At 27.2% G+C, this 230,686-nt stretch carries 204 protein-coding genes, 1 tRNA gene, 3 pseudogenes and 1 riboswitch (1 of these 209 running past the window's edge); of the genes and pseudogenes, 105 read left to right on the top strand and 103 right to left on the bottom strand.

From position 1 onward, the window contains the following. Window positions 1–31: 31 nt before the first annotated feature. The 9 genes from BFL38_RS06490 (at window position 32) to BFL38_RS06450 (ending at window position 9,674) form a co-directional block, all read left to right on the top strand. Entirely contained in the window at window positions 32–952 is a 921-nt protein-coding gene (locus BFL38_RS06490) for an ABC transporter permease (RefSeq protein ID WP_069726291.1), read from the top strand. Window positions 953–971: 19 nt separating this feature from the next. Next, a complete protein-coding gene (locus BFL38_RS06485) occupies window positions 972–1,955 on the top strand; it encodes an ABC transporter permease (protein WP_069726290.1) in 984 nt (327 codons plus the stop codon). Between the two features lie 25 nt (window positions 1,956–1,980). Then, window positions 1,981–2,958, top strand: a complete 978-nt coding sequence (locus tag BFL38_RS06480; protein WP_069726289.1) for an ABC transporter ATP-binding protein — start codon at window positions 1,981–1,983, stop codon at window positions 2,956–2,958. A 51-nt stretch (window positions 2,959–3,009) separates the two neighbouring features. Next, window positions 3,010–3,972 (top strand): ABC transporter ATP-binding protein, encoded by a 963-nt coding sequence (locus BFL38_RS06475; RefSeq protein WP_069726288.1) that lies wholly within the window; start codon window positions 3,010–3,012, stop codon window positions 3,970–3,972. 22 nt (window positions 3,973–3,994) lie between these two features. Further along, window positions 3,995–5,569 carry a hypothetical protein gene (locus tag BFL38_RS06470; protein ID WP_069726287.1) on the top strand — a complete coding sequence of 525 codons (1,575 nt, stop codon included), beginning with the start codon at window positions 3,995–3,997 and terminating at the stop codon, window positions 5,567–5,569. Window positions 5,570–5,585: 16 nt separating this feature from the next. Beyond that, a complete protein-coding gene (locus tag BFL38_RS06465) occupies window positions 5,586–7,223 on the top strand; it encodes a glycosyltransferase family 39 protein (RefSeq protein ID WP_069726286.1) in 1,638 nt (545 codons plus the stop codon). 86 nt (window positions 7,224–7,309) lie between these two features. Further along, window positions 7,310–8,911, top strand: coding sequence for a peptide ABC transporter substrate-binding protein (locus BFL38_RS06460; RefSeq protein ID WP_069726285.1), 1,602 nt, complete (start codon window positions 7,310–7,312; stop codon window positions 8,909–8,911). 71 nt (window positions 8,912–8,982) lie between these two features. Next, window positions 8,983–9,426 carry a MarR family winged helix-turn-helix transcriptional regulator gene (locus BFL38_RS06455; RefSeq protein WP_069726284.1) on the top strand — a complete coding sequence of 148 codons (444 nt, stop codon included), beginning with the start codon at window positions 8,983–8,985 and terminating at the stop codon, window positions 9,424–9,426. Window positions 9,427–9,461: 35 nt separating this feature from the next. Further along, a complete protein-coding gene (locus tag BFL38_RS06450; RefSeq protein ID WP_069726283.1) occupies window positions 9,462–9,674 on the top strand; it encodes a hypothetical protein in 213 nt (70 codons plus the stop codon). Here BFL38_RS06450 and BFL38_RS06445 read toward each other — a convergent pair. Then, complete coding sequence (locus BFL38_RS06445; protein ID WP_069726282.1) at window positions 9,671–10,858, bottom strand: hypothetical protein; 1,188 nt, start codon at window positions 10,856–10,858, stop codon at window positions 9,671–9,673. The two genes, BFL38_RS06450 and BFL38_RS06445, sit on opposite strands and share 4 nt — an antisense overlap. Window positions 10,859–11,000: 142 nt before the next feature. On the opposite strand from BFL38_RS06445, the gene BFL38_RS06440 reads away from it, so the two are divergent. Next, a complete protein-coding gene (locus BFL38_RS06440) occupies window positions 11,001–11,852 on the top strand; it encodes a D-glycero-alpha-D-manno-heptose-1,7-bisphosphate 7-phosphatase (protein WP_069726281.1) in 852 nt (283 codons plus the stop codon). A 36-nt stretch (window positions 11,853–11,888) separates the two neighbouring features. On the opposite strand, the gene BFL38_RS06435 is transcribed toward BFL38_RS06440, so the two are convergent. Next, window positions 11,889–14,288: a chemotaxis protein CheA gene (locus tag BFL38_RS06435; protein WP_069726280.1), complete on the bottom strand. Its 2,400-nt coding sequence runs from the start codon at window positions 14,286–14,288 to the stop codon at window positions 11,889–11,891. Window positions 14,289–14,441: 153 nt separating this feature from the next. Between BFL38_RS06435 and BFL38_RS06430 the strand changes: the two genes are divergently transcribed. Genes BFL38_RS06430 through BFL38_RS06420 form a run of 3 tightly spaced genes read left to right on the top strand, consistent with a single transcriptional unit; the run spans window position 14,442 to window position 17,430 of the window. After that, window positions 14,442–15,749 (top strand): UDP-glucose dehydrogenase family protein, encoded by a 1,308-nt coding sequence (locus tag BFL38_RS06430; protein WP_069726279.1) that lies wholly within the window; start codon window positions 14,442–14,444, stop codon window positions 15,747–15,749. Between the two features lie 3 nt (window positions 15,750–15,752). After that, window positions 15,753–16,274: a metallophosphoesterase family protein gene (locus BFL38_RS06425; RefSeq protein WP_069726278.1), complete on the top strand. Its 522-nt coding sequence runs from the start codon at window positions 15,753–15,755 to the stop codon at window positions 16,272–16,274. Beyond that, window positions 16,267–17,430, top strand: coding sequence for a DUF6348 family protein (locus BFL38_RS06420; protein ID WP_069726277.1), 1,164 nt, complete (start codon window positions 16,267–16,269; stop codon window positions 17,428–17,430). The genes BFL38_RS06425 and BFL38_RS06420 overlap by 8 nt, the downstream gene beginning before the upstream one ends. 2 nt (window positions 17,431–17,432) lie before the next feature. On the opposite strand, the gene BFL38_RS06415 is transcribed toward BFL38_RS06420, so the two are convergent. Further along, a complete protein-coding gene (locus BFL38_RS06415; RefSeq protein ID WP_069726276.1) occupies window positions 17,433–19,433 on the bottom strand; it encodes an FUSC family protein in 2,001 nt (666 codons plus the stop codon). A gap of 141 nt (window positions 19,434–19,574) precedes the next feature. On the opposite strand from BFL38_RS06415, the gene BFL38_RS06410 reads away from it, so the two are divergent. Next, window positions 19,575–20,078 carry a hypothetical protein gene (locus tag BFL38_RS06410; protein ID WP_008724089.1) on the top strand — a complete coding sequence of 168 codons (504 nt, stop codon included), beginning with the start codon at window positions 19,575–19,577 and terminating at the stop codon, window positions 20,076–20,078. Between the two features lie 2 nt (window positions 20,079–20,080). Further along, complete coding sequence (locus tag BFL38_RS06405) at window positions 20,081–20,494, top strand: META domain-containing protein (protein ID WP_176720555.1); 414 nt, start codon at window positions 20,081–20,083, stop codon at window positions 20,492–20,494. A 59-nt stretch (window positions 20,495–20,553) separates the two neighbouring features. On the opposite strand, the gene BFL38_RS15150 is transcribed toward BFL38_RS06405, so the two are convergent. From BFL38_RS15150 to BFL38_RS06380, 6 genes are all read right to left on the bottom strand, one after another. After that, window positions 20,554–20,709, bottom strand: a complete 156-nt coding sequence (locus BFL38_RS15150) for a hypothetical protein (protein WP_176720554.1) — start codon at window positions 20,707–20,709, stop codon at window positions 20,554–20,556. Between the two features lie 12 nt (window positions 20,710–20,721). Next, window positions 20,722–21,744 carry a galactose/methyl galactoside ABC transporter permease MglC gene (gene mglC, locus BFL38_RS06400; RefSeq protein ID WP_069726275.1) on the bottom strand — a complete coding sequence of 341 codons (1,023 nt, stop codon included), beginning with the start codon at window positions 21,742–21,744 and terminating at the stop codon, window positions 20,722–20,724. Between the two features lie 21 nt (window positions 21,745–21,765). Continuing rightward, entirely contained in the window at window positions 21,766–23,271 is a 1,506-nt protein-coding gene (mglA, locus tag BFL38_RS06395) for a galactose/methyl galactoside ABC transporter ATP-binding protein MglA (RefSeq protein ID WP_069726274.1), read from the bottom strand. A gap of 109 nt (window positions 23,272–23,380) precedes the next feature. Continuing rightward, window positions 23,381–24,427 (bottom strand): galactose ABC transporter substrate-binding protein, encoded by a 1,047-nt coding sequence (locus BFL38_RS06390; protein WP_069726273.1) that lies wholly within the window; start codon window positions 24,425–24,427, stop codon window positions 23,381–23,383. A gap of 189 nt (window positions 24,428–24,616) precedes the next feature. Continuing rightward, a complete protein-coding gene (locus tag BFL38_RS06385) occupies window positions 24,617–25,648 on the bottom strand; it encodes a galactose ABC transporter substrate-binding protein (RefSeq protein ID WP_069726272.1) in 1,032 nt (343 codons plus the stop codon). 85 nt (window positions 25,649–25,733) lie between these two features. Further along, entirely contained in the window at window positions 25,734–26,750 is a 1,017-nt protein-coding gene (locus tag BFL38_RS06380) for a galactose ABC transporter substrate-binding protein (protein WP_069726271.1), read from the bottom strand. A 214-nt stretch (window positions 26,751–26,964) separates the two neighbouring features. On the opposite strand from BFL38_RS06380, the gene aroB reads away from it, so the two are divergent. Then, on the top strand, window positions 26,965–28,050 hold the full coding sequence (aroB, locus tag BFL38_RS06375) for a 3-dehydroquinate synthase (RefSeq protein ID WP_438357068.1): 1,086 nt from the start codon (window positions 26,965–26,967) through the stop codon (window positions 28,048–28,050). A 168-nt stretch (window positions 28,051–28,218) separates the two neighbouring features. On the opposite strand, the gene BFL38_RS06370 is transcribed toward aroB, so the two are convergent. From BFL38_RS06370 to BFL38_RS06360, 3 genes are all read right to left on the bottom strand, one after another. Further along, a complete protein-coding gene (locus BFL38_RS06370) occupies window positions 28,219–28,653 on the bottom strand; it encodes a flavodoxin (RefSeq protein ID WP_069726269.1) in 435 nt (144 codons plus the stop codon). A gap of 133 nt (window positions 28,654–28,786) precedes the next feature. Further along, window positions 28,787–29,353: a DUF3793 family protein gene (locus BFL38_RS06365; RefSeq protein WP_069726268.1), complete on the bottom strand. Its 567-nt coding sequence runs from the start codon at window positions 29,351–29,353 to the stop codon at window positions 28,787–28,789. 110 nt (window positions 29,354–29,463) lie between these two features. Continuing rightward, window positions 29,464–30,387, bottom strand: a complete 924-nt coding sequence (locus tag BFL38_RS06360) for an AEC family transporter (RefSeq protein WP_069726267.1) — start codon at window positions 30,385–30,387, stop codon at window positions 29,464–29,466. Window positions 30,388–30,631: 244 nt separating this feature from the next. Here BFL38_RS06360 and htpG point away from each other — a divergent pair, with 244 nt between their 5' ends. After that, window positions 30,632–32,548: a molecular chaperone HtpG gene (gene htpG, locus BFL38_RS06355; protein WP_069726266.1), complete on the top strand. Its 1,917-nt coding sequence runs from the start codon at window positions 30,632–30,634 to the stop codon at window positions 32,546–32,548. Between the two features lie 157 nt (window positions 32,549–32,705). Beyond that, window positions 32,706–33,146, top strand: a complete 441-nt coding sequence (locus BFL38_RS06350) for a PepSY-like domain-containing protein (RefSeq protein WP_256097212.1) — start codon at window positions 32,706–32,708, stop codon at window positions 33,144–33,146. Window positions 33,147–33,428: 282 nt separating this feature from the next. On the opposite strand, the gene BFL38_RS06345 is transcribed toward BFL38_RS06350, so the two are convergent. The 3 genes from BFL38_RS06345 to BFL38_RS06335 are packed head-to-tail and all read right to left on the bottom strand — an operon-like array spanning window position 33,429 to window position 34,793. Beyond that, window positions 33,429–34,100: a hypothetical protein gene (locus tag BFL38_RS06345; protein WP_069726265.1), complete on the bottom strand. Its 672-nt coding sequence runs from the start codon at window positions 34,098–34,100 to the stop codon at window positions 33,429–33,431. Window positions 34,101–34,127: 27 nt separating this feature from the next. Further along, complete coding sequence (locus BFL38_RS06340) at window positions 34,128–34,553, bottom strand: PepSY-like domain-containing protein (protein WP_069726264.1); 426 nt, start codon at window positions 34,551–34,553, stop codon at window positions 34,128–34,130. Between the two features lie 30 nt (window positions 34,554–34,583). Then, window positions 34,584–34,793 carry a hypothetical protein gene (locus BFL38_RS06335; RefSeq protein WP_256097211.1) on the bottom strand — a complete coding sequence of 70 codons (210 nt, stop codon included), beginning with the start codon at window positions 34,791–34,793 and terminating at the stop codon, window positions 34,584–34,586. A 144-nt stretch (window positions 34,794–34,937) separates the two neighbouring features. On the opposite strand from BFL38_RS06335, the gene BFL38_RS06330 reads away from it, so the two are divergent. The 3 genes from BFL38_RS06330 to BFL38_RS06320 all read left to right on the top strand — a co-directional run bounded on the left by BFL38_RS06330 (window position 34,938) and on the right by BFL38_RS06320 (window position 38,351). Beyond that, complete coding sequence (locus BFL38_RS06330; protein WP_069726263.1) at window positions 34,938–36,374, top strand: hypothetical protein; 1,437 nt, start codon at window positions 34,938–34,940, stop codon at window positions 36,372–36,374. An 80-nt stretch (window positions 36,375–36,454) separates the two neighbouring features. Then, entirely contained in the window at window positions 36,455–37,384 is a 930-nt protein-coding gene (locus BFL38_RS06325; RefSeq protein WP_008724121.1) for a sigma-70 family RNA polymerase sigma factor, read from the top strand. Between the two features lie 94 nt (window positions 37,385–37,478). Then, window positions 37,479–38,351, top strand: coding sequence for a hypothetical protein (locus BFL38_RS06320; protein WP_069726262.1), 873 nt, complete (start codon window positions 37,479–37,481; stop codon window positions 38,349–38,351). 264 nt (window positions 38,352–38,615) lie between these two features. Here BFL38_RS06320 and BFL38_RS15845 read toward each other — a convergent pair. Continuing rightward, window positions 38,616–38,864, bottom strand: a pseudogene (locus BFL38_RS15845) (transporter substrate-binding domain-containing protein); the annotation flags it as partial. 154 nt (window positions 38,865–39,018) lie between these two features. Here BFL38_RS15845 and BFL38_RS06315 point away from each other — a divergent pair. Both BFL38_RS06315 and BFL38_RS06310 read left to right on the top strand, forming a co-directional pair. Continuing rightward, window positions 39,019–39,786: a biotin--[acetyl-CoA-carboxylase] ligase gene (locus tag BFL38_RS06315; protein ID WP_069726261.1), complete on the top strand. Its 768-nt coding sequence runs from the start codon at window positions 39,019–39,021 to the stop codon at window positions 39,784–39,786. A 23-nt stretch (window positions 39,787–39,809) separates the two neighbouring features. Further along, window positions 39,810–40,046 carry a hypothetical protein gene (locus BFL38_RS06310; protein ID WP_069726260.1) on the top strand — a complete coding sequence of 79 codons (237 nt, stop codon included), beginning with the start codon at window positions 39,810–39,812 and terminating at the stop codon, window positions 40,044–40,046. 223 nt (window positions 40,047–40,269) lie between these two features. Here the strand turns inward: BFL38_RS06310 and BFL38_RS06305 are convergent, their stop codons facing one another. From BFL38_RS06305 to BFL38_RS06295, 3 genes are all read right to left on the bottom strand, one after another. Next, window positions 40,270–41,934, bottom strand: a complete 1,665-nt coding sequence (locus BFL38_RS06305; RefSeq protein WP_069726259.1) for an ABC transporter permease — start codon at window positions 41,932–41,934, stop codon at window positions 40,270–40,272. 117 nt (window positions 41,935–42,051) lie between these two features. Then, window positions 42,052–43,065 carry an ABC transporter substrate-binding protein gene (locus tag BFL38_RS06300; protein ID WP_069726258.1) on the bottom strand — a complete coding sequence of 338 codons (1,014 nt, stop codon included), beginning with the start codon at window positions 43,063–43,065 and terminating at the stop codon, window positions 42,052–42,054. 23 nt (window positions 43,066–43,088) lie between these two features. Next, a complete protein-coding gene (locus tag BFL38_RS06295; protein WP_069726257.1) occupies window positions 43,089–44,126 on the bottom strand; it encodes an ABC transporter substrate-binding protein in 1,038 nt (345 codons plus the stop codon). A gap of 191 nt (window positions 44,127–44,317) precedes the next feature. On the opposite strand from BFL38_RS06295, the gene BFL38_RS06290 reads away from it, so the two are divergent. The 5 genes from BFL38_RS06290 to BFL38_RS15440 all read left to right on the top strand — a co-directional run bounded on the left by BFL38_RS06290 (window position 44,318) and on the right by BFL38_RS15440 (window position 46,481). Then, window positions 44,318–45,430, top strand: a complete 1,113-nt coding sequence (locus tag BFL38_RS06290; RefSeq protein WP_069726256.1) for a tetratricopeptide repeat protein — start codon at window positions 44,318–44,320, stop codon at window positions 45,428–45,430. A 70-nt stretch (window positions 45,431–45,500) separates the two neighbouring features. Next, on the top strand, window positions 45,501–45,737 hold the full coding sequence (locus BFL38_RS06285) for a type II toxin-antitoxin system HicB family antitoxin (protein ID WP_069726255.1): 237 nt from the start codon (window positions 45,501–45,503) through the stop codon (window positions 45,735–45,737). Further along, window positions 45,734–45,964, top strand: a complete 231-nt coding sequence (locus BFL38_RS06280; RefSeq protein WP_069726254.1) for a type II toxin-antitoxin system HicA family toxin — start codon at window positions 45,734–45,736, stop codon at window positions 45,962–45,964. Before BFL38_RS06285 ends, BFL38_RS06280 begins: the two co-directional genes overlap by 4 nt. Before the next feature lie 123 nt (window positions 45,965–46,087). Beyond that, entirely contained in the window at window positions 46,088–46,354 is a 267-nt protein-coding gene (locus tag BFL38_RS06275; RefSeq protein WP_218070524.1) for a BrnT family toxin, read from the top strand. Beyond that, window positions 46,347–46,481, top strand: a complete 135-nt coding sequence (locus BFL38_RS15440) for a hypothetical protein (RefSeq protein ID WP_256097210.1) — start codon at window positions 46,347–46,349, stop codon at window positions 46,479–46,481. Before BFL38_RS06275 ends, BFL38_RS15440 begins: the two co-directional genes overlap by 8 nt. Before the next feature lie 90 nt (window positions 46,482–46,571). Here BFL38_RS15440 and BFL38_RS06265 read toward each other — a convergent pair whose 3' ends face one another. From BFL38_RS06265 to BFL38_RS06255, 3 genes are read right to left on the bottom strand one after another with little or no spacing between them, the layout of a single operon-like run. Then, entirely contained in the window at window positions 46,572–46,805 is a 234-nt protein-coding gene (locus BFL38_RS06265; RefSeq protein WP_069726253.1) for a type II toxin-antitoxin system HicA family toxin, read from the bottom strand. After that, window positions 46,802–47,023, bottom strand: a complete 222-nt coding sequence (locus BFL38_RS06260; RefSeq protein ID WP_069726252.1) for a type II toxin-antitoxin system HicB family antitoxin — start codon at window positions 47,021–47,023, stop codon at window positions 46,802–46,804. Before BFL38_RS06260 ends, BFL38_RS06265 begins: the two co-directional genes overlap by 4 nt. Window positions 47,024–47,065: 42 nt before the next feature. After that, complete coding sequence (locus tag BFL38_RS06255) at window positions 47,066–48,739, bottom strand: hypothetical protein (protein WP_069726251.1); 1,674 nt, start codon at window positions 48,737–48,739, stop codon at window positions 47,066–47,068. Between the two features lie 539 nt (window positions 48,740–49,278). On the opposite strand from BFL38_RS06255, the gene BFL38_RS15145 reads away from it, so the two are divergent. Beyond that, on the top strand, window positions 49,279–49,434 hold the full coding sequence (locus BFL38_RS15145; RefSeq protein ID WP_176720553.1) for a hypothetical protein: 156 nt from the start codon (window positions 49,279–49,281) through the stop codon (window positions 49,432–49,434). Between the two features lie 124 nt (window positions 49,435–49,558). Here the strand turns inward: BFL38_RS15145 and BFL38_RS06250 are convergent, their stop codons facing one another. Together BFL38_RS06250 and guaA are read right to left on the bottom strand one after the other, a co-directional pair. Continuing rightward, the gene (locus BFL38_RS06250; protein ID WP_069726250.1) at window positions 49,559–50,536 is read right to left on the bottom strand and encodes a DNA-methyltransferase; all 978 of its coding nucleotides are present in this window, start codon (window positions 50,534–50,536) and stop codon (window positions 49,559–49,561) included. 21 nt (window positions 50,537–50,557) lie between these two features. Further along, window positions 50,558–52,102, bottom strand: coding sequence for a glutamine-hydrolyzing GMP synthase (gene guaA / locus BFL38_RS06245; RefSeq protein WP_069726249.1), 1,545 nt, complete (start codon window positions 52,100–52,102; stop codon window positions 50,558–50,560). 1,061 nt (window positions 52,103–53,163) lie between these two features. Between guaA and murJ the strand changes: the two genes are divergently transcribed. The 6 genes from murJ (at window position 53,164) to polA (ending at window position 63,019) form a co-directional block, all read left to right on the top strand. Beyond that, entirely contained in the window at window positions 53,164–54,777 is a 1,614-nt protein-coding gene (gene murJ / locus BFL38_RS06240; protein WP_069726248.1) for a murein biosynthesis integral membrane protein MurJ, read from the top strand. A gap of 81 nt (window positions 54,778–54,858) precedes the next feature. Further along, the gene (locus BFL38_RS06235; RefSeq protein WP_069726247.1) at window positions 54,859–57,753 is read left to right on the top strand and encodes a methyl-accepting chemotaxis protein; all 2,895 of its coding nucleotides are present in this window, start codon (window positions 54,859–54,861) and stop codon (window positions 57,751–57,753) included. A gap of 116 nt (window positions 57,754–57,869) precedes the next feature. Continuing rightward, a complete protein-coding gene (locus tag BFL38_RS06230) occupies window positions 57,870–58,253 on the top strand; it encodes a rod-binding protein (RefSeq protein ID WP_069726246.1) in 384 nt (127 codons plus the stop codon). Window positions 58,254–58,289: 36 nt separating this feature from the next. Then, entirely contained in the window at window positions 58,290–58,733 is a 444-nt protein-coding gene (locus tag BFL38_RS06225; protein WP_069726245.1) for a DUF2752 domain-containing protein, read from the top strand. 111 nt (window positions 58,734–58,844) lie between these two features. Then, entirely contained in the window at window positions 58,845–60,185 is a 1,341-nt protein-coding gene (locus BFL38_RS06220; protein ID WP_176720552.1) for a TonB-dependent receptor domain-containing protein, read from the top strand. Between the two features lie 44 nt (window positions 60,186–60,229). After that, window positions 60,230–63,019, top strand: a complete 2,790-nt coding sequence (gene polA, locus BFL38_RS06215; protein WP_069726243.1) for a DNA polymerase I — start codon at window positions 60,230–60,232, stop codon at window positions 63,017–63,019. Window positions 63,020–63,084: 65 nt separating this feature from the next. On the opposite strand, the gene BFL38_RS06210 is transcribed toward polA, so the two are convergent. From BFL38_RS06210 to BFL38_RS06190, 5 genes are all read right to left on the bottom strand, one after another. Continuing rightward, the gene (locus tag BFL38_RS06210) at window positions 63,085–64,029 is read right to left on the bottom strand and encodes an N-acetylmuramoyl-L-alanine amidase family protein (protein ID WP_069726242.1); all 945 of its coding nucleotides are present in this window, start codon (window positions 64,027–64,029) and stop codon (window positions 63,085–63,087) included. Continuing rightward, window positions 63,975–66,125, bottom strand: coding sequence for a type I DNA topoisomerase (topA, locus tag BFL38_RS06205; protein ID WP_069726241.1), 2,151 nt, complete (start codon window positions 66,123–66,125; stop codon window positions 63,975–63,977). The genes BFL38_RS06210 and topA overlap by 55 nt, the downstream gene beginning before the upstream one ends. A gap of 42 nt (window positions 66,126–66,167) precedes the next feature. Continuing rightward, window positions 66,168–67,409 carry a DNA-processing protein DprA gene (dprA, locus tag BFL38_RS06200; protein WP_069726240.1) on the bottom strand — a complete coding sequence of 414 codons (1,242 nt, stop codon included), beginning with the start codon at window positions 67,407–67,409 and terminating at the stop codon, window positions 66,168–66,170. After that, window positions 67,406–68,119, bottom strand: coding sequence for a tetratricopeptide repeat protein (locus tag BFL38_RS06195; protein WP_069726239.1), 714 nt, complete (start codon window positions 68,117–68,119; stop codon window positions 67,406–67,408). The genes dprA and BFL38_RS06195 overlap by 4 nt, the downstream gene beginning before the upstream one ends. Before the next feature lie 154 nt (window positions 68,120–68,273). Continuing rightward, the gene (locus BFL38_RS06190; RefSeq protein ID WP_069726238.1) at window positions 68,274–71,663 is read right to left on the bottom strand and encodes a UvrD-helicase domain-containing protein; all 3,390 of its coding nucleotides are present in this window, start codon (window positions 71,661–71,663) and stop codon (window positions 68,274–68,276) included. 121 nt (window positions 71,664–71,784) lie between these two features. Here BFL38_RS06190 and BFL38_RS06185 point away from each other — a divergent pair, with 121 nt between their 5' ends. The 4 genes from BFL38_RS06185 (at window position 71,785) to BFL38_RS06170 (ending at window position 75,877) form a co-directional block, all read left to right on the top strand. Further along, the gene (locus BFL38_RS06185; RefSeq protein WP_069726237.1) at window positions 71,785–72,903 is read left to right on the top strand and encodes an AI-2E family transporter; all 1,119 of its coding nucleotides are present in this window, start codon (window positions 71,785–71,787) and stop codon (window positions 72,901–72,903) included. Between the two features lie 26 nt (window positions 72,904–72,929). After that, the gene (locus BFL38_RS06180) at window positions 72,930–73,919 is read left to right on the top strand and encodes a glycosyltransferase family 9 protein (protein WP_069726236.1); all 990 of its coding nucleotides are present in this window, start codon (window positions 72,930–72,932) and stop codon (window positions 73,917–73,919) included. Window positions 73,920–74,087: 168 nt separating this feature from the next. Next, on the top strand, window positions 74,088–75,323 hold the full coding sequence (locus BFL38_RS06175; RefSeq protein WP_069726235.1) for a DUF6175 family protein: 1,236 nt from the start codon (window positions 74,088–74,090) through the stop codon (window positions 75,321–75,323). Window positions 75,324–75,331: 8 nt separating this feature from the next. Beyond that, entirely contained in the window at window positions 75,332–75,877 is a 546-nt protein-coding gene (locus BFL38_RS06170) for an epoxyqueuosine reductase QueH (RefSeq protein ID WP_069726234.1), read from the top strand. A gap of 7 nt (window positions 75,878–75,884) precedes the next feature. On the opposite strand, the gene BFL38_RS06165 is transcribed toward BFL38_RS06170, so the two are convergent. The 3 genes from BFL38_RS06165 to BFL38_RS06155 form a co-directional block, all read right to left on the bottom strand. Beyond that, window positions 75,885–76,253, bottom strand: a complete 369-nt coding sequence (locus tag BFL38_RS06165) for a helix-turn-helix domain-containing protein (protein ID WP_083249395.1) — start codon at window positions 76,251–76,253, stop codon at window positions 75,885–75,887. 196 nt (window positions 76,254–76,449) lie between these two features. Next, the gene (locus tag BFL38_RS06160) at window positions 76,450–76,638 is read right to left on the bottom strand and encodes a putative motility protein (protein ID WP_012672081.1); all 189 of its coding nucleotides are present in this window, start codon (window positions 76,636–76,638) and stop codon (window positions 76,450–76,452) included. A gap of 245 nt (window positions 76,639–76,883) precedes the next feature. Continuing rightward, window positions 76,884–77,081 carry a hypothetical protein gene (locus BFL38_RS06155; RefSeq protein WP_008726841.1) on the bottom strand — a complete coding sequence of 66 codons (198 nt, stop codon included), beginning with the start codon at window positions 77,079–77,081 and terminating at the stop codon, window positions 76,884–76,886. A 265-nt stretch (window positions 77,082–77,346) separates the two neighbouring features. Here BFL38_RS06155 and BFL38_RS06150 point away from each other — a divergent pair, with 265 nt between their 5' ends. Together BFL38_RS06150 and BFL38_RS06145 are read left to right on the top strand one after the other, a co-directional pair. Beyond that, window positions 77,347–79,035 (top strand): FAD-dependent oxidoreductase, encoded by a 1,689-nt coding sequence (locus BFL38_RS06150; protein WP_069726233.1) that lies wholly within the window; start codon window positions 77,347–77,349, stop codon window positions 79,033–79,035. A 176-nt stretch (window positions 79,036–79,211) separates the two neighbouring features. Further along, entirely contained in the window at window positions 79,212–79,817 is a 606-nt protein-coding gene (locus BFL38_RS06145) for a metal-sensing transcriptional repressor (protein ID WP_008724214.1), read from the top strand. Between the two features lie 45 nt (window positions 79,818–79,862). Here BFL38_RS06145 and pyrF read toward each other — a convergent pair whose 3' ends face one another. From pyrF to BFL38_RS06130, 3 genes are all read right to left on the bottom strand, one after another. Continuing rightward, window positions 79,863–81,218, bottom strand: coding sequence for an orotidine-5'-phosphate decarboxylase (pyrF, locus tag BFL38_RS06140; protein ID WP_069726232.1), 1,356 nt, complete (start codon window positions 81,216–81,218; stop codon window positions 79,863–79,865). 72 nt (window positions 81,219–81,290) lie between these two features. Beyond that, window positions 81,291–82,202 (bottom strand): dihydroorotate dehydrogenase, encoded by a 912-nt coding sequence (locus BFL38_RS06135; protein ID WP_069726231.1) that lies wholly within the window; start codon window positions 82,200–82,202, stop codon window positions 81,291–81,293. A gap of 15 nt (window positions 82,203–82,217) precedes the next feature. Then, window positions 82,218–82,991 carry a dihydroorotate dehydrogenase electron transfer subunit gene (locus BFL38_RS06130; RefSeq protein ID WP_069726230.1) on the bottom strand — a complete coding sequence of 258 codons (774 nt, stop codon included), beginning with the start codon at window positions 82,989–82,991 and terminating at the stop codon, window positions 82,218–82,220. A gap of 253 nt (window positions 82,992–83,244) precedes the next feature. On the opposite strand from BFL38_RS06130, the gene BFL38_RS06125 reads away from it, so the two are divergent. Beyond that, window positions 83,245–83,886, top strand: a complete 642-nt coding sequence (locus BFL38_RS06125; RefSeq protein ID WP_256097209.1) for a CAP domain-containing protein — start codon at window positions 83,245–83,247, stop codon at window positions 83,884–83,886. An 81-nt stretch (window positions 83,887–83,967) separates the two neighbouring features. Here the strand turns inward: BFL38_RS06125 and BFL38_RS06120 are convergent, their stop codons facing one another. Next, window positions 83,968–84,777: an ATP-binding protein gene (locus BFL38_RS06120; RefSeq protein WP_069726229.1), complete on the bottom strand. Its 810-nt coding sequence runs from the start codon at window positions 84,775–84,777 to the stop codon at window positions 83,968–83,970. Window positions 84,778–84,996: 219 nt separating this feature from the next. On the opposite strand from BFL38_RS06120, the gene BFL38_RS06115 reads away from it, so the two are divergent. From BFL38_RS06115 to BFL38_RS06075, 9 genes are all read left to right on the top strand, one after another. Further along, a complete protein-coding gene (locus BFL38_RS06115) occupies window positions 84,997–86,040 on the top strand; it encodes a vWA domain-containing protein (protein WP_069726228.1) in 1,044 nt (347 codons plus the stop codon). 14 nt (window positions 86,041–86,054) lie between these two features. Then, window positions 86,055–86,930 (top strand): tetratricopeptide repeat protein, encoded by an 876-nt coding sequence (locus tag BFL38_RS06110; RefSeq protein WP_069726227.1) that lies wholly within the window; start codon window positions 86,055–86,057, stop codon window positions 86,928–86,930. Further along, on the top strand, window positions 86,899–88,617 hold the full coding sequence (locus BFL38_RS06105) for a BatD family protein (RefSeq protein ID WP_069726226.1): 1,719 nt from the start codon (window positions 86,899–86,901) through the stop codon (window positions 88,615–88,617). Before BFL38_RS06110 ends, BFL38_RS06105 begins: the two co-directional genes overlap by 32 nt. A 24-nt stretch (window positions 88,618–88,641) precedes the next feature. Continuing rightward, a complete protein-coding gene (locus BFL38_RS06100; protein WP_069726225.1) occupies window positions 88,642–89,313 on the top strand; it encodes an SH3 domain-containing protein in 672 nt (223 codons plus the stop codon). A gap of 104 nt (window positions 89,314–89,417) precedes the next feature. Next, the gene (gene mnmA / locus BFL38_RS06095) at window positions 89,418–90,476 is read left to right on the top strand and encodes a tRNA 2-thiouridine(34) synthase MnmA (RefSeq protein WP_069726224.1); all 1,059 of its coding nucleotides are present in this window, start codon (window positions 89,418–89,420) and stop codon (window positions 90,474–90,476) included. 77 nt (window positions 90,477–90,553) lie between these two features. After that, window positions 90,554–91,366, top strand: a complete 813-nt coding sequence (locus tag BFL38_RS06090) for a thioredoxin fold domain-containing protein (protein WP_069726223.1) — start codon at window positions 90,554–90,556, stop codon at window positions 91,364–91,366. A gap of 58 nt (window positions 91,367–91,424) precedes the next feature. Beyond that, the gene (locus BFL38_RS06085) at window positions 91,425–92,252 is read left to right on the top strand and encodes a thioredoxin fold domain-containing protein (RefSeq protein ID WP_069726222.1); all 828 of its coding nucleotides are present in this window, start codon (window positions 91,425–91,427) and stop codon (window positions 92,250–92,252) included. Between the two features lie 134 nt (window positions 92,253–92,386). Then, the gene (locus tag BFL38_RS06080; RefSeq protein WP_069726221.1) at window positions 92,387–93,385 is read left to right on the top strand and encodes a glycosyltransferase family 2 protein; all 999 of its coding nucleotides are present in this window, start codon (window positions 92,387–92,389) and stop codon (window positions 93,383–93,385) included. A gap of 598 nt (window positions 93,386–93,983) precedes the next feature. Beyond that, complete coding sequence (locus BFL38_RS06075; RefSeq protein WP_069726220.1) at window positions 93,984–95,114, top strand: DUF362 domain-containing protein; 1,131 nt, start codon at window positions 93,984–93,986, stop codon at window positions 95,112–95,114. A 73-nt stretch (window positions 95,115–95,187) separates the two neighbouring features. Here the strand turns inward: BFL38_RS06075 and BFL38_RS06070 are convergent, their stop codons facing one another. The 8 genes from BFL38_RS06070 to BFL38_RS06035 form a co-directional block, all read right to left on the bottom strand. Beyond that, the gene (locus tag BFL38_RS06070) at window positions 95,188–96,711 is read right to left on the bottom strand and encodes a bifunctional metallophosphatase/5'-nucleotidase (RefSeq protein WP_083249394.1); all 1,524 of its coding nucleotides are present in this window, start codon (window positions 96,709–96,711) and stop codon (window positions 95,188–95,190) included. A 145-nt stretch (window positions 96,712–96,856) separates the two neighbouring features. Further along, window positions 96,857–98,230: an 8-oxoguanine deaminase gene (locus BFL38_RS06065; RefSeq protein ID WP_069726219.1), complete on the bottom strand. Its 1,374-nt coding sequence runs from the start codon at window positions 98,228–98,230 to the stop codon at window positions 96,857–96,859. Window positions 98,231–98,252: 22 nt separating this feature from the next. Continuing rightward, window positions 98,253–98,349, bottom strand: a riboswitch (purine riboswitch). A 46-nt stretch (window positions 98,350–98,395) separates the two neighbouring features. Continuing rightward, a complete protein-coding gene (locus BFL38_RS06060; protein WP_069726218.1) occupies window positions 98,396–99,658 on the bottom strand; it encodes a hypothetical protein in 1,263 nt (420 codons plus the stop codon). 95 nt (window positions 99,659–99,753) lie between these two features. After that, window positions 99,754–100,521, bottom strand: a complete 768-nt coding sequence (locus BFL38_RS06055) for a DUF4253 domain-containing protein (RefSeq protein ID WP_069726217.1) — start codon at window positions 100,519–100,521, stop codon at window positions 99,754–99,756. A 20-nt stretch (window positions 100,522–100,541) separates the two neighbouring features. Beyond that, a complete protein-coding gene (locus BFL38_RS06050) occupies window positions 100,542–101,987 on the bottom strand; it encodes a tol-pal system YbgF family protein (RefSeq protein WP_069726216.1) in 1,446 nt (481 codons plus the stop codon). Between the two features lie 16 nt (window positions 101,988–102,003). After that, entirely contained in the window at window positions 102,004–103,752 is a 1,749-nt protein-coding gene (gene ptsP, locus BFL38_RS06045; protein ID WP_069726215.1) for a phosphoenolpyruvate--protein phosphotransferase, read from the bottom strand. A gap of 305 nt (window positions 103,753–104,057) precedes the next feature. Then, window positions 104,058–104,774, bottom strand: coding sequence for a 5'-methylthioadenosine/adenosylhomocysteine nucleosidase (locus BFL38_RS06040; RefSeq protein ID WP_069726214.1), 717 nt, complete (start codon window positions 104,772–104,774; stop codon window positions 104,058–104,060). A gap of 350 nt (window positions 104,775–105,124) precedes the next feature. Then, complete coding sequence (locus tag BFL38_RS06035) at window positions 105,125–105,946, bottom strand: aldo/keto reductase (protein WP_069726213.1); 822 nt, start codon at window positions 105,944–105,946, stop codon at window positions 105,125–105,127. Window positions 105,947–106,104: 158 nt separating this feature from the next. Between BFL38_RS06035 and fliS the strand changes: the two genes are divergently transcribed. Both fliS and BFL38_RS06025 read left to right on the top strand, forming a co-directional pair. Further along, the gene (fliS, locus tag BFL38_RS06030) at window positions 106,105–106,569 is read left to right on the top strand and encodes a flagellar export chaperone FliS (RefSeq protein ID WP_069726212.1); all 465 of its coding nucleotides are present in this window, start codon (window positions 106,105–106,107) and stop codon (window positions 106,567–106,569) included. Between the two features lie 7 nt (window positions 106,570–106,576). Further along, complete coding sequence (locus BFL38_RS06025; protein ID WP_069726211.1) at window positions 106,577–107,326, top strand: early set domain-containing protein; 750 nt, start codon at window positions 106,577–106,579, stop codon at window positions 107,324–107,326. Between the two features lie 44 nt (window positions 107,327–107,370). On the opposite strand, the gene BFL38_RS06020 is transcribed toward BFL38_RS06025, so the two are convergent. Together BFL38_RS06020 and BFL38_RS06015 are read right to left on the bottom strand one after the other, a co-directional pair. Beyond that, window positions 107,371–108,078, bottom strand: a complete 708-nt coding sequence (locus BFL38_RS06020) for a flagellar biosynthetic protein FliO (RefSeq protein WP_069726210.1) — start codon at window positions 108,076–108,078, stop codon at window positions 107,371–107,373. Window positions 108,079–108,091: 13 nt separating this feature from the next. After that, a tRNA-Ser gene (locus tag BFL38_RS06015) sits at window positions 108,092–108,177 on the bottom strand. Between the two features lie 165 nt (window positions 108,178–108,342). Between BFL38_RS06015 and BFL38_RS06010 the strand changes: the two genes are divergently transcribed. The 3 genes from BFL38_RS06010 to BFL38_RS06000 all read left to right on the top strand — a co-directional run bounded on the left by BFL38_RS06010 (window position 108,343) and on the right by BFL38_RS06000 (window position 112,251). Continuing rightward, a complete protein-coding gene (locus BFL38_RS06010) occupies window positions 108,343–111,591 on the top strand; it encodes a type ISP restriction/modification enzyme (RefSeq protein ID WP_069726209.1) in 3,249 nt (1,082 codons plus the stop codon). 71 nt (window positions 111,592–111,662) lie between these two features. Further along, entirely contained in the window at window positions 111,663–111,866 is a 204-nt protein-coding gene (locus BFL38_RS06005) for a hypothetical protein (protein WP_069726208.1), read from the top strand. 76 nt (window positions 111,867–111,942) lie between these two features. Further along, a complete protein-coding gene (locus BFL38_RS06000) occupies window positions 111,943–112,251 on the top strand; it encodes a hypothetical protein (protein ID WP_256097208.1) in 309 nt (102 codons plus the stop codon). Window positions 112,252–112,412: 161 nt separating this feature from the next. Here the strand turns inward: BFL38_RS06000 and nagA are convergent, their stop codons facing one another. The 4 genes from nagA to BFL38_RS05980 are packed head-to-tail and all read right to left on the bottom strand — an operon-like array spanning window position 112,413 to window position 119,507. Then, entirely contained in the window at window positions 112,413–114,377 is a 1,965-nt protein-coding gene (gene nagA, locus BFL38_RS05995) for an N-acetylglucosamine-6-phosphate deacetylase (RefSeq protein ID WP_069726207.1), read from the bottom strand. A gap of 15 nt (window positions 114,378–114,392) precedes the next feature. Further along, a complete protein-coding gene (locus BFL38_RS05990) occupies window positions 114,393–115,166 on the bottom strand; it encodes a sugar phosphate isomerase family (RefSeq protein WP_069726206.1) in 774 nt (257 codons plus the stop codon). A gap of 17 nt (window positions 115,167–115,183) precedes the next feature. Further along, window positions 115,184–117,937, bottom strand: coding sequence for an RNA polymerase subunit sigma-70 (locus BFL38_RS05985; protein ID WP_069726205.1), 2,754 nt, complete (start codon window positions 117,935–117,937; stop codon window positions 115,184–115,186). Between the two features lie 22 nt (window positions 117,938–117,959). Beyond that, window positions 117,960–119,507, bottom strand: a complete 1,548-nt coding sequence (locus BFL38_RS05980; RefSeq protein ID WP_069726204.1) for a coiled-coil domain-containing protein — start codon at window positions 119,505–119,507, stop codon at window positions 117,960–117,962. 213 nt (window positions 119,508–119,720) lie between these two features. Here BFL38_RS05980 and secG point away from each other — a divergent pair, with 213 nt between their 5' ends. Continuing rightward, on the top strand, window positions 119,721–120,071 hold the full coding sequence (secG, locus tag BFL38_RS05975; protein WP_069726203.1) for a preprotein translocase subunit SecG: 351 nt from the start codon (window positions 119,721–119,723) through the stop codon (window positions 120,069–120,071). A 37-nt stretch (window positions 120,072–120,108) separates the two neighbouring features. Here the strand turns inward: secG and BFL38_RS05970 are convergent, their stop codons facing one another. From BFL38_RS05970 to trxA, 4 genes are all read right to left on the bottom strand, one after another. Next, complete coding sequence (locus tag BFL38_RS05970; protein ID WP_069726202.1) at window positions 120,109–120,660, bottom strand: hypothetical protein; 552 nt, start codon at window positions 120,658–120,660, stop codon at window positions 120,109–120,111. Window positions 120,661–120,664: 4 nt separating this feature from the next. After that, complete coding sequence (locus tag BFL38_RS05965; RefSeq protein ID WP_069726201.1) at window positions 120,665–122,206, bottom strand: NAD(P)H-hydrate dehydratase; 1,542 nt, start codon at window positions 122,204–122,206, stop codon at window positions 120,665–120,667. Next, window positions 122,203–123,780: a LysM peptidoglycan-binding domain-containing protein gene (locus BFL38_RS05960; RefSeq protein ID WP_069726200.1), complete on the bottom strand. Its 1,578-nt coding sequence runs from the start codon at window positions 123,778–123,780 to the stop codon at window positions 122,203–122,205. The genes BFL38_RS05965 and BFL38_RS05960 overlap by 4 nt, the downstream gene beginning before the upstream one ends. A gap of 104 nt (window positions 123,781–123,884) precedes the next feature. Beyond that, a complete protein-coding gene (trxA, locus tag BFL38_RS05955; protein ID WP_008727069.1) occupies window positions 123,885–124,202 on the bottom strand; it encodes a thioredoxin in 318 nt (105 codons plus the stop codon). Window positions 124,203–124,412: 210 nt separating this feature from the next. On the opposite strand from trxA, the gene BFL38_RS05950 reads away from it, so the two are divergent. Then, entirely contained in the window at window positions 124,413–124,805 is a 393-nt protein-coding gene (locus tag BFL38_RS05950; protein WP_069726199.1) for a MarR family winged helix-turn-helix transcriptional regulator, read from the top strand. Between the two features lie 3 nt (window positions 124,806–124,808). Continuing rightward, the gene (locus tag BFL38_RS05945) at window positions 124,809–125,471 is read left to right on the top strand and encodes a YczE/YyaS/YitT family protein (protein WP_069726198.1); all 663 of its coding nucleotides are present in this window, start codon (window positions 124,809–124,811) and stop codon (window positions 125,469–125,471) included. A 202-nt stretch (window positions 125,472–125,673) separates the two neighbouring features. Here the strand turns inward: BFL38_RS05945 and fabF are convergent, their stop codons facing one another. From fabF to BFL38_RS05885, 12 genes are all read right to left on the bottom strand, one after another. After that, entirely contained in the window at window positions 125,674–126,927 is a 1,254-nt protein-coding gene (gene fabF / locus BFL38_RS05940; protein ID WP_069726197.1) for a beta-ketoacyl-ACP synthase II, read from the bottom strand. An 85-nt stretch (window positions 126,928–127,012) separates the two neighbouring features. Then, the gene (gene acpP, locus BFL38_RS05935; protein ID WP_008724300.1) at window positions 127,013–127,249 is read right to left on the bottom strand and encodes an acyl carrier protein; all 237 of its coding nucleotides are present in this window, start codon (window positions 127,247–127,249) and stop codon (window positions 127,013–127,015) included. A gap of 89 nt (window positions 127,250–127,338) precedes the next feature. Then, window positions 127,339–128,088 carry a 3-oxoacyl-[acyl-carrier-protein] reductase gene (fabG, locus tag BFL38_RS05930; RefSeq protein WP_069726196.1) on the bottom strand — a complete coding sequence of 250 codons (750 nt, stop codon included), beginning with the start codon at window positions 128,086–128,088 and terminating at the stop codon, window positions 127,339–127,341. Between the two features lie 207 nt (window positions 128,089–128,295). Beyond that, window positions 128,296–129,717, bottom strand: coding sequence for a phosphoglucosamine mutase (gene glmM / locus BFL38_RS05925; RefSeq protein ID WP_069726195.1), 1,422 nt, complete (start codon window positions 129,715–129,717; stop codon window positions 128,296–128,298). A gap of 220 nt (window positions 129,718–129,937) precedes the next feature. Continuing rightward, on the bottom strand, window positions 129,938–131,122 hold the full coding sequence (locus BFL38_RS05920; RefSeq protein ID WP_069726194.1) for a cyclic nucleotide-binding domain-containing protein: 1,185 nt from the start codon (window positions 131,120–131,122) through the stop codon (window positions 129,938–129,940). Between the two features lie 89 nt (window positions 131,123–131,211). Beyond that, window positions 131,212–131,769, bottom strand: a complete 558-nt coding sequence (locus tag BFL38_RS05915; RefSeq protein WP_069726193.1) for a DNA-3-methyladenine glycosylase I — start codon at window positions 131,767–131,769, stop codon at window positions 131,212–131,214. A gap of 29 nt (window positions 131,770–131,798) precedes the next feature. Then, window positions 131,799–132,299, bottom strand: coding sequence for a hypothetical protein (locus BFL38_RS05910; RefSeq protein ID WP_069726192.1), 501 nt, complete (start codon window positions 132,297–132,299; stop codon window positions 131,799–131,801). 1 nt (window position 132,300) lies between these two features. Continuing rightward, window positions 132,301–133,179, bottom strand: a complete 879-nt coding sequence (locus BFL38_RS05905; protein WP_069726191.1) for a sigma-70 family RNA polymerase sigma factor — start codon at window positions 133,177–133,179, stop codon at window positions 132,301–132,303. After that, window positions 133,169–133,633, bottom strand: a complete 465-nt coding sequence (locus tag BFL38_RS05900) for a DciA family protein (RefSeq protein WP_069726190.1) — start codon at window positions 133,631–133,633, stop codon at window positions 133,169–133,171. The genes BFL38_RS05905 and BFL38_RS05900 overlap by 11 nt, the downstream gene beginning before the upstream one ends. A gap of 53 nt (window positions 133,634–133,686) precedes the next feature. Further along, a complete protein-coding gene (locus tag BFL38_RS05895; protein ID WP_069726189.1) occupies window positions 133,687–134,604 on the bottom strand; it encodes a tetratricopeptide repeat protein in 918 nt (305 codons plus the stop codon). Next, window positions 134,594–135,436 carry a hypothetical protein gene (locus BFL38_RS05890; protein WP_069726188.1) on the bottom strand — a complete coding sequence of 281 codons (843 nt, stop codon included), beginning with the start codon at window positions 135,434–135,436 and terminating at the stop codon, window positions 134,594–134,596. Before BFL38_RS05890 ends, BFL38_RS05895 begins: the two co-directional genes overlap by 11 nt. A gap of 242 nt (window positions 135,437–135,678) precedes the next feature. Next, entirely contained in the window at window positions 135,679–136,947 is a 1,269-nt protein-coding gene (locus BFL38_RS05885; protein ID WP_069726187.1) for an L-cysteine desulfidase family protein, read from the bottom strand. A 225-nt stretch (window positions 136,948–137,172) separates the two neighbouring features. On the opposite strand from BFL38_RS05885, the gene galK reads away from it, so the two are divergent. From galK to BFL38_RS05865, 4 genes are all read left to right on the top strand, one after another. Further along, complete coding sequence (galK, locus tag BFL38_RS05880; RefSeq protein WP_008724320.1) at window positions 137,173–138,354, top strand: galactokinase; 1,182 nt, start codon at window positions 137,173–137,175, stop codon at window positions 138,352–138,354. Between the two features lie 348 nt (window positions 138,355–138,702). Then, window positions 138,703–139,807, top strand: a protein-coding gene (gene prfB, locus BFL38_RS05875) for a peptide chain release factor 2 (RefSeq protein WP_218070519.1) whose coding sequence is annotated in 2 segments (ribosomal slippage) — window positions 138,703–138,774 and window positions 138,776–139,807 — 1,104 coding nt in all. Because the reading frame shifts where the segments join, the coding sequence is not laid out codon by codon here. Window positions 139,808–139,935: 128 nt separating this feature from the next. Further along, a complete protein-coding gene (locus tag BFL38_RS05870) occupies window positions 139,936–140,517 on the top strand; it encodes a hypothetical protein (RefSeq protein ID WP_069726186.1) in 582 nt (193 codons plus the stop codon). Window positions 140,518–140,644: 127 nt separating this feature from the next. Next, a complete protein-coding gene (locus BFL38_RS05865) occupies window positions 140,645–141,217 on the top strand; it encodes a hypothetical protein (protein ID WP_069726185.1) in 573 nt (190 codons plus the stop codon). A 53-nt stretch (window positions 141,218–141,270) separates the two neighbouring features. On the opposite strand, the gene pgsA is transcribed toward BFL38_RS05865, so the two are convergent. From pgsA to BFL38_RS05840, 5 genes are all read right to left on the bottom strand, one after another. Continuing rightward, window positions 141,271–141,825: a CDP-diacylglycerol--glycerol-3-phosphate 3-phosphatidyltransferase gene (gene pgsA, locus BFL38_RS05860; protein ID WP_069726184.1), complete on the bottom strand. Its 555-nt coding sequence runs from the start codon at window positions 141,823–141,825 to the stop codon at window positions 141,271–141,273. A 25-nt stretch (window positions 141,826–141,850) separates the two neighbouring features. Continuing rightward, window positions 141,851–142,870 (bottom strand): DUF4340 domain-containing protein, encoded by a 1,020-nt coding sequence (locus BFL38_RS05855; RefSeq protein WP_069726183.1) that lies wholly within the window; start codon window positions 142,868–142,870, stop codon window positions 141,851–141,853. A gap of 50 nt (window positions 142,871–142,920) precedes the next feature. Beyond that, window positions 142,921–143,646, bottom strand: a complete 726-nt coding sequence (locus tag BFL38_RS05850) for an ABC-2 transporter permease (protein WP_069726182.1) — start codon at window positions 143,644–143,646, stop codon at window positions 142,921–142,923. Further along, entirely contained in the window at window positions 143,647–144,594 is a 948-nt protein-coding gene (locus BFL38_RS05845) for an ABC transporter ATP-binding protein (protein WP_069726181.1), read from the bottom strand. A gap of 230 nt (window positions 144,595–144,824) precedes the next feature. Beyond that, window positions 144,825–145,952, bottom strand: a complete 1,128-nt coding sequence (locus BFL38_RS05840) for an ABC transporter ATP-binding protein (protein WP_069726180.1) — start codon at window positions 145,950–145,952, stop codon at window positions 144,825–144,827. Between the two features lie 315 nt (window positions 145,953–146,267). Here BFL38_RS05840 and BFL38_RS05835 point away from each other — a divergent pair, with 315 nt between their 5' ends. The 10 genes from BFL38_RS05835 (at window position 146,268) to BFL38_RS05790 (ending at window position 156,730) form a co-directional block, all read left to right on the top strand. Beyond that, entirely contained in the window at window positions 146,268–147,809 is a 1,542-nt protein-coding gene (locus BFL38_RS05835; protein ID WP_069726179.1) for a hypothetical protein, read from the top strand. 29 nt (window positions 147,810–147,838) lie between these two features. Next, window positions 147,839–148,306: a tellurite resistance TerB family protein gene (locus tag BFL38_RS05830; protein ID WP_069726178.1), complete on the top strand. Its 468-nt coding sequence runs from the start codon at window positions 147,839–147,841 to the stop codon at window positions 148,304–148,306. A 2-nt stretch (window positions 148,307–148,308) separates the two neighbouring features. Continuing rightward, a complete protein-coding gene (locus BFL38_RS05825) occupies window positions 148,309–148,842 on the top strand; it encodes a hypothetical protein (protein WP_069726177.1) in 534 nt (177 codons plus the stop codon). A 21-nt stretch (window positions 148,843–148,863) separates the two neighbouring features. Further along, window positions 148,864–149,850 (top strand): hypothetical protein, encoded by a 987-nt coding sequence (locus BFL38_RS05820; protein WP_069726176.1) that lies wholly within the window; start codon window positions 148,864–148,866, stop codon window positions 149,848–149,850. Further along, window positions 149,850–150,110 (top strand): YkgJ family cysteine cluster protein, encoded by a 261-nt coding sequence (locus BFL38_RS05815; protein WP_069726175.1) that lies wholly within the window; start codon window positions 149,850–149,852, stop codon window positions 150,108–150,110. The genes BFL38_RS05820 and BFL38_RS05815 overlap by 1 nt, the downstream gene beginning before the upstream one ends. A 158-nt stretch (window positions 150,111–150,268) precedes the next feature. Further along, window positions 150,269–151,126, top strand: a complete 858-nt coding sequence (locus tag BFL38_RS05810; protein WP_069726174.1) for a DMT family transporter — start codon at window positions 150,269–150,271, stop codon at window positions 151,124–151,126. Window positions 151,127–151,263: 137 nt separating this feature from the next. Beyond that, window positions 151,264–153,753, top strand: a complete 2,490-nt coding sequence (feoB, locus tag BFL38_RS05805; protein ID WP_069726173.1) for a ferrous iron transport protein B — start codon at window positions 151,264–151,266, stop codon at window positions 153,751–153,753. Window positions 153,754–153,934: 181 nt separating this feature from the next. Then, window positions 153,935–155,455: a hypothetical protein gene (locus BFL38_RS05800; RefSeq protein WP_069726172.1), complete on the top strand. Its 1,521-nt coding sequence runs from the start codon at window positions 153,935–153,937 to the stop codon at window positions 155,453–155,455. Window positions 155,456–155,603: 148 nt separating this feature from the next. After that, entirely contained in the window at window positions 155,604–156,305 is a 702-nt protein-coding gene (locus BFL38_RS05795; protein ID WP_069726171.1) for a JAB domain-containing protein, read from the top strand. Window positions 156,306–156,307: 2 nt separating this feature from the next. Then, entirely contained in the window at window positions 156,308–156,730 is a 423-nt protein-coding gene (locus tag BFL38_RS05790) for a helix-turn-helix domain-containing protein (RefSeq protein ID WP_069726170.1), read from the top strand. A 74-nt stretch (window positions 156,731–156,804) separates the two neighbouring features. On the opposite strand, the gene BFL38_RS05785 is transcribed toward BFL38_RS05790, so the two are convergent. Together BFL38_RS05785 and BFL38_RS05780 are read right to left on the bottom strand one after the other, a co-directional pair. Beyond that, window positions 156,805–158,730, bottom strand: coding sequence for a lysozyme inhibitor LprI family protein (locus tag BFL38_RS05785; RefSeq protein WP_069726169.1), 1,926 nt, complete (start codon window positions 158,728–158,730; stop codon window positions 156,805–156,807). Between the two features lie 119 nt (window positions 158,731–158,849). Next, a complete protein-coding gene (locus BFL38_RS05780; RefSeq protein ID WP_069726168.1) occupies window positions 158,850–160,538 on the bottom strand; it encodes an ankyrin repeat domain-containing protein in 1,689 nt (562 codons plus the stop codon). Between the two features lie 411 nt (window positions 160,539–160,949). Between BFL38_RS05780 and BFL38_RS05775 the strand changes: the two genes are divergently transcribed. Further along, window positions 160,950–161,657: an acyl-[acyl-carrier-protein] thioesterase gene (locus BFL38_RS05775; protein WP_069726167.1), complete on the top strand. Its 708-nt coding sequence runs from the start codon at window positions 160,950–160,952 to the stop codon at window positions 161,655–161,657. A 55-nt stretch (window positions 161,658–161,712) separates the two neighbouring features. Beyond that, a complete protein-coding gene (rpiB, locus tag BFL38_RS05770; RefSeq protein WP_069726166.1) occupies window positions 161,713–162,162 on the top strand; it encodes a ribose 5-phosphate isomerase B in 450 nt (149 codons plus the stop codon). Between the two features lie 68 nt (window positions 162,163–162,230). Here rpiB and BFL38_RS05765 read toward each other — a convergent pair whose 3' ends face one another. From BFL38_RS05765 to rpsF, 9 genes are all read right to left on the bottom strand, one after another. Further along, entirely contained in the window at window positions 162,231–163,817 is a 1,587-nt protein-coding gene (locus BFL38_RS05765; RefSeq protein ID WP_069726165.1) for an ankyrin repeat domain-containing protein, read from the bottom strand. Between the two features lie 336 nt (window positions 163,818–164,153). Further along, a complete protein-coding gene (locus BFL38_RS05760) occupies window positions 164,154–165,761 on the bottom strand; it encodes an AIPR family protein (protein WP_069726164.1) in 1,608 nt (535 codons plus the stop codon). A gap of 507 nt (window positions 165,762–166,268) precedes the next feature. Next, window positions 166,269–168,005, bottom strand: coding sequence for a protein-disulfide reductase DsbD family protein (locus tag BFL38_RS05755; RefSeq protein ID WP_069726163.1), 1,737 nt, complete (start codon window positions 168,003–168,005; stop codon window positions 166,269–166,271). A 262-nt stretch (window positions 168,006–168,267) separates the two neighbouring features. Then, window positions 168,268–169,428, bottom strand: a complete 1,161-nt coding sequence (locus tag BFL38_RS05750; RefSeq protein WP_069726162.1) for an MFS transporter — start codon at window positions 169,426–169,428, stop codon at window positions 168,268–168,270. Window positions 169,429–169,678: 250 nt separating this feature from the next. Further along, window positions 169,679–170,257: a flavodoxin family protein gene (locus BFL38_RS05745; RefSeq protein ID WP_069726161.1), complete on the bottom strand. Its 579-nt coding sequence runs from the start codon at window positions 170,255–170,257 to the stop codon at window positions 169,679–169,681. Window positions 170,258–170,329: 72 nt separating this feature from the next. Next, window positions 170,330–171,280: an aldo/keto reductase gene (locus BFL38_RS05740; protein WP_069726160.1), complete on the bottom strand. Its 951-nt coding sequence runs from the start codon at window positions 171,278–171,280 to the stop codon at window positions 170,330–170,332. A gap of 223 nt (window positions 171,281–171,503) precedes the next feature. Further along, a complete protein-coding gene (gene rpsR, locus BFL38_RS05735) occupies window positions 171,504–171,833 on the bottom strand; it encodes a 30S ribosomal protein S18 (RefSeq protein ID WP_069726159.1) in 330 nt (109 codons plus the stop codon). 30 nt (window positions 171,834–171,863) lie between these two features. Beyond that, complete coding sequence (gene ssb / locus BFL38_RS05730) at window positions 171,864–172,292, bottom strand: single-stranded DNA-binding protein (RefSeq protein ID WP_069726158.1); 429 nt, start codon at window positions 172,290–172,292, stop codon at window positions 171,864–171,866. A 12-nt stretch (window positions 172,293–172,304) separates the two neighbouring features. Continuing rightward, window positions 172,305–172,652, bottom strand: a complete 348-nt coding sequence (rpsF, locus tag BFL38_RS05725) for a 30S ribosomal protein S6 (RefSeq protein WP_069726157.1) — start codon at window positions 172,650–172,652, stop codon at window positions 172,305–172,307. A gap of 242 nt (window positions 172,653–172,894) precedes the next feature. Here rpsF and BFL38_RS05720 point away from each other — a divergent pair, with 242 nt between their 5' ends. Together BFL38_RS05720 and gatA are read left to right on the top strand one after the other, a co-directional pair. Beyond that, a complete protein-coding gene (locus BFL38_RS05720; RefSeq protein WP_069726156.1) occupies window positions 172,895–173,797 on the top strand; it encodes a hypothetical protein in 903 nt (300 codons plus the stop codon). 158 nt (window positions 173,798–173,955) lie between these two features. Further along, the gene (gene gatA / locus BFL38_RS05715) at window positions 173,956–175,404 is read left to right on the top strand and encodes an Asp-tRNA(Asn)/Glu-tRNA(Gln) amidotransferase subunit GatA (RefSeq protein ID WP_069726155.1); all 1,449 of its coding nucleotides are present in this window, start codon (window positions 173,956–173,958) and stop codon (window positions 175,402–175,404) included. Window positions 175,405–175,484: 80 nt separating this feature from the next. Here the strand turns inward: gatA and BFL38_RS05710 are convergent, their stop codons facing one another. Continuing rightward, window positions 175,485–175,718 (bottom strand): sulfurtransferase TusA family protein, encoded by a 234-nt coding sequence (locus BFL38_RS05710; protein WP_069726154.1) that lies wholly within the window; start codon window positions 175,716–175,718, stop codon window positions 175,485–175,487. Window positions 175,719–175,973: 255 nt separating this feature from the next. After that, on the bottom strand, window positions 175,974–177,059 hold the full coding sequence (gene yedE, locus BFL38_RS05705) for a YedE family putative selenium transporter (RefSeq protein WP_069726153.1): 1,086 nt from the start codon (window positions 177,057–177,059) through the stop codon (window positions 175,974–175,976). A gap of 139 nt (window positions 177,060–177,198) precedes the next feature. Between yedE and BFL38_RS05700 the strand changes: the two genes are divergently transcribed. The 5 genes from BFL38_RS05700 (at window position 177,199) to BFL38_RS05680 (ending at window position 185,892) form a co-directional block, all read left to right on the top strand. After that, on the top strand, window positions 177,199–178,023 hold the full coding sequence (locus BFL38_RS05700) for a DUF2262 domain-containing protein (RefSeq protein WP_069726152.1): 825 nt from the start codon (window positions 177,199–177,201) through the stop codon (window positions 178,021–178,023). Between the two features lie 170 nt (window positions 178,024–178,193). Continuing rightward, window positions 178,194–178,544 (top strand): aspartate 1-decarboxylase, encoded by a 351-nt coding sequence (locus BFL38_RS05695; RefSeq protein ID WP_069726151.1) that lies wholly within the window; start codon window positions 178,194–178,196, stop codon window positions 178,542–178,544. Window positions 178,545–178,564: 20 nt separating this feature from the next. Further along, the gene (locus BFL38_RS05690) at window positions 178,565–182,866 is read left to right on the top strand and encodes an acyl-CoA dehydratase activase (RefSeq protein ID WP_069726150.1); all 4,302 of its coding nucleotides are present in this window, start codon (window positions 178,565–178,567) and stop codon (window positions 182,864–182,866) included. Window positions 182,867–183,246: 380 nt separating this feature from the next. Further along, window positions 183,247–185,277 carry an AAA family ATPase gene (locus tag BFL38_RS05685; RefSeq protein WP_069726149.1) on the top strand — a complete coding sequence of 677 codons (2,031 nt, stop codon included), beginning with the start codon at window positions 183,247–183,249 and terminating at the stop codon, window positions 185,275–185,277. 195 nt (window positions 185,278–185,472) lie between these two features. After that, window positions 185,473–185,892, top strand: a complete 420-nt coding sequence (locus BFL38_RS05680; RefSeq protein WP_069726148.1) for a rhodanese-like domain-containing protein — start codon at window positions 185,473–185,475, stop codon at window positions 185,890–185,892. 64 nt (window positions 185,893–185,956) lie between these two features. Here BFL38_RS05680 and BFL38_RS05675 read toward each other — a convergent pair whose 3' ends face one another. Next, complete coding sequence (locus tag BFL38_RS05675) at window positions 185,957–187,474, bottom strand: bifunctional metallophosphatase/5'-nucleotidase (protein WP_069726147.1); 1,518 nt, start codon at window positions 187,472–187,474, stop codon at window positions 185,957–185,959. 138 nt (window positions 187,475–187,612) lie between these two features. On the opposite strand from BFL38_RS05675, the gene BFL38_RS05670 reads away from it, so the two are divergent. The 3 genes from BFL38_RS05670 (at window position 187,613) to BFL38_RS05660 (ending at window position 192,877) form a co-directional block, all read left to right on the top strand. Further along, entirely contained in the window at window positions 187,613–189,004 is a 1,392-nt protein-coding gene (locus BFL38_RS05670; RefSeq protein WP_069726146.1) for an MATE family efflux transporter, read from the top strand. Window positions 189,005–189,167: 163 nt separating this feature from the next. Then, window positions 189,168–191,117 carry a methyl-accepting chemotaxis protein gene (locus BFL38_RS05665; protein ID WP_069726145.1) on the top strand — a complete coding sequence of 650 codons (1,950 nt, stop codon included), beginning with the start codon at window positions 189,168–189,170 and terminating at the stop codon, window positions 191,115–191,117. A gap of 254 nt (window positions 191,118–191,371) precedes the next feature. After that, window positions 191,372–192,877: a methyl-accepting chemotaxis protein gene (locus BFL38_RS05660; protein ID WP_256097206.1), complete on the top strand. Its 1,506-nt coding sequence runs from the start codon at window positions 191,372–191,374 to the stop codon at window positions 192,875–192,877. On the opposite strand, the gene BFL38_RS15140 is transcribed toward BFL38_RS05660, so the two are convergent. The 3 genes and pseudogenes from BFL38_RS15140 to BFL38_RS05650 all read right to left on the bottom strand — a co-directional run. Continuing rightward, a complete protein-coding gene (locus tag BFL38_RS15140) occupies window positions 192,870–193,118 on the bottom strand; it encodes a hypothetical protein (RefSeq protein WP_176720550.1) in 249 nt (82 codons plus the stop codon). The two genes, BFL38_RS05660 and BFL38_RS15140, sit on opposite strands and share 8 nt — an antisense overlap. A gap of 46 nt (window positions 193,119–193,164) precedes the next feature. Next, window positions 193,165–193,548: pseudogene (locus BFL38_RS05655) on the bottom strand (hypothetical protein); the annotation flags it as partial. A gap of 260 nt (window positions 193,549–193,808) precedes the next feature. Beyond that, a pseudogene (locus BFL38_RS05650) lies at window positions 193,809–194,270 on the bottom strand (hypothetical protein); the annotation flags it as partial. A 28-nt stretch (window positions 194,271–194,298) separates the two neighbouring features. Here BFL38_RS05650 and BFL38_RS05645 point away from each other — a divergent pair. Next, window positions 194,299–194,508, top strand: a complete 210-nt coding sequence (locus tag BFL38_RS05645; RefSeq protein ID WP_069726144.1) for a hypothetical protein — start codon at window positions 194,299–194,301, stop codon at window positions 194,506–194,508. A gap of 274 nt (window positions 194,509–194,782) precedes the next feature. Here the strand turns inward: BFL38_RS05645 and BFL38_RS05640 are convergent, their stop codons facing one another. Next, window positions 194,783–195,142 carry a hypothetical protein gene (locus BFL38_RS05640; RefSeq protein ID WP_069726143.1) on the bottom strand — a complete coding sequence of 120 codons (360 nt, stop codon included), beginning with the start codon at window positions 195,140–195,142 and terminating at the stop codon, window positions 194,783–194,785. A gap of 489 nt (window positions 195,143–195,631) precedes the next feature. On the opposite strand from BFL38_RS05640, the gene BFL38_RS05635 reads away from it, so the two are divergent. From BFL38_RS05635 to BFL38_RS05625, 3 genes are all read left to right on the top strand, one after another. Next, complete coding sequence (locus tag BFL38_RS05635) at window positions 195,632–196,675, top strand: ankyrin repeat domain-containing protein (RefSeq protein ID WP_069726142.1); 1,044 nt, start codon at window positions 195,632–195,634, stop codon at window positions 196,673–196,675. A 123-nt stretch (window positions 196,676–196,798) separates the two neighbouring features. After that, window positions 196,799–197,947, top strand: a complete 1,149-nt coding sequence (locus tag BFL38_RS05630; RefSeq protein WP_069726141.1) for a tyrosine-type recombinase/integrase — start codon at window positions 196,799–196,801, stop codon at window positions 197,945–197,947. A gap of 763 nt (window positions 197,948–198,710) precedes the next feature. After that, the gene (locus tag BFL38_RS05625) at window positions 198,711–198,938 is read left to right on the top strand and encodes a hypothetical protein (protein ID WP_069726140.1); all 228 of its coding nucleotides are present in this window, start codon (window positions 198,711–198,713) and stop codon (window positions 198,936–198,938) included. 259 nt (window positions 198,939–199,197) lie between these two features. On the opposite strand, the gene BFL38_RS05620 is transcribed toward BFL38_RS05625, so the two are convergent. Beyond that, window positions 199,198–199,965, bottom strand: coding sequence for a TSUP family transporter (locus BFL38_RS05620; RefSeq protein WP_069726139.1), 768 nt, complete (start codon window positions 199,963–199,965; stop codon window positions 199,198–199,200). Between the two features lie 268 nt (window positions 199,966–200,233). Here BFL38_RS05620 and BFL38_RS05615 point away from each other — a divergent pair, with 268 nt between their 5' ends. The 4 genes from BFL38_RS05615 to BFL38_RS05600 all read left to right on the top strand — a co-directional run bounded on the left by BFL38_RS05615 (window position 200,234) and on the right by BFL38_RS05600 (window position 204,678). Then, window positions 200,234–201,445 carry a DegT/DnrJ/EryC1/StrS family aminotransferase gene (locus tag BFL38_RS05615; protein WP_069726138.1) on the top strand — a complete coding sequence of 404 codons (1,212 nt, stop codon included), beginning with the start codon at window positions 200,234–200,236 and terminating at the stop codon, window positions 201,443–201,445. 46 nt (window positions 201,446–201,491) lie between these two features. Beyond that, entirely contained in the window at window positions 201,492–202,457 is a 966-nt protein-coding gene (locus BFL38_RS05610) for an Rpn family recombination-promoting nuclease/putative transposase (RefSeq protein WP_069726137.1), read from the top strand. Between the two features lie 191 nt (window positions 202,458–202,648). Then, the gene (locus tag BFL38_RS05605) at window positions 202,649–203,611 is read left to right on the top strand and encodes a glycoside hydrolase family 3 N-terminal domain-containing protein (protein ID WP_083249391.1); all 963 of its coding nucleotides are present in this window, start codon (window positions 202,649–202,651) and stop codon (window positions 203,609–203,611) included. Next, entirely contained in the window at window positions 203,575–204,678 is a 1,104-nt protein-coding gene (locus tag BFL38_RS05600; protein WP_069726136.1) for a glycoside hydrolase family 3 N-terminal domain-containing protein, read from the top strand. Before BFL38_RS05605 ends, BFL38_RS05600 begins: the two co-directional genes overlap by 37 nt. Before the next feature lie 14 nt (window positions 204,679–204,692). On the opposite strand, the gene BFL38_RS05595 is transcribed toward BFL38_RS05600, so the two are convergent. Then, entirely contained in the window at window positions 204,693–204,989 is a 297-nt protein-coding gene (locus BFL38_RS05595) for a helix-turn-helix domain-containing protein (protein WP_008724686.1), read from the bottom strand. A 310-nt stretch (window positions 204,990–205,299) separates the two neighbouring features. Further along, window positions 205,300–205,944, bottom strand: a complete 645-nt coding sequence (locus BFL38_RS05590; protein WP_069726135.1) for a cyclodeaminase/cyclohydrolase family protein — start codon at window positions 205,942–205,944, stop codon at window positions 205,300–205,302. A 143-nt stretch (window positions 205,945–206,087) separates the two neighbouring features. Between BFL38_RS05590 and BFL38_RS05585 the strand changes: the two genes are divergently transcribed. The 6 genes from BFL38_RS05585 (at window position 206,088) to BFL38_RS05560 (ending at window position 210,296) form a co-directional block, all read left to right on the top strand. Next, a complete protein-coding gene (locus BFL38_RS05585; protein ID WP_069726134.1) occupies window positions 206,088–206,696 on the top strand; it encodes a hypothetical protein in 609 nt (202 codons plus the stop codon). 89 nt (window positions 206,697–206,785) lie between these two features. Beyond that, a complete protein-coding gene (locus BFL38_RS05580; RefSeq protein ID WP_069726133.1) occupies window positions 206,786–207,079 on the top strand; it encodes a hypothetical protein in 294 nt (97 codons plus the stop codon). Between the two features lie 76 nt (window positions 207,080–207,155). Beyond that, window positions 207,156–208,166: a metal ABC transporter substrate-binding protein gene (locus BFL38_RS05575; protein WP_069726132.1), complete on the top strand. Its 1,011-nt coding sequence runs from the start codon at window positions 207,156–207,158 to the stop codon at window positions 208,164–208,166. Window positions 208,167–208,186: 20 nt separating this feature from the next. Further along, the gene (locus BFL38_RS05570; protein WP_069726131.1) at window positions 208,187–208,879 is read left to right on the top strand and encodes a metal ABC transporter ATP-binding protein; all 693 of its coding nucleotides are present in this window, start codon (window positions 208,187–208,189) and stop codon (window positions 208,877–208,879) included. Continuing rightward, a complete protein-coding gene (locus BFL38_RS05565; protein WP_069726130.1) occupies window positions 208,876–209,703 on the top strand; it encodes a metal ABC transporter permease in 828 nt (275 codons plus the stop codon). Before BFL38_RS05570 ends, BFL38_RS05565 begins: the two co-directional genes overlap by 4 nt. Window positions 209,704–209,720: 17 nt before the next feature. Beyond that, entirely contained in the window at window positions 209,721–210,296 is a 576-nt protein-coding gene (locus tag BFL38_RS05560; protein ID WP_069726129.1) for a TIGR03943 family putative permease subunit, read from the top strand. 89 nt (window positions 210,297–210,385) lie between these two features. Here BFL38_RS05560 and BFL38_RS05555 read toward each other — a convergent pair whose 3' ends face one another. From BFL38_RS05555 to pyrB, 3 genes are all read right to left on the bottom strand, one after another. Then, window positions 210,386–211,414, bottom strand: a complete 1,029-nt coding sequence (locus tag BFL38_RS05555; RefSeq protein WP_069726128.1) for a DUF3089 domain-containing protein — start codon at window positions 211,412–211,414, stop codon at window positions 210,386–210,388. Between the two features lie 196 nt (window positions 211,415–211,610). Next, window positions 211,611–212,831, bottom strand: coding sequence for a dihydroorotase (locus BFL38_RS05550; RefSeq protein WP_069726127.1), 1,221 nt, complete (start codon window positions 212,829–212,831; stop codon window positions 211,611–211,613). A gap of 16 nt (window positions 212,832–212,847) precedes the next feature. Then, a complete protein-coding gene (pyrB, locus tag BFL38_RS05545; RefSeq protein WP_069726126.1) occupies window positions 212,848–213,927 on the bottom strand; it encodes an aspartate carbamoyltransferase in 1,080 nt (359 codons plus the stop codon). A 335-nt stretch (window positions 213,928–214,262) separates the two neighbouring features. Between pyrB and dxs the strand changes: the two genes are divergently transcribed. Continuing rightward, window positions 214,263–216,116 carry a 1-deoxy-D-xylulose-5-phosphate synthase gene (gene dxs, locus BFL38_RS05540; protein ID WP_069726125.1) on the top strand — a complete coding sequence of 618 codons (1,854 nt, stop codon included), beginning with the start codon at window positions 214,263–214,265 and terminating at the stop codon, window positions 216,114–216,116. A 4-nt stretch (window positions 216,117–216,120) separates the two neighbouring features. Here the strand turns inward: dxs and BFL38_RS05535 are convergent, their stop codons facing one another. From BFL38_RS05535 to pbpC, 3 genes are all read right to left on the bottom strand, one after another. Then, window positions 216,121–217,257 carry an HD-GYP domain-containing protein gene (locus BFL38_RS05535; RefSeq protein ID WP_069726124.1) on the bottom strand — a complete coding sequence of 379 codons (1,137 nt, stop codon included), beginning with the start codon at window positions 217,255–217,257 and terminating at the stop codon, window positions 216,121–216,123. Between the two features lie 63 nt (window positions 217,258–217,320). Then, entirely contained in the window at window positions 217,321–218,070 is a 750-nt protein-coding gene (locus tag BFL38_RS05530) for a FecR domain-containing protein (protein WP_069726123.1), read from the bottom strand. Window positions 218,071–218,145: 75 nt separating this feature from the next. Beyond that, window positions 218,146–220,722, bottom strand: a complete 2,577-nt coding sequence (pbpC, locus tag BFL38_RS05525) for a penicillin-binding protein 1C (RefSeq protein WP_069726122.1) — start codon at window positions 220,720–220,722, stop codon at window positions 218,146–218,148. A 271-nt stretch (window positions 220,723–220,993) separates the two neighbouring features. Between pbpC and rnc the strand changes: the two genes are divergently transcribed. After that, on the top strand, window positions 220,994–221,731 hold the full coding sequence (gene rnc, locus BFL38_RS05520) for a ribonuclease III (RefSeq protein ID WP_069726121.1): 738 nt from the start codon (window positions 220,994–220,996) through the stop codon (window positions 221,729–221,731). A gap of 37 nt (window positions 221,732–221,768) precedes the next feature. Next, on the top strand, window positions 221,769–222,419 hold the full coding sequence (gene rpe / locus BFL38_RS05515) for a ribulose-phosphate 3-epimerase (RefSeq protein WP_069726120.1): 651 nt from the start codon (window positions 221,769–221,771) through the stop codon (window positions 222,417–222,419). 51 nt (window positions 222,420–222,470) lie between these two features. Here the strand turns inward: rpe and BFL38_RS05510 are convergent, their stop codons facing one another. Then, a complete protein-coding gene (locus tag BFL38_RS05510) occupies window positions 222,471–224,210 on the bottom strand; it encodes a hypothetical protein (protein WP_069726119.1) in 1,740 nt (579 codons plus the stop codon). Window positions 224,211–224,295: 85 nt separating this feature from the next. Between BFL38_RS05510 and BFL38_RS15435 the strand changes: the two genes are divergently transcribed. Both BFL38_RS15435 and lexA read left to right on the top strand, forming a co-directional pair. Next, entirely contained in the window at window positions 224,296–224,421 is a 126-nt protein-coding gene (locus tag BFL38_RS15435; protein ID WP_256097205.1) for a hypothetical protein, read from the top strand. Window positions 224,422–224,977: 556 nt separating this feature from the next. After that, window positions 224,978–225,604 (top strand): transcriptional repressor LexA, encoded by a 627-nt coding sequence (lexA, locus tag BFL38_RS05505; protein ID WP_008725763.1) that lies wholly within the window; start codon window positions 224,978–224,980, stop codon window positions 225,602–225,604. A 63-nt stretch (window positions 225,605–225,667) separates the two neighbouring features. On the opposite strand, the gene BFL38_RS05500 is transcribed toward lexA, so the two are convergent. Together BFL38_RS05500 and BFL38_RS05495 are read right to left on the bottom strand one after the other, a co-directional pair. Next, window positions 225,668–226,165 carry a YajQ family cyclic di-GMP-binding protein gene (locus BFL38_RS05500; protein ID WP_069726118.1) on the bottom strand — a complete coding sequence of 166 codons (498 nt, stop codon included), beginning with the start codon at window positions 226,163–226,165 and terminating at the stop codon, window positions 225,668–225,670. A gap of 86 nt (window positions 226,166–226,251) precedes the next feature. Then, entirely contained in the window at window positions 226,252–227,748 is a 1,497-nt protein-coding gene (locus tag BFL38_RS05495; RefSeq protein WP_069726117.1) for a glycogen synthase, read from the bottom strand. A gap of 139 nt (window positions 227,749–227,887) precedes the next feature. Here BFL38_RS05495 and BFL38_RS05490 point away from each other — a divergent pair, with 139 nt between their 5' ends. Beyond that, entirely contained in the window at window positions 227,888–229,414 is a 1,527-nt protein-coding gene (locus BFL38_RS05490; protein ID WP_069726116.1) for a UDP-N-acetylmuramoyl-L-alanyl-D-glutamate--2,6-diaminopimelate ligase, read from the top strand. 58 nt (window positions 229,415–229,472) lie between these two features. On the opposite strand, the gene BFL38_RS05485 is transcribed toward BFL38_RS05490, so the two are convergent. Both BFL38_RS05485 and dnaB read right to left on the bottom strand, forming a co-directional pair. Further along, complete coding sequence (locus BFL38_RS05485) at window positions 229,473–230,279, bottom strand: MlaE family ABC transporter permease (protein WP_069726115.1); 807 nt, start codon at window positions 230,277–230,279, stop codon at window positions 229,473–229,475. A 20-nt stretch (window positions 230,280–230,299) separates the two neighbouring features. After that, a protein-coding gene (gene dnaB, locus BFL38_RS05480) for a replicative DNA helicase (protein ID WP_069726114.1) crosses the window boundary here: on the bottom strand, window positions 230,300–230,686 show its 3' end. It continues 1,014 nt past the right edge of the window; only the last 387 of its 1,401 coding nucleotides appear in the window; its start codon lies off the right edge, out of view; the stop codon is at window positions 230,300–230,302.

Raw genomic sequence — 230,686 nt, 5'->3', positions numbered from 1 at the left:
TTTGTCAAAAAATTAATTAAAGGTATTGTTTATGTTTTCTTATGTTGTTAGAAGATTATTAGTATCACTTTTAACCCTTTTTGTTATAGTAACTATAACATTCTTTTTGATGCACACAGTACCGGGGGGACCTTTTGTAGGAGAAAAGCCTCTTAGTAAGGTTGCTCTTGAAAACTTAAATAGAAAATACGGGCTAGATAAACCATTAATAGTACAGTATGGTAATTATCTAAATAATGCTTTAAAAGGTGATTTAGGTACATCACTTACTAAAATAGGACAGTCGGTTTCCGGAACTATTATAAGAGCTTTTCCAGTGTCATTTAGGCTTGGAATATTCAGTATGTTTATTTCTACTACTATAGGGGTATTATTTGGAATAGTTGCGGCATTGAGGCATGGTAAATTTGTAGACAGGGCTGTAATGGTGGCAGCTACTTTGGGTATAGCAGTGCCTAGTTTTGTAGTTGCTACAGTTTCTATTATAGTATTTTCTGTAAAGCTGAAACTTCTTCCTGCTTATGGTTTTGATTCTTTTGCTCAATATATAATGCCCGGATTTGCTTTGTCTTTTAGTTCTTTAAGTTTTATGGCTAGGCTTATGAGAAGTTCTATGCTTGATGTTATTCATCAGGATTATATAAAAACAGCAAGGGCTAAAGGTATATCAAGAAGCATAATAATATTTAAACATGCCTTAAGAAATGCTATTATACCAATAGTTACTTATATAGGACCTCTTGCAGCAGGAATACTTACAGGTTCATTTGTAGTTGAGAAAATATTTAATATACCGGGACTTGGAAGATACTTTGTTGAAAGCATAACACAAAGAGATTATCCTACGATATTAGGTGTTACTATATTTTACGGGGCTTTTTTAATAGCTATGAATTTCTTGGTTGACTTATCTTATGGTATTATAGACCCTAGAATAAAAATACAGGATTAACTATAAGGGGGAGAGTATAATGGAAGAGAGTTTGGATAAATCATTATTTGTTAAAGCTACCGATGAAGAAAAGGCTTCAGCTGAAGTAAAAAGAGAGAGTGTAACATATTGGCAGGACGCATATAGAAGATTTAAGAAAAATAGAGTTGCTTTAGTATCTATTATAGTTATTGGTATTATAGCAGTTCTTTCTATTATTATACCTATAGTTTCAGAATATGGATATGCTCAGATAAACAGAGGAGTAGAAAATAGCCTTCCTACTTTTGAGCACCCATTCGGTACTGATACTTTGGGAAGAGATTTGCTTGTAAGATGTATGATAGGAGCTAGAATTTCGCTTTTAATAGGTATAGTATCAGCTACTTTAGTTGTAATAATAGGTATAGTTTATGGTTCTATATCAGGATATTTCGGCGGGCTTACTGACAGTATTATGATGCGTATAGTTGATATAATAAGTGCTGTTCCTACACTTTTGGTAGTTGTATTATTATCAGTTGTACTTAAAGCTCCTATGGATAAATTATTTTTGCAAAATGAATCATTAAGAGGTATAGGTCTTTTAGGCCCTGGACTTTTCAGTATATTTATAGTTATATCTCTGCTTTATTGGACTAATATGGCAAGAATGACAAGAGGGCAGATTTTGGCATTAAAGGGGCAGGAGTTTGTAACTGCAGCCAGAGCTTTGGGTACTCCTCACAGCAGAATAATTTTCAAGCATTTAATCCCTAATGCTATGGGTGCTATAATAGTATCAGCTATGGTTCAGATACCTAATGCTATATTTGTAGAGGCTTTTTTAAGTTTCTTAGGTTTAGGAGTTAGTGCCCCTATGGTTTCACTTGGATCTCTTACTTCTAATGCGGTAAGCGGTGTTTATTCTTATCCTTATCAGCTTCTTTTTCCTGCTGCTTTGATAAGTATTATAATACTTTGTTTTAATTTGGTTGGAGACGGATTAAGAGATGCATTAGACCCTAGAATGAAAAACAGATAAAGAAGTTTATAAAGGCGGTATACAAATGGAGAATAATCATTTATTAGAAATAAAAAATTTAAGCGTATCTTTCTTTACGCCTCTTGGAGAAGTTAAGGCTGTTAATAATATTTCTTATAATTTGGATAAATCTAAAGTTTTGGGTATAGTAGGGGAGTCTGGAAGCGGTAAGAGTGTTTCCGCTTATTCTATTATGGGACTTATTGATGAACCCGGTAAAATTATGAATGGGGAGATACTTTTTGAAGGTACTGATTTGATAAAACTTTCAGAGCATGAAAAGAAAAAAATCAGAGGAGACTCAATCTCTATGATTTTCCAAGACCCTATGACTTGTCTTAATCCTGTATACACCATAGGCAATCAATTAATGGAAGCCTTGACTACGCATCAAAAAATAAACAAAACTGATGCAGTAGAAAAAATAGTTGAACTTCTTACATTGGTTGGTATTAATGAGCCTAGAAGAAGAATAAAACAATATCCTCATGAGCTTTCAGGCGGTATGCGTCAGCGTATAATGATAGCTATGGCACTTGCTGGGAGTCCTAAAATACTTATAGCTGATGAGCCTACAACTGCACTTGATGTTACTATACAGGCACAGATACTAGAGCTTATAAAAGATATACAGAAAAAAATACAAATGGCTGTTATACTTATTACTCATGATTTTGGCATTGTAGCTGACATGGCAGATGATATTATAGTAATGTATGGAGGAGGTATAGTTGAACGCGGAACTGTTTATGATATATTTGAGCGTCCTAAACACCCTTACACATTGGGGCTTTTGAAATCACTTCCGCGTATTGATATAAAGCAGGATAGGCTTATCCCTATAGAAGGAACACCTATTGACCTTTTAAATATGAAATCAGGCTGTCCTTTCAGCACCAGATGCGAAGAATGTATGAAAGTATGTATTGATAATAAGCCTCCTATAACAGAGTTTGAGAAAGGACATTTTTCAGCCTGCTGGCTTCATCAAATGCCTAAATAATTTTTTATTTAATGATAAAACAGTAAATATAGTAAATAAAAGAGAGTTTTTATGAAACCTTTAATAGAAATACAAGATTTGAAACAACATTTTAAAATCAAAGGCGGATTCTTTGGAAGAAGCATACAAACAGTAAAGGCCGTTGACGGAGTATCTTTTACCATAAATAAGGGAGAAACTTTCGGACTTGTTGGAGAGTCTGGAAGCGGAAAAACTACTTTGGGAAGAACTCTGCTTCATCTATATAAACCTACAAGCGGAAAAATCTTTTTTAATGGCGAAGAAGTTAATAATGAAAACTACCGTAATTATGCTAAAAAGATGCAGATAATCTTCCAAGATCCTTATGCCTCCCTTAATCCTCGTATGACTGTTGAAGATATAATAGGGGAAGCTCTCGATGTACATAAACTATATTCTACAAAAAATGAAAGAAGGGAAAAAATTATTAATCTTCTTAAACTTGTAGGGCTTAATGCAGAACAGGCTCAGAGATATCCTCATGAGTTTTCAGGCGGACAAAGACAGCGTATTGGTATAGCAAGAGCCTTAGCAGTTAATCCGGAGTTTATAGTTTGCGATGAGCCGGTATCTGCATTAGATGTATCTATACAGGCACAGATTATAAATATGCTTTATGATATGCAGCAGGATATGGGGCTTACTTATCTTTTTATAGCTCATGATTTGGCAGTGGTGCGTCAGATATCAAAGAGAATAGGTGTTATGTATTTGGGCAATATTGTAGAGCTTACAGACAGCGAATCATTATATACAAAATCGCTTCACCCTTATACTCAGTCTTTGATTTCTGCAATACCTATATCAGAGCCTTCTATAGCTAAAACTAAACAGAGAATAATACTTTCCGGTGAAATACCTTCTCCGATCAATCCTCCTTCGGGCTGCAAGTTCAGAACAAGATGTCCTAAAGCTGAGGCTGTTTGTGCTGAGAAAGTGCCTGAGTTTAGAGAAGTAGAAAGCGGTCATTATTGTGCTTGTCATTTAGTTTAGCATTTTGTCGGAAAAAATTAAAATGAAAAAATTGTTTATTATTTCTATATTTGCAGCAGTTGTTTCTTCAATATTTATACATTTTTATGCTTTTAATAAAACAGCTATTTATATAGATCCTATATACCATTTATATGATATGAAGCAGTATTATGAAACAAAAACTATACCTGTTGTAGGAAATAGACTAACAAATCCTTTAGATGTAAGAGATAATACTACTTATGCAAGAATACCGGGCGGATTTTATTATATACTTTATTTATTATGTTATACTTTGGGAGGAGCATCTATTACCGGTGCTAGAATTATTTATATAATACTTTGTGCTTTAATACTCATTATATTTTTGTTTTGGGTATATAAAAAGTTTTCTCTGTACTTATGTGCAGTTTTGTCAGCATTAATTCTTACTAATGGCTATGTTATGTTTTCATCAAATGATTTTTGGAATCCTAATATACCATTGATGCTTTCTTTTATACTGTTTATAATGTTTTCTGAATATGTATCAAATAATGATGATAAATTAGCTTTTACATCTGCAATGATGATTTTTCCTATAGAAGCATTAATGGCTCAGGGTCATATTGCTGTATTTTTCTCTGTTGTTCCAACTACTATTATTTATCTTATAATAAGATATAAGAGAACTTTAAAATATATTAAAGCTCATTTGCTTGGTGTATTTATTGCTTTTTTAACTTATTTGCCTTATTTGGTTTCAGAGATAAAAAATGGATTTTTTAATATGAATTTAATGCTGAATATGCAAAGTTCTTCTGTGTTTAAAGGTCTTCCTCAAGTTTATTCTATACTTATTTTTCCTACAAATGAGATTTCTGTCTTATATGGTACTAATTCAACACCTGTAAATTATTTTTGGTTTAGTGAAAATACTTTTATTATAGGTATGATATTTTTAGCTATTACTGCTGTTATTTCTTTAGCAGCATTTATATATTCTATAATATTTCTTATTAAATCAAGAAAAAGCGAATCAAAAATCCCAACATATATTATTGAAAGAGAAGGCTTTATATTTTATTTACTATTTATACCAGCCACTTGTTTTACATTTTTTATATTTAAATCAGTACCAGGTACATTCAGATACTTATATGGAATATTTGCTTTTTCTTTTATAACTATAATAATATTATTTAATGAATTATTAAAAAATAAGAATAAACTGCTTATGATTTCTATAATACTTATCACATTAAATAGTATAAATATGGGTTTTTTACATTTGACAAGATATTATAATTTATTTGAAGCTCCATATACAGAGAATAAATTTAGAAATATATTAACTGCTATATCTAAAGATGCTGAAGGCAGAGCTTTTAAAATAATACCTTATGATGAGAATTATTTTGATAATATGAAGCTAGCTTATTTTCCAAATTTAGATTGGAATAGAGATGATAATTCAAAACTAGTATATTTTATTTATTATGAGGTTGAAAATATAAGGCTAAAAACAACAGGTAAATCAAAACCTTATGATGATATATTAAATAATTTACCTACTGATGCCGAAATGATTTCCGGTGATGATAAGCTGAAAGTTTACAGATATGTAGAGAATTGATTTATTAGGATTAAATATGAGTGATGCAAAATTAAATGTTTTATTAAAATTGTTAATTGTATTATCTATTATAATAAGTTTAATATCCAGCTTTTATTTTCAAAAAGATTATTTTTTATCTAATGATAATGAACAGCATTTTTATGAGATGAGAACAGCTCATGATAATAAAGAAATTCCGCATACAGGTGCAAGATTAGTTACAAGCGGACTTTTAGTTGATGATATAGCAAGAGTTCCGGGAGCTGGGTTTTATTCTAAATTTTTACTATTATTTAATTTGGGCGGAGAAAATTATTATACCGCTAGAATTATTGATGTTAGTTTATATTTATTAGTTTTATTTATATTTTTAATTTGGATTTATTTTAGATTTGGTTTTGTTTCTGCTGCAATTATGACATCATTTATGGCAGTTAACTGTATTATATTTGAAGCTGTTACTTCTTTTACTAATCCTAATCCTGTCGTAATGTTTTCATTTTTGTTTTGTATGTTTTTTGTAGAGTACTTGAGAGATGAAAAATATTCAAAAGTTTTTGCTTCACTTTTATTTCCTGTTTTAGCTATTATGGGGCAATTTCATTTTGCTGTATATTATGGTATAGTTCCAACTCTATTAGTTTATTTAATCATTAAAAGGGATTATTCTAAAAAATATTTTAAATATTTAGCTTTAGGAGTATTCATATCATTTTTATTGTATTTACCGTATTTAATAGCTGAGATTCAAAATGGATTTAATAACTCTTTAAAGATGATTAATTTATCAAAAGGTTATACTGTACCATTTTATAAACGCTTCCCTCAAATATATGCACAAATAATATTTCCTACTTTTACATTAAATAAATTTGATGTGAAAACAGCATTAACATATTGGGGTATATTTAGTCCTATAGTGATAATTACAATAATAGTTTCTCATGTTATAGTAATTGCTTCTTTTGTATATTCTATTATGTTTTTATATAAGAAGGATTTATTTAGAGGTAAAAGATTTAAAAATGATGCTGTATTAAAAGAAGTATTATTCTTTTATTTTTTGTATATACCTGTGGCTATACTTTGTCCTATGATTTTAAAAGGTAAAGGAGGCGGATATGTTTATCATTTTTCTATGTTTGCATTATCTTTCTTTACTATTTTATTATTTACAAATTATTTATATTATGAAAAGACTAAATTATTTAATTTGTTAATAATATTTATGTTTATTCATATTCTGGCAGTTCCTTGGCATTATTATAAACAAAATGACTATTTTTCTTTGATAGGTAAAAAACAAAGGCTTACTTATGATATTGTAAAAAACATGGCTAAAGATGCTGATGGAAAACCTTTTACTCTGTATTCAAGAAATATTTTTAATTATGCTATGAATTTATTTTTAACTAAAAAAGAAAATGCTTATACTAATCAAGATTATAAAATAGAATATTTAATAACAGAAAATACAAATTCATCATTGTATGCCAAAGATGATAGTAATATAAAAATAATACCGCATCATAATTTATCATTATATTATTGGTATAGTACCTCAAATAAGCCGGATTTTGATGATAATAGCGAACAATTTTTATTTGACAGTAATTCTGTATTAATTTATACAAATGAGCTGTTTAATTTGTATAGAAAGAAATTAAATTAATTTTGTTATATAAAAATATTTTTGTTGACAAAACTTCATAATAAAATATAATTTCACACATTAAAACCATACTAAGGGTAGGTACGATGAAAAAGTTTTATTTAATTTTAATTTCTTTAATAGTTTTTGCTTCTTGTTCAAGTAAAAAAGTTAATGACGAGAATACTGTACATGTGAATTTAGGTGCAGAACCAAAAACCATAGACCCTGCTTTGAATATAACATTGCAAGGCTCTACCTATGTAACTCATTTGTTTGAGTGTTTAACTACAAAATATAAAGATATTGCTATTCAGCCCGGAGCTGCGGAAAGTTGGGAAATATCCGAAGACGGACTTACATATATATTTCATTTAAGAACTAATGGAAAATGGTCTGATGGAAAACCTTTAACTGCACATGATTTTGAATATTCATGGAAAAGAGTAGTTGATCCTGATACGGCAAGCGAACCTAGTTATTTGTTTGAGCCTATACTTAACTTTTCTAATGTTAATGGCGGATATATGCCGGTTGATGAGTTTGGAATAAAGGCTATAGATGATTATACTTTAGAGGTGAAATTAGAGTACCCTACAGCCTATTTTTTGGAGCTTGTAAATTTACCTGTATTTTCACCGGTAAGAAAGGATATGGTGGAAAAAGATCCTGATAATTGGACTAGAAACCCTAAAACTTGTATAGGAAACGGAGCTTTTGCTTTATATGAAAGAAAACCAGATGAAAGCATTACCGTTGTAAAAAATACTAATTATTGGGCAGCTGATACGATAGTTGCTGAAAAAATTAAATTCGTTCTTATGGATAATCCTAATTCAGCAGTTGCAGGAGTAAAAGAGGGTTCTTTACATTTTTCAGATCAGTTTCCTTATCAGGATATAGATACTTTGAGAGAGGAAGGCTATATTGATACTGCAACAAGAATAGGTACTCAGTATTATGCGTTAAATACAACTAATGAAACTTTAAAAGACAAAAGAGTAAGAAAAGCTTTATCTCTTGCAATAGACAGAAACTATATAGTAGATAATGTATTAAAATCCGGTAAGCCTGCAGGAGCTCTAGTGCCTTGGGGAGTTACAGATGTTGAGGGATATTTCAGAGATAATGCTGGTGAATATATAAGCACTAATAAAGAAGATTATAAAAAGAATGTAGAAGAAGCTCAGAGATTAATGGCTGAAGCAGGATATCCTAATGGAGAAGGATTTCCTGTATTAGAGTTTTTTGTTACTTTTAGTAATGATATACCTATGTTTGAAGCAGTTCAGAATATGTGGAAAGTTAATCTTGGAATAGATGTTAAACTTACCCAAATGGAATTTGCCCCATTTATAAATGCATTTAGAACAGAAAGAAATTATACTATGGCAGCAGCAAGCTGGACAGGAAGCTATAATGATCCTACTACTTTTTTAAGTATGTTTGTGAGCTATTCATATAAAAACCACTCTTTATTTACAAATAAGGCTTTTGATGATGCTATCATTGCCGCTTCAAGAACTATAGATCAGAACATCAGAATGCGTGAACTTCATAAAGCTGAAAAAATACTTATAGAAGATGAAGCTGTTATAATACCTATAGCATATTTTGAACCGGCTGTATTAAAAAGTCCTAATTTAAAAGATGTGTTTTATATACCTTTTGCTCAATATAAGTTTTCATACTCTTATTTAGAAAAATAAATATTGATTTGTGAAAAAAAATGTATATCATGTAGTATATGCGTAAATTTGATTGCTGAGGAAAAGTTATTATGGAAGACATTTTTATAGGGAAATTGATTAAAGAATTGCATACTACTTTAGACAATAGGTTTAATAGATTTTTAGATAAACATAAACTTACATCTTCCCAAATGGATATATTGATGTTTCTTTACCATAATGAAGAAAAAGTTATAAATCAGAGGGATATAGAAAATTTTCTGGGTTTGAGTAATCCTACAATAGCAGGTACTTTATATCGTCTTGAAAAAAAGGGTTTTATAAAAAGAAAAGTAAGCTTAGAAGATAAGAGGTATAAAGAAATATATCTTACCCAGAAAAGTAAAAAATTGAAAGAAATTGTATTTGAGGATATTAGAAAAAATAATGAAGTTATGTTTTCTAATATGACTGATGAAGAAAAAGAAACTTTAGTATTTATAATAAATAAACTTCTTAGTAATATACATGATAAGGATAACCCTTTTAATTAATTTTATGAGAATTAAAAAATGATTTTACAAATAAAATGCAGAGAGCATTAAAATATATATTGAAATCATCAAAATATGAAAGAATTATTCTTTTGGAAATACTTGGATATTTGTATATTTTAGAAGCCAAAGAAGAAAGAGAGTACAGGTATACAGAATTATCAGAAAAGTTAATGAATTGGAGGGGAGGAGACTCCTATAATAAAATTAATGCTAGAAATATATTTGGTAATTATTTATCAATTTAATTTATATACATTATTGGCATTACAAAACATACAAATATAGAAAATACTAAATATACATATATAAACATTAAATGCTTATTATCTATGACTATATTTAAAGTATTATTATACTCTCTGTTTTGAAATGACTTTATAAAAGATTTTATAGTATTTAAAGAAATTAATATTAAATGTATTAAAAATAGTATATTTAAAATGATTAATATTAATTTATTAGGAGTAAGTCCGTAATTTACTATTCTGTATATAGTTGCAGTTATAGTTAATATATCAAAGAGTAATGCGAATATTGGCACTATAAGATACATTGCTTTTATGAATATATTTGATTTTTTATCCATTCTTGCGAACATCAAATTAATTATAGTTAATGATAAAATTATATTATATAATATATATACAAATCTATTATTATATGGTCTTGCTTCATAAGGCAGCATGAAAAACATCATTATAAATATAGAAAACAAGTTTATTACTAAAAAGAATCTTGAAAGATAAATCGATATTACAGATTTGGTATTATTATATATGTAGTATGATATAAATGGTATGAATCCGTATAAAAATATTATAGAACATATAACAAATTTTGCTATTGTAAACCCGATTCCTGTTGATGCTGAAAATAATTCCATTATAGAAAATCCAACTATAAAAAGGAGAGAAAATAATATACTTAAAATGGTGCTGCTTCCTGTATTAATTATTAAGAACCATATAAAAGTATCTGCAAATAAAGTAAAAAAGTCAGATATAGAATCAGTATCTGTTACATTAAATGAATTATATGAAAGCATCATTATTACAAAGAATATTATATTAAAAAATATGAGTCTATTTATTAATATTTGAAAGTCTGGAGTATTTGCAGGAGGCATATAAACATAATTAAAAGATATATTAGAAAAAATTGCTATTAAAGATATAAATAAAAATGATAAAAATGTAATGAAAATAAGTTTTTTATTTAAATTATTTACATGAAAAATTATAGTAAAACAAAATAAATAAAGACTAATAAAAAAATGAATATTCAAAAATATTGGAAATATATAGCCTCTATCCATGTTTTGTAATGTAAGTATATAAATACATACAGGAATAGTTGATATTGCTGGTATTAATATTTTTAAATAATTAAATTTTTTTATATTATTTTTTGTAGTTAAATTATTATTCATCTCATAATCTCCGTATTATTGCTTAAATAATATATATCATAAACAAAAAAAATCAATTATAAATAATATAATGCTTTTTGTTGAAAAAAGTGTTTTTTTATATTAAACTTGGATAATCATAAATCATATAGGATTTTGGATTATGTATAATAATATAGAAAATTATTTTTATGAGTTTTATAAAAAGTTGGATAGAGATTCTGTATTAATGTCATTAGATTTTAATACAGAGAATGAATTATCAGAAAACTTATATACTATAGATAAAAACTATAAAGTAATAAAAAATGATATAACAAATATTCTCTCAGGATATTCATTCAATGATAATTTATTGATTCATAATGGAAAAATATACGATAAATTAGAAATCAATGATAATAAAGAATATATAAATGAATTGATATATAATGCATTTAATAAAAATATATTATATGCCATACCTTTATATTTTGCAGATGATACTAAAAAAATTAATAAGGCATTATTTTTAGATAGGGATGGTATATTAATGGAGGATGTGGGATATATAGGAACTACTGACAGAGTAAAAATAAAAAAAGAGTTTATTGATGTGGTAAAATATGCAAAGGATAAAGGTTATATAACAATAGTAACAACCAATCAGGCAGGAGTATCATACAATTATTATACTAATGAAGATGTTAATAATGTTCATAAATATATTTACGATGAATATAAAAAAGGCGGTGCTGTTATAGATGATTTTTATTATTGCCCTTATCATATAAAAGGACATTTAGAACCATATAATATAGTTTCTATGCTTAGGAAACCTGAAGCAGGAATGCATTTGCTTGCTTCAAAAAAATATAATATAGATTTATATAATTCTTTTATGATAGGCGACAGAGACAGCGATATTATAAAAATACCCTATCTTAAAACCTTATTAATACAAACTGATGTTTATGAAATAGAAAATAAAAAAAATATAGTAAAAATAGATGATATATATAATATTATCAAATAGAAATCATAAGAATATTATTATCTACTTTAAGCTAATTTATTGCGGTATTTCAGGTATTTCATTATTTTTCAATCTTTCAATAAAGCTTCTTAAATCATTTTTGCTGCCTTGATTATTATTAACTTTTCCTCTTTCAATGATTCTCTTAGTACCAAGACTTACTATTGTTTGTATGTCCAAAATAAAGCTTACAGTACCATCACCCAAAACAGTAGCACCAGCTAAACCTTCGCTTTTTGTGATATTATCTTTAAGAGTTTTAATAACTATATCCTGTTCGCCTATTAGGTTATTAACAAGCAAAGCAACTTTTTTACCTTCAGAAGAAAGTATAACAGCGTAGTAAGATTTTATATTGCTGTATCTTGAAGGAAGTCTGAATAATTCTTTGATGCTAAGTACATTAATAACATCATCTCTAACTTTAATAACTTCTATTCCTTCCAATTCCTGAATATCTTTAACATCTATTTTTACAGTTTCTAATATACTGTTGATAGGAACTGCATAATATTCTTTTTCTGCATCAACTATAAGAGCCTGAATAATGGCAACAGTAAGAGGAATTCTTAAGAAGAAAGTAGAACCTTTTCCCCATTCTGTTTCTATACCCACAGTACCATTAATTTTTTCAAGACTTTTCTTAACAACATCCATACCAACACCTCGTCCTGATACATTTGTAATTTTAGCAGCAGTAGAAAAACCCGGAGCAAATATATATTCAAGCATTTGTTTTTCAGATAGTTTAGTATCAGCAGAAACAAGTCCTTTTTTAACGGCACTTTCAAATATTTTCTGGGGTATCATTCCTTTACCATCATCAGATATTTTAATAATTATCAAGTTGCCTTCATGCGAAGCACCTAAAACAACTGTACCTGTTCTAGGCTTACCTGCTTTTTCTCTGTCTTCAGGATGTTCTATACCATGGTCCATTGCATTTCTGATAATATGTACTAATGGATCTACCAATACTTCAATAACAGATTTATCTAATTCTGTTTCTTCTCCGTACATTTCTAATTTTACTTCTTTACCTAAATCTCTTGATAAATCTCTTATAAGACGAGGGAATCTGTTGAAAGTTTGAGCTATAGGAAGCATTCTTATTTTCATTACAGTTTCCTGAAGTTCATTTGTTACCCTAGTAAGAAGCTGATAAGAGTTTCTGAATTTATCTAAAGTGTTTTTAAACTCTTCTTCCATTTTCACAATTTCATTTAATTTATTATTGAATCCATCAATGTAAGTATTTCTAATTTCTTTGGCTTCTTTTTTTTGCAAATGCTCTTCAAATTTTCTAAGTATCTGAACAATACTGTCTCTATAGTATCTTTTTACTTCATTTATTCCATTACCTATTATTTTTTGATATGAAGTAAGATCATCATCATATTGTACATAAGAACTTTTATTTGTTACAAGCTCTCCAACCTGATTCATCATAGCATCTATTCTATCACTTTCTACCCTTAAGAATGAACTTTGTCTTTCAACTTTATGCTCTTTTCCTCCTTTGGCAGCAGCATCAGGTTTTTTTGCGGCATTTGAAGCAGGTGCGGCAGCTTCTTTAGTTTTTTCTGCTGCTTCTTTTTGTTTTTTCTCTTGAAGGAATTTTTCATATTCCTCTAATATAATGTCTTCAATAGATATTTCTTTAGTAACATCAGGCAATGTAATAGCATCTATTATAGTTTTATCTTCATTAATGGTAGCAAGTATATATGTAACATGCTCATAAAACTCATCTCCCTCCAAAGATTCTAAAGGAGGAATACTTCCCATTATTTCGCCTACATCTTTTAAAGCAACGAATACCTGAACACCTCCAACTGTTCTCATAGGGCTTTCAGGATCAAAACTTACATGAACTAATTTGGTTTTTACACCCTCTTCAACATTATCTCTTATTATACCTAATAAATCATTATCATTTGGAAGAAGTTCATATTTATTAACTTTTTTTTCGGCTTCAGGAGATGATGCCTGAGCGGCAGAAGATGCAGCAGGCGAATCATTGGCAGGTGCAGAAGGGGCAGTACCTAATTTCATATTTTTAAAATCTTCTAATTTTTTAATTTCAGCTTCTATATCTCCCGAATACTCACTTTCTTCGCTTGCAGTATTAATAAGGTCTTTTAATATATCTATACCTTTTAAAAGCACATCTATAGTAGCATCATCTACTTCTATTTTATTATTTCTTATTAAATCTAGTAAATCTTCAAATCTGTGGGCATATTTTTGAGTTTCAACTAGCTCTACAGCACCGGCACTTCCTTTTAGGGTATGAACCGCTCTGAATATTTCCTGTATAGCATCAACATTATTTCTTTCATTATCTAAAATAAGAATATTTTGTTCTAGTCTGTCAAGCATTTCAAATGCTTCTTCAAAGAAATCTTTAAGCAGACTTTTTATATAATCATCCATTTATACGCCCCGTAAAAATTTAAAATCTTATTATATATTATCGTAAAAAGTTAAAAATATCTATAGTAAATAATATTTTGCTTGAAAATATAATAATTTATTATATGATAAAAACAATTAAATGTCTACTTTTTATTTTAAAGGAGTATAAAAATGAAAATATGTATAATAGGTACAGGTTATGTAGGACTTATTACAGGTGCATGTTTAGCTGAAATGGGAAATTATGTAATATGTGTAGATAATGATGAAGAAAAATTAAAAAAACTTAAAAATGGTATTACCCCTTTATATGAACCCGGTTTAGAAGAACTTATTCTTGACAATGTTTCTGAGGGAAGATTAGAATTTACTAATGATTTAGATTATGCTGTAAAAAACTCTATAGCTTGTTTCATTGCTGTTGGAACTCCTTCAGGCGATGACGGAAGCTGCGATTTGAGTTTTGTACTTTCTGTGGCTAATGAGATTGGAAAGTCTATGAACGGATATAAAGTTATAGTAGATAAATCAACCGTGCCTGTTGGAACTCATAAATTAGTAGAAGATGAAATAAAAAAACATTACAGTGGAGAGTTTGATGTAGTTTCAAATCCGGAATTTTTAAAACAAGGTGCTGCGGTTGATGACTTTTTAAAACCTGATAGGGTAGTTATAGGTTCAAATTCTGAAAAAGCTATAGATATAATGAGAGATATTTATAATCCTTTTACAAGAACAGGAAATCCTATAATAATAATGGATGTTCGTTCTGCTGAGATGACTAAATATGCTGCTAATGCTTTTTTGGCTACTAAAATATCATTTGCCAATGAAATTGCTAATATATGTGAAAAAGTAGGTGCTAATGCTGATTTAGTTAGAATTGGTATGTCAAGTGATAAGAGAATAGGAAATCAGTTCTTATTTCATGGTTTGGGATACGGCGGAAGCTGTTTTCCAAAAGATGTACAGGCTTTGATAAAAACAGCATCTGATTATGGTATAGATTCTGATTTGCTTAAAGCCGCATATCAAGTTAATGTTAATCAAAGAAAAATTTTTGTAAATAAGATTTTAAAACATTATAATAATGATATTAAAGGTAAAACATTTGCTTTATGGGGATTAGCATTCAAACCTAGAACTAATGATATGAGAGAAGCTCCTTCTATTACTATAATAAATATGCTTTTAAATGCGGGTGCTAGTATTAGAGCTTATGATCCTAAGGCTTTTGATAACGCGAAAGCTATATTTGGGGATAAAATATATTATGCTGACAATTCTTATGATGCTTTGAAAGGTTCTGATGCTTTGATTTTAGTTACAGAATGGAACGAGTTTAGAAGACCTAATTTTGATAAAATAAAAGAGCTTTTGAAAGAACCGATTATCTTTGACGGAAGAAATCAGTATGATAAAAAAAGAATGGAGGAAAGAGGTATTAAATACATATCATTAGGTGTTGCAGATAATTAATATATGATATATTTTATTTCAGATACTCACTTTTTTTATATGCCTTCAAGCAGAAAAAATGTATTTGATGACTATGAAGGTATGCATAATTATTTAATAAATAAATGGAATGAAAAAATAAGCGAAGAAGATGATGTATATATAGTAGGCGATTTTTCCAACGATAGAGGATATTTAAAAACTACTGAGTTATTAAAATCATTAAATGGTAATAAATACCTTATAAAAGGTAATAATGATAAATTTTTAAATAATAATAAATTTGATAGAAATCTATTTAAATTTATTAAAGACTATTATATTTTAGATATAACAAATTACAGCAGTATTATTAAAAAAATAGTTTTATTCCATTATCCTATATTGGAATGGGAGGGCTATTATAATAATAATACTATGCTTATACATGGACATTGGCATAAAGATAAAAAATATCATAATTTAGCATTCAATATTGCATGTGATATTCATAATTTTAGCCCATTGTCTATTAATGAAATATTAAAAATGGTGCTAAATGAATAATCATAAAGATATACTATTAAATAGGCTTCATACTACTATAGATCATAAAAATGAAATAGAAAATGACTGCATTAAATTTTTGAGTTATGATATTACTATTGAGCCTAAAATAGTGCAGCTTGAAAAGAAAAAAAGTATATTATGCACAATATATTTTTATGTTAAAGCACCTCTTTTTGATAATGTTTTTTTTGAATCTTCTTCAAGCATAGCTTCTGATGAGTATAAAGCCATAGAGTTATCTTCTGATAATTTTGTATATTGTGCTTTACAGGGTATATTGGATTTTCTTTCAGGCATACATCATCATGATATAGAAACTTCAATATTAGGTAATAAAAAGATTTTTACAGTATGCGAAAGTCCTATATTAGGTCTTGGAAATATAGATGACAAAGAAGATTTTTATAATGATTATATTGGCTTTGATGATAAAAACGGATATTCTAGTTTTTTATGGAATTGTATATATAAGGAAGTTCCTTTTATACTTTCAAATAATAGAGTAAGTTTTATAAAAACTTATGCTGCCAAAATGCCTAATGATGATATTATAGTAGAATGCACAATAAATAATATTCAGAATAAAACATTAGAAAACTGTGTTCAAAATGAGATTATTAAATGGGATAATAATGGAGAGTTCTTTTCTATAAAGCAATTTTTCTTCATACTTCAGTCGGATACTACTTATATGAAATATCCATATACAAAGGAAGAAATTGAGTATTTTGTTATGGAATATGTATTAGAATTTGAAAAATGCGGTTTTAATTATGATGAGTTTATTAAAAATATAAAAAAATTAATATCTGATAATAATATAATAGAAGAAATGATAAATTTTGTACCTGAAATATGCGCGGAATATGCTTTTAAAGATGCTGTTTTTAATGATAGGGTAGATGTTAATATAGGAAATAATCATTATAATGTATTGAAAACACAATTTACAAGCTATGGATATATTGAGGATTCTTTAATAGATGGCTTTTCAAATAAAATTTTTAAAAAGGAAAGTTTTAATGAATTAGTTCATATAAGTAATTCTTATCATATAATATATGAGGCTATGCAAAATGATAATGATATACAAATGAATGATATATTTGTTTCTATTACTTTTAATTTCTCTAATGAATATAAATTTATATAAGATTATAATATATTATCTATATTATTTTTGATTGAATTATTAATAGAATTTATGCTGTCGAAACAATTTTCTAATCTGTAAAATATATATGAATCTGTTTTTATAATATTTCTCTTTTTTTCTTCGCTGTTATAATCATTAATTTCATTTTTGAATAATTTAGCAGTATTTTCTAAAGTATTTGAAATATTTTCAATGAATATTAGTATATTATGTTTATCTTCAGGTCTGTTATATTTTTTCATAAGATGTATTAATTGTTCTGCCTCAACTATAAATTTTCTATTGCTTTCTATTAAAGAGTCTGTTATAGGAGTACCTTTGTATCTTGTTTGATTTTTTTCATGTATTATGATATTGTTTTTTATCATGTATGCTTTTAATAGTATTTCATATAGATACTGAGATGTAGTTTCATTATTTATAGCCTTTCTCATTTGATTTATTATTATAGTATCTATTTCTATAAGTTCGCTTATTTTATCCACCATACCTTTGTGACTTTCAGTTCTTATAATAAAATGATCAAATACCCATACGATAGAAAGAGCCATTATTATAAATCCTAGTCTTGATGAAGCTGACATCAATTTTGGCATATATGGAAATGATGATATTAATGCTGAAATTGTGCCGTATATTTTTTTTAAAAAGTCATTAATAGATGCAAGTGATAATATAAAGCATACTCCTATAGCAGGAATAATCATATCATAAGGTATATACCTGAAAAAAACTGAAAATATAAATACACCTATGAAGTTTCCCAATACATTTATTTTTAAATTATGTTTTTGTTCCTCATAAAATGGATATAGCATTATATATGATAAAATAGGAAGCCAATAACCTCTTATTGCTATTTCATCTGGTAAAAAATATCTAATAGTAAATGATATGCACATTATTATGCCCATTTTGAGGGAGAATCTAAAATGGCATTTATTGATATTGAATTCTTTCTTTAATCTTATTAATTTTAAATTAAATAATTTTGCTATTTCAAATTCATCTTTTTTGTTTTCAAACATGTTAGATAGTATATTTTTCAATTTTGATATAGTATATATCCATTCATAATTACTTTTTTCATCACTTAAAAAATAATTATCATTAAAATAATTTACAGCATTCATTATACTATTGTATTCTTTTTCATGTTTTGATATATCTTTTTTTAGTAAATTGGATATTCTATCTAAAATTTTTGAAAGCATCATGAAATATTCTGAATCATTATCTTTAAAATTAATAATATTCTGATGTTCTTTATCTATTAATATATTTATTTCTTCTAAAAATAAAACAAGCTGAAAATGATTAATGTTTCTATTGTTCATAGTATTATGTCTTTTTAATGTATCTACATATATTGCGGTAGTGTATTCGTTTATAATAGGGAATAAATCATCTTTTTTATTTAATGAGCATGTTTTATTATATAATGATGATATTTTCTTATTTATAGCTTCTATTGCTCTGCAAGCCAAATTATTAGATAATTTATGTTTAGTTAAAAATTTATTTATTACTAAGAATATAAATATTATGAGTAAAGCGGTTAATATAGCTTCCATTCTTAAATGTATATATGATATAGGTATGTTATATGCCTGCAAAAGAACATAAGCAAAACCATATATAAAGTAGTTTCTAGGAACAAAATCATCTGAAAGCAAATATACTATAGAAAAAGGAACTATAAAATTAAGTGATATAGTAAGGAATAAATTTTGTTCTGCTATGGTAGCCAAAAGCCCTAATAAAAGTATTCTAAAAGATACAGCCGGAAAACTCTCTATTGTAAAACTTTGACGCATTAAAGCACATATAAATATAGAAATTACACCTATTGTTGCATTCTCTCTTCCAAATAGATTAGTGGATAATACCATTATAAAAAGTCCTACTAATACACTAGGCAGAAAATCTATGACTCTTTTTAGAAATGCGATTAATATTTCTTTTTGTTTTTGATAAAATAGTTTATTTTTAAAAAACATTGGGACTAATTTGTATTTTTTTCTTATATTTATATAATAAGACTATATTACAAATAAAAAATAGTCAATAAAAAATTATATAATTTTTTATTATTGCCGATATTTTAAAATTAGATATATTAATTTTAGGGGGATTAAATTATGCCGCCGGTAATCATAGAACATGAAGAATATCCTTCTGTAGTAGTTATAGAATATAACAGCATATACAGAAATGAATTGCAAAATTTTATACACAATATAAAAATAAAAGATAATAAAGAAGAAGTTTTTGTTGAACCTTATTTCAATAAAATCCTTTATACAAATAATACCAATATAGGACTTTTGACTATAGATGGAAGAATAAATGGATATTATTATATAAATAAAGAGGGTGTATTGAAATATATATATATGAATTACCCGTATAGAAGAAATGGTTTTGCTAAGCTGCTTTTAACACATGCAATCAAAGCTAATCCTAATATACAATTTGAGAAGAATGCTAATCAAGCCTATACTAGACTTATAAGTTCTCCTATATTTGAAGATATACTTAAAGGCAACTCTTCAGGGGCATTTGATAATAATTCAGGCTCAATGGATACATTTGAAGATCTTAGCGGCGGCGGAAGTAAAGAAGGGGAGCTTACTTTATTTTAATTTTGAAAAGATTTTTATATTTAAATATTATATTAGTCATATTCTTATTGATGTCATGTGCACATAATATGGTTTCTATAACTGAAGAACCTGTAATTGAAGAAAAAATTAAGGTTTATCATCTTATAAGTATGCATACTGCTATGAATATAACTATTAGTATAGATGATAATAAAATATATGGTAAGTCTGCTATCAATGATTATTGGGCTAATTGCAAAATAGATGGAGAAGGAATATCAATAGATATGATAAGAACTACCAGAAAAACAGATAATGCCGAAAAGAGAAGGGCAGAAGGTGATTATTTATCAATACTTCAAACAGCATACTCATTTAAAATAGAAGGAAATAAACTTATAATATATACAAGATTTATAGACGAACCGCTTGTTTATGAAGAAATAGAAGATTAAATGAAATAAAAATTAAAAAGGCTGCACTTAAAAATATTAATAAGCACAGCCTTTTCTATTTAACGATATATTAAACTAGCAATATACCTTATAAACTCAGCTACTAAAAATATCATTACTATAAAACCTAGGAATATCCAAGATTTCAAAGTTCTTTTTCTAGTTTCATTTTTATTAAATTCTCTCCTAAAAGGATCGTTATTATCATATTCCATAATAAAACCCTATCATACTTTTTTCAAATATTTTTGCGTATCAACTGCAACAGCAGCAATAATGATAGCCCCCTTAATTATGTACTGCATATATGGAGAAATACCAACAAATGACATACCATAGTTAATAACTTGGAATATTAATACACCAGATACAATACCCAATATAGAACCTATACCGCCGGAGAAAGAAACTCCTCCTACAACACATGCGGCAATAGCATCAAGTTCATAACCGTTACCCAAGTTATTAGTAGCAGAACCAACACGAGCAACTTCTAATGAACCGGCTATACCATATAAAGCACCAGCCATAGTATATACTATCATAAGAGTAAGAGGAATGTTTACTCCAGAAACAGCAGCAGCCTCAGGGTTTCCTCCTACAGCAAATATGTTTTTTCCTAATTTAGTTTTATTCCAAATAACCCACATTATCAAGGTTATAATGACAGCAAATATAATTAGGTATGAAATAGTATAATTTCCTAATCTTATACCCCCTTGAGCAAGATTAGTAAATCTAGGATCGAGTCCTCCTATAGGCTGAGCACCATAAGGAGGTCTGTCAAAATATGTACTAGTTACACCGTAAAGTATAAGCTGCATACCTAAAGTGGCAATAAACGGAGTTACATAAAGTTTAGAAATGATAAAACCATTTATAAGTCCGAATACCATAAGTATAAGCATAACTAAAAGTATAGGAAGTATAACCGGAAGCATAGGTAAATCCGGATACATTCTAGTAGGATTAGAAGGAGATTGTAGAAGTGAAGCACTTACAACCGCAGCAAGTCCTACAGCTCTTCCTGCTCCTAAGTCATTACCTTGAGTTACAAGAAGCGTACCTACTCCTACAGCTATTATCATACGAGTAGATGCCTGAGCGAATATGTTTAAGAAATTGCTCAATCTAAAGAAGCTAGGTTCTTTAATGATAATACCTATAAGTATTACAAGTAATGCTGCAAATATAGCATTGTTTAATATAAATGATTTAATAGTTTTAATGTTTATTTTATTAGTGTCCATAATCCGTCCTTTCGATTAAAATTATAAATATTTAGCAGACAATGCCATAATTTCTTCCTGATTAGTATTTTTAGTTTCAACTATACCAGCAACTCTTCCATTACTCATAACCATAATTCTGTCAGTTATTCCAAGCAATTCCGGCATTTCTGAACTTACAACTATTACAGCTTTTCCAACAGTAGCTAAATCAATAATAAGTCTGTATATATCATATTTAGCACCAACATCAATACCTCTTGTAGGTTCATCAAGCATAAGAATATCAGGCTTGCTTAAAAGCCATCTTCCTAATATAACTTTTTGCTGATTTCCTCCTGATAATGACTGTATAGCTGTTTTTTCAGAAGGGGTCTTTACCTGCATACTGTCTATAACCCATTTAGTATCTTCATGCATTTTTTTATTGTCCAAAAATCCAAATTTATTTTTGTAATTGTCTATATTTGCTATAGTAGAATTAAAATTGATGGACAGCATACCGAATATACCTGTTTGCCTTCTTTCCTCAGTAACTAAAGCGAAGCCATTTTTTATAGCTTTTCTTGTAGAAGAATTGCTGACTTCATGGTTCATTTTTAGAACATGTCCTGAAGATAAAGTACGCATACCGAATATACTTTCTAATACTTCAGTTCTTTTTGCTCCTACAAGTCCTGCAATACCAAATACTTCACCTTTTCTTACATTGAAATTAACTTCTTTAAGGGAAGGCTGATAAAATGCAGTAAAATCTTTTATTTCTAATATATCTTCTCCCGGAACATTTGTTTTTTCAGGGAAACGATTAGTTAAATCTCTTCCTACCATCTGCTTAATGATCATATCCGTAGTTAATTCTTTAGCAGGAGTAGTGGCAACATATTTACCATCTCTCATTATAGTAACTTCATCAGATATTTGCAGTATTTCTTCCATTTTATGCGATATATAAATCATACCTACGCCTCTGCTTTGAAGTTTTCTAATGATTTTAAATAATTTAGCTACTTCTTTTTCTGTAAGAGAACTTGTAGGCTCATCTAATACCAATATTTTGGAATTATACGAAACTGCTTTTGCTATCTCTACCATCTGCATTTCGGATACAGATAATGTAGATACTTTTGTTCTGGGATCCAGAGGTATTTCTAAATCATCAAAAATAGCCTTAGTATCATCATACATCTTTTTTTCGTCAATAATAACCCCATATTTGGTAGGATATTTTCCAAGCCATATATTATCTTGTATATTTCTTTGCCTAACTTGATTAAGTTCTTGGTGCACCATAGCTACACCATTATTTAAAGCTTGTTTAGGAGATATAAAGTTAACTTCTTTACCATCTAAGAATATATGTCCTTCATCTTTACGATAAATACCGAATAAACATTTCATCAAAGTAGATTTTCCGGCTCCGTTTTCTCCCATAAGAGCAACTACCTCTCCTTCTCTTACGGTGAGCTGTACATCATCTAATGCCTTAACACCCGGAAAAGACTTTGAAATACCTTTCATTTCAAGAACAATTTTTTTATTATCCATATTTATAAAACCTTTATTTTCAAACTCTGCTAATACAATACTATATAGATAATTAACAAACAGGGATATTAAAAATGATTAATATCCCTGTTTTATTGCAAATTAATTATTATTTATAAGCTTCTTCAGCAACATTTATATTATCTTTAGTTATAGGTACATAAGGAACGCGAACTGCTTTAACTTCGTCTAAAGTCCAAGTAGTACCATCTAATGGATCTTTTCCAGCAGCAACATTTAAAGTGATATCAACTAAAGCCTGAGATTGTCCAACTGGGTCATTAAGAACAGAACCTACTACAGTTCCTTTTTTGATTTCATTGATCATATCAGGTATAGCATCAACACCAACTATAGGTATAAATTTAGTATTATCACCTTCTTTGTTATATCCTAAAGCCTGTATAGACTGTAAAGCACCTAAAGCCATAGCATCATTATTACAGAAAATATATTCAAGTTTATCGCCATATTTTTGTATCCAAGCATCAACTATATCTTTAGCTTTTGCAGTATCCCACATAGCTGTTTGTTCTTCTAATCTTTCTACTTTAAGACCATTGTTAGTGATATATAAAGTAACATGGCTAGTTCTAGCTTCAGCATCTGGGTGTCCTGGTTCGCCTTTTAATAAAGCATATTGTATAATTCCATCGCCATTTTTGTCCCAAGCAGGATTAGCTTTCCAAGTCTCTACAACGATTTTTCCTTGCATATCGCCTGATTCTTCAGGAGTAGTTCCTACATACCAAGTTTTATCATAACTAGCCATAGCTTCAGCACTAGGCTGTTTGTTAAAAAATACTACAGGTATATTTTTAGTTTTAGCTTTATCTATAATAGTTTGAGCTGCTTGAGGGTCTACCAAGTTAATGGCTAATGCTTTTGAATCTTTTTGAATCATAACATCAACTTGGTCATTTTGCTGAGCTTGGTTATTTTGTGAGTCATTGATTATTAAATTAGCTTTTCCGCTGATTTTGCTCTCAATGTTTCTTCTGTAGAAAGACATAAAGTTATCATCATAACGATAAATTGTTACTCCGATAGTTGGTCCGTCAGTAGTTGTTGTGGAAGAAGCTCCGCCGCCGCAAGATACTACAAAAAGTGCAGACATTATAAATAATGCTGCCATAACTATAAGTGACTTTTTCATATTAGAAAACTCCTTAAATTAATTAATATTCTCTATTTAATTAGTATATAAATTTATTTTCTTAAATCAAGTAAAATCAGATCTTTTGATTTTTGATTTTTATTTTAAATGCATTTGTATAAATAAAAGGTAAGATATTAAATAATTAATATCTTACCTTATATCATTAATAATTATAATTATTAAAAATTATTTATAGGCTTCGGTAGATTCATCTATATTTTCTAATGTAATAGCTCTATAAGGCACTCTTACCGCTTTTACATCATCTAGTTTATATTCTGTACCGCTTAATACATCTTTTCCATTTGCAGCATTAATAACCATATCAACCACAGCTTTAGCCTGATCCTTAGGGCTTTGTAAAACAGTACCTACTACAGTTCCTTTTTTAATTTCTTCTATGATTTCAGGAATAGCATCAACTCCTACTATAGGTATAAATTTATTGCTGTCTCCTATATTATAACCTTGTTTTTGAATGGATTTCAATGCTCCCAAAGCCATAGCATCATTATTTGAGAATATAAACTCTATACTATTTCCATATTTTTCTATCCATGAATCAGCAGCTGTCTGTGCCTGAAGTATATCCCAATTAGCTGTCTGTTCATCTAATTGATCTATAGTTATTCCATTATCATTTAATACTGCTTTAATTCTCTCTGTTCTGGCTTCTGCATCAGGATGTCCTGCTTCTCCTTTTAATAAAACATACTGAATTTTGCCGTCTCCATTTTTATCCCAAGCAGGATTTGCCTGCCAAGACTTAACTACTATATCCCCCTGTATATTTCCGGATTCCTCACTTAAAGTACCTACATACCATGCCTTATCATAAAGCATCATATCTTCTTTACTTGGCTCTTTGTTAAAAAATATTACAGGTATTCCTGTAGGTTTTATTTTATTAATCATAAAACTAGCTGATGTAGAATCTACTAAATTAATTGCTAATGCATCAACATTTCTCTGAATAGCAGCATCTACCTGATCATTTTGCTTTACCTGATCATTTTCTGAATCATTCATTACAAATTTAGCTTTTCCATTTAGCATAGTTTCAATATTTCTTCTCATAAATGAAATAAAGGCATCATCATATCTGTAAATAGTAATACCTATTTCTATTTCATTATTATCCGATTTTGAAGAATTGCCGCAGCCGATTAATGATATAAACAATAAAATTGATAAAATAGTAACTATTGCTTTATTCATAAAAAACTCCAATTTTTTATATAATAATATCCTAGTTTATTAAAAAAAAATATATAAGTCAAATTAAATTATGAAAAAATATAATTTATTTATATATTTTTATTGCAGTATCTATATTATATTTAGTTACAGGTATATATGGTATAACAATGTATCTATTATTGTAAAAATTGAAATGCAATCCTTCCAAAGGGGATTTTCCATTGATAATATTGCTTGAAACAGAACATAAAGCCTGTGCCTGTATGGAAGGGTTCTGCATAACTGTTGCAAATATCCCATAATTGTTTATTTCTTCCAAACATTCAGGTATTCCGTCTATCCCAACTATAGGAATATAATTTAGCATTCGGCTGCTGTTGTTATATCCAAATTCTTTTAATGTATCTAATGCTCCCAATGCCATATTATCATTATTGCATATAATATATTCTATTTTATCCCCATATTTATATATTATATTTTGCATTACTTTTGCCGCTTCATTTCTTTTTCCATTGGCTGAAACTTCTGCCAAAATATTTAATGTTATATTGTTAGAGGCTATGTATTTTTTCATGTATTCTGTTTTATTTATTGTATCATTATCATTCAAATCCCCTTTTAATATTACGCATTGTATTTTACCGTCCTGATTTTTATCCCAATTCATTCTCTCTTTCCAGCTTTCTGCTATTACTCTGCCCTGAGCATTTCCTGCTTCTTCACTTATTCCTCCTATATACCAAACTTTATCATAAGTTCTGAGAACTTCTAATCCGGGATCTCTATTAAAAAATATTATAGGCTTATTATTTATACTTATTTTATCCAATACTTTCTGGGCTTGTGTTTTATCTACCAAATTTATAGCTAATAGACTTACATTCTTTTGTAAGAACATATCTATTTGACCATTTTGAGTTGATTGGCTATTGTAAGAGTCTGCCATAATCAGAGAAGTATTTTTATTTATATTTTTTTCTATGTATTGCTTTAAATATTTCATATAACTGTCATCATATCTATAAAGTGCCACACCCATAGAATTTATTTTTCTTTGCGTATACAATAATACAGAAGATGATAACAATACTAATAATAAAATAATAAATCTTTTCATTTACATATACTCCTAATAATGACTTTTAAATTATAGTCAAATAGTTTTTATTGTCAAGTTTATAAATATTCAAATATGATTTTTACATTATGAAAGTTTGTTTTTTATATTAATTTTATATAAAAATATAATAAACTTTTTAGTTATTATAAAATACAATTTAATGTTTTTTTATTTTTGAAAATGATTTATAATAGATAAAATATAAAAAATAATGGATTTTAATGCTATGAATAAAAAAGTAGAAGTAAAAATAAAAAATGATGTAAATATTAATTATGATATTTTAGTTCAGAAGGGATTAATAAAAGAAACAGGAAAATTGGTAAAAAATATACTAAGAGGAAAAAGAGCTTTAATAGTTACAGATGATATAGTAAATAAACTTTATACTGATATAGTAAAAGAAAGTTTGGAAAAAGAAAATATTATAACTTCAGTATGTGTACTTACTCATGGGGAGGCAAATAAAAATATAGAAAGTATAATTGATATTTTTTCTTCGCTTGCCAAAAATGAATTAAGCCGTAAAGATATAATAATAGCATTAGGAGGCGGTGTAGTAGGGGATATGGCTGGATATGCTGCTGCTTCTTGGATGAGGGGTATTGATTTTGTGCAGATTCCTACTACTTTGCTTGCATGTGTGGATTCTTCTGTTGGCGGAAAAACAGGAATTAATATAAAAGAGGGTAAGAATTTAGTAGGTGCTTTTCATAGCCCTAAACTTGTTATAATAGACAGCAATACTTTATTAAGCCTTCCTAAAAGGGAGTTCAATGAAGGAATGGCTGAAGTGATAAAGCATGCATTTTTATTTGATGAAAAACTTTTAGAACTTATAGAGGATCACTGTTACAATAATGCTGAATTGGATATGGACTTTATATTAAAAAGAAACTGTGAATTAAAGGCTCATATTGTAGAGATAGACTATAAAGAGCAGAAAGAGAGAATGTTTTTGAACTTCGGACATACTATAGGTCATAGTGTAGAGAATGCTGCAGGTTATGGTGTATTGCTTCATGGTGAAGCTGTTGCTATAGGCATGATTTTTGCCATAGAGTACGGCATTAAAAAATGTATAACAAAAGATAAAAATATATTAGAAAGAGCTAAAAATATATTGAAGGCATTTTCTTTGCCTATAGCTATACCTGATAATATAGATTTGAAAGAGGCTATTAAACTTGATAAAAAAAGAAGCGATGATAAAATCAATTTTGTATTTTTAGAATTTATCGGAAAACCTTGTGTTGAAAAAGTGAGTATTGAAGATATTTTAGAGGATTTTAAATGAATAAATTTACTTTGATATTTATGATTTTATCGTTATACTGATATTATTAATATTAAATTCTATTAATAGAATATCCTATAGATATTATAATTTTGATTAAGAAATAACAAGAGGCATTAACTTTTTATAAGCTAATGCCTCTATCTTTTAGGATTTATTTTTATTTATTTATGCTTTTACTAATGCTTCTCCCAAACTCACACATTCACTTACAGCATTATCATCTGGAGTGAGATTTGCGATAAGTCCGTCTTTAACTAAAGAAGCACCTGCAGAACTTACATCCTCCTGCCAAGTTCTCATCCATTCGCCATCGCCCCAATCATAAGAGCCGAATAAAGCAACTTTTTTGCCTGATAAACTTCCTCTTATAGAATCATAAAAAGGCTGAAATTCTGACTCTTCTAAAACTTCAGAACCCATAGCAGGACAGCCTAATGCTATTTTTGAATAGTTGTTTATATTTCCAGCATCGAAACTTGATACACTAAAAATATCAGCTTCTCCTCCTGCATTTTCTATGCCTTTTTTTACATTTTGAGCCATTAACTCAGTATTACCTGTGCCGCTCCAATATATTATTACTCCTATTTTATCACTCATCTTATTACCTCCTTATGTAATAAATAATAATTTTTATTTATAAAGCCAAATATAAAAATTGTGAGCATATAGCAAATTCGCCAAAGGCGGACAGCGTCATTTGCTATATATTTTTAGCGAACAATTTTTATTATTATAAAGAATGAAGTTTGTAATCGTCCATTATCTCCAAAATGCCCTTTCCTCTTAAAAATGTATTTATATAAAAAGTTCTGCATCTATTATAATTATCAAAAGTTTTTAGAGCTTCCTTTTTATTATGATACACTTTCCAATATCCTGTATATAAACTATTTTTTCCATAGTTATTTATAAAGCCGTTTATATCTATAAGCGGATAGCCTAAAAATATACCTATTTCATGTGGAAATGTTTTAGAATACTGCATTCTTCTCTTTAAAATCTCTATGCTTTCATATATATTTTTTGACCTATATCCGTAATTTTTCAAAAACTTAAAAATATTATCATCTAATAAATAATTTTCTAACGCTTTTTTGTTATAAACATAAATTACAGCCTTATTATCATAGTGTTTTATTACACCTACATTTATACCTCTTTTGTTTAGAATATTGTTGTATAAAGAAACTTTTTTATTAAGTTCTTCTTTATTTTTATATTCATAAGTAAATATATTAGCTATTTTTATACCTGATAAAGCAGGTGCACAATGGTCAATAATTAATTTATCAAACATTCAATCTCCTATTGTTAGAGTATTCTAACATATAGACTAAAAATTGTCAATAGTTTTGTTAGTATATTCTAACATTTTTTAAAAAATTTTATTATTTTTCAATTTTAAAATTAAATAAAACTAATAACTATACAGAATATCAATGACATTATAATTTGAAGCGACAAGAAACCGGATATAAATTTATTAATTTTTTCATTATTGGTGTACATTAATAGTATGAAAGGCGACGGAGATAGAAAATATATAATCATAGACTTTACAAGAATTGAATTTACAGTGATTATTTTTGACATAACAAATAAAGTTAATGATATTAATAAAGCCATAGTAGCAAATCTTACAAAGAATAATTTAATTGCTTTTTTGAATATATCTATTTCAAATTCAAGTTCGGCACCTATACATATTAATATCATAGGAGATAAAGGTTCTGTTAAAAAAGATATTATTCTATTGTATGTAGATGCCAAATTTGAATTATCAATTTTTTCTCCCAAATTAAATAAAGCTCCTATTATACCCAATATAAGGCTTATTATTATTGGGCTTGTGAATATAGATTTTATTATTTGTTTGGAACTTTGCTTATTTCCAGATATTAAAGTCAATCCTGTTGTAACTACTGTAAAAACAAATATATTATTTACCATATCCATCTGTATTATTTGAAAAAGATTATCTTTTCCTATAATCATATTAAGTACAGCTAAAGCAAACATTCCGCTTTCAATACAGGTATTTGTGTAAGGAACATATTCTCTTATATCATCTGTAAACAATGGCTTATACAAAAAGCCTAATAAATATGCAGCAAATATAATTATAAAACCAGCTATTATTAATACTATAGAATCTTTATTAAATGTGCCATGAATAATAATATTAAAAAAAGTAAATGGAAGAAATAAATTAACTGCCAAATTTTTTATAGTTTTTATTCCTTCATTACTGATTATATTGAAATGTCTTAATATTTTACCGAATGCTATCAAAACAAATATAGGAAGTATCAATTCTAAAATAGTATACATTTTTTACCCAAAATATCTTATTATGATATATAGTATATAAAATATTATATAAATAATCAAAATTTATAGTTATAAAATATTTGCTTTTTTTTAAATTTTTATTATAATTGTAAAATATTCACAAACTTTTTACTTTTTTGATTTTTAACTTTTATATATATAGACTTTATATATTCTAATTTTACTTTATTATATTTTATCTTTAACCTATAAAGAATTTTTTATAAATGAAGGAGTTTATATTATGGCAGAAAAACAAATACTAAATTTTGAAGCCGAAACTAAACAAATATTAAATTTAATGGTGCATTCTATATACACTCATAAAGAAATATTTTTAAGAGAGCTTATATCAAATGCAAGCGATGCATTAGATAAAGCAAGATTTGAATCTATAACAAACAGCGATAAATATAAAGATATAGATAATTTAAGAATAAAAATAGATACAGATGAACAAAACAGAACTCTAACCATTCAGGATAATGGTATCGGTATGACTAGAGAGGATGTTATTAATAATATAGGTTCTATTGCCAGAAGCGGTACTAAGGCGTTTTTAGAAAAAATACAGAAAGATAAAGAAGCATCAAAAGAAAGCGGAATTGATTTGATAGGGCAGTTTGGTGTTGGTTTTTACTCTGCTTTTATGGTTGCTGATAATATCGTAATAGAAACAAAACATGTTGATAGTGAAAAAGGTGTTCGTTGGGAAAGTAATGGAGACGGCTCTTACTCCATAGAAGATATTGATAAAACTGACAGAGGAACTAAGATTATTTTAAAATTAAAAGGAAAAGATGAAAAACTAGAAGAAGACGGTTTTATCGATGATGATTACTGCAATAAATATACTTTAGAAAGTTTAATACATAAATATTCTAATTATGTTCATTATCCTATAGTTATGGATATGCCTATACCTAAAAAGGACGAAAAAGAAGTTCAGCAGTATGAGGAGAAAACTATTAACTCTATGATTAGTATATGGCAGAAATCAAAAAGCGATGTTAAGCCAGAAGAATATAATGAGTTTTATAAAGAGCATTTTCATGATTATGCTGATCCTTTCGAGGTTATACATACTAAAGCAGAAGGTACTATAGAGTATACTGCACTTTTATTTATACCTTCAAAAGCTCCTTTCAATTTCTTACACCCTGATTTTGAAAGAGGACTTGAACTTTATTCAAGAAATGTATTTATAATGAGTAAATGCAAAGACTTACTTCCAGAGTATTTAAAATTTGTAAGAGGATTAGTTGATTCTCCAGACTTTTCACTTAATATTTCAAGAGAGATTTTGCAGCATAGCACTCAATTAAAGAGAATATCTTCTAATGTTGAAAAGAAAATTTTAGATGCTTTAGAAAATATACTCAAAAACGATAGAAAAAGATATGAGAAATTCTTTAAAGAGTTCGGTGAATCTATCAAAATAGGAATATACTCTGATTTCAGCAAAAAAGATAAACTTGCAAATCTTTTGTTATTTGAATCTTCTAGTACAGCAGAAGGAGATTATACTACATTAGCAGAATACAAATCAAGAATGAAAGAAGGTCAGGAGTTTATATATTATGCTGCTGCTAAGGATAAATCTGCTATAGAAAAACTTCCTCACATGGAAGGAATGAAAGAGAAAGGCTATGAAGTGTTATACTTTACTGACAGAGTAGATGAGTTTATGATTAATATGATGAGAGAGTTTGACGGTACTAAACTTCATTCTATACTTCAGGCTGATAATTCTGAAAATAAAGATGAAAACAAAGACAGTGCCAACAAAGAAGTTCTTAATGCTATAAAAGATGTATTAGGTTCCGGTAAAGTTGCAGAAGTAAGAGAGACTAACAGACTTAAAGAGAGCGTTGTTTGTTTATCAAATAAAGAGGATTCTATTAGTTTTAATATGGCTAAAGTTTTGGCTGAAACAGGAAATAACATGTTTGGTATGAAGCCTGAAAGGGTATTAGAAATTAATACTTCTCATGATGTTTTCAAAGCTATAGAAAAAGAATATAATGAAAATAAAGTTTCAGAACTTTTCAAAGAATACAGCGAGCTTTTATATGATGAAGCATGTATACTTGAAGGACTTCCTCTTGAAGATCCAAAACTATTTGCCAGCAGAATGAGTAAATTAATGCTTAAATTATAAATCTTAAAAAATATATAATTTATAAAAAAATAATAAAAGGCTTGAGTTTTAATACTTGAGCCTTTTTCAATTTTAAATCAAATTTTTTTTATTTTATTGGGAACTTTTTATATAAAAACTCGTCTAATAAACCAAATAAATTTAAGGAGTTCATATTATGAATATGAAAAAGAATATTATTATTATGACTATTGCATTGATTTTCGTTTTGCAAATCACTGCATTATCTCAGTATTATGGTCAGTATGATAATAACATATCACAAAAAACTATGTCCTTTATCAAATCTGCTTACCCTAATACCCAAGTTTTTAAATTAAAAAGCAGTAAAGAGGGTGGATATAAAGTAACATTATCAAATGGGGTGAAAATAGATTTTTCATATTCTGGAGAATGGGTTAATGTAGATGGAAAATATAATGGAGTTCCTGAAAATATTATACCAAGAAGTGTTTTAAGCACTATAAAAAATACATATCCTCAATCTATAGTAGTGAAAATAAAAAGAGAATGGGGTAATTATAAAGTAAAATTAAACAATGGCATGGAATTATTAATCTCTGAAAACGGACAATTATTTGGGCAAAGATATAAATAAATAATTTATAATAGGCTGTAATTTTTATAGATTGCAGCCTTTTTATTTTTTGTAATTTATTTTAAATCCCGCCCTTTAAACTTTATAACTATATTTGAAGTAAATAATTTTATTTATATTTAAAACTTAAACTGTAAAAAGATACCCGCCCAAACTTTTTTTAATTTATGGACTTTAACATCACGCGGTAAAAATATTAAAAAATTTATAGTTTATATTATAATTATTGTTTATCTCTATTTACAGAACTAGTTTAACGCGTGGTTTAAAATTTATTATTTTCTATCTGAAGAAAGAAGCATATCTATAAGCTATTTGTATCCCTAAATCTAAATTGCCATACGCTTCGCCTTTTGTAATTTCTGGTATATCTTTATTTATAAGCCTAAATCCCCAATCATATCCTAAATATAATCCAATAGCTATAGCCATGTCTTCTCTGAAAAATATATTATAATCGGCTACAAACTTTAAATATGTTCTAGGTTTTAGGTTTCCTCCTAAATTATAATCTGTTCCTTTATATCGTAATGTTATACAAGGACCTAAAGGAAGTCTTATCCCTATATCCAAACCTAAAGAGAAATCTCCTATATAAACCTTAGGCATTCCTCCAAAAGTAAGTGAATTAGCCTCATAAATATAATTCATATCTATATTATTTTTATGAATGCTTATTTTATTATATGAATAAGAAAAAGTACCTAAAAAACTCATGCTCACTAAATCACTTATCCCTAAGTAATATCCTAATCCTATACCAACGCCGCCTTGAAAATTTACTTCATTTCCTGATGGTTTATATTGAGGTATATTTCCATGCGGAATCATTATACCCATTCCTATAGGCACATTAACATTAAAATCAAGTCCATGCCTTATAGGATAAACATTATTAGAAATAGTTAATATTATAATTAATAGATATATTATAATATAATGTTTTTTTATCATGATCTCTCCAATTTTTATACTTATATTTTAATCATCAAATTTCTGTCCTAAAAGCTGTCCGCTGCCGGCATCTATATAAAGCTCCATCATATTATTTAGCTTTACTTCGTATATATTCCATTTCTTTTTTATTTTCGTTATTACAGTATTAGGATATGTTTTTGCTACCGTATTTGATACAGATTGAGGAAGTATATTTGAAGGCAAAGCAGTATAATTTCCTTCTATTTCTTTTAAATCCCCATTTCTAAAGAACTCTATTTCTACTCCATTATCTAATGCTATTTCATAAGTTTTTCTGTCCATTTCAGCATAAATTATATTAGTATTTTGAAAATATGTTTTTATAAACTGAAGTATATTGCTTGGCAGTTGATTTGGGGCAATATACATTCCATCAGCGTATGCGAAAATAGACACTGTTAAAAATAATAATATTATTTTTTTGTTCATGTTTCCTCTTGTTTTTATTTTTAATTAGCATCATAAGTTTTCTGTACAATCTAAATCAAAATGTATTACTATATTATCATTTAATATTACTTCATAAAATTCAGCTGTTTCATATATATTTATTATATTTTTACAATTAAAACAGTCATTTATAAAATAAACTGACTTTTTAGGAATAAAATTATCGTATAAAAATAAGTACATACTAATAAGAATAAATAATATTACTTCTCTTTTCATTTTTATTTAATGCCACACCGTTAATATAACAAAAATCGTATAAATATCAACATAAAAAATTATTTAAAAAAATAAAAATAAACTAGTAATTAATGTAAAATAATATAAAATATTATCAAGTATAATTTGTTAATGGAATGTTATATGATAGTAGATTTAAAAAAATATTCTTTAATAGATTTGCAGAAAATAAAGAATAATATTGACAGCATAAAAGATATGAGGTTGGATATTATTATTATTAATGAAGATGGTATATTGAGTGTAGTACCTTGTGAACAGATAGAAGATGTTTTATTGCAATTAGATGAATCTGAATATATTAAGAAATCTTCAATTTATGTAGATAAATCATTAATGTCAATAATAGGCAATCAATTAAATATAGATTTAAATAAACAGCATGCCGATATACATGATATTAATATTTTTTATTCATTGTATAAAAACTGTAAATTTGAAACGGATAAAGAATATTATGATAGCCATTTTAACGAATTAATTTCAATAAGAAATATAGAAAGAATAGATTATCTAAAAGAATTATTTAATAAATTAAAATTATTTATAACGCAGAATAAAATAGATTTGGAATTAGCGAAATTAATAGGTAATATTTTAACAGATATAGGCATTATAGAAAGATTAAATTTAATATACCATTTGAATTATATAAAACAGAATAATATATCGGACTTAAAAAACTATCAAAATGTTAAGAAAGATGATCTTCTTTTTGCAGATATTATAGGCACTATAGTTAATATATTAGATAAAGAGCATAGTGATACAGTTATATTCAATAATATTTCATCATTTAAAGATGATAATGTAATATGCCATAGCAACAGAGTATTTGTTATGATGGTAGAGTTTTTATATTATTATAATGAAGAGATATCAAGAGGCGTAGCTTCTAAATTAAGGGTAGATTATAAGAAGAAATATTATTCCTATTATAATGAAATAGGCAAAAAATATAATTTACTTACCAAAGCAGATAGAATAGAAGATATATCTAAAGTAGGTTTTAGAAAAATAGAGCAAAACGAGATAAAGTATTATGCTAGGGCTGCTTTTTGGCATGATATAGCACTTGTAGACATACTTCCTAATATTCCTATAGTTAGCAGTAATGAAGGAGATAATCATGCTGTATTAGGATTCAATTTACTTAAATACTGTATGGCACAGAATGAATATACATATACTACAGTAGGACTTCATCATGAATATTATGGAAATGGATATGGTACATTTACAAATATGTATAATAAACAGTTTGCAAATAAGAGTTATAATAATATAGAAAACATATTAACTTATGATGCTAATGATATTGATAATTTAACTGCATTATCATATTTTCCTGCCAAAGCTTTGGAGATAGTAGATTCTTATGATAGTTTATATGCTAGAATATCTAAGGATAGTTCGGGAAATATAGTGAATGATGTAATATCTTATATGTATGAGAATTTTTTAGGATATGATATAAAGATTGACCCTATAATTTTTTATATATTTATTAGATATTTAGAAAATGTTAGGAATGCTCGTATATTTGATTGTCCTTTATAATTAAATATATATTATATACTTGACAATTTAGAAAAATCTTATATCCTAATAGTAATGTTTTTTTGTTTTAGGGAAAGTAATTGTTAAAAAAAGATATTAATCAAGAGTATAAGGGACCTGTTAGCGTATATTTAAAGCAAATAGGTGAAATAAGAAGACTCACTAAAGAAGAAGAACTTGATTTATGGCAGCGTCTTGAAGTTTGCCGGGATAATAGAGCCGCATTGGAAAATAATGATGATGAGGAGTCTTTAAAAAAGATAGAAGAGATAGATAAAGAAATAGATTCTATACAGCATAAACTTGTAAAATCTAATTTGAGACTCGTAATAAGCATAGCAAAGAGATATTATAACAGCGGAGTACCTTTTATTGATATTATAGACGAGGGTAATATAGGTCTTATAGAGGCTGTCAAAAGATTTGAATATAAAAAAGGATTTAAATTTTCTACTTACGGTGTTTGGTGGATAAAGCAGAGCATAGTTAAAGAAATATCAAGTAAAAGGCATATTATTAGATTTCCTATGCATATAGCAAGGCTGATAAAAAAGAGCATACAAACTTCAAAAATACTTACTCAGAAATTAGGCAGAGATCCTACAATAGATGAAATAGCTAAAGAAATGAAAATAGATAGAAAAACTCTATCGTATATAATGATATTTACTCAGGATACTGCGAGTGTTGATTCTTTTTTCAGAAATTCTGATAATAATGATATGACTTCTATTATAGAAGATAAAAATTTCCCTTCACCGCATCAGAAAGCATTTATGGATAGTCTGAGAGATACTTTAACAGAGGCACTTAAATGTTTAGATGAAAAAGAAAGGACAGTAATTATATCAAGATACGGATTATACGGAAAAGAAGCTAAAACTCTTGAAGATACAGGAAAAGAATTAAACATTACAAGAGAAAGGGTAAGACAAATTCAAATAAAGGCTATAAAGAAACTTGCTGGGCTTAATTTATCTAAAGAATTAAAAAGTTTCTTATGGGATTAAATAATTTTCATCTTATAATTATATTTTTTTATTAAACAATTTATATTTTTACCGAAAAATTAATATAATAATTTATAATCATGGATGGGAATTTATGTCTAACGAAATGAAAGCAAAATTAAAACCTATAATTATAATAGTAATATTACTTGTAGTTTTAGCTGCGGGTTTTTTTATTACTAAAAGTATATTGAGCAGCAGTAATATACCTGTTCTAGATTTTGGGGCTTCTGATACTAATGATATGCCTGAAGATACTTTAACAACAGATGATATATTCGGTGAGGATATAACCCCTGAAGAAAAAGATTTCTTAGCTACGAATAATACTATATTATCAGATAATAATACTAATACTAAGTCAACAAATAAAGATTCTTCTATAAATCTTACAGATAATGGATTGTATGAGGCTGGAAACAATCTTGATATACCAGATATAAGACCTTCTGAAGCTAAGCCAAACAATAGCGGTTCAGCTTATACTTATAATACTGAAAATACTGTTTTAGTAACAAGTTCTAATACTCTTAGACCTAATAATAATATGATGATGGATACAGCAGTTTCTGCAGAAACAAATGTAAGAATAAGTTCGTTCATTATTAATTATAATGACAGATTTGTTGCTACTAGAAATAACCCTGTTTTAATAACTTTAGCAGTAAAATCTCCTGCTGAAGGAAAATATGCTAAAATAAGAGTATATGCTAGAAGAGTAGATAATAATTATAATATATTAAGCAGAGATTTAGTATTCTATTTGCCTAAAATATATGTATTGGACGGACAGGCTCAAACACAATTCTACTTCGCAGGAAGAACTTCTGCAAGCGGAAATTATTTGCCTAAAGGAAGATACTTATTATATGCCGAAGCAGAAATTACAGATGCTAACGGCAGATCAGTTGGAAAAGCAGGAAGATATCCTGTTCCTCAATGGAATTATGTTGTAACATTACAGTAAAAAATATTTGCTGTAATGCATAAAACTCCTCAGTATTATAAAAAATATTGAGGAGTTTTGATTTTATATATGATAATTATTTTTATATAATTTTAACTCATTCTCTTTGTTTCTTATTTTCTCTTAAACTATTTTATTGATGTTTTTATTATAATACATTTTATTAACTTTATGATAATGCAGTTTAGTATATAAACATTTCTAAGTTTTTAATATGTTTATAAAAACTATAAAGATCCTATAAAAAATCTATGCAGCTTAATTTAATAAAAAATTAAACTGCATATGAACAAACTCTGCATTCAATTCTGATAATTTTGCAATCTCACTCATTATACTATAATCAAATCCGCCTATTTGTCCGTCACTATTTAAATATCCGAAAGGAGTAAAATCAACATCTATTCCAACATATATTGGTTTGTTTTCAGTTTCAGATGTTTTTGAAGAATTAGCTCATGATACAAAGAGTATTGAAGAAATAATCATCATTAATATTAGTATTTTTTTTATTTTTATAACATCTTTTTTTAATTGATTTATAACTATTAATAGTATTATCGCATAATATGCTACTCTAATATTATATAAAAGTCAATAAATAAAAATACTAAAATATAGTTATCATAATATTGATATAATGATTATTTAATTATATAATAAAAAAATGAAAGTTAACATATTTACAGAAAATTTAAATACTAAAATATACGGACAAAATACTTTATTATTTGAATCATTAGAAAGTACAAATAAAAAAATGATAGAAGATTTGAATAATGGTATGAAGTTGGAAGAGGGCAGTGTATATATAGCATTAGTACAGACATCAGGAAAGGGCAGCTATGGTAATAAATGGGAATCTAATAATAATTTAGGATTATGGTTTAGTATTTTAGTTTATTCTCCTTATAAAAAAGAGGCTTTAAGTTTTCTGCCGGGTATAGCATTGAGTAAATGTTTAAGAGAAAAATATAATGTTGATGCTCATGTTAAATGGCCTAATGATGTTTTGGTAGATAATAAAAAAATATCAGGAACACTTATACAAGTTACATCTTTTGAAAATACAAATGCATGTGTTATAGGGACGGGAGTTAATTTATATCAAAGAATGGAAGATTTTGATTTGAGTATAAGAAATAAAGCTACTTCATTGTATATAGAAACTAATAAAAAGGCTAAATTAGAAAGTTTTTATAAAGATTTGATTTATTATTTTGAAGATATTTATACAGGAAGTAAAAAGTTATCAGAATATTTTAAAGAGTATAGTAAAATGATAGGAAAAACCATAAAGGCTATAAAAGATAATACTGAAATATATGCTTATGTAAAAGGAATAACTGAAGAAGGATATTTACAAGTTGAAGTTAATGGTAAAGATGAAACTTGGATATCCAGAGCTTCTTTAGATATAGATACAAATTATTAAAAATTAATAAACGGAAGGTAATTATGAGAAAACCAATACCATACAAAAAACCTGAAGAGAAAAAACATATAAATAAAAAGAGATTATTTCTCCTTATCATATTTGAAATAATTATTATAGTGCTGTCAATAGTTACTACGGCTATAATATCATTATTATTTGGAATTAATCCTTATATAAGTGCGGGGATAAGTGCTGCTATACTTGTTGTATTTAGCATATTTGTTGCTAGGGAGTTTTTACTTAGTATTAATAAATGATATAAGAATAAAAAAATACCTACCATATAATAAATGGGGTTTATTATGGTAGGCTTTTTAAGAAAACATATGATAAAAAATAAAAACAATCTATAATGTATAGTATACTATATATGGTTTTTGTCAATATAAATTTTTAAAATATTAAAAAAATAAATAATATAAATTTAATAAACTTATTTTTTATATTACATATAATACAAATAAATAGCATGTTATATTATTATAATGTAATTTCTTTTTTACTGCTGATTTTAAAAAATATAATAAGCGATATAATGGTTGTGATAGTAAGTATTGTAGAAAGTGCAGCTGCAGTTCCGTAACTAGCCCTTATAACCTCTTGATAAATTGCTACAGACATAGTTCTTGATTTGGTTGTATAAAGAATAACAGATGAGCTTAATTCATTAATAACTGTTATCCAGCTGAGTATTGCTCCTGATAATACGCCTGAAAGCATTAATTTTGCTGTTATATTAAAAAAAGTTTTTATTTCTGAAGCCCCCAAACTTATAGAAGCTTCATCAACATTTTTATTTATTTGATAAAGTATAGCAGAGCTTGATCTTAAAGTATAAGGGAGTCTTCTTATTACTAATGATATAATAATAATTATGGAGCTTCCTGTTAATATTATTGGAGGTTTATTGAATGCTGTTAAAAAAGTTATTCCAAGTACAGATCCTGGTATTATGTATGGGAACATTGATACTGTATCTATTATGTTAGTAAATATATTCTTTTTTCTGATTGTTATATATGCTGTGAGCATTCCTATAACTATTATTATTAATATTGTTATTATTCCATATATATATGTATTCTTTATTGAAGAAGTTAGGGAGTGAAATATTGCTGCATAGCTTTCAAAAGAAAATTGATTTGTAAAAACGGATCTGTTTGTTTTTAAGAATGAAGTATATATTACTGTAATTTGAGGAAGTATAGAAATAAAAACTAAAATATATATTATGCTATGAATTAATATAGATTTTACACCTTTTATATTTTTTGATTTTATGCTGTTCATAGAATTCATAGAATATGATCTTTTGTTTACAATATATTTTTGAAATATAAACATCATAGTTGTGATTATTACCATTATAACAGACATAGATGCTGAAAAATTAGCATTACTTCCTACTTCGCTTATGAATTCCGAATATATCATAGTAGGCATAGTTCTGTATCCTTCTCCTATGAGCATAGGTGTTCCAAAATCAGCCAATGCATTCATAAATACAATTAATCCCGCTGAAACTATAGTCGGTTTTATTAATGGTATAGTTACAGTCATATTTCGTACAAAACTAGAAGCTCCCAAGTTTTCAGAAGCTTCTAAAAGTATATTATCAATTTTGCCCAAAGCTCCGTAAATATACATAAATATAAATGGATATAATTTCAAAGAAAAAACTAAAAGTATTCCGCCAAAACCATATATAGTTGGTATATTAATACCTATATATGAGAAAAATCTGGTAATAACACCATTTCTTCCAAGAAGAAGTATCCAAGAATAAGCTCCTATAAATGCCGGAGACATCATAGATATAATTATTAGAATTTCTATTATTTGCTTACCTTTTAAATTATACATCTTCATGCAGTATGCTAAAATTGTACCTATTAATACGGCAAGTATAGTTACAGAAGTTGTTACGGCAAAACTATTTATTAATGTACTGTAATAATATTTTTTAGTGAAAAATCTTATAAAATTATTTAATGTCCAAGCATCAGTTTTTACATCTTTAAAACTGCTTAAAAATAATGAAAATAATGGATAAATTAAAAATAAAGCAAAAATAAATGTTATTATTATAGTAATATATGTCCAAAAGTCCATTTTTTTTAATATAGTTTTAATTTTGTTTTTCATAATAATTTTCTATTTTTAATATTATATATTCTGAAAATAAAAATATATTTTAATGAAAAATTATTAACTATAAACATTTTTCATGCTTTGCAATAACTAGAAATGTATATAAATATTTTAAATGCCTGTAACTATATTTTTAAATTTTTCAAGCCAAGCATCTTTATTTTTATCAACCATTTCTTCATCTTCTTTTATATCATTTATATTTTCAAGAGGCATAAGTATTTGAGAACCTTCTAAATTTTTTATTATCGCTCTTGTGAATAATTCATCATTGATGATTTTTTGTGCATCATAGCTTGTTACATAATCTACAAACTTTTTAGCATTTTCCAAATGTTTAGCATTTTTTATTATAGCCATAGAATGTGCTTTAGTTAGTACACCCTCTTTCATATATATAACATCTATAGGAGAACCTGTATGTATATAGTTGGCAGCGGCACTTTCAAATGTGAGTCCTACAGCATATTCTCCGTCAGCAACACCTTTATATACTGCAGAAGAACTGCTTAAAAGTTTACCGTCCAAATTGGCATATAATTTTTCTACATAATCCCATCCATTTTCAGGATTGCCATTACCCATAGCATAAAGCATATTAACTAACTGTTCAAAAGATGATGATGAAGTAGTAGGATCATTAAATGCTATTTGACCTTTCAAAGACGGATTAAGCAAATCAGCATAGCCTTCTATTTTTATGTCTTTTATTAAATTTGTATTTATTATCAATACGCTTGGACTAAGCATAAAGCCTGTTATGTATTTTTCTTTACTTCTGTAATCCTCATATATATTATCATAATTTGTTGTAACATAATCTTCAAAAAGCTCTGAATTATATTTTAATATATTTTCATTAGCGGCAAAAAATATATCGCCTAAAGGATCATTTTTTTCAGCTTCTATTCTTTTTATTATTTCAGCGGTACCTGCTATAATAATTTCTACATTTATGTCCGGATTTTTTTTATTAAATTCTTCTACAAGTCTGTCAATAAAAAATCTAGTGGCAGGAGTATATATTACTAAACTATTCATGTTTTCCTCTTTCTTACTAGAACATGAAGAAATTAATATTACTGCAATCAAAGATACTAAAAGTAATTTAATGATATTTTTCATATTTTTACCCTCGTTTTTATTTTTTATAATTTATCTGTAATTATATTTTTAAATTTTTCAAGCCAATTTTCCTGATTTTCTTTTACAAAATTATCTATATATTCTAATTCTTCATTTGAAGTAATGGCATTGATATTTTTTATATCAACTAATATAGGAGAACTTCCCAAATCTTTTCTTACAGCTCTTGCATTAAGCTCATCATTCATTTTCTTTTGAGTATCAAAGCTAGTCATATAATCCAAAAACTTTTTAGCATTTTCCATATTTTTAGCATTTTTTATTATATAAATACCAGCAGGCTCCATTATAACGCCTTCTTTCATATATACCAATTTTACAGGCGAACCAGAAGCAGCATAATTGGCAGCAGCATTTTCAAATGTAAGTCCTACAGTATATTCTCCGTCAGCAACACCTTTATATACTGCCGAAGAACCTGTAAGTAATTTTCCATCCAAATTATAGCATAATTTATTAACATAATCCCAGCCTTTATTAATATCATCTTTTCCCATTGTATATAACATAGTAACTAAATGTTTAAAAGATGATGATGAAGATGAAGGATCATTAAAGGCTATTTTTCCTTTTAATTGTTCATTAGTTAAATCAGAATATCCTTCTATATTGATATTTCCTACGAGATTAGTATTTACTATTAATACGCTTGGGCTAATCATAAATCTTGTCATAGAGCCTTCTGCATTTTTATAGCTGTATAGTATTTCATTTTCATTTGTTGATGTGTAATTTTCAAATAAATCCTGATTATTCTTTACCAAATTAATATTAGCTGCCATTAAAATATCGCATAATGGATCATTTTTTTCTGTTTCTATTCTTTTTATTAATTCACCTGTTCCGGCTATTATTAGTTCTACTTCTATATTTGGGTTTTTACTTTTGAAATCTTCTATTAACGGATCTATAAAATCTCTTGATGAAGGTGAATATATTACCAAAGATGATTTTTTTGATGTGTTCTCATTGCCGCCGCATGACAATATCATTATAGAAATTATCAAAATTATCATTATTCTATTATTAAAAAGTTTCATGGTTTTATCCGCAATTAATTTTGCAATAAAATATATTATATTATCTTTTTGTCAACAAAAAAATAAACTTTTATCACTATAAATTAACAAATTATAGCAAAAAAGTTTACATAATAAAAAAATGCTAATAAAAGTTATCATAATATCGATAATTATGTTAACATTTTAACTTTAGGATTATAATATATACTATGAAAAGCAAAATAGCTGACAGAGCATATACTCTCATAAAAAAAAAGAAATATAAAAAAGCCAAAAATTTACTTCTTAATAATAAAATTAAAATTTCTCATGATGCGGATGCCCTTGCTATGCTTTCATTTGCAGATATATTTTTAAAAGATTTTTACGGTGCTGAAGAACTATCAAGAAAGGCACTTAGAGAAGATAATTTTTGTTTTAATGCTATGCTTGCCAAGGCTTATGTTAGTTTACATAATGGACACAGAGAAAATGCATTGAGAGAGTATTTCAGAATATTAGATTTAGATCCTGAAAATAGAATTGCAAAAGACAATGTAGAAAGAATAAGATTTTTAACTAATAATGCAAAAGGCGATGAGATAAATCCAAGAGCATATTTACTAGGCAAAAAAAAGTTATCAATGTCAAGATTTTTAGTTCTCATACCTATAGCATTTGTACTTACATTTTTATCATACATTACAATAGACAGAGTATATCCTAAAATAAGATATGTACTTCTTGATAAAGAGCAAAAAGAGTTAAGAGAAAAACTTGAGAATGTTTACTTATTTGAGGGACTTGAAGACGGAAAGATTCCAGATAGTGCCAAAAGCCCTACATACTCACCGCGTGAAGTAGCAGAGATGTTTGACAAGGCTAAAAACAATATGAGAAGTGCATCTGTTAATGAAGCGGTTATGATAATAAATGGGGCATTAAAAAGCGACATTAACGAATACTTAAAAGAGAGATTCAGAGTGCTTAAAGAATTTGTAATAGCACCAGATTATAATATATTCAGAGAGAGTCCTAGTTATCTTACAGTAGCTGAGAATTATGACCTATACAATGGCGGCTATGTGAAATGGAAAGCTGATGTAAACAGAGTAACTCAGACTAACATTGACGGCATACCTAAAAAGAAAGCAAGAATATTAATTTACGATACTAATGACAAAGATATCGCTGGTGTAGCTGATTTAATAGTGAATGTAACTGTAACATTAGAAGCTAAAAATTATATAGAAGTTTACGGCAAGATTTTGGGTTATGACGCCAAGCAAAAATCAATACAGCTTGAAGGTCAGATTATAAAGCATTTACCTAAGAAGAAGTAAAAATTATTTATATAATTGCATAATCATCAGAAAACTATATAATAAAAAATATTTGTTAATAGGATTTTATATGTCTAAATATGATTTTAATATTATTATAGAACAAGATGAAGACGGAATGTATATAGCAACAGTACCTGCATTAAAAAGCTGTTATACTCAGGCAAAATCAATAGATGAGCTTTATGTAAGAATAAAAGAAGTTATAGAGCTTTGTCTTGAAGTTGAAGAAGAACATAACTATTTAAAAGATGATTACAAATATAATAAACTCATAAAAGCTGACAGGGTAGAAGTTAGTATATGAGCAAATTATCTATATGTGATTCAAAGACTATGATGAAGATTTTGATGTTATTAGGATTCAAAGAATTAAGACAAAAAGGAAGCCATAAATTTTTTATTAATAATAAAGGGCTTACTACAGTCATTCCAGTTCATAATGAAGATTTGACAAGAGGCTTAATAAGAAAAATTTTAAAAGACATAAATATCACTATAGATGAATATGAGAAGCTAAAAAAAGAAATTTGATTATAAAGCATTTGCCTAAGAAGAAGTCAAATATATTAATCACTATTGATATTATAGTTTAATAATATAAAATAAGATTATGATAAAATTTGAATGGGATAACAATAAAAATCTTATAAAAATATAAAGAAACATAAAATTTCATTTGAAGATGCAATATATGTTTTTTCAGATAAAAATGCCATCATTATGAAAGATGAAGAACATTCTAATTATGAGGACAGATTTATTACAATGGTAAATATTAATAGAAAGTTTATTGTTGTTGTTGTTGTTGTTCATACATACAGAATAAAAAATTCTAATGAAGAAGTTATAAGAATCATATCAGCTAGATATGCAACTAAGAATGAAATTAATAAATACTATAATAGGGGAAATTATGAGTGATATAAAAAAAGAATACTATTTTTCAAAAGCTCAGAAAATTACAGATTTTGAAAATGGTAAATTTTTTATTAATAATGAAGATATAGAAATTCCAATTTGTTTAGATAAAAAACATTATCTGAACTGAAAATTTTATCCAAGCAGTCAGAAACCTCAATATCAGAAATAGCTAATGAAATACTTTCAAAATATTTTAATCAATAAATAATTTGGATTATTACAGTTTTTCTATCAAATTATTATATTCTTCTACATCAAGATTTATCTCATTTAATATTTTTCTCATAAGAGGTCTTGATATTACCTTGCTTGAGTGAAAAGGAATAACAGTACATCTCCAGTCTTCATGTTTATAAAAAGCATGACTTCCTTTTTGCCTTTGTTTAATAAATCCTAATAAAATCAGCAATTTTTCTATAGTTTTTGCATCTTTTAAAATCAGCTTACTCATATCAGCTCTATTTCTTCTACCTTTACAAACTCTGGAATAGAATTCTTATCTTCGCTATCCATCTCTTCAAGACATAAATCCAGAACTTCTTTTAATTTTATATGTAATTCTTCCAAAGTATCAGCCTGTGTATGAGCACCTACTATTGAAGGAATATATCCCACATAAACATTGGTTTCCTTATCATATTCTATATATGCAAAAAATTTTTTATTCATTAATAAACCTCAAATTATTTAATATTTTAATTATAACATAAATTAAGACCCTTTGGCAAATTTCCTAAACGCAGTAACAGTCTGCACCGAGCCGTACCAGAAAGCAATTTTACCTAAAAAATAACAAATACCTGAAAAAAATTGTTTTATATAATTTTGTCCTAGTAATATTTCCAATCCTTTATAGTCTGTTGGATTTAAAAAAAAGAAGAAGTTATATATAAAATTACTTGTTAAATTTTGCCCAATAGATAAATCATATATTATTTTTAATGGTACTTTTCCAAACACTATACCTGATATAATTAATATTAATAAGTAAACATATATTTGCATTTCTTTTTTTATGAATTTTACAGATAATAATAAAATTATAAATATTGATAATATAAAATGCCAAGTAGTATTTGTAATTGAAAAATAAAAACCAAAAAAAGTTAAATTAGTTAATAATGTTATAATAAAAGCCTTAACCCAATTCTGACCATTGTCGCTGTAGATAGAACTTAATTCAATGGAAAGTATATCTCCTAAAGTTTTTAGATTTTTATTATTTTTCCAATTTTTTATTAAATCATCTTTATGTAGTTCTACTTCTTTGGCTTTATATTCTAATGCATCAATAGCATTGTTTCTAGCATAAGCCTGCTGTTTAAGAAATAAAGCACTTTCACGGTTAGCAAATTTATGCACTTTGAAATTAACAGGATTGATTAAACCTCCATTAATAACAGAGCCTTTAAAATCTGCTTCTTCTACTTCTATATTTTGTAAATCAATTTTTCCTGTTATTCTTATATTATAAAAATGCATTTTATTTATTTCATTATTCTTTTTATTTACATCTTTTAATATTTCTTTTTTTTCATCTTCTAATAAATAATTAAATAAACTATCATAAAAATTATTTTTTATAAAATTATTATCTATTGATAGAATAGAATTATTATCATTAAATTCAATTTTATTAAATAACAATTTATTTATTGTAGAACCACGAAAATACATAATTGTATTCATAGTCGTATTTTTGAATTCTAGATTTGATTTAAAATTAGATATATAAAAACAAATAATATTATTTAATTCACATTTTTTGCTAAATATTAAAATTGAATGGAATGTATTTCTTATAAAAAATGAAATACCATTAAATTTTGAATTCTTAATTTCAACTCTGCAGTCAAAATTACAATATGCAAATGATAACATATTATTAAATTCAATATTATCAAACTCTAACGGCAAACGTTGATAAAAATTAGAATATGAAAATACTAATAGTTTATTAAAATTAGAATCGTAAAATCCAAGATTTGATTGCAAAGTAGTATTGCGAAAATATACTGAACCATTAAAATTAAGATTTTGAATGCATAGACCATAAGAAATTACAATATTTTCAAAATTAATATTATAGTTTAATTCATATTTACCTTCTTTTTTTTTACTAAAATATTGAATTACATTCTCTAAACAAAAAGGAATTGGAATTTTTTCTTCAACATTGTCATTATTTATTCTTCCTATGTTTAAGGTATAGTCTTTTTCTTCTACATCTGTAATAACTATACTATAACCTTTTATAATTTTTCCTTTGTTAAGAGCCTGAGACAATAAATTACATTTAAGATATAATATTAATTCATCTTCTGTTTTACATTCTATAATATTTTTTTTGGCACACCTTGTTTCATTGATATCTAGTATAATCATAAAAAAATCTTAAAAAATTATATTTCAATTATAACCCAAATATGTAAATCATCAACAATATATAAGATAACAATTAGTGCTTGTAGTTCTTTTGGTTCTTTTATACCACGCCACAGCGGACAGGTGTCATAAAAGAACTGTGGGCGTGGCACGACTGTGTGCTTCGCAGGGCTAGTCCCCACAAATAATAAAAAAGATAAAAATTTTATTGTTCTTTTTCCCGCCTTTGCTCTGCGGGCTTCGCCAAAAGAACCAAAAAGTGCAAATGTTTTTACTTTATATCTTGGAATGTATAAACTTAAATTAATGCCTATATTTTGTATCTTTTTAAAAATAATTTTATTCTTTCAAAAAACCATGCTCATACATATTAGCAGAAATCTTATATGCATATAAGTTAGATTTGAATTTATTTAAAATAACAATATTTTTATATTATTAAAATTACTCAAAAAAAGATAATTTTCTATTTGTGAATTTTTTATTATATAGTATAATATAGTAAGGACAAAGCTATATTTAAAAAGGAGTTTACAAATATGGTTACAGCTATTACAACCACTGACACAACTAATACTTATGTTACGTCAATAGGCGGGGTAAATATTACTGTTAGAAACAATTTTTCTGACAATACAGCTTCGGTTGAAGTAGAGCCGAAAATCACGGGGGGGGCTTTAAATGTGCAAGGGTAATTTTCCCCCCTTATCGCATTTAATTATCGGTTCTTTAATTTTATACTTTAATAAAAAGTAGTCTTTTGTTCACTTATTTAAAAGTAATGGGGTTGTTCGTGGGTGGCAGCTCCATTTTTTATGCTCAAGAATTTGAATTACATTTTATATTTTTCTGAATCGATATTGTATTTCGCTCCCAAAATATATTATCCGTGTATCCTTGTATTTCTTTATTTTGTTCGGCAAGCTCTATTCTTTTTTCTGCCCAAGCACAATAGGTTTTATGCTGTTCTATTCCAGAGTAGTTTCTTCCTAGTTTTTTAGCAACAACCGAAGTAGTACCGCTTCCTAAAAAGGGATCAAATATAAAATCATTTTCATCTGAACTAGCTAATATCAATTTAGCAATTAACTTTTCGGGCTTTTGTGTAGGGTGAGCAGTATTTTCAGGCATAGACCAATATGGTATTGATATATCGTCCCAAAAATTAGAAGGATATGTATCTCTAAAGTTTCCATCCTTTGTTTCTATCCAGTCTTTAGGTTTTCCTTCTATTCGATACGGAGCTATTACTTTTCTTCTTATCTTGACATCATCTACATTAAAAGTGTATTTATTGGATATGGTGGCAAACCAAATATCTTCCATTCCATTCTTCCAGTTATTTTTAGCCCCTCTGCCTTTCTCCCTCTGCCAAGTGATTCTGTTTTGTATATTGAAATATTTATCTAAAACATTTCCTATTATAAGACTAGATTTCCAATCACAGCATACATATATTGTGGCATTTTCTTTTAATATTGGAATAATACTTTCTACCCATAGATGAGTGTATTTTTCATAGCTTAAATTATCTATATCTTTAAATTTAAAGCCATGATAATTTTTGGATATATTATAAGGCGGGTCAACTATTATTAAATCGGCTATATTATTTTCTATTTTTTTTAATACATCAAAAGTATTTCCATTTATAGTCTTGTTTATAATATCTTTTTTATTATATTCTTTTATATTTTCATTATCTATAATACATTTATTAAAATAGAATTTTCCCTCTTCAGTATTTATATCAAAATCAATAGTTTTATTCTTAACTGATTTAACTTTTGTATTCATGTATTTACCGCAATTATAAAATTATTCCCATTCTATGGTAGCAGGCGGTTTTGAAGATATATCATAAACAACGCGGTTAATACCTTTTACTTCATTTATTATTCTATTTGATATTATACCTAATACATTATAATCAATTTTAGCCCAATCAGCCGTCATAGCATCAATACTCTCAACAGCTCTAACTGCACAAACCTGCTCATAAGTTCTGCCGTCTCCCATAACACCAACACTTTTTACAGGAAGAAGCACAGCAAATGACTGCCATAATTTTCTGTAAAGCCCTGCCTTTTTTATTTCAGCTACAACTATATCGTCAGCTTCCTGAAGTATTTTTACTCGCTCCTCTTTAATATCTCCAAGTATTCTAACAGCTAAACCAGGACCTGGAAAAGGCTGTCTGTATACAATATCTTCCGGTAATTTTAATTCAAGCCCAATCTCTCTAACTTCATCTTTGAATAATTCTCTGAAAGGCTCTAAAAGTTCAAATTTCATATCTTTAGGAAGTCCGCCTACATTATGATGGCTTTTTATAACTGCAGAACTTCCCCTTAATGATACACTCTCTATAACATCTGGATAAAGCGTACCCTGTGCTAAAAAGCCTACATTTTCTATTTTTTTAGCCTCATCGCTGAATACATTTACAAATTCATGTCCTATTATTTTTCTTTTTTGCTCTGGGTCTGTAATACCTGCTAATTTATCCAAAAATCTCTTTGAAGCATCAACATATATCAAATCAATATTAAAATTATCTCTAAACACTTCTACTACTTTTTTGTCTTCATCTTTTCTTAAAAGACCGTTATTAACAAATATACATTTTAGCTGCTTTCCTATAGCTTTTTCTATTAACACAGCAGCAACAGAAGAATCAACTCCTCCAGAAAGTCCAAGTATTACATTTTTATTTCCTACTTTTTCTTTTATTCGTTTTATCTCGTACTCTATAAAAGAGCCCATATTCCAATTTTTTTCACATTTACAAATATTAAAAAGGAAATTCTCTATTATTTTTATTCCATTTTCTGTATGTACTACTTCAGGGTGAAACTGTATAGCATAAATATTTTTTTGTTTATTTTCTATAGCAGCTAATTCTGTATTAGGTGTTTTTGCTATAAGTTCAAAGCCTTCCGGTATAGATTTAATACTGTCTCCATGACTCATCCATACAATATTTTTTTTATCAAATGATTTGAATATGCTTTCATGATTAGTTATTTCAATTTCAGCTTTTCCATATTCGCGTTTCTCTGCACTTTCAACTTTTCCGCCCATAGAATAAACTATTATCTGCATACCATAGCATATTCCAAGTATAGGCATTCCCAATTCAAATAAGGCTTTATCAACTTTAGGAGCATCTTCTTCATACACACTTGAAGGACCTCCTGAAAGTATTATAGCTTTTGGATTAAATTCTTTTATAAAATCTATTGAAACATGAAAAGGGTGTATCTCTGAATAAACATTCAATTCTCTTATTCTTCTTGTAATAAGCTGAGTAAACTGTGAACCGAAATCTAGTATTAAAACCTTATCTATATTGCTTTGCATATATTTCCTCTTTATTATAAAATGCGGTTATTGATTAATTGAATAATATTACATTAAAATAATAAAATTTCAATTAATAGTTATCATAATATTTTGATAAATACGCACGGTAATATGATTTTTTATATAATAAAAATTGTTTTACTTAATAATTCTTATTTTGATAAAAAGGTTAATAGTGCGTTAATTAGCACATTAAATTTAAATAATACTAGGGTGGGTGTTATAATAAGAGAATAAATCTTATATAGATATACTATTTAAAATATAAATATAAAGTAAAATAACCTATAGGGTGGGGAGTGTAATAAAGTTTTAAGATTAAATTACATACCCCGCCCGTTAAAGTTTTTTATTTTTTTAGAATATAGAATTTTTAATTATTTTATTGTTTAATTAGAAAAAGCATGCCCGCCCAAGTGCTTACTAATTAATAAATATTATGTTAATTAAAATATGTTAATTCTTTTTTATTTGGCTTTAGTTTGTTATTCTGTATGTTTGGTATGGTAAAGCTATATTATGAAAATAGTGTAAATATTTATTATAAATCTTAGAAAATAATTTAATAAAATAAATTTTGATATATAATTATTATAGATTTAATATATAATAATTTAGGAGGAAATTTAGGTGACAGAGTTTAAGAGAAAAAACATTAAATTTAATTAAAGAATTACCAGAAGATAAACTTTTATCAGTAATAAATTTTATAAATAATGATTCAAATGAAAAAATAATAAATGATAAAAAACAGGCTTTATAAAATTTAAAGAAATATCAAGGCAGATTACCTGAAAATTTTGATTATAAAAAGAATTATAAGAATATAGAGATGAAAAGAATATGGTTTAGATTGTATAGTAACTAGGAACACACAAGATTTTTTTAATTCTAAAATAAAAGCAATAGAATCTAACATATTTATAACTCTAATAGAATAAAATATTATAATATACTTTTATAATATGGTTTATATACTGTTATAATTAAAAAGATTTTTATATGAAATTAATAAAATTATTATTTGAGTTGTAATTTAATAATATAATAGAGGCAATATGTCAGAGAATAAAACAGTAAGCAAAGAAAAGATAGCCAAATCATCATTGAAAATGTCATTGGTAACAACAGTAAGCAGAGTATTCGGGCTTGTAAGAGATCAGATACAGGCGGCTTTGCTTGGCACCACATTCATAGCAGATGCTTTTGCCATAGGATTTATACTTCCGAATCTATTGAGGCGATTATTTGCTGAAGGTAATATGGTTGCAAGCTTTATACCTGTATTTACTGAACTTGAAAAAGAAAAAGGTATTGAAGAATCAAAGAAATTTTTTAGGGCAGTTTTTACATTATTGGGATTAATACTTATAGTAGTTGTATGTATTGGAATAATGATATCACCTTTGCTTGTTAGAATACTTTATAAATCAGCAGACAATAATATAGAAGCACTCAATCTGGCATCAGATTTATCAAGAATAATGTTTCCTTATCTTTTTTTTATATCTTTAGCAGCTTTAATGCAGGGCGTACTTAATATAAGAGGCTATTATTCCATATCAGCGGCTAGCCCTATACTTTTAAATACTGTAATTATATCTATGGCTTTATTCTTTAAATTCTTTTTGCCTAATTTTTTTAATAATATGGCTTATGTATTTGCCTTTGCAGTATTACTCGGAGGATTTGTTCAATTTGCCTATCAAATGCCTTTTGTATATAAACAGGGTTTTAGTTTCAAGCCTTATTTTCATTTTAAAGAACATTATGTTTTAAAGATGATAAAATTATTTGCTCCCGGTATTTTTGGTGCTAGTATATATCAGATAAATTTGCTTGTTTCTACGGCATTTTCAGGTGCTATTGGAGAGGGTAGGGTTTCAGCTGTTACTTTTGCTACTAGAATACATGAATTTGTTTTGGGGGTTTTTGCTGTAAGTGTTGCAACTGTTATGCTGCCTACTTTAAGTAAATTAATAGCTGATAATAAAAAAGATGAAGCTGTTGAGAATTTAGGGTATTCTTTGAGGCTGGTTGCTTTAGTTACTATTCCTGCAACTTTCGGATTTTTGGTATTGGGCAGAGAAATTGTGAGAATGATATTTGAGTATGGAGCTTTTTCTTCAAAATCTACATATTTAGTATCAAGTGCTTTAAGGTATTTATCTATATCATTATTTTTTGTGGCAAGCTATAGAATACTTGTACAGTCATTTTATGCTATGAAAGATATGAAAACTCCTGTATATGTAGCATTTTTTACATTTATTATTAACGCTTTTAGTAATTATTTATGCGTTTATATATTTAAATTCGATATTATAGGAATATCTATATCAAGTGTTGTTGCAAATATTGTATCTTTTTGTATACTATATATATTGCTTATAAAGAGAATGGCAGTGAAATCGATAATAAATAAAAAATTTGAGGTTTTAAAGACATTGGCTGCTAGTTTGTTTATGGCGGCTTCTGTCTATGGAATGAAATATTATTTATTATCTGGGAATGCTGATTCTAGGATATTTTTTATATTAAAAGTATTTGCTGTAATATTATTAGGAGTAGTATTTTATTCTATAATAAATATTGTATTAAGAAATGATGATTTTGTTTCTTTTATTAATATGTTTAAAGGCAGATTATCGAGAAAGTTTATAAAAAAATAATATATATCATTCTTAATAATAACTTAAAAATATCCGATAATTTAAGTAATAATTTTTTTTATTTAAAATAAGGTTTTTTCTATGAGTCTAAAAAATAAGGTACTTTTATTAGTTATTATAGTTGTAATTTTAGCATTATCGCCAACAATTTTTATAAACACTAAAACAAATAGAGAGGCATTATATAATTCTGCAATGAATATTTCACAGAACTATTTTTATGATGTATCTTCTACTTTTGATAATATATTCAATTCAACTACAGTAGGTACTGTTTCTTTGGCGGATATAGCAACTGTATCTTATGATTTATACTCTACAGGAACTGTTACTGATGTTGCTACTAATTTAAGATCGGTAATATATAGATTCCATAAATCGCAATTAGGTTTGCATCATGTTATAGCAAATGGTATATATTTTGAACCCAATATCATAGCTAATAATCCTTATATGAGAGGTCTTTATTCTTTGTATTTGTATGATGTTGGAAATACAGGCAATATGCAACCCAAAATAGAAAGTGCTGTAGATAATTATAATAAGGAAGAATTTTACTATCTAGCCATTCCTGAAACTTGGAACAGAGAAGCTAAAAGACCTAGAACTATTTATTATTCTTCTCCATATTTAAAGAATATTGATAAGCCTCAAAAAGTTATTTCTTTTTCTTCTCCTATATACTCTAGTATTAATAATAATCTTATAGGCGTTTCTTTGTCGGATGTTTCTTTGGAAATAGTTCATGAGATGTTTACAAATATAGTAAAGACAGGACCTTTTAATACTGTTATATTTGATTCCAGAGATAGGAAAATAGTTTATCATGATAATCCTAACTATATATTAAGCGATTTGAAAGATATAGAATGGATCAACAATTTAATAGATAATACAACATTTTATACTAACACTAGGATAATAGAAAATTATAAAGTAGGAGATAATAGCTATACTTTATTATTTAAACAGTTTGATAATGGTTTTTATAATATATTTATGTATGTTCCTACGAGCTTTTTCTATAATGTGTTAGTTACAACTAATAATACAATATTCTTTATATTAATAGTTGCTATTATAGTTATAATAGTAGTTTTGAATATTACTATTCCTATATCATTAAAGCCTTTGGATAGAATATCTCAGGAATTAGAATCTGGAGTATTTGATAATAATATATTTGTTAATGTCAGTAAGATTAATTCTAGGGACTCACTTGGAGATTTGAGTACTTGGATAAGAATATTTTTTGATATGGTTCAGCATGTATTTTCGAGTGTATCAAAAACTCTTAAAGTATCAAAAGAACAAAGCAATGCTTTAAAAGTTAAGATGGCGGATATATCTGAAGCTGCTGGTTCTATGACCGAGTCTGTAAGTATGATAATAGATAATATATCATCTCAGCAAACGGAATTTAAACATGTAGAAACAAGTAATTTAGAAATATATAAAATTATAGCTTCAAGTTTGGCTGAATTAATTTCTATTGATGATATGACCAATAATCTTCAAAGTAAAATTGATGATCAGTCTGTGAGTATAAATCAAATCAATTCATTAACTATGACTATGCAGAAAGATATGCAGGAAGTATCTGTTTCTGTTGGTAAGGCTAAAGAAGAATCAGAACATGTTGTATCTTTAGCAGAGGAAAGCAAAGAAAAAATAGTAAAAACAGAAAATATTACAAAATCATTAATAACTTCTATAAGAGGTATTACAGATTTTGTAAACTCAACTATCGATATATCTCAGCAGACAAATATGTTAGCGATGAATGCTGCTATTGAGGCAGCACATGCAGGCGAGCAAGGTAAAGGTTTCGCGGTTGTTGCTGAAGAGATTAGGAAATTAGCAACTACAACAAATTTACAGTCTGAAAAAGCTTGGAAAATATTAAGAGATATAGAAAAAGAAATGAACCAAATTATGTCAAGTATGACAGAAAGAATAATAACTACAGAAGATATGCTAGTTAAACTTCAAAATTTTGTTAATACTATGACTAAAGTAAAAAAAGTAGCAGATGAAAAATGCGATTCTACAAAAGAAATAAGCGTATCAATAGAAAGTTTGCATGATGCTGTAAAAGATATTAAAGAACAATATACTAATTTGCATGGCAGAATATCTGTAGCTAAAGATGATTTAGTAAATCTTTCTGATTTCTCTAAGAAAAATGATGAGGCTATGAAACTTGTATCTGAAAATAGCGATGACATAGTTTCTAAAACACAGGATATGGGAAATCATATAGGAAATGTATTCGGACTTATAAAAGAAATAGAACAGCTTTCTAATGTTGCAAGCGATTCTATGGATATGTTAGAAAAAGAAATGTCCAATTATGTTATAAAAGATTTTGAAGATGTTATTAAAGAAAAAATCAAAATTATTAATGAAGGAGACAGAGCATACAGCAGACAGGCTTTTGTTAAAAGTATTTATAAATTTGTAGTAACTACTTTCGGAAAAGAAAAATTCAGCCATCTTTTAGAGCAAATGCCTGATGAATGCAAAGAAATATTCAAAGACGCTCAAAAGACTAAATTTAGAAAGAAATATCCTTTATCTACATCTTGTTTCATACCTATGACCTCAATAATGGATGAGTTTTATGATGGGGCTAGAGAAGGTATAAGAGAAAAAGCTAGATATGATTTTAAAAAGTTTAGTTTTATGAAAAAATTATTCATAAAGATTGCTAAAAAGAATTCTTTGGCTGATGTGTTTGTTAATTTCTCTAAGAAAATGTTTAAAAATATTTATATAGAAGTAGTTAAAGCAGAAAAGAAACGCATTATTTACCATCTTCATTATTTCCCTAATTATGATTCTATGATAGAAACTTATTTTGATGAGATAATAAAGAATATATTTAGGTTTAAATATCCTAATGGTTCTAAGGTAAGAATGACTAAGTCTATAAGTAAAGGTTATATTTATACTGAGTATATAGTAACTTGGTAATTATTATAAAATATAAAGTCTGAATCTTTAATGGTTCAGACTTTTTTATTGCTAATATATTTTTAATCATTTCCGATATAGTTAATGATATAATTTTATTATAGGAAATGTATATTATGAATATAAGCGATAAATATAATTTAAGTATGGGCAATGCCAATTTGACTAAATTAGAAAATGCTAAAAAACAATATGGAAATGCTAAATTCTCTATAGAGGATACAAATACAGAAAATGTTAATGAGGCAGTATCTAAATATAATAAAGATTTTGAAAAAAAGCGTCTAAGACAAGTATCTGAAGATTTTGAAGCTTTGATGATTAATCAAATGCTTAAAGAGATGAGAAAAACTGTAGATAAAAGCGGTTTAATAGATGGTGGTATGGCAGAACAGATATTTGAAGACATGCTTTATGATGAGTATGCTAAAGAATTCTCAAAAACAAAAACTTTTGGTCTTGCTGATATCATATATAATCAAATGGAAAAATATGTATAATATAGTTTTGATTTATAAGCATAATAATTTAATATTATGATAAAAATTTTAAAACTTATATTAATATTTTTTACAGCATTTTTTATAAATTCTGATAGTAATAAATCTTCTAATATATATTCTATTCCTATAGATGAATTATGCATGATTAGAAATGTTACAGGATTTCCATGTCCCGGATGCGGAATGACAAGAGCACATATAGAAATTTTGAAATTAGATTTTAAAAAGGCTTTTTATTATCATCCGCTATTCATATTTCCAAGTATTATTTTCTTTGCAGTAATTTTTAGAAAAAGATTCAAAATTGCAAATTATATTTATTATAATAATTATATTATAATAAATATATTACTAATTTTTATAATAGTTTATATCATCAGATTCATATTACTATTCCCAAATGAAGAGCCTTTTACATATAATTATGATAGTAAATTTTACAAAACATTCACTATTATAAAAAATATTCTTAAATAATTATAGTATGTAAATTTCTTTTATAAATGTTAATTTTTCAAATTTCTATTTTATTGGTTTAATTCTATATATTTTGTAACTATATAAAAAAATAAGATAGGAATTAAAAATATGCCTGTATTTTTATTTATATTGCTATATATGTTTCTGTCTTTTCATATTTATGCAGAAGATGAAAATACATTTGATGATAAAATAATGCAAGATGAAACAAATGAGATTCAAGCATCTCATAAAGAAAAAGGATTTCTTTTAGACAGATCAATCAATATAAGCAAAAATCAAATAAAATCTTCTAAAGCAAAAAATACAGCAGAATTAATAAAAGAATATTCAGGTATAGATATAAAAAATAAAACAGTATACTCTCAGTCTACATTTATATTGAATGGGAAAGTTCTTAATAATGAGGAAAAAAGAGTATATTTATTTTTATATAATAAAGATGATATAGATTCAATTTATATAGATTATTACGGATCAATCGGGAGTATTGTATATAATATTTTAAGTAAAAAATATTCTGAATATGAAGAGCTTTTGTATGTGAATTTATTAAAAGATGTTCAGCTTGAATCAGATAAAACTATTAAATATGTGAAAACACAGACTAATGAAAGTAAATCTTCTGGTAAGATGAATGTACTTGAATATAATTTAAAGAATCAAAATAACAGTTCATTGAAATTTAATTTAGATACTTCAGGAGAGGAAAGAGGATTCAGCGGAAAGAAAAGTAAAACTGCTGATTTCAGATCATATATAAACGGAGATGTAAATTTCAAATTAAATCCGGTAAAACAAATAAGTTTAACAGGAAAGTATTTTGTTAATATGCAGACAGATATTGCAATGCTTAATAAAGGTTATACTAATAATATAAAAAATCAGAATATTTATCAGGGAGGAAATATAGGGATATCATTAAAGCCTCATGATATAGTTACTCTGGAAGCTCTGTATTTTATAAGTTCTAAAAAAGATTTACTTACAAATAATAATCAATATATAACAACGCAAGGAAGTAAAACTAGTATAATATTTAACATACCAATAAAGGATATTAGTTCAACTATAAGAATAAAGGGGAATTATTCATATTTGGTTGGTAAAAATTTATATAATGTAAGTGTGAATAATAATGATTTACCCGGACTTCCGAGACATCAATTCAATACTTCATTAGAATATATATATAGTCAAAATAGTGATTTTGAATCAAGCATACTTTTTAATGTACAATATATAGGAGATCAATATAATAATACAACAAAATCTGAAGTTGATAAATCATATACTACTTTTGATATTATAAGTTCATTTGTATTTAAGAAATATACATCTTTAAAATTTGGAGTTAAAAATGTATTAGATGTTAAATATGAAACAATTAAGGGTTATCCTATATCAAGCAGAGAATATTTTGTAAATGTTTCTGCAAAATTACGATAATAATTAAGTTATGTAATCTATTAAAAAACAATTATGGAAATATTATGAAAAAGACATTTCTTATTATTGACGCTTTTGGTATACTTTACAGATACCATTTTATTTTTTTGAAAAGACCTCTTTTAAACTCTAAGGGGCAGAATGTTTCATCTATTAACGGTTTTATGAGAACTTACTTCTCGCTTATTAATACATATCCTGCAGAATATACGGCTATAGCTTTGGACAGCTCAAGAAAAACATTTAGAAATGAAATATATAAAGAGTATAAAGAAAACAGAGAAAGTATGCCTGATGATTTGAGAAGTCAGATACCTATACTTTATAATTTGATAGATGCTTTAGGAATATCAAGAATAGTGCTTGATAATTATGAGGCTGATGATATTGTAGGAACTATTGCTGAAAAAAATAAAAAAGAGAATATAAAAACTATTATTTACTCTCCAGATAAAGACATACTTCAGCTTGTATGCGACGATGTTAGAGTGGTGGCTAGCAATAAAGATAATGAGCTTATGGAGTATGATGAAGAGACTGTTAAGGAAAAGAGGGGAGTTTATCCTAATCAGATAATAGATTTACTTGCTTTAATGGGGGACGCTTCTGATAATATACCGGGAGTTAAGGGAGTAGGGGAGAAAACCGCTTTAAAACTTCTTGAAGAGTATAAAAGTTTGGACGGTATATATGAAAATATTGATTCTATTAAAGGAAAAGTGCAGGAAAAATTAATAGAATCAAAAGACATGGCATATATGAGTTATAAACTTGCTACCATAGAAAAAAATATAAAAGATTTTAATTTGGATTATAATGAGATAGCAAAAAATAAAATAAATATTGAAGAAGTTAATAAAATATTAGATGAACTAGAATTAAGACAAATAAGAGATAAAATTAATTCTTATATATATGGAGTAATCAGCAAAAAAGAAGAAAAGGTTAAAATATCAAAAAATAATGATGCATCATCTAAAGAAAGAGAAAATAAAGAAGATAAAAAAGAAGAAAAAGAAGAAAGCCCAATACTCAGTGCCAAAGATAATAAAGCAAGCTATTATTTAATAGAAAATGAAACAGAACTTAAAAATTTATTAAATGATATTAATAGTAAAAAATTAGTATGTGTAGATTTTGAAACTACAGGTCTTGATGTATTTAAAGATACTATAATAGGAATATCTTTTGCAATAAGGTCTAATGAAGCATTTTATTTAGATTTAAGCGGAAGAACAAATATAGATAAAGATAAATGCTTAAATATGGTATTTGAAACTTTAGCCAAAGAAGATATAAAAGTTATAGGGCATAATCTTAAATATGAATACAAAATGATGAGGGCTATCAATAAAAGTTTTGGAAATATGTATTTTGATACTATGGTAGCTGCATATTTGATTAACCCAACAAGAGGAAGATATAATATGGACGATTTGGCTATAGGATATCTTTCATACAATACTATTAAGTACAGCGATATAACAGATAATGCCAAAAAAACTTTATTGGACGTGCCTTTAAAAGATGTTGTTGAATATGCATGCGAAGATGCAGATATAACATTCAGATTTTATGAATGCTTTGCTCCTCTTTTAAAAACACATAATCTTGAGGAATTATTTTTTAATATAGAAATGCCTCTTGTAAGCGTACTTGCTGATATGGAGTTTGACGGAGTATATATAAGCAGCGAAAAAATGAAATCATTATCCGATGAATACTCTTCTCTTTTAGAAAAAACAAAGAAAAAAATATATGAAGAAGCAGGAGAAGAGTTTAATATTCAGTCTCCTAAACAGCTTGAATATATATTATTTGACAAAATGGGAATACCTCCTACAAAAAAAACTAAAACAGGATTTTCTACTGATGAGGAAGTATTAACAGAATTATCACAGAAATATAAAATAGCTGAGTATATGCTTACATATAGAAAATACGCAAAATTAAAAAATACTTATCTTGATGTATTTCCTACTTTAATAAATGAAAAAACAGGAAGAATACATGCTTCATTCAATCAAACTGTAACAGCTACAGGCAGATTATCATCATCAGAGCCTAATTTGCAGAATATTCCAGTGAGAGGAGAAGAGGGCAGAGAGATAAGAAATACATTCATAGCAGAGAAAGGAAATTTGCTTATAGCAGCCGACTATTCTCAAATAGAATTGAGACTATTAGCACATTTTAGTAATGATCCTGCATTAGTAGAAGCATTCAAAAATAATGATGATATTCACAGAAAAACAGCAATGAAAATATATTCTGTAAGTAAAGATCATGTAACTGCCTCAATGAGAAATATTGCCAAAATAATAAACTTTTCTATAATATATGGTAAAACAGCATTCGGACTTTCAAAAGAGCTTGGCATAAAACGCAAAGAAGCAGATGATTTTATAAAGGGATATTTTTCTACTTATTCAAGAGTAAAACCTTTCTGCGAGGAAGTTGTTGAGGAAGTAAGAAATAAAGGCTATGTACGAACTATGTGCGGAAGGATTAGAGATTTATCCAAAACTATAAACTCTTCTAATTCTATGGCTAGAAATGAGGCTGAGAGAATGGCTTTAAATACTCTTATTCAGGGAAGTGCTGCTGATATGATAAAGGTGGCTATGGTTGCTATACATAAAGAATTTAAGAATCATTTAAAAACTGCCAAAATAGTTATGCAAGTTCATGATGAATTAGTAGTTGAAGTTTCAGAAAAAGAGGCAGATAAGGCTATGACTATAATGAAAGAGATAATGGAGCATTCTGTAAAAACTAATGTTCCTATAACAGTTGATATACATAAAGGTATGAGTTGGGGAGAAGTTCATTAATTTTTAATTTAAGAGAAGGGGTGTTTAATATAAAACCCTTTCTCTTAATTTTTATGTTTAATATTTTATTTTGTAAAACCTTTAGTCTTTTCAAAGAGTTCTATGTATTGCTTTATACCTTTAGCTGTTGCTTTTACCATTTTTAGCCTTGTCTCTTTTGTATTCATAAGTTTAGCATCTTCTGGATTTGTGATAAATCCTAATTCTATTAATGTGGAAGGCATAACAGCACCTTTTAATACATAAAATAAAGCATTTTGTACAGGTCTTGTTCTTCTTGCAACTCCTGATACTTTAAGAACCTCTTCTGTAATTGATTCTGCTAATAATTTACTTTCTTTTTGATATTGTTCTACAAGCATGTAATTATGTGTAATTTGAGAAGAATCATTTTCATATTTTGAAGTGTCTATATTATCAAATTTTACCAAAGCATCATTTTCAAACATAGATACAGCCCTAGCATATTCGCTTGATTCCTGAGCACTAACAAAATAAGCCTCAAAACCTCTGGCACTTGTACTGAATGATGCATTGGCATGCACGCTTACAAATAATGCATTTTTGGATTTATCCGTATTTATTTTAGCAGCCTCATTTGCTATCTTAAAGCGCTCTTCAAGTGTAGGATATATATCATTAGTACGCGTTAAGACTATTTTTACATCTGGGAGTAATTCTTCTAACTCTTCTTTTAATTCTAAAGAAAAAGAAAGAACTATATCTTTTTCATATAATTTATTTACCCCAATAGCTCCGGGGTCTTTTCCGCCATGTCCTGGATCTATAATTATTGTCGATATAGTTTTTTCGTTAAATTTACTTACTGCAGGATTAAAAGCCTCTTTCAAATCCTCTACTTTTATATTTAGATTATTTAGTTTTATTTTATCATTATTCTGTGCATAAACTAAATAAGTATTAAACAGAGCTAATACAATAATGAAAAATAATGTTATTCTTCGTCTTCTTTTATCTCCTCTGAATAACCGCAATCTTCCTTGATACAAACTTTAAACAATCCTTTGTTTTTAATATTCTTCTCAACCATAAGTCCTCCGCATTTAGGACAAGGTTCCTGAAGAGGTTTATCCCAGCTTACAAAATCGCATTTAGGATAATTAGAACAGCCATAGAATTCTCTTCCTCTTTTTGATCTTTTTAAAGTAATATCTCCGCCGCATTTAGGACATACACCAAAAGGTATTCCTTTAGTATTTTTACATTCAGGAAATCCGGAACATGCTATGAAATAGCCGTATTTTCCAAGTCTTTTAATCATTTTCTTGCCGCATTTCTCGCATACAAAATCTGTTTCCTCATTGAAAAAGTCCTTCATATTGTTAATATTTTCAGTAGCTGTTTTCAATGTATCCAAAAAATGAGGATAGAATTCTTTTAATATATTATTCCATTCTATATTATCGTCTTCTATTTTATCAAGTTTACTTTCCATATCAGCTGTGAAGTTAATATTTACAAGTTCTGGGAAATTTTCACTTATAAGTTCATTAACAAGTTTTCCCAATTCTGTAGGTATTAACTGCTTTCCTTTTCTCTGTACATAATGCCTTGATATTATTGTTTTAATAGTAGGAGCATAAGTAGAAGGTCTTCCTATTCCAGATTCTTCTAGTATTTTAACGAGTGAAGCATCTGTATATCTTGGAGGAGGCGTAGTGAAATGCTGCTGCGGATTATTTTCAACAAATTCGCAAACATCATCTTTTGATAAATTAGGCATTTTTGAAGCCTTTTCTTTATCTTCTTTATCTATTGTAAGAACTTTCATAAATCCGTCAAATTCTATTTTTGAGGAAGAAAGTGAAAACTCACAGTCTCCTGCTGTTATGATTGCTCTTGTATTTTTCATTTTTGCAGGAAGCATTTGAGAAGATACAAATCTCTCCCATATAAGTTTGTACAGTTTATATTGATCTGTTTTTAAATATTCTTTAATACTGTCTGGTGTTAAAAATACATTAGTAGGTCTTATAGCTTCGTGTGCATCCTGAGCATTCTTTTTTACTGAGTATGTAGGAGCTTCATTAGGTAAATAATTACTTCCATATTCTTTTTCTATAAACTCTCTTGCCTGTTCCTGAGCTACAGGGGATATTCTTACACTGTCAGTACGCATATATGTTATTAAACCTGTTGCTTCTCCTGCAATGTCTACTCCTTCATAAAGTGATTGAGCTACCTGCATAGTTTTTGAGGCACTATATCCCAATGCACTGCTTGCCGCCTGCTGAAGTTTACTTGTTGTATAAGGAGCTGTTGGGTTTCTTAGTCTGTCTTTTACCTCTATACTTGAAACTGTATAAGTTTTATCTTTAAGATGCTCCATTATATCATCAACATCCTGCTTAGTTTTTAAATCTGGTTTCTCACCTTTATATTTTTGAAGTTCAGCTAAAAACTCTTTATTTTTATGTTTTAAAAATACTCCGAATGTCCAATATTCTACAGGTACAAAAGTTTCAATTTCATCTTCTCTATTGCATATTATAAGCAAAGCAACATTTTGTACTCGTCCGGCTGAAAGTCCTCTTTTTATTTTTTCCCAAAGCAAAGGGCTAAGATTATAACCAATGAGTCTGTCTAATACTCTTCTTGCCTTTTGAGCATTTACCTTTGAAATATCTATATCTCTTGGCTGATCTATTGCTTCTTTTAATGCATCTTTAGTTATCTCATGAAAAACTATTCTTTTTATAGGTACAGCAGAGTTAACGCCTCTGATTTTGTTTCCTATATGCCAAGCAATGCTTTCTCCCTCTCTATCATCGTCGGCTGCTAATAAAACCTCTTCAGCCTTTTTCGCTTCTTTCTTCAATTCATTTAATATTTTAGCTCTTCCTCTTATTGTGATGTATTCAGGTTCAAAGCCATGATCAACATCTATAGCTAGTCTGCTTCTAGGCAAATCTATTAAATGCCCCATTGATGACATTACAAGATAATCAGAGCCTAAATATCTGTTAATTGTTTTAGCTTTTGCCGGAGACTCCACTATAACAAGTTTTTTCTTTTTAGACTCTTTTTTGTCCTTTTTCTTTTTAGATGCTGTTTTTTTTACTTTTTCCTCTGTTGTTGTAGCCATAGTTAAATCTCCTTTTATAAATCCTAAAGTTATATATATTTTTTATTTTTCTATAGTGTAATATTTTCCTGAAAGCTGCTTTATAATCCCTTTTATTTCCAATTGCATTAGCATAGAAGTTACAGCCTGCACTTTCATTTTGCTTTCTTCTATAATTTCATCAATATGTATTTTATCATTTTGTTTTATTATATTATAAAGCAATGACTCATCTTCCTGTAAACCGCTTATAATAGATTCATAATTTTGTTTTTCAGTTTTCTTTTTTTTATTTTCTTCTTTTTTTATTTCTTTATTGCTTTCATTTTTTATAGAATCATTTTTTACGGCTTTAGATTTTATCTCTCCGCCTTCAAAATATTTTAATTTCATTTTTATATAATCATCATCATTTGAAAATATTGAATCAAAATCTTCTAGTATATCCATATAACTATATGCTATTTTCGCCCCGTCTTTGTATAATTTATGATTTCCGAAATAACAGTTTTTTTTCTCATCATAAGGAGCTACATAAACATCTCTGCCTTGATTTAGAGCATAATCAACTGTAATTAAAGCACCGGATTTACTCGGAGCTTCCGCCATAACAACAGCATAAGAAAGTCCTGATATTATTCTGTTTCTTCTAGGGAAATTCATTCTATCTGGTTTTCTTCCAATTTCAAATTCGCTTACTATTAATCCTTTTTCTGATAATTTATTATATATCTGCAAATTTTCAGAAGGGTAAACTGTATCTATACCATTTCCCAAAACAGCTACAGTATTAATATGAGATGATATAGCCCCAAGATGTGCCTCTCTATCAACTCCCTTAGCCATTCCGGAAACAACCGATATATTTAAAGATGATAATTTACTTGCAAGTTCAAAAGAATATTTACGGCTTTCATTTGTAGGCTCTCTTGTACCTACTATAGCTATAGCATTTCTTCTTAGTTTTTTCAAATCCCCCTTGTAATAAAGTATATAAGGAGGATTATCTATTTGTTTTAAATTAAATGGGTAATCTTCATTAAATAAATCTAATATTCCTATTCCATAATCTTTTGATTTTTCTACTATTGTATTTGCTTTATCTAATATCTCATTTTTATCAAAGCTGCCTATTTGAGATTTAAATTTTTTTTCTAATAATTCCCTAATGTTTTCTTCTTTATCTTCAAAAATATTTTCTACAGATTCATAATGATTAATAAGTTCGGATATTCTTTTATCTCCTACTTTATCAATTTGATTTAAGGCAATCAAATAAGTTTTAATATCATAATTTTTACTCAATTTTGCTGTCCTATAATTTGCTCAATATTTTTTAAAACTATTTCTTTTAAATTATTTTCAACAGGAAGATTGAGTATTTTTCTGTATGCTGCAACAGCTTCATTATAATTTCCCCTGCTGTACTGTATTCTTGCTAATAACATTAAATAGTCTGCATTATTAGGATCCATTTCTACGGCTTTTTTTATATTATCAAATGCTTCCTCATAATTATTTTCTTGTATCCCTTTCAATGATGCTAAAGCCGCATAATAATTAGGATTGTTAGGATCTTTATTTATAGCAAAACTAATATTGTTTTCTGCTCTTTGTATAAAATTACTCTTTTTTTCATAAGTATCAGCACTTTCTGCTAAATTGGCATAAGATATTCCAAGTCCGTATCTTAAATAAGGACTATTTGGAAGTATTTTTAATGCTTCGTTAAAATATTTTGCTGAATATGCATACTGCTCTTTTACTAAACTTCTTTCTGCTAAAGTTCTGTATACAGATGCGAGTCTATCCTGAGCATATATTTTCTGATTTATAATATCATTATAAGTGGATGTTATTTCAAGCAAGGCTTTATCATCATCTGCATTTTTTCCTTTTTCATATAGACTATAAGCTCTATTTAAATTAAATCTATTGAAAATAACCTGTTTATTACATGATATTATAGATAAAAAACAAATCATCAATGTAAAATATTTAAAAATTACTTTCATTTATTTTCCTCACAAATATAATATATACAATATAATAGAAAAAAGTAAAGAAAATTATTAATATAATAGTAATAATTAATGAAAATATGTGTTTATAATATAAAAATATAGTGTATTTTTTATAGAATTGTATTAAAAAGTTAATAGTTACACTCTATTTTAAAAATATAATATCAGTTTTTATTTTATTTTTATCTATATTAGGATATTCTTCTTCAAGAACCTTTTCAAACATAAATTTATAAGTATTTAATTGATATTGATATTTTTTTATATTATATTCGTTTTCTTGAGCTACTTTATAATCTAAAATATAATATTCATCATTTTTATTTTTAGTTATAATATCAATTTTTCCTGTTATTAAATCTTTTCCGTTATAATGCTGGAATGTATGTTCTCTTGAAATTATTTCTTCATTTCCGCTTAATATATTTTGTATGTGATAGTTTTCAAATAACTTTTTGAATGCTGTATTTAAACTTTCTGTTAATTGTTCTTTACTATAATGGTTATTACTTTTTAGAATATGTGATTTTATTTTTTCCAAATATTTTTCTTTTTCTTTTTGATATTTATCAAAGTTAAAATATTCAAGCATTTTATGTATTATTATTCCTATATCTTTATATGATATTACTTCTATATCATCATTATACTGATTATCTGTATTATTTATATCATTTTCTAATTTTGATATTTTTCTATCTAATAGCTCTGATATATTAACATAATTTTTATTAAAAATATTATTTAAAGAAGGATTAATATTTTTTATATATTCATTGCTGTTTTCTTTTTTATTTTCTTTTGAAATACTGTCTATTTTTTGTTTTATTTCTTCGGCATTTTTAATATTTATCTCTTCATTTGGTTTTACTGATAATCCGTATAAATATGTACTAATAAATTTATTTTCTATATTATCAATTTTTATCAATCCTTTTGTCTCTTCGCTTATAATATCTGCTTTATATTTTTTTGTTTCATTATTAAGATATTTATCTAAATATGATCTGTATGTTTCTTCTTTTGTATGCTCTCCTGAAAGTATTAAATTATTTGATGCTCTTGTTAGTGCCACATATAATAATCTTCTTTTTTCTGAAAGTTCGCTTTTTTTATTGTATTCCGTATTTAAAGCAGAAAAATCTACACTGTAATGTTTATTTTTTACAGGAAGTTTTATGAAAGATGCATCTGCTATAAAATCAAAATCTGATAAATTAGATTTTATATATCCGCCTACCCCTGCCGCAAATACATTATTAAATTCAAGTCCTTTAGATTTATGTATAGTCATTATCTTTACAGATTTTACAGATAATTTTGGTATTGCAGAGTATGCTTCATTATCATTGGTATTTTTGATATTTAATACAAAATCATAAATATTATTGCCTGTTTGATTTTCAAAATCATTTGCTATTTTTTTTAATTTTTCTATATTAGCATAAGAAATTTCGGCATCATTCATAGTCATTAAATAATTATAAAAATTCGTATCAATACATATAGTTTCTATTATTTCAGCGGAATTCATCTTATGTATTTTACTTTCTATATTATTTAATAATTCTTTGGCAGTTTTTAATTGATTATAATAACTTTTTGACTTGGCTATACTTTCTATTTCTTTGTATTTATTTTCATCATATACCATTTTGGGAAAATAGTCTTTTATATCCAAATTTTTTACATATAAACTAAATAAAAAATCTGATAAATTACCTATATCAATATCAAATAATTCGCTTCTAAGTATTTCAGGAAGTTTAGCATGATCTCTTAGTATCAAATATTCCAAAAATGTTTTTATTAATACTATTTCTTCTCTTGAGTAGAATTTATTTCCGCCGTCTATATAGTATGGTATTTTATAATCTGATAAGGCTTTTAAATATTTATCTAATCTGCTGAATGTTGGAAGAAGTATAACAGTATTTTTATAATCATCGCTGTAATTATTTTTTATATATTCAGCTATAGCATAAGCCTCTAATTCTGTTTTATCATCTGCATATAAATGAATACTTTCATCTTCTATATTATTATTAAATATTAGTAAAGATACTGCTTTATTATCTGTTTTTTTATTATAATCCAGATCATCTTCATCTTTATAATTGATATCATCATTTATAAATACAGTGCTTTTAAATAAATCATTAAAGAAATCTATCAGCATAGAATTGCTTCTATAATTGTCTTTTAAATATCTTACATAATTGCTGAAATTTTCCTGAGTATTAGTGAAAGCATTTACATCAGCATTTCTAAATCTGTATATAGACTGCTTTCTGTCTCCTACTATCATTAATTTTTTATCTGTTTTTGATGTTTCTGTTATCTCTCTTTGTCCGAATACTATTAAATTTATGAAATCAAACTGCAAAATGCTGGTATCCTGAGCCTCATCTAGTATTAATGCTGATATATTATCTCTTATCTCTTTTGATACCGCATCATTTTCTAATGCTTCTATGGCTTTATACATCATATCTTCATGAGAGTATATTCCTATATTAGATTTTACTTTTTCTATATGATTGTATGTTTCTTTTATAAAGTCTATTACTGCTTTATAATTTTCTTCATTATATAATATATTAACATAATTAAGCATAGATACAGTGCATTTTTTTAAATCTTCTAATACAGCCTTAAACTCATCATGTTTAGTATTTCCCAATTTGGCACTCGATACATCTGACAATGCAATTCTAATATATTCATAATCTTCCAAAGTTAATTCTTTTATTTTTTCTTTGTCTTTTATCAAATCAATTTTATTAAGAAGAAGAGATATTCTATTTTTACATTCTGTTATAAGTTTTCCGCTTTTTAAATTATCATTTATAAGTTCTATGCTGTAATTATATATGTTATTATATAGCTTATCATATTCTTTATCATCTATTTTTATGATTTCTAATGCTTTTTCTTCAAATCTGTTTATATTTTCAAGTCTCGGCTTTATTTTTAATAGGAAGTTCAGTATTCTTTGAGCAAATTTATTTTTACTATCCTCTGTTGATATTCTATATAGAGATCGTATTGTCTCAGCATGTTTTGATTGTCTTAAGATATTTAAAATTTCACTTTTTAATGTTTCCTGAATATCAATGCTTTCTTCCAATATTGCCATATTAGGAGGTATTGAAAGATACATTGCATTTTCCATAGCTATAGAATTGGCAAATGCATTTATTGTTGAAATTTTAGAACTTGTAAGTATATCTTTATAAACATTCTGCCAATATTTTTTTTCTTTTAAATATTTTTCATCATCAGTATTTTTTATACTTTCTATTTTATTTCGTATTTTGGATCTTATTCTAAAAAGCATTTCATTAGCTGCTGCTTTTGTGAAAGTAATAACTACTATATTGGAAACTTTTTCTTTATTTTCTAATAGTTTTAAATATATTTCTGTTATAGTGCTTGTTTTGCCCGTACCTGCTGAGGCATTAACAAAGCATAATCCATTATCTTCAAAACATTTTATTATATCTTTTTGCTTATCATTTAAATTGAATACCATTTTTATATAATAACATAAATATTTAATAATTCAAATTAAAATGCTTGAAAAATATATTATATATATTATTATAAAAACATAATTAATTTCATTGATTAGACTTTTTATTTTTGGAGATTTTATGAATAAAAACAATATAGGCTATATTTTCTTTATAGCTTTTATATTCCTGTCTATGTTTATAATGTATAAATTATTAAGACCATTCGGAATGATAATATTTTTTGCCGTTGTTTTTTATGTCATATTAAATCCTCTTTTTATAAAGGCTATGGGAAAGAGTTATAAAAAAACAGATAAAATCTCCATAATTAAAAAAAATACTTTAGCATTACTTTTTTCTCTCATATCTCTAATTATATTTTTAGTTCCTACAAGTGTATTAGCTTATACTATAATAGTTCAGCTTATAGATATTTCTAATATTGGTATTAAGTATTTCATGAATTTAGATGTTAATGAGGTTATTAATAATTCCAGCGTAAATAACTTCCTTAAATCTCTGCCTATAGATGTATCTATGGAAACTATATTAAAAAGAATACAGGATTCTTCTCTTTCAAATTTAACATTTATAAGTTCATATCTTACTCAAAATGTAGCTGGTTTATTAAAAAGTACAGGCGGATTTGTAAGTTCATTTATATTTATGATGTTTTCTTTATTTTTCTTTTTTGTAGACGGAGAATATTTGATAGATCAGGTAAGAACATTAATTCCTATAGAGAGAAAATATATTGACAGACTTATAAAACAGGTTTCTGAAGGTATTAAGGGAATAGTTTTCGGTAATTTGTTTACAGGAATATTTCAGGGTTTTTGTGCTTTTATAGTATATACTGTATTTGGTGTTGCAAATTCATTTACATTTGCATTTCTTACTATAATAGCATCTTTTATGCCGATAATAGGAACTACAATAATATGGATTCCTTTAGGTGTATTATTTCTAATAGATGGAGAAGTTATCAAAGCTATTATATTTATAGTATGTTCTTGGATATTTATTACCATACCGGATAATTTTGTTCGTCCTCTTCTTCTTGGAAACAGAATAGAGCTTCATCCATTATTTATTTTCTTTGCTATACTTGGAGGTGTATTATTTTTCGGACTTTCAGGAATAATATTGGGACCTTTGAGTTTTATACTATTCTTTGAGATTATGAAAATATACAATGAAGAGAGATTATTAGAAGAAAAAAAAGAAAGGATTGCCAAAAGAAGAAGATTATCATAGTATAAATAAGCATAAGAGTTTTACGTATGACAAAGATATTGATTATAGGAATGAATTATATAGGAGATACGATATTTATAACTCCGCTTATAAGAGCTTTAAAAAAACATTATAATGACTGTAGTATTGATGTTGTAAATGGTATAAGAGGAATAGATATTTTAAGAGAAAATCCTTATATAAATAATATTATAATTAGAGATGATAAAGTATCAGAATATATAATCAGTCAAAATTATGATATAGGAATTTCTGCCACAACCGCATTTTATGGAGCTTCACTTTTATATAAAGCAAAAATACCAATAAGGGCAGGAGTAAACAGTGAATGCCGCGGATTTCTTCTTAATAAAAAAACTTCTTGGAAAAAGCATAAAAGGCATATAGTAGATACAATTCTTTCTGTATTGAAGCCTATGAATATAGAATCTGATGGTATTAATACAGAGATTTTTTTAAGTGAGAAAGAAAATGAATTCGGTATTAGTAAAATGAAAAATTATAACAATGCATTGCTTGTTCATGGCGGAGCCACCAGAGTAAGTAAGAGATATGGTGCAGATAATTTTTCAAAACTTATAGATTTATTTTATAAAGAAAGAAAAGTTCCTATAATATTAATAGGTTCTAAAGATGATTTGGATTTTTCTAATGAAATGAATAAAAGATTGGGAAATATAATAGCTGATGATTTTACTAATAAATTGAGTATTAGAGAGCTTATATCTGTGATTAAACATTCTTATGCATTGATTGGAGGAGATAGTGCTCCTTTACATATAGCTAATGCATGCAATATATATTCTATAGGTATATTTGGAGATACTTTGCCATTGATTTACGGAGCTAGGGGAGAAAAAGCCGTTAATATAGAGGCTAGAAGAAAATACTGTACAGCATTAAAAAGTTTTCGATGTGAATATATAAAAAGAGGCTGCAAAACTATTGACTGCTTAAAAAAACTTGATCCTGAAGAAATTCTGCCTACACTTTTGTCTGTTTATAAAGATATTTGATTTTATTTTTACAAAGTATTATTTTATGAATTAAATTTATTATATTTTCTTTCTTGAAAAAATATAACTTTATTATAAAATATATGTTAATAATAATATATTTGCTTAAAAATATTATTTTTTACTGACAATAGTTTTATATAAATATTAATTGAGGTTTATGACGGCATGAAATTTAATAAGTTATATCTATTTATATTTTTATCTTTATTTTTTGTATCCTGTGCTACAACTTCTAAAAGCACATCTAGCGGCGGTGTATATGTGGGCGAAGATACAGGAGAAATAGGAATAGTTAATAATTGGAAGAATCCTGATTTTAAGGGCGGAAAAACTACAAAAATAACTGCTGAAGGTTATGCTTCTGCTGACGGAAGAGGAGAGGCTGATGCCATAGAGAGAGCTATTGAGAGTGCCAAAAGAAATGCGGTTGAACAGGCAGTTGGTTCTATAGTTCAGGGTAATACTTTAGTAGAAAATAACAGACTTATAAGTTCTAAAATATACGATAATACAACGGGTTATATATCTTCGTATAAAGTTATTAATATATCTAAATCCGGCTCTGTTTGGTATTCTAAGATAGAAGCTACAGTTGGAGTGGATATGATACAGGATAATCTTCAGGCAATGGGCATACTTATGGATAGGAAAAATCTTCCTCTTATAGTTGTGCTTGTTACAGATGAAACAGGAAACTTAAGCGAATCTTTTAATGTAGAATTAGAAAAAAATATGAGTGAAAAAGGATTTAAATTTGTTAGTGCTTCATCATTGCAAAGTGTAATGAGAAGAGAAAATATAAGCTATGAAGATACAAGAGGTTCTCGTTCCTCATCATCTATAAAAAAAATAGCCGATGCCACAGGAGCACAAATAGCAATAATCGGAAAAGCTGATGCTGCTTTCTTTACAACCATACAAGGCACTGCTATGAAAAGTTATAGAAGCGATATTGCAATAACTGCGATTAATATATCAGATTATACCACTATAGCCCGTGCTACACATCAGGCAGGAGGTGTGGGAGGAAGCGATAAAGATGCCCATTCTATAGCTTTGGTGAAATCTGCAGATTATGTATCAGATGATTTCGTTAATCAAATAGTTAATAAATGGCAGAGTGAAGTTCAAAACGGCACAGAATATACTATATATGTAAACGGACTTGATTTTGACGAATCTATTGGTTTTGAAGATGCGTTGAAAAAGAATATAGGAGGATTAAAAAATATTTATAATAGAGGAGTATCAGGAGAATCTTCCCGATATGTTGTTACTTATGTAGGAAGCAGCAGGGATTTAGCTGTTGATATTAATTCTAAAGCTAAAAATATGGGCTATCAGATAATAATAAGCAGTTTTGATGATAAGACTATCACTTTAAAGGCAAGTAAGAGGTAATTTTAGTTATGGAAATTAAAGAAAAATTAGTTGTTCATACTTGCTGTGCTGTTTGTATGAGTTATCCGCGTACTATTTTAGAGGATTATGATTCTGTATTTTATTTTTATAATCCTAATATATATCCCATTGAAGAATATGAAAGAAGAAGAGATGAGTTTATAAATTATGCTGAAACTTTGGGTATAAAAACTTATATATCTGAAGAAGATGATGATGTTGAAAAATGGTACAATGATATAAAAGGTTTTGAGAATGAGCCTGAGAAGGGGGCTAGATGCAGCATTTGTTTTGAGCATAGAATGAAAAAGGCTTTTGAATATGCCTCTAGTATAAATGCTAAGTATGTTGCTACTGTAATGACTGTAAGTCCGCATAAAAATAGCAAAGTTATTGAAATGATAGGTAAAAGTTTAGCTGAGAATTATGAAGGTATAGAGTATTTGCATTTTGACTTTAAGAAAAAAGATGGATTTAAAAAGACTAATATAATAGCTAATGAAGCGGGGCTTTACAGACAGCATTATTGCGGATGCGAATTCAGCATAAGATAATTTAATATTAATCATTTATTTTTTTTTCTTCATTTTTGATGATATCATTTAAATGATCTATCATATCACCTATGAAATCTAATTTGCTTTCTTCAAATTTTTTAAGTTTTTCTGATATGGCAAATATTTTTTCTTCTGAAGATTGTAAATTGTATGGCTTAATATTTAATAGCATATCCGGAGAAGTTTCTAAAGCTCTGCAGATTTTATTTAGATTTTTAATTGATATGTTTCTATTTCCAACTTCAACACCTTGAAGATATTTTCCAGAAAGCGAAGATTTTTCAGCTAATTCATCTATGGTCATTTTTTTACTTTTTCTTAATTCTCTTATATTTTGTCCTAGATTTTTTAATACTGCTTGTGTATCTATCATAAAAAACTCCAATTTATGCTTGTCTATCTGTACTTATAATATATAAAAATTTCAATTAAAAAAACAATTTATAATTTGACTATTAGTGAAAAAAGTATATTTTTAGCATTTTATAGTTGGTATGTTTTATTTATTATTAAATAAAAAAGCTGCCAATAATACATATCAGCAGCCTTAAAAAATTACTTTACTTTAATTAAGCATAAGTACTTAATCTTTCACCTACACCAGGTCTCATAGGTGCAGAAACAGCTTGAGGCTGAATGCTAGTCATAATCTTGTCAACAGCCTGAGCTTGCATGTCTGAAGTTTTTCTTATCATGCTTAAAGAAATATCTTGTTTAAGAATTCCTGTAGAATAAGAACTATAAGCTGAAAGATCCATATATTACCTCCATTTAATTTATAAATTAAAACAAATTTACTATGTAATTGTAAATCAATGTAAGATTAAATCAAGGAAAATATTAAAAAATATTAAAAAATAAATGCTGTAGAATATGTTATGATAACAATAAGTTTACATAATATAGTTTTTGCTTAAAAATTATGACCAATTATGTCTTTATTATTTTTATTTTTTATCAGCTTAAGAAATAGAACTTTTACATAATTGGTCAAAACTAATAATTAAGCATATACATCCAAAGTCTTTCCAATATTGTTGTTTATAGGAGCAGATGATCCCTGAGGAGTTACCATACTTGCAACTTTATCAGCAGATTGGGCTGAGCTGTAAGCTGAAGAGTTGTAAACATTTAATCCTGCAGAAGTCATATGTCTAGTCAATGGAAACATTTCAGATGAATAAATAGAATAAACTCCCATTTAATACCTCCAAAGACTTATTATACATATAATATCGGAATATTTATTATTAAAATAAACATAAATCTAAAAAATGTAAAAAATATATTAATTTATATATTTTAAACTTTAAGTGAAAATATAATTCATTATCATAGCAGCAATCTTATTTAATATAGTATTATGATATTTTTTATTATATTTTTCATTAAAAATATTGACTTATTTTTTAATAATACATATACTAGGTATATTAATATAAAATATTATCAGGGAGTTTTTTACTATGAAAAAAATATTAATAGTAGGCGGTGTTGCAGGCGGTGCTTCTGCAGCTGCAAGAATTAGAAGATTGAATGAAGAAGATAAAATAATAATGTTTGAGAAAGGACCTCATGTATCTTTTTCTAATTGTTCACTTCCTTATCATATAGGAGGGCTTATACCAAATGAAGAAACTTTACTTTTGATGAATCCCGAGAAATTTTTAAAACAATTCAATGTAGAAGCGAGAGTTAATAGCGAGGTTATTGCTATAGACAGAAAAAATAAAGAGGTTGTAGTAGTATCTGAGGGAAGGGAATATAGAGAAAGCTATGATAAACTTATACTTTCAATGGGTGCTAAGCCTATAGTTCCTCCTATAAAAGGAATCGATAAAGTTAATGTATTTACAGTAAGGAATGTTGTTGATATAAGCAAGATACATAATTTTCTTAATGGAAAGCCAAATGCTAAAGTATCCGTTATAGGCGGAGGATTTATAGGTATTGAGATGGCTGAAAACTTAAAAAAAGTAGGATATGATGTAACTATTATAGAAGCATTGCCTCAGATAATGAAGCCTTTTGACTATGATATGGTTCAAATTCTTCATAGAGAAATTATGGATAATGGAGTTAATTTAATAGTTAATGATAAAGTTGATAGCTTCGATACAAATACAGTTATTTTAGCTTCAGGCAAGAAAATTGAGGCAGATGCAGTTATTCTTGCTATAGGTGTTGCTCCTGAAACTGATATTGCTGTTAAAGCTGGAATAGAATTAGGAAAAACAAAAGCAATTAAAGTTGATGCTAATTACCGCACCAATGACAAAGATATTTATGCAGTCGGAGATGCTATAGAAGTTTATAGTCCTTTATTTAATGATTATTACAGACTTCCTTTAGCAGGTCCTGCTCAGAAACAGGCTAGGGCAGTTGCTGATCATATTAATGGAAGAACAGTTGATAACAGAGGATTTATAAGTTCATCAGTTATTAAAGTATTTGGATATAACGGAGCTTCTACAGGACTTTCTGAAGGATTTATTAAAGCTATGAATTTGAATATAGATTATGATACTGTAGAAATTATTCCTTTTGACGGCGTATCAATTATGCCTAATTCAAGATTAATGCATTTTAAACTAATATACGAAGTACCTACAGGAAAAGTATTAGGTGCTCAGGCTATAGGTAAAGGAAATGTTGATAAGAGAATAGATGTTATAGCAACTGTTATAAAATTCGGCGGAACTATAGATGATTTAAAAGATTTAGAATTATGCTATGCTCCTTCATTCGGCACTGCTAAAGATGTTGTTAATTTTGCTGGTTATGTTGCTTCTAATTTAAGAAACGGAGATTATAGACAAGTTCATTTCAGCCAAGTAAGAGAATTAGTAGAAAAAGATGCTTATTTCCTAGATGTAAGACCTACTGAAGATTTTGCGGCAGGACATTTGGAAAAAGCTGTTAATATACCTCTTGGAGCTTTAAGAAGCAGATATAATGAGATACCTAAAGATAAAACAGTATATGTAACTTGCAAAACAGGTTTAACTAGCTATACAGCATGCAAAATACTTCAGAATATAGGATTCAATAATGTTGTTAATGTTTCAGGCGGATTTGTAGGGTTATCACAATATGAATATTTTAATGATAAAACTACAGGAAGAAAACCTATATTAACAGGATATTTCAGATAAATTTATATTTGTATACCTTAATAATAAATATAAAGAGCCGTTTTTTTTATCAAACGGCTCTTTTTTTACTATAAATGTGTAAATTCAATTTTTTTATTAAAAAAATGTTTTATAATTTTATTTTTTTTGTATTATATTATATAATACGAGTGTATACTTTTAACAAGGATTGAAATATGTTAATAGAAAATGATTTAAAAATATTATCTCCTTCTGAAGCCGATGAAATCATCAATAGTACAGACAATATAGTAATATTAGATGTTAGAACGGAAATGGAACATAATTATGAAGGTATGATTGAAGATTCTGTTTCTATGGATTTCCTTAAACCAAGAGTGTTTAAAAGAGAAATATCTAAACTAGATAAAGAAACACCATATTTATTATATTGCTCTATTGGTAAATTAAGTATGAAAGCAGCAGAATATATGAAAGAAGAGGGCTTCAAAAATCTTTATATATTAGAGGGCGGATTAAAGGCTTGGAATAAACATTTTGGAGATAATAATAGGGTTTCTAAATTTGATAGGGAAGAAGCTGTAGAAAGAAGAAAAAGACTGATTATTAGATTAAACCGAATTGAAGGTCAGATTAAGGGAATGAAAAAAATGCTTGCTAAAGGTGAATATTGCGGAGATATACTTAATCAGTCTTTAGCGGTTAAAGCTGCTATGGGAAGTGTTAATCAGGAAATTATGGAAGTGTTTTTAAATACATGTATGATTTCACCTAAAGAAAAAGATGATTTCTTTAGATATATGAGAAAACTTATAAAGTAATTATTTTTTCAGCAAGGGATAATCCCTTGCTTTTTTATTTATTTTTTATTTACCCCAAGAATCCGGATTTTTATTCCATTCCAAAGCCTTAGATAATTCTTCTTCTGTTATATATTTTTCATCTTTAGCTATTTCCATAAGAGATGAGAAATTAGAAAGAGATGAGAATTTAATTCCGGCTTCTTCAAAGTTTTTATATGCTTTTTCAAATTCATAAGAGAATATCGCTATAATTTCGAGTCCTATAGCTCCTTCAGCTTTAGCTGCTTCAAATGCCTTTATAGAACTTCCTCCTGTAGAAATTAAATCTTCTATCAATATTAATTTTTTGCCGTTACATTCAGCACCTTCTATCTGCTTTCCTCTGCCATGTTCCTTTTTTTCAGCTCTTATATAGCATAATGGTTTATTAAGTTCATAAGCTATAAAAGAAGCCCAAGGTATTCCTGCTGTGGCAGTACCAGCTATAACATCAAATTCTTTATCTTTTAAAATATTTACAAAAGCATCAACTATAATCTTTCTTTCTTCAGGAAATCCTATTACATATCTATTATCACAATATATGGGGCTTTTTATTCCAGATACAAATGTAAAAGGCTCTTTAACATTAAGTTTAACCGCTTTAGTATTTAGTAAAGCACTAGCTATTAATTTAGATTTTGATTTTTTATTATTTTCCAAACCTTCAGCAATTTCTTCAACTATCATTTTGCATGCTTTAACTCTGTCCTCATTTCTTGTAATAGGTCTTCCAACAACAAGATAATCACAGCCGTTTTCAATAGCTTCCTTAGGAGTCATAACTCTTTCCTGATCATCAGTGCTTGCCCATTTAGGTCTTACTCCCGGACAAATTGTTCTAAAATTTTCTCCGCATTCTCTTTTTATTACAGCAGCTTCTTTTGGAGAGCATACCACTCCGTCAAGTCCTGATTCTTTTCCTAATTTAGCCCAATTAACTGCCAAATCTGTAAGTGCCAAATTAGAACTGAACATATTTTTTACATCATTTTCAGAAAGGCTTGTAAGTATTGTAACGCCTATTATTAAATTATCCTTATTAAGTTTTTTTATCTCCTGTACAGTTTTTTCCATCATTTTTTTACCGCCGCTAGTATGTACATTAAACATAAATACATTCTGTTTAGCTGCAAATAATGAGGCCATAGCTGTTGTGTTTGGTATATCATGAAATTTCAAATCTAAAAATACTTTTTTGTTTTTGCCGGCCAAATATTCTATTATTTCTCCTTTAGTGTATAAAAATAGTTCTAGTCCTACTTTATAAAATACAGCTTCGTCTCCAAGCTCATCTATAAGTTTGGCCGCCTCTCCCATAGAATTAAAATCTAATGCTATAATTAATCTTTCTTTTGGATTTTCACTTAATTTTGTCATAATTTATCCTTTATAGTTATTTGTAATTAAATTATTTCAAATAAGAATTGATTTTTATTTGAAATATAAAAGTTATAAATGTGCTGCTCCTATTATATCTTTTATATTATCTATATTATTTTCTTTAAGATAATTATCTACTCCATTAATAACTTCTATAGGAAGCACAGGGTTTGAGAATATACCTGAACCTATAGAAACTAATGAAGCCCCTGCCATTATAAACTCTAAAGCATCATTATAATTAGTAATGCCTCCCATACCTGCAATAGGAATTTTTACAGCTTTATATACCTGATAAACCATTCTTACAGCTATAGGTCTTATACAAGCTCCTGATAATCCTCCAAATATATTTCCTAAAAGAGGTTTTCTTGTTTTAGTATCTATTTTCATTGATAAAAAAGTATTAACAAGCGATACACTGTCAGCACCAGCATTTTCTACACTTTTTGCTATGCTTGCTATATCTGTAACATTAGGAGATAATTTTACTATAAGAGGTTTTTTAGTGAGAAGTTTTTTTACAGCTTTAGTAGTGGATTCTGCACTTTCACAGCTTGCCCCAAAAGCCATTCCTCCATTCTTTACATTTGGGCATGATATATTAAGCTCCACAAAATCTACTCTTTCTATTTCATTTGCTATTTCTGCAACTTTCATATATTCTTCTATAGAAGCTCCGTTTATATTTAAAATTATAGGAGTATCATATTTTATATTTTTTACTATATTATTTTTAAAATATTCTATTCCCGGATTTTCAAGCCCTATACAGTTTATCATACCAGATGGAGTTTCTGCTATTCTTGTTCCTTTATTGCCGTCTTTTTTATCTAATGTTATTCCTTTTAAATTAACTGCTCCAAGTTTATTAACATCAAAATAATTATTATATTCTTCTCCAAATCCGAAACAGCCTGAGGAGGTTATAACATTATTTTTTAATTCTTTGCCTAAAAAGTTTATATTTAATCTGCTCATAATACTATCCGTTATTTAAATATTTAATAATTTAGAATCAAATACAGGTCCGTCATAGCAAACCTTTTTTAATGCATATCCGTTTTCAGAATTAATATCTTTTATTTCTATATTACAGCCTAAACATGCATTAACTCCGCAAGCCATTCTCTCTTCAAGAGAAGCATAGCAAAGTACATTATTCTCATTAGCTATATTTACTATTCCTTTCATCATAACAGTAGGTCCGCATGTATATATAATATCAAAATTTTTTTGTTTTAATAATTCTTTTGTTTTGTCTACTGTATTGCATTTATCTCCAACAGAGCCGTCATCTGTTGTGATGTATAAGTCAATACTGCTTGTATCAAATCTTGTTATTATTTTTATTGCACTTTCATTAGCTCCGCCCATTATTAAAGTTATAGAGTTATTATTTTTTAATAATTTTTCTATTAATAATTTAAATGGAGCTATTCCCATTCCGCCTGCTGCTAATAATATTTTTTTATCTTTTATTTCGCTATTAAATCCATTACCCAAAGGTCCTTGAATATTAATAATATCATCTTTTTCTAACTTTGATAAATATTTTGTACCTTCACCCTTTACTTGATAATAAAATTCTAATATATCATTATCAATATAATGAATACTTATAGGGCGTCTTAAAAATGTACTGCTTTTAAGCATGAAAAATTGACCTTCTTTTGCATGTTTAAAGCTTTCTTTAGACTTTACTTTAAGTAAATACTTATCATCTGATATTTGTATATTATCTGTTATAATACAATCTTCTAAAAACATTTTTTACCTTTCAATTTTTTTCTATAAAAAAAGAATACATCTTCTTTTTATAGAAAATTGTATTCTTTGAAAATATATTTTTTTAAAAATTATTATTTATAAAAATAAATAATATCTTTCATAAAAATTGAATATATCATATATCTATAAAAATTCAAGTACGGCATTAAAATAATTTTATTTTGATATAGATATTATAAATAAAATTGTTATACTAAAAATTAAATAAAAACAAAGGTTTAAAAGGTGTAAAATGAAAAACTATATTTTAATTTTTTTATTGCTGTTTATAATATCTTGTAATAATACTGCTACTAATCCTAGTAATAATGACACTTCAAATAATAATTCAAATACTGATTCAAATAATGATGATTTGAATAACAATAATAATAGCAACAATAATAATAATAACAATAATAACAATAATAATAGCAACAATAATAATAATAACAATAATAACAATAATAACAATAATAACAATAATAACAATAATAATTCAATAAGTCCTGATGCTCAGGCAGTATTCAGCTTAGTCAATCAAGAAAGAATCAAAGCAGGACTTACAGAATATAAATTAGATGACAAATTATGCGAAGCTGCAAACCAAAGAGCTAAAGAGATAGTAGATAAATATGATCATGTAAGACCTGACGGAAGAGAATGGGATACGGTGCTTGATGAATATGGATTTAATTCAAAAGCTTATATTAGAGGAGAGAATATAGTTGCTATGAGAGAAAGTGCCTCTTCAGCTATGAATGCTTGGATGAACTCTCAAGGACATAAAGACAATATTTTAGCTGATTATTATACAACCATTGGTATTGGGGTTTATGAGTATAATGGAAGTAAGTATTGGGTTCAGATTTTTTTGAGTGATTCCTATATTTAAAATAAAAAATACTATTTTCTTCATTTGTGAGAAAATAGTATTTTTCTATTTATTAAACTATATTTAATAAAAAATATATTATTAAATTATATTTCCATCTATTGAAATTATATATTCTTTAATTATTATATTTTTATTAGCAATTTCAAGAGCCTTCTGCACTATCATTTCAACTCCTCCGCAGCAAGGAACTTCCATTCTTACTATAGATATAGATTTGATATTTTTATTTGTAAATATGTTAGCTAATTTTTCTATATATTCATCTATATATGTATCTAGTTTGGGACAGAACATTAAAAGAGTTTTATTTTTCAAAAATCTTGAATGAAAATTCGGATAAGAAAAAGGCACGCAGTCGGCAGCTATTAATAAATCAGCATTATCTAAATAATTAGCATTAGGGTTCATTAATTTTAATTGTATAGGCCAATTTCTTAATTCAGAACTCATTTGTATATTATTATTTTCTCCTCTGAATTGATTTCTCATATCTTTTTGCATACTTCCCTGACATCCGCAGGCTTTATTTTCTTCCATATTTGGAACCTCCATATTATTATCTTTTAAATAGTTTACAGCTTCATTAAAGAGCTTATCTTCACCATGATCTCTTAAATGTTCAAGATGTGCTTTTATGACATTAACTCCGCCTTTTACAATATTTTCCATTACTTTGCTTTCATCATATTCTTCGGCTTCTCTCTCTTCTATTTCCATAGCATTTTCAGGGCAAGCCTTTATACAAGCACCAAGCCCATCGCAGAATAAATCGCTTATAAGTCTGGCTTTTCCGTCTATTATCTGCAAAGCTCCTTCCGGACAGTCTGGTATACAGATTCCGCATCCTGTACATTTATCCTCATCTATTTTTATTATTCTTCTTTTCATTTACAATATCCTCTATTTATTTTGTGATATCTTTTAGGAGCAATAATAGAATATTTATATATAAAATTCTATTGCTAAGGCAACATATTAATTAAAAATCACAGCATAGTTTTTTAATATATTTAAAAAATAATGGTTATTATTATCAAAGATTAGCATATTGATATTATACTAAATATAGGTATAATATTAACAATATTTTATATAAATGGAAACAGTATGTTTTTTGGAGATTTTAAATTTATAATTTTGTATGTATTTCTTCCTGTACTTATAATTTTATTTATTATGTCAAGGAGAAAAGTACATAAGGTTTTGTCAATATTTACTAAAAACTTGAATTTTCAAAATGATAAAAACTATAAAAGAATATCAAATTTAAGAATATTTTCTATTATATTTATGATACTTGCATCTGCCAGCTTAATATTTGCTTTGATGCAGCCTAAATGGGGAATAATAGAGCAGAAAATAAAAACAGATAATTACATGGTAACTATAGTATTAGATTTGTCAAGATCTATGGATGCTGATGATGTATGGCCTTCCAGACTTGAAAGAGCTAAATTAGAAATAGAAAAATTTATAAAAACAACCGATAATTTATCTGTAGCATTAGTTGGTTTTGCAGGAACAAGTTTTATAGCTTCGCCTTTTACTCAGGATATGGAAACTTTTACTTATATACTTGATAATTTGACAACTAAATCTGTTACTTTGCAAGGTACTAGAATATCAGATGCTTTAGTTACTGCTAAAAATACTTTTAATGTAGATGCGGTTAGTAAAAAATCTATTATCTTGATAACTGATGGCGAAGATCATGGCGGTTATTTTGATGACATATTAAAACAATTAAATGAGATGAATGTCAGTGTATATACTGTAGGTGTAGGGACTGAAGCAGGTGCCAGCATAAGTACCGATTTAGGAGTAAGAGAAAAATCTGTTATTTCAAAAAGAGATGATAATACATTAAAGTTAATAGCTGATTCCACTCATGGAAAAAGCTATATTGCAGAAAATGTTTCGCTTGAAAGTATATTTAATGATATGAAGCAGAATATGGATAGTGTTTCATCTGTGAGAAATAATAGAAGCTATAAAGAAAGATTTCAAATATTTTTAGCTATTTCTGCAGGTCTGATATTTTTGGCAAGTATATTCAGTATTTTAACTCAATTAAAGGTGAGGGAAACTATTAAAAAGAAAATAATAAAAGATAAAATACTCAATAGACAATCTGAAGTTAGCAATTATTAAGAGGAATTATTAAAATGAAAAAATGCAGTTTATTAATTATAATATTTTTATTCAGCTTTATTTCAAACATATATGCTTTTTCATTTAATGAGTTTACTGCAAAACTTGATGTAGACAGAGCAAACAGACTTATGAAGAAAGGAGATTATGACGGAGCTGTAACATTATATGAAAAGGCTTTAAGTAAAGTGCCAAATTCGCCTGAAATATTTTATAATATGGGTACTACTATGTCTTCTATAGGAGATATGAACAGTGCTGTACAATTATTTGATATGGCTAAAAAAAGTTTTACAGATAATACTAGTAAAGAAATGAAAAGTTCAGTACATTATAATGCAGGACTAACTAGGATTGAAATGAAGGATTATCAGGGTGCTATAAATGAATTGGTAGAATCTCTTGTGAATACTCCTAATGATAACAATTCCAAAATGGCATTGGAATATGCACAGAAAAAATTAGAAGAGCAAAAGCAGAATAACAATACAGGTCCAAGCTCTCAGCAAAATCAAGATCAGAATCAGGACGGACAAAGCGATAATAATAAGAGCGGTTCAGGAAATAATGATCAAAATAATCAAGATAATCAGAATAATGATAATCAAGGCAATCAAAATAATCAGGACAATCAAAACAACGATAATCAGCAAAATCAAAATAACCAAAATAGCGACGGAAATAATGATAATCAGAATAACAATGGCGGGGATAATAATCAGGATAATCAAAATAATCAGAATAATAATGGCGGAGATAATAATCAAAATGACAATCAGGACAGTAAATCTGATATAGACAGATTATTAGAATCTTTAAGGCAGTATAGAAAAGATAAAGATAATGGAGATCAGTATTATGGCGGAGGCAGAATTGATAAGGATTGGTAATACAGCTTTAAAATATATATTGGCAGTATTTTTTATTGCTTGCTCATCTTTATTTTCTCAAACCAGCATCAATGCGAAAATATCGGACACTAAAGTTGGTGTAGGCGAGGTGTTCACTGTATCAGTAACTATAGATAATAGTACAGGAAGAGTTTTAATAGATGATATGCCGGGACTTACATTAAGAGGTACATCTCAGTCTATAAATATGATGTATTCTTCTGGTACTTTCAAATCTATAAAAACATATAATTTTACTTATGTTGCTAACAGCGAAGGTAAATATAAATTTGATAATATAACTGTAAAAATTAATAATAGAACTTATATATCCAATCCTGTAGAAATAGAAGTTGTAAAAGCTCCTACCAGAAATGATGATTCTTATACTCCAAGCGGAAACAGATTCAATGATTTTATGAATTATTCAGATGATATATATGTGGATAATATTATTAATAAAAAAGAAGTATATCTCTATGAGCCTATATACATAACACAAAAGGCTTATACTCATATTCCTGTTACAGTGCTTGGTTTTTCTAAGATACCTGACAGAACAGATTTTATTTCATATTCAGATTCTTCAAAGTATAATACTTTTACTGAAATAATAGATGGAAAGAGAGTAAGCAGCATACCATTAAAAAGAGAAGTGCTTTATCCTGTAAAAACAGGTACAAAGGATATATTAACTACTCCATTTGTTTTTGAAAAAGACGGTATGTTTTATGACAGAGTACAGTACGGAGAAGATACTTTTTCTGTAAAAGTTATTCCGCTTCCTGATAGAAAAGGTTTTGAAAATTTTTCAGGTGCAGTAGGAAATTTTATTTTTACTGCAAAGGCAAATAAAACTAATGTTGCTGTAGGAGAGGAGCTTTTAATTACAATGGAAGTTACCGGTGAGGGTAATACTTCTATAATAACAATGCCGAATATTAATGATAATATTACAAATTATTTTTCTGTTTATCAGCCTAAAATATATGAAACTAATTGGTTTGATGATAATAAAATGCTTGGCAGAAAAGTTAAGGAGTATATTTTAGTAGCTAAAAATGAAGGAGCTTCTTCGATTGCAAGTATTAATTTCTGTTATTTCTCTCCTAATGATAAAGCTTATACTAATATACATTCTAATCCGATAAGTTTAACAATATCAGGAAATAAAATTAATAATAATTCATTTGTTAATAATGACGGTGAAGAAATAAATACAATAGCGGTGAGAGATACATATCTGAAAGAAGATAAAAATTTTAAAGTATTAAGTATTAATATAGTTTATATTTATATATTAATATTGATAATTGCTGCTTTGATTATTTATAATGCTAAAAAATTTAGTAATATAAAATTTTCATTGGCTAAAAAAGATAATAAAGATAATAGTATAAATGATATTTTTAATTATTATAATTCTAATAATCGAAAGGAATACTGCAAATCTGTAGAAAATCTTTTATTAACTGAAATAAATAATAAATTTAATATACAATATGATAATGTTTTTTATGATAAATTAAAAGATTATATTGATTATGAAAAGGCTGATGAAATAAAAAATATAATTGACAGATGTAACTTTGAATTATATTCAGGAAAATCTTCAGGCAATGAAGATTATCATACAAAATCCATAGAATTAATAAAATATATAAAAGAATTAAAAATTAAAAAATGAATTTTATGATAGGTATATATTGACATGAAAAAATTAATTATAGTATTTTTGCTTTTTCAATCGTATTATTTATATAGTGCTTTTGATTTAGATAGATTAAATAATTTATTTGAATCTGCTAATAAACTTTATAATGACGGTAAATATTTAGAAGCTAATTATTTATATAAAGATATTGCGGCATCTAATTTTGTTTCAAAAGATTTGTATTATAATTTAGCTTCATCTTATGCTGCTATTGGAAGTAATGGATATGCTGTTCTTTATTATGAAAAGGCTTTGAATATATCGCCTTTTGATAAGGAAATAAAAATTATGATAAATTCATTAACAGGAAATAATGATTATGATTCCCAAATTATAGTTATTATGTATGGATTTTTAATATTGTTTCTAATATTTTTTACTTTGATGATTTTGATGTTTATAAAGAGAAAAAAGATAAATAAATTTTTATTAATGCTTTCTATAGTTCTTTTAATACCTACTGCAATATTAAATAATAATATAAATTCTGATTATGTAATAACTGTAAATAATGCCAATTTATACAGAGGAAGTAGTACTAAATCATCTATAGTTTCTCAAATATCCGAAGGCGAAAAATTGAGGGTGCTTGAAGAGTATACTAATTGGTACTATGTGAAAGGTAATTTTAAGGGCTGGATAAGTAAGGGTTCTGCCGAAAAAATATAAAAAATAATATTCTCATATAAATTTAAAATATTTTCTTTATTTGTAATTTTTATTAAATTAAATATTATATAGTTTTATTATATAAAGAATAAAAGGAGAGTAGTATGCAAAAAATAGCAGTTGGAATGAGTGCAGGAGTTGATTCTACTACTACGGCAAAACTCTTAAAAGAACAAGGTAATGAGGTATTCGGTGTTACTATGCTTTTATGGAATGGAGATGAAAGAGCACCTTTAAGCGGTTCTTGTTATAGTCCTTATCAGAAAAATATTGTAGAGGAATGCGAAAAATATGCAAAGGCAATAGGTATAGATTATTATGCATTCGATGTAAGTGAGATGTTTCAGAAAAAAGTTATAGATTATGTTACTGAATCTTATAAAAAAGGATTTACTCCAAACCCTTGCATAATGTGCAACAGTCAGATTAAATTTATGGCTTTATTTGAGGCTATAGAAAAGCAAGGTTTAGAATTCGATAAATTTGCTACAGGGCATTATGCTGGCGTCAAATACGATGAAAATACTAAAAGATATCTTCTTTTAAGAGGAAAAAATTTAATAAAAGATCAGTCTTATTTTTTGTACAGGCTCACTCAAGATCAATTATCTAAAATAATTTTTCCCATGCATGAAAATACAAAAGAAGATACAAGAAACATTGCAAGAGGATATAATTTAGATGTTGCTGAAAAGAGTGAAAGTCAGGATTTTTTTGCTGGAGAATATCATAGATTATTTGATGAAGATAAAGAAGGTAACATAATAAATATAGATACTAATGAAATATTGGGGCATCATAAAGGAATATGGCATTATACAGTAGGGCAGAGAAAAGGTTTAGGTATAGCCTATAAAGAGCCATTATTTATAGTATCATTGGACAGTGAAACAAATACAGTTTATGTTGGAAATAAAAATCATACATTGGTTAATGAAGTAAAAATATATGATGTTAATTGGATAGCTGAGCCTATACAAAAAGAATTTGAAGCATTAGTAAAAACAAGAAGTGCTCATAAAGGTACTATGGCTCTTGTTATTCCAATAGATGAAAATACTATTAATATAAAATTTCATGAGCCTACAGGTATTATAGCTAAAGGTCAGTCTTGTGTATGTTATGATAATGATATAACTTTATGCGGCGGCATTGTTTATTGATTTACATTTATATGATTTTATTGTTTTTATATATGAGAGATTTTTTAATAGCAAATATAGTTTAAGGAAAATATCAGATGAATAAATTATATATTATGATATTTAGTTTTATTTTGTTTTTGTCATGCTCTAATTCTGGAAAAATAAATTGGGAAAGTGATTTTGATGTATCAGTTGAAAAATCAAAGTCTGAAAATAAAATAATAATGATGGATATATATACTGATTGGTGCGGAGCATGTAAGGAAATGGATAAAAATGTTTTCAAAAATAAAAATGTAGCTGATAGCAGCACAAATTTTATAGCATTAAAATTCAATCCTGAAAAAATGCCTAATGGAAAAGATATACTAAAAAAATATAATATATTGGGTTTTCCTACTATGCTTTTTATTAATAGCGATGGATTTATTTTAAAAAGAATAGTTGGTTATATTGAAAGCGATGAATTAATAAATGAAATGAATAGTATGAAAGAGAGAAATTATAGAGTAAATACCATATTCAAAGATGATAATATTTCATTAGATAAGTTGGATATTTATCTTGAATCAGGTTATGATAATGAAGCTTTGGATATGTACAATAAACTCACAGAAGAAAATAAAATACCTGAAGATAAAATGGCTAGGTATATGTCAAGTATTGCTCTTTTGCTTTTAGATAATGATAAACAAGATGAAGGAATGAAATATTTTAATGAGATAATAAGTAAATATAGTAATTATAATGAAGTTTATATAGCTCATTATTATAAGGCATTGGATATGATAATTAATAATGCCCAGACAAATGAGGGTATAAAATACATAGAAAATCTCACAAATCAAGTACCAGACGGAATAAAAAATGAGTATTTAGATTTTATAAATTATTTTAGTTCCAATTAAATATATTGTTTTATTATTAAAATACTTTATAATAGTATAATCAAAAAAGGAGAAAACTATGAATAAAAATACATTGATTATTTCTATAATGATATTTATCTCTATTGTTTCTTGTAATAAGGCAAGTGCTGAGATAAAATGGGAAAAAGATTTGGCTGCCGCTATGAAGAAAGCTAAAGAGAAAAATATGCCTATAATGATAGATGTTTATACTGATTGGTGTACTTGGTGTAAGGAATTGGATAAAAATACTTATTCACATAAAGATGTTATAGATGCTGCCAAAAAAATGGTTTCTATTAAATTGAATCCTGAAACTTCAGAAGAAGGAGCAAAGATAGCTCAGAGATATGGTGTACAAGGTTTTCCTACAATACTTTTTATAAGTGCTGATGGTTTTATATTAGAAAATGTAGGAGGATATGTTGAGGGAGAAAAATTTGTTCCTTATATGAAAAATGCCGTAGAAAAATTGAATAAAGTAAATTCTGTATTGGCAAATAAAGAACCTACTTTAGAAAAATTAGATTTATATATGGAATCAGGAAATGAAACAGAATCTCAAAAGATATACGATGCTTTAATACAGAAAAAAGCTATATCTAAAGAAAAAATGCCTAAATATTTACTTGGTTTTGGTTTAATAAAAGCACAGAAAAAGGATTATGATAATGCTAATAAATATTTTGATGATATAATAAAAAATTATCCTAATTCTGAAGAAGTTTATGTGGCTCATTATTATAAAGCAGTCATGATGGCATTGGCAGGAGAAAAAGATGAGCCTAAAAAATATTTAGAGAAACTTCTTGATGATCCTAAGGTTCCTGAGAATATGAAAGTGCAGTATGAAAATTTATTATCATACATCAATGAAACTAATTAATTATTATTAAATAAATTTGTAAAAGAGGGGTATTTTTTAGCCTCTCTTTTTTTATATGATGTACTTTAAAAAATAATTTGTTATAATATAACTAATTAATATACAAATTGAAGTTTATATGGATATAAAAGATTATGGTTAGTATAATAATACCTGTTTATAATGTTTCAAAATATTTGTATACTTGCTTGGATAGTGCGGTTAATCAAACATACAAGGATTTAGAAATAATATGTATTAATGATGGTTCTACTGATGATTCTCTTGAAATATTAAAAGAGTATGCATATAAAGATAATAGAATCATTATAATAGATAAAAAAAATGCCGGAGTATCTGCTGCAAGAAATGACGGTATAGAAAAATCAAATGGCGAATATATATTCTTTATGGACAGCGATGACTATATAGATAATGATTTTATTGAAGTTTTTTATAATAATGCTAAAAAGAATAACAGTGATTTAGTGGTATTAAGCACTTTTTGGAATTTAGATAAAAGAGTAAATAAAGATTATCATTCGGCACTTCCTACTTGGTCTATGTTTATAAAAAAATCCATATTAGATAATTATAAATATTTAAGATATCCAATTAATTTACATCCTGGTGAAGATGGTATATTTTCACATGAACTTCTAATGTATACAAAAAATGTTAGTTTTGAATATAATACAAATTATCATTATGTAAAAAGAGATGGGCAGTCAACTGAAAATACAGAAAAAAATATCAAAAAATTATCTAACGATATAAAAAAATATTTGGAAATATTAGAAGATTTCTACACTAAATATAATTTTTGGGAAAGTAAGTCATTATCGTTTGCTAAATATATAGAAGGCGAAGTATTTTTAGCATTCAGAACAAAAAATTTTACAGTTGAAGATGAGAAAAAAGTTTTCGATATAATAAAATCCACTTTAAATAAAGCCATAAAAAATATAAGTACAGAAGATTATAATAAGTATTTTTCCAAAGAGTTTATTATTCTTATAGAGTCTAATACAATTGAAGATTATTATAAAAAAACAAAATATAAATATAATTATATAAGATTTAAACTATTCGGAAAAGATGTATCAATAAGATATAAAGAAAATAGATACAAATATTACAAGAATGATAAATAAAATCATTTAAAATATGATTAAAAGTTCTTTAACGCACGGTAAACAGAACTTCAATTTTTATTCTGATTATAATTTAAAATAATCTTATATTTTTAATTTTGCTCTGCGTGCGTTGTATTGATTATAAATTTTATAAAAACTTGGGTGGGTGCCTTATAATTCTAATTAAGCAATAAGAAAACAGAAAATTTAAAATTCAAAATAAATTATTTAATATAGAGGGTGGGAATGAAAATAAGTTTTAAAACTATATTTACATACCCCGCCCTATAGGCTTTCTATCATTTTTGTTATTTTGGTATTTTATTTCTTTTAAATTTTAACTGTTATTTTAGCTGCCCGCCCAAGTTTTTTTTGAAATTATATTTTAATTAACGCACGGTGAATATGCTTAATAATATAAGATTAATAATAATAAAAATTTAAATTATAAATTAAGTATTATTTAGCGTGCGTTTAGAGATGTAATAGAATTTTACTGCATACTTTTATAAGTAAAATTTAAAAATTATAAAGTTTGTAATTCATAATTTTATCTATTTACAATTAAAGTAATTTTTATATAATATAAATACAGTTTTAATTTGAGGATAAGATTATGAGTAAAGTTGCTGTAATAAAATGCGAAAATTATGATCTTGAAGAAGTAAAATCTGCTATTAAAAAAGCTATAGATTTGATTGGAGGAATAGATGTATTTGTTAAAGAAAATGATAAGGTATTGCTTAAGCCCAATTTTCTAGCTGCTGAAACTGCCGAAAGATCTGTAACAACTCATCCTGTAGTATTTGAAGCTGTTGTATCTATACTTCAGGAAAAAACTAAAAACATTTCTTATGGAGATTCTCCGGGAATAGGTAAGGGAAGCAGTGTAGCATTGAAGTCCGGCATAGATGAAATAGCTAATAAATTAAATGTTAAATATGCAGATTTTGAGGAACCTGTAGGAGTTACTTATGATGATGGGGTACAGGAGAAAAGTTTTACTATAGCAAAGCCTATACAGGAAGCTGATGTAATAATAAGTTTACCAAAATTGAAATCGCATGCCCTTACAACTATGACAGGGGCAGTAAAAAATCAATTCGGATGCATACCCGGTTTTAGAAAGGCAGAATATCATTTGAAGCTTCCAGATTTTGAAGATTTTTCTACTATGCTTCTTGATTTGAATAAACTTGTTAACCCTAAGCTTTATATAATGGATGGAATTCTTGCTATGGAAGGAAACGGACCTAGAAATGGAAATCCTAGAAAAGTTAATGCTTTAATAGTGTCGTCAGATGCAGTTGCTTTGGATTATGTTGCTTCTCAAATAATATCATTTGATTATAATACTATACCTACTTTAAAAATGGGATTTAAACTTGGCTTTTCAAATAAAGAAGAAATAGAAGTTGTCGGTGATGGTATAGAAAGCGTAAAAGTAACAGATTTCAAAAAACCTCATAAAGGTGTCGGTATAGGAAGGAGTTTAATGAAGTTAAGTAGATTCCCTATTATTAAAAGACTTTTTGCAACTATAATACCTAAACCTGTAATAGAAAAAAATAAATGTGTAAAATGCGGAGTATGTGTCAAGGTTTGTCCTGTAACACCATTGGCACTTAATTTTGAGAAAAAAGGTAAAGATTATCCGCCTGAATATTATTATAAACATTGTATATCATGCTACTGCTGTCAGGAATTATGCCCTCATAAAGCTATAGTATTAAAAAGAAAATTTTAATATAAAAAATTAAAACAAAAAATATCATACTTAATTTAAATAATTAAGTATGATATTTGTATATATTTTTTATTTACTGAATATTGATTCTAACTGTATTATCTATATAACTGCTGTCTATATTTCCAAGAGCTTTAATTTTTGATATCATATCATCTCTGCAGTCTTTTCCTGTCATATTAATATTCTGTCCTTTCTGAGTAATATTAACATAATCGCTGCTGTTATATATGAATGTAGATAAAGCTACTCTGTATGATTGTGATTCATTAATAGCAGTATTATTTAATTTAGCAGATATTAAATCTCCGCTGCTGTTGTATATAACTTCCATTCCTCTTGACATTTGAAGGAAACTTCCTCCTGAATTTCCGGCAATTACTGTACTTTTTTTGCATGCTACCTTTAATATATCAAGTATATCTTTTCCTGTTAATGTAACCAATATTACTTCATTATCAAAAGATGAAACTGTCATTACATTTGCTAATGTTATGTCTCCTTTTGTAAATCCGGCTCTTATTCCTCCGGCATTTATGAAAACAATATCAGCCTTATCTCCTTGCTGATTAGAATCATATATCAAGTCGCATACAAAATTTCCTAAAGGTGTAGATTTAGATCTAATTTCTGTAACATTAAGAGGTAAATCTTCAGATAAAGTACCTATCCTTACATTAGATTCCTGTTCTACCTGAGTCTTCATTTCATTAACCAAAGCAAGCATATCAGGATCTTGTTTTATATTACTATCCATAGGAATTAGTTTATAATTGAAACTTGAAACATTTCCATTATTGGCATTTAAATTAATATTTCCTAAATACTGCCCATAACAACCTGCCTGTACTATAGGTGTGCCGTTTACAGTGTTAGCATTTTGAAGTACAGTATGAGTATGTCCTCCTATTATAACATCAAAGATATTAGGCATGGCATTGGCAATTTCTATATCAACATTATATCCGGCATGACTTAGAAGTATTGTAACATCATTAGTAGTATTTAAAGGAATTTCTGACATGAAATTTTGTAATGATTGTATTTCATCTTCAAATACTAAATTTTGAGTGTATTGAGGATTATATCCTGCATTCTTTACAGTTACGCCTACTACAGCAATTTTTATACCGTTTATATTTGTAACCATATATGGCTTGGCATAATAGCTGTTATCTGATTTATTTTTTATATTTACTGAAAGAGTAGGAAATTTTCTGTCTTTTATTATTTGATTAAAATTATCAAGTCCATAATCTACAAAATGGTTTCCAACTGTTGCAGCACCTACTCCAATCTCATTCATAATTCTAACTTCATCTTGTCCCTTGAAAACTGTGGAATAAATACTGCCTGTAATAGTATCTCCAGCATGAAGAACCAAAACATTATCATTAGTTGACTTTACTTGTTTAATATAAGCAGCTCTTCTAGCAGCTCCGTATATTCCATTTTCTTCTTCATCTTTTCCATGTGTATCATTCATATGAATTATTACAAGGTTACCGCTTTCTTTAGGATGTAAAATATTATTTTTTTGACATGATAATATTGTTATTAATATAAAAATTAAAATAATATAAATTTTTTTCATCATAGTAATCACTCCATATTATTTGAATGTTACATTATATTATATATTTGTCAATTATATAAAATAGAAATTAACTATAAAAAATAAAAAACACGGCTCTATAAATAAAGCCGTGCATATATTTTGTGTGTATAAAATAAGGAGTCAATTATTGTCTTGCTTTACTAAGATATTTATTTTCTGTGTCATAAGCAAGTTTATATATTTTTTCTTCGTCTATAGTGATGATTTTTCCTTTTTCTACAACAACTTTTCCATTGACAATGGTATAGTCAACAGTATTTTTCCATCCTATAGTACCAAATAAAGATTTAGCATCGAAATTAGCCCCTACCATTTCTAATTTTCGCATATCTATAATAAATAAATCGCCTGCCTTTCCTATTTCCAAACTTCCTATATCATCTCTGCCTAAAACTTTTGCTCCTCCATTTGCGGCTATTTTTAATATATCATAAGCACTAGGAGCTTTATTGCTTGAATTGAGTCTATGAAGTAAATAGCATACTCTCATTTCTTCAAGTAAGCTGGAACCGTCATTGCTTGCACTTCCGTCAACTGCTAAACCTACAGGCACCCCTAATTCAATCATTTCAGGTATTTTGCAAATTCCTGAACTTAATTTCATATTTGATATAGGGCAATGAGCTACACCTGTTTTTGTATCAGCCAAATATTTTAACTCTTTTTCATTAAAATGAATTCCATGAGCATACCATACATCTTCGCCAACCCAGCCAAGAGATTCCATGTATTCCAAAGGACGCATATTGAATTTTTCTTTAACGAAAACTTCTTCATCTTTAGTTTCGCATAAATGTGTATGAAGTCTTACTTTCAAATCTCTAGCTAAAATAGCAGACTGCTTTAATAATTCACCTGTAACATTGAAAGGAGCACAAGGAGCTAATGCCACCATGTTCATAGAGTATTTTGAGCTGTCATGATATTTTTCAACTACTCTCTGACAATCTTTTAAAATATCATCTATTGATTGAACCACAGAATCAGGTGGAAGTCCTCCGTCTTTTTTGCTTAAATCCATACTTCCTCTTGAGGCATACATTCTTATTCCTAAATCTTTAGCAGCAGCAAACTGAGAATCCAATATTCCTTCTGCATTGTTATTAGGAAATAAATAATGATGATCAAAACATGTAGTGCAGCCTGTTTTTAATAATTCTCCCATTGCTGTCATAGAACTATAATACACAACATCGTTATTAAGATTTTTCCATATTTCGTATAGATTAGTAAGCCATTCAAATAATTCCATATTCTGAACCTGAGGCAGATTTCTAGTGAATATTTGAAATAAATGATGATGTGTATTTATAAGTCCTGGATATACAAAACAGCCTGAAGCATCAATTATTTTATCAGCATTTTTTTCTTCTTTTGTTTCTTTACCGATATAAGTTATAACTCCATTTTCTATAAAAATATTGCTGGAATTATAAACCGTATCATTATTATCGCATGTAACTATAGAAGAAGCATTTTTGATAAATAGACTAGACATATATTGATACCTCCGTTAATTAAAATAAGGCATAAAAACTTATAGTCAATTATTGAGGTAATTGGTAGAAACGTTCAGCCATATTATGAACTTATATAAACTGTATAGTTATTGCCTAATAGCATTATAAAATATTTTATTTTTATGTCAATTCATAATTAATTTTTATTTAAATAATGAAAACAATATAGGTATTATAAAACATACTATAAAAGCCCATATACCATAAATATATATAAAAAATACTGATTTAGTATCTCCAATAGTGATTTCTTTGATATTTGGAATACTATCAGGTTTTTTGAATATTATTAGTATAGACTTGATGTTAAAAAATGTTATAAAAATTAAATTGCCTAACATAACTAAATTTGTACCTATTAATGTTATTTTATTTGGGCTTATACCGTATTCTATTAATCTGTACAAAGAAGAAGTTAATACTAATATATCAAAAATAATAGCTATTATAGGAAGAACAATATATAAAGCCTTAGTAAATATACTTGATTTATAATCTATTCTTATAAAGAACATGTTCAATACAATTATAGCAAGCATAATGTTATAGAGTATAAAAGTAACTCTATTATCATAAGGTCTTATATCAGGCATTAATAAAAGAATCAAAAGTATAAATATAAATAATAAACTAAAAGGCATTAATATTCTTGATAAATATATTGAAATATTAGTTTTCATGTTTTGATAAACTATATATACCAAAAATGGAAATAATGATGTAAAGAATGTCATTGATAAAATTGCTAATTTAATTATGATGTCTTCATTTATGAATCCAATAATATCTTTCATTAAAAATAAAACTATTGCTGCAAATATTCCAAATACTGTTGATACTATGCCTACTATTAAACCCGCAAATATTGATATATCTGCAGAAAATGTGAAAAACTCTGAAATAGTTTTGGAATTTAATATTTGAAAACCATTATATGATAAAGCTATTATTATAAAAAATATTATATTATTAAATATATATTTTATAATAGAAATTTGTACAAAAAAATCATTATTATCTATAGCAACATTTCTTATAAAAAAACTAGTACTTAAATCTACAATTAATATAAAAATAACTGATAAAAATGTTATCAATATATTTTTTAAATTGAAATTTTTATTTATATAAAATATTAAACTTAAAGATAAAAAATAAAATAAATGAACAAATGAAGTGATTAAATTAAACAAATATTCAGAATCCGTAATGAATCTAGAAATTCTATTATTCATAAACATTAAAACAGTACCTGTAATAAATGCTGAAGAAATAAGACCTATAAAAATAATTATTAAATTTGATATTAAATTATTTTCTAATATTTTTCCTATTTTACTATTTATATCATTAATTGTATTTGTTTTTTCATTTGCATTGTTATTTTGAATACTATTTTCTTCCATAATTTACCCCTAAAAATTAGTATACCCTATAATAGTAAATAAAAATCAAGAAAGATTATAAATTAATAAATATAAAAGTCAATTATAAAAATGTATTAATCCCACCAGAAATACCAAACATCTGATTTTAATAATGTACCAGCTAATTTTCCATGATCATAATCTTCGCCAGATTGATCAACTCTGTCAAAACAGAAATAATAATGTTCTATAGCAAGTTCTCTAGCTTCCTCGTCAGTTTGAGGCTGTTTTTCTACCCAAAGCTCCCAAGTATCATAACCAACTACTGCAGGATAGGCATTATATTTTTCATACCAATACTTGAAAATTGCTGTCTGAGTTTCATGATTAGGACAGTCATTAAATCCGCCCATAGGAATATAGCATGCCAATTCATAAGGATTAACAGTAGGAATTTTTGCTAATATTAAATCAACCGTAACAGGATTATCTAAACTATAATCATAATAGGAACAAAAACTATTTACAACTTCAAAGCCTTCTACTATAGGAGCATTGAATGATTTTTTTATTTCTTCAATATATTCTTTATCATCATAAATATCTTCAATATTCTGATGCAAATATTCTTTATAGTTTATTTCTTTGGATTTTTCTATATATTCATTTATTAATTTTTTTGAATCTTCAATTTCTGCATCATTATCTTCCAAAAACATTTCAATCGCTTCAGTGAGTATATCTGTAGGTATTATTATTAAAGGAGTGTATCCTTCTTTTTTTCCTTTCTCCAAATTTTCTTTATACCAATTCATTATTTTAGTATCATCTTTAAGTCCGCATTCAAGTATTTCATAATCGCATTTTATAAAATCTGTTATAAATTTTATATTCTCATTCATATATGCTCCTAATTATTAAATTAATCCACGCTGTATTCTGCCTCACTGTCTCCGCTTATAACAAATCTGTAAGGGTTATTAGGAAGTATTTTTACTAAATAATTATACAATAAAGTAGAGCTTTGAAGTACATTGTTATTAGTATTATAATAAAAATATTTAGGATAATCTAATACATATTTATAATAAGGATTATTTTTTGAACTTACTAATTCTCCTATTTTATTATTAACTTTCCATAGGAAATATACTGACTTATCTGTGAAATAATTTGTATTAGGATCATTAAGTATATAAGAGAAGAAGTCTGATGATTTTAAATAGTCATAATTTTTATATGAATTCATAGCTGCCTTATAATTTTCAAATATATCTTCCATATTCTGAATATTATTTGTCATATATCTTAAATAGCTCCAGCCTACTATAGGTCCGTAATAAGTATCATATTTTACTAAAGCCCAATCTTCTCTTGCCCTCTCTTTAGGATTATATACATTTGTCTTATTAAGCACTGTTACAAAATCATAATTATATAATGTATAGAGTTGTTTTTCAGTACCCGGAGTAATTGCTGGTATTCTGTCTCTTATTATGATTCCATTTCCTATAACATAGTATTCTTCTTCAAATTCTGCTTTTATAGCATCTATTCTTTTTTGTACAGTTTCCATAGTGTCTTTATAATTTTTGTTTTCGGCAGAAGTTAAAGTAAAAGGCAGATTATCAGGGAAATATGATTGATTATGTAATATGCTGTCTTGAAGTACGCTTGTTCTGTATCTGTCTGAGAATCTTCTTAAATAAGTAATATTTGTAATAAATTTAGCTTTGTCATTTTCATTTTGTATGCTGCTGAATCTATGTCTTATGCTGAAGTAGTAAGCAAAATCTTTCAGAGGAAAAACACTTTCTTCATCTTGGAGTATTCTGTCAAATATATATCCATTAAAAGAGTATTGTCCGTCTTTTGCTATTATTCCCATTTGATTGTATATATTTTTTAATGAGGATTGTAAGTTTGTAACCGCTTCATCATCATTATTTTCTTCGCCTTCAACTATACCCTCGGATAATAATTGAGTGTAGAATTCTTCTATATATGCCGGTTCATTTTCTACCATATATATTAATGCCTGTCCTAAAAGATATGATGCCTCGCTTTCATAATAACTTGAAGGGTAGGTGAATAAAAATCTTGCTAAAGTTTCAAAACCTTCTTTATAGCTTGATGATAATATTTGATTTCTTCCTGTGATGAATGTTGTAAGTTCATTATACGGAGATTGTGCATTTTCTTCTTCTGTTTTTGGCAGAGTTTTTAAAAAGTCTCCCAAAGGTCCGTAATCTTCTGTACTTTCTATATCTTTTAATTTTCTATACTCATTTATTGAATCTGCAGCTTTGCATGAACTAATGAGTACAGCAGATATTAATACAATTATACTTAGTAATATTTTATTCATATTTAATTTACCTTCATTAATTAATTTTGTATGTTTTTCTTAAAAAATCTTTTAAAATTGACCTTGAAAAATTATTATCGCATTTATCAAGCATTTTGTTTACTAAATCTTCGCATTCTTCTATGCTTATGTTTCTAATAATATTTTTTACTTTAGCAATAGATGTTACAGACATTGAAAGTTCTCTTATTCCTAGTCCTAATAGTACAGGAGTATATTCAGGAACACCTCCCATTTCGCCGCATAAAGTTACGGGCTTATTATTTTCATTAGCTATTTTTATAACTCTTTTTAATGTCCTAAGAACTGATATATCTATAGGATTATACAAGTATATCAGCTTTTCATTAGTTCTGTCGCATGCCATCATATACTGAACTAAATCATTAGAGCCTATGGATAAGAAATCAGCTTCTTTTACTATTAAATCTATTATAGCAGCAGCTGAAGGCGTTTCTATTAAAACCCCTATTTTTATTTTCTCATTGAAATTTTTATTTTCATTTCTTAATTCTCTTTTAATATCTTCTATAAAATTTTTAGTTTCAATAAATTCTTCTAAAGTGCTTATCATAGGAATCATTATTTCTATATTTCCATAATGAGAAGCTCTAAGCAGTGCTTTTATCTGATCTTTAAATAATTGTTTATTAGATAAGCAGAATCTTATAGCACGCCACCCTAAGAAAGGATTATCTTCTTTGAACTCTAATCCCAAAGCTGGTGATATTTTATCTCCGCCTATATCTAAAGTTCGTATTATTACTTTTCCTTTTATTTTAGAGGCTATAGTTTTATATACTTGAAATTGAGTTTCTTCTGTAGGAAGCTCTGATGCTATTTCCTCATCTGAAAATATATATAAAAATTCTGTTCTATACAAGCCTATAGAATCTACACCAAACTTTAATAAACTTTCTATTTCTTCAGGCATATCTATATTAGCATGTACTTTTATTTCTATATTATCTTTTGTTAAAGCTTTTTCTCTAGCATCTGATATTAATTTTTCTTTTAATTTTTTTATATTTTCTGCCAATATAGTATAATTATCTATATCTATTTTGCTTGGATTCATTATAACTATATTGCTTTTACAGTCTATTATTATTTTTCTTCCGTTTTTTATTTTGCTTGATATGTCGGCTATGTTGAATATAGTTGTTATGCCGAAAGATTTAGCAAGTATTGCCGCATGGGAGGTATATCCGCCGCTTTCTATTATAAATCCCGCAACTCCTATGGCATTAAATTTTAATACATCGCTAGGTGTAAGTGTTTTTGCTATTACAATACTATCTTTTGGTGCCTGAGAATAATCTCCTGAATGAGGCTGTATTAAATTTCTTATCAGTCTTGATTTTATATCAACTATATCGCTGCTTCTTTCTGAAAGCATTTTATTATTTATAGATGATAATTTATTAAGATATCCTGATATTATAGTATCATATACATGTTCTATATTAAGTAATTTTTCTTTAACTTCTTCTTTTACTTGTTTTTCTATTACTTTATCTTGAAGCATTAATATATGAGTATGTAATATATTTTTGATATTATTATCTACATGATTTTGTAATAATTCTATTTCATTTATAGATTTTTTGACAGCTTCATCAAATCGTTTATATTCTTCTTCTACATCAGATTCTTCTATTTTGTATATGGGTGTATTCAGGTATGGAGTATAAAAAAAAGAATTTCCTATAGCCACATCATCGCCAACTCCATTTCCATTTAATATCGTTCTTTTATCAGGCATGCATTCTCCGATATTATGTTAATTAATAGTAGAAATTATATTATAAATGCAAAATATTTTCAATAGTAAATTAATTGTAAATAGTAATATTTTTAATATGTATTTATGATAACTATTTAATTAAAGAAATTGTTTGTAAAATGATGCAGCTTATTTTATATATTAATCTGTAAAATAAGATGGTTTATAAATACTATATTGATTGGAAGATAAAAATGCATGCAATACTTGGATTATAAACAAATAGAGTAGTTTAAAATTTTATATATTTATTTTTTAAACAACTCTATTATTTATTTCTTTAATTATTTCATATTCTCAAGCATTTCCACTACTATTTTCATTGAGTTTTGTGCAGATTTTACAACAAATTTAGGGAAATCTACCACAGCATCACTGTCGGCTTTATCGGATAATGAGCGTATAACTACAAAAGGAACTTTATACATCAAAGCAGCATGGGCAACAGCAGCACCTTCCATCTCTATAGCACCAGTCTTAAATTTTTTATGTATCTGCTTAACTTTTTCATTATTGCCAACAAACTGATCTCCTGTAGCTATTGTATCGATATATACTTTATTTTCTTTTATCACTTTTTGTGCTGATTCTTTTGCTAATTGTATCAAAGAAGCATCTGCAGGATAGTAATTTTTATCATATCCTTTAACTAATACAGTAAGTTCTTCTCCGTCTAAATCGCTTGTATCAAAATCATGTTCTATTAAGTCTTTTGATATAACTATATCAGATATATCGTAATCAGGATTTCCTGAACCTGCAACACCTGTAAATATTATTTTTTCTACATTAAATCTTTCTATAGCTATAGTTGTAGCAATAGCCGCATTAACTTTACCTATTCCTGATTTTAATAATACTATATTTTTACCGCATAATGTGCCTTTATAGTAAGTAATATTAGCTATTTCAATTTCTTCTATATTTTCAATCATACCTTTAAAATTGGTAATTTCTGAATCCATAGCACCTATTATTGCAATTCTTTTTGTATCAGACATAAAATAATCCTCCAAATAATAATGATTATTAAATTATATATTAAAAATATATTTTTAGAAACTATAATATTTTATAATAATAGACTTGTTTCAAAACTAATTTTTTGTAATTTAGTGTGGACTAGCTGCGAAGCACACAGTTGTGCCACCCCCCCACTTCTTTTGGTGTCCCATACGAAGTACGCTTGCGGCGAGAAGCAAAAGGACTGCATATTTATATACTAAAATAATAATTTATAAAACATGTGAAACATTATTTTGTAAATTATAAAATTATGAAATTTTTATATATGATCTTGTTAAGTAGTTTTTAAACAAGTCTAATAAAATACACTTTAATAAAAATGATTTTAAAAATCGAAAGTTAAAGGATCTTCTCCTATTCTGTATCCGTTTTCTAATGAATTTATTTTTTCTATGTCATTTTTATCTAATTGAAAATCGAATATATTTATATTTTCTTCTATTCTTTCTTTAGTTACAGATTTAGGTATAACAGATATATTATTTTCTATATTCCATCTTAAAATTATTTGAGCAGGAGTTTTATTATATTTATTTGCTATATCAACTATGGTTTTATCAGAAAATAGTTTTCCTCTTGCCAATGGCGACCATGCTTCCACGATGATATTATGATTTTTACAAAATTCTATTAATTCATTTCTTTGCAAATTAGGGTGTCTTTCTATTTGATTTAGTACAGGGGCAATATTACAATGTGCAAATATATCTTTTAAATGCTTTATTTCAAAGTTGCTTAATCCTATAGATTTGGCTTTTTTACTCTGACATATATTTTCTAATGCTCTGTATGTATCTAAATATCTTTCTTTTTTTTGTCCCGGCCAATGAATAAGCACTAAATCTACATAATCCATATTAAGTTTTTCTAAACTTTCTTCAAATGATTTTCTTGCGGAATTATAACCTTGTTTTGTATTCCAGATTTTAGTGGTTATAAATATTTCTTCTCTTTTTATTCCTATTTTTCTTATAGCTTCTCCTAATTCTTTTTCATTATTATAAAATTGAGCAGTATCAAATTTTCTATATCCGGCGTCTATAGCCCATCTTAGTGCATTTTCTAATTCTTTTTTATCTGTTATTTTATATAGTCCAAGTCCCAATATAGGCATTTCTATCCCATTATTAAATTTTATATTAATCATAACTTCTTCCTTTTTATATTATGGTATTAATTTTATTATATGTTATAATAGATAATATTACAGCTATATTTTTATTATCTTAAAAAATGTTTTATGCTTTTTATGATTTTCCGATAATATTTAGTAATTAACATAATAATACAAATGGGGGGAGTAAATTGTCTAGTAATAACGGATACGAAAAATATAAAAAAGTTGATGTGAGTACCGCTTCACAGAACAGACTTATCGTTATGCTTTATGACGGTGCTATTAAGTTTTTAGAAACCGCCTGTGCTGCTATGGATAAAAAGCATGGTACTGAAGAGGCACATAATAATATAGTAAAAGCACAGGAAATCATATATGAGCTTTTATCTTCTCTTAATTATGAAGCCGGAGATATAGCACATAGACTTGCTTCTATATATACATATATGAATCAAAAACTTACAGAAGGTAATATATCTAAAACTAAGCCGCCTTTGTTAGAAGTAATAAGGTATCTCAAAGAGCTTAAAACAGCTTGGGAAGGTGTTGAAGAGCAAATGTCTAAAACTAATAGCGAAAGTAAGGCAGCATCTAATAATAACAAAGATAATTCTTCAAAAAATACTGATAGTAAATTAAATATAACAGGTTGAATAAGCTATGAAAAAAATGTATAAATTAACAATATTATCTATTATTTTTAGTATAGTTTTTTTATCATGCGGTGAAAAAGATACTGAAACTATAGAGCAGTATGAAGCTAGAATGAATAGGCTTGAAATTTTAAAATATTATAATATACAAGATGTTATGCAGCCTAGAATCGTAAATGACGGAGTATTATTTACTTTTGCCGAGAATTATGATTCTGTAGAAGTATCCGGTGATTTCAATAATTGGGAAGATAGTATACCTCTTATAAAGAGTTCTTATGGTGTTTATTATTATCTTTGGCAGCATCCTCTTAAGGCAGGAAAATATAGTTATAGATACAGAGTTAATGGTGTTTGGATTAATGATCCTGTAAATGCTAATATTGAATATGATAATAATAATCAGGTTGTTAGCTATTTTGTGTTAACTAATGATGTTGGATTTTATGAAAAAAACCCTATTTATAATTCTGATGGTACGGTTACATTCTTTTACAGCAATGATACTGCTAAAGAGGTTATGTTTACTTCTGATAAATTGGGCTTTGATAGTTTAAGATATCCTATGACTTATTCTAATAATTTATGGGTTATCACTTTAAGACCTGAAGCCGGTAATTACTATTATAACTTTGTAGTAGATAGAATATGGGAAGTTGATCCTATTAATATGAATGTTTATAAGGGAAGTGATGGAAGGCTTCATTCATATATTCTAATAAATTATAATCAAACTAATAAAAGAATGGTCTATTAATAAAATATAAAAAAGGATAGGCTTTTTATATAGTCTATCTTTTTTTATTGCATTTTATTATTTTCATTATCATTATTATTTATTGTAGGATTTTCTGCATTCAAATCATGAAGTCTTTCTCTGATTTCTGAAGTTGTTTTTAACGGATCTTTTTCTTTCATTTTCGGCTGCTTGAATACGGATAATGTTTGATTAAAGATATTTTTGAAACTATCATCTACTGTATTATTTTTAGAGTTAATATACATCATTTTTATTTGATCTTTAGTTTCTTTATCTTCTATCTTTGATAATAAATTAATATTATGATCTGAAATAGAAACCAAATACATATCTTCAACAATTTCTATTATAGATATATATCTGTTTGCAGCTACAGGAGTTGTGGCAAGCACTTTAATAATATCGCTTGAACCTGACACTTTTTTAGATTTATTTTTTAAATATATAAATACCAAATATATACCAACCAAAGTAACAATAAAACCAATAATAGCTCTTATAAACATCCAGCCGTTACTTACTTCTGCTCTGTCTTGAATATTTCTAATATCCTGTAATATAGCAGGTTCATTAGCATTGTTTGTATTATCTATAGCGACATTGAAGAAATTAGTTTCCGGCATTATATTTTCTGCATTAGTTTCGGTAGTTACATTAATATTATTGTTGTCATTTTGATTTGTAGTATTTTCTTGAGTTAGTGCTATGCTGAAAATAATTAAGAATATGACAGAAATTTTTTTAATCATATATAAACCGATTCGGAGAGAGCGGGATTCGAACCCGCGGTAGGGGTTGCCTACGACAGTTTAGCAAACTGCTCCCTTCGGCCTCTCGGGCATCTCTCCATAACTACATATTTTCTTAAATGATTGTGTTATGATAACATAAATAATATTTTTAGTCAAGTTTATATTTAATTAAAGTTTGTTTTTTATTAATTTAGATAAAATATATATTATTTTGACAAATGGGATATTTTTTATTATAATATAAAATTTAAGGATTATATTATGATTAAAGAACTATATTCATATTTAGAAGGCATAAAAGATATAACTGCTGAAGATAAAGAGCATAGTTATAGAGCTTCTTTAGAGAGTTTATTAAATGGTATAAAAAATCATCTTAATTTTAATAAGGTAAATATAAAGCATGAACCAAACAATGATAAAGAGGGCAGGGGAGCACCTGATTTTTTAGTTACTATTGATTCTCTTGTTTTGGGCTATATTGAAAATAAAAGAGTAAATGCCAATCTTGATGAAATTATTAAAAGCGAGCAGATAAAAAAATATCTTCTTTTGAGTGATAACATTATAATTACGGATTATTTGAGATTTATATTAATTGATGAAAACTTAAATATTATTGATGAAGTTAGAATATGCGAATTAAGTGAGATTAAAAATTATAAAAAAATTAAACTTGAAGAAGTAAGTAAAAAACTTTCAGATATATTTAAAATATTTTTCTCAAGAGAGCCTAAACCTATAAATACAGCTTTAGAGTTTGCAGATGCTTTAGCTATGCGTACTAGAATATTAAGAGATGATTTATACGAACTTGAAAATAATAATCATATAGAGCGTTTATATAATATATTTAAAAGTACAATTTATTCTCAAATAGATTTTGCAGACTTTTGCGATAATTTTGCACAGACACTTACTTATAGTTTGTTTTTAGCAAGACTCAATACTAATGAAAAAATAGATTTATATAATGTAACTAAGTTTATACCTAAATCGTTCCCATTAATAAGAGCTATGAGTAAATTCCTTCAGGATTTGGAAGAATTAAATATTAATGACTTAAAAACTATAGAATGGCTTTTAAATGAAATAATAAATATAACTAATCATATAAATATTGTATCTATTGTAGAAGAATTAAATAAATATGATAATACAGTTTCGCAGAAAGATCCTTATATGCATTTTTATGAAACTTTTTTGTATAAGTATAATCCTGAGCTTAGAGAGCTTAGAGGCGTTTATTATACTCCTCAAAGCGTAGTTAATTTTATTATTGATTCTATAGATATAGTTTTAAAAGAGTATTTCAATAAAAATAAAGGTTTAGGCGATGCATTAGAAAAAGAAACTAATATAACTCTTTTAGATTTTGCTACAGGAACAGGTACATTTTTACTTGATTCTTTTAGGAAATCTTTATCATATTATCAAAAAAACTCTGTCAAATATAATCCTAAAGAATTAATAAATAAATTTTACGGCTTTGAGTTTATGATAGCACCGTATACAATAGCACATCTTAAAATATCTCAAACACTTAAAGAAGAGTTTAACTATAATTTAGAAGATGATGAGAGATTAAATATATTTTTAACCAACACTTTAGAAAATATAGATTTAGATGAGAGCAAAGGGAAAAACAATATATTTGAAGAGCTTAATGAAGAGATGAATCTAGCTCAGAAAACAAAAGAAAAAGAGATTCTTATAATAACAGGCAATCCTCCATACAGCGGAGCAAGTGCCAATAAAGGCATATTTGAGGAAGAGGTAAGAAAAGAATATAAAACATTGTTAGAAAGAGAACCTTTAGCTTTAACAAGAAACGGTAAAGTAGAAAAAGAAAAAAATCCAAAAATGCTTCTTGATGATTATGTGAAGTTTATAAGATTTGCACAGCAGAAAATAGATAATCAAAAAGCAGGCGGAATATTCGGCTTTATTTCTAATCATTCATTTTTGGATAATCCTACTTTCAGAGGTATGCGTTACAGCTTATTAAAAAGTTTTGATGAAATATATATTGTAAATTTGCATGGTAATACCAGAAAAAAAGAAGTATGTCCAGACGGCAGCAAAGATGAAAATGTATTTGACATAATGCAGGGCGTAAGTATAAATATATTTGTAAGATATACCAAAAATATAGAAGATGAAAAATTAATTAATGTAAACTCTATCACACATAAATACAGCAGAGAAAATGCATCAGTTTATTATTATGACTTGTACGGAAAGAGAGAGTATAAATATAATTTTCTTCTTGATAATAATATAAAAAGTATAGAGTGGAGTAAATTAGAATATAAAGAGCCTTTCTTTTTATTTATACCTCAAAATAAAAATTTATTAGAAGAGTATGATAATTTTTATAGTATAAAAGATATATTTTTAACTTCAAGTGTTGGAATAGTTACAGCAAGAGATGATTTTTGTTTATCTAAAAATGATAGTATAAATTCATTAAATGAATTAAAAAATAATATAAAAAGATTTATGGAATTAGATATTGAATATGCCAGAAAAGAATTTGATTTAGGAAAAGATACTAGAGATTGGCAGATTAGATATGCAAAAAAAGAATTGGAAGAAACGAATAATGATGATAATAATTATAAAATACTTAATTATCGTCCTTTTGATAAAAGATGGACTTATTATACGGGTAAGTCAAAGGGGTTTCATAGTATGCCAAGAGGTGATATAATGGAGCATTTTCTAAAATATAATAATATTGGATTAGTTTCAATACGCCAAATTATAAGTTCTGATTTTTTTCATAGTTTTATTACTGATAAAATAATTGATATGTGCTATATTTCAAATAAGACTAAAGAAGGTAATTATATTTTTCCATTATATTTGTATAATACTCCTAATGCAAGAAAAGTTATTCAGGCTGAAAATTATAATGTTGGGGATTTATTTGAAAAATATGAAGAAAATCCATTTGACAATTCAGATAAGATAGAAAATTTTACGCTCAATTTTAGAAATTTCATCGACAAAAAATATGGCTTTCATTTCTCGCCTGAAGAGGTTTTGGGCTATATTTATGCTATACTCTTTCACAAAACTTACAGAACTAAATATATTGATTTCCTAAAAATAGATTTTCCTAAAATTCCTTTTACGGATTCTAAGGATATATTTATAAAATTAAGCTCTTTAGGCACTAAGTTATACAATCTTCATTTGATGAAAGATAATGATTTGAATGCCGATATAGGAGAGGGTTTATACAAAGATGATAAAAACAACAAAATAGAAAAACCTGTTTATAACGAAAAAGAAAATAAACTATTCATTAATAAAACTCTTTATTTTGATAAAGTTTCAAAAGAAGTTTGGCTTTATAAAATAGGAGGCTATCAGGTATTGGATAAATATTTAAAATCTCATAAAGGCGAAGATATTGATTACTCATATTTTCAGAAGATTATACAGGTTTTGTATAAATCATTGATTATAGAAAGTGAAATTGCAGGCATTGACTTTTTATAAACATTTTATATAAAATAATATAATTTGACAATATTATATTTTATTATATTATATATATGAGGGTATGTGTTATGAATATTGATAAAGAAAAAAAATTACTTGAAATTACTTTTAAATATAAAAGTAAATTAAGTAGGAAAAAATTTAATTCGATTATAGGAATTTGTTATTCTAATATAATAAATAAACAAATTAATGATGAAATAAATGGTTATATTATACCTACGGTTAATAGCATAGTTAAAAATTATGGACACAAATATGAAAAACAATAAAGAAATTATTGATAATAAGGATAGCAGTAATAATGATAAATTACCGCCTGAAATGATAGAATAGATTAATGATTTTTTGTCAATTAGTGGTTCTTTTAATCCTTTGGTTAATAAAATTACAGATAAGAATATTAGTGAAATGACAGAACTTCATAATAAACATGATGAAAGAGTTTTTAATGATAAGAAAAATCAGAGGTTTCATAATATATTAATAATAATTGTATTATTAATATTTTTTTTAGTAGTTATGATTTTGTTTAAAAATAATACAGCTTTTTTAGAAAAAATATTACCTCTTATCATTAGTTTTGCCATAGGTTGTTTTGGCGGATATGGATATGGATATGGATATTATAAAAAAGATAGAGATTCTAAAAATTAAGTATATCTAATTTTAGAATTGGAATATAATATTATATAGATTTTAAATAAATCATTAAATTTAGAAAATGAAATTGCAGGTATTAATTTTTTGTAAATAAAAGGCTTTACTTAGTAATTTAAGCAAAGCCTTTTACAAATTTACTTGTTTAAATTAGCATTTTAAGCATGTGTTACCCATTCATGGTCATAATTATACTCTTTGTAGTTTCCTTTGAATACCACACCTTTTACAACTAACTTTTCATCTAATACAACTAAATCGGCAATGTATCCTTCTTTTATTCTGCCGTATTTGTCGTCTATGCCCATAACTTTAGCAGGATAAAGCGAAGCCATTTTCAAAGCCTCTTCAACTGCAGCACCTACCTCATTAACTACATTTCTTACAGATTGGCTTATTGTAATAGCAGATCCTCCCAAAGTGCCATTGTCATCAATAAGTCTGTTGCCGTCTCTATGTATTTTTTTACCAGCCCAAATATATTCTTTTATTTCAGGGGCAGCTGCAGGGGCTATGGCATCAGTAACTATACATATATGACCTGTTTTTAATTTGTATGCTAGCTCTACTGAAGCAAAATCGCAATGCACACCATCGCATATTAAACCAGCATACATGTCTTTAGTTTCAAGTACCGCTCCGACAGCACCTGGCTCTCTTGAACCCCAAGGACGCATAGCATTAAATAAATGTGTGGCAAAAGTTATTCCGTAAGGTATTTTCTCTTTTATTTCTGCATAAGTACCGTTAGTATGTCCTACCGATACTACTTTACCAGCAGAAGCAAAAGCCTCTATAACTTCACCATTTACCATTTCTGGTGCTACAGTAACCATTACGCATTTAGAAGCATTGATTTTTTTTATCATCTCCATATTAGGCTCTCTTATGAACTTTTCATTGTGTATGCCTCTTTTTTCATGCGATATATAAGGACCTTCAAAATGTATTCCTAATACTCCGATTACTGACAGATCCTCTATACTATTAAATAAATCTATAATTTTTAACATGTATTCATCGCCATTTGTAATTACAGTAGGCAAATATGAAGTACAGCCGTATCTCTGACAAACTTCATTCATATTTTTTAATGTTTCAACTGTAGGGGAAGCATTAATATCATATCCGCCTATGCCATTAACCTGCAAGTCTATATATCCGGGAGCTACTATTTTTCCTCCCAAATCTATTCTGGTAATAACAGCATCAACATCTATTTCTTTTTCAACGCTTTTGATAACATTATTTTCTATAACAATACAATGTCCGTCTATAAACTTCTCTCCATCAAATATTTTAATGTTTGTAAGGGCATAATAAGATTTATAAAGCCCCTTAATAAGTTCTTTAGGGTGAAGACTTTTGCTTTCCAAACTTTTAGCATATTTATAAGTTTTTACTTTCAAATCGCTGCTGGATTCTTCATCGGCTACAATTATAAGTTTTTTATGTTCCTGAAGTACAGAAGTAGGGTAGAATTGACTTATAGCTCCTTCAACACAATGGGCTAAAGCATCAGACACTTCATATCCATTTGCCATAACTAGTATGTATTTTGCATTGAATGCTTCCTCAAATCCTAATGTAAAGCCTTCTCTAGGAAACATCTCTATAGGCATATTAAATTTTTTGGATTCATAGCTTCTTATTATTTCACTTATCTTTTTATCCCTAACACTTCCTTCTAATGATGAGCTTGGAGTATTAAGTAAGAAACTTCCATCTTCAGCTAAATTGTCTATCAATAAAGTGATATTGCCCAATTCTTTTATCAAATTAGCCATTCTTTTAGCTTCTTCTTTTCTATTTACTACATTACTGTCAAATAAATGAACATTTTCTTTAGGTATATCTATAAATTTTAAAAAATTATCTTCTAAATATTTCTGCGATATGTTTGAATCTATATATTCACCAGATGAAACTATATGTATATTTTTAAAAGATACTATATTATCATTGTAGAAAGATAATAATTTTTGATAATATGATTTATTGATATATCTTAAAGGAAAAGATAATACAAAAGGCTTTTCTTTATCCGAATAGTCTAATATACATTTTACAGTATAATAAGCAGCCCATTCATAAACGCTTTCATTTGTAATAATGATTCTCATGTATATTCTCCTTTTTTATTTTATATTTTTTTCTATCTTCATAAATACTGTCTGACTTGAAAGTCTTAAAGATGATTCATAATCAGCTATCACAGTAACATCACTATGCTTTTGTAATTTACTTAAAGGTGAAGAATTACTTATACCATACTCTAAACAATCTCTCAAAGAGCATGAATTATTGATTCCAGATGATGTTAATAACACAGTATCTACCATATCTATAAAGCCCATACCCATACTAAATACAGTTGTGGGTACTTTGCTTTCATCTTCAAACTTATATTTAATCTCACTTATAGAGTGTTCGCTTAAAGTTTTTATTCTAAAGAGTGAAGATAATGACGACATTCTTTCATTTCCTGCCGAAGTGGAATCAGCGGTGAGTGAATACCATATAACATCAAATCTTCCTATTTTTTTTATAATTTCAAGCTGTTTATCCATTTGAGATTCATCGCCGTTTCCGTCAAATAAAAATACATTTTCTTCAGGTATATCTATTTTGGAAAGCAGATTTTCTTTTAAAAAGTATGCTTTGCTGTTTTTATCTGTAGGAGAGAGTCCTATATATTCCGACTGCTGAAATATAAATATATTTTTGAAATTAATTTTATAGTTATTAATATTTTCTATTATTTCTCTATAAATATCTTTAGTATCATCTTGACTAGAAACTGAAATATAAAGTTTTTCTTTTTTTTCCTGCTTTTTCTCTAAGAAATTGAGAATATGTTTTGCTGTGAATACAGTATAATCTTTATATGAATCAGCTATATATATATTCATTAATAAGTCCTTTATAATTAATCGGAGCTTATTATAACATTTTCCCTATTTTCTGTATATAGTATATTGTTTATTTTATTTGTATTATCCGAAGTATTTATATAATCTTCTATGTTTATATAGTATTCCTTATTTCCTGCTTTGAAATTTAAATTTGTACTTGTGAAATTTCCCAAGGTGATATTAGGATTTATAATATTTCTTCTCATAGCCTGAGGCACATTGTTTTTAGGCATTGTACTTATAATTATCCAAGGTTCAAATTTCTTTACATTCTCTCTTGTTGAAACTTCTGCGGTATATAATTTATTTTGTCCTATATTAGTTTGTATAATATTATATTCTAATTCATTTGAAGATAGTATTTGTATATAGGTATAAGAATATGCTCCTTCTATAACGAATTTATCTGCATCATTATCAAAAGTTATTGGAAGTTTTGAATTGGCATTCCATTTATATTTATATCCGTAAACATGGTATTGTTTTGTTATATCAGGCAATGCTTCAATATCTTCTTTTATTATTAAAATATTAGGTTTTAGATAGTAGAATCTTCTGTCATAGTTTTTAAGATTTACAGAATATGTATATCTTTGATTTGCTTTTGCATGGGCATAGAACATTTTATAATAATTAGTTATATTTTCTATATAAGAATAACTTCCCATATTTTCTTCTATTTTGTTTCCGTCTATTGATATTCCATTATGAAAAGCAGCATCTTTGAAAAGTGTATAATTATTAGAATCAAAGTTATAACCTAATTCATCTATTATAGAATCTCCGTAATTATAATATACAAAACTCATTCTGTCATTATGATTAAGTCCTAAAGAATCATCAGCGTTTCTTCCTTTAGCATATACAGCCAAATAAGGTGCATTTAGAGCTTTTATATTTTCATTATAGATAGCAGTTTGTATTTTTTTCAAGAGTAAAGTCTCATATTGAAAATCAACATTAGAATTAACATTATCCCTAAGATAGTAATTATTCCACATTAAAGCATAAGGTAGATATTTTATTTCAGCAGATTCGCTTTGTGCAAATACAGCATAATTTTTATATAATGGATTAGCATACATTCTGCTTAGAAACTCCATAACTGCACTTCTAGCACCCGTATCAAATCTTAATTTGCTTCTATTATCTATAGCAGTGTATCCTATAGGTAAAGTATAACCTGACGGATATCCTACTATGGACAAATATTTTCCTATATTTTTAAATGATTCAAAAGTAAAAGCATCGAATATGCCTACATTTTTTAATGATAATGCATAAGTTAATATAGGCATGATAGTATCAAATGCTTCGCTTATTGATGATTTAAAACTTCCGTCATTTTCAAACATAGAAAATACCATACTGTTTATATAATTCATAGAAAAATAATGCCAATTTCTAATTTGATCCTGATTTACATTTTCATTAAGCATGTTAATTGCTATTAAGCCTAATGTTGTAATATATTTTATAGTATTTTTATTTCTATATTCTGAAGGATTTTCTGTTATATAATTATAAAGTGTTTCTCCGTATTTTATGAATTCCTGCTTCATCAAAACTATTTCTTCAGGAGAAAACTCATCATACATTAAATCAAATGGCATAAGAAGAGAATTAGCTAATATATTAACTGAATCTATAATATTATAATTTTCTATTTTTGTTTCATCTAAATTCACTATATCCCTTATCATCTGCTTAATTTCATATTTTAACAAATTATTATTAGGTTCAAATGCTGCTTTTAATGACATAACCATAGCATGAGAAGGAAGATTCTCAAAGTATAATTTATTAGTATCATCAGTTAATGAATATGATATATTATTAACAGACCATTTACCCATATTGGCTGAAGTATATGATTTGAATGCATTTATATTTCTCAAAAGTACAGAAGGCTGAAGTCTGTTTGCTTTGTATAGTAAATTATATAATATTTCAAATGTCTGTTTATCTATTAATACAAAAGGTCTCTGTATATTAAAAGTCTTATTTGTTATTGGTATAATCTTTGTACTGCTGTCATCTATAAAGAAATGATATATTCTTCTTAAATTTGTGTCTCCATTTTCATCAAATGCTATATACCATTTGCCGTTTTCTAATGTATTTGTTATTGAGAAGAAGCTGTTATTTCTCAATGTATATTCATAACGAGTTGTAAATGAAAGCTCTTTAGATATTGATATTCTAGTAAGGGTAGTTCTTTTATTAATCATAACAAATGGAGGATTACTCTTTGCTATATGTCCGCTTTCAGGAAGTATCAATGCTATATTTTCTCTTGATTTTCTTTTATCATCATACTCATTTATTGCTATTTTTACTTTATCTTTTGTATCAACATTTCCAACTGTTTCTATACTTACAGATAGTCTGTCTAATTTATCTTTTTCCAATGGAGGATTAAAATTTGTAGCATATAATGTGAGATTTATATTTCTATTAACTAATGGATTTTCTATATTAAATGTTTTTATTATATTGTTTTCTTCTACTTCTATATTTAATTGTATAGGTATATTATCAGAATCTATATTATAAGTTAATAATATTCCGTCATTTATTTTTACACTTTTTCCATATTTTAAATTTATAAATTTTGGGTACTGTTTATTATATTCAGGATATGTAATAGTATAAGAATTATCTTTTTTATCATAAACAGCTTCTATTTCTCTGTCTACTATCCTTTTTGGCGAGCATGATAATATAGGTATTATCAATAGTAGTGATATAATAATCCATTTTTTCATTATTTATTTATTATCCTGTTATTTATTCCATTCTAACTCTATGCAATCCTCTTAAATAATAGGTAATATCTTGTATATTTTTATCTATCATTTGTTTATATTCGTCAGGTATATTCTGATCTCTTATAAGTTTGAACATTTCAAGTCCTTCCTGCAAATTACCAAATAAACTTATTCTTGCGGCATTTCTTAATATTCTTTTGTATTTAGAATAGTAAGTATTTTCAGGCATATTATCAAAACCATAAGTAATTACAAGTTTCTTTTCATAATCATCTATATCATCTAAGAGCTTCATTCTCATAGTAGGGGTTTCACTTGCTGGTTTTAATTGAGATTCAGGCTTAGCCAATTTAGCACTTTCTTTAGGAGCTTCAACTTTAACCGTAATATTAGGCTGCTGAGCTTGAGGAGGCTGTCCTATTTGCTGATCAGAATCTGGAGAAGCTACCATAGACTGTCCGCCTGTAGGAGGAGTATAGCCTTCATTTATTTCCACGCGGCTATTTTCTATTTTATCTATTATAGTGAAAGGTCTTTTGTTTAAATTTTCATCTTTTGTGCTGTCAGAGTCTTCAAGTCTGTTTTCAACTAGATTTTCTAATTCTTCAGAGGCTCTGTTTAGTCTTTCTTCCCCTTCAGATAAAACCGATACTTCCTCAGATGTTTTTTCAGCTTCTTCTCTTTCTTTTTCTTTCTGCTCTCTGTAATCGTCCATAGCGGCACATAATAAAGCAGCTAATTTTGTAATACCTTCTTCTGTTTTTGCATTCATATTAGAAAGTAAATCACCGCTTCCTTCATTATCTGCTTCATCATCATCATCTGTAATATAGCTTTTTTTCATTGTAGAGGCTATATCTTTAGCAGAACTTTTTATATCACCTCTTATTTCTTTAAGTTTTTCTTCTTCTTTTTTTAAGAGTTCTCTTTTTTTATCTAATGCTTTTGATTCTTTTTCTATCTGTTTTAATATTTTTAAATTTTCTTTATACTGCTCTTTATCTTCTTTAGACAGCTTATTTGTATTTTTCTTAGCATTTTTTAAATCTGCTACGGCTTCTTTCAATTTTGCTTTTAATTCTTTCTTTTCCTGTTCTGATTCTAATAACTGCTCTTTTAATGCTTTAATTTCTTTTAGAGCTTCTCTGTCTGTTTTAGCAGTTTTTGATGCAGTTTCAGTTTTTGATTTTACAGTTTCTTTTGCTTTTAGTTTAAGTTCTTCATTTTTTAATTCTATTTTTCTTTTTTCTTCTTCAAGTTTTTGATTGGTTTTTTCTAATTTTTCTAATCTTTTTTGAAGTTTATTTATTTCAGCATTACTGCTTTGACTTTTAGCAGGGATAGATTTTTTTGCCTCTAAATCTTCTATTATTTTTTTATATTTGTCTTCTATTTTCTTTTTTTGTATATCTACTACTTTTTTATATTTTTTATTAAGTTCAGCAATTTTTTCTTCAGACTGCTGCAATTTTAATTTTAATTCTTCAGATAATTCTTTGTATGAAATTCTGCCTGTAGTTTTTGCTTCTGATGAAGTTTTTTTAGTATCTGTTTTTTTTACAGCCATTATAAAGTACCTGCCATTATATTATAGTCCTTATTAGTATTAACGGAAAAAATTTAAATTTACTAATAAAAATATTTTTTTATTTACATAATACCATATTTCTGCAATAAAATTAATAGTTTTATGCTTGAAAAATATTTTTTATAATGATATAATTTTCAGCAACAAAATAGTCTTTATGATATAAGAAATTAATTTTAAGGAAAAATATATATGAACGCTTTACTAACTTTAGGAATCATAGTTTATTCTATAATATGTGTACTATTAATATTGATAATCATTATACAAGGCGGTAAAGCTGAAGGTTTATTTTCAAGTGCTCAGGCTAATGTTTTGGGAAGCCAAAGAGGAAATGCTTTAAGTAAGGCTACTACTTTTCTTTCTACTATATTTATAGTAGGAGCTTTACTCATATCTGTTGCTATAAGCACTCAGAAAACTGCTTTTGAAAATGTTGCAAATACTCCTGCTAATAATACAGCAAATACTGCAGCTCCATTAACAGCACCTACTAATGCTGCTCCAACTATGGAAAATACAAATACTCTTTCTAATCAATAATTAATTTTATTAAAAGTAATTTTTAATAATTTGTAGTTTACTGATTTATTTTTATCTTTCTAGTATTTATACTATTGGTTTTGATTAGATTATTATCAAATTGAAGTATTATTTCTAGTTTATTTGCTTCTTTCCAATAATTTTTATCAAAGTTCAGATTAAATCCTATTCTTTGACCTACAGGGAATCTTATATTATTAAAAGAACGATCACTTGAAAATATTAATTTTCTATATTTATACAATGAAAAAGAAGCTCTCAGTATTTCTATGCTTTCAGAATTAGTATAATTAGAATTTTCAAGTTCTATGGTTGTTACTATAGCATCATTAACATATTGTGCTTTATTAATTTTTACTATTACATCAGTTTTAGGCTTTAAAGCTTCAAATAATGGTATATTATTAAAGAAACCTTTTTTATACAAAAGCATACCAATCACTGCTAATGTTAGAAAGGTACCGTATAAAAACATAAACCATCTTCTTGCAAATATGCTTACTTCTCTTTTAGGAGCGGGATGTTTTATATCTCTTTTAGCATAGAATTCTAATTCTTTTTGTTTAGGGTCGTAAACTTCTCTAGGCAAAATTTTATATCCTTTTTAGTATTTTATATGAAATATCTGCTAAATCTTTAGGCTGAATATAGTCATTTCCGAATTTTTTTGATAGTATATTAAAAGATTTAGCCTGTATTATCAATGCCAATTTTGAAGCATCTAGTATATTTAATCTTCTGGCAAGCAAAGCTCCTATAAATCCTGCAAAAACATCTCCCATACCAGCTTTTCCCATAGATTCTCTAGGATTATAATTTATATATATATCATTTTCATACATTAGGAAACTTACGGCATCTTTTAATACTATTGAAGCATTTGTTTTTTGTCTATATCTAAGTAATGCCTGATATGGATTTTCTAATGCTTCTATATGATTTATTTGTGTAAGTTTTTCAAATTCATATATATGAGGCGTGATTATAAAATTATTTTTAAGTTCATTAAGAGTGCTTTCAAACATTAAATATAAAGCATCGGCATCTATGACAGTAGGTATATTTATTTGCTTTAATATGCTGTTTACAAAAATTTCTGTGGACATATCTCTGCCTATGCCGGAACCTATTATACAAGCATCGCTTTTATTTATATCATTTACTATTTCAATATCATTTTCTGTGAAGAATTGCTGATTTTCTTCTCCAACTCCTATAATAACAATTTCGGGCATAGATGGTATTACAGCATCTCTTATATTTTTAACTATACCTTTAGGTACATACATCCGTATATATCCTACCCCTAATCTATAAGCGGCATTTACAGCTAAAACAGCAGCTCCTATATAATTATTGCTTCCTGCTACTATAGCAAGCATTCCCTGTTCTCTCTTGCTGTATAGTGAGTTTCTATTTATATGTATTTTCTCATTATAATCTATTAATTTAGCCTTATATCCCCAATTATTTAGTATTTCATTAGGGAATATTGATTTTATTATGAATAATTTTCCTATATATTCTCTAGTTCTGTATAAAAAGAATATATCTTTAGCAAAACATATTGTGTAAGTTTCATGTGCTTTAAAACAAACATGTACATTGTCATAGTCATTTATTTTTGAGGCTAATCCTGAAGGTATATCTATTGCTATTCTAAGAACATCTAATTTATTTAAACTATCTATAAGTGTTTTTTGTATTCCTTCCAATGGTCTGTTTCCGCCTGTGCCGAATAATGAATCCAATACTATAGATTTTCTTTCTATATTTTCAGCGGCTGATATTACATCTTCTTCGCTTCCTAAGTAATTAATATCTATATTCATAGATTTTAATATATTAAAATTGGAATATGTATCTTTATTAACTCTGTCAAGATTTCCTGTGATATATATCTTAACCTCATATCCATTTTTTATTAAATACCTAGCTATTGCAAGCCCATCTCCTCCGTTTCCTCCTACAGATGAGAAAATATAAACTGTCTTTTGATATAATAATTTTCTATGTCTTTTTACAAGTAAATAAAATATTTCGCTGGCTACATGCTCCATAAGAAGTATGGAAGGTATTTTTTCTATTGTTTTTTTGTCTATATTAATTAGATCTTCTGTAGTTACAACTTTCATTTTTTTATTCCTAATGATTCCTTTATAATATCAAAAATAGATAAAACTATATTTTCATTTAATTGACCATATTTAATAAGATCATTATATGTGGTGCTTATTGTATTGTTATTATTTAATATTTCTGTATATATATCTTTTGGTATAATATTTGAATTGTTTTTAAATACATTCAAATCATAATATGCTGATAATTTTAATGCCCATAATGCATGATTATATTTATTGTCATTTGTTAGTACAGGATAAACATATATATAGGACTTTGATAATGTATTATTTAAGTATTTTATATCTTTTATAGAATAAAAATCTGGAATATTTCTATACGATATAGTGCTTCCTTTTCTTATAACATTGCTTATTTTGAATTTATCATTATTGTAAGCATATATTAAAGGCCAATATGTGGCATCTCCGTATAAAGTTTTTGCTATATCCCAATAATACATATCTTTTGATGTGATATATGTTAAGTTGGCAGAATCTATTTCATTAAAATATTCATTAACTATATCATAAAGTTTTCTATTTTCTATACTATTATCAGATATTACTTTATTGCTGCTGAAATATATTGATGATGCTATACCAAGTATAAATATTATTATGATAATGAGTATTACTCTCATTATACCTACAAGCAGCATTTTGTTTATTTTAAAATTATTTTTATTCATAGTTTTATTTCCTGTTTTTTTAATATTAGTGTTTGGTATTTCTTTATTATTTAATAATTCCTTTTGTATATTTACTTCTAATAAGTTATTTTCTTCTCTATAGTATTTACTATTTGTATTATCATCATTGTACTCTAAATCCTCTTTATCAAAATGATTAATATCAAGCAGTTCTTCTTTAGAATATTCTTTCATTTCGGGATAATCATCTTTATTATTATCGGATAAATCATTATTGTTTTCTTTTTCTTCATTTAGCTTTTTTATCATACTATTTAAATCTATAGAATTATAATTTTTCCATATATTTCCCACAATATTGTTATCTATAGATTTATTTTCTTCGTCTTTATTTTCCTCATACTTATTTTCGTCTGTAATTTCAATAATTTCTTCAATTTCATTATCATCATTGTTATAACTTAGTTTTTTATTTTTTATTTGGCTATCTAATTCATCTAATATGTCTTCTGCTATTTCATTACTATGCAATTCTTTTATTTTATTTTTTAAATAGTTATCAGCTTCAAAGTTTTTATTTGAAAAAGTTCCGAAGTCTTTTATATATACATCTTCTTCTTTTGATATATCAGCTATATTTTTGAATATGCTTTTATATATAGATTTTTCCAAAAAAATATTTTTTATATTATTATTTGTAACGTTTAAAGATTCCAATGATTCATCAAAATTTTCATCTTCATTATCTAATATAATGTTATTATTTTCATCTAAACTTAAAATTCCAAGCTTATAAATATAAAATCTATTTCCATTTAAAATAGATGATGTTATTTTTGAGAATAATTTTTGAATGATGCTTTCAGATTCATTATTTTCTATATTAAATTCATTTGATATATTTTCTATCAATTTATTATTAGTATTAAGCATATATTATACCTTAAATTTTATAATATAATTGAGAATTATATATCAATTTATAATAAATAAAAGCCTAATTTTTAATAAAATTAGGCTAAAAATAAAATATTTTCTTATAGATATTCTTTTAACCAATCTTTTAATTGAGCTTCATTTTTCATTCCTTCAGCTCTTTTAATAACTTCTCCGCCTTTGAATACCATTAGAGTAGGTATAGACTGAACTCCGTATTTAGCAGCAACTTCTTCAGCAGCATCAACATCAACAGCTCCGAAATTCATTTTATCAGAATATTGATCTGCTACTTTATGTAATACAGGAGTCTGCATTTTACAAGGTCCGCACCATTCAGCGAAAAAATCAACTAATATTGCTTTATCTCCAGATATAGCTGCTTCAAAATTATCTGTTTTTAATTCTTGTACTGACATATTTATTTCCCCTCGCTTATATTTATAATTTGTTTAATTAGTATACTCTAACTTTATTAAAAGTCAATACCTTTTTTTATTTTTTTGAATATACCTATATGGTGTATATATTGCTTGACTTATTTATATTTTTGTGTATAATAAGCTATCTTATTATAAGAATACTTACTATAAGGATACTTACTATTGGAGAATCTGCATTATTTATTAATGAAAGCCAATTCTATGTTTGCCCGTAAGGTAATGTACGAGGCAAATAAGATAGGGCTTACATCAGGGCAGCCTAAAATATTATATTTTTTATCTAGATTTGAAGAGGCTGATCAAAAGACTATAGCCAGCTATCTCGAAATAGAGCAGGCAACAGTAGGGAGCATACTGCTTGGTATGGAGAAATCTGGTCTTATAGAGAGGAGGCAAAGAGAAGGAAACAGACGCTCTCTTTATGTATCTTTGACAGAAAAGGGGATAGAGGTTTCAAAGAAGATGGAAAAAATATTTGAAGATGCTGAGAATATAGCTACTGATAAATTATCAGAAAAAGATAAAGAAAAATTAAAAAAACTATTGATTGAGATGTGTAATTCATTAAAAGGAGTTTAATTTATGTTTAAGAAAATTTTAGAAAAGCATATTATAGAAAGAACTATAATACTTTTAATAGGACTTTATATTATGTCTTTGGGTATAGCCTTTTCTATTAAGGCATCGCTTGGTACTTCCCCTATTTCAAGCGTACCTTATGTTACAAGCTGTATATCAGGGCTTTCTGTAGGAGAAACTACAATTATTATTAATCTTGTATTTATACTAACACAAATATTGCTTCTTAGAAAAAAGTATAATCCATTTCAGCTTTTTCAAGTACCAGCACTTGTTTTGTTTGGTATAATGATAGATATAAGCGGTTCTTTAATAAAAGATATAACATACAGTAATTATTTTCAGCAATGGATATTATGTTTTATTGGAATAATTTTGGTAGGAGTAGGAGTGAGCATAGAAATTATGGCAAAACTTGTAACTACTCCGGGTGAAGGTGTTGTACTTGCTATATGTAAAGTTTTTCCTTTAAAATTCGGCAATACAAAAATTATGTTTGATGTTGTATTAGTATTGATTTCTTTAGTAACAGTTTTGGTATTTTTAGGTCATTTAGAAGGGGTTAGGGAAGGTACTATAATAGCAGCAATTTTAGTAGGATTTATAGCAAAACATTTGAGCAAGCCTTTAAAACTTTTAGAGAACAAATATTTACTTAATGAATAAATAATAATAAATATTTATTTAGTTTAGATGAAAAGCCATGTTTCTATTTGAAGCATGGCTTTTTATTAATATTATATTTTGTAGTCTTATTCCATATTAATATTGGTATATAAATTAAATTGTAATATAAGTGAAATTTATTTCACAAATAAAAAAGCCCTGTTTCATAAAAAACAGAACTTATTATTTTTATAATTTTTTATTATATTTTTTTGAATACTATAGAAGCATTATGTCCGCCGAAACCGAAAGAATTACTTATAGCATATTCTATTTTGTAATCCTGAGCAGTATTAGCAACAACATCTAAATCGCATTCTGGGTCTTGATCTTCTACATTAATAGTAGGGTGTACCTTACCATCAATCATACTCATAATAGTAGCAATAGCTTCTATACCGCCTGCAGCTCCTAAAGCATGACCTGTCATAGATTTTGTAGAGTTAATTTTTATTTTTTTAGCATGATCTTCGCCTAAAGCCTTTTTAATAGCTTTAATCTCAGCAATATCTCCGACAGGAGTAGAAGTACCATGAGTATTAACATAGCTGATTTTATCAGGTGAGATTTTAGCACTTTCAATAGCTAAAGACATAGCTCTTGCTCCCATAGCACCGTCTTCTAAAGGAGCAGTGATATGATTAGCATCAGCAGTAAATCCATAACCGCAAACTTCAGCAATTATATTAGCATTTCTTTTTTTGGCATGTTCATACTCTTCAAGTATTAATATACCGGCACCCTCAGCTATAACAAAACCATCTCTTCCCTTATCGAAAGGTCTTGATGCTTTTGAAGGCTCATCATTTCTAGTAGATAAAGCTCTGGCATTATTAAAACCAGCTATAGTAAGAGGATTAATAGTAGCTTCAGAACCTCCAACTACCATAATATCAGCTTCATTATCTTTAATATGTTTGTAGCCTAAACCTATAGAATGATTTGAAGAAGCACAAGCAGTAACTGTACTGTAATTAGGTCCGTTCATACCATATTCCATAGATATTAAACCCGGTGTCATATTGATTATTTGCATAGGTACAAAAAAAGGCGATACTCTGCTAGGTCCGTCATTAAGTAAAACTTGATGGTTAGATAAAAGAGTAGTCATACCGCCAATACCGCTGCCAAGAACACATCCGGCTCTTAAAGGATCAAATCCTGTTTTAGGTTCTATACCAGCCTGCTTAAATGCATGATGAGCGGCATATATTCCAAAATTAATAAAAGGGTCTAGTCTTCTTAACATTTTTTTATCAGAATAATAATCACCTTCTAATGGTAAAGCTTCAGCACCGATTTTGGTAATAAGCTGTTCTTTTTCAGGATCAAAATATTTACTTAATGTTTTTATTCCAGAAACACCATTAAGCAAGTTATCCCAAAATGTTTTTACATCATTTCCAAGAGAACTTACTATACCGAGTCCTGTAATTACAACTCTGCGTTCACTCATATATAAAACTCCTATGATTTTGAACTATATCAAAAAATTTCCCGTAAAAGATATGATTCTATTTACGGGAAATTAAATGGTATAATTATTTTTTATGTTCTTCAATGTATTTAGCAGCATCAGCTACATTTTTAATTTTTTCTTGATCTTCTTGAGGAATTTTGATTTCATAACGTTTTTCTAATTCCATGATTAATTCTACTAAATCAAGCGAATCAGCGTTTAAATCATCTACGAAAGAAGCTGTATCAGTGATTTTACTTTTGTCTGAGATGTTTAATTGATTAGCAACAACATCTTTAATTTCATCGATTAATGCCATTTTTAATCTCCTTAGTTATTTATATTTATTTATTATTTTTTTAATAAAGTGCATATAAGCACATTATAAGCTTTATAATTTTATTGATTTTACATTGACATACCGCCGTCAACTGCTATGACTTCTCCTGTAATATAACTGCTCATATCAGAAGCTAAAAATAATACCAAATTAGCTACATCTTCAGGAGTACCTAATCTTTTTAATGGTGTAATACTCATAATACCTTTTACAGTATCTTCTGGTAAAACTCCTGTCATATCTGTTTGTATGAATCCCGGAGCTATAGCATTTACGCATATATTTCTAGGGGCAAATTCTTTAGCCATAGATTTTGTCATTCCTATGATTCCAGCTTTAGCAGCAGAATAATTAACCTGTCCGGCATTTCCCATTTTTCCTATAACGCTGGATATATTTATTATTTTGCCTTTTCTAGCTCTAAGCATATTTTTAGCAGTTTCTCTTGACATATAGAAAGTACCTGAAAGATTTGTAGATATTACATCATTCCAAGCATTATCGTCCATTTGAAGCACCAACATATCTTTAGTGATTCCGGCATTATTTACAAGTATATCGATAGATCCAAACTTTTCTATTGTTTTAGCGATCACATCTTTACATGATTCGCTGGATTTTGCATCGTGTGCAATTGCTAAAGTCTCTACATTGAAAGATGATTTTATTTCATCGGCTACTTGAGAGGCTTTATCAAAGTTTGTAGCAGTAATGACAACATTAACTCCTTCTTTTGCTAGAGTTTCTGCTATTTTTTTACCTATTCCTCTGCTTGAACCTGTTATTATAGCTGTTTTATTTTTAAGATTTAAGTCCATATTTACCCTTTTTGAAGCATATAAAGATATAGATATTTGACAAAAAAATTTATTATTCAAATATATGTTATATTAAAACAAAATATATTGAATTTGTCAAGCGAAAAATATCATTTTAAAATTTTCGACTTTTTTGGTTTAAAAGTCGAAGTATAAAAAAACTTTGGAATTATAATTTTCCAAAGTTTTTTATATTTATTAATAATATTATTTTTTAGTTTTTTTGTTAACCTCTTTTTTAGATTCTTTTGATTTTGTTTCTTTTGTAGGTTTTACAGAAGGCTTTACTCCTTTTATCATATTCATAGCGGCAGTAATTAAATCTTTAGCTTCTTTTTTGCTTTTAGCTTCAGCGATAATTCTTACTATAGGTTCTGTATTTGATGAACGGACATGGAGCCAGCCTTCTTCCAAATCTATTTTTATACCGTCAATAGATGTTATTTTAGCTTTAGGGTACTCTTCTTTAATTTGTTTTAAGAATTTATCTTCATCTATTTTTGAAACTTCCAATTTTTCTTTAACTATCTCATATTTTGGTATTTCATTTACAAGTTCACTAATAGTTTTACCTGTTTTTGCCATTAATTCCAATATTAATGCTATACCCAAAAGTGAATCTCTTCCCGGAGTAACAGCCGGAACTATTATACCTCCGTTTCCTTCGCCTCCAAAGTATAATTTATTTTTTACAACATGTGAAGAAACATTAATTTCTCCTATTTTTGTTCTATCTACAGAATATCCTTTTTCTTTAGCCAAATCATCTATCATTCTTGAAGTAGATAAGTTTACAGCAGCATTTCCCTTGCCTACAAGCCATAAATATTTAGCACATAGAGCTAAAGTATATTCTTCGCTTATTATAGTACCGTCATCAAGAACTAATGCAAGTCTGTCAGCATCAGGGTCTTGAGTAAATCCTATATTAACTTTATTCTTCTTAACTAAATCAGATAAACTTTTCATACTAGCAGCAGAAGGTTCTGCAATATGGGCAAATTTTCCTGTATGTTCTTTATTGATGGAAATTTCTTTAACTCCCAATGCTTTAAGCAGGGGAGGAGTTGCAAATAAACCCGTTCCATTAACATAATCGCATGCAACTTTAAAATTGGCATTTTTTATCTTTTCGGCATCTATCCATCTTAATATTCTTTTGATATGTTCTTCTATAGCATTATCTATTTTTTCATAAGTACCTGTTTCAAGTGCCTTAACAAATCTTGATGACTTTTTATCATAAAGTTTCATAAGTTCATTAACTGCTTTTTCATCTAAAAAATGTCCGCCTTTACCTATAAGTTTTAATGCATTCCATTCTATAGGATTATGGCTTGCAGATATCATTATACCGCCATGTATTTTAAGTTTTTCCACCATATATAAGGCTGTTGGGGTTGGAGTTATACCTATATCTATTACATTTATACCTGATGCCATTAAAGTTGAAGCAACAGCATTTAATATAGATTCTCCTGTTATCCTTGTATCTCTTGCAACTAAAACTTTAGCTTTTTTTGGAAAAAGACATGCAAATGCAGCTGTATAATCCACTACAGCTCTTATATCTAAGCCGTCTCCTATTATTCCTCTTATTCCTGATATGCTTGTTTTTAAAGTAGGCATTTAAAACTCCTGAAAAATTATATTGATATATTATAAAACAACTGCATATAAAAGTAAAATATTTTGCTTTTTATTTTATAATTTTTATTGATATTTAGTTAGGCATTCTATATTAAAGATTATCATATATTGCTTAAATATTAATTTTATAGAGCAAATACAATAATTTGTTTAAATAAATTTAATAGCTAATATAAAGCCGTAAATTTATTAATATACATTAAAAATACATCATACTATGATGATGAGTATTGCTTAGTCTGTTAATACAGTTTCTGTATTCTATTATAAGACTTTTTATATCTGTTATATTAATATATCCGTCTGAGCCTACTGATACGCCTCTTACTCTGTTTAATTCTCTTTCTATAAGTTTTACATCTTTTATATCAGTTAAAGTTTTTATATCATTTAATGTATATAACAAATTTATAGAATTAACATCTTCAGGTAATATTTCTGTTTTTAACATATAATAAAGCGTTATAAGCAGTTTTGATAGTAAATCATCTACGCTAAGAACCATTAACTTTAATATTGTATTTCTTATCTTTATGCTTACCATTTTTATATAATAAAGATTAAGTTCAGGATCCTGTTCTGATATATTTATTAATTCATTTCTTGTTACTTTTTTTATAGCAGTGTCTTCTAAAGCAACGGCACAAGTTGAAAGAGGAAGATACTGCAAAACGGGCTTGTATCCGTCTATCATACTGTTTTTTGAATAAATGGCTCTTGTCATTTGCTTAGAGTTTATTATATTGTATATTCCAATTACCCCAGATTTTATAATATACAAGGTATTAGTATATTCTAATTCAGTATATAAACAATATCCTTTTTTATAATAATATATATTATCATCATTTTTTTGAGGCTCTTCTATAGGAGTTATTTCTGATAATTTATCTTTTACATCATCAGCATTATCTGGGAATAGCTTCATATATTCATTATAAAGTTTATATGCTACCTGTTTAAATTCATTTTTGTTGTAAATATCTGCCATATTCATTATTTCTTCTTTAGTTCTTATCCTAGCTATTTCTTTATTTTCTGAAAGCAGCATATAATATCTTCCAAGCCAAGTTTCAAATGAAGCATCTAAATTTGCAGCTATTTTTACCATTAACTCTTCATTTTTTGTTTTAATTACTTCTGTTATGTCTACTTCTATAGCCTCCACATCTTCCATAGCTTTTACATTAAAGAAATAAGGTTCATTTAATAAAATATTTACTAACCCTAAAATATCTCCTTGATTAAACTCCACATTATAGTTAAAAGTACCATAAGATATAGCTTTTCCCTTTGTTATTATGTAAAAGACATCTTTTGGTATTTGATCTTTAATATAAATTATAGTTGATTTTTTAAAATGTGCTGTATTATATTTGTGCATATATTTTATCCGTATAACAGTTATATTATTTTATTCTAATTCATTATTATTATTAGTCAATATTCAGTTTTTATTTTTTATTCACCATATCAAGTTTTTTTGTAAAAATCACAGTTTACACAATGATCATTTATTATCCCTATAGCTTCTAAATAACTGTATATAATAATGCTTCCTGCAAATTTAAATCCTTTCTTTATCATATCTTTGCTTATAATATCTGATAATTCATTTTTTGCTGGGAGCGGATCTTCATCGCATAATTTATTGTTTATTTGTTTTCCATTAGTAAAAGACCATATATATTTGTCGAAACTTCCATATTCTTTTTGTACTTCTATAAATTTATTTGCATTTGTTATAAGAGCATTAATTTTTCTTTTATTCCTTATTATCCCTTTATTATTTAAAAGCTCTTCTATTTTTTTTTCATCATATTTAGATATTTTTTTGTAATCAAAATTATCAAATGCTTTTCTCATATTTTCTCTTTTTTCTAATATGCATCTCCAGCTAAGACCTGCCTGCATATTTTCTAGTATCAGCATTTCAAATAATTTTCTTTCATCATGGCATATTCGGCACCATTCTTCATTATGGTATTTAATCTCTATTTCGCTTTTAGCCCATTTGCATATTGTCTGCATAATTAAAAATATTTTCCTATTTTATAATTTTATTCTATATTTATTGAAACTTCCGCATCATCAACTTTTATGTTATAACTTCCATTTTTTAAACTTGAAGAATAATTATCTTTTTGTCCGAATATATTAACTATTTTTTCTCCATTGTATTCCATTACGCACCAATTTTTTATATTGCTTATATTGATATAATATTGATTATTGCTTTTATATATTTCTATATTTTTATAAACATAAATATCTTTGATTTTACTATCTTCTTCTCCTCTTGAAGACAATGGAGTCAATTTGCTGAAATAAAGCATATAATCAATTATGCTGTCTTTTATATTAATGATTGGCTTTATTTTAACTTCTTTAAGCATATCAGAATCTTCTATATTTTCCATAAGAAATAAATCATTTCTTAGAGAGCTTACTTCTCTTTGTAAGTCAGCATTCAATTCAAGCTCTTTTAGAAAGTCATCAGATACTTTAATTCCATTAACATAGTTTATAATTTCTTCTTTTGTGTAATTATATTTGCTCATATTATAAGTCCGATAAATTATTAAAATGCTCTTTTAAACTAGTTTTTATTTTATTTATAATCTTTGTAACTGCATTGTTTGTAATATTTAAAAGTTTTGCTATAAACTCATAAGGTACATTTATTTTTATAGAATGCAGTTTCTTAATATAATTTTGTTTTTTGCTTGCTAAATGTACAGTGAAAAGTCCTCTTTTATTATTGATTTCTATTTGTGCATTTATTTTTGCTATTTTATCCTGCTGCTTTATTATTTCATTATATTTCTTTATATATGTTGCTCTTGCTTTTTCTATTATAGAATATGCTTCTTCATAATTTATATTAAAATATTTCATTAGAGGCTGTATTATTAGATTTATAAATAACTCTAAATTATGTATAAAAAATGCTATTGAATCTCTCTTGCTGAATTCTTTTTCTATATAATTAAACATATTAAGTGAGAGTTTTTCAATATTGCTTTCATTATAATCCTTAGTATACTCATTTATAACATAGGATTTACTATCATAGAGTACATCATGCAATGTTAATGCCTCTTTGCCGCATAATGGAGCATCTATTGATATTTCTTGTTTTTTGTATTTATCTTTTCTTTTTTTATGATCCAAGAAATTTAAATAATGGCTTCTTAATGTATATGTAAACCAAGTTATAAATTTGGCATCTGTTTCATTATATTTTATTATTATATTGTCTATTCTCTCTATATAATATGAGTAGAATTCTAAAGCATCATCATGAAATACACCGAAAACTTTTCTAGGATAATTATAAATATAATTGGACAAATGCTCATTAATTTCTTTTAAAGTTTCAATACTTCTAGCAGCTTTATATTCCAGAATCAGCTTCTTTATAAATACATCATCTATCATCATTATCCTCGTATTTTAATATATTAGCAAATATTTCTTTCATTCTCTCATCTTTTATACCCGATTCTTTTATAGTATTTTCTATCCATTCTTTATGTTCTTTTGTTAATTCTTTTTCTTCTTCTTTTTTATCTTTATAATTCGTATTTTCTATTATTTTATTATTAACTTCCCCAATTCTAGTTTTCAGTTCTACTACTTCTATATTAGTTTCTTTTTTTATGTTTTTGAATATATTGTTTCTGTTCATAAATATTTCATTAGCCCATACACTATCAGTTATGGTTACAGTGAGAACGGCATTTCTATAAAATGACGGATAGCATATTTTAGAAAGTACTTCTCCCATAATATCATTCCATTTTTGAGATATTTTTATGTAATTTGCTAAATTAATATTTTGATATAATTTTCTATCTGAATATTCTTCTAATGTATTTTTTATTGTATGCATTTATAAATCCTTACGATATAATGATACAATAATTTTTTATATAATCAATATCATTAATTATTAGTTTGCTGTGTATTTGTTTGAGAAATTGTGATATTGGTATCTGCATTATTTACTGCTGTATCATTTGTTATATTATTATTAGTATTGATGATATTATTTGTCATTACAGTGTTTGTTGCCAATTCTATCATATCCATTTCTATTGGTTTAACTTCAACATCTTCATCGTATGTTATTATTGTATTATTTTGATTTGTATTAAGAGGTTTATTTTCTTCCAATAAATTAGAGATATCATTTGTATTTTCTGATATTCTAGCTAATATGTTTTTATTTCTATCTATTGAATCTTTTAATCCTCTGTAGTTAGGATTTATTTTATATGCTTCCTGATAAGTATTAAGAGCTGAACTAAAATTTTTATCTCTCTCATAAGTAGCTGCGAGATTTACCATATATACTACATTATTCGGACTGTAAACTGTAGCTTTTAAAAATGAAGATTCAGCCTGTTTATAATCTTCTACATATAGATATAAAAGACCAAGAAAATTATTCATGTAAGCATCATTAGGTTTTAAACTTATAGAATATCTTATAGAATCTATGGCCTTGTTTGTATCTCCTAATTTATAAAGAGCATATCCTTTTTGGAAATGCAGTTTAGATGAAAAACTATTTACTATTATACCGCTTCTTGCTGCTCTAAGCATATTGGCATAATCTTTTAGATTCATGTAAGAATTAGCTAAATTTTCAAAATATTCTATTTTAAGAATAGGAGAGTATTCTATTTCATATTCAAATAATTCAGCAGCTTTTTTATAATTTTTGGCATTATAATATCTGTATGCATTAGATAAATTTTTCCTATCATATTGAAATACATCATTTGTCTGAGAATATAATGATAATGTAATTAATACAATTAAAGAAAAAAGTATAAAAATTAACTTATTAACGTCCATCTTTTTTGAAACTTTGCAGTCTGAAATCGTTTATCATAGCATTGGCATAAGCTATAGTTGCATCATACATTTCTTCTTTAGTTTTTCCTTTGAAAAAATTATATACTCTAGGTGATTGTACATTTAAATAATCAGGGAGAACTATTTCTCCATCATTACTTGCTTTAAGAGCTAATGGTTTTATGTTGTTCATTTTTTCAATGAATGCATGAAGAAAGAAACCTGATTCTTTAAGTATGAATTGTTCTGCCCTGCTTGAGTTCTCTTTTTTATTTAGAGCAAAAACATAGTCAGCAAATATTTGAGGTACTTTACTTTCTCCAACAGGAATTATAAATTTTTGGAATTGATTATCATAATCTTTTATAGCAGTTTCTACAACATAATCACTTGCAGGTCCGCATGAAAAATATCTAATAACAGAAAAACAATTATACAATTCTTTGAAAGCTCCATATAAATGGCAAATTTCCTGATCTGCTTTAGGATGTATGTCTTCTAAAGGATATTTTTCTGTAGCACTTTTAAATTTTTCTATCATATTATCTACTTTATTCATAAAAGAATTTTCTTTAGCTTTTTCTTCTTCCGCTTTTCTTCTCTGACGCTCTAATTCTCTGTCTCTTAAAGTAGTTTTTATATCCTCTAAAATTTTTATTTCAACAATTAAAAAATTTGATAAATCTTGTCTATTTTGCAATGCTTCTCTGTATCTGTCATTAAAACTATTTACATTATATATTTTATTACCATATTTTTCAGCACCTTGTTCATATTCAGTTCTTATTTTTGTTAAAGTTGCATTAATTTCTTTATCGCTTAAACTTGCCATTAAAACCTCCCTTATGAAAAGTATTACTTTAGTATGTAAAAATTATTATAAGTTATTTGTTATCATAATATATCGAAAAATCTTTACAATAGATTATACAATTTTTTAAAAATAAATCTAGTATTAAAAATATTGCTGTTATTTATTTTTATTAAAAAGTATTTAGTAAAAAATTATATTTAATCACAATAATATTTAAGAATTATATTAAATTCTATGATTTAGAAATGGTTATATATTATTTAATTATCTATCATTATATTAAGTATTTCTATATCAGTACCTTTCATACCTTCTTTAGCCATTCTTCCTATACTATCAATAGTTGCTTCTATATCATTTTTTACAAGCCCATCTCCGGCTTTAAATACTTTTCCGTCTCTAGCTAAATTGAAAGCTAATATACCGCAGTCAACAGCTTCAGCAATTTTTGAAGCACATGAAGATTTAGCCCCATCGCAAACCATACCCCCTATTGTACATAATGCATTTGTTATTGTATTGCAAATAATATTATAATCACAGTCATGCAAATATGCTATTGCAGAGGCAGAACCCGTAGCAGCACATACAACCCCGCAGAATGCCGATAATTTTCCTATATGTTTTTTTTGAAGTATAGCTATTAAATTTGAAAGCACTAAAGCTCTGTATAGTTTTTCTTCAGATACTTTCATATATTCAGCATATTTTATTACAGGAACAGATACTGTTATACCCTGATTTCCGCTTCCTGAATTGGTAACTACAGGCATGGAACAGCCTCCCATTCTGGCATCTGATCCTGCGGAAGCGTAAGCCTTAGCTTTATTTCTTATATCATCTCCGTAATATTTCATTAATGTTTTTCCTACACTAGAACCGTAATCATTTTTCAGACCTTCTTCAGCTATACTGTAATTAAGTTCTATTTGTCTTTTTATAGTATCTTTAATATCATCTATATTAACTTCATTTGCAAAAGCAAGTATATCTTTTATATTTAAAGTTTCTCTTATATCTTCTTCTTTTTTATCTGAAGAATTATCAGAATTTAATAGTTTTTCACCATTTTTTATGATTTTTGTAATATTAGTATGTGAATTTTTTATTTCTACTAAGGCATTTGTATCTTTATATTCTGCTTCTATTATGATATGCAGGTTTTCATCTCCTTCTATTAATTCGCAAGTGCAGAATTTTTTATTTAAAAGTTCTTTTGTTTTATATATATCATCTTGTTTTACAGCAGATAAAACTTCGAGATTTTTACTTGCATCTCCTCCAATCAATCCCAAAATAGCTGCAGTATCTATTCCTTTTAATCCGCCTGAATTTGGTACAGTTACACCTTTTACATTTTTTATAATGTTTCCGCTGCATTTTACGGTTATATGTTCTGGTATATCCCCAATTATTTCCCTGATTTTAGCACCTGCAAAAGCTATTGCTATAGGCTCTGTGCATCCTAGTGCCGGTATTAATTCTTCTTTTAGAATATTAATATAATTACTGTATAAAGTTCTATCCATAAAATAAAATCCTACTATGTATTTGTACTTTTGTATATTATATTATTGTTTTTTATCAAAATCAATTATTTTAATAATTATTTATTTTAGTTTAAAGAAAAATTTACGATTTATATTCTATATTTTTAACATAAAATATTATTTTTTTAGAATAACTATTATTTATACTATTGATTTTTTTTTATTTTATGATATTTATAACAGATAATTTTTGAGAGATTTAGTATGATACCTAGATTACATTTAAAAATAGTAGCAAGATTTAGAGAAGTTTTTGGACATAAAGGCGATACAAAGCTTTATTTTGCACCGGGAAGAGTTACAGTTATAGGAGAACTTATAGATTATTCAGATGGGGATACTATAACTTCTGCTATAGACAGAGGGACATATATAGTAGCTAGAAAAAGACCTGATAATAAAGTGAATATATATGCCCATTCTTTTAAAGCTAGAAAATCATTTACATTAGATGATTTAGAAAAGAATAAAGAAGATGAGTGGGCTATTTATTTTAAAGGTGTTTATTCTGTACTTTTGGAAAAAGAATATAAAATACATGGTATGGATATATTTGTATATACAGATTTACCTTTTAATACATCTTTGGCTTCATCTAGCTCATTATGTGCTTGTTTAACTTTTGCCGCTTTAGATATAAACAATATTAAAGATGTTGCCCCTATTGAAATGGCAAAATTATCTTATGAAGGCGAAATTAAGTATGCATCTCATAGAACATCTTTAAGCGATCATGTTACAATATTTTTAGCCAAAGAGAATACTTTATTTTTCTTTAATATGAAAACACTTAAATATGAATATTTTGATTTCAATTTAGGTGATTACTGTATGGCTGTTATTAATAGTAATAAAAAAAGAACTTCCAGCGATGGGGAGTATAATGCCAGAAAAAGAGAATGTGAAAATGCATTAAAGAAATTAAAAGAAAAGAAAAGTTCTTTAAAATCATTGTCTGATTTGAAAGTTAAAGATGCTGATTTTATTAAAGAAACCTTGCAGAACAAGGAGCAAAGAAGGGCATTATATGTTTCTGCTGAGCAGGATAGAGTTAATCAGGCAGTAAAAGCTATTAAAAAGGGTTCAGTTAAAGATTTAGCTAATTTGATACTTAAAACTCATGATGGTTTGAGTAAATTATATGAAGTTTCCACTGCAGAATTGGATATTTTGGTTGAAGAGGCTATGAATATGGACGGTGTTTTGGGAGCTAGAATGATAGGTACAGGTTTTGGCGGAGGCGTTTTAATGTTCCTCAAAAAAACTGAAGTTGAAAATGTTATAGAAAATTTATATACGCGTTATAAAGAAAGAACCAGAAGAGATGCTGATGTTTATATATTAAAACTATCCAGCGGTACTAGAATTTTGCCTACAGAAGAGTAATTTTTAATAAAAAATATTTATTTTAAGTATTATATTTTTTGTAGTGTTATATATTATGAATATAGCATTTTTGTATTATAGTAATTAAGAATTTAATGTATTAATATTTTTATATTGTAAAATAATTAGATATAAACGAGCAGATTATAACTTTAGTTGTAATACATTTTCAGCGAGTTTATATCGTAATAATAGCCGAGATATAAACGAGCAGATTATAACTTTAGTTATAATCTATTTTCAGCGAGTTTATATCGTAATAATAGCTGGAATATAAACGAGCAGATTATAACTTTAGTTATAATCTATTTTCAGCGAGTTTATATCGTAATAATAGTAGGACATTTTATGACATTATCAGAAATTAAAAGTATAGTATCTAATATTAAAGAGCAATCTGAAGTATTAAGGGGGTATCTTTGACCCGGATTCTATTTATAAAAGGGTTAAGGAGATAGATGAGATATCAGCTAAAGATGATTTTTGGAATGATAATATATCGGCTCAGAAACTTATGAAGGAGAGAATGCTTCTTCTTGATAAAATAGAGCCTGTTGAAAATTTGATAAAGAATTCCAATAATATATATGAATTGGTAGAAATGGCTATAGAGTCAAATGATACTGAAATGGAAAAAGAATTAGAAACTGAATGCTTAGAATTGCAGAAAGTTTTTGATGAATTAGAAACAAAGAATTTATTTTCTGGGGAATTTGACAGTAAGAATGCATATTTAACTTTGAATGCAGGGGCTGGCGGTACTGAGAGCTGTGATTGGGCTTCTATGCTTTCAAGAATGTATGTAAGATTCTGCGAAAGACATGGGTTTACTGTTGAAACAACCGATGAACTTCCCGGAGATGAAGCAGGAATAAAACAGATAAGTTTTTATGTTCAGGGGCTTTATGCTTATGGATATTTGCGTTCAGAGATAGGGGTGCATAGACTTGTAAGAATATCCCCTTTTGATGCTAATGCCAAAAGACATACTTCATTTGTTGCGGTTAGTGTTATGCCGGATATAGATGAAGATATCGAAGTAGAAATAAATCCTGCTGATTTAAGAATAGATACTTACAGAGCTTCCGGAGCAGGCGGACAGCATGTTAATAAAACTTCATCAGCTATTAGAATAACTCATATACCAACTAATACAGTTGTTCAATGTCAGGCAGAAAGAAGTCAGCATAATAATAAAGATATGGCTATGAAAATGCTCAAAGCTAAACTTTATCAATTAGAAAAAGAAAAATTGGATAAAGAAAAACAAAAAATAGCAGGTGAGAAAACCGATATAGCTTGGGGCAATCAGATAAGAAGTTATGTTTTCCAGCCTTATCAAATGGTAAAAGATTTAAGAACAGGCTGCGAAAGCGGAAATATGAACTCTGTAATGGACGGCAATATAGATGAATTCATATCTGCATATCTTAAACAGCAAATAAAAAAATAAAATTATACTAAGTTATATAATTTTATAATTATATCATAGAAATTTGATTATTAATAATTTATGCTGCTTGTTGACATTTTTGTACATAAATAGTATATTGTAAAAAGAAATAATAAATGGAGAATATTATGTTAAAAAAGATTACACTTGTATCTCTTATGATGGCTGTTTTAGTTGTTGCAGTACCTAAGAAAGCTGAAGCTGCTTATTCGGATGGAGCTGCGATAGGAGCTTCTTTATTTTTTGGATATCCTAACCAAGGTTTAACATTAGTAGGTCAATTTGACGGAGTACCTTTGATGTTTGGTGTTCAGGCTGTAGCAAATGTATTTAATGATGGTTATCAATATTTTGGTATTGGTTTAACTATGGATTGGTGGGGACTAAAAATACCTTTGGGTAAAGCAGGGGAATCTGATGTTCATTTCTATTTAGGACCTGGACTTGCCGCTGATACTGCTTTTGGTTCATATTATTGGTCAATTAATGCTGGTTTAAGAATGCCTATAGGTTTTTCATTCTTAATTAAAAATCAATGGGAAATATTCTTGGAACCTGCTCCAGTTGTTAACGTTTTGCATGCGGATAGTTATGGAGTATCTTTGTTAGGTTTTTATCTAGGAGATACTGATGATAGACATAGAAATCGTTGGAATGTAGGACATTTCTTACATTTGACATTCCAAGTTGGATTTAGATATTGGTTCTAATATTATTATTTTAGAATGTCTATAGCTCCGTTATCTTATAGCGGGGCTTTTTATTTTTATTATAATTTTTCACTTTTTTATATTATTTTTTATATTTATATAAAGTAAGTAATTAGGTTTTGTTTATATGTTAAAAAGAGTAATAATTTATAGTGTATGTTTTTTGATTTTCATTTCTTTTTTCTCGGCATCATCTAAACTGTATGCAGATTATCCCAATGGTGCTGCGGCAGGATTTTTTTTGAGATTCAGTTTTCCAAGTCAGGCTTCTTTAGGTGTAACCGGCAAAATTGATAATTTTCCATTGATGTTTAGCGGAATATTAAATATAGGAATATCAAGTAAGGGATGGGCTTGGTTTGGGCTTAGTGCTAATGCTGATTGGTGGGCATTAAAATATAGAATAGGAAAAGCGGGTAATTCTGATGCTTGGCTTTATTTCGGACCTGGAGCTGAAGCGGTTGCAGAGTTTGGAAATAATTATTGGAATTTAGGTTTGGGTTTTAGGCTTCCTTTGGGAGTTTCTTTTATAGTTGATATGGATTGGGAAATATTTTTGCAGGTTTCTCCAGGGCTTAATGTAATATCTATAGGAAGTGATGGCTTTGGAACTTTTGGCTGGTATCCTAGTCATACGGGTTGGACTTTTTCTAAATTCTTCAGATTCTCAGGAGATTTCGGATTTAGATATTGGTTTTGATTAATATATAGAAGGCTATTCTCAAAATAATATAAGAATAGCCTTTTACATTATTATTTATTTGATTTTCCTGTTATTAAAGGCATATAATCAAAGAATGAATATATTGTTATTATTGTAACAACTAATAAACTGTAGTATGTTATTTGATCATAAGGAAGCGATATTTCTGTATGTTTTAATATCTTTATAAGAAATATTATTACTACAGCAGCAGCTCTTGATGCAGTTTTAAGTTTGCCGCTGAATTTAGCAGCAACAGCAAAACCTCTTAATCCGCCTAAAATTCTTATAAACATTGAAAACATATCTCTATAAAGTGATATTATATACATCCATATAGGCATAGAACCTTCATAAAGAAATATTGTAAACATAGTTATATGAAATACAGTATCAGCAAAAGGATCAAGCACTTTTCCTAAATCACTAACAAGATTAAATTTTCTAGCCATAGCACCGTCTAAAGCATCTGTGATTTCTAATATTATGAGAAATATCAATGCTAATACCGCACTTATCATAGAATTGTAAAAGTACAGAAATATAACAAGCGGGGATAAAACTATTCTGCTAATGCTTAGTAAATTAGGTATTTGCTTTTTCATAATTTACTCCTGTATTTATTAAAATTTATTGCTGCAAATTTTCATCTAATCTCATGCCATCTTCTTCCATATAAGGATTATTTTCATCATTATTCATTTCTTTTTCATCATCTTCAGTTTTTATATAATAACTTCTGTCACGCATAGCAGCCGAATATATATTATAGTCTACTTCATATATTATACCGCTTTTAGGTTTAACATATACTCTGTTATCATTATTATCATATACTAATTGATACTCAGTTTTAGTGTTATCTTCCATGTATATAGTAATAGTAGCATCAGGTATTCTGAATAATCTATTTAAATATTTTAGCATATTCTCATCATATACAAAACCTATAGCTTTAACCAATGATAATGTTTCAAAATCTCTGTAGGCCTTATTTAAATTAATTTCTTCATCTACCCCATCAACAACCCAATTAGTTCTATTTTCTTTTATGATAGTATTTGTATAATCTCTTATATTGCTCTCTGTTTTTACTACAGAATCAATATAAATAGTTTTGTCAAATATTTGCTTATCTCTTAGCATATCAATAGTTTTCTTTAATGCTTCTATATAAACAAGCTCTACACTGAAATATTCATCATTATATTTAACATAATATTTTTCTTCATCTGCAGTTTTATTTCCAACAAATACTTTGTATTCTTTGTTTCCTTCCCAAACAGTGAATTCATTGCTTGGATTTTCCAAACCAAATGAATCCAATTCAGCAAGATTTGTTATTGTAGTATCTATATTCAAAGTATTAAAGTTTTTAACATTTGCAAATGCCTCTAACTGATCTATTTTATAATTATTAGAAGGAGATACAACTTTCCAAGTTTCATCTATTTTTTCTACGATAATTGGTTCTTCACTATATTTTAATTCATATTTAGTAACATTAGTTTCATTTAGTTCAAAAAGCTGTTTTCTAGGTTTATTTGCTTCCATTTTTTCACGGCTTTTTTTAGTTGTTAGAAATGCTGTAACACTTATTGCCGCCAATGCTATAAGTAAAACTATAATTTTTGTAACATTTTTGTTCATTTTATTTATCCTATAAGTTTATAATTTCTTTTAATTTTTAATATCGTAAATTATTTTCTGTTTTCAAGCATAATATTTGCTAAATATAGGAATATTACTGTAACTGATAGAAAGTACATAATATCTCTTAAATCTAATACCCCTCTTGCTATATTAGCGAAATGATAATCGCCGCTTATTACCTCTATAAAATTAACAGAAGCAGGGAAAAGCAAAGTTAAATATCTCAAAAACATATTTAAAGATATCATAATTGCAAGCCCTACAATTAAAGCGACTATTTGATTTTTTGTAGCGGAAGATGCGAATATGCCTATAGCACATAAAGCCATAATAAGAAATACGCTTCCTATATATCCGGCAATAATAGGTCCGATATCTAATCTTCCCAAAAAACTTAATGTAATAGGATAGAGTATAGTAGGTATTAAAGCAAAAAGCATAAATATCACTGCCGAAAAGAATTTTCCTAGTATAATTTCCAAAGCAGAGACTGACTGAGTGCTTATAAGCTCATAAGAACCGCTTGAAAATTCACTTGATAGTAATCCCATAGTGATAGGCGGAATTATAAGCGATAGTATTAAAGGCAGAATACTGAAAAAATCCTGCATATCATTCTGCTGAAGTATAAAAAATCTTGAGAAGAAATATACTCCGCTCACTATTAAAAATATTGCTGAAAATATATATGCTGTAGGAGAAAAGAAAATATGTCTTAATTCTTTTTTTAATATAACATTAGATTTATTTATAGTATAACTTATTGACTGCACTTATTTATCTCCTTTTGTTAATGTATGGAATACTTCTTCTAAATTTTCTCTTTCTCTGAACATTTCATATATTATCCAATCTGTACTTTTTATAAAAGTATAAATTTTTTCTCTAGGCTCTTCATCATTGGAATATACTATTATATCTTTTAAATTATCATTATTTTCTATTTTTACATCATAAACATTTTCTATTTTTTTTAGTTTTTCTATTATTTTACTATTATCATCATTAGTTTTAACAGATAATTTTATTCTTGAAGATATTTTATTTTCTTTGCTGTTATTTAGAGTTAAATGTTTAGGGTCAGCATCAGCGATAACATTACCCTGATTAATAATAATAGCCCTTGAGCAAGTAGCCTCAACTTCGCTTAATATATGAGTTGATATAAGAACGGTTTTTTCTTTACCAAGTTCTTTTATAAGTTCTCTTATTTCTACTATTTGATTTGGGTCAAGTCCGTTTGTAGGCTCGTCTAATATAAGTATTTTAGGGTCATGAATTATAGCTCCTGCAATACCAACTCTCTGTTTATAACCTTTAGAAAGCTCCCCAATTGACTTTGATATAACATCTTTAAGACTGCATGCTTCTACAACATAATGAAGTCTCTCATTTAATCTGCTTCTTTCAAGCTCCTGAATTTCAGCCATATAAACAAGATAATCAAATACACTCATATCATCATAAAGCGGTGCTGATTCTGGTAAATATCCTATAACTTTTTTAACTTCTCTTTCATTATTTAATATGCTTTTTCCGTCAATAATTGCATTTCCGCTTGTAGGTGAAAGGTAGCATGTTAGTATTCTTAAAGTAGTTGATTTTCCTGCTCCGTTAGGTCCTAGTATTCCTACAATCTCTCCTGATTTTATCTCAAAACTTACTCCTTTTAGAGCATGAAAATTACCGTAGTATTTGTTTAAATTATCTACTGATATCATTTTATTCCTTTATATTTTGTATATTGCTAAAAATTAAAATCTAAAAATATATAAGTAGAAAAACATTATAATGTATATAAAGTAAAAAAACAATTATAATTTATATTATACAGTAAATATTTATTTATTAAAAAATATAAAAAAATTATATTATTTTACTCATTAAAAACTTAGTGATACTCTATTTTATGTTATATAAATTGATTATCTTTTATATGAAAAATAATTTTTTAAATCTCATATTTTTTTACCCCTTTTATAAGGCTTTTTTCCATATTCATTGTAAATACATTAATTTTATTAATATTAGGTTTTAAAATTATTATTTCATCTTTTTCATACATTCTTTCTGTGTAAGATGAATCTTGAGAGTATTCTATGCCTGCCTGATTAGGAATAATTTCATTATCATTAAAATGCAGTAAATAATTAGTATATTTTCCAAGAAAAGTTTTAGATAAAATTTTAGCTTTCATACCTTCTTCATTTTCAGAATTAATAAAAAATTCTTCAGGTCTTATACCTACAATAACTTCATCACCGTCTTTAACATCTAATAAATTATTCATTTTCAATTTGTATCCGCATCTGAATAAAATATATGTATCATTTCCTTCTATTTTTATGCTGGCATAGAATAAATTTGAATGACCTATAAAAGTAGCAACAAATACATTATAAGGTCTTGTATAAATATTTATAGGACTTCCCACCTGCTGTATAATGCCGTTTTTCATCACAGCTATTCTGTCAGATATGGCAAGTGCTTCTTCCTGATCATGGGTAACATAAATAGTTGTTATTCCTATTTGTTTCTGTATATCTTTTATTGCACTTCTCATTTCTATTCTTAATTTGGCGTCTAAATTAGAAAGAGGTTCATCCATAAGTAAAACATTTGGAGTTATAACTATTGCTCTTGCTAAAGCTACTCTCTGCTGCTGTCCTCCTGATAATATTTCAGGAAGTCTGTGCTGATATTCTTCTATTTTTACTGTATGCAGTATTTCATCTACTTTTTTCTTCATAGATTCTTTATTTTCTTTTCTTAGTTTTAGTCCGTATTCAACATTCTCTCTTACAGTCATATGAGGGAATATTGCATAGTTTTGAAATACCATACCAATATTTCTTTTATGAGCCTGAATATTATTGATTACATCTTCATCAAATTTTATTGTTCCGCCTTCTATTGTGTTAAATCCTGCAATCATACGCAAAAGAGTTGTTTTTCCGCATCCTGACGGTCCAAGCAAAGTAAAAAATTCTCCGTTTTTTATATTTAATGAAAGATCAGGTATTATTGTAAGCTTATCATAGCGTTTCACTACATTTTCAATAGATATGGATACACTCATTATAATCTCCTTTCTTATAATCTAACAGCTAGAATATGTAATTAACTAAAAGTCTAATGAGAATTATATTTTTTAGTTATATTAATCTATAGTATAAAGCATATTCAATAAATTACCATTAATATGAAATTATAAATATGGAAAAATATTATTTTTTTATTAAGTATAAATAAATATTCATTTGATAATTTTTTAATTTGATTTTTATAATTAATGTTAAAATGACTTAATTTTGTATTTTTATTTTATATATTTTATATGTTATTTTATTGACTTTATACTAATATTGTGTATACTATAATTAGAGGAGTATATATGTCATATATAAAAAAAGATGAAGATAAAAAAGAAGAAAAAAAGTCTTTTGATAATATTGTTTTAGGAAATGTTGCTTCTGAAGTAGTTGATAGATATGGCTCTGCTGTAAAAGAGCATTTTGTTGCCTATAGCGGTGTTGATAACGAAGCTGGTAAACAATTAACCAAAGGATTAAAAGAAATTTCTCAATATAAAGTGAACCCTGAAAATAAATATTCTAATTTAAAACAACAGGCTGGTTTTTCTGCGGAAGTAAAACATGCAGCAAGAAAAAATGCTGAAAATATAATAAATAAAAATGGCGAGAGAGTAGTAAGAACAGACGATGTAGGAAGAGTTAATGATCAATTATATGATCATGTTACTTATGATGAGCATGGCAATATTATAGAACAATCCCAAATGAAATTTGTGGGAAAGAATTCTAGCGAAGCTCTGCAAAAATTAGCTTCAAAAGACTATCAAAAATATTTAGATAATGATGTTCCTATAGATGTACCTTCAGAACAATATGAAGGAATAAAAATAGAAGCAGAAGCAAAAGCCAAATCATGTTATGAACAGGCTGAAAGATTAAAACAAGATGGAAAATTGGACATAGCCGAAAAAAAGATTGAAGAGGCTAAAAAATACGAAAAAATAAGTAAAAATGTTAGAAAAAGTGAATTATCTAGTGATGAAGCTATGGAGGCTAGATTAAAACCCGAAGTTTCCACAGCAAAAGATGTTGTAAAATTAGGGCATAGAGCTGGGTTAGAACAGGCAAAAATGGGGGCTGCCATTGGAGGAGGTATATCTATAATAAGAAACTGTGTAGCATGTTTTAATGGAGATAAAGAACCAGAAGAGGCTATAAAAGATGTTGCTCTTGATACAGGTAAAGCAGCAGCAGTGAGTTATGCTACAGGTTTTACAGGTTCTGTTATAAAAGGAGCTATGCAGAATTCCAAAAATACTATGCTTCAAAATGTATCAAAAACAGCTGTGCCTGCTATGATAGTTACCACAACTTTGGAAGTTGGAAAAACTTTTAAAAGATATTTCAGCGGAGAAATAGATGGCGTTCAGTGCTTTGAAGAGCTTGGAGAAAAAGGTGTTGGAATGATATCTTCTAGTATGTTTGCCGGTGTATTTCAAGTTGCAATTCCTATACCTGTTGTAGGAGCTTTAATTGGAAGTATGGTTGGATATGCTTTCAGCAGTGCTTATTATAAAGAAGTTTTAAATGTTTTTAAAGAGGCAAAACTTGCTCATGAGAGAAGATTAAGAATAGAAGCTGAATGTGCTGAGGCCATAAAGATGATTAGAGAATATAGAGAAAGATTAGAAGAACTTATATCTGAATATTTAATAGAGCATATTACTGTTTTTAATGATGCCTTCAATCAAATGAATACAGCTTTAGAACTAGGAGATATAGATTCATTTATAAATGCTAACAATAAAATAATAAATAAACTTGGTAAAAAATCACAATTCAATTCATTTAAAGAAATAGATGACTTTATGAATAGTGATATTGATACACTTACAATTTAATTAATAAAAATTAATTATAAGGAGATTATATGTTTCTATCTGAATTATGCGAAAGTATATATGATGAAGATGAAAAGAAGAAATTGGCAAGAAGTTTAGCTGCTTTTATGGCTATAGATGGTGAGATAGATGAAGATGAGAGAAGACAAATAGACTTAATATATTTGGAGATGCTTGGAAAGACTTGTCCTGAATCAACTCTAAATAAAATACTTGGAGTTGAAAAAGAAAAAGTAATAGTCCGTTTTAAAAAAATTATTGATAATAATTTTGATCCTGGTTATAAACAAGAAGAAGCTAAAAAATTTCTTTTTGAAATAATATCATGTGCTTTATGTAATAAACAATATGATGATTATGAAAGAGAAGTTGTTAATGCAGTAGCTAAAAAATGTAAAGTGGATAATTCTATCGTAGAAGAGATGAAAGATATGATTAATACTGTATTAGTTTTGAATGAAAGAACAAATGAATTTATTTTTAATGAAAGGATATAATCATGTACTTAAATTATATTGAAGATGCTGAAATAAAAAAATCATTCATAGCACAGTTGTATGTTATTTCAAAAATATACAATAATTATTTTACTTTGCAAGATTATGATTATTTTAATAGAGATGATATAGATTCTGTATTATCCTTTAATATTAAAAAATCTATAGCAGAAATATCAAATTTGAATGAATATGCCATATCTGAATTATTGTCTTTTATTAGTGAATTGGAAGAATATATATCTGAGATAGTAAGAGATAATGATTATGATTTTAAAGAGAAAATTGTTGTAAAAAAAGTTTGGAAAAGATATTCGAGATATTTAGAAGATATAGATGATAATATAGTAAAAAAAATTATATATTTTGAACTATTAACTATTACAACATCTACTGATAAGAAATTTAATTCTTATTTTAAATATTTAAGAAACAAACTTGGGATTAGCGATATGATTTCAAAAGAAATTGATAATCTTGTATATGCTAATGCAAGTGTGTATAAAAGTATAAGAGATTTAGTAGAAATAGGTTAATTTAAAAAAAGGAGTTATAATATGCCGATACCATTTATTTTAGGAGCTATAGCAATAGGCAGTGCTGCTGCAGGCGTTGGAGCAGGTGTAAAAGGATTGATGAATAATAGTGAAGCCAATGACATTAATTCTTTGGCTAATTCAACTATAGATACAGCAAAGGATAATTTGGATAAAGCAAGACAAGCTACATATTATTCATTAGAGGCTTTAGGAAGAGAAAAAATATATGTATTTGATGTATCTATAAAAAGATTTATTGAATCTTTTGAAAAATTAAAGAATGTAGAAATATCAGATTCTGTGGGTATTAATGAGATAAATAAATTGAAATTTGATAAAGCATATTTTGAAGAATTAAAAGAATGCTCTTTACAGGTAACATCTATGCTTGCTGGAGGAATAGGAGGAGTTGGAGCTGGTGCTTTGGCTGCTTTTGGAGCTTATAGTGCTACTATGACTTTTGCTGCTGCATCTACAGGCACAGCTATTGCTAGTTTATCTGGAGTTGCAGCTACTAATGCTACTTTGGCATTTTTAGGCGGAGGATCTTTGGCTGCAGGAGGTTTTGGTATGGCTGGAGGTATGGCTGTTTTAGGAGGACTTGTAGCTGGACCTGCTCTTGCTGTTATGGGATTTGTTGCTTTAGGTGCTTCTTCTAAAAAACTTGATGATGCATATTCTAATTTGGCCGAAGCAAATAAAATATCAGAAGAACTTGAAACATTAAGAGTATCAACTAATTTTATAAGAAGAAGATCTCAAATGTTTGAAAGACTTCTTATAAGGGTGGATTCATTATACAGTGAAGCTATTGATAATTTAGAAGAAGTTATTAATCAACAGGGTATTGACTATAGTTCTTATACTGAAGAAGCTAAAAAAGTTGTGGCAAGCAATATAAAATTAACTCAAACTATTAAAGCTATTTTGGATACTCCTATATTGACAGATGATGGTTCTATTAGTGAAGAGTCTACAAAATTATTAGAAAATTGTAAATTATAATGAAATTTGATTGCGATTGCTGCGGTATATGCTGTAAAAATATTAAACATGTACCGCAGCTTCAAAAATATGATAATGGCAATGGTCAATGTATATATTTAACAGATGATAATAAATGTTCTATATATGAAAGCAGACCAGAAATTTGTAATGTAGATATTATGTATCAAAGAAAATATTCTAATATTTATTCCAAAGATGAATTCTATAAATTAAATTATCAAGTATGTATTCAGTTAAAGAAAAATTATAAAAAATAATGCAGTTATTTATATTGATTTATTAAAAATATTATATATGATTACTAATCATAATTAGTTTTAGGGTTAATATATGCATTAATAATTTCTTTTATTTCATAAATTTTAAACTATATTCAAATATTTTATTCTAAATTTTTTAATTACAGAGGATTTCAATGTTAAATGTTTTACTAGTTATAATAGGTTCTATTGCTTATGGATTTTTGCCAATTTTTGTAAAAAATATTATAGCGTATAATTATTCTTCACTTTCAATAGTTTTTTATAGATATTTTCTTACAGCAATTTTTTTATTTATAATTATTGTAGTTTCAAAGAAGAGTTTTAAAATAACAAAAAGACAGTTTATAGAATTATTAATATTTAGCATTACAGGTCTTGGACTTACATTTTTCTTTTTATCCAAATCATTATTATATATATCTGCAGGTTTAAGTAATATGATACATTTCGGATATCCTGTTATAGTTTTGCTTGTAATGATATTTATGTTTAAAGAAAATGCTAACATATTAAAGATTCTTTCTATAGTATTTGCCGTTGTAGGAATAGTAATGCTTACTCAGGTTGTAGAAGTGGAATCATTTTTGGGAGTAATATATGCATTAATAACTACTGTAACTTATGGGTCTTACATAGTAGCTAATAAGAGATGCGGTTTTTCTGAAGTTGATACTATAGTTTCGCTTTTTTATATGTCATTATTTGTGTCTGTATCTTTTTTTATAGCCGGAATGATTACAGGTTCTTTGCATGTACTCAATAATTTATATGTCTTTGTAAATTTTGCTGTAATATCTTTAGTATGTACAATATTTTCTCTTGGTCTTTTACTTTATGGGGTTAAAAAATTAGGCTCTTCTCTTGCATCGATACTTAATATGTTTGAACCGACTACTACTGTTATTGCCTCTATTTTTATATATAAAGAAGAACTTACAGTTAATATTATCATAGGATCTGTTTTAATAATACTTTCTACTATAAGTATGGTGATAGGAAGTAAAAAATAATTAATAATTTTCTATTTTTTTGTGTAATAAAATAACAAAAATATATTTTCTCTATTGACAATTTTATTTTAAATGTTAGAATATACAAACAATTTGTAAGCGTATATTAATTTTCTATTTTTGAAAAAGGAGAAAATATGAAATTAACAGAATTAGATATTGAAGAAGGTTTTGTTGTTGATAAAGTAGCCACTGACGGTGAGATTAGACAAAGAATTATAGAAATGGGATTTACTCCTGGAGCAAAGGGCTGGGTTGTTAGAAAAGCACCTTTAGGAGATCCTATACAGGTTCATATTATGGACTATGAAATTTCTCTTAGAAAATCTGAAGCTAATGGGATAGAAGTTGCTAAATCAAATGTTGAGATAAAAAAAGAAAGAGTATTAAAGCCTATAGAACATAAAGAAGTTAAAGACGGGTATGATGCTTTAATAGAAAGTAAAAGTGATATAGAGAAGAAAATAAAAGTTCCTTCTAATAATACTAAATTTAAAATAGCTTTAGCCGGAAACCCAAATTCCGGAAAAACAACTATATTTAATGCTTTAACCGGTGCTAATTATAAAGTTGCAAATTATCCTGGGGTAACGGTAGAAAAAAGACAGGCTAATATGCTTTATAATGGCTATACTTATGATTTAATTGATTTACCGGGTGTTTATAGTTTAAGTGCTTATTCTCAAGATGAGGTAGTTGCCTGTGATGTGCTTCTTAATGAAAAACCTGATTTCATAATAAATGTTATAGATTCTACAAATTTAGAAAGGAATCTTTATCTTACATTGCAGCTTGTAGAGTTAGGTATTCCTATAGTATGCGTTCTCAATATGTATGAGCATGCTGAAAAAAATGGTATTCAGATAGATGAAAAGAATTTGAGTGAGCTTTTCAAATTTCCTGTGATGAAAGTTCATGGAAATAAATATGAAAGCGTTGTTAGAATATTAGAGAAAATAGAGGAGATGCATACTTCTGGAAATAAGCTGCATAGAGACTCTGCTATAAGATATGGGGAAGAAGTAGAAAACTCTATTAAAAATATTGTAGATACTATGCATGGTGATATAAGCGAGATTCATAAGAGATGGCTTGCGATTAAAACTTTAGAAAAAGATGAAAGAGCTATTCATTCTATAAGAAGAGAATGCAATAACGGCGGCGAAGTAATAGAAGTTTTAAATAAGGAAATAATTAAATTAGAAACTTCTATGAATGCCAAAACAGATTCTATAATGGCTGATAAGAGATATTCATATATAAGAGGAGCTTTGCAGGAGGCGGTTCATAAGGATAATATACAGGCATTCAATTTTACAGAGGCTGCCGATGTAATATTTTTAAATAAATGGCTTGGACTTCCAATATTCTTAGTTGTATTATGGCTGATATTTAAAGTAACATTTACGGTAGGAGCTTATCCTCAAGGCTGGCTTGAGGCTGGAATAGGGGCATTATCTGGTTTTGTAGGCAGTTTGCTTCCTGAAGGCAGTTTAATACAATCTGTTGTTGTTGATGGTATTATAGGCGGAGTAGGTGCGGTATTATCTTTCCTTCCATTAGTATTGATATTATTCACAGGGATTTCATTCTTAGAGGACTGCGGTTATATGGCTAGGGCAGCTTTCCTAATGGATAAAATAATGCATAAATTAGGTTTGCATGGTCAGTCATTTATACCCCTATTTTTAGGTTTCGGATGTACAATTCCCGCAGTTATGGCGGCTAGAACATTAAGAAGTAAAAAAGATAGGGTAGTAACCATATTAATTACTACATTTATGAGCTGCGGTGCAAGACTTCCTGTTTATATATTATTTATTGGTGCTTTCTTTGCTCCTAAAATGGCTGCTTCTGTGATGTTTAGTATATACATGATTGGCGTATTGATGGCTTTTATAATGGCATTCATATTTAGAAAAGCATTTTTCAAAGGAGAGGAAACTCCTTTCGTAATGGAACTTCCTCCATATAGAATACCAAGAGCTAAGGCTGTATTAAGACATATGTTTGACAGAGGCTGGATGTATATTAAAAAAGCTGGTACTTATGTATTTGCTGCTTCTGTTATAATATGGGCTTTAATGACATTCCCTCAGTACACTCCTACAGATGAAGATAATACAAGACTTATGAATAATGCTAGAGAATTGGCGGTAAGTCAGGGATTAGATGCTAGTGATGAAGAAGTTGTTGCTCTTGAATATAACAGATTAGTTGCTTCAGAAGGTTTAAGAAATAGTTATGCCGGCAAAATAGGTACATTTATAGAACCTGTATTAAAGCCTTTAGGTTTCGATTGGAGAATAGGTATCGGACTTGTTGCAGGCGGTGCTGCCAAAGAGGTATTAGTTTCTACTATAGCACAGATAAAATCTATAGAGGACGGAGATGAGGCTGTACTTACAGAATCATTACAGAATGACCCTGTATTTAATCCTGTAGTGGCATATACATTACTTCTTTTTGTACTTCTTTATTTCCCTTGTTTTGCTGCAATTGGAGTTATAGGGGCAGAGATTGGTAATAAATGGATTCCTTTCTTAGTAATTTACACTTTGTCTGTTGCTTGGATAGTGAGCTTTGCTTTCTATCAGATTGCAGGAAGAATAGCTGGTATTATATAGTTTGATAATAAGATAGTTTTTTAATATAGTGTTTAGTCCAAGACTTTGTTTAATCAAGGTCTTGGACGTTTTTTTATGTTAAATAATAATAATAGTAGAATAATCAATAAAAATATTGTTTACTTAATTTATTTTACTAGTATAATTATTAATAAGAAAAAATTATTTATGAGATTTATTTATGAAAAAGACTTTATTTGTTATCTTATCAATTATTTTTATTTTAATATTATTTAATACATGCAATAGCCATTTTAGTCCTATATATTATTATCAGCAAATGTCAAGAAATAATGCTGCTTCTACCAATACGGCAGAGCCTGATATTGGCGGAGAAAGTATTTTAAGTGCCGATGAGGATCCATTTGTTTATGATGCTGTATCAAAGCCTTGGAATACTCCTAACTATAGAGGCTTTACTTTAGATCTTGACAATGATTATGTTATAGCTGCTTCTTTCGGATTAAAGAATGAGCCTACATATATGCTTATAAAAGATGATACTTGGAAGATAAATGATCCTTTGAGAAATGAATATTATTATAACGGAACTAATACTAAAGCAGCAGGGTTTAATGTTAGTAAAGTAAAATACTATATGTACAAGAATATGAATCCTACATTTAGTTCTTCAAGTGCATACAATAAAAGCGATAGATTAGAAAGATTTTGGTTTTATAGATTTACAGGAAGTGCAGGACTTGATACTGATAATTATTTAATAGCAATAGACAGTTATTCAAAGTTAGTATTTGCTTTTGCCATACCTGTGAGGTGGAAAACTATTGTAGGAATACCTGCTCCTATGGAATGGGGAGCTGTTGAATTAGGGTGGGAGGCTAGTGCTGATAGTTCTACTTTAAATAGTCAGGTTAAATTTGCTGTTGATGGATTTACTTATTTTTATGAATATGATCCCGTTGGAATAGTTCATTCTGACGGAACTATAGAGATATATCCTTGGTGTACTTCAGCTATAGCAAATGATAATAGTTATGCTCCTATTGTGGAAGGCGGTAAAATAGATTTATCAAGAAATATTGCTGCTTATGGAACACCCGGACGATCTCCTTATATGCCTATAAAAGTTATTGAGAAAAATAAAATAGCTTTGCAGGTTCAGAATTTAGAAATAGAAAATATCAGTGCTAAAAGTTTTAATGACAGAACTATTGGAAGCGATGAATATTTAAATTATGCAGGTTTTAGTTATGATATGAGAATAGCTAATATTATCAGTGATACAGAAACTGTAAATACTATAGTCTCAAAAGATAAGCCTAGTTTATTTTTTGATTCTTTATTAAAAGTAAATATTGGAGAAACTAAAAGCATTCTTTCTTCTATTTATACTCTAGATATACAGTACGAAGATAAAGATAAAAATAGTATTAGTATATCTTTAGATTCTAAAATTTCTATGTATGATAAGAAAGGTATATCTATTGGAACTGAAGCTATCTTAATAGATTATGATTCTCCAAGTATTAATTTTACTTATGATAGTACTCAAGATGCTTTTATTTTTAAGGATATAACCGGAGCAAATAATACAAAAATTGTAGAATATACTCAAGGGTTTACTTTGAAAAAAGGTGAAACTAAAGTTTTTTATGCTGTAATAGAAGATACGGGTATTGGTGAGAATAATGGTGCTGAAGCGAGCGGAAGAATAAAATTAATATATACATTATCCTATTGAATTGTATAAATTTTTTATAATAATGATAATTTTTTTAAAAAAGTTATAAAAGTTAAATATATACTGTTTATTTTCTTTAATAAATGGCTTATTTTTTAAAAAGAATTTGTTTAATAGGGCTATACTATAATTTATTAAGGAAATGTGTATGTATAATGATTTTTATAATGATAATACAAAATTTAGTAATGCCCTAGAAAATACTAATGCAGATATTATCAATGAAAAGCAAATATTAGCTTCTATTATATCGAATGGGATATCTTTGGAAAGGGCAAATACCATAGTAGAAAAACTTTATTATAATTTCTACAATCTGCATAATATTGTCAATGCTTCAGAAGAAGAATTGTCAAGGGTTAAGGGGCTTAATTCAAATAAGATTAATTTGATAAAAAGTATTCCTTCTATTTTGGAATATTATTTACTTAGCAGTTTAAAAATTGCTTCTCCCCATATAAAGAAAAAAGATTTAATTAATTATCTAATTATAAAATTAGGAAAATTAAAATTTGAAACTTTTTCTATTATTTGTTTAGATGTGAATAAAAGGTTCATATCTATGGAGCATATATTCAGAGGAACAATAGATTCAGCTACTATATATCCCAGAGATTTAGTAGAAAAGTCATTATCATTAGGTGCTAGTTATGTCATAATATCTCATAATCATCCATCAGGTATATCCAAACCGTCAAAAGAGGATATTGAAATTACAAAGGTTTTATATCAGGCGTTTTTAATGGTAGAAATAAAAATGATAGATCATATTATAGTTGCCGGTAATTCTTTTTATAGTTTTAGGGAAGATGGTATGTTTGACAAATACAAACATAATGCGGAGGTTTGAATATGCTTACAACTAATTTAAAGAAACCTTTTTATAATAATATACTTAGTGATAATAAAGAAGATAATAATAATAATAACAAAGAGATATTGAGAGAAGATGATGAGCTTGTATCTTCTGTTGGAAAGAATATAAGAGCTATAAGAAAATCGCAGACTAAGACTATATCGGAAATAGCAGAAATGTCAGGAATATCGGCTAAATATCTTCAAAGTGTTGAGGTAGGTAAGAGAAATATATCAATAACAAATTTAAATAAAATAGCAAGAGCTTTAAATGTGCCTATAGCTATACTATTTAGTTATGATCATATAGAAAAAACTAAGAAACTTTTATATATAGCAAATAAGCTGAAAAATTATTCGGCTTTGCAGCTATCTAATATAGATACTATAATAAAGGATTTGAAAAATATCATAGATTAAATTTTTTATATATTTAAATTAATCCCTTATATTATTAATATAATTAAATATTAAAATATAAGGGATTGACTTATTTATTGTAAATTTAAAATCTTAAGCATTTCAGCTTCTATTGATTTAATATCGCCTTTTGCTTCCTGAATAGTTTTTATCTCTGCCCTTCTCTGTTCCAATAACTCTTCCTGACCTTGTTTATCCAAAGTAGCTTTTTTAGCGAAATATGCATCACTTATAAGTTTGTCAGCCATTCTCAAAGTTCTGTCGGACACTATTGCTTTATCCGATGCATTTTCTGCTTTAGACATGTCAAAGCTGGCATCAGTTTTTAAAGCTCCTTCAGGTACTCCGTCAAGTATACTGCCTTTCCATTCCAATTTTGGCTGATAAGTATAAGTAATATAATCAAAATAATCTGAATTCTTTATTTCATTATTATCAATGAATATATCCAAAGCCTCAGTAGAAGCTTCATTTAACAAAAACATTTTATTTTTACCGTCTTCAGTATATATTTTTTGACTTTTATTTAAATCCTGAAAATCTTGATTATTAATAAGCTGTCCTATTTCTGAATCAAAATCTATTTCCAAATTCTCTTTCAAAAGTAAAGTAAAATTCACTGTACCGCCTCTTCCTCCGCCATAATCATAATCCCCTGAAAGCATTAATTCTTCTTTGCCGTCATTATTGATGTCGCATAAAAAGAAAGATGGATATACACGCCAACCCATTGTTTCATCTATATACTCCAAATATTTTTCTTCATCAAATTTACCGAAACTTATAAATTTAGAGCCTTTAGTATAATCTTTCAAATCATTTGTAGAAATTGAATTAATTTCAGCAGATTCTACTTTGTCTATATCTCCAAGTCTGAAATTGTAAGTTTTTATCTCCTCAAATGAAGCATATATATGATCATTCATAAACTCAGGATTATAATAATGCATATTTGCTTGTGATTCAATTAAAAATGTATTCTTCTTAAACTCAAGAAAGCTAAGCCCATTCCATCCATCATAATACTCCATAAAATCAATTCCGTAATAATTTCTAAAATACTCCGCATCATCAAAATATAATTTATCATTGCTGAGTCTATTTGTAACATAAGTTTTTAAATATTTATTTATTATATTTGTATTGACTATTTCTGGTACTACCATTACTGAAGCTACATGAGCTGTACCTTCCAATTCAATTGAACTTAAAGAATAATTATTTTCATTAAATAAATCTATATATCCAGTATTTTTTGTAATATATCTAGCGAAACCATTGTTATAAGCATCAGCAACTAATTTTTCTGCCCTTAAAGAATCAGAGGCTTCTATTATATAATCAACTAATTTCATTTTACCACTGTAAGCGTCATCATCATCATACTTTGATATCATCATAGCAATATTACTTCCGCCTGCTTTTTTCCATTCTGTTAAATACTTTTTTTCTTCTTCAAAATAATAAAGCGAATCGCAAGCAAAATGAGATAAGAACAAAGCTAAATAAACATCAGAATCTTTTTTATTTAATTTTAATAATTCTTCTCTTGCTTTTTTTAATGCTAAATTCTGTTCTACATACAAATATTCATCAGCATAATAATCTGTCAAATCTTCATTATATCTATCCCAACTTGAGAATGTTTCACTAAATGGATCATAATTAACATTTGATATAAACTCTATAGAATATTTTTTTCTTTCATCATCATTTGCAAATTTTCTATTAAGAAAATCAAAATTTCTTTTTGCATATTCATTATTTTCTCTTGTATTTTTAAGTTCTTCATCAAATTTAGCTTTATCTACTCTAACACCTTTATAAACATATTTCATATCAAAGAATTCTCTTTTAGTTTCTGTTTTTTGATTATCAGATGAAGCAGTTTTTTGTTCATTAGTATTTTGTGATGTTTGATTTGCTTCTTTATTACCGCCGCAGGAAATGATAGCAATCATAAAAATAAATGCTGCAATTATAGAAATAAGTTTTTTCATATTAAACCGTCCATAAGTATTTTTATGTATCATAAATTAAAATTATTGAAATTGCAATCAAAAAATATTTTTAACAAAAAAAGTGCATACATATAAGGCATACACTTTTTTATTATTTATTAATAACTAAGATAATGTTCTAAATCGCTTGGATTAGTCATGTGATGAAGCGCTGATGTATCATCTCTAGCTGAAGCAATATCAATGGCTGTTTTTCCTTCTTTGTTTTTAATATTATAATCAGCCCCCATATTTACAAGAACTCCAACAATACCATAATTATAACTTGCAGCTGCAATCATTAATGGAGTATTTCCTTCTTTATTCTTTTTATTTATATCAGCACCATTTTTTATCATATAATAACAAAGATCCGCTCCGCCGCCGTACTTGTTGGCATTTACTAAATATGTTAAAGGAGTATCTCCTGTTGCTGAACATATAGCATTTAAATCAGGCTTTAAATCAATAATATTTTTAGCTAAACCCACATTATAATAATCTATTGCTTTCATTAAAGGAGTATATCCGTATCCATCTTCTAAATTTATATCAGCACCTTTCTCTACTAAAAATTTCACCATTTCTTTATCATTTCTAGCAGCAGCTAAATTAAGAGGTGTAATCTTATCATATTGTTTATTTAAATCAGTATCATCTTTTATAAGTTTTTCTAATGCTTTCATATCGCCTTTAGATATAGCATTCATTAATTCATCATATCCGTCTATATTATTTGAATCTTCGCTTGATAATAATTTTTCCATTTCATAATATTTTTGCTTCTTTGCTAATTCTATAGCTTGTTCTTTAGTTGTATTAGTATTAAGATTAAAAACATCATTATCTATTAATAATTTAGCTATATCATAATTACCATAATCTATTGCATTATATATATAATCATCACTTGAGTTTAAATTGGCACCTTCATCAATTAAAAGTTTAGCTATTTCTATATTACCATTTTGAGCTGCTACTTTCATAGGAGAATTAATCCAACCTCCATCTGCAAATATTTGAGCATTTACATCTTGTCCTATAGATATTAAATATTTAACCATTTCTATATTATTTTCTTCTATGGCATCAGGAATTAAGCTTGATTCCAAATCAATATCTCCGCTTTGTAGAAGTATTTTAAGCATATCAAGATTATTATTGTTTATTGCAGCATCTGTTAAATAATAAGGATATTCATAACCATAATTTCTGCCTGCATCAAGTCCTTCATCAATTAAGATTTTACTCATTTCAACATTATTATTTTCAACAGCATAATAAAGCATATCAAGACCGTCTTCTGTTTCCATATCGTTTGCTCTGGCATTAACATCAGCACCTTCTTTTATAAGCTCTTTTGCCAAATCATTGTATCCGAATTGTACTGCCAAAAACAAAGGAGTAGAATCTTTATCTACTTTATATATATATTTATCACCAAAATTTGTCATTTCAGTGATTTTTCCTTCTAATCCTTCCTCTGCTAATAATTTTGATATTTCATATATTGGTGCTTTATATTTATATTCATTAAGTATTTCATCTATTTTACTATATCCTGTAGCTATAGGATCTAACTCTGTACCTTGAATATATTCATTAGTATGTTTAGTTTTATTAATATCAATATCTGTATTATGATTTTCATTTGTAGTTGTTGGATTGATATATACTTGTTCATTTGTTTGAGTTTGATTAGTTTGAGTATTTTCTGTTTGTTCAGTATTACCGCTGTTATCGTTGCCACATGAAATTATAGCAGTAATTAAAATAAATGCTGCAATTATAGAAATAAAATTTTTCATATTGTACTCCATGTATTTATTGTAGTTTTCGTATTATAAATTAAAATTATTAAAATTCCAATATATTAATAAAAAAGGGCATACATATCAAAAATATGATAAACTTAAAAAACTATTCGCTCAAATAATGTGTTGTACGGTATATAAAAATAATTGTAATTTATTAATAATAAAATTATATTTTGTAAAACTTTTGTATTGAATATGTTATTTAGATAATAAAACAATGTACTTATTTCAAATAACAAAACCATTATTGACAACATATAAAACAGTATAATTATAAAATTAAATAATTTTTATAATTAATTTTGTCAAGTAGTTTTGAAATAAGTACATTTATAATTACTTTGACAATTATATTTTTAGTATTATAATAATTAAAGAAATTATAATAAAAGGTTATTTTATATGTACGAAATGAAAACTATTGTAGGTACAAGCCAAATTGATAAAGATGGACTTCTTAAAGCTTCATCTATATTTGATATGATGCAGGATTGTTCTTTTTTTCAATTAGATTCTGATATAGAACTTACTGAATATTTTAATGAAAATAATATAAGCATGTTTTTAGTATCAAGACAAGTTGATATATATAAACTTCCTAAATACAGTGATAAGGTAACCATACGAACCTATGTATATGAATGCAATGAGGCTTATGGGTATAGGAATACTTTTATATATGATGAAAATGATAATGAACTTGCGGTTTGCTATGCTATTGGCGGATTTGTAGATTTATCAAGCGGAGCTTTAATTAGAGTACCTTCTTCATTTATAGAAAATTATAAATTTGATGAAAAACAAGAAATGAATTATCTTCCTAGGAAAATAAAGGCTGATAATTCTTTATTAGAAGAAGTTGATAGATTTAAAGTTAAAAAATATTGTATAGATGATAATAATCATGTTAATAATGCCAGATATATTGATATGGCAATAGACTATGTTGATGATTATTATAAAAGAATAAGAATAGAATATAGAGTACCTGCTGCATTGGGGAATATTATAGTTGTAAAGAAGGCTGTAATTGATGATAAGATTTTATTAAAGTTTGATAGTGAAGATAATAAAACTTACGCTATATTGGAGTTTTCTTATAGATTATAATTTATTTTGGTTTATAATACTATTATAGATTTAATATATAAAAGGAAATAACATTATGAAAATTGCTATTGGATGTGATCATTCAGCTTTAGAATTAAAAAAAGAGATTATTAAATATTTAGAAGAATTAGGACATGAAGTAAAAGATTTTGGTACTAATAGTACAGAAAGTATTGATTATCCTATATATGGAAAAAAAGTTGCTGATGAGGTAGCAAGCGGAAGATATGAAGGCGGTGTTTTAATATGCGGTACAGGTATTGGTATATCATTAGCGGCAAATAAAGTTAAAGGTATAAGGGCAGCAGTATGCAGTGAGCCTTATTCTGCTAAACTTTCCAAACAGCATAACAATTCCAATATAATAGCATTCGGAGCTAGGGTTGTAGGTATTGATTTAGCTAAAATGATAGTAAAAGAATGGCTTGATGCAGAATTTGAAGGCGGACGCCATGCCAGAAGGGTAGGTATGATTACAAAAATAGAGAATGGCGAGGAAATTTAATTTTTTTATAATTAATAAAATAATAAAGGGCTTTAAGTTAATCAAAAAACTAAAGCCCTTTATTATTTTTATTTATTGTATTCTTCTATTAAATTATTAAAAAAAACTCTTTCTAAATCAATAGCTTTTATTCTGCTAGTATGATTAAATTTAGCAGCATCTGTTTTATAATTATAATAATGCTCTTCTTCTTTTTTGTTATTATCTGATATATTATACTTAGAGAAAGAAAATTTATCTAAATAAAAATCATTATTTTCTATTATAAATGTATAATAATATGTACCATCATCTGTTGCTTCTATTGTGACATAATTTCCTGATGAGGCAATATCATAAGTTTTTGAGTAGTTATCATTTTGCATTGGATAAAAGCCTGTTATAAACTCTGCTTTATTTTCATCGTTTTTATCTCTTTTCCATATAGTTACATAATTAAAATATTTATCGTTTACTTCAAAATCATGTACATATTTTTCCATTGATATAAGATTTTCTACATATTCTTCATTTAATATATGACTTTGTATTAAAATATATTTTTCATTATTATTTGTAAATTCAGTTTGTGAGGCAGGTGAATAAATATAGCTTGTATCTGCAAATTTAAAAGTTTGAGATATTTTATTTAATATTCTTATCATCAAATCTGCATTATTATTTACAGTGATAACAGTATTAATTAAATTTGTAGGATTTAAAACAGGAAAATTTTCCATCAATACAAAAGATATATGGCTATCATTATGGATACTTTCTAATTCTTCTGTATCTTGAAAGCAGTGAATAGTAATATCCGCATTTTTCTCTTTTAAATAATCCATAATATTATACTTTTCATAATAGGCACTATACATTAAAGGAGTTCCCACATAACCATCTCTCATTCTGTTTATGGAATTAATATCAGAACCAAGTTTTAAAAATAATATTACTAAATCCAAATTATCAGCTAAAATGGACTGAAATAATAAATCACTTTGTAATTGATAATCTATATCAGAAAAATAATAACCTGCAGATTCTAACTTTTTAATCAATTTTGATATTAAATTATAATTATTATTTTTTAAGTCAATTTTATTATACACTGTATTATAATCAAAATTAACTCCTGATTCTAATAAATAATCTATCATATTATCAGTATAATTATAATTTAGTATTTTAGTATCATCTAAACTAATGCCATGTTCAACAAGCCATTTTACTAAATCATTATAAGCATAATTTCTATAGTCAAGTTTCTGCATTAGCATTAATATACTGTTTCCATCTTCATCTTCGCTATTTATCCCTTTCAAAAGTAAATCTTTAATATTCTGCATTCTTTGTTTTTCTTCTTCTCTTCTTTCTTTTTTAGAATTATCAGATATTCCATAATTTGCTAATTCTGTGTCAATGGTTTTGTATAATATTTCATCAATTTCTTCTTCTGTATATGGTTTGATAGGATATATATTTTTAAATTCTATTTTTTTCTTTCTTGTTTCAGTTGTTTGCTGATTTATAATTTGATTTGTATTTTGAGGAATATTATTATTTACTATTATATTTGTATTGTTATTAACTGTTGTATTGTTTTGTGTGTTATTAGATTTGTTACTACAGCTTATTAAAATACTTAAAGATATCATTAATATAATTTTTTTCATAAACTTTCCTTATTTATTTTTTAAATATTAAAAGTGTTCTAGCATTATACTAATTTATTTTTTAATTGTCAATTTTTATGTTGTTCTTTTTACCTATTTCATGCATTACGACACCATAGCGGAACTTTGTCGATGTACATCTAGCATGACTAACTCATATTAAATTTATAATGATGTATATTAGTACTTGTTTACCTAATTATGGTATATATAGTGGGTTGATAATTTTTTATGTGAATTTATAATTTGGATAATAATCACATTAATGTTATTGAGATGAATAATTTTATTATTACATTATTTATAATATGATGGATTAAGCCTCATATTAAAAGATCATTTGATATATTCTAATATTATTTCTGTGGATTTTTGAGATTTAAAAAAATTAGTGTATGTAAAAGTTTTTATATTATCATTTCTATATTGTTGTACTATGTTATTAATTTTATCCATAGCAATATTAAATATTTCTATTGTTTTATTTTCATCAAAATTTTTTTTTAGTTCTGGTAAGATTTTTGTCATAAAAAATAAAACGGAATACAAAGAATGCGGAACGTGTTCGTAATTTGAATTTTGGTATTTTTCAATTATACAGTCATATATGTAAAAAGATATTAATAAATCATTATATATATCATCTCTTTTATATACCTCAGAATAGTATTTATTAACTAAATAATTTTTTGCTCTTTTAGCCTCATGTGGTATATCCATATATATAGAACAATATATTTGAAGTAATTTTTCAGATATTATGTGTTTTTCTAATAAGTTTTCTTCAGAATTCCTTTCAATTATTAATGATATATTTTTAATCGCAAAATATTCTTTTAATGTTTTTAAATTTTTTATATTTGATTTCAAATCAAACATTGTAATTTTGTTTTGATTATTTGTTCCTATTACTATTTGTTCTATCTTTTGATCATCTGTTGTTTGATATATTCTTAGCAATATAGAAGAAGTTACAAATATTTCATTTGTTTCATCTTTTTTAAAAATATTGTATAGTATTTTACTTGTTTGTCCCCCATTAACTATATATGGATCTTCTAATTCCATAATTGTTTGTCCTTTTAAAGTTTTTTTCTCGGCTCTTTTACATATAATAGATATACCATTATTTTTATACCAAAACATTTCAGGATCATTTATTATACTTTTTTCTATTTCTTTATTTAAACTTGTTTTTAACAATTTTCTTATATTTTTATTTAAAATATCATCTCCAATTTCTGAATATAATTTACAAATTTCATATGTATTAACATTAACTATATATGATAATATACCTGTGTTTATAGTTATACAATCTTTTGTATTTAAATTTAAAATGTGTGTTCTATTGGTTAATTTATTTTTATTTAGGAAAAATCTTGATTCAGTAATTACATTTATTTCAAATAAATTAGAATGTTCTTCCTGAAATTCTGATAATTTAATTTTATCTAAATCTGTTATATCATTACCATTTGTAACAAGAAATAAATTAAAATGCACTTTTTCAATGGGTAAATCTTCAAATTGTTTATATTTTTTTGAAAAAAAATCATTAAAATTTACACTATTTAATTTTTTATCAATGAATATTTTTTTGATACTATTTAAAAAATCATTTATATCCCTTGATCCTATAGTTGATGATAAATTTTGATCATTATGATATTTTACTTGAAATAAATTTATAATTATATCATCATAATCATCATCATCTATATAAAAAATATCTATATTATTATCATTTGGACCATCTGTTATATCATTTAATATTTCTACAGAGTAATTTCCTATGTAATTTTGTAGGGTATATATATTAAAACAATATGGAATTATATTATCTCCTTTTATTTTTCTTTGCTCTAAAAAATTTTGAATTTCTTTTTTATTACTTAGTTCTATTAAATGTTTTTTTAATATTTGATTTTCTAATTTATTCATAAAATATTTCCCTATATTATTTAGTCTACAATAATATTGTAAATTATAATATTTATTTTTCAATGGAACTATAGTTTGTATTTTTTACTTTTTTAATATAAAGTGTGGTTATTTGTAAAACCACAGATATAAAAATCAAAAATAAATTTAAAAATATTTATAGGGCTTTGCCTCGCACACTGCTTCTTTTGTTGCCGCAAAGAACTTATATCATCGATAAACTCGGATGCGTTTTGCGAAAGGATATATTTTACGAAACGTGCTTTTTGCAAGGTGTGCTTAAATTTAATAGTTTATATTACATGTAAGATAATTTTAGTATGATGTAGTATTAATTTTATACTTGCACTTTCGAGAAACGTGCCTTTGGCAGCAATTTTTTGCGGCGGAAAAAGTTGAATAAAAGAATTGACAAACTTAATAATTTTCAGTATATACTAATATTTTTTAATTGTCAATTCTTATAAATAAGGTTAATTAAACTTGATTAAAAAATATTTACAAAATTTATTTATTAATTATTTTCTCTAAATCTTCTTTTATACTCAAAGCCATTTCATCATCAAAACTTGAAAATGAATTCTTTGTGTATAATATGTTTTTATCACTGTCTATTACTATTATCCAAGGAAGCCATTTAACATTATATTCATCAGAAATATTTTTGTATTTATCAACATCAATTTCAGTGAAAATTAAATTATCATCTATAAACTTTTTAAGCTCTTCATTAACAAATACTTTATCTTTAAGCTCATAACAATTAGCACACCAAACAGCAGAGAAATCTATTAGTATTGGTTTGTTGTTTTGTTTTGAAAGCTCTAATGCTTCACTGTATGATATAGTATTTGAAACTTCGCTTTTTTGTTTTATAAATCCGTAAGTGCATCCTAATGCTATTGATATAATGACTACAGAAAAAAATGTTTTTAATTCTAAGGCACTTAACATAGCAGATTTATTTTTTATTATGTAAACTAATACTGCAAATACTAATATTGTAACAGACGCTAATATATAACTTATTTTATTAAAGCCCAAAACTCCAAAAAGTATATTAGCATAATAGAAACTTATTATCATCATTAGGAAAGTGAAAATATATTTAACATATACCATCCAAGTTCCAGCTTTAGGCATTTTTGTAAGTATTGAAGCAAATGTACCAAGAACAAATAATACTGAAGCAAAACCCAAAGCATAAACAGCCATGTATAAAGTTGCAAATACAGGATTAAGAAAACCAATTTCTAAAATAACCGCTATTATAGGAGCAGCACAAGGCGTAGCAACTATTCCAGCAAGAAGCCCCATTATATATTTATGAAATAATGACTGATTTTTTTTGCTGTATGCATTTGTCTTTGCTGACTGTAAAAAGCTAGGAGCTTTAATCTCGTAAAAACCTGCCATTGAAAAAGTAAAATACAAAAATAGTAATACTAAAATAGTCAGTACAATAGGATTATATCCAATGCTTCCAAAAAGAATAGTTTTATGAAAAGCAAATCCAGCAATAGAAACTACAGTACCCAAAAGAGTATATGTTGTGATTACTCCTAATGCAAATAAAAGAGAAGCTAATACACTTGATTTTTTATTGTTTTTGTTATTAGTTGTTGTTCCTAAAATAGACACTGTTATTGAGAGCAACGGATAAGTACAAGGTAAAAGTACAGATGCAAGCCCTGCTGCAAATATTAAAATCAATGTTATAAATATATTATTGCTTCCTTTTATGTAATTTTCTATAGAACTGGCATTTTCTGGTTTTTCTTCTGTTATATTATTGTTTATTATATTAATTTCTTCCCCGTATATTACTTTACTTTGAGGCTGCAGACATACATTATCTTTTGCTGAACATAGTTGATAGCTAGATTTTATAAAGTTAATTTTATTTATATCAACATCTTTTAATATAAACTCTTGTTCGCCTTTTATTATAATGTCATCATGATATTTTTCACCTTTAGGATATATTGTATTAATTTGTTTATTGTCTGCAAAAAATAGTATTTTATTTGCTATGCTTGACTCTAAATATGCATAATAATTATTTGGTATACTTGCCTTTACTATTAATTGATTATTATTTGTAATTAATGTAAAAGTTATTTCTGCATTTTTATTTAAGCTATCAAATGCATTTAAATTCATAAGATTATTATTTTGAGCTAAAGAAGTACATGCGGTAATAAAAATTAGAATTATAATATATTTTAATTGATTTATATTCATTATTATTGTCCCATTTTTATCATATATTTTGTTTGTATATTATAACATTTATTTTAGTATTTTGTTAAAAAATGTGGATTTTTTAATAACTATCTTTATAATAGAGTTCATAAAAAATTATTTTGATTATCATATTTTGATACAATTATAATATTAAATAATAAGAATACTGTAAGGCTCAACAATAATTTATACAGTATATCAATATATTTGTAATGTTATAAAATAATATTCTATATAAAATGATAAAATTATCTAGTATCTAATTATTATTATTTACTTTATGCTTAATATAATGTCTGAAATACAAAGTGAGAGTTATTGCTATAATCATTATTATTGCTGCATACATAGATAAATCTTTATACTGCACTCCAAATGAAATTAATATTCCTCCATATTTAGCACCAATAGCATTTCCCAAATTAAAAGAACTTTGATTAAATGTAGAAGCCAAATTCGGTGCTCCTTTAGCCTGCTCTACAACCAAAGACTGCAGCATAGGACATATTGCAAATCCTCCTATACTCCAAGCTATCAAATCTATTATCATAGGTATAAGTTTTGTATTTACATATAGCATTATAATTTGAATTATTATCATTAAAATCATTATTGAAATTAAAGATTTCATCAAACTCTTATCCCCAAGTTTTCCTCCTACAAATGTTCCTATAGTAAGACCAGCACCAATATAAAATAATACTTTTATAACAGTTTCTTTATTAACCATAGTAACTTTTTGAAGTATAGGGTCTATATAAGTAAATATTGTAAATAAACTAGCTGATGTTAATACTGATAATAATAGAGGTATAAAAACTCTTCTATGTCTTAATATCTTAAACTCACTGATAACATCCCCGCTAGGCATAGGCAATTTTGAAGGAATTGATACAATTAATGCTAATATGGCAAGCACTCCTATTGCACTAACAAGATAAAAAGTAGCCCTCCAGCCAAACTGCTCTCCTATATGAGTGCCTATAGGAACACCCAAAATATTTGCTAAACTTACACCCATAAATACTATCGCAATAGCCTGAGATCTTTTATTTTCTCCAGCCATATCAGAAGCAACAACAGAAGCTATTCCAAAGAAAGTTCCATGACATAATGCAGCAAGCACTCTAGCTGCCATTAAAAAATTATAATTTGGGGCTAAAGCACATAAAATATTTCCAACTATAAACATAATCATCAAAAAGATTAAAGTAATTTTTCTTGAAAGCTTCATTGTTAGTATTGCAAGCAGAGGAGCACCTACAACAACCCCCATAGCATACATTGAAACTAAAGTTCCCGCTTTGGGTATGCTTATATTTAAATCTCTGGCCACTTCAGAGAGAAGCCCCATTATAACATATTCACTTGTACCAATACCAAATGCAGAAAAAGTAAGCATAAATATAGCAAAGGGCATTTTTAATAATCTCCAATTTTTCATTAATTAGCTGTAAATTTTATATTTATTTTTTTATCTGTCAATCGATATTTTAGAATTTTATATATTTTTTTAAAAATTATTAATATAATTATAATTTGTGAAGAAATGAATTTTTTAATTTATATATTTGCATATCTAATGCTTTTATATACTTTATCTACTAAATTTATTTTAATTATAAAATTTTAAAATAAATAAAAATATATGAATAACACTATGATATTTTTTATCTTCTATCTAAAGCCTTCATCAAATAAGCCATATTTTCACCAAGATTTTTTATAGTTTTTATTCCTTCTTCATCATTTTTTACATCTTCAATATCTTTACCAAAAGCAAAAGTCCAATAGCTTGATCCTGCTAAAAACATATCCTGAATAATTAAAAAATGATTCATAGCATCAATCGCATTCAAAGCCCCACCTCTCCTCAAAGCACAAACAGAAGCACCAGCTTTATATTTAAATAAGTTTTTATCCCTATGCATATCAGAAATAATAGATGACCTCTCTAAAAATGCCTGAAGATTAGAAGAAATATTCGCACTATAAACAGGAGATGCTAGTATGATGCCATCGGCATTTTTCATCTTCTCAAAATATTCCTGAAAATTATCATTTCTATGCACGCAGTTAGTTTTTTTAGCACAGCCCCAGCATGCTTTACAAGGTTCTATCACTTGTCTTGCTAATTGTATCATTTCGGTTTCAATTCCTTCTCTGTTAAGTTCTTCAAATATTATGTTTACAAGAATAGCAGTATTTCCATCTTTTCTCGCACTTCCATTAATAGCTAATACTTTCATTTTTTAACACCTCTTTTAATATATAAAAATTAATATTTAAACATTATTTTTTAGTTTTTATTTATTATAAAACTATTTCATATTCTCTTCCCAATCTCTTACTGTTTTTATATTAGTATCATCTGCCAATTTTTCTAAATATTTAATTTCATCTTCTTTTAAGATAATATTTATAGTCTCTTTTGCTTCTTCAACTTGATGTACTTTTGTAACTCCGATAATTGGCAATGTTCCTTTAGATATAGCCCAAGCAATGCTAACTTGTGCGGGGCTTGCATTATATTTTTTTCCAACAGTTTTTAAGCCTTCAATCAATGCTTCTAATTCTTTTAAGTGAGAATTGTAAGCTTTATCTCTCGCAGTATCTTTTTTGAATGGATTTGAAATATTATATTTTCCTGTTAATGCTCCTTGTTCTAAAACCATATAAGAGAAAAACGTAATGCCTTTATCTTTAGAATATTTTAATATACCAGAGTTTTCAGAAAATCTATCTAATAGACTAAAATGATTTTGAATAGCTGATATTTTTAAACCTTCTTTTGCAAGTATCTCTTCAGCTTCTTTAATTTGTTCCATATTGAAATTTGAAAGCCCTATATTTTTTACTTGTTTATCTTTAGCTATTGGTATTATATAATTTATCCATTTTCTAAAGTCTAATGGGTTATGAATCCAATAAATATCTATTTTGTCAGTATGAAGACGTTTTTTACTTTCATCAAGCATTTCTTGAATAGGATTATCAGATTTTCCAGCTATTTGAGGAGTAAATTTTGTTGAGATTATGATATCATCTATATTTGACAAAGTTTTAATAAAATTACCCAATATACGCTCTGAAGTACCCTCTCCATAAACAGCAGCAGTGTCCCATAAATTTAGCCCTAATGACATTGCCCTATCAAATACAGGTTTTAATTCCTCTTCAAATAAACTATTTCCAAAAACTTGATCGCCTCCTGCTAAACCTGCTCCCCAAGACCAAGCTCCTAATGCTATTTTAGGCATTTTTACTTCCATAAAATTAACTCCTTATCATATGTTATTAAATTATTTTGGATTATAAATATTTTTTCTATAATATCAAATATTTAATTGTTATATTTAATTATGCTTAATAGGTATGTAAGTGAGATTATTATATTTATTAATTATTAATATTTTATTACAAAAGAAAAGAGTTAAAATAAAAAAGCCGCCGTAAATAACAGCAGCTTTCATAATTTTTATATTTCAGTAAAAATTAATATCTAGTTTCATAAGGTAAAAGTGCTATATTTCTAGCTCTTTTAATAGCTTTAGTAACTAATCTTTGATGTTTAGAACAAGTACCGTTTAAGCGTTTAGGTATAATTTTACCACTATCTTTAACATATCTTTTTAATAATTTGATATCTTTATAATCTAAAACATCAATATTATTTTTGCAGAAATAGCAAACTTTTTTCTTAAAGAATTTTTTTCTTCCGTCTTTTTCATTAGCTTCTTTATTGAAATGAGGCTTTCTTTCAGCTTTAGTTTTCACCTCTTCTTCGTTATTATTATTTTCTACATTATTATTTTCTAAATCCATTGTTTTTCTCCTAAAAAATTGAATTAATTATTAAAATGGTACTTCATCATCATCTTCAAAACTGCCTAAATCAACATTTCCGCTAGAAGCAGAAGGAGAATAGGCTGTATCCATACCAGGAGCAGCATTAGCAGAAGTTCCAAGCATCTGCATAGACTGCATAATGATTCTTACTTTAGATCTTGCAGTATTAGTATCTTTATCTTGCCATCTTTCCTGTCTTAAAGTACCCATCACAGCAACTTGCTTTCCTTTTGTAAGATATTTGCTTACAGTTTCAGCCATTTTTCCAAAAGCAACAATATCAAAGTAATTAACTTCAGTAGCATTTTTGCTGCTTACATAATAATTATTTGCTATAGAAAACTCAGCAACAGCACTTCCGCTAGGTAAATATTTAGATACAGGATCTGCTGTAAGTCTTCCTATTAAAGTTACACTGTTAAAATCTGTAGCCATAATAAAACCTGCTTAAGCCTCTTTAGAAGCTTCTTCATTAAGATTTTCTTTATTGTTTTCTTTTTTATTTTTTTGAATGATTTCATCTAAACGAACTATTATGAATCTTAATATGCTAAGCTCATAACGAAGTTCTTTTTCAATGCTTGATAAACTGCTGCCGTCGCATCTAAAATGGTAATAATAGAATTTACCCTGATTAACTTTACGAATAGGGTAGCTTAAATTATGAATACCATAATCAGCTTCATTAAAGATTTCAGCATTATAATTTTGAAGAATAGTTTTTACATGATCTTTTGCATTTTGATGCACAGCGTCATTGATTTCTGTTACGAATAATATTTCATATTCTCTCATCGTTTTTAACTCCTTGGACAAAGCTTCTCTGAGTTTGTATTAATTTTGTCTCTATAGAAGCGAAGTATGTATTTTAATCAAAATATAATAAATTATTTTTTACAAAAAGTCAATATATATAACTTTATTATCAAGTTATGTTTAATAAAGTATAAAAAAATATCCGCAAGTAAACATAATGCATTTGATTTTATTATTCAATAATAGTATAATAATAAATAATAAAAATCTTGGAGAACAAAATGAAAAAATTGCTAGTTATGTTTTTGTTTGTAGCTGTAAGTATCTCTGCTTTTGCGTATGAAACAGTTCCATATATGTTCCATAATATGGTTCCTTATGGAATTACACCAGATGAAGTTAATGAGATATTAATGGCTTCTAATTTCTCTTCAGCTGCTGCTGAACCTATAAGCGGTACATTTTATGTTAGTAAGTATCCTGATCCTGATTTAGTATGGTATAATCCTCATACTATGAAATGGATAAATGTTAAATTTACTACTAATGATGTTTCAGAACTTTTCACAAGAGATCCTGGCATTTTATATTTTAACTATGTAGTTACTAATGAATTTAAATGTATGACAGTCAGAGCTGATAATATTAACGATGATGCTACTTTAGCTGGAAAAGAAACTAAATGGGCTTATAAATTCTTCTTTCATGAAGATAAATTATTTGCTGTAAGTGCTGTTTATGAAGGTGATTACACATTAGAACAGTACAAATCAAGAAATGAAGGTAAAGAATATGCTCACCCAGGTTATGTAATGTCAAGAGGTTTATTCAGCAGAACTTTAGGCGGTTTCCATATGAAATACGGCGGTTTCCATAACAGCGGATACACTACTTTTGATGATTTTACTTCTATGAGATATGGTAATTATGCTAATAGTGCCGCTAATACTTCTTTAGCAGTTTATTATGCTACTTATGCTGGTAAAAGTATTAACTTTGTTGCTTCTTATGTAGATAATTTCAGAATGCAGCCTATAGCTAATAGATTCCAAAAATCATATTATGAAAATTATTTTGATTTTGCAGATGTTCCTGTAGGAATACCACCTGAAATTAACCCTCCTAAAGATGAAAATGCAGATGAGAATAATAATAATACTCAAGCTACTGATAATGCTCAGTAATTATAATTGATTTTAATAAATAGAGAGTCTGTATTTTGCAGGCTCTCTATTTTTTTATATTATAGTTTAAAAAATATATTTATTTTTTGCAAAAAAGATTTATACATGATATAATCTTCCAAATTAATAACTTTTATTAATGGGAGAGGTTTTTTATTATGGAGTTAAATGAATTGACTATAATTCAAATAAGAGAAAAATTAAAAAATAAAGAAATAGATGCTCCTACATTAGTTGATTCTATCATTAAGAAAATAGAAGAAGACAATAAAAGAGATGATAAAATATATGCATATATTGAAATTTTCAAAGAGGAAGCATTAGAACAGGCTAAAAAAGCACAGGAAAGAATCAATAACGGAGAAGATTTGCCTTTGCTTGGAGTTCCATTAGCTATTAAAGATAATTTATGTTATAAAGATCATTTGATGACAGCTTCTTCAAAGATGCTTGAAGGTTATAAAGCTCCTTACACAGCACCAACAGTTCAAAGATTAATAGATAATGGAGCTATTATTATAGGAAGAACTAATATGGATGAGTTTGCTATGGGAGGTACTACAGAAACTTCAAATTATGGAGTTACTAGAAATCCTAAAAACAGAGCTCATGTTCCCGGAGGTTCTTCAGGCGGTTCCGCTGCTGCAGTTGCTGCTGATTTTGCTTTCGGTGCTTTGGGAAGTGATACAGGCGGATCTATAAGACAGCCGGCTTCTTTCTGCGGTATAGTTGGTGTTAAGCCTACTTACGGCAGAGTTCCTAGACTAGGCTGTGTTGCTATGGCAAGCAGTTTAGACCAAGTGGGACCATTAACTAAAGATGTTAAAGATGCTGCTTTAATGACTAAGATTATTTCAGGATTTGATCCTAAGGAATCTACTACTTTAAATATTCCTGTACCTGATTATAATTCTTATTTAGATGGAAATATTAAGGGTATGAAAATAGGACTTGCTAAAGAGTATTATGATACAGATTTAATATCTCATGATGTTAAAGAGAATGTTATGGATGCTATAGGTAAATTAAAAGATCAGGGTGCTGAAATTGTTGAGATTAGTTTGCCTAATGCTAAATACGGCTCAAGAGTTTACACAGCAGTTATGGATGTTGAGGTTGCTTCTAATATGGGAAGATATGATGGTATAAGATACGGATATCACCCTAAAGGCGATTTTAATTTAGATGAATATTATTATACTTCGAGAAGTGTAGGACTTGCTTTTGAAACTAGAGCTAGAATATTATTTGGTACTTTGATGACAGGTAAAAAATTCTTTTACAGCCATTATCAGCATGCTTTGAAAGTAAGAAAACTTATGCAGATGGATTTTGATAATGCATTCAAGAATGTTGATGTTATAATTTCTCCTACTTCTCCTGTAACTGCAGGTCTTTTAGGTACTAGAGATCAAACAGACAGTGCTTTAAGTTTCTTGGCTGATAGTTATGTTTCTAATATTAACTTGGTTGGTTTACCTGCTATGAGTGTACCTTGCGGATCAGATAAAAATAATATGCCTATAGGTATACAATTTATTACTAAACAATTTAATGAAGTTGATATGTTTAGAATGGCTTATGCTCATGAATTGGCTAATAAATAATTGAAGTTAGTTTTGAAAATATAAGGGGGCTTTAATGCCTCCTTTTTTTATGTATTTGTAAGAATATTTAATGATATTAATTATTTTACTTTTGTTAAAGTTACAAGTATATCTTCATTTTCTATATTTTTGAAAGTTCCTTCATAACCGTATTTTTTGCATCCTCTGATAACACTTTCACAGCTTGAATGTCCGCTTACTAAAACTTCTATGATTGTATTTAATTCTATATTATTAATAGCCGCACATTTTGCCTGAAAAGAGGCTTGAGAACATGACATTCCTCTAGTATCCACTTTTATAGTATCTGGCATATAAAATCCTTTTAAATTAATCTAAATATATATAATATTTTTAAAAAATTATATAAGTTTTATTTAGAAAAATTCTTATTATTATAATAAGCATTATATTTTTATCTAAATCTTTGCCCCTGCCTTGTATTATCATAACTTTATTAAGTTTTAAGAATACAAAGCAGAGGCAAAGTTTATTATATTACTTCCAAAAATTTGCTGTATTATCTCTCTTTTTTTATCATTGCAGCACACGGCTGTGAAAGAGATATATCACTCAGCTGTATTTTCTTTCATTGTAAAACCAATGATTATACAAAATACCAATCCTAAAATAACAGCTCCCATTCCATAAGTAGTAGGACCAGAAGTAGAACTTGCTAAATTAAAGTTATGAGCAAATCCGGCACCAACTAACATACCTATAACGAATATAAAACTGTCCATATTTCCTTCCGCAGATTGTATAACTTGTCTTCCCGGACATCCTGCACCTAAAGTGAAAGCTAATCCTGTAAGAATCATTGATACAGTATTCCATAAAATATTTGTATGGGCTATTGGCTGATTTTCCATAGATAAATTAAATCTGCTTGTAGCTATATTAACTATAAAAGCAGCAACGATAAAAGCTATAACGCCTTTAGTCATATGGAAATCTTTCATAAATATTCCGTCTCTAAGTCCGCCTACAGTACAGAATCTTGATTTTTGTGCTATAAATCCTATTACTATAGAAGCTATTAATGCTATTGCTATAGGAGCCTTCATGCTTCCAGGACCAGATTCAGAGAAAAATATAGGACCGCCTTCAGAAAATTTAGTTTGTTTTAATAATAAAATTAATAGAATTATTGCTATCACTAACGGCAAGAATCCTACTAACTTATTTTTATAAGCTTTTGGCTGACCTAAAGAAAAATTTTGTTTCCAAAAGAAAACTCCTATTCCTCCGCCTATAATGATACCTATTAAACCAAATATACCATTAATATCACCTCCTGCTACTCTAAGCAAAGTTCTCCAAGGACATCCTAGAAAAACTAAAGCTCCTATCATAGCAAAGAAGCCTAAACAGAATCTTATAATAGGTGAACTTCCTCCCTTAGGAACAAATTCCTTAGAGAGCATTGCTGAAACTGTAGCACCAATAACAAGCCCAATTAACTCAGGTCTTATATATTGTACTGCAGCCGCTCTATGTAATCCCAAAGCTCCAGCCAAATCACGGGTGAAACATGCTATACATATACCCATATTGGCAGGATTTCCCATTACAGCGAGCCAAGCAGCTATAGCACCTATAACAGCACCAGCTATTATAACTCCTATAGAGCTTGTGAAAATGTTTTTATTCATTTTCAACTCCTTTTATATATTTTTTGCAATTTTATAATAAAAAATGTTTATTATCAATATATAAGTTTTTTTTTTGACAATTATTGTTATTTGTTTTAAAATAAATTATTAGTTTATAATACAATTATGGATTTTAATTATGTTTTATTTGCAAAAAGAAAGTGAATTTTTAGAAGAGTATAAAGATGCTGCTTTTATAATAGGTTCTCCTGATTTCTTTGGGGCTAGGGCAGAAGATGATGATAAGATAAATGTACTTATGATGTGCATTGCATATAAAGATATTGAAACAGGGCATATAGAAAAAAATAAAAAAATAGTTGTAAGAATGAAAATTGATGAAAAAGAATTGGATTATTATAAAAAGATAATAAAGAGAGAGTCTGTTGTAAAATTAAAAGTAAGATACGAAAAAGAACAGGGAGATGAGCTTGCTGAGTTTTTGCTTGCTGATATTATAGATAATAATTACAAAGATGAAGATTTAAATAAAATGCTTAAAGAGTATTTAAAGCCTATTTATTATAATGATGAAGTTCTTGGTGATTTTTTATATAATAGAATGGTAGGTTCTTTTGATAAAGAGATTGAATGGCTTAATAATAAAAAAGTGCTTATGGCATTTGATGATTCTAATGAAAATGATAAAAATAAAGCTGTTAATTTTTTAAGAGATATATTTTTGGATAAGGAAGAATTTGACAAAAAAATAAAGGATTACTCTGCAAGAAAGATTATCAGAGAGGGTAACAATATTTCTTCTAAAAATGGAGGAAATACTATTGATGAGGATTTGTTTATTAAGGAGTTTATGAGTAAAATTGATTTTTTAGAAATTATAGTTCATGAAAAAGATGATTATGTTAATTATAGGTTGGGAAATAAGAGAGTTTTTAAAATGGATATAATTGCTGAGGGTAATCTTAGCGGAAATTTATTTAATGCTTTTATAAGTCCTTTTTAGTGAAAAATAGATTTTTTAGTATTACATATTAAATGTATAAAATGTATTGTGCTGAAAATAAAAACCATAGTATATAATAACTATTATTAATAAATATTTATATTTATAATATTGACATTTTCTAATATAATCGGTAAAATATTTTTAAAAATGATTATGGATTTTTATATATGATGAGAAGTGTTATAAAATCCAAAATAAACAGACTTACAGTTACAAGGACAGATTTAAACTTCAGAGATTCAATAACGATAGATGAAGCTTTGCTTGATAAATCAGATATAATGGATGGTGAGAGGGTATCTGTTATTAATTTGAGTAGTGATATTCGCTTTGAAACTGAAGTTGTTAAAGGTATAAGGGGTACAGGTATCATAGGTATAAATGGAGATAATGTTCATTATGCAAAAAAAGATGATACTATAATAGTTCTTTCCTACGGGCATATACCGGAGGAAAATATAAAGAATCATAAAACTAAAATAATATTTGTTAATTCGTATAATATGGTACTTGAATAATAAAAATTAGGAGAGATATTATGGAAAAAATTTTCAAAGCAGGTATTGATATTGGTTCAACTACTGCAAAAATGGTTGTATATGATAATGACAACATGATATTTAAAACTTATGTCAGACATAATGCCGACATAAAAGATACATTATTATCTATACTTGATAATTTACAGGCTATGCATGGTGATTTGAAACTTTCACTTGCTATGACAGGTACAGCGGGTATGGGTATATGTGAGAAGACAGGAGTTAGTTTTGTACAAGAGGTAATTGCTTCTTCAACAGCCATTAGAAAGATTTATCCTTATGGAAGAACTTTGATAGATATCGGAGGGGAAGATGCTAAAATTATAGTATTTGATGATAACTTCAAAGCCGATATAAGAATGAATGGTAACTGTGCAGGCGGTACAGGCGCTTTCATAGACCAAATGGCTACACTTCTTAATGTTCAGCCTTCAGAACTTTCTACATTAGCAGAAAAATCAACTTCTATATATCCTATGGCAAGCAGATGCGGAGTATTCGCAAAAACAGATGTGCAGACTCTCATAAGCCGTGATATTCCTAAAGCTGATATTGCTAAAAGTATATTCCAAGCTGTAGCGGTTCAAACAGTTAATACTTTAGCTAAAGGTTTTGAGATTAAGCCTAAGATATTATTTACAGGCGGTCCTTTAACATTCCTTCCAGAATTAAGAAGAACTTTCTTAGCTCTTTTAGATGCTACAGAAGATGACATGTATACTGTTGATCACCCAGAATTAACAGCTGCAATAGGTGCTGCTTTCGGGGAAATAGAAGAGCAGACTATAATAAAAGTTTCTGATTTTACTAAATTAGTTCAAAATATTTCTGCAGAGGTAAAAATTACTAACTCTAAAACAAGAGAAGCTTTATTTACAAGTCAGGAAGAATATGAACAGTGGCAGGAAGATCATAGCAAAGATAAAGTAAGAGCTGCTGATGTTTCTACTGTTAATGGCAAAAATACATTCTTAGGTATAGACTCTGGTTCTACTACTACAAAAATAGTTATTATCGATGAAGACGGACAGGTAGTATTAAGACATTATAGAAACAATAATGGAAATCCTGTTGGTGCTGTTACTGAAGGTCTTACAGAGATAAAAAAAGAATTAGATGAAAAAAATATTAAAATAAATATAGCAAGAACTGCTGTTACAGGATATGGTGAGGATTTAATAAAAGCCGCTTTCAATATGGACGAAGGTATCGTTGAAACTATGGCTCATTACAGAGGTGCTAAGGCTTTTGATAAAGATGTCAGCTTCATACTTGATATAGGCGGACAGGATATGAAGGCTATATTCATTAAAGACGGTATTATAGAAAATATTGAAATTAATGAGGCTTGTTCTTCAGGATGCGGTTCATTCATAGAAACATTTGCACGAGGAATGGGTTATAAAGTAGATGATTTTGCTAATATTGCCTGCGAATCTGCAAGCCCTTGTGATTTAGGAAGCCGCTGTACAGTATTTATGAATAGTAAAGTAAAACAATCATTAAGAGAAGGTTCTTCTGTTTCTGATATTTCTGCCGGTCTTGCTAAAAGTGTTACATTAAACTGTTTTACTAAAGTATTAAAAATTACTGATACTTCTATTTTAGGAGATCATATAGTAGTTCAAGGCGGTACTTTCAAAAACTCTGCTGTTCTTCGTTCTGTAGAAAAATTCTTAGATAAAAAAGTTATTCGTCCTGATATATCTGAGCTTATGGGTGCTTATGGCTGTGCATTGCTCGCTTTGGATACTTATAATACAAAAGAAGAAGAGACTACTTTTATAGGTTTGGATAATTTACAGGAAGCTAATGATTATGAAAGAAAACAGCTTACTTGTAAAGGATGCGAAAACCTCTGTACTGTTACAAGATTAAAATTCAAAGATTTAAAATCATTCTACACAGGAAATAAATGTGAAAGAATATTCTCAAATAAAGGTACAGGCGAAAAGAAATACGGTATGGATATTACTCAGAAAAAACTTTCGCTTCTTTTTGACAGACCTTTAGCCCCAGCAGCAGATGAAATAAAAGGTACTATTGGTATACCTCGCGTACTTAATATGTATCAAAACTTCCCATTCTGGGCTACTATACTTGTAGAATGCGGATACAGAGTACAGTTATCTTCACCTTCTAGTATGGCTATAGCTGAAAAAGGTTCTGGTACTGTTATGAGTGATAATATATGTTTCCCTGCTAAAATAGCTAACGGACATATATATGATTTGATAGAATCTAAAGTAGACAGAATATTCTATCCTTCTGTAGTTTTAGAAAAAACTGAAGATGACGGAAGTTTCAATAGTTATAACTGTCCTGTAGTAACAGGATACCCTGATGTAATAGACAGTTCTATTAGCCCATTAACTAAATACGGCATACCTTTTGATGCTCCGACAATTTCTTTCTTGAATGAAGATTTATTATATAAAGGCTGTAAAGCTTATTTTGTAAAAGTGCTTGGAATAAACAAAAAAGATTTCGACAGAGCTTTCAAAATGGCTTTAAAAGAGCAGGAGAGAATAAAAAAAGAATTAAAAGCTGAAGGAAAAAAGATAATAGAACATGCCAAAGAAACTCAGACACCTACTATACTTATAGTAAGCAGACCTTATCATATTGATCCATTAATCAACCATAAAATACCTGAAACTATTGCTTCATTCGGTATTAATGTGCTTACTGAAGACGGTCTTGATATAGATGAATCTCTTGCTGATGTACAAGTATTAACTCAATGGTCTTATCCTAATAAAATGTTTAAAGCTGCTTTATGGGCTGCTAAACAAAATGATATGAAACTTGAGGTTGTTCAAATTAATAGTTTCGGATGCGGTCCTGATGCCACTACTTCAGATGAAATAAAATCTATACTTAATGCTTATGGTAAGAGTCCTACTTTGGTAAAAGTAGATGAAATATCAAGTCCCGGAAGTATTAGATTAAGAATACGCTCTATGATAGAAAGTATGAAAATGAAAGGCGATTTCATACCTAAAGAAAAACCAGAAAGAACTATCATTAAGAGATATGAGAAAAATGATAAAAGAAAAATACTTGTTCCTAAATTCGCTCAATTCTATGACAGCATGATACAAACTCTTTTGGAAAGAAGCGGATATGAACCTATAGCTTTACCAGATCCTGATATAGAATCTGTAGAATTAGGTTTAAGATATGCTAATCAGGATATATGTTATCCTGCAACTATTGTAGTTGGTGATATTATAAGAGCAGTTCAAAGCGGGCAGTATGATCCTAATGAAATAGCTGCTGGTATTACTCAGACAGGAGGACAATGCCGTGCTAGTAACTATGCTTCTCTTATAAAAAGAGGTTTAATTAATGCAGGTTATCCAGATGTTCCTGTTGTTACTGTAGGTCTTACTGTAGCTAATGATCAGCCGGGTTTTGAAATATCAAAAATGGATTTGATGAAAGAAGGTGTTGTAGCTATGCCTTATGCTGATGCTATATCTACAATGTATTACTACACTGCAGCCCGTGAGGTGAAAAAGGGAGAAGCTTTGGCTCTTGCTAATAAATATATAGCTTTACACCCTAAAGATTTTGCTCTTAAACCTACTGATAAACTATTAAAACAAGCTGTTGCTGAGTTTAATGCTATTGAAACTAATGATTTGGATATGCCTAAAGCTGGTTTGGTAGGTGAGATTTATGTAAAATATAACAACTTTGCTAATGGAGATGTTTGCGATTGGCTTATGGCTAAAGGAGTTGAAGTAATAGTTCCGCCTGTATTTGACTTCTTTGTACAGAAAGTTATAAGTGAACAGGTTAATAAAGAAACTCATGCCAGAGAGGTATCATTCCTTGGATATTACGGCTCTAAACTTTCAGAAAAAATTATTGATGTAAGAGTAGATTCTATTAATCAGATAATGTCTAAATTCAAAGGTTTCAGACCTGCTCATCATATTCGTCAAATAGCTGAAAATGCTGCTAAAGTTACTGCTATGACTAACCAATTCGGAGAGGCTTGGCTTTTACCTGGTGAAATAGCTACTTTCGCAGAAGAAGGTGTTAATAATGTACTTTGCTTACAGCCTTTCGGTTGTATTGCTAATCACATTATAGCACGAGGTATTGAAACTAGACTTAAAACTAGATATCCTAATTTGAATCTTCTTTATTTGGATATGGACGCTGGTGCTAGTGAAGTTAATACTATAAACCGTTTAGAGTTTTTCGTTCGTTCTGCTAAAGACAGTATGAACAGTGTTATGGCTGAAGAAAGTATAAAAGATGAAGTTGGAGCTTATGCTAAATAATTAGTATTAGTTACTTAAAATATAAAAAAGATTATATAATGAAAGGCTTACAGATTATAATAATTTGTGAGCCTTTTTTATTTACACTTTTTGAGAGCTGGAGTTATTACAAATAATAGACTTATTTGAAGAGTACTTTATAAGATTATACATAAAATTTTAGTAATTTATTAATTATAAAAATAATGTTTTATATATTGTATAAAATATTATTTAAGTATATAAATATGCATTCCTTATTATCAGGTGTGCTGTACATGATGCTTAACTGTAACTTTATCAGCATGCAGATGAGACTTACTTAGCATACAGCTCAATGGCAGCATCTTAAAATAAGTGGATAAAAAATAATAAAGACATAAAAGTAAAGGATAAAACTTATGAAAAGATATTTAACAATAAAAAATTTCAGAAACATTAACCCTATAATAGTGAGCAAAGATGCATCAGATAAAGAAAAAGAAAATGAAGTAAAATACGGCAGATTATATCTTAACGGCGATGTAGAGCAGGGGGCATTAATAAGTATCATAGGAGCAAACGGCACTGGTAAAAGTAATATACTTTCCGCTATAGAAAAAGCATTTAAAGGCGATATAGATGATAAAATAGATAACCCTAAAATAGAAGGTTTTATAGGATGCAAACCTGAATTAGAAGTATTTATTGAATCAGACAGCGGGCTTATATACAAAGGTAAGTGTGAAACTATAGAGGTAAAAAAACAAGGATATGGCGATGAATATGAATATAAATATAAACTTGTATGGGAATTAGAAGAAAATAAAATTAATACTGATAGTATATTAATCAAAGATTATCTATTAAAGATAACAGATTATATATTTAAAACCGAAATGAACATAGATGAAAATAATAATAAAAAAAATATAGATGAAAATAATATAATTTATAGATGGAATTATATTTATGATATTTATAAAAATAATTATGAACTTGATAATAAATCAAAAAAAGAATACACTTATGAAGATATATTAAATTATACTGTATCAAAAATAATGGATATAATTTCTAAGTACAAAGAAAATGAAAATATAGATAAATTAAAATTATTAATTAGCTTGCTTGATAAAACATTCTATAGAGAAAATGAAACTTCTAAATATTGCGAGTTCAATTTTAATGAAAATTTAATTGATAAAAATTATTTTGAAAAATTATTATATATATTAAAAGAAATTGAATGTAAAGATATAAACATATATGTTCATAGAGAAAATATAAAAGACAGCGAGCTTACAGTAAAATGTTATGGAACTAGAATAGATAATATTATATATAAATCTAATTTTCTGCGTTCATTATTCAAAGCTTCTGATAATATGGAAATGTATAATAATTTAATAGAAAACTATACTGATATATTATTGGATGTTGCTTTTACAAAGCAGACAGAAAGTGAAATAAATAAGCTTTTTGAGAGCACTGTATCAAAAAAATTCAATGAGCTTTATAAATCAGATAATGAATATAAATTTAAAATAGCATTAGAAGAGCGTACTATAAAAATATATTTTGAAACTAAAAATGGACTTACAAATTTAGAAAATGAATCTGAAGGCTTTAATTGGTTTTTTAGTTTATTCTTTAATACAATAAATCCTAATGAATTAAAAAAAGGTGATATAATAATAATTGATGAACCAGAACAGCATTTATCAGTACCTTTAATAAAAGAACTAAGAAAATTTTTAAAAGAGTTTGCAAAAGACAATGGAATTACCATAGTAACATCCACTCAAATCCCTTATTTTGCTGATATTAATTATTTAGATGAATTAAAAATAGTAGAACCTAAACAAGATGGTATGGGGGTAAAAATAGAAAATGATTTCTCTGCAACTTACGGGAAAGTAGATACATTAGAAAAAATTATCAATGCATTTGGGGTAAAGCATATAGATGTTATGAGAGATACTAAAATAGTATATGTTGAAGGTATTATAGATTATAATTATATTACAGCTTTCAAATTATTAATGGAGTATATAGAAAACAAAGAAATAAATACAGCTTTTATGCCTATTAACGGGGTGGGAAGACCTAATGATGAAAGACAAAAAAATGATATAATAGATTCTTTATTTAAACTTTCTAGTAAACCAATTTTATTAATTGACAGTGATATTTCAGCAGATCAATTTACAGAATTAGCAGAAGGAACAAGTTTGAAAATAACTCAGCTTAAAGATATTAATCCAAATTTCATTACAATAGAAGATTTATTTGATGATAAAGATAAACAAATTTATAAAATATGTAAAAATCATAAAGATGCTTTGATTTCTGCTTTGTTCAAAAATAATATAATAGACTATTATAATGATAAAAAAATATCTCAGACAACTATTGATAATTTCTTTAAGGTTATTAGAGAAATAGATTAATGAAAAATGATACTAAAAATAAGAGTCATTGTATAGTATTATTATATCTGATTCATTGAAGTATTTAAATTTAGAATATAAATTTAAAAAAATTAAATTTTCTCAAAAAATAATAAAAAATTAATATTTTAGGGAACTTTTATATATTGAATTCGTCTAATTAGTAAATTAAATATACCAATAGGGAGTAGACCTATGAAAAGAAATCTTTTTGTTATCATCACATTATTATTAACAGCAGTATTATGTAATGCACAAACTAATGAAGCTTCATACGAGCTTGACAATGTAAAAGTTGTTAATAAAAATGGCTTAGCTATTAATGATTTTATATCATTATGGAAATCTGATCCTAATATAATATTAGTTGATGTCAGAACACCTCAGGAAATTAAAGAAACAGGAACTATAAAAAATGCTGTCAATATTGATTATAGGGCTAAAGGCTACAGCAAAAAACTTTTATCATTGGATAAAAATAAAAAATATATGTTCTATTGCAAAACAGGCGGACGCTCTGGAAAGACAGTGCAGTATTTGATTGATAATGGATTTAAAAATGTATATTATCTTAAAGATGCAGGATATGCAGAATTTTCATCTGCTTTAAAATAATTATATTTATTAAGTACATAAAGATAAGGGACTGTTTATTACAGTCCCTTATTTATCTAAAAAATCATTTAAATTTTATACGCTCTGTATTATCAATAGCACTCTCTGGAACATTCTTATATTCTTTTAGAGTTTTTATTATTAAATCTCTTATATCAAGTCCTGTATATATGGTATTTTCACCGTACTGAAATAAAGGTTTTCCTCTTTCATCAATATATTTTTCGCCTCCATTAAATATATAATCGGCAACTGCAGCTACATATTTTTCATTGTCATTTATAGTTTTTCCTTTTATATATGATTCTAAAAGTTTTCCATTACTGTCAAAATTAATAATGCAGTCTTTTGAAACCTGTAAAAATGCTCCTTCTCCTTTTCTCGAAGCTGATAACTCTAATATATTTTTTAAATCTTTTCCACTTAAAGTTGTAAGTATTATTAAATTGTCGAATGGGAAAAACTCATACATATTTCCTAATGTAACTTTTCCGCTTGGGAGTTTTCCTCGTAAAGAACCTGAATTTATTAATGCTATATCAATACCTTCCTGAGATGAAGCAGCTATATCAGAAACAAAATTTCCTAAAGCAGTGGATTTATTTCTAACATTTTCATCAGTTAATTCATAGGGAAGTTTTGCTATTTCAATATTAAATTCTTTATCTACCTCAATCTGCATTTGATGTATTTTAGCCAATATATTTTCATCTTCTTTTATATCTTCATCTAATCTATTGAGTTTATATTCAGGATAAGCATATTTTCCATTTTTGAATATTATATCAATAGTCCCAATATACTCTCCATATTCTCCTGCCTGCACTATTGTGGTATTTCCTATAACAACAGGACTATTTAATAGGGTATGAGTATGTCCCCCTATTATTATATTAAATGTATTTGGTATTTCCTGAGCTATTTTTTTGTCAGTATCGAATCCTGCATGACTTAATAGAATTGTTATATCGTTTGTAGTATTTAATGGTATTTCTGCTAGGAGATTTTTTAGAGATGCAGCTTCATCTTCTATATCTATATAATCAAGCCCCTGAATTATATTCATTTTTTCACTTTGTAAAACTCCAACTATTGCTGTGTGTATTCCGTTAATATTTGTTACTATATATGGAAGAACATAATTTTCGCCTGTTGCTTTTACTTTAACATTGCATGCTATTGTTGGGAAATTTCTATTACTTATAATATTATTTAATTGCTCTATTCCAAAATCAAATTCATGATTTCCCAAAGCTGCTGCATTAAACCCCATGTCATTCATAAGTTCTGCTTCGTCCATACCTTGATATACAATAGAAAATACGCTTCCTGCAATTGTATCGCCTGCATGCATTACTATAACATTTTCATTTTCTTTTTTTACATTATCAATAAAAGTTTTTCTTCTAGCGGCACCTGCGTATCTGTTTGTAGAACCGTCTTCTTTTGATATAGTAATAAATTCCTTATTTTTTGAATGTGTGTCATTTACATGTACTATTGTAAGAACTTTTTGATTATTTACATCATTAGAACATGATAAAATAAAAATAGAAATAATTAATACATATAAGTTTTTCATTTGAATATCCTAGCATATAATAGTTTAATGATATAATATTAACTTTTAAAGTCAATAATTTAAAGTTTGACTAAAACATAAATAGGTTTATGATATACAAAATATAAACTATATTAAAAAATAATAGACGAGATAATTATGAGTAATGAAGCAATATTAGATAATAATAATAATTTAAAATCAAATGAGCTTGGAAATAAGCCTGTAGGAAAATTGCTTTTTCAGCTGGCACTTCCAGCAATAGCAGCACAAATAATAAATGTACTTTATAATGTTGTAGACAGAATGTATATAGGACATATTCCTGATATTGGGGCAATGGCTTTAACGGGTGTAGGAGTTACAATGCCTGTTATAATGGCGGTGTCGGCATTTGCGTATCTTATCAGCATGGGAGGAGCTCCTCGTGCTTCTATTATGATGGGAAGGCAGGATTATAATAAAGCTGAAGAAATAGTTGGAAACTGTGCTATGACATTAATTATTATTTCAGTAACTTTAACTATAATATTGTTATTATTTTCAAGGCCTCTTCTTATGATTTTCGGATCAAGTGAAAACACTATTATATATGCATTAAGATATTTAAGAATATATTCAATAGGCACAATATTTGTTCAGTTGGCTTTAGGACTCAATGCCTTTATTACTGCTCAGGGGAAAGCAAAAACAAGTATGTTTACAGTTTTGATAGGAGCTTTAACCAATATAATATTGGATCCCATATTTATATTTGTATTTAATATGGATGTAAGAGGTGCAGCACTTGCCACTATTATATCGCAGGCTATATCATGTATATGGATACTTTCTTTTATGACTTCAAATAGAAGCATATTAAAATTGAAATTAAAAAATTTGAAAATATCTCCTAGGATAATACTTCCATGTTTAGCTTTAGGTTTTTCTCCGTTTATAATGCAGTTTACAGAAAGTATTTTATTTGTATCTTTTAATACATCACTTTTGAGGTATGGAGGAGATTTAGCTGTTGGTGCTATGACTATACTAAGCAGTATTATGCAGTTTTCTTTTCTTCCTATAATGGGACTTACTCAAGGAGCTCAGCCTATTATAAGTTATAATTACGGAGCAAATAATTTAAATAGGGTAAAATCTGCTTTTAAGATACTATTAATAAGCTGTATTTCTTTTTCTTTTTTAATGTGGTTTATATCCGAATTTTTTCCTTATGTTTTCGTAAGGATATTTACAAGTGATGAAGAATTAATAAATTATGCTGTTTGGGCTTTAAAAATATATATGGCAGCTTCATTGATATTCGGAGCACAAACTGCATGTCAGCAGACATTTGTTGCTTTAGGAAATGCTAAAATATCTGCATTCTTAGCTATATTAAGAAAGGTAATATTATTAATACCGCTTATATTTATATTACCAATATTTTTTGAAAATAAAGTAATGGCGGTACTGCTTGCAGAACCTATAGCTGATTTTTTAGCTGTTTGTACAACTGTAACATTGTTTACAATTTCTTTTAAAAAATTACTCAAAAATAGTTCTATATAGTAATATTATATAATGTTTGATTGATTTTAAAAAATATAATTATATTTATAAATATTGTATATTCTTTTTATTAATAAATATTATAACATAATTAATTTTATATTGAAAAACAATATTGTTTATACTATACTATATTTTAGAATGTATTTTAGGGTTTTTTATTATGTTAAAAAGATTAAATTTAAATGTAAAGATTAGTTTAGTAATACTTGTACCTTTAATAATAATGCTCATGATATCAAATATTGTCAATATCATATATGTAAGAAAATCAACTATAAAACTTATATACAGCATACTTGATAATAAAGCTAAATATGAAGTTGTCATGTTAAAGTCTTTTATGTATAGAGATTCAGAATATATAACAGGTTTAGCTAATACTTTATCTGGATTTTATGGTGATAATATTTTAGATAGAAATTTTTATGAAAGAGTATCATACAATTTTTTGAATAATTTACCTAAAAGAGTAAACGGATTATTAATAGCATTTGAACCTAATATAATCGGAAATGATAATGATTATGCTGACTCTGAGAAATATGGTTCTTCAGGCGGACGATTTAATTATTATGTATCAAGAGATAATGATATTATTAAAGATAATTATTTTGATAATAAAATATTTCAGGAAAAGTATTATACAGAAACTTTAAGAAGCGGAGAAATATATATTACAGATGTATATAGTTCTCCTTTGCATAATAATGCTATGATTTATACTTGGGCTGTACCTATAAAATCAGGGAATAGAACTATAGGTGTAATTTGTGTAGATGTTCTTATAGACTCCATTTATGGTATATTGGAGAATATTCAATTATTCAATGGTACAACAACAACACTTTTTGATAATTCTGGATTTATTGTTTATGATAGTGATAAAGAAGAATATATATTTAAAGAACTTCATGATATATATCCGTATTATAGAGTTCATAATGTATTTGAAAATATTGTAAATGGAAAGAGTGTATTATTTCAAAATTTCAGCGGTACATTACAAAAATATTATACCTATTCATTTACCCCTATGGAAATAATAAAAAATAAGTATTGGGGATTAAAGGTAACAGCTCCTAATGATGAGGTATTAAAAGAAAGTAATACTATAAGAAATGTGATGATTGCAATATCTTTAATGATAATTATTGTAAGTTCTATAATTGTGCCTATAATAATTAAAACAAAAGTATCTAATTTGATAAAAGTTTTAGCTAATGATATTACTTTTATGTCCCAAGGAGATTTAACTGTTGAGATACCTAAGGTACTTTATAAGAGAAATGATGAATGGGGAGATATAGCAAGAGGCTGGGATAAAGCTATGAACAATTTTAATAATATAATAAATACAGTGAAGCATTCAGCAGAACAAGTTTCCATAGCTGCTAATGAGGTATTATTAGGTAATAATGATTTATCTCAGAGAACAGAAACACAAGCTTCCAGCTTGGAAGAAACAGCAGAATCTATGAATGAAATGGCTAGTGCTATCAAAGAATCAGCAGAAAGTGTTTCAGAAAGTGCTTCTATGGTATCAGATGCAAAACAGTCTTTAAATAAAGCCGGTGATATAGTAGCAGACAGTGTAAATAAAATGAATGATGTATACGAAGCTAGTTCCAAAATAATGGATATTACTAAACTTATAGAAGGAATAGCCTTTCAAACTAATATACTAGCACTTAATGCTTCGGTAGAGGCTGCTAGGGCAGGTGAACAGGGAAGAGGATTTGCAGTTGTAGCTAGCGAGGTAAGAAATTTAGCACAGAATACTCAGGAATCTGTCAAAAATATTACTTCATTAATTACAGATAGTAATGATAAAATAAAATTAGCTGCTGCAAGTGTTCAGCAGTCTCAGGATATGTTTAATGAAATACTAGAAAAAATGGATAGAGCTTCTACTATAATGGATAGAATCAATGTTGCCGTGCAAGAACAGGAGAAAGGAATAGATCATGTAAATATTGAAATTAGTAATATAGATTCTTCTATTCAAAAGAATGCCGCTTTAGTGTCTGAGGCAGCTTCTGCTTCTGAATCTCTTCTTAGTGAGGCAAATGATTTGATTAAAGCCATAGAATATTTTAAATTAAAGTCTTAATTTATATAATATTTTATTTAAATCATTTTTCACAATTGAAATATATATGTAAATTATGTATAATAGTATAGAAAATATTAGGGTTTTTATGCTGTTATAGACTATCAAGTGAAATTAACTTGAGATATATCAATATTATTATTAGTAAATCATATATTCGAATTCTCTAAAAATCCTTATGAATTTATATTTTTGATTATAGTTATAATTATTATGAAGTTTAAAAAATTTAATTTTAAATAGAGGTTTTATTTATGTTTAAAAGAGTAAGTCTTCAGGTAAAAATTAGTTTAATTATATTAATACCATTATTGATAATGATAGCAATATCAAATGTGGTAAACATCATTTATGTACAGAATGTAAGCAGTAAGTTGTCATATAAGATATTGGAAGAAGTGGCAAAAGGAGAGGGAAGTAAATTAACTGCTGTGGTTAAAGAAGATCTTTATGAAATAACCGGTCTTAAATATACATTAGAAAATATGTACAATTCAGGTATTACAGATAGAAATGCTTATGAGAATGTAGTTGGAAATTTTTTTAGAATTCTTCCTGAAACTGTAGTAGGCGTTATGTTAGCTTTTGAACCTAATATAGTAGGTAATGATGCTGCATATAGCAATGTTTATCCTTTAACAAAGGGACAGCAGACTTATTATATATCAAGAATATCAGGAAATAATGTACAGGAAAGGGCATTATCTGCCAGTGATATAGATGCTGATTATTATAAAGAGCCTATATCAAAAGTTAAAGAGTATTTATCAGGAATATATGACTTTGATCTTGGAAACAATGATGTAGTAAAAATGTATACTTGGTCTATACCTATAATGTACAGAAATAAACCTATAGGTGTCATAAGTGCTGATATAAAAATAGAAACATTAAATCCTACTATGGAAGATATAAGACCTTTTGAAAATTCAGAAGGATTGTTGTACGATCATTATGGTAAAATATTGTATGATGCGGGAGAAACAGCTAATTTAGGTAAAAATATGTATGATTTATATTCCCGTTATAAAAGCTATAATGTATTTGAGAAATTATCTAGGGGGGAAACAGTTTCTTTTGAAAATTACACTGATTATTATAAAGGAAAAGCTACATATTATTTTGTGCCTTTGGAAGTATCAGAAGGGCAGTATTGGATGCTTGAAATAATGGCTTCAAGCAAAGATATTTTTAAAGACAGTAATACTATACGAAATGTTATGATAATTATATCTTTAATTATTATCATAATAGCATCAATAATGATTCCTATTATAATTAGAAATAAAGTTGTTAATGTAATAGTATTTCTATCCAAGGATATGCATAAAATTTCTAATGGCGATATATCATTTAGAATATCAAAAAAATTTCTTAATATGAATGATGAGTGGGGAGATATAGCAAATAGTTTAGATAATATACTTAATAATTTAAATAAAGTTGTAAGAACTGTAAAAAATTCTGCTGAAAGAGTTTCTGCTGAAGCAAATCAAGTTTTGGAAGGCAATAATGATTTGTCGCAAAGAACAGAGTCTCAGGCTTCCAGCTTGGAAGAGACTGCTGCTTCTATGAATGAGATGGCTGGTGCTATCAAAGAATCAGCAGAAAGTGTTTCACAAAGCACTTCTATGGTGTTAGATGCTAAGGAATCTTTAAATAAGGCTGGTGATATAGTAGCAGACAGTGTAAATAAGATGAATGATGTATATGAAGCTAGTTCTAAAATAATGGATATTACTAAACTATTTGCTATATGATATCTTCTTCTACTGATTCTTCTTGAGGTTCTGATATATCTTCTTTCAATTCTTCTTCTTGAGATTCTGGAGTTATTTCTTCTGCTTTTGATTCTTCTGCTGGTTCTGATTCTTTTATATCACTTTCTTTCCTACTCTCTTCATACTCTTCATTCATCTTCTGAAATTTAGATATATAATCATTATTTGAAACATCTTCATCATTATTAGATTCTTGATTTTGCAAATAATCATTATACATCTTAGATATGTAATCATTAGTTAATTCAGGAGTTTCTTCTTTTTCAATTTTCTAATAAAACACCGAATTCCAATCTGTCAAATTCAACGCCGCTAAAATCCCAAGAATCACCATATTTAGAAGCACCTTGATTTTTCAAATTCATTTCAGATGAAGCATATAAAAAAGGAAGATCTACATTATTATCAGGATAAAATCTTAAAGCAGTATAATTATTTCCCATATCATAATTATCAGATCTTTCAAGAACTCCTGTTAATGTAATCTCTCCATCAAAATAAACCATACCATCACTTTCTGCATTATAGGCTTTAAGTGTATTTTTTGTTACTTTACCATCATAGCTTAAAAGTTCAGAAAAATACGCTTCACTAGGTGGAAATGCCCATAAAAAATTAATGCTTAAAAGAAATAAAATAATTTTTTTCATTGAATAACTCCCATTATATATAAAAAACTTGTTCGTTAATAAGCCCTGCCATTTTGAAAAATGGCAGGCACTCACAAGTTTTTTATTTAGTTTATATAGTTTTCAAAGGCTCGTAATTTTTTATTTTGTTGCTATGCTCGCGACGAAGTCCACATTGCGAAGCAAGGTGCAGCCGCCTTAAATAAGCTAGTGAGTTTACTCACTCACACGTCTGTGCCCTGTGGGGCTGGCTTCGGCTCACTTGGTATTGTTATGCTCTTTTAATAGCCTACATTTTCAAGTTTTACCTGCGAACCATGCACAAAGCCATGAATTGCATCTTTTCCGTCTTCAGCCTCTGGAGGAAGATAAAATACTTCAAGCCACTTTGTTTCGATATCTTTATAATTCTCATAATCAATACCTGCTCCATTGATAGATAATAAAACTCCCCCATTATTAATCATATCTCTTTTCAAAATCTTTCCTATTATTTTTCCATTTGCTTTATCTCTTATATTCACATAATTGTCTTGAGAATTATATTGAAGTTCGTTGTAAGAAACATTTCCTGAATTATAATTATTTTTACTAAAATACTTTGTTTCTACATCACCTAAAGCCTTAAAACCTACAATATCACCGTAAGCCTCTCTTCCTGCATCACCTTCTCCATAAAAACGATAATTTCTAATTGTAACTTCAGCTCTTACAGCAGCAGCACCTAAAAATCTTTTATTTAAAGCTTATAAATAGTTTTAAGGAGTGAATATGTTTAAGTTAATACTAATTTTTTTAATAGGTGTTATGGTATTATTTACTTTTATTGAAATAGTAAAATACTATAACAAGTTTATGAATGAGATTGAAGGAACTTTTACTGAGAGATTAAAAGCTCTCATTAAAGAAAAAACATCAATATATTATTTTATTAAATTAACTTACGGATGTATTATCTTTTTTATAGCTGTAATTTCATAGAACTCATTATGAATACATTTATTAAAGTCTGACTAAATGAAAAAGATTTTCTGCTATGTTTAATCTTTATAGAATGATGAATAATTAATAATTTCTAATATTTTTTATTATATGTATATGGTTTTGTGTTTTTAATAGCATTTTGCCTCCTAACTTTACTTGTATCCTTAAAGACATATAAAAAAAACTTTATATATTAAAAATACAAATTATTTTATATTGATCAGGTGATGCTTGTCAAGGCTGGAACTATTCAAAGTTTCAGCCGCTTTTTTTATTTTATATTATAAATATATAATTTATGTATATATTCTATATATTCACCTAATGACATTTTGTATTTTCCTGCGTAGTTTTTAATATCATTAAAATTATTTTTTTCTACTAAAGCTGCCCAAGTCATTTTTTTTGTATTTTCGCTTTTTATTATAGATGTATCTTTTATATTTTTGCATGAATTATGTATCTCTTCTATATATTCGCCTAATGACATTTTATAATTATGAGCATATTTTTTCATATCTTTAATAATATCTTTACTACAATAAAATCCTAAATAAACTTTTTTTTCCTTTTCTGTAGGAAGTATTAATTCTATAATATCTTTAGTTTTGTTCTTTTTTATTTCTTCCACTTTTTATTCCTTATATATTTTTTTATCTATACTTTATAAAAAATATATAAGGAAATATGAAAGGAATAAAAAAGGTGTAACTAACTGTTACACCAAAGATAATAAAATTATAATAGTAGATTATATAAAATAAAGATAAAAGTTATTTACTATTAGTTTATAATAAAAAATATTATTTTCAATAAAAATTAATATTATAATTTTTTATTAAACATATCAATAATATAATAATACTCTTTACTATTTTAAAAACAGTAATATAATATTGATATCAATATTGAACATAGTTTTAACTCCTGTTAAGATTATGTGAGGCTGTAGGCTTTGCAGAGTTTACAGCTGATTTTTTTTAATTATAATCATCAGATTTCTTTTTAATAAAAACTTTATACTATAAATAAAAAATATAACCCTTATTAACCTTTTTTATTGTTGATTTTTTATTTCATTTTTATAGAATGATTAAATAAAAATAATAGGATGTATATTATGAAAAAAATATTATTAATATTATTTATTTTAAGTTTTAATATATTTGCTCAAAACAATGATATTATTAAAGCAATAATGGATGAAAATTCAATTATAATAGAAAAAGTAATGAAAGATAATATAGATGCTAATGCATTAATTACAAATAGGGTTGTGAATAAAGCATATACGCCATTAATATATGCTATTATTTTAGGAAAAACTGATACAGTAAAAGAATTAATAAAAAGAGGTGCTGATGTTAATAAAACTGTTACAAATCAAAATTCAGTTACAGTACCAATAATTACCGCTAGTTCATCTGGAAATATTGACGTATTAAGAGAACTTATAAAAAATGATGCTTATATAAATAAGAGAGATGACTATAGAAATAATGCATTATTCTATGCTAAAAATGCAGATATAGTTAAAGAGCTTATAAAAAATAAAATTGATTTCAATATAATAAATAAAAAAGGAGAAACACCATTATTTTATTCAAAAAATAAAGAAATAGCAGCTGAATTAATAAAACTAGGAATTGATGTAAATGCAAAAGATAATGATGGAAATACAGCATTATTTACTGTAGGATATAATGTTGTAGAACAATTGGTAGCCTCTGGAGCTGAATTAGAAATAAGGAATAATAAAGGAAATACGGCATTATTAGATATTCCTTTTTCAACTGATTTATATCTTAAAAAACTTGAAGCATTAGTAAAAATGGGAGCAAATATAGATGCCAAAGATAAAAATGATGATACCTTATTAATAAAGTCCATATGTGATAATGATATCAAACTCACCAAAAAACTATTAGAACTAGGGGCAGATATAGAGATTAGAGATAAAAATGGAAATACTCCTCTAATGGTAGCGATATTGCAGTACGAATTAAGATATGACATTTTTAATGAAAAAGATTTAAATATAATAATTGAATTAGTTAATTATGGTGCAGATATTTATTCAAAACATCAATATGGTATAACTCCTTATAGCACAGCAGAAGACATAGGAAATAAAGAAATATTAGATATTTTTAATAATAGATAAATTATTATTTTGTTAAACCGATAATAATTATATCTAAGAAAACAACTCTATTCTTTTTCAAAAGTCAAGCAAATTTTTTCACCGAAGGTGGGCTTTGCCGAATAAAAATGGAGTTGTTTTTTTATGCTTAATGCTGAAAAATATAATCTTTATGATTATTCCAAAGATGTCAATTTTATCCTTCAATTTGCTGATTATCTTTCTATAGATAAAAGCCAATCAACAGTAAAAACATATAAAAATAATATTATATATTTTTTTAAGTTCATAATAAAACAAGATAATGATTATTCTATTTTCTCTGAAAAAGACTATCACTATATTTGCAATACTGAAGTCTTATACAAAAATATAAATAAAGAATTATTAGAAAAATACATATCATATCAAACAGAAATTAAATTATCATCTGATATTATCAACTGCAGAATAAATGTTGTTAAAAGTTATTTAAAGTTTTTGCATAAGAAAAAAATAATAGAAGCTAAAATATTGATAGATACTTTTGATGATATAAAAAGACCAAAGCCAATAATAAAAGAGCAGTTGGTAATAAAAGCAAATCAAACTTTAGATATTATAAAAAAAATAGAAAGAACTTCAAAAGAAAGTTTCACAAATCAAAGAAATATTTTAATGATGCTTTTAATGTCAAACACAGGCATTCGCAGAAAGGAAACTGCAGGAATAGATATTAGAAATATTAATCTTGAAAACAAAACTATAACTATTTATAAAACCAAAGGAAGTAAGCCTCGTATAGTTGTTTTTTCTGATATGATCAAAGATGTATTAATTGATTATATAGCAGAGCGTGATGAGATATTAAGAAAAAATAAAATTAAAGAACAGAATAATCTTTTTATAAAAAATAATGGTCAGGATTTAGCAATAGAAACTATGACTATGATTATGAGAGTAATATCAAAAAGAAATAAAGTAAAAATAACCTGCCATTCTTTTAGACGTGGTTTTGCAACTGATATGGCAGAGAGCGGAACAGAAACTTATTTAATAAGCAAGATGATGGGACATTCAAATATTAATACAACAACGAGCAGATATATTTATGTGCTTATGAATATGATAAAAAATGCAATGAGTAATCACCCATTCAATAAAGCAAATACAGAAAAAATAAATAGAGATAATGAAACCAAAAATATCAAAAATGACTTTCAAGAAAATATAACAAATACACTTAATACAATAGTCATCAAAATGAATGAGCTTAATAACAGGATTGATAAACTGAGTATAAAAAATAGATAGCTAGACTATATATTAATACTATACTATATTATGTTATTTATAAATAATATAGTTCTGAAGAATAAAAACTTTTTGATTTAACTTTTTATAATTGATTTGCTGGTTTTTTATGAGATTGGCATTTTGTCAGACTAACATTTTAGCAAGCTCATTAAAAAAATTGTATGAGATTAGCATTTTGTTAGACTAACATTTTAGCAAACTCATTAAAAAAATTATATGAGATTAGCATTTTGTCAGACTGACATTTTAGTAAGCTCATTAAATATTTTGATGTTAGTTGTTTCTATAAAAGGCATTTTGTAATGCTGATTTATGCTATTGCGATAACATCATAAAAAATTGAGTTTTGATTTTTGATTTGAAGGGCTTTATTTGAAACGTAGAGGCTTGTTTTTGGGGCTTTTTTAGGCTTAATATAGATTTATGTATGCTTGATTAAAAAACTTCAAAAAGGTGGCTTTTTTATAAATACTAGATAACTATGTTTTCTGGTTTTTTATTTTTAAAATCTTTAAATCAAAAAGAAAGTTTTTAAAGTCAGTTAGTCAGTTAACTAACTTTGCAAAAAATGTGCCAAAACAAACAGACTGACAGATTGACTTACTCAAATTTATTTTATTGAATAATTAGTTTTTAAAAATTTTTTTTATTTTGTTGACTTTAAAATTATTTTGTGTATATTAGTTAATGCAAAGTAAAATTATAAAATGCATCAAAAACAAAAGCCTGAGAAACTTTTGTAAGCATTAAAGGAATCAATATGAAAGTAGATAGAGGTATAATACTATCTTCTAAAGAGTTGTATGCTCAGAAGAAAAACGACAGTAATAGTTCTTTTAATTTAATAAGTTCGAAATGCGGTACAAGTGTGAAAAACTATCTCTCAAATAGTTTGATTCCTGCTTGTATTTTACTTTGCAATAAAAATAAAGCCTTGTACCGCTTTCTTATAGATTTTAAAAAATTCGTTAAGCTTTTAAATTTGTAAATTTTTTTATTCAATTTTTTTCTGCCTTCGCTCTGCTGGCTTAGTCAAATAACTAAAAAGTGCAAATAAATATAGTTAGATTATCTATTAAATTTTATATAAAGCGTATATTTTTGATAAAAATCTGGTTCTTTTGCTTCTCGCCGAAGGCGGGCTTTACCTCTTGCAGCAAAAGAAGTTGGGGCTTTGGGGATAGTACACAAAAATAATAAGAAAATTAATTTTTATAAACTTTAAAAATTTTATTATACTATATTTTCTATCTTATTATATCTATTAATATTTTTAATGTAGTAAGTAGTGATATAGTTACAAATATCGGTTTTATAACTTTTATTCCTTTTTTAATTGCAAACTTAGCACCAAAGTAAGTGGATATCATTATAAAAGGTATAACAAATATTCCAGCCATATAATTAACTTTTCCCTCTATCGCAAATATTATTAATGAACATAAATTGCTTGTAAGATTCAAAGCTTTAGCATTACCAGATGCAAGAAGAAAATCCATTTTATAATAGAGTACAAAAAACATTATCAAAAAACTTCCAGTACCGGGTCCGAATACTGCATCATAAAAACCTAGAAGAAAAGCAAAAAACATACCTGCTATATAGTTTTTTCTTTTTAAATTATTTTCATCAAATAGGTTCTCGGTTCCAAAAGTTTTAGAAAATAAAGTGTAAATACCAACAGCTAGAATTAATATCATTATCAAAGGCTGTAATATTTTAGCGTCTATTAATACTATAACCTGTACGCCCACAATAGAGCCTAATATTGTCATAGGTATTAAAAACTTTATTAGTTTTGAAGTAACTTTTCCATTTTTAAAAAAGGTAAAGGCAGATACTACAGCACCTGAAGTGGATGTAAGTTTATTAGTAGCCAATGCCGTATGAGGTGGAATACCTGCTATTAAATATGCTGGAAGACTTATAAGTCCGCCGCCGCCAGCTGCCGCATCCACAAAACCTGCTATTGAACAGCCTATAATTATTATAATTAGATTTTCTATACTCAGCATAATACAACACCAATAATTTATTTTTTTATTAGTGAAAAATACTATATCTATGATGATTTTTTGTCAAATGATATTTAAAATTTATTTATAAGAAATATTTATTCTTGTAGGAATTACTTAATATAATTAAGATTTAATATTTTTATATTAAGTTAATCAATAATGAGAAATTATTATTGATTTATTTTTTACATGCTATATATTATATAATTATGTAAAGTAAACATAATATAATTAAAATAATGTAAAAAGTATAAAGGAAAAAGTTATGAATAAATCAATACCATTCTCACCGCCGGATATAACAGACAGTGAAATAGAAGCAGTAGTTAGGGTATTAAAGTCAGGCTGGATAACAACAGGACCAGTTAATAAAGAGTTTGAAGAAGAGCTTTGTAAATATATAGATGTAAAAAGAGTAAAATTATTATCAAGTGCCACATCTGCTATGGAGCTTGCATTAAAAATATTTGGAGTAAGTGATGGTGATGAGGTGATAGTACCTGCATACACTTATGCTTCAACTGCAAATGTAGCTGTTCATCTTGGAGCTAAAGTAGTATTTATAGATGCATCTGATAATGACTTTAATATAGATTTAGAAAAGTTAGAAAAAGCTATAACAGATAAAACAAAAGCTGTTATTGCTGTGGATATTGGAGGAAAACCTTGTGATTATGACGGCGTCATAAAAATACTTGAAAGTAAAAAAGAATTATTTAATGCTTCAGAAAATAAATATCAAAGAGAATTAAAAAGACCATTATTCTTACTTGATGCGGCTCATTCTATAGGTGCTGTTTACAAAGGAAAAAGAACAGGCTCTCAGGCAGATTTTAGTTCTTTTTCTTTTCATGCTGTAAAAAATATTACAACTGCTGAGGGAGGAGCTTTATCTTTTAATGATATAGGCAGTATCAATGCTGATGATATATATAAAGAGCTTTCTGTATTATCTCTTCATGGACAAAATAAAAGTGCTTTGGATAAAAGTAAAGGAGGTAAGGGAGCTTGGAGATACAGTATTGAATTGGCAGGATATAAAGCTAATATGAGCGATTTGCATGCAGCAATCGGTTTATCTCAGCTTAAAAGATATGATTCTATACTTAATAATAGAAAAAAAATAGTAAGTATATATAATGAAATTTTATCTAAAAATAAAAGAATAATACTTCCTAGTTTTAAGGATAGTTTTAGTGAGTCATCTTATCATTTGTATCTAATTAGAATCAATGATTTTGAAGAAGAAGATAGAGATTTGCTTATAGATGAAATGTCCGAAATTGGAATAACTTTAAATGTTCATTATCTGCCTCTTCCAGCACAGAAGGCTTATATTGATTTGGGATACGATATTAATAATTATAAAAATGCTTTTAATATGTACAAAAATCAAATAACTCTTCCATTATATAGTACTTTAAAAGAAGAGGATGCCGTGTATATTGCTGAAAATATTATTAAGTATTTGAATTAATATTTCATTTTTTGACAAAATACTATATTTTTAGTATAATAAAATTATGAAAGAGATTAACAGACTCAATGATTTATTTGTACGATATCTAATTGGTACTGAAGGTGATGAGGATATATTAGAAAATATTGTTAATGCTGTTTTAAATGATGCAGATTTTGAATCAGTAGGAAATCTCGAAATTATTAATCCTTATAACTTGGCAGAAAATGAAAATTTAAAAGAATCAATATTAGATGTTAAAGCAAAAACTAAAGACGGCAAAAAGATACTTATTGAAATACAATTAGTTGGAAATAATAATTTTATAAAAAGAATATTATACTACATAGCTAAAAATATAGCTTCTGAGTTAAAAGAAAGTGATTTATACATTAATATAAGTCAGATGATTAGTATTAGCTTTATAAATTTCAATTTGGATATAGGAAGCGAGACTGATATAAGAAGAGAGCATAAGTGTTTAACATTTTCAGATATTAATAATCCAACTCTTAGACTTGATGATTTTCAGATACATTTTGTAGAGATTAAAAGATTTGCAGAAATATTAAAAAATGCTAGCATAGATGAATATAATAGAAATAAACTTTTATCTTGGATTGATTTTTTTACAACTAAGAATTTAGAAAAAGAGATTAATAAACTCATAGGAGGAAATACAATTATGAGTAAGGTAATAGATAAATATAAAAGATTCGTAGCTGATGAAAAAGAAATGTCAGCGTATAATGAAAGAGATACTTTTCTTTACGGACAGGCGGCTATGCTTCAGTATGAGAGAGCGGAAGGAAAAAAGGAAGGCATAGAAATAGGTTTCCAACAAGGAATTGAAAAAGGTAAAGAAGAAGGTATTAAAGAAGGTATTAAAGAAGGCATCAAAGAAGGTATTAAAGAAGGTATAGAAAAAGAAAAATATTCATTAGCTAAAAATATGAAAAATAAAAATATGGATATTAATCTTATTAGTGAATTAACAGGACTCAGTATAGAAAAAATAAAAAACTTGTGAGTGCCTGCAATTCGTAAGAATGGTAGGGATTGTTAGTTTTTTATATATAGATAAAAAAATAGAAAAACTATGAATCAAGATATATAATTTAATTAAAGGTTTATTTTGCTTCTATTTTAAAGTACTAATTTTTATAAATAATAAAATTAGTATATATGAAGATATTATATAAATAAAGTATTATAAAAATAATGATTTACATTGTTATAGTTTCAATATTATTATTAATTTTATTTTTTATTTTTATTTATCTTTATGACAATTTTAATATTGTACTGAAAAATAATAATAATAAAGAAAACATTAAAAATAAAAAAGAAATACCATTTATAATATCGGTAAAAAATTATGATGATAATTTGATAGATATAATAAACAAAACCAATATATCAGGCATAATAATAAATATAGATAATTTGGATATAGAAAGTCTTGATAAAATAATAAAAAAAATAAAAAGAAAGATTAAAAGAAAAATATTTATAGCAATAGATCAGGATTATAAAAACACTTCCAGTATATACTATGATAAGAAGTTTAAAGTTTTTTCCAGTTATATAGGCGAGAGAGAAAGCGAAGAATATGCATACAAAATAGCATACGAAAGAGCTTCAAAATTAAAATCTATAGGTATTAATATGATTTTATCTCCAATATGTAATACTTATTGTAATGAAAAATCTCATCTTAAAGAGCATATATTTTCAGATGATAAGATACTTGCTTCTAATTTGATATATAGTACAGTAAAAGCATATAAAGATAATGGTCTTATAACTGCATTAAAATATTTTCCAAAATACTATGATGATGAGTTATATATAGATGAAGATACGGAGAATATAGAAAGTATTATTGATAACAGAGAAACTTTTTTGGCTGGTATCAAGGCTCAGGCTGATATTATAGTAATGCCTCATATAAAAGATAATTATAAATATAGAGATTTTTTATTTAATAATATGAAGTTTAAAGGTATTATAATGACAGATTATATTAATAATGATAAAAATATTATTAATTATGCCGTTAATGTACTTTCAAGTAATTATTATAGAGATATAAATAAATTAAAAAATATTATAGAAACTAATATAAAAGAAACGGATACTGTGTTATGTTCAAAACTATTAAGATTAATAAAAAAATTGTAAAGGCTCTATTGTATTTGATAATAATTTTATTTATAGTATATGCCTGTAAAACAACATCAAATATCTTAAATGAAAAGATATATATAAATCAATTAAAAGAGAAATATCCAGACTTAAGCTATTATATAGATGAAGTATCTAAAATGAGTAAAAAAGAAAGGATAGGACTTTTACTTATGGTAGGAATAAAGGATAAAGTTCTTTCAGAAGAAACAATTAAGACTCTTAAAGAAAATAATATAATTGGAGTAATACTTTTTGATTATAATATAAAAGATGAAAAACAACTTAGGAAATTGACAAGTGATTTAAGAAAATATGTTAACTCAAATATATTAATTTCTATAGACCAAGAGGGCGGTGAAGTAAACCGTATAGCATTTGACCCTCTTAAAGATATATCTCCAAAAAATATAGGGGATTCAAACAGTATTGAATATGCATATGATATAGCATACAAAAAATCAAAGTTTTTACTTGATTTAGGCATTAATGTAATATTAGGACCATTATGCGATATACCTAGCGATACAAATTCTTATTTATATAACAGAAGTTTTTCTACTAATGCAGATATAGTTGCAGAAATGGTTTCAAATACAGTAAAAGCCCAAAGAGATGCTGGTATAATAAGTGTATTAAAACATTTTCCAGGTCATGGAGATACCATAGTTAATTCTCATAATGATTTTCCTATAATTGATAAAACTACGAATGAATTATTATCAAATGAATTTATCCCATTTAAAAGCGGTATAGAGGAATGTGCTGAAATGATTTTAGTATCTCATATAAAAAATAAATATATAGATAATAGGTATCCTGCTAGTATGTCAAGAAAATATGCTGATATATTAGAAAATGAATTAGGATTTAATGGAGTTATTATTACAGATGATTTAGCTATGACAGGAAGCATTGATACAGGTATAAATTTCGGCATTAATTTGATAAGCAATGTATATGAAAATGCAGAGTATATGTTTAAATATATAGATGCGGATATTCTTTCATGTGCGAGAGTTCTAAAGATGGCTTCAGAAAATATACTTTCTTCCCGCACATAAAATTATCATTCATTTTAATTGGCTTGTTTCTTTTTTCTATTGCTGTTAGGATTTCTTTTGTATGTTAGAGTTTCATCTAAACCAGATTTCACATATTCATTAATAATGTTTACAACAGTGTGATAAGTAACATTATACTGCTTAGCTATATCAGTATGTGTAAGTCCTGTGTTTTTCTTTTCATCTAATGCCAGAATGATATTTGCTCTAGAAATAAGTCTTTTTGATTTTCCTTCCTTTTTAATAAATTCTTTGATTTTTTCCTTTTCCTCTTCACTTAAGGATATCATGTGTTTAGTTGTTATACTCATTCGAACCTCCTATTAAAGAATACATATAACTAACGTTAAGAATAAAGAGATTTTGAAGAATAAAATTATAAAAATATAGTCAAAGAATAAAATATAAAAATCATTTATATATATATTAGATTAAAAAATAAAGATAATCTAATACATTTTTATTCAAATATATATTTTATAAACCCTTGTTGTTATTGAAAGATTATCATAATATGAATAAAATATCAATATGAAAAAATAAAATTAGAATTTTGTATAACAAATCTTACATTTATAACATCATTTTAGATAAAAAGAATATAATAAATATGATTTATTGTTATATTCTAAATAATAATATTTGCTTTTCTATATTATAAAAATTATTTTCCACAGTATTTATATATTTTTCTGTATTTGTTTTTATATTATTTAAAAATACATTATCCTCTATAAGAGGTATATTTATATTAATATTAAGTACAGAACCCTTAGCACATGCAAATGCTAAAATATAAGCCGAAGCAATATCTGTAATAACATTACTGTTTCCATATTTAATCACTGTTTCAAAAAACGGCATCAGTTCGTAACATGATTTTAAAGCATTGAAAGGAATATCTATAGCTTTTTTTGCAGCTTCAGATATTGCACTTTTTCTTTTTGTTTTTTCTTCTTCTGTATTTTTAGGAAGTTTCATAGCTTCCATAAAAGCATTAAAACTTTCTGCATCTTTATCAACTATTTCAATTAGTCTGCATTTAATATTTCTTATATTTTCTATAGCATTATTAAAATTATCTTGTTCCTGCTGAGATAATTCTAAAAACTTTTTTTTATTAACTGTAAGATATCCGACCATACCTGCTAATGCACAAGCCAAACTTCCTACAGCTCCCATAACACTTCCGCCTCCCGGAGCAGGAAGAGAACTATCAACATCATTAATATAATCTGATAATTTTTTATCGATCAACTTTGACATATATAATAACTCCGAAAATATTTATATGATTATTGAAACTGATTTTAATATATCATAAAATAAATATCAATAGTAAAATGTAATATTAGATTGTTATTTATTATTTTTTATGATATCATATATTAAAAAATTAAGGATTTTTTATGAAAAATATTGTACTTATTTTATTTCTTTCTTTGTTTTTTGTAAGCTGTTTAGATTATACACAATATGTAACTATAGATGAAGATAAAAATGTAACAGTTGTTGCGATAGTTACTGTATCTAAATCTTTAATAGAATTAGCCGCATATTCAGAAGGTTATGAAAATGCTGTTCCTGACTATTATTATGAAGAAATATTGAAAGATATGGAAAATGAAGCTAGAGATTCCTATCCTAGAAATTTTAAATTCAAGCATATAAATAATGACAATGAAATAGGGCTTTATGTAAATGGCATTATCAAAGAAAGAGATATAACAGAAGATATCAATTCATTGCTGCCTGTAAGAAATGGAAATAAATTTTCATTTATGCCTTTTAAAGATTCTCAAAATACATCTGAATATAAGGAATATGAATCTATGTATAGCTCTATGAAAATGAAATTAATAGTTTCAAAAGATTATATACCTACAGTAAGTTCATGTTATCTTTCTTCTTATGATGATATAAAAGATGTTAATGTTTATGATTTAAAAGATGCATTTTTAATAGAAATACCTATATTTTCAGGTATAGACAGCCCTGTTTTATATATTGAATTATAATTGGAAATATTATTATTTTATATTGAACAATAAAAATAAATATTCATTATAATTGACAATTATTTATTATCAATTATAATGATAATATTATGAGATTAGTATTAATATTATTTGTTTTTATCATATCCATATATGTTTTTCCAGCATTTTATATAATTTATCATTCATATCATCATAATCATCATTTAAATGCAGATTGTGAAACTTGTATGGAAATATTTTCTATAGTAAAAACTGTAAGTAAAATAGTAAAATTTCATAATATATATAATTCAGTAATAATATATTTATCTGTTTCATGCATATTTTTCTTAGGAACAAGAAAAAAGATATTTTACTTGAATAAGACTCCTATTAGGTTAAAGGTAAAACTTACAAATTGATTTTATATCCTTTATTATTTTTAATAATTATATTTGACATTACTATTATAATTTTTAATATAAAGGATTTTTTATTATGATAAAGAAAATATTAATTTTAATTTTTATTATATCAGTATTATCTATTTCATGTAATACTAATAAGTCATCAAATGGTAATGATACCAATGAAGAAAACAATAAAATAAAAGTTGTAACTACAATATTTCCAATATATGATTTTACGAGAAATATAGCCGGAGATAATGTAAATTTACAAATGATAGTAAAACCCGGTATAGAAATTCATTCATTTAGTACCACTCCTGCAGATGTTATAGATATACAAAATGCTGATGTATTTATTTATATAGGCGGCGAAAGTGAAGAGTGGGCTGAAAAAGTTGTATCTTCTATGGATACTAATGGGAAAAAAATAGTTAGACTTATAGATTATGTAAAAGCATTAGATGAAGAAATTGTAGAAGGTATGGAGCATGATGCGGATCATAATCATGAAGAAGAAGCAAATCATAATGAACATGAAGATGCTGCTGAAGAAAGTCATACACATGAAGGCATTTATGATGAACATATATGGACTTCTCCTAAAAATGCTAAGTTAATGGTTAGTGCAATATGCAATGCTTTGTCTGAAATTGATTCTGATAATACTGATATATATAAATCAAATGCTGACAAATATAATGAGGAATTAACAGTTTTAGATAATGAAATAAGAAATGCAGTAAATTCATCTAAAAGAAAAAACATAGTATTCGGAGATAGATTTCCATTTAGATATTTGGCAGAAGAATATGGATTGGAATATAGAGCACCTTTTAACGGCTGCAGCAGTCAGCTTGATGCGAGTCCGAAAACTATTGCCTATTTGATAAATTATATCAAAGATAATAATATACCTTATTTGTATTATATAGAATTAAGCAATGAAAAAATAGCAAATACATTAATTGAACAGACAGGTGCAGAAAAATTGAAGCTTCATTCAGGACAAAATGTAAGTAAAGAAGAATTTGATTCAGGTGTTACATATTTATCTATAATGAGGGATAATTTAGAGAGTTTGAAAAAAGGCTTAAATTAATATGAAAGGGTGAAAAATTGATGTTGAATATTAAAGATTTATCAGTATTTTATGACAATAATGAGGTATTATCCAATATCAATTTTTCTTTATGCAAAGGAGATTACCTTTCAATAATAGGCGAAAATGGTTCAGGTAAAACTACTTTAATAAAAACTATACTAGGACTCATCAAGCCTAAAAAAGGTACTATTTCTTTTGATATTATAAAGAAAAATGAAGTAGGATATCTGCCTCAGCAGGGAATAGTGCAGAAATCATTTCCGGCAAGTGTATTTGAAGTTGTGATTTCTGGGAGATTAAATAAAAAGAAGTTTCTTCCTTTCTATACTTCTAAAGATAAAAAAATAACTTTGGATAATTTGAAAAAACTTAATATAGAAAATTTAAAAAATAAGTCATATAAAGATTTATCAGGAGGACAGCAGCAGAGGGTAGCATTGGCTAGGGCATTATGTTCTGCTAAAGAATTATTAATACTTGATGAGCCTTCTACAGGGCTTGATCCAATAGCTACTGCTGATTTATATAATTTAATAAAAAAATTGAATGATGAGGTAACTATTATAATGGTTTCTCATGATATATCGAATGCAGTTAAATATTCTAATAAGATACTTCATATAAATAAAAATATTCTTTTCTTTGGAAGTACTGATGACTATATAAAAACAGATATATATAAAAGAATATCAGGGGAGGATATGAGATGATTGCTTTGATTCAGGAACTTTTTTCATATACCTTCATTGTGAGGGCAGTTATAGTTGGTATATTGGTATCATTATGTGCTGCACTTTTAGGCGTTAATTTGGTTTTAAAAAGATATTCTATGATAGGTATTGGGCTTTCTAATGTAGGATTTGGGGCTTTATCTCTTTCACTTATGTTTGGATTTTCTACGTTTCAGCTTTCAATACCTATAGTTGCTATAGCTTCAATACTGCTTTTAAGGTTAAGCGAAAACAGTAAAATAAAAGGAGATGCTGCTATTGCTTTAATATCAAGCGTATCTTTAGCGGTAGGTATCATTGCTATTACTATGAAAACAGGAATAAATACAGATGTATGTAATTATATGTTTGGAAGTATACTTGCTATGAGTAAGAGCGATGTTTATATAAGTATTGCCGTAAGTATTGTCGTTATAGTGCTTTATGTTCTTTTCTATAATAAGATATTTTTGGTAACATTCGATGAGAATTTTGCCCGTGCGGTTGGAATAAATGCCGAATTTTATAATATGCTTATATCTATACTCACTTCTTTGATTATAGTATTAGGTATGAGAATGATGGGTGCTATGCTTATATCAAGTTTGATAATATTTCCGGCACTTACTTCTATGCGTGTATTTAATACTTTTAAGAGTGTAGTAATTTCATCAGCTGTATTATCTGTATTTTGCTTTTTTATAGGCATAATAGCTTCTTTTCAACTTGAATATCCTACAGGGGCATGTATTGTTATGGTGAATTTGGCTATGCTTTTAATATTTTCCATTGTAGGAAGGTTTATAAGATTAGGTGTAAAATAAAAAAGGAGGAATATTTTATGAAAAAATTATTATTTTTATTTTTTGTATTATTGGCATTTTCTTCTTGTTCAAAAAAAGAGTACAATGACGGTTGGTTTGATATAGAAAAAAATTATGTTGATATACCAAAGAAAAAATATGACTACAGCGGTATTCAAAGCAAGTCTTCTGATAATTCAGCAGATAATAATGAGCTTAAACAGGATAAAATAGATGCATCAAGTTTAGATATGAATAATGTCATAGAAATAAAAGAGAGAATGTTTATAAATCAATGCAATGATGTTTATTTGAATCCTGAAGATTATAGGGGTAAATTAATAAAATTAGAAGGCATATATGACGGATTTACAGATGAGGATACGGGAGAGAAACTTAATTTTGTATTCAGATATGGTCCGGGCTGCTGCGGATATGATGGTGTTGCGGGTTTTGAATTTGATTATAAAGGCAATATACCTAATCCTCAGGATTGGATAGAGGTTGTAGGAGTTGTAGAAATATTAGAGATAGACAATTATGAGACTGTAAGACTTAATGCTATAAGTTTGAATGTTTTAGACAAGAGAGGAAAAGAATTCGTAGCTAATTAATTTTTGACAATATCGTATTTATATTTTATAAACCATGTTGCGGACAGGATAATAAAGAATATATTATCCTGTCCATTTTTTATTTATAATTATTTCCAAAAAGCCCCCGCTCTTTTTTTTACATTTTCTTTTAAATCATAATAGTAAAGAGCAATATCATAAACATGGTAAACGCCTTTTTCAAAAATTCCTCCGCCTCTTACATAAAAGTCATCAGGATTTATAGTGCTGCATTTTACAACACCTCTTGCCTTATCTACTTTGGCATCTGCTATTTTTGAAGGTTTTCCTGCATTTGTAACTATGTTGGATTTAGGATTTCCATAATTATGAGATATATTTGCACCTAAACTCTGTTCTTTTGAAGCTAGAGTTTCATCTAATGTCCAAGATATAGGATTTATTGAAATGGCTCCTTCAAGAAGTGTAGGGTTATATCCATTAAAATCAGGAGCTTCTGTATTATAAGAAATTATCACTCCTGTATCATATTCTCCGTTTGCAAATCTCAAATGAGGATTTTCATCTAAGTCTTTTTTTGTAACTGAATATCCGAATATATAGGCTGCTATCATTTTGTTTTTTAAATTTTCATTTGTTTTGAAATAGTCAATTAATATTTGTTTTATCATCATAGCCCCTTGAGAATGTCCTGCTAATATAAAGGGTTTTCCATTATTATAATTTTTAATATAATAATCGAATGCTGCTATTGCATCTTCTTTTGGTGAAGAATAAAAATACTTATCCTGTTCTTCTTTACTAATATTATTATTTGTATTCATCAAGTATAAAGCATCAGCCTGTCTGTAAAACGGAGCATACACATTTGCTGTTTCTTCAAATATTCCTGTTTGTTCAAGCATAGAATTGGTAACGGTTTTTCTCATAGGTTCATAGTCTATAGGACATACTATACTGTCATTTGAATTTGCTCTGCTCCATGTTGTAGGATATAGATAAAATACATCTGCTTCATTTGATGTTGAAGGGATATTAAGCCAATTATTTTTGTCTGAATAATCTGTTAGTTTTATTTCTGCTGCGGTATTATTGTTATTTGCTGTGCAGCTTATAATTATAATACTTGATAAAATAGTAATAAAAATTTTTATCATTTTAATTCCTCTCATTATTTTTTTATAAAAGAAATATTATAATGTATAAAAATTAAAATCAATATCATTTATTATTATTGCTAATATTACTAATAAGAAAATATAAAATTGTAAATAATTAAATTTAAAAAGTTATTTTATATTCATACACTTTATATTTTACAAATAAAGTTATAAACTTATCATTTATATAGCTTTAATTACTATAAGTTATTTCTTTTCCTATAAAGCTGTCTGTGAATTTTCCATTATCATATACTATATTTCCGCGTACTATAGTAGTTAAAACTTTGCCTCCTCTTTGAAAACCTATATAAGGAGACCAGCCTGCTTTAGTGATTATATCTTTTTCTTCTATTTCTGAATGATCATTTAAATCTATTATTACTAAATCAGCATCATAATTTTCTTTTAATAAGCCTTTATCTTTCATAGAGAAAATTTCTGCTGCTTTTTCACTCATAATTTTTGTAAGCAGTTTTAAATCTATAGTATTATCATTAACTTTTTTAAGCATCAATTCAAGCGAATGTTCAACAGAAGGAACGCCGAATGTAAGTTTTTCTAATTTTTCACTTATCAAATGAGGAGCATGATCTGTTCCTATTGTATCTATAGTACCATCTGATATCGCTTTCCATAATGCTTTATTATCTGATTTTTCTCTTAATTCAGGCTTCATTCTAAGGAGCATTTTATTTCTATCATTTTTATTTACATCTTCAGTATTTAAAAATAAATGATGAGGAGTAACCTCTCCATAAATTATCATTCCTGAGTCTTTTGCTTTTTTTAAAGATTCAATTTCGCTTTCTAGTGATAAATGGCATAAGTATAATGGAGTATTAGTATTTTTTGCTATTTTTATTGCCTTATCAACCATTTTATCTTCTGCATGAACTGTAACTATTTTTGAAACTTCAAATAACTTTTCTAATATTTTATCATCTTCTACAAGCATATTTCCTGTAGAAGCATTAAAGAAAATTTTTGTTGATGCTGCATCATTGATAATATTTTTTATATCATTGCTGTTATCTGCTTTGCTTCCTCCGAAATGAAATCCGTAATCAACATAAGATTTTCCAATCATCATAGATTTTTTAAAAATGATATTTTCTCTTGAAATAGTATTTGGTACAGTATTAGGCATATCCAAAAATACTGTAATCCCGCCTCTTGCACATGCTTTGCTACCGGAATTAAAATCTTCTTTATGAGTGAGTCCGGGATCTCTCATATGTGTATGCGGATCTATTATTCCTGAAAGCACATAATTGAAATTAGCATCTATTATATTATCAGACTTGTATTTTTCAAAGCTGTTATCAGAATCTATAGTTTTTATTTTTCCATTTTCTATTATTATAGAAACTATTTTTTCATTGTTCGGTATTTTAGCATTTTTGATTATCATAATTTACCTTAATAATTTATTTACCTATTTCTCTATTGCAGTAATAACAGAAATCTCCGTATCCTTTCTTCACAACTCTATTTTTTGTTTCTTCAAAATGTGTAACGCATTTATTATTTGGACAAACTATTTCTTTATTTTCTACAACCTCATAATTCATTTCTTTTCTTTTCACCTTAGATTTTATAACATCTGTAGCCAAAGCCATCATAGCCATTCTTGTAGGCACTCCGTTTCTGGCCTGTATAAAATATTTAGCGTATTTGGTATTATCTAAATCTATATTAATTTCATCAACTCTTGGAAGAGGGTGAAGTATTATCATATCCTCTTTACACTTTCCTATAATATCGTCTTTTGATATTCTGAATGCATTTTTTACTTCTTCATATTCATTAATATCATCAAATCTTTCTTTTTGTATTCTAGTCATATATAGGCAGTCTATTTCTTTTAATACTTCTTCATAATTACTAAGTTTTTTATATTTGATTTGTGCATTATCCAACTCTTTTAATACATAATCGGGTATTTGTATAACATCAGGGGATATAAAATAAAACTCTCCATTAAACATCATTAATCCATCTACTAGAGAGTGAACAGTTCTTCCGTATCTTGTATCTCCTACAAAAGCAATTTTTTTATTTTCTATACTTCCTAATTCTTCTCTTAATGTGTATAAATCCAATAGAGTTTGACTAGGGTGTTCATTAGCACCGTCTCCGGCATTTATAATAGGACAGTTTGTAACTTCTTCAGCAAATTTAGCAGCTCCATCAATACTATGCCTCATAACTATAATATCTGAATATGCAGAAACCATAATTATGGTGTCTCTTAAAGATTCTCCTTTTTTTATGGAACTTTGTTCTGGGTTATCAAATCCTAATTCTTTGCATCCTAATCTGTAAGCAGCTGATGTGAATGATAATCTTGTCCTAGTAGAAGGCTCAAAAAATATACTAGTCATTATCATTCCGTCCATAATCTTCCTTCTTTCTCTACTATCAGTGTTATCCAATTCCTTAGCTACATCTAATACTTCAATAACTTCCTCTTTTGATAACTCTTTGATAGATATAAAGTTCCTCATTATTTCTCCCTTAAAAAATAGTTAATTATTTTTATTGAAATTCAGCATAAAAAAAAGGAATAAAATTGTTAAAGATAACAACCTTATTCCTTTTAAAAAATTCCAAATTCGTAAATTTAAATAAACAAATAAAATAGGTATGTAAATAAAAAATTATCCTGTGCTTAAGAAATATATTTTTCATTTTTTATCCTGTTCTTTACAAATTGAAGGGATTATATCATATATATAAAAAAAATCAAGTATAAATTTATAATTTATATATTTTTGGTATATTGAAATAAAATGTTTTATGGTTATAATATAAATTTATAAGTTTAATTTTAGGGCTGTATATGTACTTAGAATATGTTAATACTCCTTCTGATATAAAGAAATTGAATATAGAAGAGTTGAAATTATTATCTTCAGAGATAAGAGAATTTTTGATAAATAATGTATCAAATACAGGAGGACATTTAGGCAGTAATTTAGGCGTAGTAGATTTAACTTTGGTACTGCATTATTTGTTTGATTCTCCTAAAGATGCTTTTATATTTGATGTAGGGCATCAATCATATACTCATAAGATTATTACAGGAAGAAAAGATAAATTTAATACTTTAAGAACTTATGGCGGTATATCAGGTTTTCCTAAAAGAATAGAATCAGAGCATGATATTGAGGAAACAGGACATTCATCTACTTCATTATCATTTGCTTACGGTCTTGCTTGTTCAAAAGAAATTTTAGGACTTAGGGGTGATGTTATAGCTATTATTGGTGACGGTGCTATGACAGGCGGAATGGCTTTAGAAGCTATGAATAATATTGCAAATACAAATAAAGATATAATAATTGTTTTAAATAATAATGAAATGTCTATAGGTAAAAATATAGGTGCTGTATCTAAATTTTTAAATACAACATTAAATGATAGTTTAGTTCAGGAAGCATCAGAGAAGGTTAGGGGACTTGTATCTGCATTGCCTTTTGGAGATATTGCTAATGAATTTATAGATAGGGGTAAAGGTGCTATAAGGACTTTTGTTGCTCCGGGAATTGCCTTCAGAGAAATGGGATTTAAATATTTCGGACCTGTTGATGGACATAATTTTGAAGATTTAATCAGCACTTTTCAGAAAGTAAAATTAATAAGAGGTCCTAGATTAGTTCAGGTTAATACTATTAAAGGTAAAGGATATAAAATAGCAGAAGAAAATCCTGCTAAATTTCATGGCATAGCTCCTTTCAATATAGAAACAGGAGAATTGAAAAATAAGTCTTCTTCAAAAACTTTTTCTAATCTGGCAGGCGAATGTATAATAAAAGCAGCTGAAGAAAATAAAAATATTGTTGCTATAACTGCGGCTATGGAATCAGGTACAGGTTTGACTGAATATGCTGAACTTTTTAAATACAGATTCTTTGATGTAGGAATAGCCGAGCAGCATGCTATTACTTTTTCTGTAGGACTTTCTGAAAATGGTATAATACCTTTTGTATGTTTGTATTCTACATTCCTGCAAAGAGGATATGATCAGGTTATACATGATATTGGTATAATGAATGCTAATGTTAAACTTATGATAGATAGGGCTGGGCTTGTTCCTGAAGATGGAGATACTCATCAGGGTGTATTTGATGTATCTTTTTTAAGAATTGTACCTAATATAACAATTATGGCTCCGGTTGGAGAGAAAGATTTTAGGGATATGATAAAAAAATGTATAGAATATAAAGGTCCTACAGTTATGAGGTATAATAAAGCATCTCTAAGAGAATTGAAAAAAAATATTGTATCTGATAATTTTGAAATAGGAAAGGCACATATTGTAAGAGAATATAATAAACAAAAAAATCTTATTATTAGTTATGGTCCTACACTCATTGATATAGCTGATGCTGTTGATGAACTTAATTTTGATTGTTCAATATTGAATCTTTCTACTTTGAAGCCTCTTGATGAGGAAACTATTTTAAATATGATTAGAAAAGCTGATAAAGTTTTGATAATAGAAGAAAGTATAAAAAAAGGCGGAATTGGAAGTGCTGTATTGGAGTTAATGTCTGATAATGAAATATGTAAAAGTGTAAAAATTCATGCTTTACCTGATAAGTTTTTTGAAGTTGCTGCAAGAAATGAGCTTTTACAAATTTATAAATTGGATAAAGATGGAATAAAAGAAATTATTAAAAGTTATTTTTAAATTATTATAGTTTTGCTTTTTTTATTTCTTTTAAATATTCTATAAATATATCTGTAATTATAGGATCAAGCATTATCTCTTTTTCTAAGAAATTTTCTATCATAAAAGAAACAGCTTCTTTTGGAGTTTTATTCATATTCATTGTAAGAGTATCATAAACATCAATTACTTCAAGCATTTTGGCAGGAAGATATGTAAGACTTTGCAATGTTAATATATCTTTATAATCATAAGATACTATGTATTCTATTTTATGATTAGGATTTCTTCTTAATACGGCTTTGTATAATTCTGTAAAAAGTCCGTAGCCATGACTATAATATTCATGATGAAGCGATACAGTTAAAGCAACTCCCTCATTACCACGCATAAAATATTTAGCAAAACCATAGTCTTTTATGGAATGATTATCTTTTTCTTCACTTTGTATAGGTATATAATCTTTGGGTTTATCCAAAGAAATATCATGCATTAATACTCCTATGGCAATTTCTGAAATAGTATCGTTTTCTATTTTTCTTACACCAAATTTTACATTTGAGTCTAATGTATTTGGATTGTTTAAGTTATATCTTTTATATATCCTTTCTGAGAATTTATAATATGTCTTTTTAAAGTCAATTCTCATTTTGTTTGCTGCCCCTTTACTAATTTTCTTATTAAAGAAGCATGTCGCTTCAATTATCATAAAAAATATTCTTAGGCAGTGCCCTATTATAGTATTAGATTTTAAAGCATAAAAATTATTGAATATATTATTTGTTTCATATTCTTTTGTATATATTATCATTGCTATTTCTGATATAAGAATCTGAAGTATTTTAGATAAATTATTTACATCATAATCATCATTTCTTAATGTATTATTTTCTTTATCCTTCAAATAATTAATATATTGTATTCTTAATACAAAACTTATTTCTACGAGTATTTTACATATAAGTTCTGCAGTTTCTGAATCTAAAAAGTTCTTACGATAAGAAGCTAATTTTGCTGCATACTGTCTCATATAAGCTGCAGTTTCTTTATTAGACATATTTATTATATTTTCTAATATCTCTTCTTCTCTTTTAGCTATTTCTTTATCAGATGAAATACAATATTGAAATTTCTTATAAAATTCTGCTGTCTTACTGTTCAATTTTTTAACTCTTTAAAATATTTAATTAATAGTATATCGGAATTATTTTTATATATTTAAAAATTATCTTTTTGTTTCATTAGTAATAATGAATGTAGTTATATTTTCATTTGTATTGCCTACATAATCTATAGTTTCTGCTGCCGTATTAGTCTCAGTATTTACTTGATTTTTGATATTACTAATATCTATTTTTTCAGGAACCACAGTTTCAACATAAGGCATTGAAATTATTTCATTTATAGTATTAGTTAAGTCTTGATTTAATTCTATATCTTTTATAGATAGTTTATTTGAATTATCTATATTAGCTTCCATAAACTGATTAACTTTAGTACCATTGATTTCTCCGTCTCCGTATAGAAATTGTGCTTTTGTATTTCCATTAGTATATGTAACAGCTGCTATACCGGATACTTTAATATTAGCATTTGAAGTAGAAACGATAATAGAGTCTGGTTTAGCATTAGATGAAGCTGCTATTAAAAAATCTCCTTTATTTAAATGGAGTTTTGTATTTCCTGTTTTATCATAAGATTCATCTATATTTAAAGAAGAGTTTTCTTTAACTTTGAATATATTATTACTTTCTAAATATGAAGTAAGATATGAATCTCCTTCTGTAGAAATATTATCTTTACTGAATAATAAATCTCCGTTTTGTGCAGGTTTTACTATAGCTTTTTGAGAAGATATTTTTACTCTTCCTTTAACATCTATAACTTTCATATATTGATTGCTTTTGTAAGCTGACTGCAAAGAGAAAGCCATAGAAAGCATTAATAGTATAGAAATAATTTTTTTATTCAACATAAATAAAACTCCATAAAATACATATTACACTATTAATATTATCGACATTAAAAAAATTATCAATACTGTTTTTTTTTACTGTACATGTATTTTAACAAGCGGACTTTTTACAGTCGCTCCATCATCGGTTTTTGCTTCTATGTAAAAAGTATAATCACCTTGTTTTAGATTCCATCTTATATATTCTTTTTTTAAGTCATTAATATTAGCTATAGCTTCATTATTGCAAAATAGTGTAGCATTTATAATATTTTTTGGTATATACGATGATATGAATATGTTTTGATATTCTATAGGAAGAGTTGAATCTATTTTGTATACGGAGTTATCTGTTGGCTCTTTTATTGAAAGCCTTTCTTTTATATTGTTTATATTGTTATCTGTTTTTATTTCAGATGAAGCATTATAAGTATTTATATTATTTACATTCATTTGAACTCTATCAGCTGAATTTAAATCAAAACTATTTTCTTGATTTATACTTTCTAAATTACTGTTTTGATTATTATTTTTCATTCTATTATATGCATAGATATTATTAACTTTTGTCCATTCTGAAGTAGGGCGTTCTATTTGCTGTTCTCTTATCCAACCATTATATTCATTAGGAAGATTAATAAAAACTTTTTCTGTAAGAGATCCGTCAGAATTTGTTTTTATATATAAGTTATGAACATCGCATTCTTCTTTTGGAACATTTATATGAGAGAACTCTTCAACTCTTGTTTCTTTACAGAACTCTCCTCTAAGTTTTCCGCTTATGAGACATATTTCTCTTTTTACTATAGTATCTGGCTTATCCCATTTAGTTTCTTTCTGACTTTTATTAAGCATAGTAAATAAATCATAAAGTATAGGCACAGCACCATTTCCGCCTGTTATATTAATCATCTCGCTTCCAGCAAAATCTCCAAGCCAAATACCCACTATATAATCTTTAGTGTACCCTACAGCCCATGCATCTCTTGATCCTTTTGATGTTCCTGTTTTTATTGCTATAGAAAACGGATATACTATTCCTTTATAACTTCTAAAAGAACCCATTCTAGCATTTCTGTCAGAGAGTATGCTTGTTATTAAATATGCACTCTCTTCTGATATTACCTTTCTAGTTGTTTTTTTAGGAAGTGTTATAACTTCTCCGTTTGCTTTTTTTAATGAAGTGATTGAGTAATGGTTGATAAATGTACCAGAGTTTGGGAATATTGTATATGCAGAAGCTAAATCTATCAAACGAACTTCGGCACTTCCAAGCACTAAAGAATATCCGTAATAGTCTGGATTTTTATCTATAGAGCTTAATCCTGATTTTAAAAGTATGTTCTGAAAATCTCTTATACTGTATCTTGCAAGCCATTTTACAGCAGGTATATTAAGTGAATTAGCTAATGCATCTCTTATAGTAACAGGACCTCTATATTTATGGTCAAAATTTTCTGGTATATAATCTCCGCCGGGTGAATTGATATAAGTTTTAATATCGGCTATGACAGAAGCAGGTGATTCCCCTTTATCAAATATATAAGCATACATAAAAGGTTTTAATGTACTTCCAGCCTGTCTTAATGCAGTTGCCCCATTCACTGCCCCATGTGTTTCTGTATCAAAATAGTCCATAGAGCCTATCATTGAAAGCACTTCTCCTGTTTTGGCATTAAGTATTACGCATGAAATATTGCGTACATTGAAAGTATGAAGCGACTGACTCGAATTACTTATAACCAAAACTGCTTCTTTCTGCATATTATAGTCTAATGTAGTTCTTAATTCTGTTACTCCTGTATATTTTAACTGCTCAAGTGATTCTCTAGCATACATTGTAAAATGAGGGGCTTTAAAAGTATATTTATCTTTATCATTATATATATTTAATTTTTCATTAATACTTTTATTATAATCTTCTTCTGTAATAAAGTTATTATTTTTCATCTCTCCTAATACATATATTCTTCTTGATTTTAATCTCTCTTCGTATTTATATGGATTAAACTTTGTACCAGACTTTATTATAGAAGCAAGCATTGCAGATTCATTATTATTTAAATCATTAACTTTTTTATGAAAGTACAGATCGCTTGCTGCACCAACTCCGTAACAGTTGTTTCCAAAAAATACTCTATTTAAATATTCAGTGAGTATTTCTTCTTTTGTGAGATTTTTTTCTAGTCTTACAGCATCAAGTGCCTCATAGAATTTATTAATATATGTTCTTTCACGAGGAATTATACTTTTAGCTAGCTGCTGAGTAATTGTACTTCCGCCTGAAACTACCTTTCCGCTTATTAAATTTGATAAAAATGCTCTTATTATAGCTTTATAGTCTATTCCGTTGTGGTTAAAAAAATTTTTATCCTCTGCACTTACTACAGCATTAATCAAATTTGTTGATAAGTCTTTATATTTTACCTCTTCAAAAAATCCTCCATGCTTTGGAAATATAGTTGATATCAGTATAGAGTTTCTGTCATATATTTTTAAAGCTCTCTCTTCGTTTATGGATAATTCGTCTTTTGAGAATGGCTTGTTTATGTATTCTTTGCAATGTTTATAAAAATCATAGCCTTTTGGTATGAATATAATTGAAATTGCTATTATAGATAATAACAAGGTATATATTATAGTTAATGCAGTTCTTCTTATAATTTTTTCCATAGTAAAATTATTCTATAATAAAAAAATAATTAGTCAAATTATATTAAATATATTGATTTATATATTTTTCCTATTTTTGTGTATAGAACTAGGTATGTCTTATAATGTTTTAATGCATAATTAAAAATATGATAATATATATATGTTTAACTTGAAATAAATTATATACAGAATTTTTATTTATTAAAAAATATTAAAAAATTATATTATTTTCTTGACTGTTATTTTATTCATTGTATTATAAATACAATACTGTTAGGCAGATATGGTTATGAATATAGATAAAATCTTAAATAATTGTCAGATGGCTATAAAATATGAGTTTAAAAACAAAGCTTATCTGTTGGAGGCTATAACTCATAGAACTTATGCTAATGAATCCAAAAAGAAGTTGAAATATAATCAGAGATTGGAGTTTTTAGGAGACTCTGTGCTTTCTCTTGTTATATCAGATTATCTATTTAGAAAATACAACAGCAGTAAAGAGGGATTATTATCTAAGGTAAAATCTTCTTTAGTATCTCAAAAGAGTTTGGCTGATATTTCAAAAGAACTTAAACTTGGAGATTTTCTGCTTTTGGGACATGGCGAAGAAGCTTCAGGCGGTAGGTATAGAGATAATATGCTTGAAGATTTATTTGAGGCCATAGTTGGAGCAATATATTTAGATTCCGGCATTACAAGTGCGTACAAATTTGTTATGCGTTCTTATGAAGAAAGACTTAGTAATTTGGATATTGAAAACTTTGATAAAGATTATAAAACTATATTCCAAGAACTTATACAGAAAAAACATAAAACTAGTCCTATATATAAATCGTATGAGTATTATGATGATAATAATCATGAGATGTTCAAAGCTGAAGTTTTTGTAAATGATAAAAATTTTGCTTTGGGTATAGGTAAAAGTAAGAAAGAAGCAGAAACTAATGCTGCCAAAAAAGCATTGGATAAAATAGAAATGGCAAGTATATCTATTAAAAAAATAAGCAGATTAAAAAAAATATGATTATTAAATTAATTATTTATTAAAAAAGGAAAACTTCATGAATAAAATTAATATAGCACCTTCAATACTTACAGCATCTTTCTCAAATTTAGAAAATACTATAAAAGAACTTGAAGAAGCAGGAAGCGATTATCTTCATTTGGATATAATGGATGGAGCGTTTGTTCCGAAGATTACATTCGGAGCTAAAATAGTTTCGGATATAAAAAATGTAAGTAAAATACCTCTTGATGTTCATCTTATGATAGTAAATCCTGAAAAGCATATTGATGATTTTGCTGAAGCTGGTGCTGATATCATAAGTGTGCATTTTGAAGGAAATATTCATATTCATAGACTTATTTATCAAATCAAAGCACATAATATTAAAGCGGGTATTGTTCTTAATCCGCATACTAGAGCTGATGTTATAGAGCCTATCATTGATGACATAGATTATGTACTTATAATGAGTGTTAACCCTGGATTTGGAGGACAAAAATTTATCGAATCATCATTAAAAAAAATAGAAGAAGCTAAAAAAATGATTGGTAATAGAGACATAATGCTGGCAGTTGACGGCGGAGTTAATTTAAAAACTTGCAATAGGGTAGTTGAGGCAGGGGCAAATTTCCTTGTGGCTGGAAGTGCTGTAATTGACAGTGATAATAAAAAAGATACTATTAATAAATTAAGATGCGGTAATTAAAATTAATATTTTTAATCTGTTTAATTTATTAATAGTATCTGAAACATTATTTTAATATCTAAACTCCACAGTATAATGCGTAATAGCATCATCAGGCATAATATATTCTTTATAATTCTTCATATAAGCCTCTACCATATCAGCTCTAGCATCATAATACATAGCAGTCTGGATATCAATAATAAAACCACCTTGGAAAGAATCATAATAACCTTCTCTGAACTTCTTTGCCCATTCTCTAAAATAATTAAGCAAAGTAGTATATGATTGAATAGGAGGGCTTTTAAGCATAATATCTATTTGATAATAATCTACAAGCTGTATTACTTTATTATTAATATTAAGCAATACTTTCTCACCGCCGCTCTGCCATACCATTAAATTATCTGTATAATCTATTGGAGTAATAAGCTTCCAGCTGTCAGCTTCATTAGGTTTTTCTCTTGCGGCAAAAAATTGATTCTTACCTGCTCCTTTCAAATGAGTTTCTGAAACAGTAAAATATTCTTCACCTCTCTTATATGCTGCATCTATTTCTGCATAAGGAGGTTCAGGATAATAATATCCTTTTCCATCAATTCCCTTATATGAATATGTATTATCTGATTTATAATATATACCATTATCTAGTTTTACCCAATTAGGCTCTTCAGGAGTTTTTATTCTGTTTGGCAAATATTTGTCTAATCCTTTAAAAGTATTATCAAGAATATCAATCTTTTCAGCTTTTTTATAAGCATCTGAATTAGGCTCTAAAGTCCAATGTACTCCATCTGTACTTGACCATATCCTTTTATCATCTCTAAGGATTTCTACTCTTAGACGCCATTTACTAATAGAAGGATCATATTCATAATAACATCTATATCCTCCTGTAAAATATATTTTATCCTTATCAATCGCAATGTCATAACCATAGTTATTTTCGGCTCCGCTTCTTTCACCCCAAGGAGTATTATCTATTTTCTCCCAATTAGCTCCTACAGAAGTATCTTTGCTTTTATGTATTCTGTAATAATAATTTTTGCTTACTGTATATGACGGAGCATTAACAGGTCTTCTACCTGAAGGATTCTGCTCATAAAAAGTTTCTTTTAATCCCATTAAATATATATAATCTTTAAATTGAAAAAAACTAGATACACCCATTCCATATCCTCCCTGAAAACTTTCATTTGGATTATTTGGGTTTGGTGTAGGCATTTTATAGCGTACATTATCAGCAGAACCGTTTGTCTGCCAATTAAATAAATCTGATGATGTATAATATGTGCTGTCATATACTATGGAATTGATAATATTATCACCAAGCACAGAAATATTTGACATAAAGAAACTTCCGCATGTATCAGGTTCATATATAATTTTATCATTTTCTATTACTGATATATTTTTTAGTCTGCTAAAAATAGAATAATCAACATTTTTAGCATATATATTTATATTTGCATTATTATCTATTTCTAAAAGTACATTATTAGCTGTTTTAGTTAATGTTTTGCTTTTAGGGTCATAGTTATACATATAGCCAGCCAATATATACCATTTGCCTTGATATTTAAACTTCTTACTAAAACTTCCGAATACTTCACCGTTTTGTGCAGGCATCGGAGTAACATCTACATGTCCGGGTATTGAGTCTTCAGGTATTCTAAAATCGGTTGGAGGCGGTATATGTGTAGGGCTTAAAATATTAACCTTTTTACAGGAGATTATCATAACTATTACTAAAATCAATAAAAGAAGTAAAAAATAAAATTTCTTATTATTGTTAATAAAATTCTTTTTCATAGTATAATCCTATTATTGTTAGTTATTGTAAACTTGATTAATTTAATATTTACAGATTTGAAAAATTTTTGGCAAATTTTTTTTGATGATTGATAATAAAACGAGTTCATATTATTGGCTTGGCTTGGCTTGGCTTGGCTTGGCTTGGCTTGGCTTGGCTTGGCTTGGCTTGGCTTGGCTTGGCTTGGCTTGGCTTGGCTTGGAACCTTAAGCAGAAATTATTTAATAACAAATCATACATACTTACATTCTATAATATAAATATGATTTTTTCAACTTCTATTCTGCATTTTTTGTATAATTAATATATAAACATTATAATATTTATATATAACTTTACTCATAATATGGCTGCCTAATATAATCTTATTAATTTATTTTTCTAAATCTTTTTGCCATCTTTAACATCAATAATTGATTCTTTTAAATTTTTATTTTAAAGCATATTATAATGCTTAATTATTTCAAGATTATTCACAGATTCAAAGATTTAAAATCCGAATCATTTTAATATTTTATAATATATACTCATCATCTTCTTTAAAAATTAAATATAATACAAATAAATCATTAAGCCTGCTGATTTATTCATTATTTAATTATACTAAAAACATCTCAATTTGTTAAAGTTTATAATTATACTAAAATAATTATAATTTTTTTAATATAATTAGTCATAAAAATATATTTTTTCACATAAAAACTTGACATCATATTTTTGTATAGTATAATAACAAATACGGTATGTTAATATAAAGAGGTATAATATGACTGAATTGACAGATAAACAAAGAGATATTTTTAATTTTCTGCAAAAATTCACCAATGAAAACGGCTATCCTCCTACTGTTAAAGAAATCATGGTTCATTTCAATTTCGCTTCTCCTACTGCAGTAACAACTCATTTGACAGCATTGGAAAAAAAAGGATATGTAAAAAAAACAGGTAAAAGAGCAAGAGGCAGTGTTCCTATAGACACTTCAGAAAAAGGAAATCATAATATGATAAAAATTCCTCTTCTTGCTAATGAGGTTAAAGCAGGTCTTTTAATGGATGTTGCAGATGAAACTATAGAAGAAACTTATTCTCTTCCCAAATCTATAGCACAAGATGAGAATAATTTTCTTATGAAAGTAATCGGTGATTCTATGATAAATGCCCACATAAAAGAAGGCGATATGGTATTAGTTCACCCTTCAAATGAGGCTGATAACGGAGATATTGTTGTTGCTAAAATAGATGATAATGGAAACGAAGAAATAACTATTAAAAGATTTTTCAGAGAAAAAGACTGTATTAAATTAGTATCTGAAAATAATAATTACCCCCCTATAGAGAGAGAAAGTATAACTATAGTAGGTAAAGTAATAGGACTAATAAGATTAAAAATATGATTGATAATAATAAAAAAAGGGGGCTTATCGAAAGCTCCCTTTAATTTTGCATTTTTATAAATATCATCTGTAATTTGTAAACTGCAAAGGTATAGGATAATCCTTTCCTTTAATCATCGTAATAACAGCCTGCAAATCATCTTTTTTAGCTCCTGAAACTCTGATTTGTTCATCTTGTATGCTTGCCTGAACTTTCAATTTCATGTCTTTAATATCTTTAACTATCTGTTTAGCTAAATCTTTATCTATGCCATGAACTATTTCATTAATCTCTCTTATAGAATCTCCTGCAGCTTTTTCTTTTTTCTTTTCTTTTAAGCACTTTTGATTTAAACCTCTTTTAATGAATTTCTGAAATAAAATATCTCTAACCTGATTAAGAACAAAATCTGCAGGTGCTAGTATAGTTATTGTTTTTTCACCTTTGTTCAGCTCAATTTGTATATTCTGTCCTTTGAAATCGAATCTATTATCTATTTCTTTAACAGCAACATTGACACAGTCATCTATAACCTGCATATCAACCTCAGAAACTATATCAAAACTTGGATCTTTTGCCATAATTTGAACTCCTTTAAAATATCATATTTATAACTCTGATACAGAATTATATTAAACTCAAGCAATAATTTTATATAAAAATAATATTACTTTTCGGTATTTAATAATTTTTTATAAAGCTTAGTATATTCCAAAACAGTTTTATGAAGAGAATAATCTTTACCCATAGCATTAAATATGAGCTTATCCCACACATTTTTTTTATTATAATATAAATCGAAAGCTAAGTCCATAGTATCAACAAAACTTTTTACAGAATATTCATTGAAAGTAAAACCGGTAGCTTTATTGATACTTTTATTTCCGCTGTAATTGATAACTGTATCTTTAAGTCCGCCTACCGCATGAACTATAGGAATACTTCCATATTTCATACTATATATTTGATTAAGTCCGCAAGGCTCAAAACGGCTAGGCATTAAATACATATCGCTTCCTGCTGTTAATCTATGAGCTAATGATTCATCAAAGCTAAATAATATTTTTATATTTTTAGCTCTGCCTGCTCTTTTAGTAAATTCATTTTCAAAATCTTTGAAATAATTATTCTTGCTGAAAAGAAAAATAAAATTAGCATCATAAGTAGAAATTTCAAAAAATGAAGAATATATTAAATCAAGTCCCTTCTGGGGATCGAATCTTGATATCATAGTTACAAGAGGATAATTTTTATTTGAAAGCCCAAATTCTTTATATAAAGAATTTCTTATAAGTTTTTTCTTTTCTATAGACTTAATATCATAATTGTTTTTTATAAGTTTATCGGTTGAAGGATTCCAAGATTCATAATGTATTCCATTGAGTACCCCATATAATTTATGAGATATTCCTGAAAGAAGACTATTCATTCCGCACCCGAACTCTTCTTGCTGTATCTCCTTAGCATAAGAAGGACTCACTGTTGTAACTATATCTGAAAGTATAATTCCTGCTTTAATAAAACTTACATTACCATAGAATTCTAATCTGCTATGTACAAAAAATTTCCAAGATACATTAAGAAGCGGATATATATCTGAAGAAAAATTGCCCTGATAAGCTAAATTATGTATAGTAAATATTACTTTTAATTTCTTCAAAGACTCTTCATCATTATAAACTTCTTTTATATAAAGAGCTATCAAAGCAGTCTGCCAATCATGAATATGAACTATATCTAATTTAAAATTCTCCTCCCTATATAAATATATTATTAATTGAATAACAGCTTTTGAAAACAATATAAAACGGCTTGCATTATCTGAATAATCAATTCCATTTTCAGAATATAATCCATCTCTTTTAAAGAAATTATCCTGCTTTATAAAATAAACATTTACATTATCATTTTGAGGATGCTTTATTCTAGCTATTTCTGTTTTTATTATTTCTTTTCCATGCTCTATTTCAAATTCAAATATGATATCTTTTTTGCTTATTAATTTATAATTTTGTTTATATAAAGGTATTACCAAAGATGTATTAATTTTTGAAGAACCTAACTTAATAGAAGATAATTCCAAAGGCAGACTTCCGGCAATATCTCCCAAACCTCCTGTTTTAGAAAAAGGATATGCTTCGCTGGATACCATAAATATATTCATAAATTATTTCCATAAATATTTTTAGTATAGTATAGTTATATATCTTTTATACTTAAAAATCAAGTAATATATAATTTTTTACCATAAATTTATAATATTGTTTTTATTTAAAAGTACAAAATAAAATTAGGAAAATAATATGAAATATTTTGAAGAATTAATTAAAAATTATAAAGTATCAAAAGAAAGTCAGTTAACAAAGGAATGTTTAAATACAGAAATAAAAGCAATAGAATACGATTCAAGATTAATAAAGAAAAATTATTTATTCGTTGCTATAAAAGGTTTGAAAGATGACGGACATAAATATATAGAAAGTGCAATAAATAATAAAGCATCAATTATAATATATGATAATACTGCAGATAAAAATTTTATAAAAAAATTACAGGATAATTATAAAGATGTACACTTTGTTGCTGTAAAAAATCCGAGAGAATGCCTTGCCTATATTTCAGCAAAATTTTTTGATGAGCCTACAAAAAAAATAAATACAATAGGAATAACAGGAACAAATGGAAAAACTACTACAACATATTTATTAAAATCTGTACTTGAAGCAAATAAAAACAAAACAACTTTAATAGGTACTATAAAAAACATGATAGGAAAAACAGAAATAAAAACTAATCTTACAACTCCTGAATCTATCGATTTAGAAAGTATATTTTACAAATCATTAAAAAAAGGAATATCTCATATAGTTATGGAATCATCATCTCAGGCACTTGCTATGAATAGATGCGATTATCTGAATTATGATACTGCCATTTTTACTAATATCACAGAGGATCATCTTGACTATCATGGAGATATGCAAAACTACCTTAAGGCAAAATTAAAATTATTTTCACTTCTAAAAGAAAGCAGCAAAAAGAAAAAGTTAGCGATAGTTAATATAGATACTGATAATTTTAAACAAATATCTAATTATATAAAAAAATTGGGAATAAATATGGTTACCTACGGAATTAATGAAAAAGCTGATTATTACGGAAAAGTTATTTCATTAACTTCTAAAAACACTGAATATGAATTTTATGCAAAAGGTAAATTTATATCAAAAGTAAAATTATCAATGCTTGGAAGATTCAATATTTTAAATTCGCTTTCAATATTGGCTTATGTCTGTGAGAATAAATTAGATATAGAAAAATCAATAAAAGCTATGAGAAAAGTTCAGGTTGCAGGAAGATTTGAAATAGTAACCAAAGAAAAACATCCGTTTATAGTAGCTGTTGATTATTCGCATACTCCTGACAGTTTAGAAAATATTTTAATAGAAGCTAGAAAACTAAATCCTAACAGAGTTATAGCAGTGTTTGGCTGCGGAGGAGACAGAGATAGAAAAAAACGCCCTATAATGGCAGAAATAGCTGAAAAATATGCTAATATAATTATACTTACAACTGATAATCAAAGGACAGAAGATATTGAGCAGATAATGAATGATATTGAAAAAGGATTCAAAAATAAAAATTATAAGAAGATTATTGACCGAAAAGAAGCTATTTTTGAGGCTGTAAGAGAAGCTAAAGCAAATGATATAATTATAATAGCAGGAAAAGGACATGAAACTTATCAAATATTTCCAGATAAAACGATACATTTTGATGACAGAGAAGAGGCAAGAAATGCTTTAAAAGAATATTATCCTAATATTTAAAAAAATATGAGCAGACAATAATCATATTGCCTGCTCATTTATGTATATGAATTATAAATTACATTCCAAACATACCAAGTATTGAAACAAGTATATAGTCAGTTATAAGTATTATCATAAAACTGTAAACAACACTTGTAGTAGTAGCCTTACCTACTCCTTCAGCACCGCCTGAAGTTCTAAACCCATAAAAGCAGGATATAATCATAACTTCAGCACCGAATATAGTAGACTTTATCAAACTCCCTACAAAGTCTCCAACACTTATTACAGAAATAGCCCTGTCAAAATAATGCATAGGATCACTATGTAATACAAATACTGTAACAACAGCACCTCCCAAAACCCCTATAACATCTGCAGAAACAGTAAGCATTGGAAGCGATATAACCGCAGCCCAGAAACGAGGAACGGCAACATATTCTATAGGATTGGTATATAAAGTTTTTAAAGCATCCAACTGCTCGCTAACCTGCATAGTACCAATCTCAGCAGTAACAGAACTTCCAACCCTTCCTGCAAATATCAAAGCAAGAAGCATAGGAGATAACTCCTTAACCATAGCCTTACCTACCATAGAACCTACAAATTGTGATATACCTTTTAATACACTGTCAAGAACTACAGCTATCTGCAATGACATAACCATTCCTGTACAAAGCACAGTAACTGCAGCAACAACAAAAGAATCAACCCCCATTCTTATTATCTGATCTTTTAAAAGCTTAAAAGAAAATGTAGGTCTGAATGTGTATTTAAAAACCTCCATAATAAGAAAGGCAAACTCTCCCAAAGTTGCTAAAAAATATGTTAACTTATTTTTAAGCCCCTTTCGTAATTCTATTTTCATATCAAATAATTCCATAATAAAATTACTCCTTATAATTAAGACTCATTATTATTATAAATATTTTCAAATCTAGTTTGATCTGCTATAAAGTGAAGCGGTATACCGTCATGTATAGCACCATTTCTATGTTTTGCAAGTATTACCTCAACCTGATTAGTTCTTTCATCTATTACTTCATCATCTTTAGTTTCTTTATTAGGTCTTTGTCTATGCAAAAACATAACTATATCAGCATCCTGCTCTATGGAACCTGATTCTCTCAAATCTGAAAGTCTAGGCTTATCCTGTCTTTGTTCAACCGCCCTAGATAATTGTGCCAAAGATATAACGGGTACATTAAGCTCTTTTGCTAATGCTTTGAGTCCTCTTGAAATATCAGCTATTTCCTGCTCTCTTGTACCATTTCTTCTAGTATTCAAACC

Origin of the sequence: Brachyspira hampsonii (genome assembly GCF_001746205.1) — a bacterium.
GTDB lineage: Bacteria > Spirochaetota > Brachyspiria > Brachyspirales > Brachyspiraceae > Brachyspira > Brachyspira hampsonii_B.
This window is presented reverse-complemented; position numbering and strand designations above follow the sequence as displayed.

Bases quoted from the DNA above. Each gene is read 5' to 3' on its own strand.
- BFL38_RS06490 (WP_069726291.1), top strand. From the start codon at position 32: ATGTTTTCTTATGTTGTTAGAAGATTATTAGTATCACTTTTAACCCTT.
- BFL38_RS06485 (WP_069726290.1), top strand. From the start codon at position 972: ATGGAAGAGAGTTTGGATAAATCATTATTTGTTAAAGCTACCGATGAA.
- BFL38_RS06480 (WP_069726289.1), top strand. From the start codon at position 1,981: ATGGAGAATAATCATTTATTAGAAATAAAAAATTTAAGCGTATCTTTC.
- BFL38_RS06475 (WP_069726288.1), top strand. From the start codon at position 3,010: ATGAAACCTTTAATAGAAATACAAGATTTGAAACAACATTTTAAAATC.
- BFL38_RS06470 (WP_069726287.1), top strand. From the start codon at position 3,995: ATGAAAAAATTGTTTATTATTTCTATATTTGCAGCAGTTGTTTCTTCA.
- BFL38_RS06465 (WP_069726286.1), top strand. From the start codon at position 5,586: ATGAGTGATGCAAAATTAAATGTTTTATTAAAATTGTTAATTGTATTA.
- BFL38_RS06460 (WP_069726285.1), top strand. From the start codon at position 7,310: ATGAAAAAGTTTTATTTAATTTTAATTTCTTTAATAGTTTTTGCTTCT.
- BFL38_RS06455 (WP_069726284.1), top strand. From the start codon at position 8,983: ATGGAAGACATTTTTATAGGGAAATTGATTAAAGAATTGCATACTACT.
- BFL38_RS06450 (WP_069726283.1), top strand. From the start codon at position 9,462: ATGCAGAGAGCATTAAAATATATATTGAAATCATCAAAATATGAAAGA.
- BFL38_RS06445 (WP_069726282.1), bottom strand. From the start codon at position 10,858: ATGAATAATAATTTAACTACAAAAAATAATATAAAAAAATTTAATTAT.
- BFL38_RS06440 (WP_069726281.1), top strand. From the start codon at position 11,001: ATGTATAATAATATAGAAAATTATTTTTATGAGTTTTATAAAAAGTTG.
- BFL38_RS06435 (WP_069726280.1), bottom strand. From the start codon at position 14,288: ATGGATGATTATATAAAAAGTCTGCTTAAAGATTTCTTTGAAGAAGCA.
- BFL38_RS06430 (WP_069726279.1), top strand. From the start codon at position 14,442: ATGAAAATATGTATAATAGGTACAGGTTATGTAGGACTTATTACAGGT.
- BFL38_RS06425 (WP_069726278.1), top strand. From the start codon at position 15,753: ATGATATATTTTATTTCAGATACTCACTTTTTTTATATGCCTTCAAGC.
- BFL38_RS06420 (WP_069726277.1), top strand. From the start codon at position 16,267: ATGAATAATCATAAAGATATACTATTAAATAGGCTTCATACTACTATA.
- BFL38_RS06415 (WP_069726276.1), bottom strand. From the start codon at position 19,433: ATGTTTTTTAAAAATAAACTATTTTATCAAAAACAAAAAGAAATATTA.
- BFL38_RS06410 (WP_008724089.1), top strand. From the start codon at position 19,575: ATGCCGCCGGTAATCATAGAACATGAAGAATATCCTTCTGTAGTAGTT.
- BFL38_RS15150 (WP_176720554.1), bottom strand. From the start codon at position 20,709: ATGGAATATGATAATAACGATCCTTTTAGGAGAGAATTTAATAAAAAT.
- mglC (WP_069726275.1), bottom strand. From the start codon at position 21,744: ATGGACACTAATAAAATAAACATTAAAACTATTAAATCATTTATATTA.
- mglA (WP_069726274.1), bottom strand. From the start codon at position 23,271: ATGGATAATAAAAAAATTGTTCTTGAAATGAAAGGTATTTCAAAGTCT.
- BFL38_RS06390 (WP_069726273.1), bottom strand. From the start codon at position 24,427: ATGAAAAAGTCACTTATAGTTATGGCAGCATTATTTATAATGTCTGCA.
- BFL38_RS06385 (WP_069726272.1), bottom strand. From the start codon at position 25,648: ATGAATAAAGCAATAGTTACTATTTTATCAATTTTATTGTTTATATCA.
- BFL38_RS06380 (WP_069726271.1), bottom strand. From the start codon at position 26,750: ATGAAAAGATTTATTATTTTATTATTAGTATTGTTATCATCTTCTGTA.
- aroB (WP_438357068.1), top strand. From the start codon at position 26,965: ATGGATTTTAATGCTATGAATAAAAAAGTAGAAGTAAAAATAAAAAAT.
- BFL38_RS06370 (WP_069726269.1), bottom strand. From the start codon at position 28,653: ATGAGTGATAAAATAGGAGTAATAATATATTGGAGCGGCACAGGTAAT.
- BFL38_RS06365 (WP_069726268.1), bottom strand. From the start codon at position 29,353: ATGTTTGATAAATTAATTATTGACCATTGTGCACCTGCTTTATCAGGT.
- BFL38_RS06360 (WP_069726267.1), bottom strand. From the start codon at position 30,387: ATGTATACTATTTTAGAATTGATACTTCCTATATTTGTTTTGATAGCA.
- htpG (WP_069726266.1), top strand. From the start codon at position 30,632: ATGGCAGAAAAACAAATACTAAATTTTGAAGCCGAAACTAAACAAATA.
- BFL38_RS06350 (WP_256097212.1), top strand. From the start codon at position 32,706: ATGAATATGAAAAAGAATATTATTATTATGACTATTGCATTGATTTTC.
- BFL38_RS06345 (WP_069726265.1), bottom strand. From the start codon at position 34,100: ATGATAAAAAAACATTATATTATAATATATCTATTAATTATAATATTA.
- BFL38_RS06340 (WP_069726264.1), bottom strand. From the start codon at position 34,553: ATGAACAAAAAAATAATATTATTATTTTTAACAGTGTCTATTTTCGCA.
- BFL38_RS06335 (WP_256097211.1), bottom strand. From the start codon at position 34,793: ATGAAAAGAGAAGTAATATTATTTATTCTTATTAGTATGTACTTATTT.
- BFL38_RS06330 (WP_069726263.1), top strand. From the start codon at position 34,938: ATGATAGTAGATTTAAAAAAATATTCTTTAATAGATTTGCAGAAAATA.
- BFL38_RS06320 (WP_069726262.1), top strand. From the start codon at position 37,479: ATGTCTAACGAAATGAAAGCAAAATTAAAACCTATAATTATAATAGTA.
- BFL38_RS06315 (WP_069726261.1), top strand. From the start codon at position 39,019: ATGAAAGTTAACATATTTACAGAAAATTTAAATACTAAAATATACGGA.
- BFL38_RS06310 (WP_069726260.1), top strand. From the start codon at position 39,810: ATGAGAAAACCAATACCATACAAAAAACCTGAAGAGAAAAAACATATA.
- BFL38_RS06305 (WP_069726259.1), bottom strand. From the start codon at position 41,934: ATGAAAAACAAAATTAAAACTATATTAAAAAAAATGGACTTTTGGACA.
- BFL38_RS06300 (WP_069726258.1), bottom strand. From the start codon at position 43,065: ATGAAAAATATCATTAAATTACTTTTAGTATCTTTGATTGCAGTAATA.
- BFL38_RS06295 (WP_069726257.1), bottom strand. From the start codon at position 44,126: ATGAAACTTTTTAATAATAGAATAATGATAATTTTGATAATTTCTATA.
- BFL38_RS06290 (WP_069726256.1), top strand. From the start codon at position 44,318: ATGAAAAGCAAAATAGCTGACAGAGCATATACTCTCATAAAAAAAAAG.
- BFL38_RS06285 (WP_069726255.1), top strand. From the start codon at position 45,501: ATGTCTAAATATGATTTTAATATTATTATAGAACAAGATGAAGACGGA.
- BFL38_RS06280 (WP_069726254.1), top strand. From the start codon at position 45,734: ATGAGCAAATTATCTATATGTGATTCAAAGACTATGATGAAGATTTTG.
- BFL38_RS15440 (WP_256097210.1), top strand. From the start codon at position 46,347: ATGAGTGATATAAAAAAAGAATACTATTTTTCAAAAGCTCAGAAAATT.
- BFL38_RS06265 (WP_069726253.1), bottom strand. From the start codon at position 46,805: ATGAGTAAGCTGATTTTAAAAGATGCAAAAACTATAGAAAAATTGCTG.
- BFL38_RS06260 (WP_069726252.1), bottom strand. From the start codon at position 47,023: ATGAATAAAAAATTTTTTGCATATATAGAATATGATAAGGAAACCAAT.
- BFL38_RS06255 (WP_069726251.1), bottom strand. From the start codon at position 48,739: ATGATTATACTAGATATCAATGAAACAAGGTGTGCCAAAAAAAATATT.
- BFL38_RS15145 (WP_176720553.1), top strand. From the start codon at position 49,279: ATGGTTACAGCTATTACAACCACTGACACAACTAATACTTATGTTACG.
- BFL38_RS06250 (WP_069726250.1), bottom strand. From the start codon at position 50,536: ATGAATACAAAAGTTAAATCAGTTAAGAATAAAACTATTGATTTTGAT.
- guaA (WP_069726249.1), bottom strand. From the start codon at position 52,102: ATGCAAAGCAATATAGATAAGGTTTTAATACTAGATTTCGGTTCACAG.
- murJ (WP_069726248.1), top strand. From the start codon at position 53,164: ATGTCAGAGAATAAAACAGTAAGCAAAGAAAAGATAGCCAAATCATCA.
- BFL38_RS06235 (WP_069726247.1), top strand. From the start codon at position 54,859: ATGAGTCTAAAAAATAAGGTACTTTTATTAGTTATTATAGTTGTAATT.
- BFL38_RS06230 (WP_069726246.1), top strand. From the start codon at position 57,870: ATGAATATAAGCGATAAATATAATTTAAGTATGGGCAATGCCAATTTG.
- BFL38_RS06225 (WP_069726245.1), top strand. From the start codon at position 58,290: ATGATAAAAATTTTAAAACTTATATTAATATTTTTTACAGCATTTTTT.
- BFL38_RS06220 (WP_176720552.1), top strand. From the start codon at position 58,845: ATGCCTGTATTTTTATTTATATTGCTATATATGTTTCTGTCTTTTCAT.
- polA (WP_069726243.1), top strand. From the start codon at position 60,230: ATGAAAAAGACATTTCTTATTATTGACGCTTTTGGTATACTTTACAGA.
- topA (WP_069726241.1), bottom strand. From the start codon at position 66,125: ATGGCTACAACAACAGAGGAAAAAGTAAAAAAAACAGCATCTAAAAAG.
- BFL38_RS06195 (WP_069726239.1), bottom strand. From the start codon at position 68,119: ATGAAAGTAATTTTTAAATATTTTACATTGATGATTTGTTTTTTATCT.
- BFL38_RS06190 (WP_069726238.1), bottom strand. From the start codon at position 71,663: ATGGTATTCAATTTAAATGATAAGCAAAAAGATATAATAAAATGTTTT.
- BFL38_RS06185 (WP_069726237.1), top strand. From the start codon at position 71,785: ATGAATAAAAACAATATAGGCTATATTTTCTTTATAGCTTTTATATTC.
- BFL38_RS06180 (WP_069726236.1), top strand. From the start codon at position 72,930: ATGACAAAGATATTGATTATAGGAATGAATTATATAGGAGATACGATA.
- BFL38_RS06175 (WP_069726235.1), top strand. From the start codon at position 74,088: ATGAAATTTAATAAGTTATATCTATTTATATTTTTATCTTTATTTTTT.
- BFL38_RS06170 (WP_069726234.1), top strand. From the start codon at position 75,332: ATGGAAATTAAAGAAAAATTAGTTGTTCATACTTGCTGTGCTGTTTGT.
- BFL38_RS06165 (WP_083249395.1), bottom strand. From the start codon at position 76,253: ATGATAGATACACAAGCAGTATTAAAAAATCTAGGACAAAATATAAGA.
- BFL38_RS06160 (WP_012672081.1), bottom strand. From the start codon at position 76,638: ATGGATCTTTCAGCTTATAGTTCTTATTCTACAGGAATTCTTAAACAA.
- BFL38_RS06155 (WP_008726841.1), bottom strand. From the start codon at position 77,081: ATGGGAGTTTATTCTATTTATTCATCTGAAATGTTTCCATTGACTAGA.
- BFL38_RS06150 (WP_069726233.1), top strand. From the start codon at position 77,347: ATGAAAAAAATATTAATAGTAGGCGGTGTTGCAGGCGGTGCTTCTGCA.
- BFL38_RS06145 (WP_008724214.1), top strand. From the start codon at position 79,212: ATGTTAATAGAAAATGATTTAAAAATATTATCTCCTTCTGAAGCCGAT.
- pyrF (WP_069726232.1), bottom strand. From the start codon at position 81,218: ATGACAAAATTAAGTGAAAATCCAAAAGAAAGATTAATTATAGCATTA.
- BFL38_RS06135 (WP_069726231.1), bottom strand. From the start codon at position 82,202: ATGAGCAGATTAAATATAAACTTTTTAGGCAAAGAATTAAAAAATAAT.
- BFL38_RS06130 (WP_069726230.1), bottom strand. From the start codon at position 82,991: ATGTTTTTAGAAGATTGTATTATAACAGATAATATACAAATATCAGAT.
- BFL38_RS06125 (WP_256097209.1), top strand. From the start codon at position 83,245: ATGAAAAACTATATTTTAATTTTTTTATTGCTGTTTATAATATCTTGT.
- BFL38_RS06120 (WP_069726229.1), bottom strand. From the start codon at position 84,777: ATGAAAAGAAGAATAATAAAAATAGATGAGGATAAATGTACAGGATGC.
- BFL38_RS06115 (WP_069726228.1), top strand. From the start codon at position 84,997: ATGTTTTTTGGAGATTTTAAATTTATAATTTTGTATGTATTTCTTCCT.
- BFL38_RS06110 (WP_069726227.1), top strand. From the start codon at position 86,055: ATGAAAAAATGCAGTTTATTAATTATAATATTTTTATTCAGCTTTATT.
- BFL38_RS06105 (WP_069726226.1), top strand. From the start codon at position 86,899: ATGGCGGAGGCAGAATTGATAAGGATTGGTAATACAGCTTTAAAATAT.
- BFL38_RS06100 (WP_069726225.1), top strand. From the start codon at position 88,642: ATGAAAAAATTAATTATAGTATTTTTGCTTTTTCAATCGTATTATTTA.
- mnmA (WP_069726224.1), top strand. From the start codon at position 89,418: ATGCAAAAAATAGCAGTTGGAATGAGTGCAGGAGTTGATTCTACTACT.
- BFL38_RS06090 (WP_069726223.1), top strand. From the start codon at position 90,554: ATGAATAAATTATATATTATGATATTTAGTTTTATTTTGTTTTTGTCA.
- BFL38_RS06085 (WP_069726222.1), top strand. From the start codon at position 91,425: ATGAATAAAAATACATTGATTATTTCTATAATGATATTTATCTCTATT.
- BFL38_RS06080 (WP_069726221.1), top strand. From the start codon at position 92,387: ATGGTTAGTATAATAATACCTGTTTATAATGTTTCAAAATATTTGTAT.
- BFL38_RS06075 (WP_069726220.1), top strand. From the start codon at position 93,984: ATGAGTAAAGTTGCTGTAATAAAATGCGAAAATTATGATCTTGAAGAA.
- BFL38_RS06070 (WP_083249394.1), bottom strand. From the start codon at position 96,711: ATGATGAAAAAAATTTATATTATTTTAATTTTTATATTAATAACAATA.
- BFL38_RS06065 (WP_069726219.1), bottom strand. From the start codon at position 98,230: ATGTCTAGTCTATTTATCAAAAATGCTTCTTCTATAGTTACATGCGAT.
- BFL38_RS06060 (WP_069726218.1), bottom strand. From the start codon at position 99,658: ATGGAAGAAAATAGTATTCAAAATAACAATGCAAATGAAAAAACAAAT.
- BFL38_RS06055 (WP_069726217.1), bottom strand. From the start codon at position 100,521: ATGAATGAGAATATAAAATTTATAACAGATTTTATAAAATGCGATTAT.
- BFL38_RS06050 (WP_069726216.1), bottom strand. From the start codon at position 101,987: ATGAATAAAATATTACTAAGTATAATTGTATTAATATCTGCTGTACTC.
- ptsP (WP_069726215.1), bottom strand. From the start codon at position 103,752: ATGCCTGATAAAAGAACGATATTAAATGGAAATGGAGTTGGCGATGAT.
- BFL38_RS06040 (WP_069726214.1), bottom strand. From the start codon at position 104,774: ATGTCTGATACAAAAAGAATTGCAATAATAGGTGCTATGGATTCAGAA.
- BFL38_RS06035 (WP_069726213.1), bottom strand. From the start codon at position 105,946: ATGATTAATATAAAATTTAATAATGGGATAGAAATGCCTATATTGGGA.
- BFL38_RS06025 (WP_069726211.1), top strand. From the start codon at position 106,577: ATGAAAAAAATGTATAAATTAACAATATTATCTATTATTTTTAGTATA.
- BFL38_RS06020 (WP_069726210.1), bottom strand. From the start codon at position 108,078: ATGATTAAAAAAATTTCTGTCATATTCTTAATTATTTTCAGCATAGCA.
- BFL38_RS06010 (WP_069726209.1), top strand. From the start codon at position 108,343: ATGATTAAAGAACTATATTCATATTTAGAAGGCATAAAAGATATAACT.
- BFL38_RS06005 (WP_069726208.1), top strand. From the start codon at position 111,663: ATGAATATTGATAAAGAAAAAAAATTACTTGAAATTACTTTTAAATAT.
- nagA (WP_069726207.1), bottom strand. From the start codon at position 114,377: ATGAGAATCATTATTACAAATGAAAGCGTTTATGAATGGGCTGCTTAT.
- BFL38_RS05990 (WP_069726206.1), bottom strand. From the start codon at position 115,166: ATGAATATATATATAGCTGATTCATATAAAGATTATACTGTATTCACA.
- BFL38_RS05985 (WP_069726205.1), bottom strand. From the start codon at position 117,937: ATGAAAAAATGGATTATTATATCACTACTATTGATAATACCTATATTA.
- BFL38_RS05980 (WP_069726204.1), bottom strand. From the start codon at position 119,507: ATGGCTGTAAAAAAAACAGATACTAAAAAAACTTCATCAGAAGCAAAA.
- secG (WP_069726203.1), top strand. From the start codon at position 119,721: ATGAACGCTTTACTAACTTTAGGAATCATAGTTTATTCTATAATATGT.
- BFL38_RS05965 (WP_069726201.1), bottom strand. From the start codon at position 122,206: ATGAAAGTTGTAACTACAGAAGATCTAATTAATATAGACAAAAAAACA.
- BFL38_RS05960 (WP_069726200.1), bottom strand. From the start codon at position 123,780: ATGCTTAATACTAATAATAAATTGATAGAAAATATATCAAATGAATTT.
- trxA (WP_008727069.1), bottom strand. From the start codon at position 124,202: ATGTCAGTACAAGAATTAAAAACAGATAATTTTGAAGCAGCTATATCT.
- BFL38_RS05950 (WP_069726199.1), top strand. From the start codon at position 124,413: ATGAAAGCCAATTCTATGTTTGCCCGTAAGGTAATGTACGAGGCAAAT.
- BFL38_RS05945 (WP_069726198.1), top strand. From the start codon at position 124,809: ATGTTTAAGAAAATTTTAGAAAAGCATATTATAGAAAGAACTATAATA.
- fabF (WP_069726197.1), bottom strand. From the start codon at position 126,927: ATGAGTGAACGCAGAGTTGTAATTACAGGACTCGGTATAGTAAGTTCT.
- acpP (WP_008724300.1), bottom strand. From the start codon at position 127,249: ATGGCATTAATCGATGAAATTAAAGATGTTGTTGCTAATCAATTAAAC.
- fabG (WP_069726196.1), bottom strand. From the start codon at position 128,088: ATGGACTTAAATCTTAAAAATAAAACAGCTATAATAACAGGTTCAAGC.
- glmM (WP_069726195.1), bottom strand. From the start codon at position 129,717: ATGCCTACTTTAAAAACAAGCATATCAGGAATAAGAGGAATAATAGGA.
- BFL38_RS05920 (WP_069726194.1), bottom strand. From the start codon at position 131,122: ATGCACAAATATAATACAGCACATTTTAAAAAATCAACTATAATTTAT.
- BFL38_RS05915 (WP_069726193.1), bottom strand. From the start codon at position 131,769: ATGCAGACAATATGCAAATGGGCTAAAAGCGAAATAGAGATTAAATAC.
- BFL38_RS05910 (WP_069726192.1), bottom strand. From the start codon at position 132,299: ATGAGCAAATATAATTACACAAAAGAAGAAATTATAAACTATGTTAAT.
- BFL38_RS05905 (WP_069726191.1), bottom strand. From the start codon at position 133,179: ATGATAGATGATGTATTTATAAAGAAGCTGATTCTGGAATATAAAGCT.
- BFL38_RS05900 (WP_069726190.1), bottom strand. From the start codon at position 133,633: ATGCATACAATAAAAAATACATTAGAAGAATATTCAGATAGAAAATTA.
- BFL38_RS05895 (WP_069726189.1), bottom strand. From the start codon at position 134,604: ATGGACGTTAATAAGTTAATTTTTATACTTTTTTCTTTAATTGTATTA.
- BFL38_RS05890 (WP_069726188.1), bottom strand. From the start codon at position 135,436: ATGGCAAGTTTAAGCGATAAAGAAATTAATGCAACTTTAACAAAAATA.
- BFL38_RS05885 (WP_069726187.1), bottom strand. From the start codon at position 136,947: ATGGATAGAACTTTATACAGTAATTATATTAATATTCTAAAAGAAGAA.
- galK (WP_008724320.1), top strand. From the start codon at position 137,173: ATGATACCTAGATTACATTTAAAAATAGTAGCAAGATTTAGAGAAGTT.
- BFL38_RS05870 (WP_069726186.1), top strand. From the start codon at position 139,936: ATGTTAAAAAAGATTACACTTGTATCTCTTATGATGGCTGTTTTAGTT.
- BFL38_RS05865 (WP_069726185.1), top strand. From the start codon at position 140,645: ATGTTAAAAAGAGTAATAATTTATAGTGTATGTTTTTTGATTTTCATT.
- pgsA (WP_069726184.1), bottom strand. From the start codon at position 141,825: ATGAAAAAGCAAATACCTAATTTACTAAGCATTAGCAGAATAGTTTTA.
- BFL38_RS05855 (WP_069726183.1), bottom strand. From the start codon at position 142,870: ATGAACAAAAATGTTACAAAAATTATAGTTTTACTTATAGCATTGGCG.
- BFL38_RS05845 (WP_069726181.1), bottom strand. From the start codon at position 144,594: ATGATATCAGTAGATAATTTAAACAAATACTACGGTAATTTTCATGCT.
- BFL38_RS05840 (WP_069726180.1), bottom strand. From the start codon at position 145,952: ATGAGTGTATCCATATCTATTGAAAATGTAGTGAAACGCTATGATAAG.
- BFL38_RS05835 (WP_069726179.1), top strand. From the start codon at position 146,268: ATGTCATATATAAAAAAAGATGAAGATAAAAAAGAAGAAAAAAAGTCT.
- BFL38_RS05830 (WP_069726178.1), top strand. From the start codon at position 147,839: ATGTTTCTATCTGAATTATGCGAAAGTATATATGATGAAGATGAAAAG.
- BFL38_RS05825 (WP_069726177.1), top strand. From the start codon at position 148,309: ATGTACTTAAATTATATTGAAGATGCTGAAATAAAAAAATCATTCATA.
- BFL38_RS05820 (WP_069726176.1), top strand. From the start codon at position 148,864: ATGCCGATACCATTTATTTTAGGAGCTATAGCAATAGGCAGTGCTGCT.
- BFL38_RS05815 (WP_069726175.1), top strand. From the start codon at position 149,850: ATGAAATTTGATTGCGATTGCTGCGGTATATGCTGTAAAAATATTAAA.
- BFL38_RS05810 (WP_069726174.1), top strand. From the start codon at position 150,269: ATGTTAAATGTTTTACTAGTTATAATAGGTTCTATTGCTTATGGATTT.
- feoB (WP_069726173.1), top strand. From the start codon at position 151,264: ATGAAATTAACAGAATTAGATATTGAAGAAGGTTTTGTTGTTGATAAA.
- BFL38_RS05800 (WP_069726172.1), top strand. From the start codon at position 153,935: ATGAAAAAGACTTTATTTGTTATCTTATCAATTATTTTTATTTTAATA.
- BFL38_RS05795 (WP_069726171.1), top strand. From the start codon at position 155,604: ATGTATAATGATTTTTATAATGATAATACAAAATTTAGTAATGCCCTA.
- BFL38_RS05790 (WP_069726170.1), top strand. From the start codon at position 156,308: ATGCTTACAACTAATTTAAAGAAACCTTTTTATAATAATATACTTAGT.
- BFL38_RS05785 (WP_069726169.1), bottom strand. From the start codon at position 158,730: ATGAAAAAACTTATTTCTATAATTGCAGCATTTATTTTTATGATTGCT.
- BFL38_RS05780 (WP_069726168.1), bottom strand. From the start codon at position 160,538: ATGAAAAATTTTATTTCTATAATTGCAGCATTTATTTTAATTACTGCT.
- BFL38_RS05775 (WP_069726167.1), top strand. From the start codon at position 160,950: ATGTACGAAATGAAAACTATTGTAGGTACAAGCCAAATTGATAAAGAT.
- rpiB (WP_069726166.1), top strand. From the start codon at position 161,713: ATGAAAATTGCTATTGGATGTGATCATTCAGCTTTAGAATTAAAAAAA.
- BFL38_RS05765 (WP_069726165.1), bottom strand. From the start codon at position 163,817: ATGAAAAAAATTATATTAATGATATCTTTAAGTATTTTAATAAGCTGT.
- BFL38_RS05760 (WP_069726164.1), bottom strand. From the start codon at position 165,761: ATGAATAAATTAGAAAATCAAATATTAAAAAAACATTTAATAGAACTA.
- BFL38_RS05755 (WP_069726163.1), bottom strand. From the start codon at position 168,005: ATGAATATAAATCAATTAAAATATATTATAATTCTAATTTTTATTACC.
- BFL38_RS05750 (WP_069726162.1), bottom strand. From the start codon at position 169,428: ATGCCCTTTGCTATATTTATGCTTACTTTTTCTGCATTTGGTATTGGT.
- BFL38_RS05745 (WP_069726161.1), bottom strand. From the start codon at position 170,257: ATGAAAGTATTAGCTATTAATGGAAGTGCGAGAAAAGATGGAAATACT.
- BFL38_RS05740 (WP_069726160.1), bottom strand. From the start codon at position 171,280: ATGGAAGTAAAAATGCCTAAAATAGCATTAGGAGCTTGGTCTTGGGGA.
- rpsR (WP_069726159.1), bottom strand. From the start codon at position 171,833: ATGGATTTAGAAAATAATAATGTAGAAAATAATAATAACGAAGAAGAG.
- ssb (WP_069726158.1), bottom strand. From the start codon at position 172,292: ATGGCTACAGATTTTAACAGTGTAACTTTAATAGGAAGACTTACAGCA.
- rpsF (WP_069726157.1), bottom strand. From the start codon at position 172,652: ATGAGAGAATATGAAATATTATTCGTAACAGAAATCAATGACGCTGTG.
- BFL38_RS05720 (WP_069726156.1), top strand. From the start codon at position 172,895: ATGAAAAAATTGCTAGTTATGTTTTTGTTTGTAGCTGTAAGTATCTCT.
- gatA (WP_069726155.1), top strand. From the start codon at position 173,956: ATGGAGTTAAATGAATTGACTATAATTCAAATAAGAGAAAAATTAAAA.
- BFL38_RS05710 (WP_069726154.1), bottom strand. From the start codon at position 175,718: ATGCCAGATACTATAAAAGTGGATACTAGAGGAATGTCATGTTCTCAA.
- yedE (WP_069726153.1), bottom strand. From the start codon at position 177,059: ATGAATAAAAACATTTTCACAAGCTCTATAGGAGTTATAATAGCTGGT.
- BFL38_RS05700 (WP_069726152.1), top strand. From the start codon at position 177,199: ATGTTTTATTTGCAAAAAGAAAGTGAATTTTTAGAAGAGTATAAAGAT.
- BFL38_RS05695 (WP_069726151.1), top strand. From the start codon at position 178,194: ATGATGAGAAGTGTTATAAAATCCAAAATAAACAGACTTACAGTTACA.
- BFL38_RS05690 (WP_069726150.1), top strand. From the start codon at position 178,565: ATGGAAAAAATTTTCAAAGCAGGTATTGATATTGGTTCAACTACTGCA.
- BFL38_RS05685 (WP_069726149.1), top strand. From the start codon at position 183,247: ATGAAAAGATATTTAACAATAAAAAATTTCAGAAACATTAACCCTATA.
- BFL38_RS05680 (WP_069726148.1), top strand. From the start codon at position 185,473: ATGAAAAGAAATCTTTTTGTTATCATCACATTATTATTAACAGCAGTA.
- BFL38_RS05675 (WP_069726147.1), bottom strand. From the start codon at position 187,474: ATGAAAAACTTATATGTATTAATTATTTCTATTTTTATTTTATCATGT.
- BFL38_RS05670 (WP_069726146.1), top strand. From the start codon at position 187,613: ATGAGTAATGAAGCAATATTAGATAATAATAATAATTTAAAATCAAAT.
- BFL38_RS05665 (WP_069726145.1), top strand. From the start codon at position 189,168: ATGTTAAAAAGATTAAATTTAAATGTAAAGATTAGTTTAGTAATACTT.
- BFL38_RS05660 (WP_256097206.1), top strand. From the start codon at position 191,372: ATGTTTAAAAGAGTAAGTCTTCAGGTAAAAATTAGTTTAATTATATTA.
- BFL38_RS15140 (WP_176720550.1), bottom strand. From the start codon at position 193,118: ATGTATAATGATTATTTGCAAAATCAAGAATCTAATAATGATGAAGAT.
- BFL38_RS05645 (WP_069726144.1), top strand. From the start codon at position 194,299: ATGTTTAAGTTAATACTAATTTTTTTAATAGGTGTTATGGTATTATTT.
- BFL38_RS05635 (WP_069726142.1), top strand. From the start codon at position 195,632: ATGAAAAAAATATTATTAATATTATTTATTTTAAGTTTTAATATATTT.
- BFL38_RS05630 (WP_069726141.1), top strand. From the start codon at position 196,799: ATGCTTAATGCTGAAAAATATAATCTTTATGATTATTCCAAAGATGTC.
- BFL38_RS05625 (WP_069726140.1), top strand. From the start codon at position 198,711: ATGAAAGTAGATAGAGGTATAATACTATCTTCTAAAGAGTTGTATGCT.
- BFL38_RS05620 (WP_069726139.1), bottom strand. From the start codon at position 199,965: ATGCTGAGTATAGAAAATCTAATTATAATAATTATAGGCTGTTCAATA.
- BFL38_RS05615 (WP_069726138.1), top strand. From the start codon at position 200,234: ATGAATAAATCAATACCATTCTCACCGCCGGATATAACAGACAGTGAA.
- BFL38_RS05610 (WP_069726137.1), top strand. From the start codon at position 201,492: ATGAAAGAGATTAACAGACTCAATGATTTATTTGTACGATATCTAATT.
- BFL38_RS05605 (WP_083249391.1), top strand. From the start codon at position 202,649: ATGATTTACATTGTTATAGTTTCAATATTATTATTAATTTTATTTTTT.
- BFL38_RS05600 (WP_069726136.1), top strand. From the start codon at position 203,575: ATGTTCAAAACTATTAAGATTAATAAAAAAATTGTAAAGGCTCTATTG.
- BFL38_RS05595 (WP_008724686.1), bottom strand. From the start codon at position 204,989: ATGAGTATAACAACTAAACACATGATATCCTTAAGTGAAGAGGAAAAG.
- BFL38_RS05590 (WP_069726135.1), bottom strand. From the start codon at position 205,944: ATGTCAAAGTTGATCGATAAAAAATTATCAGATTATATTAATGATGTT.
- BFL38_RS05585 (WP_069726134.1), top strand. From the start codon at position 206,088: ATGAAAAATATTGTACTTATTTTATTTCTTTCTTTGTTTTTTGTAAGC.
- BFL38_RS05580 (WP_069726133.1), top strand. From the start codon at position 206,786: ATGAGATTAGTATTAATATTATTTGTTTTTATCATATCCATATATGTT.
- BFL38_RS05575 (WP_069726132.1), top strand. From the start codon at position 207,156: ATGATAAAGAAAATATTAATTTTAATTTTTATTATATCAGTATTATCT.
- BFL38_RS05570 (WP_069726131.1), top strand. From the start codon at position 208,187: ATGTTGAATATTAAAGATTTATCAGTATTTTATGACAATAATGAGGTA.
- BFL38_RS05565 (WP_069726130.1), top strand. From the start codon at position 208,876: ATGATTGCTTTGATTCAGGAACTTTTTTCATATACCTTCATTGTGAGG.
- BFL38_RS05560 (WP_069726129.1), top strand. From the start codon at position 209,721: ATGAAAAAATTATTATTTTTATTTTTTGTATTATTGGCATTTTCTTCT.
- BFL38_RS05555 (WP_069726128.1), bottom strand. From the start codon at position 211,414: ATGATAAAAATTTTTATTACTATTTTATCAAGTATTATAATTATAAGC.
- BFL38_RS05550 (WP_069726127.1), bottom strand. From the start codon at position 212,831: ATGATAATCAAAAATGCTAAAATACCGAACAATGAAAAAATAGTTTCT.
- pyrB (WP_069726126.1), bottom strand. From the start codon at position 213,927: ATGAGGAACTTTATATCTATCAAAGAGTTATCAAAAGAGGAAGTTATT.
- dxs (WP_069726125.1), top strand. From the start codon at position 214,263: ATGTACTTAGAATATGTTAATACTCCTTCTGATATAAAGAAATTGAAT.
- BFL38_RS05530 (WP_069726123.1), bottom strand. From the start codon at position 218,070: ATGTTGAATAAAAAAATTATTTCTATACTATTAATGCTTTCTATGGCT.
- pbpC (WP_069726122.1), bottom strand. From the start codon at position 220,722: ATGGAAAAAATTATAAGAAGAACTGCATTAACTATAATATATACCTTG.
- rnc (WP_069726121.1), top strand. From the start codon at position 220,994: ATGAATATAGATAAAATCTTAAATAATTGTCAGATGGCTATAAAATAT.
- rpe (WP_069726120.1), top strand. From the start codon at position 221,769: ATGAATAAAATTAATATAGCACCTTCAATACTTACAGCATCTTTCTCA.
- BFL38_RS05510 (WP_069726119.1), bottom strand. From the start codon at position 224,210: ATGAAAAAGAATTTTATTAACAATAATAAGAAATTTTATTTTTTACTT.
- BFL38_RS15435 (WP_256097205.1), top strand. From the start codon at position 224,296: ATGATTGATAATAAAACGAGTTCATATTATTGGCTTGGCTTGGCTTGG.
- lexA (WP_008725763.1), top strand. From the start codon at position 224,978: ATGACTGAATTGACAGATAAACAAAGAGATATTTTTAATTTTCTGCAA.
- BFL38_RS05500 (WP_069726118.1), bottom strand. From the start codon at position 226,165: ATGGCAAAAGATCCAAGTTTTGATATAGTTTCTGAGGTTGATATGCAG.
- BFL38_RS05495 (WP_069726117.1), bottom strand. From the start codon at position 227,748: ATGAATATATTTATGGTATCCAGCGAAGCATATCCTTTTTCTAAAACA.
- BFL38_RS05490 (WP_069726116.1), top strand. From the start codon at position 227,888: ATGAAATATTTTGAAGAATTAATTAAAAATTATAAAGTATCAAAAGAA.
- BFL38_RS05485 (WP_069726115.1), bottom strand. From the start codon at position 230,279: ATGGAATTATTTGATATGAAAATAGAATTACGAAAGGGGCTTAAAAAT.